Source organism: Streptomyces sp. NPDC046870 (genome assembly GCF_040704595.1).
GTDB classification, from domain to species: Bacteria; Actinomycetota; Actinomycetes; order Streptomycetales; family Streptomycetaceae; genus Streptomyces; species Streptomyces argyrophylli.
Genome location: NZ_JBEYXM010000001.1, coordinates 115,344 through 340,323 on the forward strand (window position 1 = coordinate 115,344; position 224,980 = coordinate 340,323).

Here is a 224,980-nt window from a genome sequence, read left to right on the forward strand (position 1 = left end):
TCGTTCCGGCGGTAAGTCGCCGGGATTCGCTCAGTTGAAGGGGCGTGGGGTGCGTGCACCTCACGCCCCTTCGGCTTCAGGGTGCCTTGAGCGCGGTGATGAAGGGGGTCCAGGCGGTGGGAGGGAGAAGGAGGACGGGGCCGCCGGGGACCTTTGAGTCACGTACGGGGACGACTCCGGGGATGTTGTCGGCTACCTCGACGCAGTTGCCGCCGTCGCCGTTGCTGTAGCTCGACTTTCGCCAGAGGGCGGCGCCGGGGAAGTCGCCGGCGACTTCGACGCATTCCCCGCCATCACCGTTGCTGTAGCTGCTCTTGAACCAGAGCGCGTCACTCAAGTCGATCCGGTCGGTCGCCATTTCGGAAATCCTCTGCCGCTGCCTCGATCATGGCCAGGGACGTGTCTGGTGACAGCGCGACGGCCCTGAGCCGATCGTATGCCTTGCGGTACTGCTTCACGAGGGCCGGATCATCGATGGTGTCCCCGCTGTAGGAAGCCTCGGTGTAGATCAGCGGCGGGGCTTCCGGGAACGTCATGATCATGATGGAGGCGGCCATCAGGGGATGCGCCCCGCATGTACGCGGAACGATTTGCGGAGTGATCCGGCGCCGTTCGGCCAAGGCCACGATGCGGTCGAGCTGTTCGGCCATTTCCAGCGGAGACAGGATCGGCTCCGCGATCAGTGACTCGTGCAGGATCGCCCAGTACTCCGGGACGGAGTGATCCGTCTCGAAGAGACGGGCACGGGAGAGCCGGGCCTCAACCTTCTCCTCGACCCAGTCGTCGGGGGCTGCCGGGTGAGCCGACCGGACCAGTGCCCGCGCGTACGAAGCGGTCTGGAGCAGCCCAGGAAAGGTGATGGGGCACCATTCCTCAATGGACTCGGCGTACTTCTCCGCCTCCAGAACCTTCTCGAAGTAGGCGGCATGCGGCCCCCTCCTCGCCCTGCGCACATCCTCGCAACGGCGCTCGAAGAAGCCGTCGGTGTCGAGGACTCGATCCGCATGCCGAGCCAGATCGATGGGCATCCTCCGCTCCCCGTGCTCGATGTCGCTGAGGTACGTCTTGCCGTAGAAGCTGCCCTCGAGGAACGCCTCCAACGACAGGCCGGCCGCCTCCCGCTTCCACCGCAACTCCTTGCCGTAGAAGGTCGGGACGCTCATCGAGCCGTCAATGTCCTTGCCCCGGGCCACCGCTCACTCTCCTCCGCTGCCCTGGTCGCGAACGCGAAACCTCTTCCACGGTAGCGAGCGCGGCGACACTCTGTGAGGTGTTCGTCACACACTGCACAGAAGGTGCCGCCTCTCATGTCCGACCGCTCCCCCACCGCCTACGACGTCACCCTCTGCGTCGAGGAACTCCGCGCCGCGCTCGCCCTGCACGGCATCACGCTGCCCTCGCTCCGGGCCGACCTGCCGAGCTTCGCGGGTACGTACGCGCCGCCCGCCGGACTCGTCACGCTCGGGAACTGCAACACGGCCACGGCGCGGGCGCTGGCCGCCGCGCTGAGGAAGGCGGCGGCGCAGTGACGACGTCGCTGGAACTGCACCTGCCGGCCACGGCGAAGGCGGCGCCGGAACTGCGCCACCACCTCCGTGGGTACGGCTTCGACGTCCGCCTGTGTGCGACGGAGCTGTTGACCAACGTCATCGACCACCTCGGCGAGGGGACACCGGTGACGGTCCGGGTCGGGGGTACGGCGGTGGGGCGTACGCGGATCGAGGTGACCGATCCCGACCCGCGGGCGTTGCCCGTCCTGCTGCCGGCCGGGGAGACGGCGGAGTCGGGGCGGGGGCTGGCCCTCGTGGACGCGCTGGCCGAGCGGTGGGGCGTGGACCAGGGACCGGACCGGAAGACGGTGTGGTGTGAACTGAGGAACTGAGGCGGGTCCCGCGGGGGCCCGCGGGGAGCGGGGCTCAGTGCTGGACCGGTAGTCCGGGGCAGTGGAGCCGCATCGCTTCCAGCACCGCTTCCGGCGGCACCGGCAAGGTGTTCGTGGCCACGGTGGCCGGACCGAGGCCGAGCCGTGCGTTCGCGGACGCGGTCCTGCGGACGAGCTCGGGCGCCCGCGCCAGGTAGGCGTCCGGATCGTGCAGCACCAGCTCGATGAACCGCTGCGAGGTGTTGCGTACCCGCTGCTCCCGCATCCGCGCGGCGGCTATCTCGTCCCAGCCGAGCCGGCCCAGCCTCACGTGGTCCACGCCCGCGTCGTCCAGCACCAGCTCCGGTCGGCCACGGAGCAGGAGCCGGATGAAGCTCACCGAGCAGAACCCGAAGAAGAGGACGGCCAGCGCCCCGGCCACGGTCATCTTCACGGTGCTGTGGGCGATCAGGAAGGCGATGCCCAGGGCGACGAAGACCAGCGAGCCGGCCAGCATGGCCCACACACGTCTCTTGGCGAGCGGGAAGACCGTCGGGGGCAGCGGAGCCGCTTTTTCGATCACAGGCCCAGACGATAGGCCGGAGCCCCGGCCGGCGGAACCCTCCGGGGTCCGTCGCCGCTGGGGCCGGCGCTGTTCGGCGCCGCTCGCTCGCCCCTTCCCGTCACCTCGGCAGCTCGGTCAGGTGGGGCTCCGGAACCCGGGACGCCACCACCCGCCCCACCGACACAGTCTCCCGGCGGCGGTCCACCGCGTACGCCACGCTCGCCACGCCCAGGCCCAGGACGGCCAGGGCCGCTCCCGCGAGCGCCGGGGACGTCGTGCCCAGGCCGGCCGCCAGGGCGAGGCCGCCGATCCAGGCTCCGCCCGCGTTGGCCAGGTTGAACGCCGCCTGGTTGGCCGAGGAGGCGAGGGAGGGGGCCGCCGACGCCTTCTCCATCACCATCAGCTGGAGCGGGGAGCCGGTGACGAAGGCCGCCATGCCCAGCAGGGCCACCGCCAGGGCCGCGCTCCACTGCGCCCGCATCAGCAGGGGGAAGAGCACCAGGACCACGCCCAGCGAGACCAGGCCGCCGAAGAGGGTGGCGCGCAGGGAGTGGTCGGCGAGCCGGCCGCCCAGCAGGTTGCCCGCCGTGGCGCCGACGCCGAAGAGGGCGAGGAGCAGGGTCACGCTGGTGTCGGCGTAGCCCGCCGCGTCCGTGAGCATCGGGGTGACGTAGCTGTAGGCCGCGAAGAGCGCGCCGAAGCCCGCCACCGTCGTACCGAGGGCCAGCCAGACCGGCACCGACTTCAGGGCCGCGAGTTCGCCGCGCAGGCCCGTCGACGAGGCCGCGTGGTTCCGGTCGTGCGGGATCAGCAGGGCCAGGGAGGCGATCGCGGCGATGCCGATCACGCTCACTCCGAGGAACGTCGCCCGCCAGCCCAGGTGCTGGCCCATCAGGGTGGCGACGGGGACGCCCGCGATGTTGGCGACGGTCAGGCCGAGGAACATCAGGGACACCGAGCGGGCCTTGCGCTCCGGCGGGACCATCGACGTGGCGACGACCGCGCCGACGCCGAAGAAGGCGCCGTGCGGCAGGCCGCTGAGGAAGCGGGCGGCCAGCAGGGAGCCGTTGCCGGGGGCGAACGCCGACAGGGCGTTGCCGGCCACGAACAGGGCCATGAGGGAGATCAGGACCGTGCGGCGGGACATCCGCGCGGTCAGCGCGGCCAGCAGCGGGGCGCCGATGACGACGCCCAGCGCGTACGCCGAGACCAGGTGGCCGGCGGCGGGGATCGAGATGTGCAGGTCGTCCGCGACGTCGGGCAGGAGTCCCATCATCACGAACTCGGTCGTACCGATGCCGAAGGCGCCCACGGCGAGGGCGAGCAGGGCCAGGGGCATGAGGGACCTTTCAGAGAGCGGAGTGCTGTACGTGTTCGAGTCTCGCAGTATGTTCCTGGACGGAACAAACTCTCTCAGGTCCAGTATTCCGGCAGGTTAAGCCCCTGTGTCGAGCTTCACACGGGCCGCTACGGGCAGGTGATCGCTGTTCGTGCGCGGCAGCGTCCAGCTCTTCTCCGGCTCCACGCCCTTCACCATGATCTGGTCGATCCGGGCCATCGGGAACGACGCCGGCCAGCTGAAGCCGAAGCCGCTGCCCGCCGCGCCCTGCGTGGAGCGCATCTGGGAGGTGACGCCGTTGAGCGCGCGGTCGTTCATGGTGCCGTTCAGGTCGCCGAGCAGCACGACCTGCTTCAGGGGCTCGTCGGAGATGGCCTCGCCGAGCGCGTCGGCGCTCTTGTCCCGCTGCCGGGCGGTGAACCCGGCCTCTATCTTCACCCGCACCGAGGGCAGGTGGGCGACGTAGACCGCGACCGGCCCCTTGGGCGTCGTCACGGTGGCGCGCATGGCCCGCTTCCAGCCGAGCTTGATGTCGACGGCGTGGACGCCGGTCATCGGGTACCTGCTCCACAGCCCGACCGTGCCGACGACCGCGTGGTACTTGTACGTCGACGCCAGCGCCTTCTCGTAGACGGGTACGGCGGAGGCGGGCAGTTCCTCCAGGGCCAGGACGTCCGCGCCGGACGCGGCCACGCCGGTGGCGGTCGCGGCCGGGTCGGGGTTGCCGGCGTTGACGTTGTGGGTGGCCACCGTCAGGTCGCCGCCGGCGCCGGACTTGTCGGTCAGCAGCCCGCCGAAGAGGTTCAGCCACACGATCGCCGGGAGCAGGATCACGATCAGCGCGGTCAGCGACCGGCGGATCAGGGCGAGGACCAGCAGCACCGGGACGGCCAGGCCCAGCCAGGGCAGGAACGTCTCGGTGAGCGAGCCGAGGTTGCCCACCGCGTTCGGCATGTGGGCGTGCAGCAGCATCACCAGGGCGAGCAGCAGGGCCAGTACGGCGAGGACGACGCCGCGCCGCCAGACGCCCGGATCGTTTCGCCACCCGGTGAGGAGGCGGTGCGCCAGGCGTCGGAGCCGGGATCCCGGTCGCTCGGGCTCCGAACCGTCGCCCACCGTCTCCGTCATGTACGCCTGCTGCGCCATACCGTCTGCCTCACTGCCTGCCGTGCACACCGTTCGCCCCCCTTGCTCTTCCGACCCTAGGGGATGATCGGCTCCGTTCCGCCGTCCCATGACGGCCGTACGGAAGACGAGGACGAACGAGCCGGGGCCGCGAGTTCCGGTGACCCCCGGGGTGCACGGGGTCTGTGACGAAACGCGCACATTAGTGCTACTGCACCGTGGACCTGACGGGCCGTAGGCCGTCCAGCACCGCGTCGACGATCTGCTCCGCCAGCCCCTCGGGCAGTTCGGCGTCGGGACGCATCACGGAGCGGACGAGCATGGGGCCGACGAACATGTCGTTGGCCAGGTCCAGATCGATGTCCGCGCGGATCTCGCCGCTCGCCTGCGCGCGGCGCAGCAGGTCCAGGGCGAGGTCGCGGCGGGGCGCTATGACGCTGGCGTGGTACGCCGCCCAGATCCGCGGGCTGCTCTTCATCTGCGCGTACACGTTGTGCAGGATCGCCGAGGAGCGGCTGACCAGGCCGCGTCGGCGCAGGGACTCCAGCAGGACGACGAGGTCGTCGCGCAGACAGGTGCCGGGGAGTTCGGGGTCGGGGGGTTCGGCGGCGCGTACGACGTCGACGAACAGTTCCTCCTTGCCGCTCCAGCGGCGGTAGATGGTGGCCTTGCCGACCCCGGCCGTGCGGGCGACCCGCTCGATGGACAGCTCGGCGAGGGGCACGCCCTCCTCCAGGAGCTTCATCACGCCTTCCAGGATGGCGCGTTCCACCGCTTCGCTGCGCGGCCGGCCCCGTGCGGGTCCGTCCGGTCGCGGTCGGCTCTCGGCAAGGCTCACGACGATCCGTCCTCTCACTGTGCTGCGGGGATTGTCCCGCAGCCGCCTCCTTCCCCCGTGGAACCGCGCGTGTGGCTCACTCCCCGGCGGCGACCAACTCCGACTCCCTGTCCTGCCGCCGGCCGGCGGGCGGCTTGCCCGGCAGGAACAGGAAGGTCACCACGGCGCCGATCAGCGCGACGCCCGTACCGCACAGGGCGGTGACGTGCATGGCGTGCAGGAACGCGTCGTGGGCGGGGGTGACCAGGGCCTCGCCCCGCGGGCCGAGCTTCTCGGCCACGCCGAGGGTGGCCTCGATGGACTCGCCGGCGGTCGCGCGCAGGCCGGGCGGCAGCAGGCCGAGCTTGTCCTCGATGCCGTTGCGGTACGAGGTGGCGAGCACGGAGCCGAGGACGGCGATGCCGAGGGCGCCGCCGACCTGGCGGAAGGTGTTGCTCAGCGCCGAGGCGGAGCCGGCCTTCTCGCGCGGCAGGGCCTGCATGATGACGACCGAGGTCGGGGTCATGATGTGCGCCATGCCGGTGCCCATGAGGAAGAACACGACCTCCAGCAGCCAGATCGGCGTGTCGGCCTCGAACGTGGCGAACGCGGCCAGCGTGGCCGCGATCAGCACCAGACCGCCGGTGGTGGTGGCCCTGTTGCCGAACCGGTCGACCAGCAGCCGGGCGCGGGGCGCGAAGATCAGCTGGGCGGCGGCGAGGGGCAGCATCAGCACACCGGACTCCAGCGGGGAGTAGCCGCGCACGCTCTGGGTGTAGAAGACGCCGAAGAAGGTGACGCCCATCAGCGCGAAGAAGACCAGCGCGATGGCGCTCATGGCGGCCGAGAAGACCTTGTCGCGGAAGTAGGTGACGTCCAGCGACGGGTGGTCGCTGCGCTTCTCGAACACGACGAAGGCGGCCAGGACGACGAGGCCGGCGACGATGGTGCCCAGCGCCTTGGCGTCGGTGAAGTCGGCCAGCTCGCCGCCCTTGATGATGCCGTAGACGAGCAGCACGAGGCCGACGACGGACAGGACCACGCCGATGGGGTCGAGGCGGCCGGGCCGCGGGTCGCGGGAGTCGGGCACCAGCCAGGTCATCAGGACCAGCGCGACGATCACGATGGGCACGTTGACGAGGAAGACCGAGCCCCACCAGAAGTGGTCGAGGAGGGCACCGCCGGTGATCGGGCCGATGGCGATGGCCAGGCCGACGCCGCCGGCCCAGATACCGATGGCCTTGGGCTGTTCCTCGCGCTCGAACACGTTCATGAGCACGGCGAGGGTGGCGGGCATGACGAAGGCGGCACCGAGGGCCATCACCGCGCGGTAGGCGATCAGCTGGCCGGGCGAGCCGGACTCGGCGGCGAGCGCGGAGCCGATGCCGAACACGAGGATGCCGCCGAGCAGCACCTTCTTGCGGCCGAGCCGGTCGCCGACGAGTCCGGCGGTGAACAGCAGGCCGGCGAAGACGAGGGTGTAGGCGTTGATCGCCCACTCGATCTCGCTCTGCGTGGCGCCGAGGCCGGTGGGCGCCGGGGTGGCGATGGTCTTGATGGCGACGTTCAGGATCGAGTTGTCGAGCACCACGATCAGCAGGCTGAGCATGAGCACGCCGAGGATCGCCCAGCGGCGCCGGTGCACCGCTTCCGGTATTCGGGAGGCAGGGACGGGACTTGTCATGCGTCCGAGCCTACGATCATTTCGATACGGAACCGTCTCGTATCTTATTTCTTTGCCAAGGCCTTACGCGGCTCGGCTCACAAGGGGGTACCTCTGGCCCCGAGTGGCACGAGGTGCCACCATGGAGTCGATCCGGGGACGCCGTCAGGGCGCCTCGAGATGACTGAAGGAGCCGTTGCCATGACGCAGCTTTCGGCTGCCCAGAACAAGCCTTCCGACGGCAGCAAGGCGCTGTACGGGGGGAAGGGCACCCGCCGCATCACCGTCCGCGACATCGCCCTCGCCAAGGAGCGGGGCGAGAAGTGGCCCATGCTCACCGCCTACGACGCGATGACCGCGTCCGTCTTCGACGAGGCCGGGATCCCGGTCATCCTGGTCGGCGACTCGGCGGGCAACTGCCACCTCGGGTACGACACCACCGTCCCCGTCACCCTCGACGAGATGACCATGCTGTCCGCGGCCGTCGTACGCGGCACCACCCGCTCCCTGATCGTCGGCGACCTGCCCTTCGGCTCCTACCAGGAGGGCCCGGTGCAGGCGCTGCGCTCGGCGACCCGGCTGGTGAAGGAGGCCGGGGTCGGCGCGGTCAAGCTGGAGGGCGGCGAGCGGTCGCACGAGCAGATCCGGCTGCTGGTGGAGTCCGGCATCCCGGTCATGGCCCACATCGGGCTGACCCCGCAGTCCGTCAACGCGATGGGCTACCGCGTGCAGGGGCGCGGCGAGGAGGCGGCACAGCAGCTGCTGCGCGACGCCAAGGCCGTACAGGACGCGGGCGCGTTCGCGGTGGTCCTGGAGCTGGTCCCGGCGGAGCTGGCGGCCGAGGTGACGCGGGTGCTGCACATCCCGACGGTCGGCATCGGCGCGGGAGCGGAGACGGACGCGCAGGTCTTGGTCTGGACGGACATGCTCGGGCTGACCTCCGGCCGGGTCCCGAAGTTCGTCAAGAAGTACGCGAACCTGCGTGAGGTCATGGGCGACGCGGTCAAGGCGTTCGCGGAGGACGTCGTCGGCGGGACGTTCCCGCTGGAGGAGCACTCCGTCCACTAGACCACTGCGGCACCACCGGGCAGCCCGCCGATCGTCCCCCGTCGGCGGGCTGCTGCCGTTTGCGCCTGAACCGGCGTCTGTCGGCCGTCCGTCGGTCGGCTGTCGGCGGGTGTCGGCCGGCTGTCGGTGGTTTGTCGGTGGGGCCTGGCACTGTCATCGGCATGACACGCATCGACGACAACCCCGTCGGCGGACGCTCCGCCGTGACCGTACGGGGACTGGTCAAGCACTACGGCGAGACCAAGGCACTGGACGGTGTCGACCTGGACGTGCGCGAGGGCACCGTGATGGGTGTGCTCGGGCCGAACGGCGCCGGCAAGACCACCCTCGTACGCATCCTGTCCACCCTCATCACCCCCGACGCCGGGCAGGCCACGGTGGCCGGCTACGACGTCGTACGGCAGCCCCGCCAGCTGCGCCGGGTCATCGGCCTCACCGGCCAGTACGCCTCGGTGGACGAGAAGCTCCCGGGCTGGGAGAACCTGTACCTGATCGGACGGCTGCTGGACCTGTCCCGCAAGGACGCCCGCGCCCGCGCCGACGAACTGCTGGAGCGGTTCTCGCTGACGGAGGCGGCCAGGCGTCCCGCGGGCACGTACTCCGGCGGCATGCGGCGGCGGCTGGACCTGGCCGCGTCCATGATCGGCCGGCCCGCCGTGCTGTACCTGGACGAGCCGACCACCGGCCTGGACCCGCGCACCCGCAACGAGGTGTGGGACGAGGTGAAGGCGATGGTCGGCGACGGCGTCACCGTGCTGCTCACCACCCAGTACATGGAGGAGGCCGAGCAGCTCGCCTCCGAACTGACCGTGGTGGACCGGGGCAAGGTCATCGCCAACGGCGGGATCGAGGAGCTGAAGGCCCGCGTCGGCGGACGCACCCTGCGGGTGCGGCCGGTGGACCCGCTGGAGCTGCGCCCGCTCGCCACGATGCTGGACGAGCTGGGCATCACCGGGCTCGCCACGACCACCGTGGACACCGAGACCGGGACCCTGCTGGTGCCGATCCTCAGCGACGAGCAGCTGACGGCCGTCGTCGGCGCGGTCACCGCGCGCGGCATCACGGTCTCCTCCATCACCACCGAACTGCCCAGCCTCGACGAGGTGTTCCTGTCGCTCACCGGCCACCGCGCCAGTGCCCCGCAGGACGCCATGCCCGCCGACGACCGTCAGGAGGTCGCCGTATGACCACCGCCACCCTGTCCCCGGCCGCCCCGAAGACCGACACGCCGATCCCGCTGCGCGCCCATCTGCGCCACACCGGCGCGCTGGTCCGCCGCAACCTGCTGTGGATCCGCCAGGACCCGGAGTCGATGTTCGACGCGATCCTGTTCCCGGTCGTCTTCACCCTGCTGTTCGTGTACGTCTTCGGCGGCTCCATCGGCAAGTCCCTGGGCGGCGGGCAGGACCAGTACGTCCAGTACGTCGTCCCCGGCCTCATGGCCATGATGGGCATGAACATGGCCCAGGGTGTGGGCACCGGTTTCAACCAGGACTTCAACTCCGGCGTCATGGACCGCTTCCGGTCCCTGCCGATCGGACGCGGCTCCGTGCTCTTCGCGAAGATCGCGGTGGAGCTGATGCGGATGCTGTTCGCGACCCTGGTGCTGCTGGTGGTGGCCCTCCTCGTGGGCTACGACATCAACAGCTGGAGCGGTCTGCTGGCCTCCGTGGGGCTGTCGGCGGTGTTCGGCTCGGCGCTGATGTGGGTGTTCCTGACCCTCGGCGTGGTGATGAAGAACGCGCAGTCGGTGCAGGCGATGGGCTTCCTGGTGCTGATGCCGCTGCAGTTCGGCTCGTCGATCTTCGCGCCGACCTCCTCGATGCCGGGCTGGCTCCAGGCGTTCACCGACTACAACCCGCTGTCGTCGCTGGCCGACACCGCGCGCGGCCTGATGGAGGGCGGCCCGGTCGCGCACGACCTGTGGGTGACGCTGATCTGGTCGGTCGGCCTGACCGCGGTCATGGCCCCGGTCGCCATCCACAAGTTCCGCACGAAGAGCTGACGCCTCCCGGCGCTCAGATCAGGGCGGTGGCCTCCACGAGGGAGAGGCCACCGCCCTCGGCGTACGCGGCCTCGTACGAGAGCGGATCCAGCGTCTCCCGGATCCGCGCCTCGGTCATGGCGTGGCACCGCCGCTCCACGTCGGAGGGGATGTGGCCGGCCGGCAGCAGCGCGTCGGCGGCGCCCAGGCAGCGGGCGGCGTCGGCGGCGCGGCTGCCGCCGTCGGCCCGGGCGAGGGCCATCGCCGCGGTGGTCAGGCAGATGGAGTTCAGATGCGGGTTGAGGGCCTCGGACAGCGGATCGGCGGCGAGCCGGACGGCCCTGCGGACCCGGGCGAGGGCTTCCTCCGTGCGCTCGTCCACGGCGTCCACCCAGGCCTCCTGGGAGGTGATCAGCGCGTCGAACACGACGAAGCGCGCGATGGTGACCTCCTCGCGCGTCAGCCGGAGCTGTTCGCGGGCCTCCGCGGTGCGGCCGGTCAGACTGAGCCAGCCGGCGAGGAAGAGCCGCGCGAAGGGCACGGCCTCGTTGTGGATGCCCCCCTGGCTCATGGTGACGTCGCGGAGCATCCGCTCGCCGCGTTCGTTCTCGCCGGCCTGCACGAGCACGCTGCCGAGCCGGGCGCGGAGCACGGCCACCTGGGCGCGGGCACCGAGGCGTTCGGCGTGTTCGATGGCGGCCTGGTAGTCGGCGGCGGCCTCGCGGTGGGCGCCCTTGCGCTCGTTGGCCTCACCGCGCGCGGACAGGGCCTCGGTGGTGCCCCAGGCGTCGCCGAGCCGGTGGTAGATCTCCAGGGACTCGTCGGCGTCGCGGGTGGCGTCGCCGGCCCACGAGCCCCGGTTGGCCAGGAGGTTGGCGCGCAGTTGCAGGGCGCCGGCCAGCTCCCACTCGTAGCCCGGGGTCTCCCGGCAGGTCCGCACGTTGGCGTCCACGATGGTGCGCACCTGTTCGGCGCCGCCGGTCAGCAGACCGGCGAAGAACCACAGCATGCCCGGGGGCCGGCAGGTCTGCGGCAGGCCGGGCTCGTAGACCTGGGCGACGACGCGGAGCTTCGCCTTCGCCTCCGGGGTCTGCCAGAGGTCGATCTCGGTGTCCATACAGGCCAGATGGGCGAGATGGACCCCGCGCCGGGCCTCGGCGAGGAGTTCGCCGGTGTACGGGGGCGGGGTGTCGGTGCAGCGTTGCCACACCGGTTCGGCGCGGCGGACCGGTTCGGTGAACGGGTCGGGGCCGAGCGTCATGACCTCCCGGCACCAGGTGCGGATCTCGATGCGCTGGTCGCGCATCTGCCAGAACCAGAACAGGGACAGGACCAGGCACAGGCCCTCCTGTTCGTCGCGCTGGGCGACGGCGTACCGGAACGCGGTGCGCAGGTTCTCGTACTCCAGCTGGAACCGGTCGATGGCGGCGCGCTGTCCGGAGCCGCGCAGCAACGGGTCGGTGGTGCGGGCGAGTTCCCGGTAGTAGGTCAGGTGGGCGCGCTGGGCCCGCGCGCGGTGGCCGGTCTCGGCGAGGCGTTCGGCGGCGTACTCGGCGACGGTCTCCAGCAGCCGGTAGCGCATGCCGCCACCGGCCGCCGGGGCGGCCACCACGAGGGACTTGTCGACCAGGGAGCCGACCGCGTCCAGGGCGGCCGGCCCGCACACCGCCTCCGCGGCGGCGAGGTCGCAGCCGCCGGCGAACACCGACAGCCGGGCGAGGACGTCTCGTTCGCCGGCGTCCAGCAGGTCCCAGGACCAGTCGACGACGGCTCTGAGGGTCTGCTGGCGGGGCAGCACGGTGCGGCTGCCGGAGGTGAGCAGCCGGAAGCGGTCGTCCAGCCGGTCCGCTATCTGGCAGGGGGTCAGCATGCGCAGCCGGGCCGCCGCCAGCTCGATCGCGAGGGGCAGTCCGTCCAGGCGGCGGCAGATCTCGGCGCACGCCTCCGGGTCGTCCTCGACCCGGAAGCCGGGGCGGGCCGCCGCGCCCCGGTCGGCGAGCAGCCGCAGCGCGACCGGCTCGGGCAGCGGCTCCACGGGCCGGACCAGCTCCCCCGGCACGCCGAGGGGTTCCCGGCTGGTGGCGAGGACGGTCAGCTCCGGGCAGCGGGCCAGCAGGTGCTCGGCGAGCCGGGCGGCGGCGTCCACGACGTGCTCGCAGTTGTCCAGGATGATCAGCATGCGGCGCCGGGCGCAGTGTTCCACGAGCCGTTCGACGGGGTCGCCGTGCCGGTCGGAGACCGCCCGCATGCCGTCCACGCCGGCGCCGTGCAGCACGGTCTCGCGGGCGCCGATCGCGGTGAGCACGGCCTGCGGTACGGCGTCCGGGGCGTCCACGGGGGCCAGCTCGGCGAGCCACACCCCGTCCGGGGCGGTGTGCCGTACCGCCTCGGCGGCCTCCTGCGAGAGCCGGGTCTTGCCGGCGCCGCCGGGCCCCAGCAGGGTGACCAGGCGGGCCGTCGCCAGGTCGGCGCCGATGGTCCGGAGGTCGGCTTCCCGGCCGACGAAGGAGGTGAGCCGGGCGGGCAGGTTGCCCGGGCGGGCCGCCGGAGGCAGCTCGGCCGGTTCCTCCCGCAGCAGTTCGGCGTGCAGGGCGCGCAGTTCGGGGCCGGGGTCGGAGCCGAGCCGGTCCGCGAGGAGGCGTCGTACGTCCTCGTAGGCGGCGAGTGCCTGGGCGGGGCGGCCGGTGTCGCGCAGGGCGCGCAGCCGCAGCGCCTGGAGGGGTTCGTCCAGCGGGTGGCTGTCGCACAGGGCGGTCAGCTCGGGCAGCGCCCGCTCGGCCTCGCCGAGGGCGAGGGCGGCGGTGTGCCGGGCGCGCAGGGCGTCGAGCCTGCGGGTCTCCCAGCGGGCCGCCTCGGCGGTGCGGTCGGGCAGGTCGGCGAGGGCGGGGCCGCGCCACAGGGCGAGGGCGTCGTCGAGGACGGCGGCGGCCTTGGCCGGGTCGCCGTCGGTGAGGGCGGCGAGGCCGTCGCCGGTCAGCCGGTCGAAGCGGGCGAGGTCGACGTCGTCGGGTGCGGCGGTGAGCCGGTAGCCGCCGTCGGCGGAGACGACGGCGGCGGCGCCGAGGGTCCGGCGGAGCCGGCCGACGAGCGCCTGGAGGGCGCCGGTGGCGTCGGCGGGCGGGTCGGCGCCCCACACCTCGTCCACCAGCACCCCGGCGGGCACGGTCCGCCCGGCCCTGAGCGCGAGCACGCTCAGCAGGGCGCGCAACCGCGCCCCGCCGACCGGAACGGCCGTACCGTCGGGACGGATCGCCTGAGTGGTGCCGAGCAGCCGATAGCGCACGGGGTCCATTGTCCCTGGGGACCACCGGGCGCCGCTCGCGGGTCTCAGATGCGGATGAACTGGGAGGAGTCGAGGACGAGGGTCTGGTCGGCGACGGGGATCTTGATCTGATCCCCGAAGACGCCGGACTCCTGGTGCTGGTACTCGCCGTCCTCCGGGCGTGTCAGCAGGGTCCAACGGCCGGCGAGCACGTCGACGATGAGGTAGGCGGGGATGCGGCGCAGAGCGTAGTGGCTCGGCTTGGTGTTGTAGTCGCGGTTCTTGCTCTCCGGTGAGACGACCTCGACCACGAAGGGCAGCAGCTCTTCGCTGATGTCGCTCTTGTCCGTCTCGACCAGCTCGCGCGGAATCGCCGTGGCATCGGGTTCGGGCTTGTAGCCCTCCCGGGGAGGGACGACCGAGAACTCGCTCGTCGCCACCCAGCCCGGCAGCCGTTCTTCGATCTGGTTCTCGATGCGCCGCTGAGTCGCCCTGTGCGCGTAGGTGACCGGTACCACAGTGAGCCCATTCCTCGTCAGGCGGAGGCGCGCGCTCTTCGGCACATGAATGGCGTCCTGGACAAGCTCGACCCAGCCCTCGGCGATCGTCATGGCCACCTCCTCAGTCGACTCGATGACAGCGTAACGACTAGCAGGAACCTCCGGCCGCTCGCAGGACGTTTCCCCGCGATCACCGGTACGGTCGACCCCGGCCCGCCCGACGCGACCCGAGGAGCTCTTTCCCATGACCACCGCCACCACCCGCCACGGCGATCGGCAGATCAGCCCGGTGTTCGTCGGCATCCTGGCCGTGACGGCGGTGACCGGCTGGGCCACCTGGAGCGGGTTCGCCGCGCAGCCGGGCGTCGCGGTGTTCCTGTTCGTGACGGCGGCCTGGATCGTCTCCCTGTGCCTGCACGAGTACGCGCACGCCCGCACCGCCCTGCACAGCGGGGACATCACGGTCGGCGCGAAGGGCTACCTCACGCTGAACCCGCTGAAGTACACGCACGCGCTGCTGAGCATCGTGCTCCCGGTGCTGTTCGTGATCATGGGCGGGATCGGTCTGCCCGGCGGCGCGGTGTTCATCGAGCGGGGCCGCATCCGGGGCCGCTGGCGGCACAGCCTGATCTCGGCGGCGGGCCCGCTGACGAACGTGCTGTTCGCGGCGGTGTGCACGGCCCCGTTCTGGCTGCACGCGCTGGACGGCGTGCCCGCCGACTTCCGGTTCGCGCTGGCCTTCCTGGCGCTGCTCCAGGTGACGGCGGCACTGCTGAACTTCCTGCCGGTGCCGGGCCTGGACGGCTACGGGGTGATCGAGCCGTGGCTGTCGTACGGCGTGAAGCGGCAGGTGGAGCCGTTCGCCCCGTTCGGGCTGCTGTTCGTGTTCGCGCTGCTGTGGCTGCCGTCGGTCAACAGCGCGTTCTTCGACGTGATCGACTCGATCATGCGGGCGCTGAACGTCGACGACTTCTCCCGCTACTGCGGCGAGGCGGACTACCGCTTCTGGCAGGACACCCCGGAGATCTGCTCGCTCAGTTCGTGACGGAGCGGCCCTGCCCGGCGGCCCGGCCGCGCTTGACGTAGTACCAGGTCATGTTGGAGGACAGGCCCGCCAGCAGCACCCACACGATCCCCAGCCAGCTGCCCTGGACGAAGGAGACGACCGCGGCGGCCACGGCGAGGAGGCAGACGATCAAGGTGTAGAGGGCGATGCGGGGCATGGGGCCGGCTCCGGATCCTGTCGGGGGACACTGCTGGTCACCAGTGTCCCCCATGGCCGGACGCGGCTCACACGTCGGTGACGCGGAGCCCGGCGTGTGCCTTGTACCGGCGGTTGACGGAGATCAGGTTCGCGACCAGCGACTCGACCTGGTGGGCGTTGCGCAGCCGGCCCGCGAAGACGCCGCGCATGCCGGGGATGCGTCCGGCCAGCGCCTGCACGATCTCCACGTCGGCGCGCTCCTCGCCGAGCACCATCACATCGGTGTCGATCTGCTCGATCCGCGGGTCCTGGAGCAGGACGGCCGACAGGTGGTGGAAGGCGGCGGCGACCCGGGAGTCCGGCAGCAGGGCGGCGGCCTGCTCGGCGGCGCTGCCCTCCTCCGGCTTGAGCGCGTAGGCGCCCTTCTTGTCGAAGCCGAGCGGGTTGACGCAGTCCACGACGAGCTTTCCGGCCAGCTCCTCGCGCAGCGACTTCAGGGTGTCGCCGTGGCCCTCCCACGGCACGGCGACGATCACGATGTCGCTGCGGCGCGCGGTCTCGGCGTTGTCGGCGCCCTCGACGCCGTGCCCGAGTTCCCCGGCGGCGGCCCGGGCCCGCTCGGCGGCGCGGGAGCCGATGATCACCTTCTGGCCGGCCCGGGCGAGCCGGTAGGCGAGGCCCTTGCCCTGCGGTCCGGTGCCGCCGAGCACGCCGACGACGTACCCGGAGACGTCGGGCAGGTCCCAGGGGTCCTTGGCGGGGGCCTTGGCAGGGGTCTGTGCGCTGTCGGTAGAGGTCATGGGCCGACTCTACGTCCGCCTCCGGGTCCGTACCGGCTCAGGTCAGCCGGTGTACGGGCACCCGCCGGAAGGTGATCGTCGCGTAGGCGTCGAAGTCGCCCGTCTCGTACAGGAGCCCGACGGTGTGCGGGTCGACGCGGACCAGGTCGGAGTAGGCGGCGGGCAGTCCGTCGACGGTGAACGCCGGGCGCCAGGTGACGCCGCCGTCGTCGGAGGCGCGGATCGTCATCAGGGCGCGGGCGGCGGGGTCGGCCGGGGCGGAGAAGAGGAGAAGGTCGGGGTCGCGGAGCTGGAGCACGGAGGCCTCGCAGACCGGCGCGGTCAGCCCGGCCTGCGGCCGGAAGGGCTTGACGAGGCTCTTCCCGCCGTCCTTGGAGTGGGCGTCGGCGCGGTTGCCGGGTGACGGGGAGTCGTTGCGGGTGTTGAGGTAGACGCGGCCGTCGGGGAGTTCGGCGGCGGTGGTCTCGTTGACGTTGACGTAGCCGTCGGTGTTCTCGTCCAGGTACCCCAGGTACCAGGTCTCGCCGCGGTCGTCGCTGAGCAGGCAGTGCCCGCTGTTGTACCTGGCCTCGGCACCGGTGTCGGTGCCGGTGGGCGGCAGGGTGTGGTTGGCCGGGACGAGGACGCGGCCGGAGGTCAGCTGGAGGGCGTGGCCGGGGGTGGTGGCGTACCAGCGCCAGCCGGGCTTCTTCACCTGCCGGGTGATCTCCCGGGGCTGGGACCAGGTCGCCCCGTCGTCGTCGCTGTGCTGCACCCACACGCGCCGCCCGTCGGCGTCCCCGACCTGGCCGCGCAGGATGGCGGCCTCGGTGGCGGAGGCGGCGGCGCGCATGTGCACGAGCAGGACGCGGCCGGTGTCCAGGACGACGGGCGCGGGGTTGCCCGCGAGGTCCGCGCCGTTGTCCGCGGCGACCTGGAGCGGGCCCCAGGTACGGCCGCCGTCCGTGGAGCGCTTGAGCACGATGTCGATGTGCCCGTGGTCGGCGGCGGAGTCGACGCGGCCCTCGCAGAAGGCGAGCAGGGTGCCGGAGCCGGTGGCGACGACGGCCGGTATGCGGAAGCTCGCGTAGCCCTCGTGGCCCGCGCGGAAGGGGACGGACACGTCGGTCATCGGGCGGCTCCTCGGCCTGTGGGCGGGCGGGACGGCCGTCACCATCCCCAGGTCGGGCGAATTCGCGGTGAACTGGGCGTGACGAGTGCCGTGTTGCGGCAGGATGCGGTCGCATGGACGCCGTACGGGTCGCGTTGCTGCGGGAAGTGCTGGCCGGGACCGAGTGGCTGGGGGCCACCCGGAGGTTCGCGGGGGTGCTGCGCGGGTCGGTGGTGGCGCACGGCGGCGGGCTGCTGCTGGTGGGGACGCCGGAGTACGAGCCGTGGCACCTGGCCGCGCACCTGGTGGACGAGGCCGCGTGGTCGGGCACGCCCGAGCTGGCGCCCACGCTGGTACGGCATCACGCGCGCCCCTCCGATCCGGCGCATCTGGCGGTGGGGCCGGGGCGGATCGCGGCGGCGCGGCGCGGGGAGACGCTGCTGGTGGTGGCCCCCGAGGAGCCGGCGTCGCTGCTGGAGCGGGTGCACGACGCCCGGCGGGCCGGGGTGACGGTGCTGGCGCTCGGGGCGGGCGGGGGCGAGCTGGCCGCCATGGCGCATGACACGCTGGCCGTGCCCGAGGGGGCGGAGCTGGACCTGGACAGCGTGCAGCACCTGGTCAGTGCGGCGGCGGGCGAGAACGGGGGCTCTCCGAGGGCGCGCCGGGGGTTCCGGGACCGCCTCTCACGGCTGACGGAGGCGTTGACGGCTCCGCCGCCCGCCCCGTGGTGACCCGCCCCGCTCGGGTCTTTCGTTCGGATCAGGGAGCGGGGTCTGGTGCCGTGCGTCGCACGGCGGAGCGGGTGGGTGGGCAAGGAGCCGAAAAACAGTTGCCCGGCCGTGCCGGGCCGTCGAGCATTCCCCGGTGAGCCGAGCCCTTCTCCCCGACCTCGCCCCCTGGAAAGCCTCCGCCGATTTCCGGCGCCTGTGGAAGTCCGGTCTGATCAGCAACTTCGGCAGCTTCCTGACGTTCGTCGCGCTGCCGGTCCAGCTCAAGGACCTGACGGAGTCCGCCGCGGCGGTCGGCGCGATCGGCGCCGTCGAGCTGCTGCCGCTCATCGTGTGCGGCCTGTACGGCGGCGCCCTCGCCGACGCCCTGGACAAGCGGAAGCTCATCGTGTGGACGGAGGCCGGCCAGGGCCTGCTCAGCGCCGCCCTGCTGCTGAACGCCCTGCTCCCCCGCCCCGCGGTCTGGCCGCTGTACGTCGTCGCCGCCCTCTCCTCCGCGCTGGTCTCCGTGCAGCGCCCGGCCCTGGACTCGCTGTGGCCCCGGATCGTCGCCCACGACGACATGCCGGCGGCGGCCTCGCTGAACTCGCTGCGCTGGACCGTCGGCGGAGTGGCGGGCCCGGCGGTCGCGGGCGTGGTCGTCGCCTACGCGGGCCTCGGCTGGGCCTACGCGGCCGACCTGCTGACCTTCGCCGTCTCGCTGGCGTACATCGCGCGGATCGCCCCCTCCCCCGCCGCCGAGGAGGCCGCGAAGCCCGACCTGAAGGCGATCGCGGAGGGCGCCCGGTACGCGTGGAGCCGCAAGGAGCTCCTCGGCACCTACGCCGTCGACCTCGCGGCGATGTTCCTGGCCATGCCGCTGGCCGTGCTGCCGTTCCTCGCGGACGACCTGCACGCGCGGTGGGCGCTCGGGCTGATGTACGCGACGATCCCGGCGGGCGCGCTGCTGGTGAGCCTGACCAGCGGCTGGACCTCGCGGGTGCACCGGCACGGGGTGCTGGTGGTGCTGTCGGCCGCCGGGTGGGGCCTGGCGGTGGCGGCGGCCGGGGTCTGCGGGAACGTCTGGCTGGTGCTGCTGTTCCTCGCCGTCGGCGGCGGCTTCGACATGGTCAGCGGGATCTTCCGGGCGGCCATGTGGAACCAGACGATCCCGGACGAGCTGCGCGGCAGGCTCGCCGGGATCGAACTGCTGTCGTACTCGGTCGGCCCGCAGCTCGGCCAGGTCCGGGCGGGCGGCACGGCCGCGTGGGCGGGCGTCCGGGCCTCGGTCTGGTCCGGTGGCCTGGCGTGCGCGGGCGCGGTGGGGCTGCTGGCGCTGTGCCTGCCGGGGCTGATGACGTACGACGCCCGGACGAACGAGCACGCGGTACGGATGCGCGAGCGGCGCGCGGCCGTGTCGGCGTGATCAGTCCTCGTCGGTGCCGCCCCCGGCGGGCGCGTCGTGCCAGCGCGGGTCGTTCTCCCACTGGAGGTTGCGCTCGGCGGCGGTCTCCATCGCGTGCCGGGCCTCCTCGGGGGAGGTGTACGGCCCGAAGCGGTCCTTGCCCGGACAGTCCGGGCCCTCCTCGACCTTCTTGTGTTCCAGGCAGTAGTACCACTCGCCCGGCTTGCCGGCGGTGCGCTTCTTGAACAAGGCCATGGACAGCTCCTCTCGCCACCGACATGTTCCCCCATGTCCGCTGGTTAGACTCGCTTGCATGTCTGGCCAGTCGCTGCTCGTACCAGGGGAGCTGTCCCCCACCCGTCCGGTTCCCGGAAACATCCGCCGCCCCGAGTACGTCGGCAAGCCCGCGCCGGCGCCGTACACCGGGCCGGAGGTGCAGACCCCCGAGACCATCGAGGCGATGCGGACCGCCGGCCGCATCGCCGCGCGGGCGATGGCGGAGGCCGCGAAGCTGATCGCGCCCGGGGTCACCACGGACCAGCTCGACAAGGTCGCCCACGAGTACATGTGCGACCACGGTGCCTACCCGTCCACGCTCGGTTACCGGGGTTTCCCCAAGTCGCTGTGCACCTCGGTCAACGAGGTCATCTGCCACGGCATCCCGGACTCGACGGTCCTCAGGGACGGCGACATCGTCAACCTGGACGTGACGGCGTACATCGGCGGGGTGCACGGCGACAACAACGCCACCTACCTGGTCGGTGACGTGGACGAGGAGTCGCGGCTGCTGGTGGAGCGCACCCGCGAGGCGCTGAACCGGGCGATCAAGGCCGTGAAGCCCGGCCGGCAGATCAACGTCATCGGCCGGGTCATCGAGTCGTACGCCAAGCGGTTCGGCTACGGCGTGGTGCGGGACTTCACCGGGCACGGCATCAGCACGGCGTTCCACTCCGGGCTGATCGTCCCGCACTACGACAGCCCGCACGCGACGACCGTGATGCAGCCGGGGATGACGTTCACGATCGAGCCGATGCTGACGCTGGGCACCCACGAGTACGACATGTGGGACGACGGCTGGACGGTCGTGACGAAGGACCGCAGGCGGACCGCGCAGTTCGAGCACACGCTGGTGGTGACGGAGACCGGCGCGGACGTCCTGACCCTTCCCTGAGCGCGGTACGACCGGGTCCCCCCGCCGCGCGCGGGAGGGGACCCGGGCAGGATCAGCGCAGGGAGTGGCCGCAGTGGGCGCCCGACCACGTCAGGTGGTTCTCCAGCGAGGTGAGGGTGCCGGCGTACGGGCTGCAGACGGCCTCCTGGTCGGTCTTCTCGTCGTGGTGGGCGGCACTGGCCGTCGTGGCGCCGGACGCGGCGAGGGCGGCGGCGAGGGCGGTCGCGGCCAGGACTGATCTGATGCGCATGGTGCTCCTCTCAGGGAGGCGGAGTGGTCACGCCCAGAGGTCCCCGTTCGCCCCGGTCGGCCTTCGCGCGCACCCGTGGATCCACCCGAACGGGATCCCGGACGATCCCCCGGACGCGCGTACACGTCAGCGCTCCAGGTGGACCCGTCCTCCGACCTCGGTCCACCCGTGCGGCTGAGGGGCGGTCAGCAGCTGGGAGCCCCTGCCCTGGGTGATGTTCAGCGCCCGGCCCAGCCGGTCGGTGAGGAGCAGCGCCGCCGCGCCGGTCGCCTCGTCCTCCTCGATGCCGTCGTCGCGCCCGGGGAAGGCGCGGGCCCGGACCCGCCCGGCCGCCTCGTCCTCCCACGCCCAGGCGTAGATCCACTCCCCCGGCGGCGGCACGTCGAGGGCGTCCACCTCGGCGGCGCTCGCGTACTGGCGCAGGGTGCGCGGGGGCACCCACTCCGCGCGGGCCTCGATCCAGGTGAACTCGCCGTCCAGGCGGGTCCCGACGACCCCGGCGGGGGTGACGAGTTCGGGTACGTCGAGCAGCCAGGCCGTACCCACGCAGGGGTGGCCGGCGAAGGGCAGGCGCAGGGTGGGCGTGTAGATGTCGATCACTCCGCGCTCGGGGTCGTCCACGAACACGGTCTCGCTGAAGCCGAGTTTGGCCGCCAGCGCCTGCCGGTCGCTCCGCTCGGGCAGCACCGAGCCGTCGCGGACGACGCCCAGTTCGTTGCCGTAGCCGCCGTTCGGCCCGCAGAAGACGCGGAGTACGTCGTAGTCAGTCACCGGGGCATTGAAACACCGCGGCGGCGGCGACCGCCTCCCGGGCGGTAGCCGGCGGCGGTACCCCTCGCCCCATGTCCCCACCCTGCCACCGCGTGAGAGCTGAATCACGGGAGGCGGGGGTAGTGGTGAGGATAGCCTCATGTAAGTTAGGGCAGCCTCACCACACCAGATCCGCTTGGAGCCTGCATGCGCGCCGTCCGACTGACCGTCACCGCCGCCGCCACCGCGGCGGCTCTGACCGCCCTCTCGGCCTGCACCGCGAAGAGCGATGCCAAGGACGGTGACGCCATCCAGGTCACGGCCGCGGACTCGAAGTGCGAGACCTCCAGCACGTCGGTGCCGGCCGGCCAGGTCACGCTGAAGATCGAGAACAAGGGCTCGAAGGCGACCGAGGTCGAGATCCTGTTCCCGGACGACCGGATCGTCTCCGAGAAGGAGAACATCGGTCCGGGCACCAAGTACACGCTCACCGCCGAGGTGAAGGCCGGATCCTACGAGATCGCCTGCCGGCCCGGCATGAAGGGCCACGGCGTACGGCAGAAGCTGACCGTGACCGGTGGCGCCGGCGCCGCCAAGCGGAACCCGAAGCTGGACCAGGCGGTCGCCGAGTACCGCCAGTACGCCCAGGACCAGGCCGACGAGACGCTGCCGAAGGCCGAGACCTTCGTGAAGGCGGTCGAGGACGGCGACCTGGAGGCCGCGAAGAAGGCCTACGGCCTGTCCCGGCTCGGCTGGGAGCGCACCGAGCCGGTCGCCGAGTCCTTCGGTGACATCGACCCGAAGGTCGACGTCCGCGAGGACGGCCTGGAGCCCGGCCAGAAGTGGACCGGCTGGCACCGGCTGGAGAAGGCCCTCTGGCAGGACAAGAAGATCGGCGCCGAGGAGAAGACCCTCGCCGGCCGGCTGCTGACGGACCTGAAGGACTGGCAGGGCCGGGTCGGCAAGGCGGAGATCACCCCGACCTCCATGGCCAACGGCGCCAAGGAGCTGCTGGACGAGGTCGCCACCGGCAAGGTCACCGGTGAGGAGGACCGCTACGCCCACACCGACCTGGTCGACTTCAAGGGCAACGTCGAGGGCGCCCAGAAGGCGTACGAGCTGCTGAAGCCGGTCGCCGCGAAGAACGACCCCGCGCTCACCAGTGAACTCGACAAGCAGTTCGCGGCGCTGGACACGCTGCTCGACAAGTACCGCACCGACAAGACGTCCTATGACTTCGTCTCCTACGACAAGGTCACCAAGGACCAGCGCAAGGAGCTGTCGGACGCGGTGAACGCGCTCGCCGAGCCGCTGTCCAAGCTCGCCGCCGCGGTCGTGAAGTAGACGAGGGGGCAGAGGCGATGACCGAGACCCAGGAGACCCAGGCCAGTCCGTCGCGCCGCGCGCTGATCGGCTGGGGCGGTGCCGGGCTCGCGCTCGGGGCCGCCGCGGCCGGCGGGGCCGTGGCCATGGCCCGGACGGGCGACGACATGGACCCGGCCGCCGCCGAGACCGGCGGTGCGGTGGAGTTCCACGGCGCCCACCAGGCCGGCATCGCCACGCCGGTGCAGGACCGGCTGCACTTCGCCGCGTTCGACGTGAAGACCGACGACCGCGAACAGTTCGTCCAGATGCTCAAGGACTGGACGGCCGCGGCCCGCCGGATGACCGCGGGGAAGACCGTCGGCGAGGGCGCCTACGGCGGACTCGCCGAGGCACCGCCGGACGACACCGGTGAGGCGCTCGGGCTGAAGCCGTCCCGGCTGACGCTCACCATCGGGTTCGGTCCCTCGCTCTTCGACAGGTTCGGGCTGGCGGACCGGCGGCCCGAGGCCCTGGTCGACCTGCCCAAGTTCCCCGGCGACAACCTGGACCGGTCCCGCACCGGCGGCGACCTGTGCGTGCAGGCATGCGCCGACGACCCGCAGGTCGCCGTGCACGCCATCCGCAATCTCGCCCGGATCGGCTTCGGCAAGGTCGCCATCCGCTGGTCCCAGCTCGGCTTCGGCAAGACCTCCTCGACCACCCCGGGCGCGCAGACCCCGCGCAACCTCATGGGTTTCAAGGACGGCACCCGCAACATCGCGGGCACCGAGACCGACCGGCTGAAGAAGTTCGTGTGGGTCGGCGAGGAGGACGGGCCGGACTGGATGACCGGCGGCTCGTACCTGGTCGCCCGGCGCATCCGCATGAACATCGAGACCTGGGACCGCGCCTCGCTCCAGGAGCAGGAGGACGTGTTCGGCCGGGACAAGCGCGAGGGCGCCCCGGTCGGCAAGGCCAAGGAGCACGACGAGCCGTTCCTGAAGGCGATGAAGCCCGACGCGCACGTGCGGCTCGCGCACCCCGACTCCAACAACGGGATCACCATCCTGCGCCGGGGCTACTCCTTCACCGACGGCACCGACGGCCTCGGCCGTCTGGACGCGGGCCTGTTCTTCCTCGCCTACCAGCGGGACGTGCGCAAGGGCTTCATCCCGCTCCAGCGCAACCTCGCCGCGCACGACGCGCTCAACGAGTACATCCAGCACGTGGGTTCGGCGGTCTTCGCGATCCCGCCCGGCGTCCGGGACTCCGGTGACTGGTGGGGCCGCACGCTGTTCTCGAAGGGGGCATAGCCCGTGTTCTCCAACTACCTGATCGGCCTGCGCGAGGGACTGGAGGCGTCGCTCGTCGTCTGCATCCTGATCGCCTACCTGGTCAAGACCGGCCGCAAGGACGCCCTGCGGCCGATCTGGATCGGCATCGGCATCGCGATCGCCATCGCCATGGCCTTCGGCTGCGCCCTGGAGTTCGGCTCGCAGGAGCTGACGTTCCAGGCGCAGGAGGCGCTCGGCGGCTCCCTGTCGGTCGTCGCCGTCGGCCTGGTGACCTGGATGGTGTTCTGGATGCGGCGCACCGCCCGGCACCTGAAGTCCGAGCTGCACGGCAAGCTGGACGCCGCGCTCGCCCTCGGCACGGGCGCGCTGGTCGCCACGGCGTTCCTCGCGGTCGGCCGGGAGGGCCTGGAGACCGCGCTGTTCGTGTGGGCGTCGGTGCACGCGGCGAGCGACGGCACCCCGCGCCCGCTGGTCGGCGTCGCCCTCGGCCTCGCCACGGCGGTGCTGCTGGGCTGGCTGTTCTACCGGGGCGCCCTGAAGATCAACCTGGCCAAGTTCTTCACCTGGACCGGCGGGATGCTGGTCGTGGTCGCCGCCGGCGTGCTGGCCTACGGCTTCCACGACCTCCAGGAGGCCGACTGGATCCCCGGCCTGACCGACCTGGCCTTCGACATCAGCGGCGCCATCCCGCCGGACAGCTGGTACGGCACCCTGCTGAAGGGCGTGTTCAACTTCCAGCCGGACCCGACGGTCCTTCAGGTCACGGTGTGGGCGCTGTACCTGGTCCCGGTGCTCGCGCTGTTCCTCTCCCCGGTAGGGTTCGCCTCCGGGAAGGGGAAGGTGAAGGAGCCCGATGACCAGGGAACGCAGCCGTCAGCGGCTTCGCAGGCGTGACCGGAACGCACTCATAGCGGCCTCGCTGACCGCTTTGTCGCTGACCGCGAGCGGATGCGTGGTGGTGCACGGGGAGCGGGTGGTGGTTCCCGCCGCCACCCGTGCCGAGGCCGCCAAGGCGGTCACCGCGTTCACGGACGCGTACAACAGGGCCGACAAGGCCTACGACAGCTCCCTGGACGCTCCCTACGTCACCGGCGCCCTCTCCGACATCGACTCCGCCCGGCTGCGGGCCGGGCACGTCAACAGCCCGTCGGGGAACGCGAACCACACCCCGCTGACGCTGACGGACGTGAAGATCACGATTCCGGAGAAGGCCGGCTGGCCCCGCTGGTTCGTCGCCGACGCCCGGGGCAACAAGGGCGGCACCTACCGCTGGGTGCTGGTCTTCACCCGGGGCGACCTCGGCGAGCGCTGGCAGGTGAGCTATCTGACGCTCATGGCCCCCGGCACCGTCCCCGCGTTCAGGACGGACGAGGACGGCTGGGCCGAGGCCGTACCGGCCGGGACCGGCGGGCTGGCCGTCCGCCCGGACGCGTTGGGCCAGGCGTACGCGGACTACCTGAAGAACGGCGGGAAGACCTTCGCGGACGGGCGCGACACCAGCGGGCTGCGCGCGGGCCGTGCGAAGGAGGCCAAGAAGCCGGGTCTGGTCCGGCAGTTCATCGACGAACCGCTCACCCACGGCGACTACGCGCCGCTCGCGCTGCGCACGGCGGACGGCGGGGCGCTGGTGTTCTTCACCACGCACCACTACGAGAAGCAGACCGCCTACACGGGCGCCACCGTGCCGGTCCCGAACAAGGACGTGCAGGCCCTGACCAAGGGCGACGTGAAGCAGTCACTGACGCTGGAGTCGATCGCCAACCAGGCCGTGCTCGACCCGGCCGGCGGCGGCCCGGTGCGGATGCTCGGGCGGGTGCAGGGGCTGACGTCCGCGCAGGGCGAGTAGGGCGGCCGGGAAGCGCGGGACCGGGGCTGCGCCGGCCGTCGGTGGTGCGGGTCAGTGGTGCAGGGGCCAGGCCGTGCCGTGGTGGCCGGGCTCGGCGCCCGGGTGCCGGGCGCAGGCGTCGGTCAGTGCCTCCAGCAGGCTCAGCGGGTCCGGCAGCGGATGCTCCGGGCCGCGCAGCCAGCGCACCCGCTGGTCGGCGTCGCCGGGCAGCCGGGCGGGCGGCACGAGGACGTAGGAGCCCCGGCAGTGCCAGCGCAGCCCCGGGTGCTCGTCCATCGTCTCGGGATGGCAGTCCAGCTCGCAGGGCCACCACTCGTCCTCGTCCTCGGGGGTGCCCCGGGTGAGGGTGAAGAACAGCATGCGGCCGTCGTCGCTCTCGGCGACCGGGCCGACCTCGACGCCGGAGCCGAGCAGCCGGTCCAGCGCCTCGCGGCCGGCCGCCAGGGGCACGTCCAGCACGTCGTGCACCATGCCGGTGGCGGTGATGAAGTTCGCCGCCGGCTGGTGCCGGGCCCAGCGCTCGATCTGGGCGCGGTCCGTGGTGGACTGCGTCTGCCAGGCGAACGACACCGGGTGCCGGGCGGGGGTGGGACAGCCCACGCGGTCGCAGGAGCAGCGGTATCCGTCGGCGGGGTGCGCGGCGGGGGCGAGGGGCAGGCCCGCCGCGGCGGCTGCGAGCAGCAGGGTCTCACGGCCGCTGTCGTCGGCGGCGGCCTCCTTCGGGCGGCGTCCGAGCAGCCATTGGGAGAGTTTGCCCTGCCGGCCGCTCCGGCCGTCGAACGTCGCGCTCATCTATCCCCTCGGTCCGGTGGTCGCCTCGCTGGTGTGCGGACAGCATGCCTCATCGTGCCATCTTCGCGTGCTCCGGGGGTCGCCGCGGGTGAGTGGCCGGAAGTCGGCGGTGGGTGGGCGGGCGGTTCGTCGGGGGCGGTTCAGCGCGGGGCGATCCCGTGCAGGGCGTACTCGACGAGGGTGTCCGTGTACGCGTACGAGACCGGTCCGCTGCGTTGCAGCCAGCGTTGCGCGAGCGGGGAGACGAACAGCTCCAGCGCGATCCGCGGGTCGACGCCGGCGCGTACGGCCCCCGCGTCCTGGGCCGAGCGCAACCGGGCGACGTACAGCTGGAGCTGCGGTTCCAGCAGCTTGGCGACGACCTCGCGGCCGAGCTGCTCGTTGACGACGCCCTCCGCGGCCAGTGCCCGCGCCGGCGCCTCGAAGCGCGGGTCGAACAGCTCGTCCACCGTGGCCCGCAGCACCGCCTTCAGGTCGGCGGCCAGGTCACCGGTGTCCGGGAGGGCGTCCACGTCCTGCCCCGACGCCCGGGCCGCCTGCCCGGCGAGGTCCAGGAACGCCTCCAGCAGGACGTCCGCCTTGGACGACCACCAGCGGTAGATGGTCTGCTTGCCGACCCCGGCCCGTGCGGCGATGGCCTCCACGGTGGTCCTCGGGTATCCGACCTCCCCGACCAGGGCGAGGGCGGCGGCGTAGATGGCCCGGCGGGACTTCTCGCTGCGGCGGGTGGCGTCGGGTGCGGGCTTGCTGACCATGGGGTCGAAAGTAACAAGCGGCGGGGCCGGCCACGACACCCGTCAGGGCGCGGGCTCGTACGGCGGCCAGGCGTCGCCCCAGTCCGCGTCCCGGGCCGCCTTGTACAGGTCGCCGTGGCGCTTGGTGACCGTCGTGCGGCGCAGCCGCTCCTCGGTCTCGCACAGGTCGAGCAGCACCTGGCCCTTGCGGATCTGCGGGCGCCGGACCACCCGGGCGGGGGCGGGCTCGGCGGGCAGCCGGGTCGCGGCGACGTAGGAGAACTTCTCGTCCTCGTACGCCAGTGAGCCGCCCTTGACCTGGCGGTGCAGGGAGGAGCGGCCGACGCGGGCGGAGAAGTGGCACCAGTCCGTGCCGGGCGCGATGGGGCAGGCGGCGCTGTGCGGGCAGGGGGCGGCGATGCGGAAGCCGGCCCGGATCAGCCGGTCGCGTGCCTCGATGACGCGCGCGTAGCCGGCCGGGGTGCCGGCCTCGACGATCACGACGGCCCGCGCGGCGCCGGCGGCCGCGTCGACGAGGGCGGCGCGGTCGGCCTCGGCGAGTTCGTTGAGGACGTACGACACCGTGACCAGGTCGGTGGTGTCCAGGGTGAGGTTCTTGCCGATCCGGGCGCGCTGCCAGCGGGCGTCCTTCAGGGCCGGGTTGGCTGCGGCGATCTCCCGGCCGAGGGCGAGGGCGGGTTCGGCCCAGTCCAGCACGGTGACGCCGCGCTCGCCCGGCCAGGTGGCGCTGACGGCCCAGGTGGCGGCGCCGGTGCCGCCGCCGACGTCGGCGTGGCTGCCGGGGGTCCAGCCCGGGACGGCCGCCGCGAACGCCTCCAGCGCGCGGTGCACGGCCTCGAAGGTGGCGGGCATGCGGTAGGCGGCGTACGCGGCCACGTCGGCGCGGTCGCGGAGGATCGGCGCGTGGGTGGGGGTCTCGCCGCGGTAGTTGGCGATCAGCCGGTCCACGGCGGCGGTGACCTCCGTGGGGGGCAGGCCGTCCAGCAGCTCGGCCAGGGCTGTGCGCAGGGGGTCGTTCACCTGGCGATTCTACGGCGCCCGGGCCATCCGGAGGACACTCCACGGCACCCGGCACCGGTGCCGGCCCCTCACCCGTCCCGTTCGGCCGGGAAGGAACCGCCACGGGTTCCGGCCCGGGTGGTTCTCAGACGACGGCTCTCGCCAAGTGTGTCGCCAGCCTCGCTCGGGGACCGCTGTCCGGGGGCCGGCGTCTCGGGTGGACCGTGTTGGCCAGGAGCACGAGGAACGTGTCCGTCGCCCGGTCCAGGATCAGCGACGTGCCCGTGAAGCCGGTGTGACCCGCCGCGCCCCGGCCCGCCAGCTCGCCCATGAACCACGGCTGGTCCAGCCGGAAACCCAGTCCGGGCGGGGTGAACAGCAGCTCCACGTAGTCCGGGCCGAGGATGCGCGCGGGACCGTAGGAGCCGCCCGCGAGCAGGGCGCGGCAGAAGACGGCCAGGTCGGGCGCGGTGGAGAAGAGGCCCGCGTGGCCGGCGACCCCGCCGAGCGCCCAGGCGTTCTCGTCGTGGACCACGCCCCGCAGCATCCCCCGGTCGGCCTTGGCCCACGGACGCCGCTGGTCCTCGGTGGCCGCGGCGCCGGGGCAGGGCCCGAACGCGGTGCTGGTCATGCCGAGCGGCCGGGTGATGCAGTCCCGCACGAGCACGTCGAGGGTGCGCCCGGTGACGCGTTCCAGGACGAACTGGAGCAGCAGCATGTTCAGGTCCGAGTACCCGTAGCGGCCCACCTCCCCGGACGGGGCCTCGGCGCGCAGCAGGTCGAGCCGGGTGGCGTCGTCCGGGCAGTCGTACAGGGGCAGTTCGGGGCGCAGGCCGGAGGTGTGGGTGAGCAGCTGCCGCACCGTGACGCGGTGCGCGGCGGCGGCGTGGAAGTCGGGCAGGTAGTCGCCGACTCGGGCGTCCATGCCGACGGTGCCGCGCTCGATCTGCTGGACGGCGGCGACGGACGTGAACAGCTTGGTCAGGGACGCCAGGTCGAAGGGGGTGTCGACGGTGGCCGGGACCCGGGCGGCCGGCGGCAGTTCCACGCCGGCACCGGTGCCGGGGTCGTGGGCGGCGTAGCGCACGGCCCAGCCGGCGGCCTCGGCCACGGCGATCACGGGTCCGCGGCCGGCCAGGACGACGGCGCCGGACGCCCAGGGGCGCTCGCCGGCGGTGAGGGCGTGCACCTCGTCGACCAGGTGCCCGAGTTCGACGGGGTCGAGCCCGGCCCGTTCCGCTGTGCCGGCGCGCAGTCTCGGTGCGCTCAGCTCTCGTCTCCCTCCGACCCGGCACGGGTGGTTCCCCGTGCCGCCGCCCAGGGACGGCACATTCCCACGAAGCAGGCCACCGCGACCAGTGCTCCGGCCAGTTGGACGACGGCCATCGGGACGGCGGTGTGCTCCCCGGCGACGCCGACGAGGGGGGAGGCGACCGCGCCGACGAGGAAGGAGGAGGTGCCGAGCAGCGCGGAGGCGGAGCCGGCGGCGTGCCGGGTGCGCAGCAGGGCGAGGGTCTGGGTGTTGGGCAGGGTGACGCCCATGGCGGACATCAGGACGAAGAGGGCGGCGGCGACGGGGACGAGGCCGGTGTCGCCGAAGACGCCGGTGGCCATCAGCAGCAGGGCGGTCGCGGCGAGCACGATCACCGCCAGGCCGCAGGCGAGCACCTTGTCCAGGCCGACCCGGCCGACCAGCACCTTCCCGTTGAACTGGCCCGCGGCCACGAGGCCCACGGAGTTGAGGCCGAACAGCAGGCTGAAGGTCTGCGGGGAGGCGCCGTAGATCTCCTGGACGACGAAGGGGGACGCGCTCACGTAGGCGAACAGCGCGGCGAAGGCGAAGCCGCCGGCGAGCATGTAGCCGGTGAAGGGCAGGTCCGCGAGGAGGCCGCGCATCGCCCGCAGGGCCTCGCCGGTTCCGCCGCTGTGCCGGCGGCCCGGCGGCAGGGTCTCCGGCAGCCGCGCCCAGACCAGCGCGGTCAGCGCGGCGCCGACCACCGTGAGCACGAGGAAGACGCCCCGCCAGTCCGTCACCCGGAGGATCTGCCCGCCGACGAGCGGGGCGACGATGGGGGCGGCCCCGGAGATCAGCATGAGGGTGGAGAAGAAGCGGGCCATGGCGACGCCGTCGTACAGGTCGCGGACGACGGCCCGGGCGATGACCACTCCGGCCGCGCCGGCGAGGCCCTGCACCAGCCGGAAGGCGATCAGCGTCTCGACGGTGGGCGCGAGGGCGCACAGGGCGGTGGCGGCCAGGTAGACGGCGAGTCCGGCGAGCAGCGGGCGGCGCCGGCCCCAGCGGTCGCTGAGGGGGCCGACGACCAGCTGGCCGAGCGCGAGTCCGGCCATGCAGGCGGTGAGGGTGAGCTGGACGGTGACGGCGGGGGCGTCCAGCGAGCGGGTGACCTCCGGCAGCGAGGGCAGGTACATGTCCATCGCGAGCGGGGTGGTCGCGGTCAGGCCGCCGAGCAGGAAGGTGACGAGCGGGCCGGTGCGGCCCGGTGCGCGGACCGGTGACGGTGCGGGGGCGGAGGCGGGCCGCTGGTCTCGTTCCGGTGTCGGTGCCGCCGCGTGGTCCGGCATGTGCCCCTCCCTGCTTCCCTGGCTGCTCTGGCTGCTCCGGTTTCTCGTGCCGCTCTGACATCGGTGTCGCCGGCACGACCGGCACCTATGCTCTCAGCTCGTACACACTGCCGAGGAACGGATGAGCGAGGGTGGGGATGGCGGGAGAGAACGTGCGCTGGGGAATCCTGGCGACGGGCGGGATCGCGTCGGCGTTCGCGGCGGACCTGGTCGATCTGCCGGACGCGGAGATCGTGGCGGTGGCGTCGCGCCGGCGGGAGTCGGCGGAGGCGTTCGCCGAGCGGTTCGGGGTGGAGAGGGCGTACGGCGACTGGGAGTCCCTGGCGGCGGACGCGGACGTCGACGTGGTGTACGTCGCCACTCCGCACGCGGCGCACCGGGCGGCGGCCGGGCTGTGCCTGGCGGCGGGCCGGAACGTGCTGTGCGAGAAGCCGTTCACGCTGAACCTGCGCGAGGCGGAGGAACTCGTCGCGCTGGCGCGGGAGCACGGCCGCTTCCTGATGGAGGCGATGTGGATGTACTGCAACCCGCTGGTCCGGCGGCTGAAGGCGCTGGTGGACGACGGGGCGATCGGCGAGGTGCGGACGGTGCACGCCGACTTCGGCCTGGCCGGTCCCTTCCCGGCGGCGCACCGGCTGCGGGACCCCGCGCTGGGCGGCGGGGCGCTGCTGGACCTGGGCGTGTACCCGGTGTCGTTCGCGCAGCTGCTGCTGGGCGAGCCGGACGGGGTCGCCGCGAGCGCCGTGCTGTCGCCCGAGGGCGTCGACCTCCAGACGGGCGCGGTGCTGTCCTGGGAGAGCGGCGCGCTGGCCTCGCTGCACTGCTCGATCGTCGGGGGTACGGCGGTCACGGCGTCGGTCACCGGTTCGCGCGGCCGGATCGACATCCCGTCCGGTTTCTTCCATCCCGACCGGTTCGTGCTGCACCGGGACGGCCGCGATCCGGAGGAGTTCGCCGCCGATCCGGCCGACGGGCCGCGCACCAGCATGCGGCACGAGGCGGCGGAGGTCATGCGGGCGGTGCGGGCGGGCGAGAAGGAGTCGCCGCTGGTGCCGCTGGAGGGCACGCTCGCGGTGATGCGGACGCTGGACGCGGTGCGGGAGCGGACCGGGGTGCGCTACCCCGGGGAGGAGCCGGCGGGTGACGAGGCGGTCGTCCTCGCCGGTTAGGGCCTCTCGTTTGGCGGACACCTGATTCCGCATGGCGGACTTCCCGCCTACGCTGCGGAACCATGACTGACAGGCAATCGAACATCGCGGTGGTGACCGGGGCCGGCTCCGGCATCGGGCGGGCCGTCGCCGTGGAACTGCTGCGGGCCGGCTGGTCGGTGGCGCTGGCCGGCCGGCGCGCGGAGCCGCTGGAAGGGACGGCGGCGCTGGTGCCGGGGGCGGCCTCGCTCGCCGTACCCACCGACGTGTCACGGCCCGAGGACGTCGAGGCGCTGTTCACGGCGACCGTGGACCGCTTCGGCCGGGTGGACCTGCTGTTCAACAACGCGGGGACCTTCGGGCCCGGCGGGGTCCCGGTCGAGGAACTGCCCTACGACGCCTGGCGGCACGTGGTGGACACGAACCTGAACGGCGCGTTCCTGTGTGCGCAGGCGGCCTACCGGCGGATGAAGGAGCAGGACCCCCAGGGCGGCCGGATCATCAACAACGGCTCCGTCTCGGCCCACGCGCCCCGCCCGCGGTCGGTTGCCTACACGGCGACCAAGCACGCGCTGACCGGCCTGACCAAGTCGCTGTCCCTGGACGGGCGGCCGTACCGCATCGCGGTCGGGCAGATCGACATCGGCAACGCGGCGACGGACATGACGGCCCGGATGGCGACGGGCGCACTCCAGGCGAACGGGGAGGTGGTCCCGGAGCCGGTGATGGACGTGGCCGATGCGGCCCGCACGGTACGGCACATGGCGGAGCTGCCCCTGGAGGCGAACGTGCAGTTCGCGACGGTACTGGCGACGGCGATGCCGTACATCGGGCGGGGCTGAGGCGCGCTCACCCCGCCCCGGCAAACGGAATTTGAACATCCGCCCTATTGCGGTCGATCAATGACATGTGCTCAACTTTTCTCCACCAGAGCTTCACAGTTGGAGCACAGAGGTTCCGCAGCCACTGCCAGGGGGGAGGCGGCGGCCGTTCCACCGGACGGGAGTTGGGGGTGGACCTCGCGGCGGGCCGCGGGGTACACACCGGCCGGTGGAACGACCGCCGCCACATACCGCCTACGACGGGTTCGCCGGCGGGGCGGGCGGTACGGCCGTTCGGCTCCGGTGCGGTGCGATGACCCGCCCCGGCACCCCGGTCAGCGTCGGCGTCGGCGCCCGCGCCCCGTCTCCGCCGCCTCGCCCGCCGTCGCTCCCGCCGTCCGTGCCCGGCGCCTGCGCAGGGTCCAGGCTCCCGCGCCTAGCAGCGCGAGCGCCCCGGCGGCGCCCTCCGCGATCCGCGCGCCCGAGCCGCCGCCGGACACCGGGCCGGGTGCGCCGGCCGCCGCCCGCACCGTCTTCCGCGCGGGCACCGGGGTCGCGCTCGCCCCGCCCGCGCTGAGCGGTTCGACCAGCAGGCCCACCGGCTGCGCCGAACGCCCGTGGGTGAAGCCCCAGTCGAGCAGCGCGGCGGTGTGCTCGTAGACGGCGTTGCCGCCCGCCTCGGGATGCATCACCGTGACCAGCAGGGTGCGCCCACCCCGGGTCGCCGCGCCGGTGAAGGTGTTCCCGGCATGGCTGGTGTAGCCGTTCTTGACTCCGATCAGGCCGTGGTACGTCTTCAGCCCCCATGCCCCGGTCAGCAGGCGGTCGGTGTTCTGGATCTGGAAGGTCTTCTTCCCGCCGGCCGGGAAGTCGGCGGTCCGCGTGCCGCAGTAGGCGCGGAAGTCGGGGTCCTTCAGGCCGTGGCGGGCGAAGAGCGTGAGGTCGTACGCCGAGGAGAGCTGCCCCTTGTGGTCGAAGCCGTCGGGGCTGACCACATGGGTGTCCAGGGCCTGGAGGTCCGCGGCCTTGGCCTGCATCTCGGCGACGGTCTTCGCGATGCCGCCGTTCATGTGGGACAGCACGTGCACGGCGTCGTTGCCCGAGCGCAGGAACACGCCCTGCCACAGCTGCTCGACGGTGTAGGTGAGGCCGGGCCTGATGCCGACGAGGCTGGAGCCGGCCGGGATGTCGGCAAGATCGGCGTCGGTGACCCGGTAGCGCTCGGTGCGGTCGAACCTCTTCAGCACGGTGTCCGCGAACAGCATCTTCAGCGTGGACGCCGGCGCGAGCCGCCGGTGCGCGTTGAAGGAGGCGAGCACCTCCCCGCTCTCGCAGTCGGCGACCAGCCAGGAGCGGGCGGTGAGCTTCTCGGGCAGCCCGGTGGCGCCGCGCACCTGGACGCCGGCGCGGACCAGCCGCTCGCCGCCGACGACGGTCGCCGCGGCGGCGGAGGTTGCCGTGGACAGGGGAAGGGCGGCGGCCGTCAGCCCGAGGACGGCACGTCGGCTGAGCCGGGAACATTCACGCACCCGGGGACCGTACACCGCGTCCAGCAGGGACTTCACGAACTGATGGCCGAGACCACACGGAATTTGCCGCGTTATGAAAGTCCGACGATCCGTGTGACGCCCTGGTGCCCGCGGCACCAGCCCCACCCGTCTCTCCCGTACGGCCTCCGGGGCCGCTCACCTGCCGAGCAGGCGGTCGATCTCGGCGGACTGCGCCGCGGTGAGGGGTCCCTTCGCGAGCGCCCCGGCGTTCTCCTCGGCCTGCGCGACGGTCCGGAAGCCGGGGATGGGGACCGTACGCGGGCTGCGGGCCCACAGCCAGGCGAGGGCGCCCTGGGCGAGGCTGCGGCCGCCGCTGGTGAGGACCGAGCGGACCGCGTCGATCCTGGCCAGCCACCCGGGATCGGCGCCGGAGCCGTCGTCCGCGTACCCCGGGAGCCAGGCGGGCGGCCGGCTGCGGATGTCCCCGGCCTCCAGCGGTTCGCCGCGCCGCCCGGCGAGCAGCCCCATGGCGAGCGGGCCGCGGTTGACGCTCGCCAGCTCCAGCCGCTCGCACAGGGCCACGACGTCCGGCGCGTCCTGGAGCACGTTGAGGGTGTGCTGCACGGCCGTGCAGTGCGGGCCCTCGGCGAAGACGGCGGCCCGCGCGGGGTCGTCGGTGCTCCAGCCGTAGGCGCGCACGAGTCCTGCGGCGACGAACTCCTCGCAGGCGTCGCGGAGTTCGGCGGCCCGCGCCGGGTCCGCGTCGGAGATGTGGAGCTGGTAGAGGTCGACGCGGTCGGTGCCGAGGCGGCGCAGGGAGGCGGTCAGGGCCCGGCGGGCGTACTCCGGGGTGGCGTCGGTGCCGGTGAGCGTGCGGGTGTCCGCGTCGAAGACGTTGCCCCACTTGGTGGCGAGGACGACGTCGTCCCGCCGCTTGCCGAGGGCCTTGGCGAGGATCTCCTCGCTGTGCCCGGTGCCGTAGGAGTCGGCGGTGTCGAAGAAGGTGACGCCGAGGTCCAGCGCCCGGCGGACGGCCCGTACGGACTCGTCGTCGTCCACCTTCCCCCAGCCGACGGGCTGCCCGTCGGCGGTGCGGTGCTCACCCCCGATGGCCCAGCACCCGAAACCGAGCGCGCTCACCTCGATGCCGCTGCGTCCCAGCGTCCGTGTCGTCATGGGCGGGACGCTAGGAGTTGGAGCGCACGCGAACACAAGCCCGGGGGCGTACGTGCTTTCTCACGCCTGCCCGGTGTCGTTGCGGTAGCGGGCGAGCAGGGTCCGGCCGCCGGCGGACTCGTCACACCCCGCCGGCGGTACCGCCACCCGAACGGCAGCCAGGACGGGCCGGGCGTCGGCCGCGGTGCGAGGGTGGGACACGGGAGGGGACGTGTCCGCCTGTCTGCTGGGGAGTCACCGTGACCTGTTACGACCGACGTGATCTGGGCCTGCTGCTGCTTCGGCTGAGCACCGGCGGAGTACTGGCGGCACACGGCGCGCAGAAGCTGTTCGGCTGGTTCGGCGGGCACGGGCTGGAGGGCACCGGCCAGTACATGGAGTCCATCGGTTTCGCGCCGGGCAAACTGAGCGCGACGGCGTCCGGCCTGGCGGAGGCGGGCGGCGGCACCCTGCTGGCCCTGGGCCTCGCGACCCCGGCGGCGGGCGCGGCGGCGGCCGGCGGGATGGCGGGGGCCGCGACCGTGCACATGCCCCACGGGTTCTTCGCGCAGGAGGGCGGCTACGAGTACGCGGCGACCCTCGGTCTGGCCGCGGCCGGCCTCGCCGTCGCCGGCCCGGGCCGGCTCTCCCTCGACCACGCCCTCGGTCACGTCTTCGACCGCGGCTGGATGGTCCCGGCCGCCCTCGGCGTGACCGCTGCGGCGACGGCCGTGATGGTGGGCGCCCGCAACCGCCGGGTACGGCGGCGGGCGGAGGGCGAACAGGAGACGTTGTTCGAGGAGTGAGCGGTCGGTCGTCCTTCGGGCTGTGGGAGCGTCTGTCCGTGTCCGCACGTTCGTTCCGGGCCCCTACGGGGCCTGATCGGCGGCCCGGGTGAGGCGGGCGGCCAGCGCGCGGAGACGGTCGTTGAGTTCCGGCGGGTCGAGGACCTGGAAGTCGACGCCCTTGAGCGCGATGTGCAGCGCGATCTCGTCCAGGGTGGCGGCGCCGGTGTGGAACAGGCACGAGTGGTCGTCGTACCGCTCCAGGCGGCCGGAGGCCGGGGAGGTGTGCTCGACGAGGGCTTCCCAGGGGCAGTGGAAGAGGACGGTCGCCCGGTAGCGGTAAGGGGCTGAGGACAGTTGGTCGGTGAGGTAGGCGGTCAGGTCCTCGGCGGGGCCGCGGCGGGGGGTGAACCGGGGACCGGACTGCGGGGCGGTGTCGATGCGGTCGAGACGGAAGGTGCGCCAGTCCTCGCGCGTCAGGTCGAAGGCCAGCAGATACCAGCGGCGGCCGGTGTGGACCAGACGGTAGGGCTCGACGCGGCGCGTCCTGCCCTGGTAGCCGAAGCGCACGCCCTCGTGTCCCCGGCACGCGGCGGCCAGCGTGGCCAGCAGGTTCGCGTCCACGGCCGGGCCGGACGCCGTCAGCGGCAGGATCGCCGACTGCATCGCCGCCACCCGGTGCTTCAGCCGCGAGGGCAGGACCTGTTCGAGCTTCGCCAGGGCCCGGAGCGAGGTCTCCTCGATGCCGGCCACCGAGCCGGACGCGGCGGCCCGCAGTCCGACGCTCACGGCGACGGCCTCGTCGTCGTCCAGCAGCAGCGGCGGCAGGGCCGCGCCGACGCCGAGCTGGTAGCCGCCGCCGGGGCCGGCCAGGGACTGCACCGGGTAGCCCAGCTCGCGCAGCCGGTCCGCGTCCCGGCGGACGGTGCGCGTCGTCACGCCCAGCTGCTCGGCCAGTTCCCGGCCGGACCAGTCGGGACGGGACTGCAGTAAGGAGAGCAGCCGCAGCAGTCGGGCCGAGGTCTCGAGCATCTGGCTGGAAACTCCTCATCGATCACGCCCGGTCGAGGACAGAACCTGTCCTCAGGGCTCCCTAGTGTCGTTCCTGCCGGCCCCCGAAGGCCGGCCGAACCACAGGCACGCAGAACCACATGCAAGCAGAACCACAAACACAGCAAGGGACAACACCATGATCCTCGTCACCGGAGCCACCGGGAACGTCGGCCGTCACGTACTGGAGATGCTGCTCGCACAGGGCCGCGAGGTGCGGGCCATGTCCCGCGAGCCGGAGCGGGCGACGTGGCCGGCCGGAGTACGGACCGTCGCGGCCGATCTGGCCGACCCGGCGTCGCTGGCCACCGCCCTGGCCGGGGTCGAGGCGGTGTTCCTGTTCGCCGTCCCCGGCAGCGGACCGGCCTTCGTCGCCGCCGCCGAGGCCGCCGGCGTACGCCGGGTCGTGCTGCTGTCCTCCGGCTCGGTGGACGACGAGGCCGAGGAGCAGGACGGGCCGATCGCCGCCTACCACGCCGAGATCGAGCAGGCGCTGCGGGGCTCCGGCCTGGAATGGACCTTCCTGCGGCCCGACGTGTTCGCCGCCAACACGCTGATGTGGGCCGGGCAGACCAAGAGCGGTGATGTCGTCCGCGGTGCCTACGCCGATGCCACCGCCGCGCCGATCCACGAGGCCGACATCGCCGCCGTGGCCGTGGCCGCGCTCACCGAGGACGGTCACGCCGGGGAGATCTACCGGCTGACCGGCCCTCAGTCGCTGAGCCACGCCGACCAGGCCGACATCATCGGCGATGTGCTCGGGCGCCCCGTCACCTACGAGGAGCTGCCCGTCGAGACGGTGCGACAGGCGATGAGTGCGCACGTGCCCGGGCCGATCCTCGACGGCATCCTCAAGGTCTGGGCCGACTCGGTCGGCCGGCCCGCCCTGGTCACGGCCGACGTCGAGAAGATCACCGGGCGGGCCGCCCGCAGCTACCGCGACTGGGTGTCCGACCACGCCGCCGCGTTCTGACGCGACCGGACCCCAAGGTGGCCCGCGTCAGACCTGCCGCTCCGGGACGTCCACCACCAGCCCGTCGATCGCCTCGGTGACCGGCAGCTGGCAGCTGAGCCGGCTGTTCTCCCGGCGCGGGCAGGCCGTCGTGTGCAGCAGCTCGTCCTCGATGTCGGACACGGCCGGCAGCGTGACCTCGCTGCTGCGGTCGACGTAGACGTGGCAGGTCGCGCACATGGCGCCGCCGCCGCACTCGCCGACGATGCCTTCGACGTGGTTGACGACCGCTCCCCGCATCACGGAGTTCCCTTCGGGGACGTCGAGGGTCGTCGCGGTTCCGTCCGGACTCCGGTAGGTGATCCTGGCCATGCGTCGTGTCCTTCCTGCGTTCGCGTACGTTGCACGGACCTGCGTCGGCGTACGTTCCACGGGTGCCTGCGGTGCTGTCGCCGCCTCACCATGCCGCGGTGTCCTGGGGAGCCACTGGGGGCTCGATCGAACGCGGCACGCCCCGCGCTCCAGGTGGTTTCGAGAGGCTCGCTGGAGCCTGGCCGGTACGTACGGCACTCATGGCCCACAGGAGGACCCATGCCGAAGACCGGCGAGCGGCTGACATGGACGGCCGCAGGACCAGGCGAACGCCTGGAGTACGCGAAGCTGGAGGTCCCGCTCGACCACAGCGATCCGGACGGCGAGCGGATCTCCCTCGCCGTCAGCCGGCTGCGTGCCAGGAATCCCGCGCGCCGGCGGGGCGTCCTGATCGGGGTGACCGGGGGGCCCGGCGGCGACGGCGGCCTCGGCACCGGCATGCCCTCCCGGCTGGCCGACACCCCCCTGGCGGAGGTGTACGACCTGATCGGCTTCGACCCGCGGGGCACCGGCGCCTCGACACCACTGCGCATCGAGGTCACCCCCACCACCGTGCCCTTCGACTCCCGGCCGCCGGACTCGGTGTTCGAGGCGATGGCCGCCGACATGCGGGAGCGCGAGCTGGGCTGCCGTCGGGCCGGCGGCGAGGCACGCCCGCACATCAACACCCGCAACACGGCCCGCGACCTGGACAGCATCCGGGTCGCCCTGGGCGAGGAGAAGCTGAACTTCCTCGGCTACGCGTACGGCAGTTACGTGGGCGCCGTCTACGGGACGATGTTCCCCGAGCACCTGGACCGCAGTGTGCTCGACTCCTGCGTGCATCCCGGCTGGACCTGGCGTCAGCAGTTCCTGGCCCAGGCGCGGGCGGTCCGCGAGAACGTGGACCGGTGGGCCGAGTGGACCGCGAGGCGCGACAACCACTTCGGCCTGGGGACGACGGCCACGCTGACCGTGGCCGCCGTGGAGGGGGTCGCCGCGGCGCTGGAGGGCCGGCTCGGGGCGGCCGTGCGTACGTCCTTCGACGGCATCGTGGGCGGCCTGGCCACCGACCGTTCGGCGTGGGAGCGGCTGGGTCTGCTGGTCGGGGCGCTGCGGGCCGCGACCGCCGAGGGCGCCGACGAGCGGACGGCCGCGCTGCTGGCCGAGCACGCCACGGGCGGCTGGGGAGCACGGGCCAGCGAGCAGTGGCGGCAGAGTGTGCTGGAGGCGGTGACGCTGGAGACGGAGTGGCCGACCGACCTGGAGACCTACTACGCGGACATGCGTACGTGCCGGGAGCGCTACCCGTACGGGCACGGGGTGCTGCGGGCGGCTCCGTGGGTCGGGGCGTTCCGCACCTTCCAGTCGCCCGAGCCGCCGACCGTGCTCGCCCGGGACGGCTATCCGGCGGGCCTGGTCGTCCAGGCCGACGGCGATCCGATGGACCACCGCGAGGGCGGTGAGGCCCTGGCGGAACTCCTCGGCCACCATCTGATCACGGTGGAGGACTCCGGCGACCACGAGGTCTACGTGCTCAGCGGGAGCAATCCGCGCCTGGAGGCGTACGTCGAGCGGTATCTGGTGGACGGGGTGCTGCCGCCGTCCCGGGTGAGTGTGCCCGGTGCGCGTCAGGCGCCGCCCGTTCCCGAGGACGCCTGATCCGAGGGGGAGGGGCCGCCGACCGGCCCCTCCCCCTCGGTGTCACGCGCCGCCCGTCAGCGGCGCTTGCCCGCAGGAACGACGTACCTGGCGTAGATCAGCTCGCGCATCACGTCGTCGCCGCCCTCCACGATCGCGACGTAGCGCAGGTCGCGCACCAGCTTCCCGATCGGATGGTCGTGGGTGTAGCCGAGCCCGCCGAACATCTCCGAGCCGGTCGTCGCCACCTGCCAGCCGGCCTGGCCGCAGAACAGCTTGGCGGCGAGGGCCGAGCGCAGGGTGCCGACCCGGTACAGCGCCGCGGCCGGGTTGTCCGCCGCCAGCAAGCGGTCGAACTCGGCCGCCGCCGCCCGGCACTGATGGCGCATCACGTCGATCGTCATCTCGATCTGGCCGAGCTTGGCGGCGAACACGGCGTTCTCCCGCAGCGGAGCGCCCTTGATCGACTTCTGGGCCGCGTACTCCATGGACAGGTCCCGGATCCGGCGGGCGACCCCGATCGCGGTGGCGGCGATGAGTATGCGGCTGGCGTTCAGGCCGATCTCCAGCAGGCGCAGGCCGTTGCCGCGCAGCCGGCCGGCGGCGGGCACCCGGCAGTCGCGCAGCCGGACCCGGTAGGTGCCCGAGCCCCGGACGCCGAGCATGTCCCAGCGCTTGACGATCTCCACCCCGGGAGTGGCACGGGGCACCGTGACGACGGCGTAGTCACCGCCGTCGTCGGCGGACCGGGCGAGCACGAGCAGGGTGTCGGCGGGTTCGGAGTTGGTGGAGAAGTACTTCTCCCCGTCGAGCACCAGATCGTCGCCGTCGCGGCGGTAGGTGGTGGAGGTGCGGTTGAGTTCGCTGCCCGCGTCCTCCTCGCTCCCGAGGATGCCGAGCCGGCCGCCGCTGCGGACGAGACGCTCCAGTACGGGTCGTGCCACCGCCTCGTCGCCGTGGAGCTGGAGCATCACCGTGCCCAGAACCGGCAGGAAGGAGCCGAACGCGAAGCCGGCGTCGCCGTAGGCCAGTTCGGACACGATGTCCACGCTGTCCCGAAGGGACACGCCGGCACCGCCGTAAGCGGCCGGGATCCACCAGTTGGCCAGCCCGGACTCGTGCATCCGGGCCGACTCGGCGGTGGGCTGTTCGGGCAGGCCGTCGAAGTACTCGGCCTTGGACAGCAGCTCCGTGCGGACGAACGCGCGGATCCGATCCAACATCTCCGTCGCACCGGCCGTGTCGGTCGTCATGGTGTCCCCCTCACCGGCCCTGGACGAACTCGCGGGCCTTGGCCATGGTGGCTCGGCTGTTCGAACCCAGCGCGTGCCGCACCGCCTGCCGGGCGTCCGCCAGCGTCGCGGGCGGGTCGGGCAGGGCCTTGATGCCGTCAGGATCGAGGAGGACCTGGTGGTGCGAGGTGATCTTCACGGTGCCTTCCGGGCCCTCCTCGAACCGCCACTCCCCGTTGTGCGCGTGGAGCACCGGCGGCAGCGTGGTCTGCTTGTAGGTGATCCGCCGCAGCGGCTCGCAGACCCGACCGGACGCCGTGGTGTGCAGCGAGCCGTCCGGGGAACGGGTGTCCATCTCCATGAACTGCAGCCCGGTCTCCTCCTCACGCAGTTCGATCCGTGCCACGTGCGGAAGGCGCTCCGGCCACCGGGACGCCTCGTAGACGAAGGCGTACGCCTCCTCGATCGAGCCGGTGAAGGTCTCGGTGTCGGCGAAGTCGAACAGCAGCTCCCGCTCCGTGTCACCTCGCTCGGCCGCCCGCTTGAGGTGCTCCAGTTCCGAGCGGCTGTTGGTGTCGACGGCCCGGGTGATGCGCTCATGGGCCACCGGGTCGCCGTCGACCGCCCGGTAGAAGTGGTCGAGCTCCACCGTGCAGCCGCCGTCGCCCCGCTCGGTGATCCGCCAGGTGCCGCCCATGGCCGCGACCGGCTCGCGCGGCTGGACCTGTTCGAACCGGATCCGGAACGCGACGGGGTCCAGCCGGCGCCGCGACTCCCAGGTGCGCAGCTCGCCGTTGGCGAGCGCCCAGATCCGGATCCGCTCGTCGGTCTCGTCGCCGCCGGTCCGCTCGGCCCGCACGGTGGGCGGGAAGTACAGCGGCCACAGGCCCACTTCGGCGACGATCCGGTAGACCGCCGTCGCCGGGGCCGCTACCTCGATGCGGTGGGTCACTTCGGTCGTGCCGTCGATGGTGCCGGTTACGGCGTCGCGTGCCATCACGCGCCCTCCAGTCCTGAGATGAACTTGACAAGTGCCTGCGGCGTCGGGTGGTCCAGTACGACGCCGACGGGGAGCCGCAGCCCGGTCGCGGTGGTGAGCCGGTTGCGCAGGTCGACGCTGAGCAGCGAGTCGAAGCCGAGTTCCTTGAAGGAGTCCTCGGGGCCGACGGCGGACGGTTCGAGGTAGCCCAGGACCTCGGCGGTGTGGGTACGGACGAGCCGCATGAGGTCGTCGCCCCCCGGGGCCTCCGCCGGGGCGGGCGCGGGGGCGGCGGCGGGCGCGGGGGCGGGCGCGGGGGTGGCAGCGGGCGCGGGGGCGGGCGCCGGTGCGGAGGGCGTGCGGGGTGTGTCCGTCCGGGGAAGGTCCTGGAGGTCCGGGAGGTCACCGAGCAGACGGGCCGCACGGCTCCCGGGCAGCAGCTCGTCCGCGGCGAGCCGCAGCGGCACCCGGACCGGCGCGGGCGAGGCCAGGTTCTCGAAGAGGAGCCGCATCCCGTCCCGGCTGTCCAGCGGGGCGATCCCGATCCGGGCCAGCGCGGCGGTGTCGGCCTCGGTCAGATGACCGGTCATCCCGGTGGGCAGCCGCCACAGGCCCCACGCCAGCGATGTCGCCTCCAGACCCCGCGCCCGGCGGTACTGCGCGAGGGCGTCCAGGTAGGTGTTGGCCGCAGCGTAGTTCGCCTGGCCCGGGTTGCCGAGCACCCCGGCCACCGAGGAGAACAGCACGAACGCCGACAGGTCCAGGTGCCGGGTGAGCCGGTGCAGATGCCAGGCTCCGGCGACCTTGGGCCGCAGCACCGCCCGGAGCTGGACCGGCGTGAGCCCGGTGACCAGCCCGTCGCGCAGCACCCCGGCGGTGTGGAAGACGCTGCCGGGCTCGTACTCGGCGACGACCTTCGCGACGGCGTCGGCGTCGGTGACGTCGCAGGCCACCACGGACACCTGGGCGCCGTACGCGGTCAGTTCCCCGGTCAGCTCCGCCGCGCCCTCGGCGGCCGGCCCGCTCCGGCTCACCAGCACCAGATGCCGGGCGCCGCGCTGGGTGACCAGGTGCCGGGCCAGCTCGGCGCCGAGACCGCCGGTCCCGCCGGTGATCAGCGTCGGGCGCAGCGGATCGTAGGAGCGCGGCATGGTCAGCACGAGCTTGCCCTGGTGGCGGGCCCGGCTGAGCATGCGCAGCGGCACGCGGCCGTCCCGGACGTCCCAGGTGCGCACCGGCAGGTGGACCAGGGCGCCCGTCTCGAACAGGGCGACGAGTTCGTCCAGGACCTCGCTGATCCGGTCCGGCTCGACGCCCAGGATGTTGTACGCCCGGTAGGTGATCCCGGGGTGCTCGGCCTCGGTCGCGGCCACGTCACGCAGATCGGTCTTGCCCATCTCGGCGAACCGGCCGCCCGGCGCCAGCAGGCCGAGGGAGAGGTCGAGTGCCTTGCCCGACAGCGAGTTCAGTACGACGTCCATGCCCCGGCCGCCGGTGACGGCCCGGAACTCGTCGGCGAAGTCGAGCGTGCGGGAGGAGGCGATGTGGTCGTCGGCAACGCCCCAGGCGCGCAGCGTCGCCTGCTTGTCGGGGCGGGCGGTGGCGAACACGTCGGCGCCCAGGTGCCGGGCGAGCTGGAGCGCCGCGAGCCCGACGCCGCCGGTCGCGGTGTGGATCAGCACCTTGTCGCCCGGCCGGGTGCCGGCCACGTCGACGAGGCACTGGTAGGCGGTGATGAACACGATGGGCACGCCGGCCGCCTGGCCGAAGCTCCAGCCGTCCGGAAGGGGCTTGACCATGCGTTCGTCGGCAACGGCCACCGGGCCCAGCGATCGCTCGAACATCCCGAACACCCCGTCGCCGGCCGCGAAGCGGGTCACCTCGGCGCCGACCTCGGTGATCACGCCCGCGCCTTCGCTGCCCATGGTCTTCTCGGTGGCGACGAGGCCGAGACCGACGGTGATGTCACGGAAGTTGAGCCCGGCCGCGCGTACCTCGATCCGTACCTGACGGGGGCCCAGCTCGGCCTCGGCCTCCGGGTGTTCGACGAGCGCGAGGTCGTCGAGGGTGCCCTTGGTGGTGACGTCGAGCCGCCAGGCCCGGCTTCCGGCCGGGGGCCGCAGCCCGCTCTCGCGGGCGGTCCGCAGCCGCGGCCGGTACAGCCGCCCCGCCCTCAGGGCCACCTCGGGCTCACCGCTGGCGAGCGCCTGCGGCAGGGCCCGCAGGGATGCCGGGTCCTCGTCGACGTCGATCAGCACGAAGGTGTCGGGGTGCTCGGCCTGCGCCGAGCGCACCAGTCCGGTGACCGCCGAGGCGGCCAGGTCACGGACGGGTTCGCGGTCGGAGACGGCGAGCGCGCCACGGGTGACCACAGCGAGCCGCGAGGCGGTGAACCGGGAGTCGGCGCGCCAGCTCTGCACCAGGTCGGCGGCGGCGAGGGTCAGCCGCTCGGCATGGGCCGGGGAGCCGTCCGCGCCCGGGGCGGAGCCGAGCGGGGCCACCACGATTCCCGGTGCCGGGAGCGTCACCGACTCCAGGTCGGGGAAGTCCGGCCGGTCCCACAGGTCGCCCGCGCCCACCGTCACCCACTCGTCGGGGCCGGGCGTGTCCGTGCCGCGCAGCCGCTCCCACGCCGGTTCGAGGCTGACGCCCCGGTCTTCGGCGGGCAACGGCCGCAGCGCCAGCGACCGCACCGAGCCGACGAGCCGGTCCTGGCCGTCGAAGAGGGTCACGGACAGATCGCCTCCGTCCGGTGACGCGTGCACGCGCAGGGTCCGGGTGTCGGTGGGCAGCAGGACGGTGTCACGCCAGGCGAACGGCACCAGCAGGCCCGCACCGGCCTGGAGCACGGCCGGGTGCAGGGCCGCGTCGAGCAGGGCCGGGTGCGCGGTGACGAAGTCGCCCGGGTCGGCGTCGGGCAGGGCCACCTCGGCGAGGATCTCCGTACCGCGCGTCCACAGTCCGCGCAGTCCGGTGAAGGCCGGGCCGTAGTGGTAGCCGCGCCGGGCGAGCCGCTCGTAGGCGTCGCTGAGGTCGACCGGGGAGGCGCCGTCGGTGGACCAGCGGGCGGGCGGGGCGGCCGGCGCGGGGTCGCGGCCGGCCAGCGCGCCCGTGGCGTGCTGCACCCAGCCGCCGTCGGGCCGGCGCGCATGCAGGGTCAGGGACCTGCGTCCGGCGGTGTCCTCGGGTTCGAGGACGATCCGCAGATCCGCCGCCCCCTGCTCGGGCAGCGGCAGCGGCACGCCGAGGGTGAGGTCGGCCACGACGGGGCGGCCGATGCGTTCGCCGACCTCGCCGAGCAGAGACAGGAACACGGTCGCCGGCACCAGCGCGGCCCCCCGGACCACATGGTCGGCCAGCCACGGGTACCGCTCGCGGTCGACGGACGCGGTGACGACGGTCTGGCCGGAGGGCAGCTCGGTCGGCGCCGTGGTGAACGCGCCGCCGTCGTCACCGGTTCCGGCGGACGGGGCGGTCACCCAGAAGCGGGTGCGGTCGAACTGGAAGGAGGGCAGGTCGATCTGACGGCCCTCCGGCTGCAGCGGGGCGAGGTCCACCGGTCCCGCGGAGTCGGGGAGGGTCACGGCCGACGCCAGGAACTGGCCGGCACCGCCGCTGTCCCGGCGCAGGGTGCCGAGCACGGTGCCGGTCGCCCCGGCCGCGTCCAGGACCTCCTGGACGCCGAAGGTCAGCACGGGGTGCGGGCTGACCTCGATGAAGGTCCGGTGCCGTCGCTCCACCAGCCCCCGCAGCACCGGCTCGAACCGCACGGTGTTGGTCAGGTTGTCGCACCAGTACTGCGCGTCCATCTCCGCGGTGTCGATGACGGTGCCGGTCAGCGTCGAATGGAGCTTGATGTCGGAGGAGCGCGGGGAGATCCCGGCCAGGTCGGTGAGCAGGCGGTCCTCGAGCCGCTCCATCGCCTCGGTGTGCGACGCGTAGTCGACCTCGATGCGCCGGGCGTCGATGCCCTGGCGTTCGCAGCGGGCCAGCAGATCGGTGAGGCCCGCGACGTCCCCGGCGACCACGGTCGAGGTCGCGGAGTTGACCGCCGCGACGCTCACCCCGTCCACGCTGTTGAGCAGCCGCTCGGTCTCCTCGGCTCCCAGCAGGACGGACGCCATCCCGCCGGGGGGCGCGAGCTGCGCCAGGGCCTGGCTGCGCAGGGCCACCACCCGGCAGGCGTCGGCGAGGCCGAGCGCACCGGCCACATGGGCCGCGGCGATCTCTCCCTGGGAGTGGCCGACGACCGCGGCGGGCCGGACACCGACCGACTTCCACAGCGCGGCCAGCGACACCATCATCGAGAACAGCGCGGGCTGGACGACGTCGACCCGTTCCAGCCCCTCGCCGCGCAGCGCGTCGGTCAGCCGCCAGCCGCACAGCGGGGCCAGCTCCTCCGCGCAGGCCTCCATGGCGGCGCGGAAGACCGCCGACTCCTCCATCAGGGCGAGACCCATGCCGCGCCACTGCGATCCCTGCCCGGGAAAGACGAAGACCGGCCCGGCCAGGTCGCGGTACGACTCGGTGCGCAGCACGGTCGGCGACTGGTAGCGCCCGGGCGTTCTCGGCAGCGGCGCGTCGCAGGCCAGCGACTCCAGTCCGGTCAGCAGGTCTTCGCGGCTGTCGGCGATCACGATGCCGCGCTGCCGGAACCCGCTGCGGGCGCGCAGGGTGTGCGCCACGTCCTCGGGCGCGTCCTGCGGTGTTCGGCCGACGTGGTCGGCGAGGGCCCCGGCCTGGGCGCGCAGCGAGTCGGCGTGCGGGGCGGAGAGGGTCCACACCAGCGGTGTCGTCGCGCCGGCGGCGGGTTCCCGCTCGGGCTCGGGCTCGGCCTCCTCGATCACCAGGTGGGCGTTGGAACCGCTGATCCCGAACGAGGAGACGCCGGCCCGCCGCGGTCCGTTCCCCCGCTCCCACGTGCGCGCCTGCGTCAGCAGCGCGAGGCCGCTGCGGTCCCAGTCGATGTGGTGGGTGGGCCGGGAGATGTTCAGCGTGGCGGGCAGGACACCGGCGCGCAACGCCTCCACCATCTTGATCACACCACCGACGCCCGCCGCGGCCTGGGCGTGCCCTATGTTCGACTTCAGCGAGCCCAGCCAGAGCGGCCGGTCGGCATCGCGGCCCTGGCCGTAGACGGCGGACAGTGCCCGCGCCTCGATGGGGTCGCCGAGTTCGGTGCCGGTGCCGTGTGCCTCGACCACGTCGACGTCGTGCGGGTCGAGTCCGGCCTGGCCGAGGGCCTGCCGGATGACGTCCTCCTGGGCCGCCCGGTTGGGCGCGGTGAGTCCGTTGCTCCCGCCGTCCGAGTTGGTGGCGGTGCCCCGGACCACGGCGAGCACCCGGTGGCCGCGCGCGCGGGCGTCCGAGAGGCGCTCCAGCAGCAGCAGTCCGGCGCCCTCCGCCCAGGCGGTGCCGTCCGCGTCGTCGGAGAAGGGACGGCAGCGCCCGTCGGCGGAGAGTCCGCCCTGCCGGGTGAAGTCGACGAACATGCCGGGCGTCGACATCACCGCGACCCCGCCGGCCAGCGCCAGGTCGCACTCGCCGGCGCGCAGCGCCCGCACGGCCAGGTGTACGGCGACCAGCGAGGACGAGCACGCCGTGTCCACGGTGAGGGCCGGGCCGCGCAGTCCGAAGTAGTAGGCGATGCGCCCCGAGGCGACGCTGGTCGAGCTGCCGGTGATGCGGTAGCCGCCGGCGCCCTGGTTGTCCTCGTGCAGGCGCGGCCCGTACTCCTGGGCCATCGCCCCGACGAACACGCCGGTGTTGCTGCCCGTCAGGGCGTCCCGGCTCAGGCCGGCCCGCTCGAAGGTCTCCCACGCCGTCTCCAGCAGCACCCGCTGCTGGGGGTCCATTCCCTCCGCCTCGCGGGGCGAGATGCCGAAGAACTTGGCGTCGAAGCGGTCGGCGTCGTCGAGGAAGCCGCCGCGGGTGGTGCTGGAGCGGCCGTCGGCGAGGTCCGCCGCACGCCAGCCGCGGTCGGTCGGGAAGGAGGACGTCGCGTCGCGGCCGTCCGCGACCAGCTGCCACAGGTCCGCGGGCGTACGCACACCGCCCGGGTAACGGCAGCCCATGGCCACGATGGCGACAGCTTCCTGGTCACCGTCCAGTGGTCCGGTCTGGGGAGTCATCGAAACTCGTGACCTTTCGTGTCGTCCGCCCGGAGCGCCTCGATGAGCGCCGCCGGAGTGGGGTGGTCGAACAGCAGGGTCGTCGGCAGGACACGGCCGATGGCCCTGCCGACGGCGGTACGCAGCGCCACGGCCATGCGGGAGTCCAGACCGAGGTCGGTGAAGGTGGCGTCGAGATCGAGGTCGGCGCCGGGTGCCCGGCCGAGGATCTCGGCGGTGAGGTCGAGGACCAGGTCCAGCGGGTCTCCGGACCACGGGGGCGCGGAGCCCTCGGTGGCGGGGCCGGTGGGCGTCGCCGTGTCCAGCCAGTACGGGCGCCGCTGGAAGGCGTACAGCGGCAGACCGGCCGGGCGGGCCCGCGGGCCGTAGACCGCGAGCCAGTCCACCGGCTTGCCCAGCACGAAGGCGGCACCCGCCGTCGCGGCGGCCGTGGCGGGCTCGTTCCCGGCTGCCGGCCCTGCCGTCTCGGCTCCCGGCCGGCCCGTGAGGATCGTCGCCCCGTCGGGGGAGGTTCCGTCGGCCAGCTCCCGGAGCCGGGTGACCAGTTCCTCGCGCGCGCGGACGATGACGGCGGCGCGTACGGACAGGGCCGAGCGGGTCGTCGCGGAGGCGAGGCCGAGGTCGCGGAGGTCCACCTCGTCGTGGCGCTCCACCTGGTCGGCCAGCCGGGCCGCCTGGGCCCGGAGCGCCGCGTCGGTGTGCCCGGAGAGCAGCACGGGCACCGGCTCGTCGGACTCCGGCGTACGGGACGCCGGTGCGGCGGCCTCCCGCCGGGGCGCCTCGCCGAGCACGGCGTGGGCGTTCGTGCCGCCGAGGCCGAAGGACGAGACGCCGCAGACCAGCGGTCCCTCGTCGGCCGGCCAGGTCCGCCGTCGGGTGCTGACGCGCAGCCGCAGCCCGTCGAGGTCGATGTCGGGGTTGGGCCGCCGGTGGTTGAGGGTCGGCGGGAGTTCGCGGTGGAAGATGCTCGCCGCGGTCTTGATCAGTCCGGCGATGCCGGCCGCGCCCTCCAGGTGCCCGATGTTGGTTTTCACCGAGCCGACCAGCAGCGGCCGGTCCGCGGGCCGGCCCCGGCCGAGGACACCACCGAGGGCTCGGGCCTCCACCGGATCGCCGGCCTTGGTGCCGGTGCCGTGCAGTTCCACGTACGCGACCCCGGCCGGATCCACACCGGCCCGGCGGTAGGCCTCGGCCAGCATGTTCTGCTGGGCGACCTGGGTGGGGGTGGTCAGACTGGCGCCGCCGCCGTCGTTGTTGACGGCGGTGGCCAGCACGGTGCAGTACACCCGGTCCCCGGCGGCGAGGGCTGCCTCCAGCGGCTTGAGCACCAGGATGCCGGCGCCCTCGCCTCGTACGATCCCGTCGGCACCGGCGTCGAAGGTGTGGCAGCGGCCGGTCGGCGACATCGCCCCGAGCTCCTCGATCAGCCAGTCGCCCGTCGGGGTCAGGTTGATCTGGACGCCCGCGACCACCGCGGTCGTGCACTCCCCGCGCCGCAGACTGCCCAGCGCCTGGTCGAGGGCGGTCAGCGAGGAGGACTGGCCGGTGTCGACGACCGTGCTGGGGCCGGTGAACCGGAAGAAGTAGGAGAGGCGGTTGGCGAGGAAGGTCCGTGCCGTGCCGGTCATGGTGTAGGCGTCCACCGCTGCGGACATACGGCTCAGCAGCGCGTAGTCGTCCGAGCAGCATCCGACGAAGACGCCCGTCGCCCCGCCGGCCGTGGGCGGGATACGCGCGTCCTCCAGAGCGTGCCAGCACAGTTCGAGCAGCAGGCGCTGCTGCGGGTCCATCAGGGCGGCCTCGTGCGGCGAGATCCCGAACAGCTCCGCGTCGAAGAGCTCGACGTCGCGCAGGTACCCGCCGGGACGGCGGCCGTCGCGCAGTCCCGTACCCGGGCCGATGGCGTCGCCGCCCCGGCGCAGCATCCGCCAGAAGCCGTCGAGATCGTCGGCGCCGGGGAAGCGGCAGGCCATGCCCACCACGGCCACGGGCTCCCCGGACGCAGCGGTCATGCGGATCACCTCGGTCATGTCGGTCCTGTGGGCTGTGTCGGTGGCCGGGTCAGTCATGCCGGTCTCCGGCGGCGACCAGGGTGAGCCGGCGCCGTACCTCGTCGACGGCCTCGCGGTCGTCGCGGTCTCCCGGCACCAGTGGCTGGACGAGGCTGCGCTTGGCGATCACCCGGGGCTGGCGGCGGGCCAGCCGGCTGAGGCCGTCGCCCGGACCGGCCTCCAGCAGCAGGCAGTCGTGCGCGGCGAGCAGGGCGGTGAGCGCCGGTGCGAAGTACACGGTGCGGGCCGCCTGCCAGGCCCAGAAGTCGGGGTCCAGCGCTTCCTTCTCGGCGAGCGGCCCTCGCGTGTAGGCGGAGTAGAAGGGGAAGTCCGGCCGTCGCCACGGCACCGCGCGGAACCCGGGCAGGGTCGCGCGTACGGCGTGGTCGACCGCGGGGCTGTGGAAGGCCTGCCGGGCCAGCACCTGGCGGCAGATGACACCTCGTCCGTCCAGCTCCCGGGCCGCCCGGTCCAGGGGTTCGCGCTCCCCGGCGAGCAGGAGCTGGCGGGTGGCGTTCACCGCGGCCAGGTGCACCTCGTCGCCGAGCAGGTCGGCGACGTCGTCGGTGGTGGCCGCGACGGCCAGCATCCCGCCGGGCGGGGTGTCGGCGAAGTGCACGACCCGCTCACGCATCAGGCGTATGCCGTCGTCGAAACCGAGAATCCCGGCCAGGGTCGCCGCGGCGAACTCCCCGACGCTGTGCCCGAGCAGCGCCGCCGGGCGCACGCCCCAGCCGAGCACCATCCGACCCAGGGCGTGGTTCACCGCGTAGAGCAACGGCTGGGCCACCGTCACGTCGTCGTACTCCGCCGACGGCACCTCGGCGAGCCATTCCCGCCGTAGCCGCGGACCGTCCTGTCCCAGGAGCCGGAACGCCTCGTCCATCCAGAAGGTGAACGTCGAGTCGTGCTCGTACAGACCCGCGGCCATGCGTGGGTACTGCGCACCCTGGCCGGGGAAGACGAGTGCGACCGGCAGATGCGGCTGTTGCGCTGTGAGCGACATCCGGTTGCCGTCCTTTCCGTCTAACCTCGCTGCCGCAATATGAGTCAGGGGATTCGACGTTCACCTGAGCCCCGATCGAGAACCGGGAAGAAGATCCGGCTCCGTCTGGATTTGAGCCGCCCCCGAGCGGCACCGGGCAGGCTCGACGGCTGAATGCCGTCGGGCGGAGGGGAAAAGTGGTGCCAGAAAAAGAGGTATTCGTTTCCGGGGTGGGACTTCATCTGCCGCCGGCCATGCCGGCCGAGGAAGCGGTCCGGCAGGGGCTGACCGACGAATGGACCGTGCGGCGCACCCGGATGCGGTCGGTGTGCGTCGGCACGGAGGCCGGACCGCAGATGGCGGTCAGGGCCGCGCGGGAGGCACTGCGCCACGCGGACGCCGCGCCCCATGACATCGACCTGGTCCTGCACGCCAGCAGCTACTTCCAGGGCTACGACCTGTGGGCGCCCGCCTCGTACGTGCAGCGCGAGGCCGTCGGCAACTCGTGCCTGTCGCTGGCCGTCGAGCAGCTGTCCAACGGCGGGATGGCCGCCTTGGAGCTCGCGGTGGCCTATCTGCGCGCGGACACCCGCCGCCACAGTGCCCTCGTGACGACCGGCGACCGGTTCTGCCTGCCGGGGATCGACCGGTGGACCACGGACCCGGGGACCGTGCTCGGGGACGGCGGCACCGCGATCGTGCTGTCCACGCAGGACGGTTTCGCGCTGCTCCGCAGTCTGGTGACGGTGTCCGACCCGACCCTGGAGAAGATGGGGCGGGGCGACGACCCCTTCGCCGCGACCCCGCTGGAGACCAGGACCCCGATCAGTGTGGAGGAGCCCCGCGCCCGCCTGGTGAAGGAGATGGGCATGTCGGAGCTGATCGACCGGCTGCACACCGGGCAGCGGGCGGCTTTCGAACAGGCCCTGCTGGAGGCGGATGTGAAGCAGGAGGACCTGGACTGGACGGTGCTGCCCCACCTCGGCCGCGCGAAGATGGACTTCCAGTTCTTCTCGGCGCTGGACCTCGATCCGGAGCGGACCACGTGGCCCTGGGGCTCGGGGGTCGGCCACCTCGGCGCGGGCGACATGTTCGCCGGGCTCGCCCATCTGACGCGGACCGGTGCCCTGCGCCCGGGCCAGACGGGCGCGCTGGTCAGCGCGGGCGGCGGCTTCGCCTGGACGGTGGCCGTCCTGGAGGTCCTGACCGCGGCGTGAGGGGCCCGGCACGCAAGCCCCAGAGGGGTACTCCCCTCTGGGGCTCGCGTGCCGGACGCCGCGTCCGCGGCGGCCTCGGTGCGCCGAGGTCAACCGCCTCGCTTCGTGCCGACGAGCCGACGGCGGTAGCCGACACCGACGGCTTCGTCGGCGACCTCCATCACGTACTGGCCGTACGGCGACTTGGCCATGTCCTCGCCCAGCCGGCGGCACGTCTCGGCGTCGATGAAGCCCATCTGCAGCGCGACCTCCTCCAGACAGGCGATACGCACCCCCATGCGCTCCTCCATGGCCTGCACATAGATACCGGCCTTGAGCAGCGCCTCGGGGGTGCCCGTGTCGAGCCAGGCGAAGCCCCGGCCGAGCTCGATCAGCTTGGCCTTGCCGCGTTCCAGGTACCACCGGTTGACGTCGGTGATCTCCAGTTCGCCACGCGGCGACGGGCTCAGGTTCTTGGCCACGTCCACGACGTCGTTGTCGTAGAAGTACAGGCCGGTGATCGCCCGGTCGGACTTCGGTTCGGCCGGCTTCTCCTCGAGCGAGACCAGCCGCCCCTCGGCGTCGGTCACCCCGACCCCGTACCGCTCGGGGTCCGGTACCGGATAGCCGAAGAGGACGCAGCCGTCCACGTCGCCGGCGTTGCGGCGCAGCAGCTCCCGGAATCCCGAGCCGTGGAAGATGTTGTCCCCCAGCACCAGGGCGACCGGGTCGGCGCCGATGAAGTCGGCCCCGATGGTGAGCGCCTGCGCCAGGCCGGCGGGCTTCTCCTGCGCGGCGTAGCTGAGCGAGAGGCCCAGCCGCGAGCCGTCGCCGAGCAGCCGCTGGAAGTACGGCATGTCGGTGGGCGTGGTGATGACGAGGATCTCCCGGATGTCGGCCAGCATGAGCACCGACAACGGGTAGTAGATCATCGGCTTGTCACTGACGGGGAGGAGCTGTTTCGACACGGCCAGAGTGATCGGATGCAGCCGGGTCCCCGTGCCTCCGGCGAGGACTATCCCCTTCATCGTGGTCCTCGGCCTCAGGAAGCCGGACGGTCCTGGTCGATGACGCGCTCCCGGGTCCGGATCTCACCGGTCCCGGTGCGCACCAGCTCGTCCACCACGGTGAAGGTCGGCTCGAAGTCCACCTTCCCGGTGGCGTCGGTCCGCGTGACCAGGCAGACGTAGTCCACCCGCCAGCCGTCCTCGGTCCTCTCGATCAGGTAGTGGTCGAACCAGTGCCGCGGCACGACCGACCTGTACCGCGGGAGCGCGGCCCGCATCGCCGTGACCATCGCCTCGCGGCCGGCGAGGCGCTCCCCGCGGTGCGCGTGGTCGATGACGCCGTCCTCGGTGAAGGTGTCGGCGAACTCCTCGATCTTCAGGGCGTCCATCAGGCGGCATTGTCGGGCGTAGAAACCGAGGATCTCCACGTACTCCTCGGCCGTCACCTTCTGCCGCTCGGCGGTCTGCGTAGCCACGATGTACTCCTCCTCAGGCATACGTTTCCTTCCTGAGGAAGCGTTGTCCGGACAGCTGGAAATCGACTGGATTCTCGGTGCACCACATATTCCCCGGCCGGGTCTTCCGGAGTTCTAGTGAGGCTCGTGTCTCTCGGCTGATCCTTGCCGACAAAATGACCGCGGGAATGGAGTTCGGGAATGACTCTTCAACAGGTCCGGTCGGAAATGCGAGAGGTCGCCCGGTCGGTCTACGCGTGGGTTCAGCCCGACGGCGGGTGGTGCCTGAACAACGCCGGTCTGATCCTCGACGGGCAGTGCGCGGTGCTGGTCGACACGGCCGCCACCGAACGTCGTACCCGCGTCCTGGCCGAAGCGGTGGGCACGCTGGCGCCCGCCGGGCCGGACTTCCTGGTCAACACGCACTTCCACGGCGACCACACCTTCGGCAACTCCTACTTCAAGCCGCGGGCGACGATCATCGCCCATGAGAACTGCGCCCGTGACCAGATCGCCGCGGGCCCGGGGCTGCGCGGGTTGTGGCCGGACGTGGAGTGGGGGGAGACGCCGGTTCTCGGAGCCGACGTGACCTACAGCGGCGACGAGGCCGCCGTCCACTCGGGCGGCCGGCGCATCGCCCTGCTGCACCCCGGAGCCGCCCACACCACCGGCGACACGGTGGTGTGGCTGCCCGACGACGGCGTCCTGTTCACCGGGGACGTCGTGTGGTCCGCGAGCACTCCGTTCTGCCTGATGGGCTCGGTCACCGGCTCGCTGGAGGCGATCGAACGGCTGCGCGCGCTGGGGCCGGAGACGGTGGTGCCCGGTCACGGGCCGGTCGGCGGCGCGGAGCTGCTGGACGAGACCGCGTCCTACCTGAACTGGCTGGTGGAGGTGGCGGACTCGGGGCTGCGGGCCGGCCGGTCGGCGCTGGAGACGGCCCGGGCCACCGATCTGGGCGCGTGGGCCGGGCTCCTCGACGCCGAGCGCATCGTCGGCAACCTGCACCGCTCCTACGCCGAGCTCGCCGGAGCGGTACCGGGTGCGCCGATAGACATGGCCAAGGCCTTCGGGGAGATGGTGCAGTTCCACGGGGGTCTCCCGGTGTGCCGTGCCTGAGTGACGGCCCGTCGGCACAGGGGGTGTGACGCGAGCGCGTCACACCCCCTGTCCGGTTCCGCTGCCGGCACTACAGGTCCGGCCACTCCGGCCAGCCGGCCGCCGCGGGCGACTCCGGGTCGGACCGGTGCCCCCAGCCGGTGGCGGCGGGCTGGTGCGAGCAGGGCCAGTCCGCCCAGCCGGCCACCACCGGCGCGTCCGGACGGATGTGGTGTGCCGGGCCGGCCACCGCGGCCGGATCCGCGGCGGACCGGTGCAGACATGTCAGCAGCGCGACGGTGAGGACGGCGATCTCGTGCTCGGTCGGCCGTCCGGAGCGGATCGTGAACAACGGCTCCGCGCTCATGGCTACATCGGGGGGTTGCCGTGCTTGCGAGCTGCCAGGGAGGCGCGCTTGCCCTCCAGCATCTCCAGCGCCCGGATGAGGGTCTCGCGGGTGTGCGCGGGGTCGATGATGTCGTCGACCAGCCCGTGCTCGGCCGCGTAGTAGGGGTGCATCAGCTCCTCGCGGTAGGAACGGATGCACTGCTCCCGCGTCTCCTCCGGATCGCCCGACGCCGCGATCTCCCGGCGGAAGATGACGTTCGCCGCGCCCTCGGCGCCCATCACCGCGATCTCGTTGGTGGGCCAGGCCAGGGACAGGTCGGCCCCGATGGACCGCGAGTCCATGACGATCCAGGCGCCGCCGTAGGCCTTGCGCAGGATCAGCTGGACGCGGGGGACGGTGGCGACGCAGTAGGCGTAGAGCAGCTTCGCCCCGTGCCGGATGATCCCCTGGTGCTCCTGCTCCCGGCCGGGCAGGAAGCCGGGCACGTCCACCAGGGTGACCAGCGGAATGCTGAAGGAGTCGCACATCTGGACGAAGCGCGCGCCCTTGTCGGACGCGTCGATGTCCAGGGTCCCCGCCGAGACCAGGGGCTGGTTGGCGATCACCCCGACCAGCCGGCCGCCCATCCGCGCCAACGCGCAGACGATGTTGCGGGCCCAGTTCGGCTGCACCTCGAAGTACTCGCCGTCGTCGACGATCTCGTCGATCACCCGGAGGATGTCGTACGCCTGGGTGGGGACCGACGGAACGAGGTCGAGCAGGGCGTCGGTCCTGCGGTCCACCGGGTCCGTGCAGGGGACGACCGGGGGCAGGGACCGGTTGTTGGCGGGGAGCAGCGACAGCAGGTACCGGACGTCGGCGATGCACGTGTACTCGTCGTCGTAGACGAACGACGAGACGCCGGAGACACCGGCGTGGACGTCCGCCCCGCCGAGGCCGTTCATGCTGATTTCTTCGCCGGTGACGGCCTGGACCACGTCCGGGCCGGTGATGAACATCTGGGCCATGTCCCGGACCATGAACACGAAGTCCGTCAGCGCGGGCGAGTAGGCGGCCCCGCCCGCGCACGGTCCGAGGATCACGCTGATCTGCGGGATGACTCCGGACGCCAGGGCGTTGCGGCGGAAGATCCCGCCGTAGCCGGCGAGTGCGGTGACGCCCTCCTGGATCCGGGCCCCCGCCCCGTCGCAGAGGCTGACCAGCGGGGCGCCGGCGGCGACGGCCATGTCCATCAGCTTGTGGATCTTCGCGGCGTGCGCCTCGCCCAGGGCGCCGCCGAACATACGGAAGTCGTGCGCGTAGGCGAAGACCTTCTGCCCGTGGACCCGCCCCCAGCCCACGACGACCCCGTCGGTGTAGGGGCGCTTGTTCGCCAGTCCGAAGGCGGTCGCCCGGTGCTTGCGGAAGGCCTCGATCTCGACGAACGTTCCCTCGTCGAAGAGCAGGTCGAGGCGTTCCCTGACGGTGAGTTTCCCCTTGGCGCGCTGGGCGGCGGTCGCGTCCGCGCCCGGCCCCTCGCGGATCACCGCCTTGAGCCGGGTGAGCTCCTCGGCACGGGTCCGCAGGTCGTCGCGTCGGACGGCCTCCTCGGGGTCGCCCTGGAGTATCGCGCTCCCGGGCGACTCGGTGACGGGTGTCAGCATGAAAAGCCCTTTCGTTGCGACATGGCGGTGGCGGACTGCGGCCGGGGCCGCGACGCCGCTGCGGCCGAGGCCGCAGCGGCCCCGGCTCAGCGGAGCTGGCGCACCACCATCGCCGAGTTGAAGCCTCCGTGCCCCCGGGCGACGATCAGCGCCGAGCGCACCGCCGTCTGCCGGGGCTCGCCGACCACCAGGTCCAGCTCGTACTCGGGCACGGCCTCCCGGACGCCGACGGCGGGCGGGATGGCGCTCCAGAACATCGACAGCAGCGCCGTGGCGACGTCGAGGGAGGCACCACCGGCGAACAAGCGTCCGGTCATGGTCTTGGGTACGGCGACCGGGACGCCCCGGGGTCCGAAGACCGCCTTGATCGCCTCTGCCTCCACCTGGTCCAGCTCGGGCTCCCCCACCGCGTCGGCGAAGACGACGTCGATGTCCGCGGCGTCCATGCCGGCGTCGCCCAGCGCCATCTCGACGGCTCGCTGCAGGCCGGGCGGGCGGCCCGGTGTGCGCGGGTCGAAGGTGGAGGCGTACCCGGCGATCTCGCCGTAGATGGTGGTGCCGGGCCGCTTCTTCGCGCTCTCCGGTGTCTCCAGCACCATGATCGCGCCGCCCTCGCCGGGTACATAGCCGGCCGCGCGCTCGTCGAAGGGCAGGTAGGCCCGCTGCGGGTCGGAGCTGCGGCTGATCCGGCCGGTGGCCTGGTGGGCGACCCAGGCCCACGGGCACAGCGTGCTGTCGATCCCGCCGGTGAGCATGAGGCCCGCGCCGTCCCGCAGCTGCCGCCGGGCGTGCCCGATCGCGTCGATCCCGCCGGCCTGCTCGCTGATCACCACGGCGCCGGGTCCGTGCATCTTGTGCCGGATGGATATCTGACCCGTGTTGACCGCGTAGAACCACGCGAACGACTGGTAGGCGCTGACGTAGTCCGGGCCCTGGTGATGCAGCTTGGCCAGCTCGCGCTGGCCGAACTCGTACCCGCCGCCGGAGGCCGCCGTGACCACGCCCATCTCGTCGGTGGGTACGTCGCCGCCCCGCACCCCGGCCTGGCGCAGCGCCCAGTCGGTGGCCACCAGCGACAACCGGGTGATGTGGTCGGACTGCGGCAGGATCCGGTCCTGCAGGTGCCGGTCGGGCGCGAAGTCGGGTATCTCGCCGCCGAGTTTGTGCCGGTACTTCGAGATGTCGAACTTGGTCACCCGGCGGATGCCGGACTGGCCGGCCATCAGCGCGCGCCAGTACGCGGTCGGGCCCAGCCCGTTGGGCGCCGCGATGCCGATTCCGGTCACCACTGCTCGCCTGGTCATCGCTTCGCTCCTCGTACGTTTCGCAGGATCATCGCGCTCTGGAACCCGCCGAAGCCGCTGCCGACGGTCAGCACGGTGTTGAGCCGCTTCTCACGTGCCACGTTGGGCACGTAGTCCAGGTCGCACTGCGGGTCGGGTTCGTTGAGGTTGGCCGTCGGCGGGATCAGTCCCTCGCGCATGGCGAGCAGGCAGCCGGCGATCTCCAGCGAGCCGATCGCGCCCAGCGAGTGACCGATCATCGATTTGAAGCCGCTGATCGGCGTGGTGTAGGCGTCCTCGCCGAGGCTTCGCTTGAAGGCGCCGGTCTCGTGCAGGTCGTTCTGCTTGGTGCCCGAGCCGTGCGCGTTGATGTAGTCGATGTACGGGGGCAGGATCCGTGCCTGGTCCATCGCCACCTCGATGGCGGAGGCCATGTCCTTGCCCTCGGCCTCCAGACCGGTCATGTGGTACGCGTTGCAACGCGAGGCGTACCCGGCGACCTCGCCGTAGATGTGCGCGCCGCGGGCCCGTGCGTGTTCGAGCTCCTCGATGACGAGGATCGCGCAGCCCTCGGCGAGCACCAGGCCGTCCCGGGTCTTGTCGAAGGGGCGGCAGGCGTGCTCCGGGTCGTCGTTGCGGGTGGAACTCGCGCGCAGCACGTCGAAGCAGACCACCGTGATCGGCGACAGCGGGGCCTCCGTGCCCCCGCTGATGACGACATCGGCGCTGCCTTCCTCGATCAGCCGGGCCGCGTAGCCCACCGAGTCGATGCCGGAGGTGCAGCCGGTCGAGACCAGGGTGACCGGTCCTTCCGCGCCCGTGTCCGTGGCGAGTTCGGCCGCCATCGAGCTGGGGTTCACGTAGTCGTACAGATGGGGGATGGTGTACGCCTGGTCGACCTCCCAGAGCCGGCCGCCGTCGCTGCCGATGGTGAACTCCCGCTCCAGACTGGTGGTGCAGCCGACCGCGGAGCCGAGGGCAACGCCGATCCGGGTCGGGTCCAGCACGTCGAACTGCAGACCCGCGTCCGTGACCGCTTCCCGGCCCGCGACCACCGCGAACTGCGCGGCGCGGTCCAGGCGGCGCACGTCCTGCGCGGTCAGACCCGACTTCGCCGGATTGAAGTCGACCTCCCCCGCGATGCGGGAGCGGTAGGGCGAGGGGTCGAAGTGGGAGATCGCCCGGGTCGCCGTCCTGCCCTCGGCAAGTAGGCTCCAGTATTCCTTGACACCTATGGCACCCGGCGAAATGACGCCGAGCCCAGTGATCACAGCGCGACGGGACACCGATGGCCTCCTGGATCAGTGTGGGTTGATTTGTCTGAGAATGCGCAGCCTGGCTCGTGACTGACTCGACAATCACCGCACCGGCGCGGCGGAGACCTCACGGGCTCGCTTCTCGGCCGCCTGGTGCGCCATGGCGAGGGACTTCTCGGCGAGCGGCACGAGATCGGCCATCGCGGGCACCCGCGGGGCCAGCGAGAGCTGGGCGGCGATGACCTCGACCCGCAGGCCGAGACCGGTGCCGAACACGGTCTCCAGGTACGGGCCGCAGTGGTTGGCCTTCTCCATGGGGGTGCCCGGTGTGTACCCGCCGCCGTAGCTGGCGACGACGGTCGCGGGGCGGCCGGCCAGCGGGCCGGGGGTGCCGTCGAAGGTGATCGTGCGGTCGTTGACGAGGACCTGGTCGAGCCACGCCTTGAGCGTGGAGGGGACGGACCAGTTGTACATCGGGGTGCTCACCAGCAGCGTGTCGGCGGCCAGCAGTTCCTCGACGAGTTCGTCGCGCAGCAGCATGGCGGCGCGCTGGCGTTCGTCGTGCGCGGCCGGCGGGGTGAAGCCGGCGGTGACCCCGGCCTCGGTGAGCGGCGGCACGGGTACGGCGCCCAGGTCCCGGTAGGTGACGGCGCCGTCCGGGTTCTCCTCCTGCCACGCCCGGCGGAAGGTCTTGGCCAGTTCCCTGGAGACCGAACCGTGGGACATGGCGGAGGAGTCGATGTGCAGCAAGTGCGGCATGGCTGTCTCCCGAAAGGTCTGCGGACCGTGGCATGGGCCCGTTCACGCCACGGTCGGTCAGCTCGCTCGTGTCGCGGCGGACCCCGCCTCAAGCGGCGCCCGCGCCCCGGCACGCGTCAGGGGCGGGATGCCCACGGCATTCCCACCCCTGTGCTCCGGTGTTCTCCGGTGTTCTCGGACGCTGCGCGCTCCTACGGGACGAGCGCGGTCAGCAGCACCGACTGGTCGCCCTCGATGCTCCGCACGCCCTGGTAGACCAGGCCCGCCTGCTCGAACAGCGCGGCGAACTGGTCGACGCTGCGCCGTTTCCCGCCGCCCATGAGCACCATCAGCAGGTCCACGGCGGTGCAGATCTCCTCGAACGGGCTGTCGCCGCCCAGCAGCATGTCGACGACCACCACACGGGCGCCGGAGGCGGCGGCCCGCGCGGTGTTCCGCAGGATCTTGACGACGGTGTCGTCGTCCCACATGTACATCATGTGCTTGTACAGATAGGTGTCCGCGCCACCGGGCACGGACTCGCGGCAGTCCCCGGCGAGCAGTTCCACGCGTTCGGCCAGGGCGCCGCCCGCCCGCAGCTGTCCGTCGACGCTGGGCAGCACCTGCTCCAGCTCGAGCAGCACACCGCGGATGCCGGGGTGGGCCTCCAGCAGCCCCAGCAGCAGCTGCCCCTGGCCGCCGCCCACGTCCATGACCGTCTCGCCGGGGCTCGGGGCCAGCGCGGCCACCAGGGCGGGGGCGTTGTTGAGCAGGATGGTGTTGGCGGTCATCGCCCGGTTGAAGATCGCGCCGGCCTCGGGGTCGTCGTTGACGAAGTAGCTCTGCGCCTGGGTGCCGAAGACCTTGGGGAAGGCCGCCTCGCCGGTGCGCACGGCCTCCGCGGTGTGGTGCAGCACGGAGACCGGGACGTGCAGCCATCCGAAGCGGATGACGTCGGGGGCACCCCAGGGCGAGTCCTGACGGATCATCCGCGACAGCTCGGTGTGGCGGAACCGGCCGTCCTCGACGGCCTCGAAGAACCCCTGGCAGGACAGTGCGCGCAGCAGCCGCCCGAGCGCGTCCGGGTCCGCACCGACGGTCTTCGCCAGCTCCTCGGCGCCGAGCGGCTCGTCGTCCAGCGCGTCGGCCACCTTCAGGTCGATGGCCGCCTGGACGAACTGCAGGGCCGCGAAGCCCATGCCGATCTGGTAGAGCTTCACCCGGGCTTCCAGGGAAGGAAGTGCGGCAGTGGTCATGGCTTTCTCTGCTCCAATCGTGCCGGTCGTGAGCTCGGGTCAGCCGTGCTGTGCCATGAGCCGGGCGTAGTAGCGGCCGGGGTCGGGCACGTCGTGGCGGATGATCCGGGACCTGGCGCGCAGTCCCTCCTCGGTGCGCACCAGTTCGTCGGTGACGACACAGCTCGGTTCGAAGGTCACGGCACCGTCCTCGTCGGTGACGCTGACCAGACAGGCGGCGGTGACCCGTATCGAGCCGTCCGGCTGCGGCTCGGCGCGGCGGTTCTCGAACCAGTGCCGGATGGTGCTGGCCCCGTAGCGGGGGATGTTGCCGCGCATGCCCTCCAGCAGCGCCCCGCGGCTCTGCAGCTGCCACCCGCCCTGGTAGCCGAAGACGCAGTCCTCCGTGAAGGTCTGCGCGAAGGCATCGAAATCGCGCTCCTCCAGCAGCGGCATCTGGTGGGCGTAGAAGGCGGCGATCTCGGACGACAGGTCCGCGTTCCGCTCAGTATGCTGCTCCGAGTGCTGCAGCGTCTGCGACACGGTGCACCCCTTTCGACGGTCCGGTGGTTCGCGGGAACGGCACCGTGCACCCTCGCGATCCAGAGTGGCTGGAGTGTGGGTGAAACGCCGGCGGCGAGAGCTCCAGCCGGGCGCGACCTCCCTTCGAGAGCGATCTCCCACCCTCGGCACAGCACAGGCACCGATCCCTCGCACAAGGAGCTGACGACATGCCCGACGGGACGCCGACGAAGAGCCATGAGGTACGGCTCGTCTCCTATCCGGACGGCGAGCTCTCCCTCGACCACTTCGAGGTCGCCGTGACCGAGCTGGCCGAGCCGGAGCCGGGTCAGGTGGTGGTCCGCAACGAGTGGATGTCGCTCGGCACGGTCTACCGCGACCAGATGCAGTCCGCGCTGGACATCCCGATCCCCGTCTTCCAGCTCGGCCAGGCCATGTGGGGCCGCACGGTCGGCACCGTGGTGAAGTCCGCGACCCCCGATCTCGCCGTGGGCGACCTGGTCGAGCATTTCAGCGGCTGGCGCGACTACGCCCTGGGGTACGCGGGGCAGTTCTTCAAGCGGGACCCCGGTCAGCTGCCCGGGAGCGAGTACTTCCTCTCCAACGGGCCCACGGCCTGGCGCGGGCTGGCGGAGATCGCCCAGGTGCGCGAGGGTGACGTGGTGTTCGTCTCCGGCGCCACCTCCGGCGTCGGCTGCCTCGCCGCCCACATAGCCAAGGCGCTCGGCGCGGCGAAGGTCATCGGCAGCACCGGATCCCGGAAGAAGATCGACTTCCTGCTCCAGGAGGCCGGCTACGACGCCGCGTTCGACTACCACGACGGCCCGGTCGTCGACCGGCTGCGCGAGCTGGCTCCCGACGGGATCACGGTCTTCTTCGACAACGTCGGCGGCGAGCAGTTCGAGGCGGCGGTCCAGGCGGCCGCCCCCGGCGCCAGGTTCGCGCTCTGCGGCTCGCTGGCCGCGCAGCACGGCGAGGACGCCCGCCCCCGTCTCGACCTGCAGAGCCTCATCCCGCGCGAGCTGTCCTTCCAGGGCTTCGCCACCCTGCACACGCCGCAGCAGATCGAGGACTGGAACGCACAGTTCGGCACGTGGCTCGCCGAGGGCCGGATCACCTTCCCGCACACGGTGGTGGAGGGCGGAGTCGCCGCGCTGCCGCAGGCCATGATCGACCTGCTGAACGGCCGGCTCTCCGGCACCGCGCTGGTGAGGTTGACCTGAGCATGAGTACCGCCGGAGGCCCGGTCCTGAGCACACGGGCGCTCAACCGCGCACTGATCCACCGCCAGTTGCTCGCCCAGCGGTCCGCGCTGTCGCCCGCTCAGGCCATCGCCCACCTGGTCGGCCTGCAGGCCCAGGCCCCCAACCCGCCCTACATCGGCCTGTGGACACGGCTCACGGACTTCGCGGTCGAGGACCTGGCCGTCCTGGTCCGCGAGCGGAAAGTGGTGCGCATCGCCCTGATGCGCTCCACCATCCACCTCGTCACCGACGACGACTGCCTCGCCCTGCGTCCGCTCCTGGCCGAGATGCTGGCCCGCACGGTCAAGGGGCAGTTCGGCCGGCAGGTCGCGGGCCTGGCCACCGAGGAGATCGCCAAGCTGGGCACCGAGCTGGCCGAGGAGCGCACGCTCACCTTCGCCGAGCTGGGCGCGCTCATGGCGGAGCGCTGGACGGGCTACGACGCCAACGCGCTGGCCCAGACCGTGCGCAACCTGGTACCGCTGGTCCAGGTCCCGCCGCGCGGGCTCTGGGGCCACAGCGGGCAGGCCGCCCACACCACCGCCGAGCGCTGGCTGGGCCGCCGGCTCGACCCGAACGCCTCCATCGACACCTACGTACGGCGCTACCTGGCCGCGTTCGGTCCGGCGAGCGTCAAGGACATGCAGAAGTGGTCCGGTCTGACCCGGCTGCGGGAGGCGTTCACCCGGCTCGGGCCGGCACTGCGCACCTACCGGGACGAGACCGGGACCGTGCTGTACGACCTCGCCGGGACGCAGCTCCCGGACGCGGCCGAGGAACTGCCCGCCCGGTACCTGCCCGAGTTCGACAACATCCTGCTCTCACACGCCGACCGGGAACGGATCATGGCGCCCGAGTACCGCACCCGGGTCTTCACCAACAACGGCATCATCCGCTCCACCTTCCTGATCGACGGCTTCGTTCGGGGTCTTTGGCGGATCGACCGCGTCAAGGAGGCCGCCACCCTGGTCGTCCAGCCCTTCGCTCCCCTGGCGCGCCGGGACGTCGTCGAACTGACCGAGGAGGGGGAGCGGCTGCTGAGCTTCGCCGCGTCCCCCGCCGAGCGCCACGACATCCGGTTCGAGCCGGTCGGCTGACACCCCCGCGCGCCCACCACCTGAGGAGGTCATTGCCATGACTGTCGCCGCCCTCTCCGCCCGCGAACTGTCGGCGGCGGCCGACGAGCTCGCCGACCTCGCGGCCGAGCGCGCCGCGGCCGCCGACACCGCCGGGCGTCTGTCCCCGGACGTCGTCACCGCCCTGCGCGCGAGCGGATTCGCCCGGCACTTCGTCTCCGCGCGCTGGGGCGGCACCGAGGGGACGGTCGCCGACCTCGTGCAGGGCGTCCTGCGGGTGTCGGCGTCCTGCGCCGCCACCGGCTGGTGCGTCGCGCTGCTGGCCGCGTCCTCCCGCTACGCCGCGCATCTGCCCGAGCAGGGGCACGAGAAGCTGTGGGGCTCCGGTGCCGACGCCCTCATCGCCACCGGCCTGGTGCCGATGGGCACGGCCGCGCGGGCCGAGAACGGCTACCGGCTCTCCGGCCGCTGGCAGTACATCAGCGGTGTGGACTTCGCGGACTGGGTGCTGCTGTGCGCACAGGTGCCCGGGGAGGACGCCCAGCCGCGCTTCTTCGCTCTGCCCAGGGGGACCTTCGGCGTGGTGGAGACCTGGGACTGCGTCGGTATGCGGGCCACCGGCAGCCACACCGTGGTGGTCGACGACGTCTTCGTGCCGGCGCATCTGTCCTTCGCCCGCGGCGAGATGGAGAGCGGCGCCAACAGCTGGTCCCGGCTGCCCGGTCACAACATCCCCTTCCAGGCGATCGGGGCCACGACCTTCGCCGCCCCCGCCGTGGGCGCCGCGCAGGGCGCGCTGGCGGCGGCCGTCCGCGTACTGAAGGGCAAGCGGATGACCGACGCGGTCCAGATCGACCTGGTCCGGGCCGCGGCGCGGATCGACTCGGCGCGCCACCTGGTCGAGCAGAACGCCGACGTGATCGACAGCCGCGCTTTCACGCCAAACTTTTTGGCACGCAATCAGCGGAATGCCTCATTCGCCGGTGAACAGGCGGCCGAGGCCGTGACGGCGCTGGTGCGGGTGGCCGGCACCGCCGGCCTGAGCGACTCGGGTGACCTGCAACGCTTCTGGCGCGACGTCACCACGGCCGCGAGTCACGTGGCACTGCGCTACGACATCACGCGGGCCGCGGCGAACTACAGTGCGGCACTTGTCGAACAAGCCATCTGACGAAAGCCGCGTACACGGCCGGATCCCGATGCTTGAATGACCGCGTGATCAGAGTCTTGCTGGCTGAGGATCTCCATATGCTGCGCAGGGCACTTGTCTCCCTGCTGAGCCTTGAAGAGGACATTGAGGTTGTCGCGGAGCTGTCGAACGGCTCGGACGTCGTGGCGCGCGCGCAGGCGTGCCGCCCCGACGTGGCGGTGCTGGACATCGATCTGCCGGGCACGGACGGGATCACCGTGGCGTCCACGCTGTACACCACGCTCCCCGAGTGCCGGACGCTGATCCTCACCGGCCTGGGGCAGCCCGGCCACCTGCGCCGGGCGGTGGCGGCCCACGCCCACGGCTTCCTGCCCAAGGACGCCGAGCCGGAGCGCCTGACCGCCGCGATCCGGACCATCGCCAGGGGCGAGCGCGCGTTCGACGCGACGCTCGCCCTCGCCGCGCTGGAGACCGAGCCCGGCACGCTCACCTTCCGCGAGGTCGAGGTCCTGCGGCTGGCGGCCCAGGGCGAGGAGGCCGCCCAGATAGCCAGGAAGCTCCACCTGGCCACCGGCACGGTACGCAACTACCTGACCACCGCGGTCACCAAACTGGGTGCCCGCAACCGCGTGGACGCCATCAGGATCGCCCGCGAATCAGGCTGGCTGTGACCCGCCTCGGGGAGCACCCCGGCCAGGACATCGGGACCGTACGGTCGCCGGTGTCGCCCCGACGCCGCCCAGCGGGATCTCCAGGCGGAGTTCGAACCAGCCGTTGTCGGCAAGGCCGACCGTGAGGTGACCGCCGAGGCGTTTGACGCGGAAGGTCAGGTTGTCGATGCCGCTGCCGCCCCCGCGCGACGAGCGCTGAGCCGGCACGGTGCGGACCACGCCGTCGTTGGCCAGCCGGAACCAGACCGCGTCGTTCCGGCACCCGGTCTCGATCTCGCACCGCCTGACCTCGCTGTGGCGCAGAATGTTGGTCAGCCCCTCACGGAACACGGTGGCCAGTACGGTGTCCACCTCGGTCGGCAGCGTCTCGTACGCCACGTTGACCTCCGCCTGCACGCCGAGCACCGTGAGCATGGCCTGGGCGTCGCACACCTCGGTGCGCAGGGACATCTTCCGGTAGCCGTGGGCGACGGCGCGGACGTCGGCGAGCGCCTGCCGGGAGATGTCGAGGACCTCGGAGATCTCCTGCCGGGCCTGGTCGGCGGCCGTGGGTGTCAACCGGTAGGCGAGTTCACACTTGAGGGTGATCGTCGACAGGCTGTAGCCGAGCAGGTCGTGCAGATCCCGGGCGAACCGCAACCGCTCCTGGGTGACCGCGAACTGGGCCAGCTCGGCACGGGACCGGTGCACCTCGGAGACCAGGTCGGTGAGCCGGGACAGCGCGAAGACGACGAGACCGGTCAGGATGGTGGACACAGTGGTGTAGGAGACGTCCCGCCAGCCGAGCCCGATGCAGAACTGCAACACGTCCGTGCTCAGGATGACGACACCGAACGCCACCCAGCCCCGTCGCGGATCGCGCAGCACCAGCAGCGCCGATCCCGCCAGCAGTCCGGGTAACGGCAGCCAGGCCTGCCCGAACTGTACGAAGGGCACATAGCTCAGCAGCACCTGAAGGAGCAGCAGGACCCACGCGTGGCTGCCCAGCCGCGCCCCCAGCCGAGGGGCCAGCCTGGGCAGCAGCCGCGGGAAGGAGATGCAGAACTGCAGCGTCAGCACCACCGCGAGCAGCCCCAGCGCCTCGGCCAGCAGGCCCGGTGGATGGTTGGCGGCCAGCAGATAGGTGACCGCCACGAAGCCGAAGGCCAGAAGGATGACCGTGGTGATCGCCGCGGCGATCCTGGGTGCGAGTTGCTCGGCCGTTTCCTCTGTCTCGCCGGCCGACAGGACATTGGGTTCCATGAATTCCATGCCGTCTCGACCGCTCCCCCGACGCGAGTCCCAGCTGGTGAAGGCGCACGATACCAGCCTTGCGACAGCCCCTCAATTACCTCAACTTCCGCGTTTTGTGCACGAGATCACCATGTCTCCGACACTCACCTCCACCTTCCAGTCCAGGCCGACGGCCCGCTGGAAGGCGTCCGCGTCGGCGACGGGCAGGATATGGCTCCGCAGTCCCAAGGCCCGCGCCACCAGCGTCAATGTCTGCTGGAGCGCTCCCACATCCTTGAGGATGTTGCTGTAGGCCGTACCGCTGAACTTGTACGCGGCGCGCGGGAAGCGGGCGGAGATGGCGACCAGCACGGATTCCGCCCCGGCCGGCTCCGGCCCCTCCCACCGCGCCGCGCCCGCCAGGCCGGCCGCGGCGCCGGGGTCGCCGGTCATCCGCTCCAGGCAGTGGTCGAGCGGGTCGTAGTGGTACGCGCCCGTGGGCAGGCAGGATGCCTCCTCGTCGGCCAGGACGTACACCTCCAGCGCGTAACTGTCGTCGACACTGGGGTACGGGCGCTCGCTCGTCGGGTAGTCGGCCGGATCGAAGCCGGCCGGCGGCAGCAGGGCGCGGATCCGGGCCGCCCGGTACAGCAGCGCGCCGAGCCGGTCGAGTGTCAGCTCGCCGTCCCCGACGACCGGCCCGGTGCCGGGCTCCAGCACCGCGGTGAGGGTCGGGTCGGTGGCCGCCAGCCGGTCGAGGTCGGGCCGGGCGAGCGCGACCCGGTGCGCGGGGCGGGCCGGGTACGCCGGGGCCGGCGGCTTGACCACCGGCGGCGGGGGCATCCGGCCGACCTGGGCGAAGGCGGCTCCGCGCGGCCGGCCGGGGCGCTCGCGCCGGCTGCCGGAGTGCACCAGCAGCTCGTCCGGGGACCAGCCCGTCAGCGCCGGATCGCGGTCCTCCGCGAAGGAGGGCTCGGCCGGCTCGTCCGCGACCACCAGGACCCCGGCGGCGACCAGATACGCCCGGACCGCCTCCACCACAGGGGCGTGGGGCACGTCGGAGTCGTCCGCCGTGCCGTCGATACGGCCCAGCATCCCCATGACGCCGGGGTGGTGCAGGTCCACCTTGTGGTCGACGAGCGAGGACTCTATGTACAGGCCGCCTGGGCCGTAACGGATCACGGCGAAACGCGAGAGTCTGCATATCCGGCCCAGCAGCGGCTTCAGCCTGGTGAGCCGGGCCCGCGCCGAGATCGGGACCACCGAGAGCAGCGGCACCGCGCCGATGGCCAGGGTGCGCACGATCAGATGCTGGAGCGGCCGGAGTTCGTCCAGCAGCTCCTCGGCACGGCCGGGCGCGCCGCACGGCGGGACCAGGAGGTTGCGGATGGCCACCGGCCCGAGCAGCATCCGGCGCAGGGCCTCGCGCAGACGGGCGCTGGGCTCCTCGATCCGGAGATCCTCCCAGGGCGTCTCCAGCAGGATGGCGTCCTGGGGATCGGTGCCCAGATCGACAACGATGTCCTGTCGCAGGGACCAGAGATTGACCAATTGGGGGGCGAGACTGTCAAGGTGCACGGTTGATCCAAGGTGGGGGGATGATCAGAGGGGCGATCGCAGGGGGCACGGGAACGGTCACAGGAACAGCGGGACCGGGTTGAGGTGCTCGTAGGGGGTCGGTTCGGTCAGGTCGCCCATGCGCACCGGAACGTCGTAGAGACGGCCGGGGGCGAACCGGGCCCAGTGGGGGCGGAGCCCGGGGACGATGACGCGGACCACCGGCAGCCCGACGTCGGGACGGGTCTGGTCGAGCACGAGCAGGTCCAGTCCGGCCCGGCGGACGATCTGCTCCGCCAGGGCGACGTCCTCCCGCAGATCGGCACGGGCCCGGTACGGATGGGTGTCCGGGGCCGTCGCGGGACGGTCCGGATCGGGCAGCAGGTAGGGGAGTTCGGCGGCCCGGGCGGTGCGCATCCAGCGCAGCACCTCGGCATCGTCGGTCCCGTAACCGCCGCCGTCGCCACCCGCCTCCACGACGTACGGGAGCATCTGGTTCAGTTCCGTGAGGGCGCGGTGCAGCGCGATCCGGGGATCGAAGTGGGCGCCGAAGCCGAGGGTGATGTCCTCCTCGGCCTTGTCCGTACGGCGCGACAGCGCGACGACCGTGGGGACGCCGAGGTCGGCGGTGAGGTCGAGGGCCCACACCTCACGGTGGAGGGAGGTGTGCACCGTACGCAGTTCGGCGATCCAGGGATCCTCGAAGGAGCCGAGGTCCACCCCGGGCCGGCGCAGCCGGTTGTACCACCACAGCGCCACGGCGTCCCGCTCGACCAGTTCCAGGAACCCCTGGAGCACCGCGTCCTCGAGACTGGCGCCCGCGGCCACGCCGTTGGAGGTGGCGAGGCAGTACGGACGGCCCGCGAGGTGGGAGGCGCCGAAGTAGAGGAGTGCCGTGGGCAGCAGCCGGCGCCGCCCGGTGAGCGACCACACCGCGGTCCACTCGATCTCCCGGTCCTCGTCGAAGGGTTCGGGGACCTGCTGGAACGAGCCGTGCCCGGAGTTCCAGCGCCCGCGGTCGGTGAACTGCTCGGCGGCGAAGAGCTGGACGGTGTCGGGGTGGACGGCCTGCCCGCCGAGCGAACGGCAACTGGCGCGCAGCATCGGCTCGTCGCCCTGGAGGTGGCCGCTGTGCCGCTCCAGCGCCTCGGCCAGCGCGCTCACCCGCGCCCGCAGCGCAGTGCTGCCCTTGCCCGCGCTGGTGGCACGCAGTCCGGTGCGCCGGCAGCGCGGGTCCTGGTGGGCCAGGGCCAGGTTGTGCCCGGCGTGGAACACGTTGAGGAAGGCCGGGCCGCGCGGGTCGCGGCGGATCTCCCGGATCAGACCGGTGAGCGGGTCCACGTGGTGGCCGTAGCGCCGGAGCATCTCCTCCGGACACAGCGCCCGGTGCCCGCCGCCGTCGCTGTCCGCCTTGGGCCGGGACGTCAGTACCACGGGTGCCTCGACCTGGGCGGCCACCAGACCAGGGTCACCGCAGTCGGGGCACTGCGGACGCCTCCGTACGGGGTGATGACTGCCCGTCAGCAGCAGTCCGTTCAGGGTCCACAGTGCCTCCTGGCCGGGGTGACGGTGCCCGGCCAGCCACTTGACCGCCTCCAGCACCGCCAGATGGAGCCCGGCGAGCAGGCTCGCCGGCACCGCGCAGGGGCGGCGGGGCAGCGGGCCGGAACGGCCCAGCCCCTGCTGGAGGCGGTACTCGACCGGGCGGCTGCGCCACAGCCGTTCGGCCAGGCAGGACCAGCACGGGCCGTCCGGCACGCCGAGGAACGGGCCGATCCAGGTCTCGGTGCCGTGGAGCTGGATCGGCAGCCAGCAGCGTCCGGTCTCCCGGTACTCCTGGTCGAGTTCGCGCAGCCGGGGATCGAGGTAGTCGTCGCAGGCCACCAGGACCAGCTCGGCGTCGGCCGCCGGCCCGGTGCGCAGACCGGCCGCAGCGACGGCCGCGCGCAGTGCCTCCGGGCCGACACCCCCCACCGCCAGGGTGTGCACGGTGGCCGCGGAGCGGACGGCGGCGCCGCCACCGAGACCGGCGGCGTCCCAGTACGCGCGCTCCGCGGCGTTGTCGGCCTGCCGCGCGGGCAGTTCGGCCAGCAGGTCGGCTTCGGAGAGACGGTCGAGCAGCCGCAGCGTTCGCTCGACCGGCAGCCGGCCGGCCGCCTCCTCGAGGATGGCGTCGCGCGACCTGACTCCGTCCAGGAGTCCCGCGAGGTGGCAGATCTCCTCACCGTGCAAGGTGGTGACGCGTCGCCCGGACACCAGGTAGACGGCTTCCCCGGGGACGATCTGGACCGTCAGGTGCTCCTTGAAGCCCAGGCGGAGCTGCTCCGAAGCCGACCGGATCACCGTCAGGCCCCGGCGCGGTCCGTGGTGGCGGGCTCCGCCGCCTCCGCCCAGCACACGAAGGAATCGGTCGGCGCGGTCCACGGACCGGCCGGGTTGTACTCCTCGATGAACAGGTCGTCGGACACCTGCTGTGCGGCCATGACTTTTCCCTTCCCTCGTCAGTGAACCGCATCGGGCGACGCGGTCGGTGACCGTGCGGGGGCGCCGTCGTCCTGCCGGTTGGTGCATCCGTGGCGTCGGCGGCTGACCAGGAGTCTCGCCGAGAGGGCGAAGGCCGGGGTAGTGCCGCGTTCACCGGACGGGGTGACGAATTCATGATCGCTGGATGACGGGTTCAGCAGGCTTCACCCTCCGTGCGCCGACGGCCGTGCGGGCCACGGCCCACGGGGATGTGCTGCCCCGCGGGCCGTGGCCCGGCTCTTGCTGCGGTTCGCGACCGTTCAGGAGGTCTCCGCCGCGGCCTTCCACTCCGCGGCGGCCTGCTTCTCGCCGTGCGCCGCGTTCTTGCGGGGCAGCAGGAACGTCAGCACGAGGGTGAGGACCATGCCGCCGATGAACCAGCGCAACGAGTGGGCGAAGGTGTCGGCGAACGTCAGCGCGTTGGTGTGCTTGCCCGCGTCGGCGTAGACCGCCGCGGCCTTCTGGTTGCTGCTCAGCTCGGACGGGACCTTGGCGCAGCTCGGCGCCCGGACCGTCCAGTCCTTCTCCTTGGCCTGGTCGCTCGTGCACTGCACGAAGTAGTCCACGATCCGGTCCGCGCTCTGCCCCGTGACCGACACGGCGGACAGGTCCTTGCGCAGCTGCGACGCCGTGTCCCGGGCGTTGTCGGACGCGTTGCCGCCCAGGGCGCCGAAGAAGATGACGCTGACCAGGGCCGTGCCGATGGCGAACCCGAGCTGCTGGTTGGTGTTGACCAGGCCGGAGGCCGAGCCCGCGTCCTGCATCGGGGCCTCGCTGGTGGCCATGTCCGGGATCGGGGACATCACCATGCCGAAGCCGAGCCCGAAGAAGGCCAGCGGGAGCGCCATCTGCCAGGTGGTGACGCCGCTGCCGTAGTGCTCGACCACCCAGATGTAGGAGCCGAGGCCCAGCAGCACCAGCACCGCGCCGAGCTGCAGCAGCTTGCGCCCCATCTTGGCGGCGAGCACGGCGTACGACAGCGCCGAGGTGATGAAGGTGGTGATGCAGAACGGCAGGCTGGTCAGACCGGCATGGATCGGGGTCCAGCCCAGGCCGACCTGCATGTACAGGCTCCAGGACAAGAAGAACACGCCCACGCCGATGTTGAACGCCAGCTGCACGCCGAGCGCGGAGGAGAAGCTGCGCAGCCGGAACAGGTTGAGCGCGACCAGCGACGAGCCGTCCTCGCGGGTACGGGCCTGCTGCTGCCGCAGGAAGACGAACAACGCCACCGGCGTCAGCGCCAGCAGGACGAAACCCCAGGCCGGCCAGCCCAGCTCGCGGCCCTGGATGAGCGGGAAGACGAGCAGGAACAGGGTGACCGCGGCGAGGATCGCGCCGATGATGTCCAGCCGGAGCGCCACCGGTGCCCTGGACTCGCTGATGCTGGTCTGTCCCACGATCAGACCGAACAGGCCGACGGGGACGTTGATCAGGAACACCAGCCGCCATTCCAGGTCGAACAGGTTCCACTCGACGAGCAGGCCGCCGAGGCTCAGCCCGGTGAGCGCGGCGAGGCCGGCGACCGTGCCGAACATGCCGAACGCCTTGGCGCGCTCCTCGGGCGGGAAGCTGACGTGGATGATCGCCAGGACCTGCGGCACCATGACCGCGGCGAAGCCGCCCTGGGCCAGCCGGGACACGATCAGCATGCCCGGGTCGACGGACAGGGCGGCGGCGAGCGAGGCGAGGGTGAAGCCCGCCACGCCGATCTGGAAGATCCGCTTGCGGCCGTAGATGTCGCCGAGCCGACCGCCGAGGATCAGCAGGAGGGCGAAGGCGAGCTGGTAGCCGGCGGTGACCCACTGGATCTCCGCGTAGCCGGCGTCGAGATCGGTGCGGATGGAGGGGATGGCCACGTTCAGGATCGTGCTGTCGAGCATGTCCATGAACGCGGCCACGAGGATCACCGTCAGCGCGATCCAGCGCTTGGGATTGAGCCCTCCCTCCTGCTCTCCCGACGAAGTTGCTTCCAGAGCGGTCACGAGCTTCTCCTTCTATGGGGGGTGTGTGTACGGCGGGGGTCGGCGGTGTCAGAGCAGCACGTAGGGATGTGTGTCGCTCGGCGAATAGGGATGTGAGGCCACCTCCACCACCTGGGTGGGGCTGAGCGCCATGTAGCTGTGCACAAGGCGCGGGTGAACGGTGACCAGGTCCCCGGCCACCAGCACGATGTCGACGCGCTGGCCGGTGTCGAGGTCGTAGTACGCGGCCCTCAGTTCACCGGAGATCACGAACATCACCTCGGTCTTGTCGAGGTGGTAGTGGTTGCCGCGGCAGGGTCCGCCCGGAAGGCAGTCCCAGTAGGCGGCGAACCGGTAGGTGTCGCCGTTGGCGAACCTCACGAGATCTCCGGCTGGAGAGGAGAGCCTGCCCGGGCCGTCGCCCGGTATGACGTCACGGAATTTCGCGACGCGCTCGCAGCGGAGTTTGTCGGTGACAGCGGAGTTCATAAGGCCCCTCTCGGATCTCCCAGCTCGGAACAGGGTGCTGTGCAGCGCTGGAAGCGGCCTCGTCCGCCGCTAGAACCCCGGCCACCAGACGGGCCACAGCCAGGGCCCGCTCCTGGTGCCGCTCGCGAAGACCGCGCCCCGCAAACGGACCGTGCCGGACGGCGTGCGAGAACGCGCCTACGGCCCCGAGGTACTGGTCGTCGGGGTGCAGGACCAGTTCCTCGGTGCCGTCCGGCCGCTCCAGGCGGATCACCGGGCGGTGGTCGGCGGGCGGCGCGTAGGCGCGCTCGACCCGGATCCGGCCCGCGCTCCCCCACAGCTCGTACCCCGACCGGTAGGCGTGCTCCATGCCGAACACCACCTGCGCGGTCACCCCGTCCGGTGTGGCCAGCAGGACCGCGCCGCCGGTGTCCACGCCGTGCTCGGGGTGCCGGCGCAGCCGCGCCCCGCAGACGGTGAGCGCGGGGCCGAGGAAGGAGCGGGCGGCGAGCAGCGGATTGACGGCGATGTCCAGCAGGGCGCCGCCGCCCAGGTCCGCGTCGTAGCGGATGTCCCCCGGGGGCGGCGCGGGAATGGCGAACTCCCCTGTGAAACTTCGTAAGGCACCGATGGCGCCGTCCGCGAGCAGGCCCCGGATCCGCCGGTGCAGGCGATGGTGGGGAAACATGAAGTTCTCGGCGAGCACCAGGCCGCGCGCGGCGGCCAGCTCGAACAGCCGCTGGGTGGAGTCGACGTCGCCGGTCAACGGCTTCTCGCCGAGAACGTGCTTGCCCGCCAGCAGCGCTCGTTCGATCCACTGGGCGTGCAGGGCCACCGGCAGCGGCACATAGACGGCCTCCACGTCCGGGTCGGCGAGCAGGCGTTCGTAGCCCGTCACGGCCGCACAGCCGTACTGGTCGGCCACCTCGCGGGCTCGGGCGCCGTGCCGGCTGGCCACGGCCACCACCCGGCTGCCGGGGTCCGCCGCGAGAGCGGGCAGCACCCGGCGGCGGGCGATGTCCGCACACCCCAGCACACCGACACGGACCTGCTCCGAGCCCGGCAAGGGGGACTCCTTCATCACGGGCGCTCGCTCATCCCCAGTACGTCGCGCAGGAAGCGCCCGGTGTGGCCGTGCGGCTGCCCGGCCACCTGCTCGGGGGTGCCCGCGGCGACCAGCGCGCCGCCGCCGTCTCCGCCTTCCGGACCGATGTCCACCACCCAGTCCGCCGTCTTGATCAGGTCGAGGTTGTGCGAGACCGCGAGCACGGTGTGGCCCTTGTCCACCAGGCTGTGCAGCACCGACAGCAGCCGGTCGATGTCGCTGGAGTGCAGGCCGGTGGTCGGCTCGTCCAGCAGGTAGAGGGTGTGCGCGCCCGCCCTGCGCTGCAGTTCGTTGGCGAGCTTGACGCGCTGGGCCTCACCGCCGGAGAGTGTGGTCGCGGACTGACCGAGGCGCAGGTAGCCCAGGCCGACCTCGTCGAGCACGCGCAGCGGGGCCTCGATCACGGATTCCCCCGCGAAGAACTCCAGCGCCTCCTCGATGGGCATCTCCAGCACCTCGGCGATGTTCTTGCCGCGGTAACGGATCTCCAGCGTCTCCGCGTTGTAGCGGGTGCCGTTGCAGGTCTCGCAGTGCAGGAAGACATCGGGCAGCAGCTGCATCTCGATCTTGATGGAGCCGTCGCCGGCGCAGGTCTCGCAGCGCCCGCCCGCCGAGTTGAAGGAGAACCGGCCCGGCTTGTAGCGGCGCTTCTTCGCCTCCGGGGTCTGGCAGAACACCTTGCGGATGCTGTCGAAGACGCCGGTGTACGTCGCCGGGGTCGACCGGCCCGAACGCCCGATCGGCGCCTGGTCCACCTTGATCACACGGTCGATGAGGCCCAGGCCCTCGATCCTGGTGTGGGCGCCCGGCGCCGGTGCGTCGCCGCCCAGCGCGCCCTCCACCGCCGGGTAGAGGATGTCGTCCACCAGCGTGGACTTGCCGGCCCCTGACACCCCGGTGACCGCGATGAAGGTGCCGAGCGGGAAGGAGACGTCGAACCCGGCGAGGTTGTTCTCCTTCGCGCCGTACACGGTGATCCGGCGATCGGGCGCCGGCGGCCTTCGGCTCTCGGGCACCGCGATGCCGCGTGTCCCGCTCGTGTAGCCGCCCGTCGGCGAGTCCACATCGCCGAGCAACTGCTCGACCGGGCCGCTGAACAGCAGTTCGCCGCCGTGCTCGCCGGCGGCGGGACCGAGTTCCACCACCCAGTCCGCGGCCTTGATCATCTGGTGGTCGTGCTCGACGATCAGCACCGTGTTGCCCTGGTCGCGCAGGTCCCGCAGGGTGGCCACCAGCTTCTCGATGTCCCTGGGGTGCAGACCGGTGGTCGGCTCGTCCAGGACGTACAGCAGGCCGAACATGTCGGTGCCGAGCAGGCCGGCCAGCCGGATGCGCTGCGACTCGCCACCGGACAGGGTGCGTGCCGGACGGTCCAGGGTGAGGTACTCCAGCCCCATCCGCGTCAGGTGGCCCAGCCGCTGGACGATCTCCTCCAGGGCCTGGCCGACGGCGGCACGCTCCCGCCCGGACACATCCAGCTCCTGGAAGAAGCGCAGCGACACGGAGACCGGCAGCGCCGTCACCTCCGCGATGCCGCGCCCGGCCACCCGGACCGCGAGCTGCGCCGGGTTGAGCCGGCCTCCGCCGCACTCGCCGCAGGGGGCCGGCCGCATGTAGTTCTCCAGCTGGCCGAAGTTCTCACCGCCGGACTTCCGGTACCGCTCGTAGAGCCAGGGCACCACCCCGGTGAACACCACGTCCTTGACCGGGTCATTGGGCTTGTCGAACTTCCTGGCCCGGACCTTGATGTCGGTGCCGTGCAGCAGCTTGCGCCGCAGCTCCTCGGAGAGTTCCTCCCAGGGCGTGTTCTCGTCCTCGCCCTCCATCTGCGCCACCGCCCGGGCCTTCATCCGCTCCGGTTCGGTGAAGGTGGGCCGCCAGGGCGTGATCGCGCCCTCCACCAGGGAGCGGCTCGGATCGGCGACCAGGGTCGTGGGGTCCACCTCGAGACGGGTGCCGACGCCCTGGCAGGCGGTGCACTGGCCGAAGGGGAGGTTGAAGGAGAAGGCCCCGTTGGTCATCTCGGGCAGCGCGGTGTCGTGGCCCTGCGGACAGGCGTCCTCGCTCAGCTCGGTCCCGCACACGGTGCAGTGCGGGTGTCCGATCCGCGCGAACACCACCCGCAGCAGGTCGTACACCTCGGTGACCGTGCCCACCGTGGAGCGCGGGCTGCGGGACGCCGAGGAGCGCTGGTCGACCGCGACCGCCGAGCACAGGCCGCCGATGTGGTCCACGTCCGGCTTGTCCATCTGGTGCATGAACTGCCGGGCGAAGGTCGACATGCTCTGCAGCTGGCGTCGCTGGCCCTCGGCATAGATGGTCGCGAAGGCCAGGGAGGACTTGCCCGATCCGGAGACGCCGGTGAACACCGTGAGGTTGCGGTGCGGCAGGTCCACGTCGACGCCGCGCAGATTGTGCTCGCGGGCGCCGCGTACCTGAAGTGTCTCCGGCAGCAGGTCTGCTCGGCTGTTCGTGTTGCTCAACGGGCTTCCTTCCCTACCGTCCCGGCCTGGCGCCGGCGAGGTTCTCGATGAGGGGCACCACGGCCGCCGGGGACGGCATGGCGGCCACCTCCGCGCGCAGCGCCCGGGCCTTGACCCGGTACGAGTCGTCCTCGAGCAGGGCCCGGCAGTTCTCCACGACGGCGTCCGGATCGATCGGCTGTTCCACCAGCTGGCGGGCGGAGCCGTACGCGGTGACGCGGCGGGCACTGTCGTACTGCTCGGCGACGATCGGCTGCGGGACCAAGAGCTGCGGCAGCCCCGCCAGGATCGCCGCCATGGTGGAGCCGCCGCCGCAGTGATGAACCACCAGGTCGCAGGAGGGCAGCACCGAGGCCAGCGGCAGGAACCCGGCGGCCAGTACCGCGTCGGGCAGCGGGCCCAGCTCGGGTACGACGTCGTCGGCGACCGCGACGAGCAGCTCCACTCCGAGTGCGGGCAGCGCGTTGACCAGGTCTCTCAGCACGCGGGCGCCGCCGGCCGCCGGGGCCACCGTGCCCAGCGTGAGCAGCAGCCGGGGGCGCGTGCGCTCGTCGAAGACCCAGGACGGCACGGTGGCCGGGGGGTCGTACTGGACGTAGCGCATCGGGACGCCGTGGGCACCGCCGCTGGGCAGCAGCGAGGCCGGGCAGGGCTCCAGCGCCAGGTCCGGCTCGGGCAGGGCGCCCAGGCCCAGCTCGGCCAGCTCCGGCGTCAGCTCGTCGGCCCCCGACTTGTCCATCTCGCGGAAGTATCCGAGGCCGACTCCGTGCTCGATCCAGGGGATGCCCTTCACCTGCGCGACGACGCCGGCCGCGTAGGTGTGCGGCTCGGCGAGGATGACGTCGGGCTTCCACTTCTCGGCGACATCGAGGAGGCCGGGCAGGGTGCGCGCCGCGAGCCTGCCGAAGCCGCGGCCGGCCTGCTCCAGCATCTGGGGCTCTTCACGCGCGAAGGCGATGGGGTTTCCCTCCCGGTCGTGGGCCATGACCTCGCGCATGTGCATCGGCCCGTACGTCGGCATGAAGGACAGCCCGGAGCCGTTGGCCATGGGGGCAAGGGTCTCCGGTGCGGCGACCAGCACCTCGTGACCTGCCGCGCGCAGTGCCCAGGCCAGCGGTACGACGGGACAGTAGAGCCCGTAGCTCGGGCCGGTGCTCACAAGAATCCTCATGGTGAGCACCCAACCAGCCTCCACTTGAGCCTGCCTTGAGCCGCCGCCACCAGCGCCGCTCTAGCCGCCTCTCGTAGCTTCGCAGGCCATGGAGATCGAGGAGATGGCCGTGCGGGGCGCCTACCGCATCCGGCCGCGAATCCACAGCGACGAGCGGGGTGCGTTCTTCGAGTCCTTCCGGGACGGGGAGTTCACCCGGGTCACCGGCCATGTGTTCCGGCCGGTGCAGACCAACTTCTCCGTCAACCACCGCGCCGTGCTGCGCGGGATGCACGGGGTGAGTCTGCCGCCGGGCCAGGCCAAGTACGTCACCTGTGTCCGCGGCGCCGTGCTGGACGTCGTGCTGGACGTGCGTGTCGGTTCGCCGACCTTCGGCTCGCACGACGTCAACCTGCTGGAGCCCGGCAAGGGTACAGCCGTGTTCCTGCCCGACGGAATGGCGCACGGCTTCATCTCACTGACCGACGACTCCTGCGTGAGCTACGTGTTCGACACCCCGTACGTCCCGGGCACGCCCTTCGAGATCAACCCGTTCGACCCGGATCTGGGACTGCCCTGGCCCTTGACGGAGGAACCGGTGGTCGCGGAGAAGGACCTCCGGGCACCGGGCCTGTCCCGGGCCACCGAACTCGGCATCCTGCCCCGCTACGAGGACTGCCTGGCGCACAGCGCGCGGCAGCGCACTGCTTTGCCTTCTGAATTCGTCTCGGAACTCGCCGGAGAAAAGGAGTAGTCATGTCGGTGAACGCCGCGGAACCCACGAGCGAGCGATCGACCTTTCCCTACAAGCGCAAGTGCCCCTTCTCCATGCCCGAGGAGTACGGGCCCATGATGGAGAAGGGGTCGGTGACCAAAGTCAGCCTCATCACCGGCCTGGAGGTCTGGGCGGTCACCGACTACCACCTGATCCGCCAGTTGCTGACCGACCCGCGGATCAGTTCCTCGCGCAAGCACGAGAACTTTCCCTTCTACTTCGAGGCCCCGCCGGAGTTCCGCACCGAGACCTCCTTCATCGGGTACGACGCTCCCGAGCACACCACCACCCGCCGCAAGGCCGCCGTCACCTTCACCAACCGCCGGGTGCAGCAGCTGCGCGAGAAGATCGCCGAGAACGTGGACCTCCGCCTCGACGCCCTGGAGGCCGCGGGCTCGCCGGCCGACCTGCACGAGCTGGTCTCGCTCCCGGTACCGATGTCGATGATCTGCGAGCTGCTCGGAGTGCCGTACGAGGACCACGAGTTCTTCGCCGCGCACGGCACCAACCTGCTCGGCGGCCACAGCACCCCCGAACAGCGCCAGGCCGCGATGGTGGAGGTCGGCAGGTACCTGGAGAAGCTGGTCGGCCTCAAGGAGCGCGAGCCCGGCGACGACCTGCTCAGCCGGGCGATCGTCGCCTACCGGGAGTCCGCCGAGGAGTACACGACGCGCGACCTGGTCAACCTGTGCCGGCTGCTGATGAACGGCGGGCACGAGACCACCGCCAACATGATCTCCCTGTGCACCATGGCCCTGCTGCGCAATCCGGACCAGCTGGAGCAGCTCAAGGCCGACCCGGCGCTGATCGGCCCGGCCGTCGAGGAACTCGTGCGCTACATCACCATCGGCGACCTGGCCATCCCCCGGGTCGCGCTGGACGACATCGAGCTCGACGGCGTGACCATCAAGAAGGGCGACGGCATCCTGTGCCTGTCCCTGCCCGCCAACCGCGACGCCACGGTCTTCGAGCGGCCGGACGAACTGATCCTGTCCCGCGGCAACCGACGCCACCTCGGCTTCGGGCACGGCGCGCACTACTGCATCGGCGCGGACCTGGCCCGGGTGGAGCTGGAGATCGCCCTCACCAAGATTTTCGCGCGTTTCCCGAACCTCCAGCTGGCGGTGCCCTTCGAGGACATCCGCACCAAGGAGGGCTCCGTCGTCTACGGTGTGTGGTCGCTGCCGGTCAAGTGGTGACCACGGCTTGAGGGAGGGGGTGCCCCGCACTCCCTCCCTCTTTTGTGCGCTGTTCGGTTGTCGAGTGCGCGCGGCGGCCGGAGCCGGCGCGCGCGCTCAGTAGTTGCCCAGGCCGCCGCAGACGTTGATCGCCTGCGCCGTGATGGACGCCGCGGTGTCGGTCACCAGGTAGGAGACCAGGCCGGCGACCTCCTCCGGGGTCGAGTAACGGCCCAGCGGTATCTTCGCGTTGAACTTCTCCAGGACGTCCTGTTCGGAGACGCCCCAGAAGTCCGCGTACCCGGACCGGACCCGCTCGGCCATCGGTGTCTCGACGTATCCGGGACACACCGCGTTGACGGTGATGCCCGTCTTCGCCAGTTCGAGACCGACGGCCTTGGTGAAGCCGACCACCCCGTGCTTGGACGCCGAGTAGGGCGACGCGTAGACGACCCCCTGCTTGCCTCCGGTGGAGGCGATGCTGACGATCCGCCCGTAGCCGTTCTCGCCCATCCGGCCGGACGCCAGCACCTCTCTGGTCACGCGGAAGACACCGTTGAGGTTGGTGTCGATCACGTCGAGCCAGAGCGGCTCCTCGAGCTGCGCGATCTCCCCGCCGCCGCCCCGGCCGGCGTTGTTGACCAGAATGTCGATCCGGCCGAAGCGCTCCACGGCCGCCGCGACGGCGGCACGCACATCGTCGGCGGAGGTCACGTCGCACGGCCCGCCGGCCACCTCCAGCCCCTCCGAAACGAGCTTCTCCACCGTCTCGGCCAGCTTGTCGGCGTCCCGGGCGCACCCGTACACCGCGATCCCCTGCTCCGCGAGGGTCCGGGTCACCGCGAGTCCGATGCCACTGCTGGCCCCGGTGACGAAAGCCACCCGCCTGTCACTCATCCGGGTTGTCCCGTCCCTTCCCGTCCGGGCCCCTCACGCGGCGACCTTGGCGTTCACGAAGTCCGTCATCGCTTGCGGCGTGCTCAGGTGCTCGATGTCGTCGGTGATGTCGACCCCGTACTCCCGCTTGATCAGGGCCGCGGTCTCCAGCAGGGCCAGCGAGTCGTAGCCGAGTTCGCTGAACGTGGTCTCGCCGATTTCGCCGGCGAGCTGCTCGGACTCGTCCTCGCCCGCGCTGATCCGCAGAATGTCCTTGAGCCGGTCGATCGTCAGTTCCGCCATGTCCATCTCCCGTGTCGGAGGGTTGTCCGTGCTCAGGGAATCTCTTCCGGACGACTCGGATCGCGCTCGTGGACGCCTGGAAAACCGACTTCCCGAGCAATGCTCCAGTAGCGCTGCCGCGGAATTCGAGCGGCCCCGTCCAGCGTGAGCGCACCAACGAATCCCAGCCAGCGAGGGTGTGTCGGGTGTGATAAGTCTGAAGCCACGGGAGGATATCGATCTTCCCAGCCGACTTGCCGATTCCGCCAAGCGGACGGTGGGCGTTCAGATGCGCATGGACGAGTTCGACGCGTGGCTGGCCGAACGGGCGGCTGCGCATGATTTCACGGTCGACCGCATTCCTTTTGCCGGGCTGCGCGGCTGGCACTTCGAGAACGACATCGGAAACCTGGTGCACGACAGCGGCCGCTTCTTCTCCGTGGAGGGCCTCTGCCTGAGCACCCCCGGATCCGCCCACCAGTTCCAGCCGATCATCAACCAACCGGAGGTCGGCATACTCGGGATTCTCGTCAAGGAGTTCGACGGGATCCTGCACTTTCTGATGCAGGCCAAGATGGAGCCGGGCAACCCGGTGCCGCTGATGCTCTCGCCGACCGTCCAGGCGACCCGGAGCAACTACACCCAGGTCCACCGGGGTGCCCGGGTCAAGTACCTGGAGTACTTCACGGGGCAGCGCCCGGCGCGGGTGATGGCCGACGTGCTGCAGTCCGAGCACGGCGACTGGTTCTACCGCAAACGGAACCGGAACATGCTCGTCGAAGCGGACGCCGACGACGTCGTACCGCTGACCGACGACTTCTGCTGGCTGACCCTCGGGCAGATCAACGCCTTGCTGGCCAGGGACAACGTGATCAACATGGACTCGCGCACGGTGCTGGCGTGCCTGCCCCTGGTGGGACCCGGCGCCGGGGCCGACGACCGGTTCGGCCGGTCGCTGACCGCCTCGCGCGACCCCGGCGCCGGCGCGGTGTCGACCATGACCGAGCTGCTGAGCTGGTTCACCGGGCAGCGCACCGAACACCGGCTCGACGCCGGCCGGCTGCCGCTGGGCGCACTGCCGGGCTGGCACCGCGACGACAAGGAGATCAGCCGGGACGACGGCCGTCGCTTCCGGGTGGTCGCCGTCGACGTGCGGGCCGACAACCGGGAGGTCGCCAGCTGGTCCCAGCCCCTCATCGAGCCCGTCGGCACAGGCCTGTCGGCGTTCCTGGTCCGGGAGTTCGACGGGGTGCTCCATGTGCTCGTGCGCGCCAGGACCGAGGGCGGCTTCCTGGACGGCGTCGAACTGGGCCCGACGGTCCAGTGCATGTCCGCCTCCGAACTGGAGGAGGAGACCTCGCCGTTCCTCGGCCTGATCCCCGCCCCGGGCTCCCCGCGGATCCGTTACGAGGCGGTCCACGCCGAGGAGGGCGGCCGCTTCCTGAACGCGGTCAGCCGGTACGTCATCGCGGAGGTGGACGGACCGGAACCCGGCGCGCTGCCACCCGACCACGCCTGGGTGACCGTGGGCCAGCTCACCGCTCTGCTCCGGCACAGCCAATACGTCGATGTGCAGGCACGCACTCTCGTGGCCTGCCTGAACTCCCTCGGCTAGGCAGGGCACGGGGGAAAGGAGCGGAAGATGGCACTGCGGCGCCCTCGTCCCGTCGTCGCGGTCATGTGGACGGTGGACGGCAGCCTCGTGCGCTGCGCCGCCGGCCTGGCCGAGGAACACGGAGGCGATCTCGTCGTCGTCCTGGTCGTACGACGGCCCTGGACGCTGCTGCTCGACTGCTCCTTGGCCGCCGCGTTCGACTCCACGGATCTCGAACTGGAGTCCCTGCTCAAGATCGGGGCGTGCCTGGAGGGCACGGCTGTGCGCTGGACCCTGCACACGGCCTACAGCGACACCGGCAGATCCGTCGCCGGCCTGATCCGCAGGAGCCGGCCCGGCTGGCTCGTGCTGGGCCGCCGCCGCTGGCGGCACACCGCCAGGATGGTGGGCTCTCCCGCACTCCCCGAGGGCACCAAGGTACTGATCGTCTGATCCGCTCTCATCCCGGGTATGAAAATCCCATACCCGGGTCCTGTGAACCTCATGCGTAATGGTGATCGCGGCAGTTCCGAGCCACAAAGAGCTTGTGCATTCTTCAAAGGGAACCGCAGAGGCTGAAAAGAAGCGTCACACAAAGGGGGATAAGTTGCTGGAAATAAACGTGCTCGGGCCCATGGAGGCCACGGGGGCGGGCCGGTGCATCGCGCCGACGGCGGCGAAACCACGCCAGGTCCTCGCCCTGCTGGCGCTGCGGGCCGGTGAGGTCGTGTCGGTGTCCACCCTGGTCGAGGAGATCTGGGGTGAGAAACCGCCGCGGAGCGCACTGACGACCTTGCAGACCTACATCCTGCAACTGCGCAGACTGATCGGCCACGTCGTGCTGTCGGGCTCGGCGAAGGACGTCCTGCTGACCCGCTACAACGGCTACCTGTTCAGCCCCGAGGATGTGATGGTGGACGCCCAGCTCTACGACGGGCTCGTCGACGAGGCCAACCAGGCATCGGAGAACAGCGACCACGTGGAGGCGTACCGGCTGGCCCGGCAGGCGCTCGACCTGTGGTCCGGGGACGCCCTGGTCGACGTACTGCGGGGGGTCCATCTCAGCATCGAGGCCACGCGTCTGGAGCAGAGCCGGCTGGGCCTGCTCGAGACCCGTATCGACGCCGAACTGCACCTGGGCAGGCACCACATGCTGCTCGGCGAGCTGGCGGTGCTGGTCGCCCGCAATCCGCTGCACGAGAACTTCTGCGCCAAGCTGATGACGGCCCTCTACCGCTCGGGGCAGCGCTGGCGCGCACTGGAGGTCTACCAGCGCGTGCGGACCGAGCTCGCCGACGAACTCGGGCTGGAGCCGTCGGCGCGGCTGCAGCAGTTGCAGCACGCGATCCTGTCCGCGGATCCCGCGCTCGACTTCGTCGCCCCGACCGTCCTGTTCACACAGCCGACATGACCGGGTGCGGGAACGGCGACCAGGCCGTTCCCGCACGCGGCTGCTCATTCGGCGTCGGCGGCCCGCACGCTCAGACGTGCCTCGAACAACTCCGGGCTCGACACGGCGAGCGCTCGCAGCGCCGCGCTGTGCGGCTGGAACTCCGGCTGTGCGACCGCCGCCCGCAGGCTGGCGTTGTCCGTCCAGCGTGCGATGTTCACGTACGACGTCGGCTCGTCGGGCCTGCGGTGCAGCGTGTGCTCGATGAAGCCCGGCTGTGCCGCGAAGAAGGCCGAGGTCCCGGCGAAGACCGCCTCGAACTCCTCGGTCGATCCCGTCACCTGGAACTTGTTCACGAGCGTCACGGGGGCCGCGGGGGCCGCGGGGGCCGCGCTCGTCTCCGCACCGACCCGGGCGACGACCTGCTCGTAGCGGGCCAGCGTCTCCCCGGGGCTCGGGCCGTCGAGCGCCGCGTGGATGAGGGGCGCGATCTCGCCGTGCCGGTGCAGACCGCTGTGCGTGAGGGCCACGGTCGTCCTCCCGGGGCCCAGTGCCTCGAAGTCGACCTCGATGAAGCTCGCCTTCTCGTCGTCGAAGATCGGCTGCCAGTGGGGGCCGACACGCCAGGTCAGCACGATCCGCTTGGGGGGGTTCCACTCCACCACCGTGCCCCAGGCGATCTCGGTTCCGTCGGCTCCGACCTCGTAGTAGCGCCCGCCCTCGAAGGGTTCGATGGTGAGCGACACCCGGTTCTCGACGAAGACGTGCTTCTCGGGAAACCACTCGATCGGACGCTCGGCGAAGATGGCGAAGGCCCGGTCCGCGGGCACGTCCACCGTCACCGTCTTGCGCACATCGGGGACCTTCTGCGCCTCGGTCATGGATGCTCCTTGGGCGTTGGGATCATGTCCCCACACTGGTCGACACGTCTTGAACCTGGGCTGAACACGGATGGAACGCGACGGCCGGCACGGGCGGACCGGGGACCGTCCTCGTGTCGATCGGGGGTATAGGGGTTCTCGAGGGGCCGGGGCGACCGTGGGCCGCATGCGTATCCTGGTCACCGGCGCGGCCGGCTTCATCGGATCCCACTATGTGCGGGCGATGCTGAACGGTGAGTACGCCGGACACGAACGTAGCGAGATCACGGTCCTCGACAGCCTGACCTACGCCGGCAACCGGGCGAACCTCCCCGCCGAGCACCCGCGCCTGGACTTCGTCCACGGCGACATCTGCGACCGGGAGCTGCTGCTCGACCTCGTCCCCGGGCACGACGCCGTCGTCCACTTCGCCGCGGAATCACACGTCGACCGCTCCCTGGTGCGCGCGGCCGACTTCGTGCGCACCAACTGCGTCGGCACGCACAACGTCATGGAGGCGAGCCTCGCCGCCGGTGTGTCCCGCGTGGTGCACGTGTCCACCGACGAGGTGTACGGCTCCATCACGGAAGGCCGATGGACGGAGGAGTGGCCGCTCGCACCCAACTCGCCCTACGCGGCGTCGAAGGCGGCAAGCGACCTGATCGCCCTCTCCTACGCCCGCACCCACGGCCTCGACGTGTCCCTCACCCGCTGCTCCAACAACTACGGCACGCACCAGCACGTCGAGAAACTCATCCCCCTGTTCACCACCAACCTGCTCGACGGCGTCCCCGTTCCGCTCTACGGCGACGGTTCCAACGTCCGCGAGTGGCTGCACGTCTCCGACCACTGCCGTGCCGTCCAGCTGGTGCTGACGGGCGGCCGTCCCGGCGAGGTCTACAACATCGGCGGCGGCACCGAGCGCACCAACCGGGAGATCACCGACCTGCTCCTCCGCCTGTGCGAGGCCGACCCGTCCCTCGTCGACCGCGCGCCCGACCGCAAGGGCCACGACCTGCGCTACGCCCTGGACGACTCCAAGATCCGCACCGAGCTCGGCTACGCCCCCGAGGTCCCCTTCGAGGAGGGCCTGGCGGCGACGGTCGCCTGGTACGCGGACAACCCGTCCTGGTGGCAGCCGCTGAAGAACTCCCTCGTGAGATAGCTGGACGGGATCTCGCCAAGGCCGGTGCAAAGGCCGGAGTCCCCCCTCACCGAGTACGGGCGGAGGACGCCCGATGGCCCTGGCGTTTCCGGCCGGCAGAGTGGACACCCCTCCGGCCTGGGCCGGAGGGGTGCGGCAGGACGAGCCGGGCTGTACGCCGGGTTCTGTTCCCCGGTGTCCTCGCGGACGCCGGGGCGACGGCCATCCATCTAGGGCCGGCGTTGCCGCCGGCCTCGTGCGGTCTACCCGCGGACTCGGGCGGGCAGCCCTCGATCGTCCGCGCAGGGACGCCCCTCTCGCGAGAGGCGGCCCCTCTTGACCTTGCTCCGGGTGGGGTTTACCTAGCTGCCCAGGTCACCCTGGGCACTGGTGGTCTCTTACACCACCGTTTCACCCTTACCAGGGGCCGGAGCCCCGGGCGGTCTGCTTTCTGTGGCACTGTCCCGCGGGTCACCCCGGGTGGCCGTTAGCCACCACCCTGCCCTGTGGAGCCCGGACGTTCCTCGGGAAGCCCCTAAGGGGACTCCACGCGGCCGTCCGCCCGGCTCGTCTGCCGTGCCGACCATGGTACCGGGCGCGTGCCGCGTCGGGGACCCACGGCCGTCGCGAGGACCGAGCCGGCCAGGATGAGGGCGAAGGCGGCCAGCACCGGAAGGGTCAGCGGTTCGTCCAGGAACAGGGCGCCCGCCGCCACCGCCACCGCCGGGTTGACGTAGGTGATCACCGTGGCCCGGGTGGGACCGGCCTCCTTGATCAGTTCCAGGAACGCCACGAACGCCACGGCGGTGCAGATCACGCCCAGGCCGGCCAGCGCGGCCAGGACGGTGGCGGAGGGCAGGGCGGCCGGGCGGGTGAGGGCCGCCGCGGGGGCGTAGACCAGGGCGGCCAGGGTGAGGCAGGCGGCCGTCAGATGGAGCGACGGGACCTCCTTGAGGCGGCGGGCGGCGATCAGGGGGGCCGTGGCGTAGCCCAGGACCGTCACCAGGACCTCCGCCAGGGAGCGGGCGTCACCGCCGGTGAGGTGCGGGAGGGCGAGGACCGTCACCCCCGCCAGCCCCAGGGCCAGGCCCGCGATCCGGCGGACGCCGAGGTGTTCCGTGTCGCCCAGGAACCGGGCCAGGACCACGCCGACGATCGGCACGCCCGCGATCAGCAGGCCCGCCGTCGAGCTGGACAGGTGCCGTTCGGCGTCGGTCAGGGTGAACCAGGGGACCATGATCTCCAGGACCGCGAAGGCCAGCAGGGGCCGCCAGTGACGTCGTACCGCGTCGCCGAAGCCGCCCTGGCGGAGGGCGAACGGGAGCAGCAGGGCCGCGCCGAGCGCACAGCGCGTGAACACCACCACCGGCGGGGACACCGCGTCCACCGCCACCTTGATCATCAGATAGGGGATGCCCCAGACCACTCCCATCAGGGAGAACAGGAACCAGCCGCGTGCAGTCATGCGGCCGAGTGTCGGCCGCCCGGTCGAGGGCTGTCTTGAACGCTGTTGCGGTAGGCCGCCGGGGTCACCCCGAGCACCCGGCGGAACCAGCGGGTGAGGTGGGCCTGGTCGGCGAAGCCGACCAGGGCGGCCACGTCGGCGGGGCGCAGGCCGGCCTCCAGCAGGACCCGCGCCTTGGTGACCCGGTGCTGGGCGAGCCAGGCGTAGGGGGGTATGCCCATCGTCGTGCGGAAGGCGCGCAGGAGCTGGTAGCGGGACAGGCCGAGGTCGGTGGCGAGCAGGGCCAGGGAGGGCGGGTCGGTGAGTTCGTCGGCGAGGCGGTCGCGGACCGTGCGGGCGATGGCGTCGGCGCCGGGGACGCGGTCGGCGAGCGGGCGGGCCGTGGAGTGGCGCCGGGCGAGGGCCGTGAGCACCCAGGGCAGCACGGACTCGGCCTCCAGCGGGTCGGGGCAGGTGCTGAGCCGTGTGTGGGCGGTGCGCAGGGCCCGGGCCAGCGCCGGGTCGTCGATGAGGGGTTCACGGAAGTGCGGCGGACCGCCGAGGGTGCCGTCGGCCAGCAGGGACGGCTCGGCATACAGGGCGCGGTAGGCGTAGCCGTCGGTGGGGTTGCCGGGGCCGCCGGTGTGCATCTCGCCGGGTTCGAGGACGACGATGGTGCCGGGGCCGGTGCGGATGTGGCCGCCCCGGTAGTCGATGATCTCGGAGCCGCCGACGCAGACGCCGATCGTGTACTCGTCGTGGGCGTGCGGGGCGTAGACGTGCCGCCGGAAGCTCGCGGTGAGCAGGTCGAGCGGGGGTCCGCAGCGGCCCAGCCGGGCCCGTGTCCAGCGCGCCTGTTCCCCCATCGGACCGTCCTCCCACGACTTCCGCCACGGCGCCCGTCCCGCGCCGTGGCCCCTCACCGGCTACAGCGCCGGAAGCCGCCGTTCCATGCCGCGCCCGTCCAGGTTGCTCACGCCACGGCGAAGAGGATCTTCGACGTGCCCGGGTCGGCGCGGGTGAGCCGGACGCGCAGGCGTTCGCCGAGCGGCAGGTCCGTGCCCTCGACGCGTCCGATGACCGCCGGGGACAGCACCTGGACGGTGCCCACGGTCGGCCGGCGCTCGTCCACGTCCACGACACAGCCGTCGAAGACGTCCCCGACCCGGTCCTTGAGCAGGGCCGCCTCCACGATGTCGACGCACTCCCGCTCCACCGTGCCCGCGCGCCGGGAGCCGTCGGCCATCCGCCGGGGCAGCGCGTCGAGTGCGGCGAGCACCCAGTCGGGCGGGTCCTGGCCGGCGACGGCGGCGAGGCAGATCTCGGAGGCGTACCGGTCGGCGAGGCGGCGCAGCGGGGCGGTGCAGTGCGCGTAGGCGGCGGCGACGGCCGCGTGCGTGGTGAGCGCGGGCAGCTCGCCGTCCCGGAAGACGGTGTAGCCGGCCCCGCGCAGCAGGGTGGTGCACTCCTGGAGGAAGGCGGCGTGGTGCGGGTCGTGCGGGTCGAGGGTGCGCAGCAGGGCCGCGTACGACACGTGGTGCGGCCAGTCGATGCGCAGGGCGGTGGCGGTACGGCGCAGCCGGGCCACGGCGCCGTCGGGGGCGGTGGGCAGGGTGCGCAGGATGCCGGTGCCGTGGGCGAGCATCAGATCGGCGGCGGCCATGCCGGTGAGCAGGGAGAGCTGGGCGTTCCAGCGGTCGGCGGGCAGCGGGGCGCGGTAGCGCAGCGCGTAGGTGTGGTCCCGCTGGACGATCTCCTGCTCGGGCACGTGCAGGGAGATCCCGCCGCGCTCGGCCTCCAGCCGTTCCCGCGCCTCGCCGATCTCCTTGAGCAGCGCGACGGGTTCCTCGGCGGTCCCGGCGTCGATGTCCCGCTGCACGTGGGCGTAGTCGAGCTTGGCCCGGCTGCGGACCAGGGCCCGGCGCACGTCGACGGCGAGGGTGCGGCCCTGGGCGTCCAGGTCGATCGTCCACAGCACGGCCGGCCGGGTCTGCCCGGGCAGCAGGCTGGCCGCGCCCTCGCTGAGCACGGCGGGGTGCAGCGGGACCCTCTCGTCCGGGAAGTACAGGGTGGTCACCCGCCGGTGCGCCTCCGCGTCCAGGGCTCCGCCGGGTGCGACGAAGGCGGCGACGTCGGCGATGGCGTACCGGACGCGGTAGCCGGTGCCGTGCCGGGACAGGTGGGTGGCCTGGTCGAGGTCGGTGGAGGTGGGCGGGTCCAGGGTGAAGAAGGGGATGTCGGTGGCGTCGTGCACCGGCAGGGCCGGGTCCCTGGCCGCCTGCTCGGCCACCGCCAGGACCTGTGGCGGGAAGGTCTCCGGGATGGCGAGTTCGGAGCGGAGCGCGGCGAGCGCGGCCCGGAGGGGGGCTTCGGGGGCGCCGGTGACGCGGATCTTGCGGCGGGGCATGGAGCGAGCGTAGGCGGAGGTGGCACGGGAGTCACGCCGTACCCTGGCGCGGAGGTCTACGTGAGGAGTACGTGTTGCTGGTCCTGCTGCCGCCCTCGGAAGGCAAGGCGAACGGGGGCGAGGGCGCCCCGCTTCGGCTGGAGTCGCTGTCCCTGCCGGGGCTGACCGCCGCGCGGGAGGCCGTGCTCGGGGAGCTGGTGGAGTTGTGCTCCGGTGACGAGGAGAAGGCCCGCGAGGTGCTGGGGCTGAGCGAGGGGCTGCGCGGCGAGGTCGCGAAGAACGCCGGGCTGCGCACGGCCGGCGCCCGCCCGGCCGGGGAGGTCTACACCGGTGTCCTGTACGACGCCCTCGGCCTGGCCACGCTGGACGCGGCGGCGCGGAGCCGTGCGGCGGACTGGCTGCTGGTCTTCTCCGGGCTGTGGGGTGCCGTGCGGGTGACGGACCGGATTCCCTCCTACCGCTGCTCGATGGGCGTGAAGCTGCCGGGACTGGGCGCGCTGGGCGGGCACTGGCGGGCGCCGATGGCGGAGGTGCTGCCGGAGGCGGCGGCCGACGGACTGGTCCTCGACCTGCGGTCCTCGGCGTACGCGGCGGCCTGGCGGCCGAAGGGCGAGGTGGCCGGGCGCACGGCGACGGTACGGGTGCTGCACGCGCCGACCCGGAAGGTCGTCAGCCACTTCAACAAGGCGACGAAGGGCCGGATCGTCCGGAGCCTGCTGACCGCGGGGGCCGCGCCGAAGGACCCCGCGGAGCTGGTGGAGGTGCTGCGCGAGCTGGGGTACGCCGTGGAGGCGGAGGCGCCCGGGAAGGCGGGCAAGGCGTGGGCGCTGGACGTACTGGTGGACGAGGTCCACTGAGGCGCCACCCCGGGTGTTGCAGCATGCGCAACGCTCGTTGCGGACATTGCGGTAGCTGGGCACGATGAGCGCATGACCTCGCCGCTGCCCTCGTTCCCGGCTGCCTCCGTGCTGGACCTCGCCCCCGTCGTGCCCGTGGTGGTGCTCGCCGACGCCGCCGACGCCGTACCGCTCGCGCGGGCGCTGGTCGCGGGCGGGCTGCCCGCCATCGAGGTGACGCTGCGGACCCCCGCCGCGCCGGCCGCGATCCGGGCCATCGCCGCCGAGGTCCCCGAGGCCGTGGTCGGGGCGGGCACGGTGATCACACCGGAGCAGGTCACGGCGTGTACGGCGGACGGGGCGCGGTTCCTGGTCAGTCCCGGGTGGACGGAGGCGCTGCTGGAGGCGATGCGCGGGTCCGGGGTGCCGTTCCTGCCCGGGGTGTCGACCGCCTCGGAGGTCGTCGCACTGCTGGAGCGCGGGGTGCGGGAGATGAAGTTCTTCCCGGCGCAGGCGGCGGGCGGTACGGCGTACCTGAGGTCGCTGGCCGGGCCGTTGCCGCAGGCCCGGTTCTGCCCCACGGGCGGGATCGGGCCGCAGACCGCGCCCGAGTACCTCGCCCTTCCCAACGTCGGCTGCGTGGGCGGGAGCTGGATGGTCCCGGAGGAGGCGGTGGCCGCCCGGGACTGGGGACGGATCGAGGAACTGGCGCGCGGGGCGGCCGGGTTGAGGTCCCCGGGCGGCTCGGGGGCGTAGCCGCCCGGGGGCTCAGGGGCGCAGGTGGGAGGTGTCGTTGAACAGCCGTACGCTCGCGTTGCCGTCCGCGTAGTACGCCACCGCCGACAGGGAGGCCGCCGAGAGCTCCATCCGGAACAGCGACTTGGGCGGGGCGCCGAGCGCCAGGCGGACGAAGGTCTTGATCGGGGTGACGTGCGTGACCAGCAGGACCGTACGGCCCGCGTGGGCCGCGACCAGCTTGTCGCGGGTCGCGGCGATCCGGGTGGCCGTCTCGGCGAAGCTCTCGCCGCCGCCGGTGGGGTGGGCCTCCGGGTCGGCGAGCCAGGCGTCGAGGTCGTCCGGGTGGCGCTCGCGGACCTCGCCGAAGGTCAGGCCCTCCCAGGCGCCGAAGTCCGTCTCGCGCAGACCGTCGTCGACCGTCACGTCCAGGTGCAGGCGGGCGGCGACGATCTCGGCGGTCTCGCGGGTGCGGGCGAGGGGGGAGGCGACGATGGCCTGGATCGTGCCGCGCCGCGCCAGGGCCTCGGCGACGCGGTGCGCCTGCTCCCGGCCCGCCGCGGAGAGGGAGGGGTCGGTGCCGCCGCTGCCGGAGAAGCGTTTCTGGGGGGTCAGGGGGGTTTCCCCGTGCCGCAGGAGGACGAAGGTGGCGGGCGCGCCCAGGTCGGGTGCGGCGCTCCAGCCGGGGGCGCTGGTGACGCGCCGCTCGTCCACGGTTTCCCCGACGGAGCCGGAGGGACGCCCTTCGCCGGCGGGCTCGCGGTGCTGCTCGCCGGGACCCTGCCCTTCGCCGGGGGCCGTGGGGTGCCGCTCGCCGGGAGGTGCCGCGTCCTCCGGGACGGGCGCCGCACCGGCGGCCCGGCTCTCCGCCAGGGCCGCGCGGGCCTTCGCCGCGCCCGCCGCGGCGTCTCCGGGCGGGCCCGACGGCGGGGTGTCCAGGGCCGCGCGGGACTGCGAGGGTGACCACTGCCGGCCCTTCGCCCCCGCGTCCATCGCCTCGTTCGCCAAGCGGTCCGCGTGTTTGTTCCGCTCGCGGGGGATCCACTCGTAGGTGACCTGGTCCGGCGGGTAGACGGACCTCGCCTCCGCCGCCAGCGGCTTCATGCCGGGGTGCTTGATCTTCCAGCGGCCCGACATCTGCTCGATGACGAGCTTGGAGTCCATGCGGACGTGGACCCGGGCCGACGGGTCGAGGGCGTGGGCGGCGCGGAGGCCGGCCAGCAGGCCGCGGTACTCGGCGACGTTGTTCGTGGCGACGCCGATGTACTCCGCGGCCTCGGTCAGGGCCTCACCCGTGGCCCCGTCGAGCACGACCGCCCCGTAGCCGGCGGGCCCGGGGTTGCCCCGCGACCCGCCGTCGGCCTCGACGATGAACTCCCGCACCCCGAAAGCCCCCCTACAGACCCGACTCGGCCGTGCGCACCAGGATGCGGCGGCAGTTCTCGCAGCGCACCACCGTGTCCGGCGCCGCCGAACGGATCTCGTTCAGCTCGGTGATGGCCAGCTCCTGCCGGCACCCCTGGCAGGTGCGGGCGTACAGCTTGGCCGCGCCGATGCCGCCCTGCTGCTCGCGCAGCTTGTCGTAGAGCTTGAGCAGGTCCGCGGGCACGGAGGCCGCCACGACCTCGCGCTCCTTGGTCACCGAGGCGGCCTCGCCGTCGATCTCCTCGAACGCCGCGTCCCGGCGGCCGGTCGCGTCGTCGATCTTCGACTGCACGGAGGCGACCCGTCCGGTCAGCTCGTTCACCCGCTCCTGCGCGGCCTCGCGGCGCTCCATGACCTCCAGGACCACGTCCTCCAGGTCGCCCTGCCGCTTGGCGAGGGAGACGATCTCGTGCTGGAGGTTGGACAGGTCCTTCGGCGAGGTGACCGCGCCGGAGTCCAGGCGCTGCTGGTCGCGGGTGGCGCGCTGGCGCACCTGGTCGACGTCCTGCTCGGCCTTGGTCTGCTCGCGGGCGCAGTCGCTCTCCTCGGTCTGCGCGGCGACGAGCAGGTCGCGCAGCTGCGTGAGGTCCTTCGTCAGCGACTCGATCTCGGCGTGCTCGGGCAGGGACCTCCGCTTGTGCGCGAGCTGCTGCAGGCGGACGTCGAGGGCCTGGACGTCGAGGAGTCGGATCTGGTCGGCGGGCGCGGCGTTCAGTTGGGGGCTCCCGTGGTATCGGAAGGGGCGCTCGAAGCGCTCGTTGGAAGGGTGGTGGTGGGCGACGGGTGGGCGGTGGACGCCGCGTGGGCGGTCCAGGGGTCGGTGACCGTCTTGGAGACGTGGACGCGCAGGTCCCAGCCGTGACGGTCGGAGATCTCGTCGAGCTGGCTCGCGGCCAGCTCGCACCAGGGCCACTCGGTGGCCCAGTGCGCCGCGTCGAGCAGCGCGAGGGGGCTGTGGGCCACCGCCTCGGAGGCCGGGTGGTGGCGCAGGTCGGCGGTGAGGAAGGCGTCGACACCGGCCGCGCGGACCTGGTCGAAGAGGCTGTCGCCGGAGCCGCCGCTGACGGCGACGGTGCGGACGACGGCTCCGGGGTCGCCGGCCACCCTGATGCCCTGCGCGGTGGCGGGCAGCCGCTCGGCGGCGCGCGCGGCCAGCTCGCGGACGGTGAGGGGGTGGTCGAGTTCGCAGACACGGCCCAGGCCCCGGCGGCCCTCGGGGTCGGTGGGGTCCGGCACGAGGGGACCCACGACGCGGAGGTCGAGGGCCCCGGCGAGGGCGTCGGAGACGCCCGGGTCGGCGGTGTCGGCGTTGGTGTGGGCGACGTGCAGCGCGACGTCGTTCTTGATCAGTGTGTGCACGACCCGGCCCTTGAAGTGCGTGGCCGCGACCGTGGTCGTGCCGCGCAGATAGAGCGGGTGGTGGGTGACCAGCAGGTCGGCGCCGAGCTTCACCGCCTCGTCGACGATCTCCTGGACGGGATCGACGGCGAACAGGACCCGGGTGACCTCCTGGCCGGGGTCGCCCACGACCGTGCCGACCGCGTCCCAGGACTCGGCCCGCTCGGCGGGCCACAGGTTCTCCAGCGCGGCGATGACTTCAGACAGACGGGGCACGGCCCAAGGCTACCTGGCTGCCCGGCGCGGCTGTACCGCATGCGTCCGGTCTGACCCCGCTCAGCACAGACGCCCCGGTTTCCTCAGGTGAATCGCTTCTGCACCACCCGTACGTGTGAAGCCGGGGAGGGCCGGTCCCCCGCCTGTGCGTGCGAAAACTAGCTTCGTCGCCGGAGGTGACCGAACGATGACGGTCTGTGCGATCGACCCCCCCTCCACGGACGGGACCGACGGCGTGCCGGCGGCGGGGTGCGCGATCACGGCGGACGGCGCGTACGCCGCGCGGCTCGCCCGGGACGGTGACTCTTGGTTCCCGGAGCGCTGGACCCTGGACGGCCCGGAGCCGTACGCGGTGCCCCTGCCCGGGAACCAGCCGGAGGAGCCCGGCACCGAGGTGCAGCCGATGGGTGACGGGCGGGTGCTGATCCACCGCCTGGTGGCCGGGCGGCACGCCTTCTCGCTGCTGTACCCGACCGGGCCCGGCACCGGTGAGCTGCCGCTGGGCGCCGTGGAGTGCGCCGAACCCGGCGCCCGGCTCACCCTGCTGCCGCCGGCGCCGGGGGGCGTGCGGGCGTACGCCCTCGTGGTCGGGGCGCGCTCCAGCGCGGTGTGGCTGGTGGCGGGCGGGGCGTTCGGCCCCGAGCGGTGCGCCGAGGTGCCGGGGCGCTGCTCGGGCGGGGTCTGGCTGGACGGTTCCGGGCGGATGCTGGCGCTGGACCGGGAACTGGACGGACGCACCAAGACGGTCGTGGTGGACCTGGAGCGCGCCGGTGAGGTCTCGCCGCTGCTCCAGATCGCGGAGGGCAGCGACGACCGGCTGCTGCTCGCCGATCCCGACAGCGGTCTGCTGCTGATCTCCTCGGACGCGCCCTCCCCGGGACGGGCACGCCTGGGCTGGGGTGTCCTCGGCAGCACCCTGCCGGTGCGGTTCCCGGAGTGCCTGCGGGTGCCGGAGTGCCTGGTGACGCCGTTCGCGATCCAGCCCGGGCAGGTGCTGATGCCGGAGAACTGCGCGGTGGGCCTGCGCATCGACGGGTCCTTCGGCACCTGGGTGGGGCTGTGGCGCCCGGCCGACCGCGAGGTCCGGCACATCCCGGCGCCCGAGGGCTGGCTGGCGGGCAGCGGGCTGTGCACGCGCGACGGTGTGCTGCGGCTGCCGTACGCCACGGAGGCGACTCCGTGCGGGCTGTCGGACGTGACGGCACCGGGCTGGGGCGCGACCACGGCGGGAGCGGACGACCTGAGGCCGGCCGGGGCGGGCGCCCCGGCCGCTGCCGGGCCCGGGAACGTCGCCCCGGAGGGGCCGCGGGAGGCCCGGGTGCCGGACCGCGACGGCGGCGCCGGGACCCCGCAACGGGCGGGTCCGGCGGGTGCGGAACCGGGTCCCGCGGTGCCGGCGGCGGCCCGGCCCGTGCCGTTGCGGGAGGCACCCTTGGGGCGTCTTGTAACGAACTAGTGCCGGTTGGCGTGTGCGCCTGGATTCGGTCCGTGGTGTGCCGGTTACACTCGCCCGGCTGTACGAAAGATCAGGTTGACGGGGTGAATACGTCCGATGAGCGACACCAGCACCACTGAGCAGCTGTCTGCCGGCTCTTCCGAGAACACCGGCCACGGCCGGCACCGGGGCCCGGTCGCGGCCCAGGAGAGCGAGTCGGCTCCGCACGGCCGGCACCGCAAGCCGGCCCAGGAGCGGGCGGAGGCGGCTGCCTGACGGTAGTGAAGAAGAGGGGGCGTCCGCTCGGCGGGCGCCCCCTTCGCCTGTCCCCGTCCGGGCCGCGGCGCCTGCGCCGCCGCGAAGGACCGTACGGGAAGGTCTCCTGCTCGCCGCCGAACCGGGGCCGCACCGGGGGCCGTTCGGTCACGGCGCCCACCGGACGACGGTGTCGGCGAGGACGGGCGCGTCGTCCCGTTCGACGGCGCTCACGGCGGCCCGCACGGAGCCTTCCGAGGCCCACAGCCGGATCCGCAGGGTCTCCCCCGGGTACACGACCCCGGCGAACCGCGTGGCGTACGACCGCACCCGGCTCACGTCCCCGCCGAGCAGGGTGTCGACGACCGCCTTGAGCGTGACGCCGTAGGTGCACAGGCCGTGCAGGACGGGCCGTTGGAAGCCGGCGCGCCTGGCGAACCCGGGGTCGGCGTGCAGGGGGTTCCAGTCGCCGGACAGGCGGTAGAGCAGGGCCTGGTCCTCGCGCAGGCGCCGCTCGACGACCCGGTCCGGCTCCCCGGCGGGCGGTTCGTGCCGGGCGGACGGCCCCCGGTCGCCGCCCCAGCCGCCCTCTCCCCGTACGAAGATCTGCGCGTCGCTGGTCCACAACGGGCCCTTGGCGTCCGCGACGTGCGTGCGCATGACGAGCACGGCGGCCGTGCCCTTGTCGTACACGGCGGCGATGCGGCCGGTGGCGGTGGCGGTGCCCTCCACGGGGATGGGCCGGTGCAGGGTGAGCGCCTGGCCGCCGTGCAGGACGCGGGCGAGGTCGACGTCGACGCCGGGCATGGACAGGCCGCTGATCACGTCCGGTGAACCGGCACCCGCGACGGTGGCGAAGCCGGGCAGGACGTGCAGCCGGGACTCCAGGGTGTAGCGCAGTTCGCCGGGGTCGGTGGCGGGGACGCCCGCGCCGATGCCGAGGTGGTAGAGCAGGACGTCCTTGCGCGTCCAGGAGATCTCTGCCGACCGGGGCTCGGCGGCGAGTGCCTTGGCGGCGTCGATGGGCATGGGGCTCCTGACGGGTCTCAAGACCTCGGTGCGGACCTGGAACGCGTTCCAGTCTGGCGTCTCCTGTATAGCCGAGCCCCCCGCGGCCGGGAAGGTGCCTGACAGCCTGTCAGTTCCCACGGGCGGCCGTGACATTTGTCCTGCCCGATTCGGTACACGCGTGTCTGCCGTGGCCGGGCCCGGTTCCGTACCGTTCGATCCGTACGCCGTGCCGCCCTCCCGCCCCCGTGCGGGACGGGCCGCGGGAACGACTGGGACGGGGGACTCGGAGATGACGTGGTGGCGGAGCCTGCGCCGGCAGATGGCGGGCCGGCAGCGGGAACGGCTGGCGTGGCGGGCGGACGTGCGGCGCTTCCGGGCCGAGCGGCGGGCCGCCCGGTGCGCGGGCGCGGACCCCTCCGCCGCCGAGCACCCGGGCCCGCCGCCCACCGGCTTCGCCCTGCTGCCGTGGCTGCTGCTGGGCATGGGCTCCCTCTCCAACGTGCTCAAGGGCGAGACCCCTAACCCCTGGGTCGGCGGCCTGGGCCTGCTCGCCTTCAACTCCCTCTACGTCTACGTCACCTTCCGCGCCTTCGACCGGGCCAGGCGCGAGTCGGCGTCCACCCGGGTGGCGCTGGGCCTGCTCGGCCTGGTCACGACGGGCCTCGCCCTCGGGTACGGCGGCAACTGGCTGATGTTCTTCCCGCTGCTGGGCCTCGCCACCGGCGCCACCGTGCGCGGACCGTGGCTCGGCCGCGTCGGCCTGCTGCTCACGCTCTACGCGGGAGCCGCCACCTGGCTGCGGGACGGCTGGGACGACGCGTCGGGCATCGCCTACGCCACCTTCCTGTCCAGCATGGTCACCGCCGCGATCCTCAGCCTGTCCGAGGCCGTGCGGGAGCTGCGGGCCGCCCGGGAGGAACTGGCCCGGCGCGCGGTGGCGGAGGAGCGGCTGCGCTTCTCCCGCGATCTGCACGACCTGCTCGGGCACACGCTGTCGGTGGTCGTGGTGAAGTCGGAGGCGGCCCGCCGGCTCGCGCCACGCGACCTCGACGCGGCGCTGGCACAGGTCTCGGACATCGAGTCGGTGGGCCGGCAGGCGCTCACCGAGATCCGGGAGGCGGTGACCGGCTACCGCGAGGGCAGCCTGGCCACCGAACTCACCCGGGCCCGGTCGGCGCTCTCCGCGGCGAGCGTGGAGCCGGTGGTCCGCCAGACCGGGGCGCCGCTGACCCCGCAGACCGAGGCGCTGCTCGGCTGGGTGGTGCGCGAGGCGGTCACCAACGTGGTCCGGCACAGCCGTGCCGACCGCTGCGAGATCACCGTCGAGGGAACCGCCGAGCGGGTCAGGCTGACGGTCACGGACAACGGCACGGGCCCCGGGACCCCGGCCGCCGGTGACGGTGCGGGTGCGGGCACCGGCGGCACGGGGCTGAAGGGGCTGACCGAACGCCTCGCGGCGGCGGGCGGCTCCCTCACGGCCGGCCCGGCGCCACGCGGCGGCTTCACGGTCACCGCCGACCTTCCGGTGAGCGGTGACCTCGCGGCGAGCGGTGACCTCGCGGCGAGCGGTGTCGAGGTGGCCGCGGCGGCTCCCGCTACGGCGCCCAGGGCGCCGCGACCGCCCAGGTGACGTCGGCCGTCCGCGACGTACTGCTGTCGAAGGCGTCGGCTCCGCCGTTGCTCGCCATGTAGAGGTCGTGGTCGTAGTGGCGCAGATAGCGCGTCGGGTAGTTGTACGAGGCGAACGAGGTGCCGGTGCCGCTCTTCCCGTGACCCGCCCGATGACCAGTCGCCCGTGGCCAGTCGTTCCTGACCGGCTGTCCGTGACAAGTACTCAGCCGTCCGTCCGGTCAGAGACCGGCGAACAGACCGTCGAGCGGGGCGGGTACCCGATCGGGGTCGAGGGCCTCGGTCAGGACACGGCCGTAGTGGATCTTCCGGCCCTTCTTCGTGCCGAGGAAGCGCCGCAACTGCTGCTGTGCGGTGCGACCCTGCTGCGCCGGCTGGCGCAGGAAGGTCCGCAGCGCGCGCACGTCGCCCTGCGCCCGGACCAGTTCCGTCACCCGGGTCACGCCCAGTGCGCGGATCAGCTCGTCCTCCAGATCCGCCGCGCAGACGAAGAACCCGTGCTGCGCCGCACCGGCCCGCTCCCAGCCACGGGCGTAGTACGGGCGCTCCCGCTCGTCGCACAGCCCGGCGAGGCGCAGACCCAGCCCGGCCGGCCCGAGGAGGCCGGCGAACCGCCCGACGTTCATCGCCCCGCCCATCGACAGCACGCAGATCCCCTCGGCCGCCAGGTCCCGGCCACGGCCCGCGGCCAGCGCGCCGACCGCCGCCGCGTCACTCGGCCCTTCGAGCAGGACGGCCGCCCGGACGGACAGCCGCGCGGCCAGCTCCCGCGCGGGGCCCCCGGGCCCGCCGGCCGCCCACGCGGTGACCGCCTCCCGGAACGCCCCCATGTCAGCCATGAGCCGAGTCTCCGCCGTTTCCCACGCCCACGGTAGGGAATTTCGGCGAACGCGCACCGCTGCCTGCGGCCACCGGCCTCCCGGCACACCCCGCGGGCGGACTGGGCACAGCGGTACGGCGGCCGGGACGTGGAGCCCCCTCCCCCGGCACCCGGCTCACCCGGCACCCGCCAACCGCCCGGCTTCACCGAGGAAGCGTCGAGTTGGCTCGGCCGGGCGCGGCCCGGTACGGAATGACGCGGGGTCACCCGCAGCGCGCCCCGGCGTAATCTGGGGCGGTGGACGACGAGATGCCCCGGGGTCACCGGCCCGGCACACGCATCCGGGTGCTGCTGGCCGAGGACCAGGGCATGATGCGTGGCGCTCTCGCCCTGCTGCTCGGCATGGAGCAGGACATCGAGGTCGTGGCCCAGCTGGGCTCGGGTGACGGCATCGTGGACGCCGTGCTCGCGCACCGGCCGGACGTCGCCCTGCTGGACATCGAGCTGCCGGGCATGAGCGGACTGGACGCGGCGGCCGAACTGCGGGCCCAGGCTCCCGGCTGCCGGGTGCTGATCCTCACCACCTTCGGACGGCCGGGCTATCTGCGCCGGGCCCTGGAGGCCGGAGCGGCCGGCTTCCTCGTCAAGGACGGGCCCGTGGAGGAGCTGGCCGCGGCGATCCGGCGTGTGCTCACCGGGGAGACCGTGGTCGATCCGGCGCTGGCCGCCGCCGCGCTCAGCGCCGGGCCGAGTCCGCTGACGCCCCGTGAGCGGGAGGTGCTGACGGCGTCGGTGGACGGGGCGACCGTCGCCGACATCGCCGGCAGGCTGCACCTGTCCGAGTCGACCGTCCGCAACTACCTCTCCTCCGCGATCGGCAAGACCGGTACCCGCAACCGGGCCGAGGCGGTACGGGAGGCCCGGCAGCAGGGCTGGCTCTGAGGGGGCCTTTCGCGCACCGGGTCACCCGGTCACGTGCGCGTCCTCGTAGACCGTCCCCTCCGGGGCCAGGCACACGAACCAGTTCCCTCCCGGGTAACCCGCCACCGGCCGGATCAGCGCGGTGCCGTCCTGGGCGGCCGCCGAGCCCCCCGGCCGGGCCACGGTGGACCTGCCGTCCTTCCAGCGGCAGGTGACCTCCCGGGCGGACTTCGCCACATGGCCGACCACCAGGCGTTCGGGCGTCGTGGGGCCGACCCCCTCCAGGCTGACGGCGGCGGCCATGAGGTCGGTGCCCGTGAGGCGGTCGGTCCGCTGGTGCGTGTCGAACATGACGACCAGGGAACGGCCGTCACCGTAGGACCGCATCGAGAAGTACGAGGACTTCCCCACCAGATCGGCGGCCTTGTCCACCGCCGGCCGCAGTCCCGTCCGCTTCATCGCGGCGAACTGCCGGTCCGCCTCCCGCACGTCTCGCGGCGCGCCCCACACCTCGACCCAGACCCGCCACTGCCTGCCGTGCTCGGTCCCCCGCGCCAGCTCCGTCCGCTGCGGCTCGTACACGTGTCTCTCCTCGGCGGACGCCGGGCCGGGCGCCGTCGGCGTCCCCCGGCCGGCGCGCTCCCCGGGCAGCCCGGCGAAGGCCAGCGTGGCCCCCGTCGAGCCCGCCAGCACCAGGGCGGTGGCCGCCGCCACGGCCCAGCGCCGCGCTCTGCGTCGCCGGCCGCCGCGGATGACGGCCTGGACCGGGGCTATGCCGATCTCGACCCCGTCCGCCGCGTCGGCGAGCAGGAGGGCGATGTCCGTCTGCGTCATGTCGTGGTTCTCCCGGTCCGCGCTCATCACTTCCGCCCTCCGTGCGTCACCATGTCGGCCAGACCCGGTATGGCGCGGAGTTTCGCGATCCCCTTGGCCGCGTTGCTCTTCACCGTGCCGACCGAGCAGCCCATCGCCTCCGCCGTCTGCGTCTCCGTCAGGTCCTCCCAGTAGCGCAGCACGACCGCCTCGCGCTGGCGGGCGGGCAGCTGCGCGAGCGCCTTGAGCAGGGCGCTGCGGTCGTCGGCCTGGGCGATCCGGTCGCCGGTGTCGGCCACCTCGCGCACCAGCCCGGAGTCGTCCTTCGGCGCCAGGAACTCCCTGAGCCTGCGGCGGTGTCTGCGCGCGTGCGCGTTGATCATGACGCGGCGTACGTACGCCTCCGGGTCGTCCGCGCCCCCGACCCGGCGCCAGGCCACATAGACCTGTTCGAGCGTCGACTGGACCAGGTCCTCGGCGGCGTGCTGCTCCCCCGTGAGGAGAAATGCCGTACGCATCAACCGCGGCCAGCGGCCGACCACGAAGCTCTGGAACTCCTCGTTCCGAGTCTGCTTCCCGTCCCCCATGGGCACCTCCTAGATGTCTAAAGGAGTCCCTGGGCCGCCCGGACCGTTGCCCCGGCCGGCGGGAAGATTCCGTGACACCGCGTCAGTAACCCATGGAAGGGTCAAGAATTCGTTAGAGGCCCGAAGCAACGGAATAGTTGCCTGTGCATACGAGGTTTACCCGGCACTTATGACACGCGGAAGGCCTCACCCCATGCCAGAGACGACGACCGACCAGCCCACCCGGCAAGCGGGCGGCGCCGTGGTCCCCGTGCTCGCCTTCGCGGGCATCGTGGTCGCGGTGATGCAGACGCTGCTCGTGCCGGTCATCAAGGACCTGCCGCAGCTGCTGGACACCGCCCCCAGCAACGCCACCTGGGTCCTCACCTCGACCCTCCTGTCGGGCGCCGTCGCCACCCCGATCATGGGCCGGCTCGGCGACCTCTACGGCAAGCGCCGCATGCTGGTCCTCAGCCTCGCCGTGATGGTGGTCGGCGCCCTCGTCAGCGCCTTCACCGACCAGCTGCTCACCATGATCGTCGGCCGTACCCTCCAGGGCTTCGCCATGGGCGCGATACCGCTCGGCATCGGCCTGATGCGCGACATGCTGCCGCGCGAGAAGCTGGGCTCGGCCATGGCCCTGATGAGCTCCTCGATCGGCGTCGGCGGCGGTCTCGCGCTGCCCGCCGCGGCCCTGGTCGCGCAGCACACCGACTGGCACGCCCTGTTCTACGGCGCCGCCGGCCTCGGCGCGCTCGCCATCCTCCTCACCCTCCTCGTCGTCCCCGAGTCCCCGATGCGCGCCCGGGGCTCCTTCGACGCGCCCGGCGCGCTCGGCCTGTCCGCCGGCCTGGTGCTGCTCCTGCTGCCCATCACCAAGGGCAGCGACTGGGGCTGGTCCTCGGGCACGACGCTCGGCCTGTTCGCCGCGGCCGTCGTCGTCCTGCTGCTGTGGGGCCTGTACGAGCTGCGCGTCCAGGCGCCCCTGGTCGACCTGCGCACCACCGCCCGCCGCGAGGTGCTGCTCACCAACCTGGCCTCGATCATGGTCGGCGTCAGCTTCTACGTCGTCTCGCTCGTCCTGCCCCAGCTGCTCCAGCTGCCCACCGCCACCGGCTACGGCCTCGGCCAGTCCATGGTCGTCGCGGGCCTGTGCGTGGCCCCGCTGGGCCTGACGATGATGTTCACCGCCCCGGTGTACGCCCGGCTGTCCGCCCGCTACGGCCCGAAGGTCACCCTGATCACCGGCCTCGTCGTCATCGCGATCGGCTACGGCGGCGGCCTCGGCCTGATGGACGCGGCCTGGCAGACGATCATCACGTCCGTCGTTCTCGGCGCGGGCATCGGCCTCGCCTACTCCTCGCTGCCCGCGCTCATCGTCGGCGCGGTCCCGGCCTCCGAGACCGGCGCGGCCAACGGCCTGAACACCCTGATGCGGTCCATCGGCACCTCGGTGTCGAGCGCCGTCATCGGCATGGTGCTGGCCAACACCGCGAACAACGTGAACGGCGTCGCCATCCCCACCATGCACGGCTTCCGGGTCTCCTTCCTCATCGCCACCGCCGCCGTCGCGGCGGGGCTCGTCCTGGCGGTCTTCCTCCCCAAGGCGGCCCGCCCGGCGCTCCACACCCAGCTGCGGGCGAGCAGCGAGGAGGAGGCCGGCCTGGAGCGCGCCGAGGAGGTGCTGCGCGGGTTCCGGGGGCGGATCGTGGACGCCGGGGGCGCGCCCGTCGCCCGCGCCAAGGTCACCCTGATCGACCGCCGGGGGCGGCAGGCCGGTGCGACCCTCTCCGCCGCGGACGGCAGCTACGTGCTGGCGGTGCCGGGCGAGGGGGCGTACGTGCTCGCGGCACGGGCCCTTGGCCACGGGCCGCTGGCTTCCTCGGTGACGCACTCCGGGGCGGAGCGGGCCGTGGACCTGGATCTCGCCCTGCCCGGGGAATCGGTGAGCGCCTGAGAGCCCGGGAGGGCACGCCGTCTTCGCGGGGAGCGCTCCGGCCGTGCTGGTCGCGCGGTTCCCCGCGCCGCCTCCCCACGCACCCCCTGTCATCCAGCCGACCGGGGGTGCGGCAGCATGGGCGCACGGACCGACGTACGACCGAAAGGCGCTCCATGCCCGCCGCTCCCCAGCCCGAGATCCTCGCCGCGTTCGAGGCGGCCAAGGGGTTCATGCCCCTCGACGAGGGGCTCGCCCTCCACGACGCCGCCGTCACCGCCGGCCGGCTCGGGCTGCCGCTGCTGGAGGTCGGCACGTACTGCGGGCGCTCCACCGTCCTGCTCGCCGACGCCGCACGCGCGGCCGGGGTCACGGCGCTCACCGTCGACCACCACCGGGGCAGCGAGGAGCAGCAGCCCGGCTGGGACTACCACGACCCGGAGACGGTCGATCCCGAGGTCGGCCTGATGGACACGCTGCCCACCTTCCGGCGCACGCTGTTCAGGGCGGGGCTGGAGGAGCACGTGATCGCCCTCGTCGGCCGCTCCCCGCGGATCGCGGCGCTCTGGAACTCCCCGCTCGGGTTCGTGTTCGTCGACGGCGGCCACACGGACGAGCACGCCACGGCGGACTACGAAGGCTGGGCGCCGCACGTGGCCGAGGGCGGGCTGCTGGTCATCCACGACGTCTTCCCCCACCCGGAGGACGAGTTCACCGGCCAGGCGCCGTACCGGGTCTACCTGCGGGCCCTTGGTTCCGGGGCGTTCACGGAGGTCTCGGCGACCGGCTCGCTGCGTGTCCTGCGGCGAACGGGAGCGGGGATCTGAGGCCCCGGTTAGAGTCGCAGACGTGTCGTACGTTGGCCCGGACTTCGATCCCCCGCAGCCCCGCCGGCCCCGGCGGCGCCCGCTGACCGTGGCGCTCGCCGCCCTGGTGCCCGGGGCGCTCCTCGGCTGGATGGTGTACGAAGCGGTAGGCGGTGGCGGTGCGGACCATGCGGCCTCCCCCGCGCCCGCGCCGCGCAGCTCGGCGGTGTCCTCCGTCCCGGCGCCGGACCCGAGCGGCGCGGGTGACGACGGCAAGGCGACCGCCTCGCCCTCCGCGCGTCCGGGCGGTTCCGGGCCGCTCAAGGGGAAGGTCGTCGTCATCGACCCGGGGCACAACCAGGGCAACTTCCGGCACACGGCGGAGATCGGCCGCCAGGTGGACATCGGCACGAACCGCAAGGAGTGCGACACCACCGGCACGTCCACCAACGACGGGTACACGGAGGCGCGGTTCACGCTCGACGTGGCGCACCGGCTGCGGGACCTGCTGGAGCGGCAGGGCGCCACGGTGAAGCTCACGCGCGACGGAGACGCTCCGGCGTGGGGTCCGTGCGTGGACGAGCGGGCCCGCATCGGCAACACCGCGCGCGCGGACGCGGCGGTCTCCCTCCACGCCGACGGCTCGGCCGCCGGCAACCGCGGCTTCCACGTCATCCTGCCGGGTCCCGTGCACGCGGGCGGGGCCGACACCCGTGCCATCGTCGGCCCGTCCCACGATCTCGGGGTGCGCGTCGCGGGCAACTTCCTCCGCGAGACGGGGGAGCAGCCCTCCAACTACCTGGGCGGCGGTACCGGTCTCGTCACGCGGACGGACCTGGGTGGTCTCAATCTGTCAACGGTTCCGAAGGTGTTCATCGAGTGCGGCAACATGCGCGATAGCAAGGACGCGGCACTGCTGACCAGCGGCGCCTGGCGACAGCGGGCGGCGCAGGGAATCTCTGAGGGAATCGTGAGTTTCCTGCGCGGTTCGTGACCGGCGGGCGGAACCGGCCGGACAGCCGGATCTTGCGGACGATAGTGTCTACCGACGACGAGACGACCTACGAAGGACCTGAAGTGAATATCCGCTCCCTCACTAGAGGCGACGGCGTGGTGATCGGAGCAGCGGTGGTGCTGTTCATCGCGTCGTTCCTCGACTTCTACAGCATCTCCGGGTTCGGCGACACGTACAGCCGGAGCGCGTGGGACAACCTGGGCATGGGCCTGGGCATCTACATGGGCGCGGTGATCGGTGCCGTTCTCATCGTCGTCAACCGCTGCCTGCCGCAGCCGCGCAAGGTGGCCGGGCTCGACCTGGCCGCGGTCGGCACCGCCTTCGCGATCCTGGCGGCCTGGACGCTGCTGTGGACGCTGATCGACCTCGACAACGTGGACGCCGGCGCGGGTCTCGTCCTCGGGTTCATCGCCGCTCTCGTCCTGTCCGCCGCCGCCGTCGCCACCCCGCTGGTCCCCGCCCTCCAGGCCGCCCTGCTCCCGGCCCCCAAGCCGGTCGCCCCGCAGCCCTACGGCGCCCAGCCGCCCGGTGGTTACGGCTACCCGGGCGCCCAGCCCCAGCAGCCCTACGGTGCGCAGCCGCAGCCGGGCCAGCCGTTCGGACAGCAGCAGCCGGTCGCGCAGGCCGCCCCGGCGCCGCAGCCGGCCGCCGCGGAGTTCTCGCCGTTCTGGTTCGCCGTGCCGGTGCCCCGCCCGCTGTTCTCGGAGGACGGTTCGCCCAGCCAAATCGCCGAACTGGCTCCGGGCACCTGGTACCTGGCCGTCGAGCAGCGCGGTGCCGCGCTGGTCGCGCAGACCCAGGACGGCCGCCGTGGCGTGCTCCAGGACACCTCGGGCATCCAGCGCGGCTGATCCGCACCGCCGCACCGCACCGGCCCCTCGCCCTTCCGGGCGGGGGGCCGTTGCCGTACGGTCGCCTCCCCACCGCTGGTTGACGCTCCGTCAGACGGTGGGCGCGCGCGGCTCGGTCCGAGCCGGACTCCTAGCCCTTGCTCAGCTGGGAGGCCGAGGGCACCTGGTCCTTGACCGGGGCACCGGCGCTCTTGCCCGCGTCCTTGACGTCACCGATGACGTCGTTGAACGAACTCGCCGCGTTCTCGTCGCCCTTGCGGAGCTTGGACGGCAGGTTCTTCAGGGCCGCGATGCCGCTGCTGAGCGGCTGGAGCGCCTTGGAGAGGGTCGGGTCGGCCTTGGCGTTCTTCTCGGCCGCCTTGAGCCGGTTGTAGGCGAAGGCACCGGCGAGAGCCGCCTTGACCAGCGCGGTCTTGCGGCCCTTGGCGCCCTTCTTGAACTTGCCGGCCTTCCAGGGCTTGACGATCCACTGGTAGGTCGCGCCGGCGGCCAGACCCGCGTCCACCACGAAGCGCGTCTTGGCGAACTTGCGCTTCTCCGCCGACGTGGTCGGGCTGGGAGTGTCCCCGGCGGGGACGGCCTGTGCCGCCGCGGTGTCCTTCGTACTGTTCTTCTCGCTGCCTCCACAGGCGGTGGCACCCGCCACCAGGGCGCAGCACAAGGTGAGCGCCACCACGAGGCGCCGTATCGGTACGGGCACAAAGTCCTCCGGACGTGTCCTCCCCGAGCGGTCTGCTTCCTCCGGCAGCCTCGTCCGGGGCGGCGGGATGCGCCACCCGGGGGACGCCGTCCGGGTGGTGTCCGGGACGGGTCCGGGTCCGCTCCGGGCTTGCCGGGGGGTTTCACGGCACATCGTCCGGCAATCCGGAGAGTATGTCCCCTCGATATCGCAACGGCGCGAACCAGGCCGGGACGGTCATCGCGGTCGTCGCCGACATCATGGCGCTGATCCTCGGCCTGTGGATCCTGATGTACCTGTTGGACGCGAACCGGGCCAACAGCCTGGTGCAGTTCGTCCATGACGCGGCCTCCTGGCTGGCCGGCTGGTCCCACGACCTCTTCACCTTCGACGAGGCCTGGGCCCGGGTGGTCGCCGGGTACGGACTCGCCGCGGTGGTCTACCTGTTCGTGGGCCATGCCATAGCCAACCGGATGCACCGGCACTGACGCCGGCCGACGGCCGGGCCGGACCCTCGCGGGATCAGCCGCAGCAGTCCGGGTCCAGTCCGGCCGGCAGGTGTTCCCCGCCGAACACCGCGCACGTGGCGTCGTGGCCGCCCAGCGCGGCCACGGCCAGCAGCAGGGAACCGGCCGTCCAGGTGGTCAGCTCGCGGGGCCAGATCGTGCCGTCGTCGAAGACGTAGCCCGTCCAGTACAGGCCGCTGTCCGCGTCCCGCAGGTGCTGGATGGACTGGAGGATCTCCAGGGCCCGGTCGGACTCGCCCATCGCCCACAGCGCCAGGGCGAGTTCACTGGACTCGCCGCCGGTCACCCAGGGGTTGGGTACCACACAGCGCACCCCGAGGCCGGGGACGACGAACCGGTCCCACTCCGCCTCGATGCGGGCCTTGGCCTCCGCTCCGGTGAGCGCGCCGCCGAGGACCGGGTAGTACCAGTCCATCGAGTAGCGGTCCTTGTCCAGGAAGCGCTCGGGGTGGCGGCGGATCGCGTGGCGCAGGGAGCCGGCGGCCAACTCCCAGTCCGGCTGGGGTTCCTCGCGCTCCTCGGCGATGGCGAGCGCGCACCGCAGGGCGTGGTGGACGGAGGAGCTGCCCGTCAGCAGCGCGTCCGCCGTCGGCGTGCCGTCGTCCTCCCGGCGCCAGCCGATCTGGCCGCCGGGCTGCTGGAGCCGCAGCACCCATTCGACGGCCGCGTAGACGGTCGGCCACATGCGGTCCAGGAACGTGTCGTCACCCGTGGACAGGTAGTGGTGCCAGACGCCGACGGCTATGTAGGCGACGAAGTTGGACTCGCGGGCGCGGTCGGTGACCTCGTCGTGGGCGCCGTCGGCGTAGGCGGCGTACCAGGAGCCGTCCTCGTTCTGGTGCCGGGCGAGCCAGCCGTACGCCCGCTCGGCGGCGTCGTGTTCACCGGCCGCGTCCAGGGCCATCGCGGCCTCGGTGTGGTCCCACGGGTCGAGGTGATGCCCGCGGAACCACGGGATCGCGCCGTCCTCCCGCTGCACGGCCAGGATGCCGGCGACGGTCGCGGCGGCCTGCTCGGCGGTGAGGACCCCGGGCAGGACGAGGTGTTCTGTCCGGGGGGTGGTCACTCGGCGGCCACCCCGTCGGTCTCGGCGAGCCGCGGCAGGTGCGGCTTGGTCGCGTAGACCACGAAGCTCTTGCCGATCAGCGGGTTGAGCGCCTGCTCGGCCAGCCGGGTGGCGAGCGGCTTCTTCATGATGTCCCAGACCAGCAGCTTGTGGTACGCCCGCACCGGCAGCGCCTTGTCGTTGTCGACGCCGAACGCGCACTTCAGCCACCAGTACGGCGAGTGCAGCGCGTGCGCGTGGTGGCTGCCGTACGGCCTCAGTCCGGCCTCGCGGACCTTCCCGAGCAGTTCGTCGGCCTTGTAGATGCGGATGTGGCCGCCCTCGACCTCGTGGTAGGCGTCGGACAGCGCCCAGCAGACCTTCTCGGGGCCGTAACGCGGCACGGTGATGGCGATGCGCCCGCCCGGCTTGAGCACGCGGACCATCTCCGCGAGCACGCCCTTGTCGTCGGGGATGTGCTCCATCACCTCGGAGATGATGACGACGTCGAAGGACTCGTCCGGGAAGGGCAGGGCGAGGGCGTCGCCCTCCATGGCCGTGGCGGTGGCGCCCTCCGGTGCCTCGCCGGCCTCCTTCATCGCCGCGAACCACTTGGCGACCTCGCGGATCTCCTCGCCGTTCTGGTCCAGGGCCACGACCTGGGCGCCGCGCCGGTAGCACTCGAAGGCGTGCCGGCCGGCCCCGCAGCCGAGGTCCAGGACACGGTCGCCGGGGGCGAGCGGGAACCGGGAGAAGTCGACGGTCAGCACGTGGCCCTGCTTTCGGAGGAGACGCCTGCAACACTTGCCGGGGCCGCGGGGCGGCCGGGGGTCGGGGCCGCGGAGCGGCTCGGGGCGTGGCCCGCGGAGCGGGCGATGGCCTCGCGGTAGTGGGCCACGGTGCCCTCGGCGGCGCGGGCCCAGGTGAAGCGGTCGAGCACCCGCGCGCGGCCCGCGCGGCCGAGGCGCGCGCGCAGCTCCGGGTCCCCGAGCAGCCGGTTCAGTCCGGCGGCCAGCGCCCCCGCGTCGCCGGGCGGTACGGCCAGGCAGGTCTCGCCGTCCGGTCCCGCGACCTCGGGGATCGCGCCGCCGGTGGTGGCGACCAGCGGGGTGCCGGTGGCCATGGCCTCGGCGGCGGGCAGCGAGAAGCCCTCGTACAGGGACGGTACGCAGGCCACCTCGGCGGAACGGATCAGGTCGACCAGCTCGGCGTCGGAGATGCCCTTGACGAAGTCGACGGCGCCTTCGAGGCCGTACCGCTCGATCGCCTGCGCGACGGGGCCCTCCTGCGGGCGCTTGCCGACGACGACGAGGTGGGCGGCGGGGTGCTCGGTGCGGACCTTGGCGAGCGCCTCCACGAGGAACACCAGCCCCTTCAGCGGCACGTCGGCGCTGGAGGTGGTGACGATCCGGCCCGGCACCTCGGCGACGGCCGGATCCGGCGCGAACAGGTCGGTGTCGGCGCCGATGTGGACGACGTGGACGCGCTCGTCCCGGACGCCGAGGTGGTCCACGATCTCCTGGCGGGAGCTGCCGGAGACGGTGAGGATCGAGGGCAGCCGGCGGGCGACGCGCTTCTGCATGCGGGTGAAGGCGTACCAGCGGCGCACGGAGTAGCGGCGCTGCCAGGTGTCGGCGGCGTCCAGCTCCAGCTGCCGGTCCACGGTGATGGGGTGGTGGACCGTGGTGACCAGGGGGGCGCCGATGTCGCCCAGCAGGCCGTAGCCCAGGGTCTGGTTGTCGTGGACGACGTCGAACTCGCCGCGCCGGGCGCGCAGGTGGCGGCGGGCGCGCAGCGAGAACGTCAGCGGCTCGGGGAAGCCGCCGGTCCACATGGTCCCGACCTCCAGGGCGTCGATCCAGTCCCGGTACTCCTCCCGCTTCGGGGTGCGGAAGGGGTCGGGCTGGCGGTAGAGGTCGAGGCTGGGCAGCTCGGTGAGGGTGAGGCCGGGCAGGCCCTCGTCGAGGACGGGGTACGGCTGGGAGCCGATGACCTCCACACGGTGGCCGAGGCGGGCCAGCTCCCGCGAGAGGTGCCGTACGTAGACGCCCTGGCCCCCGCAGAACGGGTTCCCTTTGTACGTGAGGAGCGCGATGTCGAGCGGTCGTCCGCCGTCGGCAGCGGGTTCCTGATCGGCTCCCGCTTCCCGGGCCCCAGCGGTCACTCCGTGCCCCCTTCTGCCTGCACTGTCCCGCGAGACTACGACGGGACGCTAATCTAGAACAAGTTTCAGACTTGATCGTTCAGAGGCTCTGAATCTACCGGCAGGTAGGGGTGCTGTGAGCAGTGGATCAGGTGATTCGCGCCACGGCGAGCAGCCCTGCCGTGCCGTCCGATCACGAGCCCGGCAGACGGCCTCACCGACCGTCACGGAACGGGGACCCATGCCCGCGGAAGCCAGCGCCTCGCGTCCGGCCTCGCCCCTCACCGAGCGGCAGGAGGCCCGCCGTCGCAGGATCCTGCACGCGAGCGCGCAACTGGCCGGCCGGGGCGGGTTCGACGCCGTGCAGATGCGTGAGGTCGCGGAGTCGTCGCAGGTGGCTCTCGGCACGCTGTACCGCTACTTCCCGTCCAAGGTGCACCTGCTGGTCGCGACCATGCAGGACCAGCTGGAGCATCTGCACGGGACCCTGCGCAAGAAGCCGCCGGCGGGCGACACGGCCGCCGAGCGGGTCGCGGAGACCCTGATGCGGGCCTTCCGCGCCCTCCAGCGCGAGCCGCACCTGGCCGACGCGATGGTCCGCGCCCTCACCTTCGCCGACCGCAGCGTCTCGCCCGAGGTCGAGCAGGTCTCCCGCCGGACGACGGCGATCATCCTGGACGCGACGGGCCTGGCGGACCCCACCCCCGAGCAGCTCTCCGCGGTGCGGGTCATCGAGCACACCTGGCACTCGGTCCTCATCACCTGGCTGTCGGGCCGCGCCTCCCTCGCCCAGGTGAAGACCGACATCGAGACGGCGTGCCGGCTGATCGACCTGACGGAGCCGGCGCGGCGCGCATGACGCGGGGCGCGCGGGGACCGGGCATGCGAAGACCTACGAGACGGGTTCCCTTCGCCGGTATGGTCCGGATCAGGTGATAGGGGTCGCCGTCCGGCCTGACTGCTGCCTTCCGGCCTCTCAGCCCTACCGTCGCCGTCGGCCCGGGCGGATGCCTGCGCATCCCGCCTGAGTCGGCTACTCCGGTCGGACTCCCTCACTCGCCTCGTAGGCTGCTTTCAGCATAGAACGGATACCGCACTTCGGACCCCCTCATTTCCGACCAATTCCACGCAAATACGACACCTGCGGGTCATCCGGCCACGGTCAGCCCGCTCCAGCTCCGGCCGGCCGGCGTCTGCGCCGCCCACTGGCCGAGCAGGCGGCGCGCCTCCTCCTCGGGCGCCGCGAAGGACACCCGCCGGGCGCCCGCGTGCGTCTTCCGCTCCTGCTCGTGCGTGCCCTCGCTGCAACAGGCGCACAAGGTCCCGAAGCCGCTCGCGGGCTCGGCGCCGTAGCCGTGCCGGTCGAACAGCTCGATCAGGGCGTCGAGGTCGGCCACCTCGCCGGCGTTCACCGTCGCGGTCAGCGTCGTCAGCCCGGAGACCTGGAAGAGCAGGAGATCCTCGAAGACCGGGTATGCACGCCCCTCGACGACCCGGCGTCCCTTCGGCTCCCCGTCATGGACGACGATGCACACCGCGCTTCCACGCGGGCAAGCCGAAGACAGACGCCACCCGGAACTTCGTCAACTTCGGCCGGGACAACGCACGGTCGAGCAGGCGGACGGCGTCTGGGGCTGCCCGGAAAACATGGAGAGGTATGCCGAAGGCAGAGATGACGCAGGACGAGCGGAAGCCCGTGTGGCGGGACGTCCTGGAGCGCTGCGGACTGCAGGTGGTGGAGGAGGCGCCCCAGGGCGGGCCTCCCGTGCGGTCCGCCCTCTACGCCGTCACCGGCGTCGAGGTCGAACCGGTCGCCACCATCCCCGCCTCGTCGCCGGGCGCCACCGCCGCACTGGGCGAGACGTGGCACCCCCACGCGTCCAGCGTGTCCCTCTACGACGACAAGGGCGAGTTCCTGATCCTGCCTCCCGTGCCGGGAGGCAGTGAGACCGGCTGGGTACGGGTCAGGGACACCGTCGGCACGCATCTGCCCTCACGCATCGCCGGGGTGACGGGTTCCCCCGAGTTCGTGACCGTTTCGACCGACGGCCGCCACCTGTGCGCCGCCTCGGTGGAGGAGTACGACTACTGGGCGGTGCTGCACGACTTCTCCTGAGCGGTCCCGGCACAGGTACCGCCCGTCCTGGCACAGGTTCAGTCCAGCCCCGCCGCCTCCCGTTCCGCGCGGGTCAGGGGCGGGCCCGGCAGGGGGGCCTTGCGGGGGCCGAAGGTGAGGGTCCAGAGCATGTCCGGGGCGAACAGGCGGGCCGCCGGGGTGCGCAGGCTCATGACGTCCAGCAGGCCGCGCAGGGCGTGCGGGTTGGCGGAGCCGGCGGCCACGGCCTTGTCGACGTAGGCGGTGAGGAGGCGTTCGACGCGGGTCGGCGGCTGGGGCGCGGCCCCGGGGTAGTAGGCGTCCTGGCCGACCGCGAGGTTCCACGCGTTGCCGACCGGCCGGGCCACCGCGCGCTGGATGCGGCGGGCGGTGCCGGGGGCGGTGGGGCCGTACCGGTCGAGGGTCCGGCCGAGGGCGATGGCGCTCTGCGCGGCGACGGACAGGCCGTGGCCGTAGACCGGGTTGTAGCCGGCGACGGCGTCCCCGAGGACGGCGAAGCCCTCCGGCCAGGCGCCGGCCTTCTCGTAGAAGCGCCGGCGGTTGGCCGTGCTGCGGGTGGTCACCGGGTCGGTCAGCGGCTTCGCCCCCGCGAGGAGCCGGCCGATGACCGGGTCCTTCAGGTGGGTGAGCGCGAAGTCCTCGAACGCGTCCGGGTCGGCGGAGGGCTCGCCGCCCCGGGTGCCGGAGAGCGTCACCAGCCAGCGGTCGCCCTCGATCGGTACGACGACCCCGCCCCGGCCGGGCGCCTCGCGCGGGTCGGCCTGCACGTTCACCACCGGGTAGCGCAGCGCCGCCGTGGCGTCGGGGGCCGCGTAGACACGGCTGGCGTAGACGACGCCCGCGTCGACCACCCGTTCCTCGACCGGCGCGTGACCGAGGGTCCGCAGCCAGGTGTCCGCCTGGGAGCCGCGCCCGCCGGCGTCGATCACCAGGTCGGCGTGGAGCGTGCCGCCCCCGGGCAGGCTGACCCCGGTCACCCGGCGGCGGTCGCCGGTCAGGCCCGCCACCCGGGTGCCGTCGCGCAGGGTGATCCGGCGCCGGGCGAGGACGTCGGCGCGCACCACCGCGTCCAGCAGGTCCCGGCTGCACACGATCATGTGGTGCCGGGAGTCGGTGAACCGCCGGAACCACTGCCCGGAGGGCGCCTTGCTGACCAGGTCCCGCATCACCCCGATGAGCCCGGCGCCCCGGGCGGTCAGCTCCCCGGTGACGCCCGGCAGCAGTTCCTCCAGCGCGGCCACCCCGCCGGACCACAGCAGATGGGCGTGCCGCGCCTGGGGCAGGCCCTTGCGCGGCTCGGGCCCCTCGGGCAGCCGGTCGGCCTCCACGATCGTCACCTCGTGGAAGCGGCTGGCGAGCACGGACGCCGCGAGCATGCCGGCCGTGCTGCCGCCGATGACGAGCGCGGTACGGCGTCGGGTGGGTGTGTCAGGCATGTGAGGTGAGACCTTCCGTGGCGACCGCCTGCCGGCGGAACCGTTCGATGGCCGCCGCGTGGTTCCGCAACGCGTGCGCGACCGACTCCAGTTCGCTGTCGGGGACGAAGGGCGCACCGGTCCGCCCGGCGGACGGCGGCCGGTCCGCGCCGTCGGGGGCGTGCAGCGCGTCCGCCGCGACCAGGATGTCCACCGCCGCCGCGATGGCCCGCGCCACGGGCTGCGGGTAGCCCGCCGCCGTCGCCGCCGTCCGCGTCCGTTCGCGCCGCGCCGGGGACAGGTGCGGGGCGAGCTTGAGCAGCCCGTCGTTGATGGCGGCCCGGCGCAGCTCCAGGCGGAGGGCGGCACCGCTGACCCGGCCGGTCGCGGGCGCCGCCGGCGCGGTCACGGCCAGCATGGTCTGCCACAGCGGCTTCAGCCGCCGGTGGCTGCGCACCAGCCTGCGGTGCTCCGCCGCCCAGGGGCCGGCCTGCCCGGCGATGAAGCCGACGGCCACCAGGACCGCCTCGGCGATGGCGAACGGCGGGGCGGCGTACGTCGACAGCCAGTCCCAGTCCCGGCCGCCCCAGCGGGCGCCGATCGCCGCGAGCTTGGCGACGTCGAAGAGGAGCCCGAGGGCGTAGGCCACCTGGAGGAAGATCACCGCCCGGCGCAGCCAGGTGTCCTCGACCTCCCGGTACCAGGCCCACAGCATGCCCGCCGCGACCAGCGCGGACACCAGGTGGGCGACGAGGTAGAGCAGCACGAACTCGCGCATCCAGGGCGTGCCGGCGTAGTACGTGTCGAGGTCGCGCGTGCGCTCCGTCCGGTGGTCGCCGAGCAGGAACGTCGTCCACAGGCCGACGATGATGACGGTGTACGCCACCCGGACCAGGCGGGTGCGCCGGCGGCGCACGGCGGACGGCGGCTCCCGCCAGGTGATGATGAGCCACAGGCAGGCGCCGCAGTACGCGGTCAGCAGCGAGTAGACCCAGAGCCCGGCGAAGTTGGGGATGCCGGTCAGCACGTTGATGCGGTGCAGGTTGGCCGGTGGCAGCGAGGCGAAGCAGACCGCGCCGATGCCGAGCAGCAGGGCGGTGGCCCGCAGGATCGGGTCCCGCCAGGCCCGCCGCAGCAGCGGCAGCTTGATCACGAAGGCGACGGCGAGCAGGGCGGCCGGGACGGCGTAGGCGGCGAAGGAACCGGCGATGTCCCAGCGCATCAGGGGCCGCCGATGTTGCCCAGCGAGGACGACAGCCGGTCGACGAGGGTGTCCTGGGTCAGGCCGGCCGCGCCCGGCCCCACGACCTTGGAGAACTTCGCGGCGAGGCGCAGCCCGCACTCCTCGGCCTCCCACTCGGCCTCGGCAGCCGCCGCGGCGGGCGAGCGGGTGGCCATGGCGACCACCCGGTCCCAGGGGACGTCGTCCTCGGCGCGGGCGAGCAGCCGGCGGGCGGCGGCGGGCAGGCCGGACGGGTAGTGCACGTCCAGCGTGCCGTAGTGGATGTGCCCGATCTCGTGCCCGGCGATGACGAACTTGTGCGGGTCCGGGGCCCGGTCCTCGACCACGACGATGTAGTCCTCGTCCCGGGCCAGGGTGATCCCGGAGACGTCCAGGCCCGGCGGGAAGGCGGCGAATTTCAGCCGGACCGGGCGGTCGAGCTGCGGGCTGAGCGTGGCGCACAGCGCGTGCAGGAACGCCTCCGGGCCGGTCGGCGGGGTGAGGTCGCGGACGGTGTCGCGCACGAGCCGGTCGAGGAAGCGCCTCGGGGACCTGGAGTGCCTCGGGGGCCGCGCGGACGCCGGCCGCGGGGACGGCGCCGGCTTCGCGGCCTCGGCGCTCGGTTCACGCACGCCCGGCGTCCTCCGCCCGCTCGGAGGCGATGATCATCTCGGCCAGGTCGGCGAGGGTGGCGAGCTGCCGGGCGTTCATCTGCGGGGCCCGGGCGGCCAGCCGCACCAGCCCGCTCTCGCGCAGCCGCAGCAGCGGGTCCGCCTCCGCCTCCAGGCTCTGCAGCACCGGTTGCAGCGCCTCGTGCAGGGCCTCCGGCTCGTCCGCCGTGAAGAAGCCGGCGGGCAGGCCGAAGAACCGGCGCAGCCGGTCGGCGTGTTCCAGGCTCGGCATCCCGCTCTTGCGCCATTCGCTGAGCCACTGCCGGCTGGTCCCGGCGATCCTGGCCAGCTCGTCCAGCGAGTACCGCTTGCCGTCCGGACGGCGCCGGGTCTCCCGGATGAAGTCCAGCCGCTGGCGGACGCGTTCGGCCAGGCAGGTCTCGGGGGCGCGGCCACCGGAGAGCAGATCGACGACGACGCCGACGGGGATGCCCGTGCGGTGGGAGAGGCCGGACACGTCCAGGACCTCCGGCAGTCGGCCGGGCCGGCCGGTCAACTCGCCGAGCCGGTCCAGGACATCGGCCAGCGAGGCGTACGCGTCACTCACCGAGGTCCCCCCTGGGCGTGTCGTCCGTTCGGTGGCTGGGCTGACGGCGAGGCTACCCGTTCGCCCGTTCGGCGACCAGATGTGACAACGCTCCCTGCCTAATTAGGCAGCTATCGTTGACAGTTAGGGGCGCCGTGGGTGAGGATCACCGCACGGAGAGCAAGATTCCGACCCGCCCCGGGTGCCGCCTATGGGGGAGCGGCACCCGGGGCGCCTCCGCGCCCGCCTTCCCCGGGGGACACCGGCCCACCGTGGCGCGTCCCGCTCTCCGCCGCGGGTCCGGCCGCCTGCGGGCCGACCCGGAATGGGAAGGCGATGCGGTGCGCCGACACCCGGCCGCACGAGGCGGCGGACGGACGGCGCCGACCCCGGCGCGTCACGGTCCCGGCCGACACGGCACCGGGCCCGGCTCCCCACGCCTGCCCGCACCCGGCAGAGGGCCGCCGCCGGCCTCTGGTCGCACACCCGGTCCCGACCGGCCGACTGACCCGCGCCCAGGCCCCGGCGCACGCGCAGGAGCCGGCCACCGGGCGCGCGCCCCTCGTCCGCCGGGCCGGCCTCCCGGCGCCACCGCCCTCGCGGCGGGGGGGGAACGACGGCGGTACGGCACGCCCGCGGCCCGGGCGTGCGACCAGAGGGCGACGGCGACACGGCATCCTCGCGACCCAGCGACGGCGACACAGCACCCTCGCGGCCGGGCAACGACGGCGCCCCGGCGTCCCGTTGGCCGCGTCTCCCCGGACCTGTGCCGGCAGTGACCCCGGTCACCCGTTCCGTGTGGGTACGGCCACCCCTCGGCCCATGTGAGGCGGCCGGTAAAGTGGCGCGGGTCGTCATCACACCCGTACGGGGGGAAGCCGGTGCAATTCCGGCGCTGACCCTCCCCCGGCTCTCGGCTGCGCCCGCGCCGGGGGCATCCGTGTGCCGCCAGCGAGGCGGTGAGCCGGACCGCCCCGGACGGGACGTTGACCGGCTCGCGTGCGCCGGCGACCCGCCGCGCACGGCACCGTCGAGGTCTACGGAGCCGAGCCGCCCGGGGTGTCACCCGTGCGCCGCCCGGCTCCCCGCAGGAGAGGCAGTCGCCGACCATGAACGTCCGCCGCAGTGCCGCGGCTCTCGCCGCCGTAGGCGTGCTGGCCGCCGCCGCGCCCGCCACGGCCGCCGAACCGTCCCCGTCGCCGAAGGTGACGGTCCCGGCCGGGCTGTACGGCAAGGGAGACCCGACGTACGACGGCGTGTGGCGGCAGTCGCTGACGCTGCTCGCCCAGCGGACCCTCGGTTACCGGCCGGCCGCCGCGGCCGTGGACTGGCTCACCGGCCAGCAGTGCGCCAACGGCTCCTTCGCCGCCTTCCGCGCCGCCCCCGCCAAGCCGTGCGACGACAAGGTCAGGGCCGACACCAACAGCACGGCCGCCGCCGTCCAGGCCCTCGCCACGGCCGACGGGCACGGCATCGCCGTCGGCAAGGCCGTGGACTGGCTGAAGTCCGTGCAGAACGAGGACGGCGGCTGGGGCTACTACCCCGGCGGCCCCAGCGACACCAACTCCACCTCCGTCGTCATCGGCGCGCTGACCGCGGCCGGCACCGACCCGGCGGACGTGCACAAGTCCGGCAAGTCCCCCTACGACGCCCTGCCCACCTGGTCCATCCCCTGCGACCAGGACGGCGGCGGCGCCCTCGCCTACCAGGCGGACAAGAAGGGCAGGCTGCTCGCCAACGCGGACGCGACGGCCGCCGGCCTGCTGGGCGCCCTCGGCAAGGGCTTCGTGGCGCGGACCGGCAAGGCCCCGGCTCACGACACCTGCGCCGAGGCCAGGACCCGCACCCAGGTCGCCGACAACGCCGGCGCCTACCTGGCCGCGGCCGTCGCCAGGACCGGCCACCTCAAGTCCGCCCTGCCCGGCGCCGAGGACCAGCCCGACTTCGGCAACACCGCCGACGCCGTCGTCGCGCTCGCCGCGGACGGCCGGACCGGGCCGGCGAAGAAGGCCTACGCCTGGCTGGAGAAGAACGCCGGGCCGTGGGCGACGCAGAACGGCCCGGCCGCGTACGCCCAGCTGATCCTCGCCGCCCACGCGCTCGGGCAGCAGCCGGGCGACTTCGGCGGCACCAGCCTGGTCCGCTCCCTCAACGCCCTCGGCCCCGCCCCGCGCATGGACACCGCCTCCGAGCACGGGGAGAAGTCCGACGACGGCTCCGGGACGGGCGTCTGGTGGATCGTCGGCGTCGGCCTCGTCGCCGGCATCGGTATCGGCTTCCTCCTCAGCGGCCGGAAGAAGCAGCAGCCGTGACCGCCGTCCGCCGTGCCGTGCCGGTGCTCGTCGCCGCGCTGCTGCTCCTCGCCTGCGCCGGACCGGCCGGTGCCACCGGCTACCGCTACTGGTCCTTCTGGGAGCGCACCGGCGGCCACTGGACGTACGCGACCCAGGGCCCGGCCTTCGTCCGCCCCGACGACGGCGCGGTCCAGGGCTTCCGGTTCGCGGTGAGCGCGGACTCGGCGGACGCCAGCCGGCCGCGCGGTACGGCGGACTTCGGCACGATCTGCGCCGGCACACCGGCCGGGCCGGACGCCAAGCGGGTGGCCCTGGTCCTCGACTTCGGCACGCGGCCGGACGCGCCGTCCGGCGAGACCCCGCCGGCACGCCGCACGGCCTGCGCGCGCGTGCCGTCCGACGCGACCACCGCGGACGCGCTGGCCGCCGTGGCCAAACCCCTGCGGTACGACACCAACGCCCTGCTGTGCGCCATCGCCGGGTATCCGGAGCAGGGGTGCGGGGAACAGGTCGCCGCCGGGGCGAAGCGGAGCGGGGGCGAAGCCGGCGGCGGAGGCGACGGCGGGCCCTCGCTGGGTCTGCCGATCGGCGCGGGCGTGGTCGCCCTCCTCGCGGGGGCCGCGGTGTGGCAGGCACGTCGGCGGCGCGATGCGTCCGGGTGAACCCGAGCGGCCGTGCGGGTCCGGGCGCGTGGTGTCCGAACGCGCCCGCACGGCGGTGGCCGCGCGGCGGACGGCGCCCGGCGCCTCTTCGGGGCGCCCGCCGCGGGCCGCCCTGCATCCCGGGGCCTGGTGGCTGTGGGCGGTGTCCCTCGGTGTCGCCGCCACCCGTACCACCAACCCCCTGCTCCTCTCCCTGCTCATATCCGCCTCCGCCTACGTCGTGGCGGCCCACCATTCCCCCGCCCCCTGGGCCCGCTCCTACCCCGCCTTCGTCAGACTCGCCCTCGCCGTCCTCCTCGTCCGCGTCCTGTTCGCGGTGGCGCTCGGCTCCCCCGTTCCCGGCACCCACACCCTCCTGACGCTCCCCGAGGTCCCGCTCCCGCACTGGGCGCAGGGCATCCGGCTGGGCGGCCGGGTCACCGCCGAGGCGGTCGTCTTCGCCGCCTACGACGGCCTGAAGCTCGCCACCCTCCTCGTCTGCGTCGGCGCCGCGAACGCCCTCGCCAGCCCCACCCGCCTCCTCAAGTCCCTGCCCGGCGCGCTGTACGAGACGGGCGTGGCCGTGGTCGTCGCCCTCACCTTCGCGCCCCATCTCATCGCCGACGTGCGGCGGCTGCGCGCCGCCCGCCGCCTGCGCGGCCGTCCGGACCGGGGCGTACGAGGCCTGCTCCAGGTCGGACTGCCGGTCCTGGAGAGCGCGTTGGAGCGCTCGGTCGCGCTCGCCGCCGCGATGGAGGCCCGCGGCTACGGCCGTACCGCCGAGGTTCCCGCCCGGGTCCGCCGTACGACGGCCGCGCTCACCCTCGGCGGCCTGCTCGGCGTGTGCGCGGGAACGTACGGGCTGCTGAAGGCGGCAGGGGGTACGTACGGGCTCCCCGTGCTGCTCGCCGGAGTCGCCGCCGCGCTCACCGGGCTGCGGCTGGGCGGCCGGCGCTCGCTGCGCACCCGGTACCGCCCGGACCCGTGGGGCGCGCGCGCCTGGCTGGTCACGGGCTCCGGCGCCGCGGTGGCCGGGCTGCTCACGCTCGCCTCCGTCCGCGATCCCCGGGCGCTGCACCCCGGGGTCGTGCCCCTCGTCGCGCCCACGCTTCCGCTCTGGCCCGCCGTGGCCGTCCTGCTCGCCCTGCTGCCCGCCTTCGTCGTCCCGAGGGAGCCGTCGTGATCCGCTTCGAGGATGTCAGCGTGACGTACGAGGGTGCGGCCCGGCCCACCGTCGCCGGCGTCGACTTCGAGGTCCCCGAGGGCGAACTGGTGCTGCTCGCCGGTCCGTCCGGGGTCGGCAAGTCGACCGTGCTGGGCGCGGTGAGCGGGCTGGTCCCGCACTTCACCGGGGGCACCCTGCGCGGCCGTGTGACGGTGGCCGGCCGGGACACCCGTACCCACCAGCCGCGCCAACTCGCCGACGCGGTCGGCACGGTGGGCCAGGACCCGCTCGCGCACTTCGTGACGGACACCGTGGAGGACGAACTCGCCTACGGCATGGAGTCGTTGGGGCTGGCCCCGGCGGTGATGCGGCGCCGGGTGGAGGAGACCCTCGACCTGCTAGGCCTCGCCGGGCTGCGCGACCGCCCGATCGCCACCCTGTCCGGCGGACAGCGGCAGCGGGTCGCGATCGGCTCGGTCCTCACCCCGCACCCCCGGGTGCTGGTCCTGGACGAGCCGACCTCGGCGCTGGACCCGGCCGCCGCCGAGGAGGTGCTGGCCGTGCTGCAACGGCTGGTGCACGACCTGGGGACGACGGTCCTGATGGCCGAGCACCGCCTGGAACGGGTCATCCAGTACGCGGACCGGGTCGTGCTGCTCCCGGCACCCGGCGCCGCCCCGGTCACCGGTCCCCCGGCCGAGGTGATGGCCGTGTCCCCGGTCTACCCCCCGGTGGTGGCCCTGGGCCGCCTGGCCGGCTGGTCCCCGCTCCCCCTGACGGTCCGGGACGCCCGCCGCCAGGCCCCGCCCCTGCGCACCCGCCTGTCCGGCGCGACGGCACCGGCGCACACCCCTGCCGCCGCGACCCCGGCCGGTGCCGCCGCCGCCCCGCCTTCGGGGGATCCCGCCGCCGCGGCCACGACCCGCCCCACCGCCCCGGTCCCCCATGCCCCCGCCGACATGGCCACGGCCCGTCGCACCGCTGCCGTGCCCGTGGACGATCCAGCCGACGCGGCTGCGGGCCGAGGCGCCGGGGCCGCGGGCGCCCGCGCCGCCCGAGCCGGGGAAACCGCCCCCGCCACCGGCGCCTTGGGCGTCGGCGCCGCGGACAGCCGTCCCGCCGGGACGGCCCGGACGGGCGCGGCGGCGGTGCCGCGTCCGCGTGGGCAGGCGGCACCGGCCCCCGGGCGGCCCCCGCGCCGGGTGCCCGGCGCCCCCGGCCGCCGCTCCTTCTTCCGGCGCCGGCCCGCCCCCGGTCAGGAACCTCCGCGCACGCACCTCGCGCAGACCCGTGCCCTCAGTGTCCGCCGGGACCGCGTCCAGGCCCTCCGGGACGTCGACCTGACCATCGCCCCCGGCGAGACCATCGCGCTCATGGGCCGCAACGGCGCCGGCAAGTCCACCCTCCTCAGCTCGCTCGTCGGCCTGGTGGCGCCCAGCTCCGGAACCGTCGAGGTCGACGGCGCCGTACCCCACCGCACCCCGTCCCGGGACCTCGTGCGCCGGGTCGGTCTCGTCCCCCAGGAACCCCGCGACCTGCTGTACGCGGACACCGTCGCCGCCGAGTGCGCGGCGGCCGACCGGGACGCGGCCGCCGCGCCCGGAACCTGCCGCGCCCTGGTGTCCGAGCTGCTGCCGGACGTGGCGGACGGCACACACCCACGCGATCTTTCGGAGGGCCAGCGCCTGGCCCTCGCGCTGGCCGTGGTTCTGACCGCCCGCCCTCCCCTGCTCCTCCTCGACGAGCCGACGCGCGGCCTGGACTACGCGGCCAAGGCCCGCCTCGTCGCCGTACTGCGCGCTCTGGCGGCCGAGGGGCACGCGATCGTGCTGGCCACGCACGACGTGGAGCTGGCTGCCGAGCTGGCCCACCGGGTGGTGCTGCTCGCCGAGGGAGAGGTGATCGCCGACGGACCGACGGCCGAGATCGTGGTGTCCTCCCCGTCCTTCGCACCACAGGTGACCAAGATCCTCGCCCCCCAGCAGTGGCTGACGGTGGCCCAGGTGCGGGAGGCGCTGACGTGAGCCGCGGCACCCGCACCGCCGCCCGGACGCGCGCCGTCCGCCTCGGTCCCCGCTCGCTCGCCGCGCTCGCGCTGACCAGCGCGGTCGGTGTGGTCGCCTTCGGCTGGCCGTTCCTCGCCCCGCCCGCCTCCCAGCTCAGCGCGCACGCCCAGGACGCGCCCTGGCTCTTCTCCGGTCTGCTGGTGCTGCTGGTCGCGGTGGTGGCGGCGACGGTCTCGGAGTCGGACCTCGGGCCGAAGGCCGTGGCCATGCTGGGCGTGCTGGCCGCGACGGGCGCGGCGCTGCGGCCGATCGGCGCGGGCACGGCGGGACTGGAGCCCATGTTCTTCCTGATGGTGCTCAGCGGACGGGTGCTCGGCCCGGGCTTCGGCTTCGCGCTGGGCTCGGTGACGATGTTCGCGTCCGCGCTGCTCACGGGCGGGGTCGGGCCGTGGCTGCCGTTCCAGATGCTGGCGATGGGCTGGTTCACCCTGGGCGCGGGCCTGCTGCCCGGGCCGGTCCGGCTGCGCGGCCGCGGTGAGCTGCTGCTGCTCGCCGGCTACGGCTTTCTCGCCGCCTTCGCCTACGGCACGTGCATGAACCTGGCCGGCTGGCCCTTCCTGGGCGCGGCGGCCTCGAACATCTCCTTCCACGGCGACGCCCCGGTCGCCGAGAACCTGGCCCACTTCGTCGCCTACTGCCTGGCCACCTCGCTCGGCTGGGACCTGGGCCGGGCGCTGTGCACGGTGGTGCTGACCGTCGCCCTCGGTCCGGCGGTGCTGCGGGCGCTGCGCCGGGCCACGCGGCGGGCCGCTTTCGAGAGCGCGGTCACATTCGACGGTCCCGCCGGGTGAGGGAGTGTTTCCGCTGCGTGAGCGGACCCGTGAGGAGCCCCACATGACGCACGTCACCTACGACCCGGGATCGTAGTCCTGTTTGCCCGATACACCCATTCCTGTACCCCCGCTGACCTGCACTGTGCGACCCAGATCACAGAGGCGACGTATGCCGCCGATCCGGCCACAACTAGTAAAAGGGGTCATTGCGGACGGGTTCCGGGCCTGCTTCTCTGGACGACGTCGCCAGGCGCCACGAGCCCCTCCGGGCCGCGGCGCCGCCGCATGAGGCCACACCACGTGGTCCCTCCCATGCGGGTGATCCCCCGTCCCCGACGCAAGAGGTTCTCCGTGTCCGTTTCCTTCATCCGTCGCATCGCTTCCCCGAAGAAGGCCCTCACCACCGCCGCGCTGGCTGCCGCCACCGCCGGCATGGCTCTGACCGCGGCGCCCGCCCAGGCCGCCACCACGTCGGCCTCCTCCGCACAGGCGATCGCGCACCAGATGATCCCGGACTCCGCGCAGTTCAACGCGTTCAGCAAGATCGTCGAGCACGAGAGCGGCTGGAACCCCGCCGCCACCAACAGCTCGTCGGGCGCCTACGGCCTCGTCCAGGCCCTGCCGGCCTCGAAGATGTCCACCGCCGGCGCCGACTGGAAGACCAACCCGGCCACCCAGATCAAGTGGGGCCTGGACTACATGAACTCCCGCTACGGCAGCCCGGCCAAGGCCTGGAGCTTCTGGCAGGCCAACGGCTGGTACTGAGCCGCCAGGCACCGTGCCACCGGCCGTCCGGCCACCGCTCACCGAGCCGCTCCCCCGCTGAACCAGCGCGCGATGCCGGCCGGCGCGGCCCGGTCCGACCCGAAGCGGTCGACCGGTCCGACCTCCAGCACCCGCACCCTCGCCCCCCGCTGGGCGAGGGTGCGCGCGCATGTCCGGGCGTTGCCGATCGGCACGTCGGTGTCGCGGTCGCCCGCGTACAGCCGTACCGGCACCTCGGGCTTCCCGTCGCAGGCGTGGCCGTTGGCGTGCAGCCGGTTCTGGGCATGTCCACCGAGGCGCTCACCGCGGACCGGGTGGGCCCCCGGCGCCACCCCGGCGACACCGACGAGCGCCAGGGCGCCCAGGGTGACCGCCGGGCCCGTGCGCATGGGCCGACCGGGCTGCTTTTCCGCCGTTTCGCGCGTGTCCTGAGTCATGTCCCGAACGCTACGGACGCACGCTGCGCCCGGACATCCGAGAGCCCCCCGTCCTCGGGTGGACTTCTTTCGCGCGCCGGGTGGACTTCTTTCCACCTCCCGTCCCCTCGGAGGAACGATGACGACGCCGACGCCGCCGGTACGGGACCCGGAGACGCGCGGACTGCGGCTCGTGGCCGTACTGCTGGCACTCACCGTGGTCAGCGGCCTGATCGACGCCGTCAGCTTCCTGGGCCTGGGCCGGGTCTTCACGGCCAACGTGACCGGCAGCGTGGTCATCCTCGGCTTCGCCGCGGCCGGGGTCCCGGGCTTCTCCGTGCGGCACGCGGTCATGTCCCTGATCTGCTTCCTGCTGGGCGCGGCGACCGGCGGCCGGGTGACGGGCCGGTACGGCCGCGGCTCCCGCCGCCGCTCGGCCCGGCTGGCCCTGGCGGTGGAGGCGGTGCTGGTCGGTGTGGCGGCGGCGGTGGCCCTCGTCCGGCCGGACACCGCCGGAACCCGGGTCGCCCTCATCGGCCTGACGGCCTTCGCGATGGGCCTGCGCACGGCGGCGGTCCGCAGGTTCCGCGTGCCCGACCTGATCACCACCACCGTCGTGACGATGACCCTGACCGGCCTGGCCTCCGAGTCCCGCCTCGGTGACGACACGAGCCACCGCACCCTGCGCCGCGCGGCCTCCGTGGCCGCGATGGCCGCCGGTGCCTGCCTGGGCGCGTGGCTGGTCCTCCACCACGGTCTGGGCATCCCCCTGCTGCTGGCGGCGCTGGCGTCGGGTGTGCTGGCGGTGGCGGCCTCGGGCCGGGAGTGACGACCGCGGACGGCGATCCCGCGGCCCGCCTCGCCCGCACGCCGGGGAGCCGCCGGTCGGGGACGGTCCGCAGGCCCCGACGGTCACCTGCCGGCGACGTCCACCCGCCCGGGCTCCCCGGCTCCGGCGTAGGCTCCGGTCCCCGCCCCGGCCCCCGTGGTCCCCGCCCGCCCCCTCGGCCGCGGGCCCTGGAAGGCGTACGACAGGGCGAAGCCCGCTGCCACCACCACCGCGCCCCCGGCCGCGTCCAGGACCCAGTGGTTGCCGGTGGCGACGATGGCCGAGACGGTGAAGAGCGGGTGGAGGAGGCCCAGCGCCTTCATCCACCACCTCGGGGCGATCACCGCGATCACCACCCCGCACCACAGGGACCAGCCGAAGTGCAGCGACGGCATCGCCGCGTACTGGTTGGTGAGCGCGGTCAGGGTGCCGTAGTCCGGCTTGGAGAAGTCCTGGACGCCGTGGACGGTGTCGATGATGCCGAGCGTGGGCATCAGGCGCGGCGGCGCCAGCGGGAAGAGCCAGAAGCCGATCAGGGCGAGCAGCGTCGCGAAGCCGAGGGACGCGCGGGCCCAGCGGTAGTCGACCGGGCGGCGCCAGTACAGGACGCCGAGGACGGTCAGCGGGACGACGAAGTGGAAGGACTCGTAGTAGAAGTCGAAGAAGTCCCGCAGCCAGCCGACCCTCACCACGGCGTGGTTGACGGCGTGCTCGATGTCGATGTGCAGGAAGCGCTCGGCGTCGAGCACCAGGTGGCCGTGCCGCTCGGCCGTGGCACGCCCCCCGGAGTTGCTGCCGCCGGTCGCCGCCAGCCGCACCTGCTGGTAGGCCGCGTAGGTGACGCGGAGCAGGAGCAGCTCCAGCAGGAGGTTGGGGCGGGTGAGCACCCGGCGCAGGAAGGGCAGCAGCGGGACGCGGCGGAAGCGGGCCGGGGCCTGCGGGGCGTACGTGGCCGGTATCGGGGACCGGTAGTACGGCGAGGTGCGGGACAGGAAGGGCACGGCCGTGGCGGCGGCCAGGGCCGCGAGCAGGACCAGGTTGTCCCGCAGCGGGTACACCACCGGCATGTGCGGCAGCATCATCTGCGCCGGGAGCGTGGTGACGAGGACGACCGCGACCGGCCAGACGTAGCGGTCGGAGGCCCGCTTGCCGACCCGGCCGACCACCGCGAGCAGCACCCACAGCAGCTGGTGCTGCCAGGTGGTCGGGGACACGGCGACGGCGGCGCAGCCGGTGACGGCGACGGCGAGGAGGAGCTGGCCGTCGTGGGCGTAGCGGACCGCGCGGCGCAGGGCGAGGGCGGCGACGCCGACGCCGAGGAGGAGGAAGAGCGCTATCTCCGGGGGCCCCGTCAGGCCGAACCGGAGCAGGGCGCCGTGCAGGGACTGGTTGGCGAGGGCGTCGGCCTTGCCGCCGAGGCCGACGCCGACCATGTGGTGCACCCAGTAGGTGCGGGAGTCGTGCGGCAGCGCGGCCCAGGCGAGCGCGGTGCAGGCGGCGAAGGTGCCGGCCGTGGTGAGGGCGGCGCGGCGGCGGCCGGTGAACCACAGCAGCGGGGTGAAGAGCAGGACGGTCGGCTGGAGGGCGGCGGCCAGGCCCGTGCACAGGCCGCTCGCGCGTTCCCCTCGTACGGCGAAGCAGCCGAGCAGGACGAGCAGGACCGGGATGATGCTGGTCTGCCCGAGCCACAGGGTGTTGCGGACCGGCAGCGACAGCATGAGCAGGCTGATGGCGACCGGCGCGGCCAGCAGCGAGGTGCGCCGGCTGACCGGCTGGGGCAGCGCGCGGGCGGCGACCAGGCCGAGGGCGACGACGAGCAGCAGGGTGCCGAAGGTCCAGCCCCAGCCGAGGGCGGCCTCGGCCGAGCGCGTGAGCGGTTTGAGGACCAGGCCGCTGAAGGGGGTGCCGGTGAAGCGCGTCGAGTCGTAGATCGAGCCCTTCACGTGCAGGACGCCTTCGGGGCCGACCCAGGTCTCCAGGTCGGTGAGCCGTTCGCCGCTGGGGGTGGTCAGGACGGCGGTCGTCTGCCGTGCGGCGAGGATCGCGGCCACCGCCCACAGCGCGAGCCGGGTCGCGCGCAGCCGCGCTCCGGCCGCCGTTCTCCCGAAGACGTCCGCCGGTCGCCCGCTGTGCTCCACGTTCGCCACGCTTCGTCGGCCTCCCGCCCCGTCGTCCCGGCAGCCGGTGGGCGCCGGGTGCCCCTCTGCGCTCCTTCTGAGCCTCGCAGACCCCCTGGAAAGGGACGCGGGCAACCCCCGATTCACCTGACGTCGGTCTCCTTTTGTCCGAAACACCACGGTCCGGGAGCGGGTGGTTGCACGCCGGGGGCGCGACAAGGATCACAGTGGGCTGCCGGCATGACCGCACGCGGGAGGGAAGACGTACCTGCGTATGCGCCCTTTAGCTGCACTGTGCATCGATGCGCGTGCAGGACGTAAGGGGCGGAACTGTGCCTATGGTCGATTTTCGGCCCGCCGTACGTCACCGTCGCCGTCCGGGCCGGTCCCTGTCCCCGTCGAAAGGTAGGCGAGCCCCGTTTTGGCGACCGCTACCACCGCCTCAGCCGTCACCCCGCCCCTCGAGTCGCGGCGGGCCGCCCGGACCCGCACCGGCCGCGACGTCACCGTCACCGATCCCGCGCTCGTCAGGCGCGCCGTGAAGGCGGCGGCGCTCGGCAACGCGATGGAGTGGTTCGACTTCGGTGTCTACAGCTACATCGCCGTGACCCTCGGCAAGGTCTTCTTCCCGTCCGGCAACCCGACCGCGCAGCTCCTGTCGACGTTCGGCGCCTTCGCGGCGGCCTTCCTCGTCCGTCCGCTCGGCGGCATGGTCTTCGGCCCGCTGGGCGACCGCGTGGGCCGGCAGAAGGTCCTCGCGGTCACGATGATCATGATGGCGGCGGGTACGTTCGCGATCGGCCTGATCCCCTCGTACGCGACGATCGGCGTCGGGGCGCCGCTCCTGCTGCTCGCCGCCCGTCTGGTGCAGGGCTTCTCCACCGGCGGTGAGTACGCGGGCGCGACGACGTTCATCGCCGAGTACGCGCCGGACAAGAAGCGCGGCTTCCTCGGCAGCTGGCTGGAGTTCGGCACGCTCGCCGGCTACATCGGCGGCGCGGGTCTGGTCACCCTGATGACGGCGCTGCTGTCCTCGGACGACCTCACCTCGTGGGGCTGGCGCATCCCGTTCCTGATCGCGGGCCCGATGGGCATCATCGGCCTGTACCTGCGGATGCGACTGGAGGAGACCCCGGCGTTCGCGGCGGAGATCGAGAAGGCGGAGGCGGCCCGGCCGAAGGTGCCGCTGCGCGAGATGATCACCGGCCAGTGGAAGTCCCTGCTGCTGTGCATGGGCCTGGTCCTGGTCTTCAACGTCACCGACTACATGCTGCTGTCGTACATGCCGAGCTACCTCACCAGCGAGCTGAAGTACGACGAGACGCACGGGCTGCTGGTCGTGCTCGGGGTGATGGCCCTGATGATGATCGTCCAGCCGTTCGCGGGCGCGCTGACCGACCGGGTCGGCCGCCGGCCGGTGATCGCGGCGGGCTGTGCGGGCTTCCTGTTCCTGTCGGTCCCGGCTCTGCTGCTGATCCGCGAAGGCAGCCTGCTGGCCGTGGGGCTGGGCATGGGCGCGCTGGGTCTGCTCCTGGTGTGCTTCACGGCGGCCATGCCGGCCGCGCTGCCCGCCCTGTTCCCGACGCGCGTGCGGTACGGGTCCCTGTCGATCGGGTTCAACGTGTCCGTGTCACTGTTCGGCGGTACGACTCCGCTGGTCGTGACCGCGCTCATCGGGGCGACCGGGAACATGATGATGCCCGCGTACTACATGATGGCCGCGGCCGTCGTGGGCGGTGTCGCCGTGTGGCGGATGGCGGAGTCGGCGGGGCGTCCGCTGCCGGGTTCCGCGCCGTCCGTGGAAGGCCGCTGAGGGGCGTCCCCGCCGCCGTGCCCCGCGCGCAGTCGTACCCATCCGCGCCCTCGGCTGAGATCATCGAGGCAGGACACTCGGGAAAGGCAGCTGGGGCTATGAGCGGGTCGCAGGTCTGGGACGACGTCGACGACTACTTCATCAACACGCTCTCACCGGACGACGAGGTGCTACGCGCGGCCCTGCGCGACAGTGATGCCGCCGGGCTGCCCGCCATCGCCGTCACGGCGGCGCAGGGCAAGTTCCTCCAGCTGCTCGCCGCCCTCCAGGGGGCCCGGCACATCCTGGAGATCGGCACGCTCGCCGGGTACAGCACGATCTGGCTGGCCCGGGCGCTGCCCGAGGACGGCAGGCTGATCTCGCTGGAGTACAGCGCGAAGCACGCGGAGGTGGCCGTCCGGAACATCGCCCGGGCAGGCCTGGACCGGATCGCGGAGGTGCGGGTGGGCCCGGCCCTGGAGTCGCTGCCCAAGCTCGCCGACGAGAACCCGGCCCCCTTCGACCTGGTCTTCATCGACGCGGACAAGGTCAACAACCCGCACTACGTGGAGTGGGCGCTGCGGCTCACCCGCGCGGGCAGCCTGATCGTCCTGGACAACGTGGTGCGCGGCGGCCGGGTGGCCGACGCGGGCAGCACCGAGCCGGACGTGGTCGGCACCCGTGCCGCGCTGGAACTGATCGCCGGCCACCCGCGGTTGACCGGTACGGCGATCCAGACGGTCGGCAGCAAGGGGTACGACGGGTTCGCCCTGGCCCGGGTGCTCGGCTGAGGCCACCCGGCCCGGGGGCCCATCGGCTCAGAGTTCGTGGTAGAAGCCGACGTTGACGCTGCGCGGCGCGGTGCGGTCCTGGATGACGATCTCGCCGGACCCGCCGTGCGGCAGCGGGACGGTCGTGCCGTAGCCGAGGGGCTGCGCGTACTCCCCGACGAGGAGCCGGACCTCGGAGGCCGGGTCGGGCTGGGAACCGCGCAGCCAGGTCAGCTGCCAGGCACCGTCCGGGCCGCACAGGAACTCCAGGTGGACGCGGGAGACGAACAGCCAGTCGTCGGGGGTGACCAGCCGGCACGCCGCCCCGTCACGGCCGATCCGCAGCACGGCGCCGGGCTCGCTGGGCGCCTCGGCCATCGTCATGCCGGCGGTGGCGCCCACGTCCGCCCCGGAGACGGTGGCCATGGTGAGTTCGAGCACGAGGTTCCCCCTGATACGTCCTGTGCGCCGGCTGGGTCGCGGCGGGCGGGTGCCGTACCGCCGCCGCATGATAAAACGCCCGGCGGGGCCGCGTCCGGCACAATGGGTTCATGACCGAGCGAAAGCCACCGGGGGTCCCGTTCGAGTCCTGGGTGGACAAGCAGATCCGCGACGCGCAGGGGCGCGGGGAGTTCGACCGGTTGCCGGGGGCGGGGGCGCCGCTGCCCACGGAGGTCGACTCCACCTACGACGAACTGTGGTGGGTGAAGCGGAAGCTGGTCAGGGAGGGGCTGGCGGTGCTGCCGCCCGCGCTGGCGCTGCGCAAGGAGGCGGAGGACGCGCTGGAGGCGGCGTACGCGGCGCCCTCGGAGCGGATCGCCCGGAAGATCATCGAGGACGTCAACGTCCGGATCAAGGACATGATGTTCAAGCCGCCGCCCGGTCCGCCGCTGGGCAGGAAGCCGTACGACGTCGAGGCGGTCGTACGCGAATGGCGGCAGCGCAGGGCTGCCGCCAGGGGTGACGGGGGCGTGGCGGGCTCAGCCGTGTAGCAGCCGCCCGGCCAGTTCCCGGTAGTCGCGCAGGGCGAGCCTCAGTTGCTCGGTGCCGGTCTCGACGGCCGGGCCGCGTCCCTCGGTGCCCTCCCAGGACGTCCGCAGGGTGCGGCGGCGGCGCGTGACGGCCTCGGTGAACCGCGCGGCGATCTCCTCCAGCGTCCGGTCGGCCTCCTCGACGGCCTGCCGGGGCTCGTCGACGAACCCGGCGACCACTTCGCGCAGCCGCCGCTCCCACTGCTCCGTCTCCTCGTGCGGCAGCAGCGGGGTTCCGGTACCGGTGGCACTGCCGCCGGGTGCGGCCGTGCCGCCCGGCGCCGCCGGCCAGCTGTCCGCCGCGGGCGCCTCGGTCATCCGGGCCTCGCGCCCGCTGACCTCACCGGCTGACGGTGCCCCGAGCCCGTTGTCCGGCATCACGCCTTCCTCCTCCCCGGCCCGCTCCGGGCCACCGGCCTGCCTGTCGCCTCCGCCGTACGTCTGCGCCGCCTGCCCCCGCGAACCGGGTGCCTGCGGGCCCGGTTCCTCCGTGCCGGGCCGCAGCCCCTCGGAGCCGTGGCGGGGGTCGTACTCACGGGAACCGGGTCCGGTGGCCGCTGCCGACGTGGCGGACGCGGGGCTCCCGGCCGGGCCGGGGGCGGGCTCGGCGTCCTCGGCCCATCCCGACTCGGACCTTCCCGGCTCCGTTCCGCCCGCCGGGCCCGGCGGCGGCTGCGGCGTGTCCTGCGGGGTCCGGTCGTCCCCGGTCAGCCCTTCCCGGCCGGGGCCCTGCGCGACCCCGCCGCCTCCGCTCCGGCCTGCTCCCGGTTCGCCGGGCAGGCGTTCCTCCGGGAGGGGCCCTCTCGGGGTCCGGCGGCCGGGGACCGCGTCGCCCGGTGCCCATGCGTCCCTCTGTTCCGACTCCTGCTCCGGCGTCCACTCGTCCCCGCGTGAGAGACGTTGCGGGCGGTGCCGGTCGCCGCCGGAGCCGCTCGTCCTGTCCGTCATGGCGTTCAGCTCTCCTTCGGTCGGCTCCGGTGCAGGGCCCACGGCGTGTGGGAGCGGGCGTGGGAGTGGGTCGCGGCGGGAGACGTCGAGCGGTCCGTGCCGGCGGGGGCGCGGTGCCGCCCGGGCTCGGCGCTGGTCAGGTCCTCGAAAAGGGCTCGCGCGCCGAGCAGCGCCGAGCGCAGCTCCTCGGTTCCCGCGCCGGTACCGTCCGCCGCGGTGCCGGCGGCCGCGCGGTGCACCTGCCGGTAGCCGTCCACGTGCTCGGCGTGGTGCACGGACAGGGCGGCGAGCTGCTCCTCGTACCGTCCGCCGTCGGGGTAACCGCGCGCGGCGGCGAGTTCTCCGATGAGGAGGTCGGCCTCGGCCACCGCCTGCCGGGGCGAGTCGACGAAGTGTTCCTGCACGGCCGTCCAGCGGTCCGCGTACCGCTGCCGCTCGGCGCCGTCCAGCGGGCGTTCCCGAAGGTCACCGTGGCGCTCGAGGCGTTCGGTCAGCTCTCGTTCGGCGGCCTCGGTGTCCCCGCCGTGCAGGGCCACGGTCCGCTCGTACTCGAGCCCGAACCGCCGCTTCAGGTTCGGGCCGCCGTGCCGGGTGCGGCCCCGCACGGCCAGCGCGACGGCGCCGAGGACCACGACCGCCGCGATCACGATCAACAGAATGATCAGGCCTGTGGACATGGTTGCCTTCCGCTCGGACCGGCCCCGCTGGCCGGTTCTCCCTTCGGGTGACCCGGAAGTTCGCCCACAAACGGTTCCCCGTACCGCGTCCGGCCCGCCTTATCCGGTTGCGGCGGGGGCGGGGCGGCTCCCGACAATGGCCGGCATGACGTGGACGATCGCTCCGGAACCGTACGGCTCCCCGGCCGCCGCCGCGCTGTGGCGGGCGTACTACACGGAGGTCAGCGACCGCTGGTACCTGCTGCACGAAGGACGCCGTACCGACCCGGAGGAGCTGGAGCGGGAGGTCGCCGCGCACACCGGTGCCGAACTCCAGCCTCCGCGCGGGCAGTTGCTCGTCGGGCGGTACGACGGCACGCCGGCCGGCTCGGCGGGCGTCCGGCTGCTGGACCCGGACACGGCCGAGCTGACCCGGGTGTTCGTGCTGCCGGGGCTGCGCGGCCGGGGCGGGGCACCGCTGCTCGTGGCCGCCGCCGAGGAGGCCGCCCGTGCCCTCGGCGCCCGGCGGGTCGTCCTCGACACGCGCGGCGACCTGGTCGAGGCCCGCGCCCTGTACGCCCGCCTCGGCTACACGGAGACCGCCCCGCACAACACCGACCGCTACGCCGAACACTGGTTCCGCAAGGAGCTGCCGCCCGCGCCTGCCGTCAGCTGATCCTCGTCACCGTGCCGTTGTGCGGGCGTTCGCGTTCAGCGCCGCAGAGTTCTCCGGTCAGCTCGCGGACCAGCTGGGCGAGGTCGGTCGAGCGGCCGGGCTGCCACCAGTCGCCGAGCAGTCCGGCCAGGGACTCCTCGCGGGCCGTGGCGAGCCGCTCGGCGACCTCGCGGCCGGCGTCGGTCAGGGCCAGGTCCAGGCCCCCGCGCTCGGCGAGCCGCCGTTCCTCGACCTGGCGGGCGGCGGCCATGACGGCCTGGAGCGGGACCGGGCTGCGCTCGGCGAGCACCGCCGGTTCGACGGAGCCGTAGCGGCGCATGCGCAGCAGCAGCCAGCTGGCGGCGGGCAGCAGGTCGTACCCGGCCCGTTCGGTGATCTCCCGGTAGATCTCGCGGCGGCCCTCCCGGGTGCCGAGCACGGACAGGGCGCGGCACACCTCGTCGTAGGAGGAGCGCTGGACCGGGTTGGGCGGGATGGTCTCGGAGACGTCGGGCGCGGTGACCGAGCCGCGCAGCCGGTCCTCCTTCAGCAGCCAGGCGAGCAGGAAGCCGAGGAGGGCGACGGGCGCGGCGTAGAGGAAGACCTCGGTGATGGCGGACGCGTACGCGTGCAGGGCGGCGGGGCGCAGCGCGGGCGGCAGGGCGGCGATGCCCCGGGGGTCGGCCTTCAGCGCGTCGGGGGTGGCGCCGGGCGGCAGGTGTACGCCCCGGAAGGCGGCGGTGAGCTTGTCGCCGAGGCGGCTGGCGAAGACCGTGCCGAAGATGGCCACGCCGAAGGAGGCGCCGATGGAGCGGAAGAAGGTGGCGCCGGAGGTGGCGACGCCGAGGTCCTCGTAGGAGACGGCGTTCTGCACGATGAGCACCAGGACCTGCATGACGAGGCCGAGGCCGACGCCGAAGACGAGGAAGCAGACGCTCATCACGGCGGTCGGGCTGTGCTCGTCGAGCCGGTGCAGGAGCAGCAGGCCGAGGGTGGTGACGGCGGTGCCGGCGATCGGGAACACCTTCCAGCGGCCGGTGCGGCTGACGATCTGCCCGGAGAGGGTGGACGACAGCAGCAGGCCGAAGACCATCGGCAGCATGTGGACGCCGGACAGGGTCGGGGAGATGCCGTGGACGACCTGGAGGAAGGTCGGCAGGTAGGTCAGCGCGCCGAACATGGCGAAACCGACGATGAAGCTGATGACGGCGGCCAGGGTGAAGGTGCGGACGCGGAACAGCTTCAGCGGCAGGACCGGTTCGGCGGCCCTGCGCTCGACGGCGACGAACGCCACGGCGAGGACGACGCCCAGCACCGCGAGCCCGATGATCTGCGCCGAGCCCCAGGGCCAGGTGCTGCCGCCGAGGGAGGCGACCAGCACCAGGCAGGTGGCGACGGCGGCGATCAGGAAGGTCCCCAGGTAGTCGATGACGTGGTGGGCGGTGCGGCGCGGGATGCGCAGGGCGACGGCGATCACCGCGAGCGCCATCACGCCGATGGGCAGGTTGACGTAGAACACCCAGCGCCAGCTGAGGTGTTGGGTGAACAGCCCGCCGAGCAGCGGCCCGAGCACACTGGTCGTGCCGAAGACGGCGCCGAACAGACCCTGGTAGCGCCCGCGTTCGCGGGGCGGCACGAGGTCGCCGACGATCGCCATGGACAGCACCAGCAGCCCGCCGCCGCCCAGGCCCTGCAACGCCCGGAAGGCGATGAGCTGGGGCATGTCCCGCGCCAGGCCGCACAGCGCCGACCCGACCAGGAAGATCACGATGGCCGTCTGGAACAGTCGCTTGCGGCCGTACTGGTCGCCGAGCTTGCCCCACAGCGGGGTGGCGGCGGTCGACGCCAGCAGATAGGCGGTGACGACCCAGGAGAGGTGCTCCAGGCCGCCGAGGTCGCTCACGATCGTCGGCAGCGCGGTCGACACGATGGTCTGGTCGAGTGCGGCGAGCAGCAGCCCGAGCAGCAGCGCGCCCATCGGCACCAGCACGCTGCCCGGGACGCGTTCGCCGCCGCTCACGCCCTTCGCCGTGCCGTGCGTCTCCAGGGCCATGGGACCTCCCGGGGGTCGGTGCGTCTCCTCCATGGTGATCGGTGTGACCACTTATGGCCCGCCGAGTGCTGCGGTTCCGGCGAAAATCCGCATAATCTCTGGAGTTTCCGAGGGGAGGGGGCACACGCGTGACGGCAGAGCGGGGCACCACGTGCCCGGAGTGCGGGACGCCGAGGGGGCCGGACAACACGCCGTCGTGCGACTGCACGGCACGCGCGTCCGAGGCCCTGCGCCGGACCCGCACGGCGGAGGCGGCAGCGGCGGAGGACTTCGACCCGCTGCGGATACGGCCGTACGTGGAGGTGCGGCCGGCCCAGGACGAGCCCCCGCCCGCACCACCCGCCGAGACCGCACCGCCGCCTCCGCGGGCGCCCGCGCCGCTCGGACCGGCGGCGGAGCCGGACGCGGCCGGGACCGGGCCCGGCCGGCCCCGGCGCCGCCCGCGCCGCACGGTGCTGCTGGCCGCCGGGGGTGCGGGGGCGGCCGTCGTCGCGGTCGCCGGTTTCGCGCTGTTCTCGTACCAGGCACCGGCCCGCGGCCGGGTGGCCCAGGAGGTCAGGGCGAGCATCCCGGAGACGACGCCACGGGCGCCGTCCTCGGCGGTGGTCCCGGCACCCCCTGTGACACCCCGTCCACCGCAGCCCACCCCCTCGGCGACGGCCGACCCGAGTCCGCCGCGAGGCTCCGCGTCGCCCTCCCCGTCCGCGACGCCCTCCGCGAGCGCGTCCGGCGCCGCCGCCTCGCCGACCCCGTCCACGACCCCCTCGGGCACCCCGCGCACCACGCCGGCCGCGGCACCGGTCCTGCGCCGCAGTGACACCGGCCCGGAGGTCACCGAGCTCCAGCAGCGCCTGCGCCAGCTGAACCTGTACTGGGACCAGATCAACGGCACCTTCACCCGCCCGGTCGAGGACGCGGTGCGCAACTACCAGCTGGCCCGGGGCATCACGGACGACACCCTGGGCACGTACGGCCCGGCGACCCGCGAAAGCCTGGAGTCGGAGACGACGCAGCCGTAGCGCCGCCTGCGGGGTCCGCGGTCGGGGACGGCCAGGCCACAGGATCTCCAGGGGGTGCGGGGCGCCGCGGACCGTCCCGTGGAGGACGGCCCGGCCACAGCGCCCCGAACGCATGCGGCCACCCCGGGAGCCGCCGCAGCCCCCCGAACGGATACGGGCTGCCCCGGGAGCCGGGGCGGACGCAGCCGTAACCTCCCGAAGGACCTCGGGCCACATGAAGTCAGAGGCGCTCCGCCCGGCGGCCTTAGCGCGCCGAAGGCGCATAACGGATAGGGGACGGCCTGGGAATCAGCCGTACCCCCGGACGCACAAGGGCCGCCTGAAGGCCGTAGCCCCCGACCCGATGCTGCGGGACGGCTGGGGAGCCGGGGCGGACGCGGTCGTGACACGCCCGGAGTAGTCCGGGGCGGGCCCGGCGTGCGGCTCCGGCGTGCGGGGCCGCACGTCCGCGGCCGGCGAAGGGCCGTCAGCCGATGTGCAGCCGGATCCCCCCGCCGGCCACCGCCTCGACCCGCACCTGGGTGAGGTCCCGCACCGCGACGTCCGGCTCGTGGAACACCGCGCGCGGCCCGACCCCGACGACCCGCATCCCCGCGGAGCGCCCCGCCGCGATCCCCGCCCCGGAGTCCTCGAAGACGATGCAGTCGGCCGGGTCGACGCCCAGTTCGGCGGCGCCCTTCAGGAAGCCCTCGGGGTCCGGCTTGCTCGCGCCGACCGACTCGGCGGTGACGCGGACGGCCGGCAGGGGCAGCCCGGCGGCGTTCATGCGGGCGGTGGACAGGGCGACGTCGGCGGAGGTCACCAGGGCGTGCGGCAGCCCCTCCAGCGAGGAGAGGAAGGCACGCGCGCCGGGGATCTCGATCACGCCGTCGGTGTCGGCGGTCTCCTCGGCGAGCATGCGGGCGTTGTCGGCGAGGTTCTGCTCGACCGGCCGGCCGGGGAGGAGGACGGCCATGGAGGCGTGGCCCTGCCTGCCGTGCACGACCTTCATCACCTCGTCGCCGTCCAGCCCGTGCCGCTCGGCCCAGCGCCGCCAGATGCGCTCGACCACGGCGTCCGAGTTGACGAGGGTGCCGTCCATGTCGAGCAGGAGGGCGCGGGCGGTGAGGACGGCGGGCGTGGCGGTGGCCGGCATCGGCAGCTCCAGAGGAAAGGACCCCGGGTCGGGCGGGACGTCGGGTGGGACGTCGGACGGGACAAGGCGGCCCCGCCCGCCGGTCAGGGAAAACGGGCGGGAGCCACTTTGTTTCTCTACGGTACAAAACCTGCCCGCGTTCCCGCCACCGCCCCCGCGAGCATTCACCCGTTGTTCAGCCCGGCCCCACCGCACCGCCCGGCCGCACGGTCCGGCCGCCGTCCCGGTCAGCCGCTGACGGCCTCCCACAGGCTCCACACGCCGAGCGCCAGCATCAGCAGCGCCGCGATCTGCGTGATCAGCCGCAGCGGCACCCGCTTCATCAGGGCCTTTCCGCCGACGATGCCGAGCCCGGCGACGGCCCACAGGCCCAGCACCGCGCCGAGACCGACGGAGATCGGGTCGTCGTAGCGGGCGGCCAGGTTGGCGGTCATGATCTGGGTGAGATCACCGAACTCGGCGACCAGGATGAGCATGAAGCCGGTCCCCGCCACCTTCCAGAACGACTGGTCGGCGGGCTTCTTGATCTCTTCCTCCTCCTCGCCCTTGTTCAGCAGGAGCATCGCGGCTCCGCCGAGGAAGAGGACGCCGGTGACGGCGTGCACGATCCGCTGCGGCAGCAGGGTCAGCACGCTGCCGGCCGCGACGGCGAGCACGACGTGCAGCAGGAAGGCGGCGGCGACGCCCGCGAAGACGTACGAGGCGCGGTAACGGGTGCCGAGGACGAGACCGGCGAGGGCGGTCTTGTCCGGCAGTTCGGCGAGGAAGATGACGCCGAAGACGAGCGCCGTCACGGTGATGCTGATCAAGGTTCCTCAATCGGTCGGGCTGCCCCGCCGAGAGTGTGGTGCGTCACGCGATGACACCTCGGCACGGCAGCGCACTCGGCGCCCGCGCCGGAGGGCACGGGCGTGCACTGCTTGCCGAAGGTCTCGCTGGCGGGCCCGCCGTGACGCGGTCCGCCTCCGGGCGCCGGCTCAGGCTCGCTGAGCAGTATGTCGACGGTCCGGCGAAGAGCTACTCCCCTTCTGCGCTTCCCATCGTAAGGGATGTGAAAGTTCCGCCGTCAACCTTGTCGTGACATGCGCACGTCACTAGCTTCTTACCGAGCGCTCACCCTCCGGCAACACCGCCCCGCGAGCATTCCCTCGCTCGCGCACCAACACCGCCACCCCACAAGGGAGTTCACGCATGCCCAGGTTCTACGGCGTCGACGGACGAGCATACTCGCGGCCCTCACCGGTCTGATCGCCTCCGTCGCCCTGTTCAACTCCCCGAACGCCTCCGCGGCCCTCCCCACCCCGGTCAGCGGCGCCACGGCCCGCAGCTACCTCTCCCAGCTCACCGTGGCCACCGAGAACCGCACCGGCTACAGCCGCGACCTCTTCCCGCACTGGATCACCATCAGCGGCGCCTGCAACACCCGCGAGACGGTCCTCAAGCGGGACGGCACGAACGTCGTGACCGACTCCTCCTGCGCCGCGACCAGCGGCAGCTGGTACTCCCCGTACGACGGCGCCACCTGGACCGCCGCCGCCGACCTCGACATCGACCACCTCGTGCCGCTGGCGGAGGCGTGGGACTCCGGCGCGAGCAAGTGGACGACCGCGCAGCGGCAGGCGTTCGCGAACGACCTGACCCGGCCGCAGCTGATCGCCGTCACCGACAACGTCAACCAGGCCAAGGGCGACCAGGACCCGGCCACCTGGGTGCCGTCCCGGTCGGCGTACCTGTGCACGTACGTGCGGGCGTGGGTGCAGGTGAAGTACTACTACGACCTGTCGGTGGACTCCGCCGAGAAGAGCGCGCTGACGAACTACCTGTCCGGCTGCTGAGCCCCGCCGCCGCCCGCGCCCCTCGGGGCGATCAGGAAACCGGGCGGCGGCGCACCAGGAAGGCCGCTGCCGCGCCCGCGCCGAACAGGGCCGCGACCGAGACGCCCGTGGCCAGCCAGGTCGCGCCCAGCCACTGGGCGCCGTAGTAGCCGAGGGCCACGCTGTAGGCGGCCCAGGACAGGCCCGCCAGTGCGGACCAGGGCAGGAAGTCGCGGACGCGGCGGTGGGCGGCACCGGCGCAGAAGGAGACGACCGAGCGGCCGGCCGGGGCGAAGCGGGCGAGGACGACCAGCGCGCCGCCGCCCCGGGTCAGGGCGTCACCGAGGCGCTGCTGCGCGGTGGTCAGCCGCCGGGAGCGGGCTATCGCACGGTCCAGGCGCTCCCCGCCGCGCCAGGCCAGCCGGTACGCCACCAGGTCGCCGAGGACGGAGGCGGTCGCGGCGGACAGGATCAGGGCCAGGATGTCCGGCACCTCGTGCGGGACCTGGCCGGCCGCGCCCGAACCGGCCGCCGCCGCCGTGCCGGCCGTGATGACGAGCACGCCGCTGGGCAGGACGGGCAGGAACACGTCGAGCAGGACGGACACGGCCACCACGGCATAGATCCACGGCCCGGCCGCCAGCGACCCCACGCTCTCGAACACCACGACTCCCGTCACTCCCCCGTTGACAGCCATACAGCGTACGCCGGGGGTGTGACAGAAGGTGCGGTGGGGGCATGGGGGGCGATCACAGGGCGTTCACCGTCACCCGCCGGACGGCACACCGGTCGCACCGTCAGGCGGCTCGCCGACCGGACCGTCAGGCGGCCACCGGGGACTGCTCCGGCGCCCGCTCGCCGTCCTGCGCCGCGCGGCGGACGAGGAGCCGGTCCAGGCCGAAGGCGCCCGAGCCGGTGAAGACGAGCAGGAAGAACGCCCAGCAGAACAGGACCGACAGCTCGCCGCCGTTCTGTATGGGCCACAGGGCGGCCTGCTGATGGACGTCGAAGTAGGCGTACGCCATCGAGCCGGAGGCGATCAGCGCGGCGGCGCGGGTGCCGAGGCCGAGCAGCACCAGGCCGCCGGCGACCAGCTGGATCACGGCCGCGTACCAGCCGGGCCAGGTTCCGGCCGCGATGGTGCCGCCGTCGCTGCCGGCGGCGCCGCCGAGGACACCGAACAGGGATGCGGCCCCGTGCGCCGCGAAGAGCAGGCCGAGGACGATGCGGAAGAGCCCGATCACATAGGGCCGAGCGGAATCGAGACGTGCGGACATGGGGGTCTCCTCTTCGGTGACGGTCGGGCCGGCCGGGAACGGAAGAAGGCCGGTCGTGGGGGCGGCGGTACCGAACGGGAGACCCAGGTTAGGGGCACCTAATCAGTGCTTGCAAGTTCAACATTCGGCCACGGTGACGATGCCTCCGCCCACGGCCCGGCGCCGGGCCGGACGCCCGCCGCGGTCTCCGGGTGCACGTCTTCCGCGCACTTCCCGGTAGTCAACATCCGTACACCTGCGCCTCTTTGACGACTCGTCACGCCGTGCGGCCGCCCGCGCCACGGCCGGCCCACCTGTCTCATAACCGTCCACGGCGTGCGGCCGGCGGTCCCGCGCGGCGACGCCTCGGCCGTGTGCCGCGGTCGGCTTCCGGGGCCGCGCCGCCATGAGAGTGGTCACACCGAGGCGGCTCGGTCGCGGGGCATGCCGACGGGCGGGTCCACCCCTGCCCCGGACCCGCCGGCCGACCGCCGCCGGCCCCGCCGGGGGGCTACCCCCCTCGCCGCACCGACTGCCCGCGTACCTCCAGCTCCCCGAGCAGCTCCGCCGTGGCCTGGGCGACCGCTCGCACCGCCTTGTCGAAGGCCTCGCGGTTGTGCGCGGCGGGGGCCCGGAAACCCGAGATCTTCCGTACGTACTGCAACGCGGCCGCGTGGATGTCCTCGTCCGTGGCCTCACCGGACAGCACGGGCGGACGCAGCGTCTTGATGCTCCGGCACATGCGCCCAGTCTCGCGCACCCCGCCGTGCCCTGCGATGATCTCGCGAAGGCGGCCACCGGCACCCGGGGCCGACCGTCGGAAGGACAATTCCATGACGTTCATGACGCGACCGCTCACCGTGGCCGTCCTCGGTCCCGGCGGCACCGGCGGACTGCTCGCCGCCCTGCTGTCCCGCTCCGGGCACCGCGTGATCTGCCTGGCCGGCGAGGCCACGGCCGACACCCTGCGCCGTACCGGCGTCACGGTCCGCAGCCCGCAGTTCGGCGACTTCACGGCCGCCGTCGACGCGGACACCGAGCTGCGCGAGCCGGTGGACGCCTGCCTGATCACCGTGAAGCACACCGCGCTCGGCGCCGCCCTGACCCGGGTTCCGCCCGCCGTCCTCGGCGACGCCCTGGCCGTACCGCTGCTGAACGGCGTCGAACACCCCGGGACCCTGCGCGCCCGCTACCGTCCCGACCGGGTCGCCCCGGCCGTGATCCGCGTGGAGTCCACCCGGACCGCCCCGGGCGTGATCGAGCACGGCAGCCCGTTCACGGAGATCGACCTGGCCGGGGACGCCGTACCCCGCGCCCGCCTGGAGGCGCTGGCCGCCCACCTCACCGCCTGCGGTGCGACCGCCCGCGTGGCCGGGGACGAGACGGCGGCCCTGTGGGCCAAGATGGCGTTCCTCGCCCCGTTCGCCCTGCTCACCACCCGGTACGGCGTGCCGCTCGGCACGGTCCGCACCCGTCACCGGGAGGAGCTGGCGGCGCTGGTCGCGGAGACCGCCGCGGTCAGCCGTGCCTGCGGCGCCCCGGCCGACCCGGACAAGGCCCTCGCCCGGTACGACGCCTTCCCGCCCGCCGCCAAGTCGTCCATGCAGCGCGACGCCGAGGCGGGCCGCCCGCTGGAGCTGGACGCCATCGGCGGGGCGTTGCTGCGCGCGGCCGAGCGGCACGGGGTACCGGTGCCGGTGACGGCCCGCCTGGTCCGGGAGCTGCGGGACTCCCCCCACTGACCCGGCGGTCCCAGGGCCGTCGCCCCGGCGCCACCCGTTCGGCTGAACCTCCCCCCGGACCTCGCGGACAGCCTCGCACCCGTAAATCGAACAGGCGTAGCATTGCCGCGTGGCTACGACCTATGAATTCCCCAGTGACCTCCTCGCCGGTCAGGAGGAGCTGCATCAGGTCCGGGCCGAGCTGTCGGCCCTGCTCAAGCGGCTGCCCTGGTCGGTCGAGCCGATGGACGGCTTCAGTGACGACACCGGCTGGCGCAAGGTGGAGCGGCCCGCGTCCCCCGGCTGGACGGAGGACGAGCAGGCCGAGGTGGAGAAACTGCGGCGGCGCGAGCACGAACTCGCGGTCTTCGTCAGCACGCACCGCTTCTGGGCCGAGGTCGCGGCGGCGGACCGCATGGACGCCCGCTCCCGGCTGAAGCACGCCCACGAGACGGCGGCGGAGGAGTAGGGCAAGGAAACGGCCCCTCGGAGACTGCTCCGAGGGGCCGGACCGGTGGGCGCGGACGGTTTCGAACCGCCGACATCCTGCTTGTAAGGCAGGCGCTCTACCCCTGAGCTACGCACCCGGGACAGGTCGACAGCCTACATCGCCCGAGCGGCTGCCCTGCAAACCGGACACCGGGCCGGGACAAGGGCGTCAACCCCCGCCCCCGCTCCGGGAGGCCGCCTGATCCGAACGACAGGCCCTGGCCCCGGCGGCGAACCCGGGGTGCGCTGGTCCATGGAGGGCGACCGGCTCGTGCTGCGGGTGCACTGCTCCGGGGTCATCGCCGACTGCTCGGCCCGGCACCGGATCGAGGTGCCGCGCGGGGTCGGCGTCAGGGTCGTGAACGAGGACGGCGCCGTCCGCGCCTCCGGGTTCCGGGACGCGCTCGGCATCCACGTCGCCGACGGCGCCGTGCGCGTCACCGACACCAGCGGCCCGCTGGACCCGCGCGCCGACGGCGGATCGGTGCGCGCGGTGGTCTCCTCGCGCCGGGTGAGGGCCGCCACCGGCGACGGCTCCGTGGACGTCGAGCCGACCGGTCCGCCGGACCTGGCCGACGTCCGCGGCGACGACGGGTCGGTGACGGGGGGCCTGCCCAAGGGCGCGTACCGGGTGCCGGCGGGGGCCGGCGACGGGTCGGTCACCGTGTCGGCGCCCCGGGACGACAGCAGCCCGCACCGCGTGTCGGCACACACCCAGGACGGAAAGGTCACCGTGCGCACGGCGAACTGACCGGCCCGTGTGTTCGTCTTCAACGGGTGGGAGAATGACACCACCCAGGGCGAATCACAGCACGGGAGAGGGATGTGACGGCGACACCGGGCACGCCAGCCAGCCAGCCGTACCCGCCGTCGTCCACCGCACGGGCCCGGCGCGGCCCCTCCCCGCTGCGGGACGCCCTCACGCTGCTCGGCCTGCCGGTGCTGGCCGCGCTCGCGCTGCCCGCCGCGTTCGCCGGCGGCGGCACCCGGCGCTGGTTCGGCGGGCGGGCGGAGAGCCACCGGGCCGACGCGCAGGCCGCGAAGGACGCGGCGGCGACGGCGTTCTACGAACTCGACACCGCGCAGCGGGACCTGCGGATCTCGGTGGAGACCATCTCGGCGGTGGACGACTCCCCCGCCGCCCGGCGGGCCGTGTCCGACTTCGAGGCGCTCGGGCTGCGGATCGACGAGGTCAGCCGGCGCTACATCGAGGCCGTGGACGCACACGACCTGGACCGGGACGATCTGGAGGCCGGCACGGCGGCACGGGCGCGGGCCGAACTGACCGCGGCCAAGGACGAACTGGACCGGGTCCGGCAGGAGCTGGACCGGTTCGGCGGCTCGCTGGAGCCGCTGCTGGGCAAGGCGGAGACGCAGCTGGCCCGGCTGGCGCCCGCCGTGGAGCGGGCCCGGCAGTCGCTGCTGGCGGCGAGCAACGCCCTGGACGCCGTACGGGAGCGAAAGCTGCGGGCCGACGAGCTGGCCGCGCGGCTGGCGGCCCTGTCGCCGGAGCTGACCGCGCTGAACCAGGGCGCCGGGCGGCACGGGGTGCAGGCGACGCTGGAGCGGGCCGAACGGGTGCAGCGGGAGGCCGGGGCGATCCGGGCGGAGGCGGAGCGGCTGCCGGAGCGGGCGGCCGAGATCGACCACCGGCTGGTCAGCCTGCGGACCAGGGCCGAGGCGCTGACCACGCGGGCCGGACAGGTGGAGCCGGTACTGAGCGAGCTGCGCCGCCGCTTCACCGCCGCCTGCTGGCAGGACCTCCAGCACGTGCCGGACCAGGCCGCGGAGAACGTACGGCAGGCGGAGCTGAGGCTCCGCGAGGCGCAGGCGGCGCGGGACGCCCAGCGCTGGGCGGACGCGACCGCACTGCTGGCGACCGTGCGGGCCCTGCTGAACGCCACCGACGAGGCGGTCTCGGCCGCCGGTGACCGGCTGGGCAGGCTGAACGCGGTGCAGAAGGACCCGCAGGCGGAGATCGAGCGGACCCGGTTCGCGATCCGGGACGCCCAGCGGCTGGCGATGACGGGGCGTTCGACCCCCGATCCGCGGCACGCCCGGCCGCTGGACGACGCGGTGGCCCGGCTGGAGCGGGCGGTCGGCACGCTGGAGGGGCGGCACCCGGACTACTGGCGCTTCCTCACCGAGACCGAAGGGGTGCGGCAGACGGTGGCGCGGGTGGTGGCGCAGATCCGCGAGGAGCGCGGCGCCGGGCACTGACGTGCGTGTTGCCGGGTGCTGTGCGGCAGCGGATATTAAGAGGACGGATGGCCTCCGCTAGCGCCCGAGGGAGGCGGACATGGCCACACACGCGGTGCACACGAGGAAGGCCGAGGAGCGACGGCCCCGGCTGGACGACCATCTGCCCGTCGACCACCGGCTCAACCAGGTCTACCGGATCGGTGCCGGCCTCATCGGCGGATTCCTGGTCGCCTTCGGCATTCTCGGCCTGCTCAACCAGATCGGCTTCTTCGACACCGGCGGCAACACGGTGGCCGGGCTCAACTCCAACGGCGCGCTGAGTGTGCTGTCGATCTGCATCGGCGCCGTGCTGCTGGTCGGCATGGTGATCGGCGGGAACCTCGCGTCGACCCTGAACATGGTCCTCGGCGTGCTGTTCCTGCTGAACGGCTTCCTGTTCCTCGGCCTGCTGGACACCGGCAGCAACTTCCTGGCCTTCAAGATCCAGAACGTCTTCTTCAGCTTCATCGTGGGCCTGCTGCTGATGACGTTCGGCATGTACGGCCGCGTCGGTCACAACCTGCCGCACGACAACCCCTACTGGCGGGCCCGCCACCCCGACGCCCCTCCGCAGCGAGAGCGGGCGCGGCCCGAGCAGCCGACGCCGCCGGAGCGGCGTCCGCAGGACGAGCGGCCGGAGTGGCGGGAGCAGCGGGGCCCGCGGCAGCCAGGACCGGGTCAGGTCCTGTAGGCGTAGAACGCCGCGTTCGGGTACGAGGCGACGAGGCTGGCCACCGACCGGTTGTACGTGTTGGTCGAGTGGTAGCTCACGTACGGCACGCCCCGGTTGTCCCGGTACGTGACGATCATCGAGTGGTCCTTGGACCCGTCCCGGTTGAAGTCCATCTGCAGCACGTCGCCGATGTCCATCTGGTAGACGTTGGCGAGGCTGGTGGCGCGCTTCGAGGACAGGGCGAACCAGGAGAACTCGTTGACGCCGACGAACGAGTCCGACTGGATGTCGGCGGTGCCGAACCACTTCTTCCAGTCGTACGTGTAGCCGGGCACGTGCTTCCAGCCGCCGGCCTTCAGGACCTGGCTGACGAAGTTGGTGCAGTCGCCGCCGGCGCCCTGCCCGTTGAAGTCCGGGTAGGCCGGGTTGTACTTGTTCCAGTACTTCTGCGCGTACGCGACCATGGCCTTGTAGTCGTAGCCGGTCGCGGAGAAGTTCTTCTGGTTGACCGGTGCGGGCCAGGTCGTGGCGGCGCGGGCCGCGGAGGGCGGGCCGTCGTCCGCGGTGGCGGTCTTCACCGAGGTGACGGCGGGCTTGGCGACCTGGTTCACCGCGAGGTAGCCGTCGTCGGTGTCCCGGATGCCGGTGAGCCGCCAGGTGCCCTTGCCGTCGGCCTGGAAGGTCAGCTCGTGGTGGGCCTGGAAGCCGGTCGACTTCGGTCCCTTGACGGTGGCCTTGTCGTAGGTCAGCGACGTGGTCTCGGTGACGGCGACCTTGGCGTGCCGGCCCTTCACCTGGGTCGCGTCGAGCGTCACCTTGGTGCTGCCCGCGCGGTACGTCTCGCCCAGCCGGGCCAGCCGGCCGCGCCGGTCGCGCAGCTCGTCCAGCGCGGACTTCTCCTGGCGGGTCTGCCCGCCGGACAGGCGCACGGAACCGGAGAAGCCGGACGTGTGCCGGGTCTCCGCCTTCCCGGCGCCCTCCACGAGGGCCTGCGTGCGGTCGGTGAAGACCGCGTCGGCCAGCCGCTGGAAGGTCGCCTTGGTCGCCGCGTCCACCGTCGGGTCGTCGGTCACCGCCGCACCGGCGCTCCAGTTGGGCACCAGCGCCACGCCGGCGACCACCGAGGCGGCCGCGGCGGTGACTATGGCCGTGCGGCGCCGCCCACGGCTCAGTCTTCTAGATTTCAATGATGTTCCCCTCTACGCCGGTACACCTACCGGGCGAGGGGCATCTTCGCACGGCGTGCGCGTCGGTTGTGAAGGGGGTTGCACAAGTGGAATCCCCGGCGCGCGCCGGTCACTTGACGACCGCCGACCAGTCCGGCGACTGGGCCGGGTCGAGGCTGCGCAGGGCGGCGAGGGTCTGCGGCTTCTGCGCGTCGAGCCAGTCGGCCAGCTCCTTGAAGGACACGCACTTGACGCCCTTCTTGGTGCAGACGTTCTTGACCACCTGGTCGATGGACTTCATGTAGATGCCACCGTTCCAGTCCTCGAAGTGGTTGCCGATGAACAGCGGGGCCCGGCTGCCGTAGTACACCCGGTTGAAGCCGGCCATGTAGGAGTCGACGGTCTGCTGTTCCCACTGGGGGAACTTGGCCGGATCGCCCTGGGTCTCACCCTCGGACTGGTTGTACAGGAAGTTGAAGTCCATGGACAGGCCCTGGTACTTGCCGCTCTCGTACGGCAGCATCTGCAGCGGGAAGTCCCAGATGCCCTTCTTCTTCGACGGCCATATCTGGAAGTCGCCCGGCGAACTGGCGTCGTAGCGCCAGCCGTAGCTCTTCATGGCCTTCAGCAGGTTCGGCTGCCCCTCCAGGCAGGGCGCCCGGCCGCCGGTGACCTCCTTCCTGAAGTCGAAGGGCAGCGGCGCGAGGTCCTTGAAGCCGGTGTTGGTCTTCCAGTGCTCCACGAAGGAGTAGAACTGGTCGATCTCGCTCTTCCACTCCTGGACGCTCCAGTCGCCGCCGCCCTTGGCCCCGCAGAAGTGGCCGTTGAAGTGGGTGCCGATCTCGTTGCCGTCCTCGTACGCCTTGCCGAGCTGCTCCACCGTGGTGCGGATGTGGTCGTCGGTGGCGTAGTCGATGGCGGCGTCGCCCGGGGAGTGCATGGGGCCGTGGTACAGCGCCTTCTTGCTCTTGGGCAGCAGGTAGATGCCGGTGAGGAAGAAGGTCATGTGGGCGTCGTACTCCTTGGCCAGCTCCCGGTAGTGCGAGAACAGGTGGTCGCTGCCCTCCAGCGCGCCGTCCCAGGAGAAGACCACGAACTGCGGTGGTTTCTCACCGGGCTTGAGCGGCACCGGCTTCAGCTGCCCCTTCTGCGGCCCGGTGTAGGAGGTCGAGCCGTCCCCGAGCACCTTGGTCCTGCCGTCCCACTGCGGGGTCGGGCTGGCCTTGGGCGCGCTCTTCTGTCTCTTGCCGGCCGCGGCGGCCGGGGTGCTGTTGCCGTCCGTGCCGGACAGCGCCAGGAACCCGGCGACCAGCGAGGCGACGACGAGGAGGGCGGCCAGAGTCAGGACCTGCGGCCGGGTGGCGCGGGGCACACTGCGGCTGCGGGGGGCTCGACGGCGGCCTGACGACGACATCTTGCGGGGCATGCGCGGCTCATTCTGCGGAAGGGGAGGGTGTACGGGCCCCGGCTCAGCCGAGACCCGTCGCTGCCGACCAGAGGGCATACGGGACGCTGTGCGCGGACGTGCCGGCCAGGCCCTTGAGCGGCAGTGGCTCCAGGGACTTGGCCAGGTCGATCCGGTAGACGACGATCGCGGTGGACACGGAGTCGGCCGTGCCGACGTACCAGGCGGCGGTGTCCTTCTCGGTGGTGCCGGCCTTCCCCGACACTCCGGACCGGCCGGCCGCCGCCTCGGGATGGGCGGTGCGGAACGAGTCGCCGAGCGCCTCCGTGACCTGCCGGGCCACCTCGGCGCCGACCGCGCGCTTCGGGCGCGGGGTGGCCAGGGCGACCGGGGAGCCGTTGCGGGTGATCCGGCGCACCGAGTACGGCTCGGTGTGGTTGCCGCCGGCGGCGAAGGTGGCGTAGCCGCTGGCCATCCGGATCGCGCTGGGCGTGGAGTTGCCCATCGACAGAGCCGGGACCTGAGGGCCGATGCTGGAGGACAGCAGCCCGGACGCCACGGCGGTCTGGCGCACCCTGTCGAGGCCGGTGTCCATGCCGAGCTGCATGAACGGCGTGTTCACGGACCGGGCCATGGCCTCGCGCAGGCTGATGTCCCCGTACGACCGGCCGCCGTCGTTGTGCGCGGCGACCTTCTTGCCGCTGCGGTCCCAGTACGGTCCCTCGGGGGTGGTGACGGGGACGCCGTCGTCGCCGTCGTAGACGCTGTCCGGGGTGACGGGGGTGGCGGGTCCGCCGCGCGTCTTGTGCACGCCGTGTTCGAGCCCGGCGGCGTAGACGAACGGCGTGAACGCGGTGCCGGCCGGGACGGTGGTCGCGTTGGACTCGTTGTAGCCCTGGGTGCGGTGGTCGGGACCGCCGTAGACGGCGAGGATCCGGCCGTCCGCCGCCACCGAGGCGGCACCGTAGTGGCCGTTCCTCGCCACCGCCGGATCGTCCCGCCTGGCCTGCTTGCGGGTTTTGGTGACGGCGTCGGTGAGCGCCTTCTCCCGCTTGCGGTCGAAGGTCGTGTAGATCTGGTAGCCGCCGAGGTCGAACTGCTTGTCCGTCAGGTGGCCGGCCTTCTTGGCGTACTGCGAGGCCAGCTCCACCAGGTAGTCGCTCTGCGCACCGGTGTTGTAGAGCGGGTTGCTCTTCAGCGGCTCGGGGAACTTGGTGTACTTCGCCCGTTCCCGTGGCGACAGCTTGCCGATCTTGACCATGCGGTCGAGGATCCAGGACCAGCGCTCGACGGCCCGCGCGTGGTTGGCCTTGCCGAGCGTGGGGTCGAACAGGCCGGCGCCCTTGAGCAGCCCGGCGAGCATGGCCGCCTCGGAGGCGTCGAGCTCGCCGACGTCCTTGCCGTAGTACGCCTGGGCGGCGCGCTGGATGCCGTAGCTGCCGCGGCCGAACCAGCTGGTGTTGAGATAGCCCTCCAGGATCTGGTCCTTGCTCATCCTGTTGTCGAGCTTGAGCGCGATCATCGCTTCGGTGAACTTGCGGCTGATCGTCTGGTTCTGCGTGAGGTAGACGTTCTTGACGTACTGCTGGGTGATGGTCGATCCGCCCTCGGTGTCCCCCTGCCCCAGGGTGCGGAACACGGCGCGGGTGATGCCCCTGGCGGATATGCCCGGGTCCGAGTAGAAGCTCTCGTTCTCCGCCGCGAGCACCGCCCAGCGGACGTCCGGGGGGATGTCCTTCAGCGGCATCGCCTGCCGCTGCACCCAGCCCGTACGCGCCATGGGCGTGCCGTCGGACCAGAAGTAGACGTTGTCCTGCTGGGTGGCGTACGAGTTGAGGTTCTCCGGTATGTCCGTCATCGCGTACGCGGTGACGAGGAACGCGCTGAGCAGACCGAACGAGGTCAGGGTGGCGCCGATCCACTGGCGCCAGGAGGGTATCCAGCGGCGCCAGCCGGTACGCCCGGGGCGCGGGTACACCGGCTTCAGGCGGCGCGCGTAGGGGGCTGCCCGGCGCGCGTACGGGGCCAGCGGGGCGAGCAGCCGGACGACGGCGCCCAGGGCCGCGCTCGCGGGCGTGGCGCGCTCCCGTCCGGCCGAGCGCGCGTCACGCCGGCGTTCGGCCCGGCCGCCGCCCGGAGCGGGCGGCTCCGGTGGCGGCGGCACGCGCAACTGCATGGTCTGGTCCGCCCTGAGGGCGTCGACTCTCAGGTGCAGCGTCTCATCGGCGCCCAACGGCTCCTCGCCACGGCCACCCCCCATGGGGCCGTCCTCCCCCTGCGACGCATCGGTCACGCCTGCGTCTCCCTCCGCACTCGGTCTTGCTCGCGCGGGTGAGCTGAGCATCCTCGCAACGGCGTTCACAAATTATCAGTAACGTTTTCGAATGCCCTGCACATGTGCCGGATAGAAGGCAACACTCATGAAACATTGAGCCACCCCCGGCCGGGCCCCGACGGCTAACCTGGGGTCATGCCTCGTTACGAGTACCGCTGCCGGACCTGCGGCGACACGTTCGAACTCAGCCGGCCCATGGCGCAGTCCGCCGCCCCCGCCTCGTGCCCCGCGGGGCACGAGGACACGGTGAAGCTCCTGTCGACGGTGGCGGTGGGCGTGTCGAACAACACGTCCGCGCCCGCGCCCGCGCCTTCGCCGAGGGCCGGTGGGGGCGGTTGTTGCGGGGGCGGGTGCTGCGGGTAGCCGCCGACGGGGATGCCGCTCGGTCCCGTCGTGCGGGTGCGGCGCCGTCGTGGCTTGTCGCGCAGTTCCCCGCGCCCCTCTACGCCGGCTGCCGCGCCGCCCTCAGGAACTCCCGCAGGATCCGCTCTCCCGCCAGGACCCCCCGTTCCGGGAGGGCGCTGATCTCCGGGGCCGTCCAGTCGCTGTCGGCGAGTTCGCCGTGGCCGGGGCGCCAGCCCCGGTCGGCGGCCAGCAGCAGGTCGGCGTCGAGCAGGGAGTCCCCCGCCGCCAGCGTCAGCTCCGCGCCGGTGCGCCGGGCCACCTCACGGACGGCCGCGCTCTTGGTGAGCGGCTTCGGCACGGCGTAGATCTTGCGGCCCTGCAGGGACACCGTCCAGCCCCGGTTCTCCGCCCACACCGCGAGCTCCTTCACCCAGTCCCCGGGCAGCAGGTCGCGCTCCACCACGAGGTAGGCGAACAGGTCCTCGGCGATCCGGTGCTTGCGCACCCACACCGGGTCGGCGGCGCGCAGCAGATGCTCGCTGACCTCCGCGAGCGGCGCGCACTCCGCGGCGAGCCGCGCCTGGACGCCCGCGTGCCAGTCCGCGTCGGTGACCCCGTCGACCAGCAGGTGGCCCCCGTTGGCGCAGATCGCGTAGGCGGGCGGCGGCCCCGGCAGGTTGATCCGCTGGTACTGCTTGCGCGTCCGGGTCGTCGTCGGCACGAACACCGCCGTGTCACCGAGGTCGGTGAGCAGCCGGGCCGCGGTCTCGGTCATGTAGGACAGCGGCTTGGCCTCGTGCACCTCCACGCACAGCAGCCGGGGCGCCCGCGGGTCCGGCATGGTCAGCGCCAGGGCCGCCGAGGAGTAGATCAGCGTACGGTCGAGGTCGCTCGCCACCAGCACCGGCATCAGACGTTCACCGCCTTGCCGTCGGCGCCCGTGGCGCCCCGCGTGTACCGGGGGTGGATCAGCCCGACGCAGGTGTACGGCAGGTCGTCCACCTCCTCCACCGGCACCCCGCGCTGCTCGGCGAGCAGCCGCACATGGGCCAGGTCGTCTCCCGCCCCCGCCCGCGCGAGGATCTTCCAGGGCACCCGGCGCAGCAGCACCCGGGTGGTCTCGCCGACGCCGGGCTTGACGAGGTTGACGTCGTGGATGCCGTACTCCTCGCTGATCCGCTCGACCGCCCGCCAGCCCGCCCAGGTCGGGGTCCGGTCCGTGACCGGCAGCTCCTTCACCGCGCTGTCCACGTCGTCGGCCACCTCGGGGAAGCGGGCGGCGACGGCGTCGAGGAAGGCCACGGAGACGTCCGCGTCCGCCAGTTCGCGGTAGAACTTGGCGCCGTGGAAGTCGTGCGGGCCGACCAGGTCGGCGCGCAGCACCGTGCGGGAGATCAGCCCGGAGACGGTGGAGTTGAGGCACGCGGAGGGGATGAGGAAGTCCTCGCGGGTGCCGTAGGTGCGTACGCAGGAGCCGGGGTCGGCGAGGACGGCGATCTCCGGGTCGAAGCCGCTGACGCCCTCCTTGCGCTCGAACTCCTCGACGGCGTCGGCGAGTTCGCGGGTGATCGCGCCCTTGCCGGTCCAGCCGTCGACGAACACGACGTCCCGGGGGTCGTGGTGGGCGGCGAGCCAGCGCAGCGCGTTGGCGTCGATGCCCCGGCCGCGCACGATCGACACGGCGTAGTGCGGCAGGTCGAGACCGTGCCGGAAGCGGGCCCAGCGGCGCATCAGGATGCCGACGGGGGTGCCGGCGCGGGCCAGGGAGACGAGCACCGGGCGGGGCGAGCGCTCGGTGAGGACGGCCTCGGTCACGACGCCGACGGCCTGCGCGATGCGGGCGGCGGAGGCGTCCAGGGCCGCGTGGAACAGCTCCTGGTACTGCGCGCTGGGCTGGTACTCCACCGGCAGTGACTCCGCGTAGTGCGCGCCGCCGCGCTGGACGGCCTCCTCGCGCTCCTCCGTCGGCGCCTCCAGGGGCACGTCGGACAGGTCCTGGAGCAGCCAGCCGACCTCCTCCGGCGCGTACGAGGAGAACGCGGGGCCGCGGAGGGGCTCGGGCAGCATGGCCGGCCTTTCTGGAACGTGCGGGACGTAGGAGGGGACGACCGCGAGCAGGACGTGCGGGACGTGTGCGCAGAGCGCGGCCAGCAGGCCGTCCGGCGCGTGCAGGGCGGGGGTGTCGGCGGCGGAGTCGACCACGGCGACGACGGCGTCGAAGCCGGCACCGGCCACGTTGTAGGCGTACCGCTCGCCGGGTCCGTCGGCCGGGTCGTCGTGGGCCGGGAAGACCAGGCGGCTGCGGATGGCGTAGCCGGGGTCGTCGACCGCGAGCACGGGCGACCGGGTGGTGGTGGAGAACCGCACCTCGGCGTCCACCGTCTGCTCCAGCTCGCGGGCGAGCCGCAGCGGGGCGTACATCAGCTCCTCGAAGCCGAGTACCAGGACGCGCCGGGCGCCGGCGGGCAGGGCTGCGCGTATTCGCCCGGCCATGGCGGGCAGCGCCGCTTCGAGCCGGGCCCGGTGGGCGGGGGTGAAGCCGTGCCGTCCGCCGTCGGGGAGCCCGGGGGGCCAGTGCAGGTCGACCTCGGCGACGGGCCCGGGCCGTGGCGCCCCTCCGGGGGCGCCGGCAGCCCTCTCGCTCCCCCGCCCGGCGGCCTCGCGTTCCGCGACCAGCCGCTGCCCCTTCTCCAGCACGCCTTCGGGCAGCTGTACGGTCCCGGACGCGGCGGCGATCACGTCGACCCGGGCGCCGATCTCCTGCGCGAACCGCTGGAGGCGAGCCGTGTCCTCGGCCGACCGCATGTCGACCAGGGCGACCACCACGTACCGCCCGCGCGGATACCGTGCGTGCAGATCCCGGACGGTGTTCAGCACGGTGTTCCCGGTGGAGAACTCGTCGTCCACCAGCACCAGGGGGCCTTCCCCGGCCAGCAGGGCGGGGTCTTCCGGCAGCAGGAGGTGCGACGTGGCGTGCGAGTGCGACTCCTCGAAGCCGCCCGCGGGGGCGACCCCGGGCACCGGCCGCCGCGTGGAGTGCAGGTACGGCACCGCGCCGAGCCCGTCGGCGACCGCGTGCCCCAGCCCCGTCGCGGTCTCCGCGTAGCCGAGGACGACCGCGGCGCCCGCCTCCTCGCCGAGCAGCGCGGCGACCCGCCGGCCCAGGCGGCAGCCGTACGCGTACACCACGGCCGGCGACTGGGGGACGTGCTTGCCGAGGACGTTCGAGACCAGCAGGTGGGCCCGCTTGGGGTTGCGCCGCAGCGCGAGCCCGAGCAGGGCCGGCAGGCCGTCGTCGCCCACGAGTCCGACCCCGAGCCGCTCGGCGACCCAGCTGCCGGACCAGACCCCGTCGTTCACTGCGTTGTTCATTCGTTCCTTGGAGAGGCGGAGGTGGAGGAGGAGAAAGGGTTCAGCCGGGTATGCCGGCGGCGAGCAGTTCCACGAAGCCGACGTCCTCGTTGGCGACGCCGAACACCTCGGCGCGCAACAGGGTCCGCTCGGCCCAGGCGCGGTGCGGTTTCACTTCGTTCATCTTGTTCGTGTAGGCGGACCGCAGTACACCCCCGCCGCCGCGTTCCGGCCGCAGGATGTCCTGGGCGTCGCTGAACTCCTCGTGGCTGACCACGGACAGCGCGTGCACGGGCAGCACGTGGGACGGGTGGATGCAGGTCTTGCCGAGCAGGCCGTTGGCCTGGTCGAGGGAGATCTCCCGGAGCAGTCCGTCCATGGCGTGTTCGATCAGCTTCTCGCGCAGCGAGACAGCCTGCACCTCCAGGAAGGGGCTCTGCCTCAGCTGTGGCTTGAACATGCGCTCGGGGACGCGGAAGTACTCCCAGACCGGGCCGGTGACGGTGAAACCGGTGCCGTCGGCGCGGCCCAGCATGTTCACGACGTCGGCGATCACGGAGGCGACGATCTGGACGTCGTAGGCGGTCATGTCGGGGGCCCGGCGCAGACCGTAGGAGGAGCAGAAGTCGGTCACGCCGAGGCGGAGGGCCAGCACCCGGTCCCGGTACTTGCCGACCGCGCGGGAGATGCCCTCGAGGGTCTCCACCCGGGACTCGCGGTAGAGCAGCTCGGGGGACTCCAGGACGGGCATGGCGAAGAGCCGCCGGCCGCTGCTGTTCTCCGCCGCGGTCAGCGCCTCCAGGAAGGGGACGCCGCGTTCCTCGGTGAACTTGGGCAGTACGAACCCGGACAGCAGGCGCACGGCGGGGCCGAGACGGCGGACCAGGTCCGGTATCTGCTCGGGGGTGCGCACCCGGATGAACAGCAGCGGCGGCTCCACGGCGGGCCGGGCGGCGAGGTCGGCGAACTGCCGGACGAGGTTCTCCTCCCCCGGTTCGACGTCCGCGTCGTCGATCGAGTCCTCCAGGCACAGCACCATCGAGACCACGCCGTTGCCGGCCTGTCTGACGATGTCGTCGGCGAGCCGGGGCCGCGTGGCGGGGCTGTACAGCGTGGCGCCCAGGGCCGCGGAGAGCAGCCGGGCCGGGGAGTCGGCGGTGAACGCGCACGGCTCCTGGTGGAAGAGGCGCTGCCGCACCTCGGGGGCGATGTGCCCGAAATGACGCATAGGACTCCCTCAGGGCGCGAGCCGAGCCTCTGGGTTCGGTAAAGGGTGGCCGGTAATAGTACGTAGGGATCCGTGTCCGGGGTTCCCTGCGGGCATGAATTCCCGGTAACTCGGCCATGTCGGCGGCACCGCCCCCCGCATTGTCGTGACCAGGACCGAGAGGGCAGGATGACCGCATGACGCACGCCATGCTGAAAGGGTCGAACGTCCCGCTGGAGGCCACCACGGTCCGCGCCGTGCTGCGCTGGACGCCCGGGCAGGAGGTCCCGGACGTGGACGTGTCGGCGCTGCTGCTGGGCCCGGACGGCCGTGTGCGCTCCGACGAGGACTTCGTCTTCTACAACCAGCCCCGGCACCCCTCCGGGAAGGTGTGGCGGCTCGGCAAGAAGCGGATCGCCGAGGGGCTGACGGACACGATCCAGGCCGAGCTGTCCGCGGTGGAGCCGGGGATCGGCCGGATCGTGCTGGTCGCCTCGGCGGACGGGGTCGCCTTCGACCAGGTGCCGGCGCTGTGCATCCTGCTGTACGACGCGGCCGTCGCCGACGGGGAGCCGCTGGCCCGGTTCGAGATCAAGCCGGAGACGGGCGCGGAGACGGCGTTGATCTGCGGTGAGCTGTACCGGCGCGGGGAGGGCTGGAAGTTCCGGGCGCTGGGTGAGGGCTATTCGAACGGCCTGAAGGGGCTCGCCACGGACTTCGGGATCTCGGTGGACGAGTCCGAGACGGAGGAGGAGCCGGTCCCGTCCCAGCCGTTGCCCCCGGAACAGCCGACGGCCGCGGTTCCGGCGCAGCCGCCCGCGTACGGCTACCCCCAGCCGATGTCGGCGCCGGTGGCCGTGGCCGGGGACCCGTACTTCCGGCTGCCGCCGCAGGGGCCGCAGTTCCTCGGGCGGTAGTCAGCCCCCGAGACGGGCGCCGGTCACCTGTCCACCTTCGTCTTGAAGCCCCTGCCCCACTGCAGGCCCCAGCCGTAGAGGCGGTCCAGTTCGCCCTGGAAGCCGTAGACGAACTTCACCTCGCGGCGGACGATCAGTTCGCCCTTGACGTTCTCGATCATGACCACGGCGCAGGAGCGGGCCTGGGGGTGGCGTTCGTCCAGGCCTATCTCGATGCGGGGGCCGTTGCTGGGGTAGAGGGTGACGATGGCGTGCGTACGGTCGAAGGCGGGGGTCTGGTCGTAGATGTAGACGAAGACGAGCAGCCGCTTGAGGGCGTCCCGGTGGTCGAGGTTGACGTACATCGTCTCGCCGGACGCCGAGCCGAACCGGTCGTCGCCGCTGAGTTTGATGTACGGCGGCGCGTTGACGTCGCCGAGATAGCCGCCGAGGGGCTGTACGACCCCCTTCGTGCCGTCGGCCAGTTCGTACAGGCAGCCGAGGTCCAGGTCGACGTTGACCATGCTCTGGCCGTGGCCCAGGACCTCCGGCGGTTTCAGTGCCTTGAACGGGTGCCGGAACAGGCTGGTGCGCTGGGCTCCGTCGAAGTCGGAGGTCCGCATCCGCCAGGAGAGGTTGACGCGCAGGTGGCCGGTGGCCGCTTCCTGCTTGGTGAGGGACACCGTCTGGTGCCGCCTGGTCAGTTCTATGGCGTTGGTCGACGCGTTGCCCGAGTCGAAGTCGGCGGCGCGCCCGCCCAGCAGTCCGTCGAAGAAACCCATTCCCGCCCCCAGCTACCTGTTGTCACGCCGACGGGGCGGCCGGCCCTGCCGGCCGCCCCGTTCAGAGCGTTCCTCACCGTCCGGGCCGTCACACCCCGGAGGAGACCTCGGCCTTCTCGTCGCTGCCCTCGCCCGCCGCGGCCAGGGCTCGGTTGCGGCGGACGGAGGAGAGGAAGGACGCCGCGATCAGGACGACGCCGACGAGACCGGTGACGACCTCGTTGATCTCGTGCTGGATGGTGACCATGAGGATCACGGCCAGGGCGCCGATGGCGTAGTGGGCGCCGTGTTCCAGGTAGACGTAGTCGTCGAGGGTGCCCTGGCGGACCAGGTAGACGGTCAGCGACCGGACGTACATGGCGCCGATGCCGAGGCCGAGGGCCATCAGGACGATGTCGTTGGTGATGGCGAAGGCGCCGATCACGCCGTCGAAGGAGAAGGACGCGTCCAGGACCTCGAGGTAGAGGAACATGAAGAACGCGGCCTGGCCGGCCAGGACGATCGCCGGCTTCTGCCTGCCGGTGCGGGCGGCCTCTTCCTCCTCCTCGTGCTCGCGTTCCTCGTCCGCCTCCAGCTTGTCCTCGAAGTAGCCGGAGAGGCCGCCGACGACCATGTAGGTGATCAGGCCGGCGATACCGGCGATCAGGACCGTCTGGGCCTTGTCCACGTGGGCGCCGCCGTGCTGGTGGGCGTGGGTGGCGAAGGTGAACGACGTGATCAGCAGGACGATCAGGGCGATGCAGACCGACAGCATGTCGACCTTGCCGAGCTTGGCCAGGGGGCGCTCGATCCAGCGCAGCCACTGGATGTCCCGGTCCTCGAAGATGAAGTCGAGGAAGATCATCAGCAGGAACATGCCACCGAACGCGGCGATCGCCGGGTGGGCGTCGGTGACCAGCTGCTGGTAGCGGTCCTTGTTGTTGAGGGCCAGGTCGACGGCCTCGATCGGGCCCATCTTGGCGCTGATCGCGACGATGACGACGGGGAAGACCAGCCGCATGCCGAAGACGGCGATGAGGACGCCGACCGTGAGGAAGATCTTCTGCCAGAAGGCGTTCATCTTCTTCAGGATCCCGGCGTTGACCACCGCGTTGTCGAAGGACAGCGAGATCTCCAGGACGGCCAGGATCGCCACGATGCCGAAGGCGGTCCACCCCCCGTAGAACGCCGCCGCGACCAGACCGAGCGCGGTGACCGCGAACGACCAGCCGAAGGTTTTCAGAAGCACTGGCTACCCCATCGTGTGTGGGGGGCACCTCCCAGACGGAGTCCGGGGGAGGGTCTCCCCTGAGTCGTACCGAGTTTTACGAAACGTTGACTCCGAAGTCTAGAGCGATGCCTCGTAGGCCGGACGCGTACCCCTGACCCACCGCCCGGAACTTCCACTCGCCGTGGTACCGGTACAGCTCACCGAAGATCATGGCGGTTTCGGTGGAAGCGTCCTCACTGAGGTCGTAGCGGGCCAGCTCCTGGCCGTCGGCCTGGTTGACGACACGGATGAAGGCGTTGGAGACCTGGCCGAAGGTCTGCCCGCGCTCGTCCGCCATGTGGATGGAGACGGGGAAGATGATCTTCTCGCACTGCGGCGGCACCTTGGCGAGGTCCACCAGGATCGACTCGTCGTCGCCCTCGCCCTCACCGGTGAGGTTGTCGCCGGTGTGCTCCACCGAGCCGTCGGGGCTGGTGAGCTGGTTGTAGAAGACGAACCACTCGTCGCCCAGCACCCGGTTGCCGGCCCCGCACAGCAGCGCGCTGGCGTCCAGGTCGAAGGAGGCTCCGGTGGTCGACCGCGCGTCCCAGCCCAGTCCGATCATGACGTTGGTGAGGTTCGGCGCGGCTTTGGAGAGGGAGACGTTGCCTCCCTTGGCGAGCGTGACACCCATGATGCTGGTCCTCCCCTGGTGGTGCTTCCCTGGTTGTCCTGCGCGTCCGGCGCCGCCCCCGAACGGAGCGGCGCCGGTCTCACGGGCTGGCGGGTCTCACACGCCCCTCGTGTCAGACGTTGACGCCGAAGTCCTGCGCGATGCCCCGCAGGCCCGACGCGTAGCCCTGGCCGATGGCGCGGAACTTCCACTCCGCGCCGTGCCGGTACAGCTCGCCGAAGACCATGGCCGTCTCGGTCGAGGCGTCCTCGCTCAGGTCGTAGCGAGCGATCTCCTGCCCGCCGGCCTGGTTCACGACGCGGATGAAGGCGTTGCGGACCTGGCCGAAGGACTGCTGGCGGTTCTCGGCGTCGTAGATCGACACCGGGAACACGATCTTTTCGATGTCGGCCGGAACACCGGCCAGGTTGACCTTGATCTGCTCGTCGTCGCCCTCGCCCTCACCGGTGAGGTTGTCACCGGTGTGCTCGACGGAGCCGTCGGGGCTCTTGAGGTTGTTGAAGAAGACGAAGTGCTGGTCGCTCGCCACCTTGCCGGAGTTGTTCAGCAGCAGCGCACTGGCGTCGAGGTCGAAGTCCGTGCCGGTCGTCGTGCGCACGTCCCACCCCAGGCCGACGATGACGGCGGTCAGGCCCGGGGCCTCCTTCGTCAGCGATACGTTGCCGCCCTTGCTGAGGCTGACTCCCACGGGTCCTCCATGTGGTGTCCAGGGGCGGGGAGCCCCGTCGTGCTTCGGATATGGGATCAACGTGCCGATCCTAGTGACGGGTTCCCGCACCCCGCAGACCCTGGACCCGAAGAATCACAGGTGTCGCCCGCGGTCCGCTCACAGGGTGTCGAGCGCCTGCACGTAGTCGTTCAGATCACGGGCGTCCGGCAGGCCGTTGACCACGGTCCACCGCACGACGCCCTCCTTGTCGATCACGAAGGTGCCCCGGACGGCGCAGCCCTTGTCCTCGTCGAAGACGCCGTACGCGCGCGAGACGTTGCCGTGCGGCCAGAAATCGCTCAGCAGGGGGTATTCCAGGCCCTCCTGCTCGGCGAAGACGCGCAGGGTGTGGATGGAGTCGTTGGAGACGGCGAGCAGCTGGGTGTCGCGGTCCTCGAACTTCGGCAGGTTGTCGCGCAGCTCGCACAGCTCGCCGGTGCACACGCCGGTGAAGGCGAAGGGGTAGAAGAGCAGGACCACGTTCTTCTCGCCGCGGAAGTCCGAGAGCTTCACGGTCCGGCCGTGGTTGTCCTTCAGCTCGAAGTCGGGCGCCTTGTCGCCGACCTGGATCGCCATCGTCGTGCTTCCCTTCGGTGGGCTGTCGGGGTGGGAGCGCGGACGCTCGGTTCCACCCTACGCAGCGGTCACCGGGGACTCCCGGACGGGCTGGGGCGATGTCCAGCCCGTCGGGCGTCCGAGGACGGTCACCTCTTGGACTTGGCCGCCTTCGGCGTCGCCAGCCGGCTGCCGCTCCAGTCCTTGCCGACGCTGACGCTCTTCGAAGCGGTCAGGCCGGCCGTCGTGGCGGCGTCCTGGATGTCGCTCGGCTCCACGTACCCCGCACGGCCGGTCTTCGGCGTGAGGAGCAGGATCGCGCCGCCCTCTTCGATGTACGTGGTGGCATCCACCAGCGCATCCGTCAGGTCGCCGTCGTCGTCACGGAACCACAGCACAACGGCGTCGGCCACGTCGTCGTAGTCCTCGTCCATGAGGTCGCCTGCGATGGTTTCCTCGATGGCCTCGCGGAGCTCCTGATCGACGTCGTCGTCGTAGCCGATCTCCTGGACCACCTGCCCGGGCTGGAACCCCAGCCTGGCGGCAGGGTTCGTCCGCTCCTCCGCGTGGTCCGCGGTCGCGCTCACGGGTTGCCTCCTGATCATGTCTTGGTAAGTATCTCAGCCACGCGCGTGCGCGAAGCATTGGCCGTAGTCCACACGGGCGGGGCGGATCGCGCAAGTACCCGGCCGTCGGGACCGCCGAAACGGTGACGATCCCTGCCGTGTCGCCGCAACTCCCAGCACCGTATCTCGATTCCGCCCGACCCACATCACGCCGATGCGCCCGGTTTGTCACGTTCGGAATCATCCAGGGTTACGTCGCTCGAACAACTTTGCCATGCCCGTCACACCCCGGGCGTATCGTTGCGTTTTGACCGGCGCAGACGACGGTGCGGATGACGTACGCCTTCCCGAGGTACACGATGGGGAACGGTGTAGGCAGGTGCAACGAACTGGCCCTCTGACAGGTAAGGAACAGCGTGGCTTCCGGATCCGATCGCAATCCGATCATCATTGGCGGCCTTCCGAGTCAGGTTCCTGACTTCGATCCCGAAGAGACCCAGGAGTGGCTCGACTCCCTGGACGCCGCCGTCGACGAGCGCGGCCGGGAGCGGGCCCGCTATCTCATGCTGCGTCTGATCGAGCGCGCCCGCGAGAGGCGCGTGGCCGTGCCCGAGATGCGCAGCACGGACTACGTCAACACGATCCCCACCAAGAGCGAGCCGTTCTTCCCGGGCAACGAGGAGATCGAGCGCAGGATCCTGAACGCCACCCGCTGGAACGCGGCCGTCATGGTCTCGCGCGCCCAGCGCCCGGGCATCGGCGTCGGCGGCCACATCGCCACCTTCGCCTCCTCCGCGTCGCTGTACGACGTCGGCTTCAACCACTTCTTCCGCGGCAAGGACGAGGGCGACGGCGGCGACCAGGTCTTCTTCCAGGGCCACGCCTCCCCCGGCATCTACGCGCGCGCGTACCTGCTCGACCGGCTCAGCGAGAAGCAGCTGGACGGCTTCCGGCAGGAGAAGTCGAAGTACCCGGACGGCCTGTCCAGCTACCCGCACCCGCGCTCGATGCCGGACTTCTGGGAGTTCCCGACGGTCTCCATGGGCCTCGGCCCGCTCGGCGCGATCTACCAGGCGCGGATGAACCGCTACATGCAGGCGCGCGGCATCGCCGACACCTCCCGCTCGCACGTGTGGGCGTTCCTCGGCGACGGCGAGATGGACGAGCCGGAGTCGCTCGGCCAGCTGTCCATCGCGGCCCGGGAGGGCCTGGACAACCTGACCTTCGTGGTCAACTGCAACCTCCAGCGCCTCGACGGCCCGGTCCGCGGCAACGGCAAGATCATCCAGGAGCTGGAGTCGGTCTTCCGGGGCGCCGGCTGGAACGTGATCAAGCTGATCTGGGACCGCACCTGGGACCCGCTGCTCGCGCAGGACCGGGACGGCGTGCTGGTCAACAAGATGAACATCACGCCGGACGGCCAGTTCCAGACGTACGCCACCGAGTCCGGCGCGTACATCCGCGAGCACTTCTTCGGCGACGACCTGCGTCTGCGCGCCATGGTCGAGAACATGACCGACGAGCAGATCCTGCACCTCGGCCGCGGCGGCCACGACCACCGCAAGATCTACGCGGCGTTCAAGGCGGCCAAGGAGCACAAGGGCCAGCCGACGGTCATCCTGGCCAAGACGATCAAGGGCTGGACGCTGGGTCCGAACTTCGAGGGCCGCAACGCCACGCACCAGATGAAGAAGCTGACGGTCGACGACCTCAAGCGCTTCCGGGACCGTCTGCACCTGCCGATCTCCGACAAGGAGCTGGAGTCCGGCCCGCCGCCGTACTACCACCCGGGCCGCAACTCGGAGGAGATCCAGTACATGCACGACCGCCGCAAGGGCCTCGGCGGTTACGTCCCGACCCGTGTCGTCCGCTCCCAGCCGCTCCCGCTGCCGGACGACAAGGCGTACGCGACCGTGAAGAAGGGCACGGGCCAGCAGTCCATCGCGACGACCATGGCCTTTGTGCGCCTCCTGAAGGACCTCATGCGGGACAAGGAGATCGGCAAGCGCTTCGTGCTGATCGCACCGGACGAGTACCGCACGTTCGGCATGGACTCCTTCTTCCCGAGCGCGAAGATCTACAACCCGCTGGGCCAGCAGTACGAGTCGGTCGACCGCGAGCTGCTGCTGGCCTACAAGGAGTCGCCGACCGGCCAGATGCTCCACGACGGCATCTCCGAGGCGGGCTGTACGGCGTCCCTGATCGCGGCGGGCTCGGCGTACGCCACGCACGGCGAGCCGCTGATCCCGGTGTACGTCTTCTACTCGATGTTCGGTTTCCAGCGCACGGGTGACCAGTTCTGGCAGATGGCCGACCAGCTGGCGCGCGGATTCGTCCTGGGCGCCACCGCCGGTCGTACGACCCTGACCGGTGAGGGTCTCCAGCACGCGGACGGCCACTCCCAGCTGCTGGCCTCCACCAACCCGGCGTGCGTGGCGTACGACCCGGCGTACGCGTACGAGATCGCGCACATCGTGCAGGACGGACTGCGCCGGATGTACGGCGGCTCGGCCGAGCACCCGCACGGCGAGGACGTCTTCTACTACCTCACCGTCTACAACGAGCCCATCCAGCACCCGGCCGAGCCGGCGGGCGTGGACGTCGAGGGCATCGTCAAGGGCGTCCACCGGCTCCAGCAGGGCACGAACGGCTCCGTCCCCGCGCAGATCATGGCGTCGGGCGTGGCGGTCCCGTGGGCCCTGGAGGCCCAGCGGATCCTCGGCGAGGAGTGGAACGTCAGGGCCGACGTGTGGTCCGCGACCTCCTGGAACGAGCTGCGCCGCGAGGCGGTGGAGTGCGAGGAGCACAACCTGCTGCACCCGGAGGAGGAGCAGCGGGTGCCGTATGTGACGCGGAAGCTCAGTGGCGCCGAGGGACCGTTCGTGGCCGTGTCCGACTGGATGCGATCGGTTCCGGACCAGATCGCGCGCTGGGTGCCCGGGACGTACCAGTCCCTGGGCGCCGACGGCTTCGGCTTCGCCGACACCCGGGGCGCGGCGCGCCGCTTCTTCCACATCGACGCCCAGTCGATCGTGGTGGCGGTGCTGACCGAGCTGGCGCGCGAGGGCAAGGTCGACCGCTCCGTGCTCAAGCAGGCCATCGACCGCTACCGGCTGCTGGACGTCTCGGCGGCGGATCCGGGGGCGGCGGGCGGCGACGCGTAGTCGGTGCCCTCGGCCTTGGCCGGCAAGGGTCGTGGGGATCTGCGGGTCCGTGGAGGGCTGGTCGCGCAGTTCCCCGCGCCCCTTCGAGGCGCGCTGCCGTTACGGTTTCTTTACTATGCGGGGCATGGATCAGCTGTCGGCGCAGGCTCGGTGGGAGGGGCGTACGCAGCGGCCCCTGCTGGGGCTCGCGGTGGCGTTCGCCGTGGCGTACGCGGTGCCGATCGTGGACGCCTCCGCCGGGCACTTCCTGACCACCCTGTGCACCGGTGTCGAGTGGGTGGTGTGGGCGGCGTTCGCCCTCGACTACCTGGTCCGGCTGGCCCTTGCCCCGCACCGGCGGGACTTCGTACGGCAGCACTGGCCCGACCTGTGCGCGGTGGTCCTGCCGGTCCTGCAACCGCTACGGCTGCTGCGGCTGGTGTCCACGCTGCTGCTGGTCGGCCGGCGGGCCCGGATGGCTCCGCAGATCCGGCTGACCACCTATGTCGTCGGGGCCGTGATCGGCCTGCTGATGTTCGGGTCGCTGGCGGTGCTGTCCGTGGAGCGGGAGGCACCGGACGGGAACATCCGGACACTGGGTGACGCCGTGTGGTGGTCGTTCACCACCATGACGACGGTCGGGTACGGGGACCACGCGCCGACGACCGGGCTCGGACGGATGATCGCCGTCGGGCTGATGCTGTCGGGGATCGCGCTGCTCGGTGTCGTCACCGCGAACATCGCCGCGTGGTTCATCTCGCGGTTCGAGAAGGACGACGTGGAGGAGCGGCGGCAGACCGAGGCCATCGCCGCCCTGGCCGAAGAGGTACGGCTGTTGCGGGCGGAGGTGGCCCGGTTGGCCGAACGCGAGCACCCCGAACGGGGGGCGGAGAACCGCGCGGGCGGCCACGGCGTGCCCGCGGCCGCCAACGCGCCCGGTCCCCGCGGCGGGACGCCGCCGGCTGACGAGAGGCCCTAGAGGAGCCCGTGGCCCCACGTCGCCGCGCCCGCCAGGGCGACGATGGCGAGCAACGTGTCGATGGCGCCCAGGATCAGGGCGACCAGTGCGGGGACGTTGCCGTCGTTGGACCACTTGCGGCCCATCGACTGCCAGCCGCAGAACATCGCCACCGGGCCGAGGACGATGCCCAGCGCGAAAAATCCGGCCACGGCACAGATCGTGCCGATGATCCCGAGCGTCGCACGGTCCGGCCCGGTCCGCTGCCACGTGCGGCCGCGTGACCGGGGGTACCCGCTCGTTCCTCGCCCGAAGCCCGCCATCATCAACTCCTCGCGGTGACTGGACAGTTCGGCTTCGGTGTGCGGGTACCCCGGTTCCGCGCCGGCAGACGTGCGCGCGCTGCCCCCCTCCAGCAGCGCGCGCCGCGGCCCGGCCTCCTTACCTGTCCTGCGGAGGACTTGACCCACTGTGACCTGCGGCGCGTGCCGGGAGCGAGGAATCTTTAGCCGAGTCACCCTGATAGGGGAACTCCGCCGGGGAAGGGCGGGGAAGCCGGGCTCAGATGTGACCCACGCCGACGCCCGCGTCCGCGTTCGCGCCCCGCTTGGTGAGCAGCGCGACGAGGACGGCGACCAGCGCCACGCCGGCCGCGACGAGGGAGGCGAGGCTCATGCCCGAGATGAAGGTGTCGTGGGCGACGGCGGTGATCTTCGCGACGACCGGTTCCGGCATCCCCTTCGTCACCGGGGCCACCCCGACCTGGACCGCCTCGGATGCCTTGTCCAGCTGGTCCGGGGTCAGCTTCGGCAGCCCCGCGTCCGCCCAGTTGCCCGGCAGATCACGGTCGACCTTGGAGGCCATCACCGCGCCCAGCACCGCCGTCCCGAGGCTGCTGCCGATCTGCATGGCCGCCTGCTGGAGGCCGCCCGCGACACCGGACAGCTCCAGGGGCGCGTTGCCGACGATGACCTCGGTGGCGCCGACCATGACCGGCGCGAGGCCCAGGCCGAGCAGCGCGAACCAGACGGACATCAGACCGCTGCCGGTGTCGGGCTCCAGCGTCGACATGCCGTACAGCGCCGCCGCCGTCACGGCCATGCCGAAGGCCAGCGGGACGCGCGGGCCGAGCTTGGTGATCGCGGTGCCGGCGAGCGGCGAGCCGACGATCATCATGCCGGTGAGCGGCAGCAGGTGCAGGCCGGCCGTGACCGGGGTCATCCCGTGGACGTTCTGCAGGTAGAACGTCACGAAGAACAGGCCGCCCAGGAAGGCGATGGCCATCAGGACCATCAGGACGACACCCGCCGACAGGGCCACCGAGCGGAACAGGCCCAGCGGGATCAGGGGTTCGGCGACCTTCGTCTCCCAGAAGGCGAAGAGGGCGAAGAGCACCACGGACAAGGCCATGAACATCCATGTCTTGCCGTCGCCCCAGCCCCAAGTCGGGGCCTTGATGAGCGCCCAGACCAGGCAGAACATCGCGCCGGACAGCAGGGCGATGCCGAGGAGGTCGAAGGAGCGCGGGGCGTTCTCGGCCCGGTGGTCGAGCAGGATCAGGGTGCCGAGGAGCAGCGCGAGGGCGCCGACCGGCACGTTGATGAAGAAGACCGACTGCCAGTTGACGTGCTCGACGAGGACACCGCCGAGGATCGGGCCGCCCGCCGTGGACGCGCCGATCACCATGCCCCACACACCGATGGCCATGTTCAGCTTCTCGGCCGGGAAGGTGGCCCGCAGCACGCCGAGCGCGGCCGGCATCAGCAGGGCGCCGAACAGGCCCTGGAAGACACGGAAGGTGACGACGGCGGCGATGCTGCCGGACAGTCCGATGGCGCCGGACGCGGCGGCGAAGCCGGTCACACCGATGAGGAAGGTCTGCCGGTGACCGAAGCGGTCACCGAGCTTGCCCGCGGTGATCAGCGTGACCGCGAGGGCGAGGAAGTAGGCGTTGGACACCCACTGCACGTCGGCGAAGGACGCGTTGAGGTCGTCGCGGATGGCCGGGTTGGCGATGGCCACGATGGTGCCGTCGAGGGCCACCATCATGACCCCTACGGCGACGGTGATGAGGGTGAGCCACGGGTGGCCGCGCAGGCCAGGGGCCGACGGGGGCCCCGACGGGGCTGCCGGCGCCCCGTCCCCCGGCCCCGTCGCGTCGACAGTGGTCTGACTAGTCATACTTCTCAGGCTAGTGACAGTCGCTGACAGTTGACAAACCAAATCACTCGTCGGTTACTGACACGACATCGGCGCATAGGCTGGGACGGCCGGAAACGCACGGGAGAGAGGCCATGGAGACGCTGCGCGAGCGCAAGAAGCGGCGTACGAGGGAATCGCTGCTGCGGGCCGCTCTCGAACTGTTCACCACGCAGGGTTACGAGCACACGACCGTCGACGAGATAGCCGAGGCCGTCGACGTCTCGCAGCGCACCTTCTTCCGCTACTTCGCGGGCAAGGAGGAGGTGGCCTTCGCCGTGCAGAACATCACGGAGGCGGCCTTCGTCGCGGCCGTCCGCGCGCGCCCGCCGCACGAGGCGCCGATGAAGGCCCTGCGGCAGGCGTTCCTGGAGGGCTGGGACGCGATACGCGAGACCGTCGAGTCGCTCGTCCCGGTCGAGCTGTACCTGCGCATGTACCGGACGATCGAGTCGACGCCCGCGCTGCTCGCCGCCCATCTGCGCCGGTCGGCGGCGACCGAGGAGACGATCGCCCGCCTGCTGGCCGAGCGGGAGGGTGTCGACGTGGACACCGATCCGCGCCCCCGGCTCGCGGTGGCCGTCTTCGCCGGGGTGATAAGGGTCACCGAACGGCAGTGCTCCCTGCGCGAGGACTTCGGCCCGGAGGCGCTCCGGACGCTCAGCGCGGCGTACCTCGATCAGGTGGGTTCCGCCCTCACGGGTAACTGGCGCGCCGCCTGAGACCGTTGGCAGATCGCCGGACACCGTGTCCGGCGGATCGCCGTCCCGGTGTTCGGTCACCGCCGAAACGTGATCCCTGTCACTCGGTTACCCCGAGACCCTGCCGTTCTCCTAGTGTGTCCTCCCAGTGACTTCCTTCGACACCTCCCCGCAATGGAACGTCTGGCGCGCACTGCTGGCGCTGGCCGTCGTGTTCGTGATGCTCGCGACCACCGGCTGGACCGCCCTGCGCAGTCACCGGGAGTCGACAGCCCTTCAGGCCTCGCTCACCAAGTGGGAGCACGGCCGCCTCCACGGCCGCGGCCTGCCGGACCCGGAAGCCGACCCGTCGCGGCTGGCCCGCTTCTTCGCCTCGCTCACCCCGCACGACCGCGGGCGCCTCGCCCACCGCTATCCGCTGGCGGTCGGCAACATGAACGGCGCGCCGGTCTCCCTGCGCTACCGGGCCAACCGCATCGCGCTGGCGCAGGCCCGCGAGGTCGAGCGCCAGCGCGTGCACGACAGCCGGCTCAGCACGGCGGGCCAGCAGGACGCGGCCCGCCGGATGGACCGCTACGCGTCCCTGCTGAGCCCCGGCCGGCACATCCTGGCCTTCGACCCCGAGGGCTCGGGCCGGGTCGCCGAGGTCTTCGGCGACCTCGCCACGGCGCGGCGGATCTCGGTCGTCGTCCCCGGCGTCGACACCGACGTGCTCACCTTCCAGCGGACGAACCGCAAGTACAGCGCCCCGGTCGGCATGGCCACGGCCCTGTACGCGGCGGAGCGCGAGGCGAGCCCGGGGACCCGTACGGCCGTGATCGCCTGGGCCGACTACACCTCCCCCGACGGGCTGGGGGTGGACGCGGCCACCGGACTGCGCGCCGAGGAGGGGGCCGTACGGCTGAACGCAATGCTGCGCGCGCTGCCCGGCCGGGCCCCGGTGTCGATGTTCTGTCACAGCTACGGCTCGGTGGTCTGCGGGGTCGCCGCACACGGCATGCCCCGCCGGGTCGCCGACATAGCGGTGGCCGCGAGCCCCGGCATGCGCGTCGCCAAGGCCTCCCACCTGGGCACGACGGCCCGGGTGTGGGCCATGCGGGACGCCAGTGACTGGGTGCAGGATGTCCCGTACCTGGAGCTGGGCGGTCTCGGCCACGGCGCCGATCCGGTCTCCTCGGCGTTCGGGGCGCGGGTGCTGTCGGCCCGGGACGCCCAGGGGCACAGCGGCTACTTCCAGCCCGGCACGGACAGCCTGCGCAACCTCGCCGACATCGGTGTGGGCGCGTACGACGCGGTGACGTGCGCACGGGAGAACGATGCGTGCCGGTCCGGTCTGTCCGGCACGGTGACGGCCGGACGCGCGTAGAAACAGCAGGAAGTGCGGTCTGCGCGGGTGGCGACGGAGGAGCACGTGCCGCATACGATGAGCCGCATGGGTGACGTACTGGCGGGTTTTCATGCCGTCTGGGAGTTCGAGTCCGACTCCGTGCTCATCCGTTACGAACGGGGGATTCGAACACCGAAGCTGTTCCAGGCGCTCGGCGAGCGCCGGATCCCGCTGTCCGCGGTCGAGGGCGTGACGCTCGCCCCGGGCAGGCGCGGCACGGTCGTCCTGCGCCTGACGCCTCGTCCGGGTGCCGATCCGCTGATGGAGGCCGCCGACGGCCAGCTGAAGGAGGGGTCCGACCCCTACCGGCTGGTGCTGCCGGCCGAGCGGGAGACCCTCGCCGAGTACTACGCCGACGAACTGAAGGGGCTGCTGACCGAGTCGGGGCCCGCCGAGCGGCACCTGGTGGCTGCGCCCGAGGCGCCGCTGCAGTTCAAGGCGTACGACGGGAAGGCGTCCTTCGACGGGACGTCCGTGCAGTTCCGCTGGTCCTGGACCGGGGCGTCGTCGGCGAAGTGGAAGGCCGGCGACCAGAGCTTTCCGGTGACCGGGCTGAGCGGGGTGGAGTGGCGGTCCCCGGAGATCTTCGAGGGGCACCTGCGGCTGGTGCCCCGCGAACCGGGCTCCGCCCGCCCGTCACAGCCCGACCAGGATCCGGCGTCGGTGGTGTTCGGGCTCGGGTACGGGCCGGTGCACGAGTCCCTGCCGTTCGCCGCGGCCGTGCTGGCGGCCGTGCGGTCGCGCGGACCGGTACCCGCCGTACCGGCCCCGGCACGGCGTGACCCCGCCGACATCGCCGAGCGGATCCGGCACCTCGGGGAGCTGCACCAGGCGGGGCTGGTCACCGACGAGGAGTTCTCCTCCAAGAAGGCCGAGCTGCTGGCCGAACTGTAGCTACCGCTCGCGCCCGTAGAAACTGATCTTCCTGTCCAGGACGCCCAGCGTGTCGTGGAGTTCCGCGATCCTGGCCAGGACGTCCCTGCGGGTCGACTCCAGCAGTTGACGGCGTTCCGCGAAGGTGTGGTCGCCCTCCCTGACGAGCTCCGCGTAGCGCACCATGTCCGCCACCGGCATCCCGGTCAGCCGGAGCTTGGTCACGAAGTCCAGCCAGTCCAGGTCGCGGTTGCTGTAGCGGCGCTGGCCGGTGTGCGAGCGGTCCACGTGCGGCATCAGCCCGATCCGCTCGTACCAGCGCAGCGTGTGCGCGGTGAGGCCGGCGAACGCGACGACCTCGCTGATCGTGTAGCGGTCCTGGCCGTCGGGGCGGGGGTGCCGCCGGGGCGGGGCGGAGCAGATGTCGGCGGGGGTGGCGTGCTCGGTGGCCGCTGGCGTGGTCTGCATCACCGTCATGTCCCCACGCTATGGCCTTGGAGTGCACTCCAAGCAAGCGGGTCCGCCGGGAAATCCACGGGACGGCACCCGCGGCGGCTGATTAGCGTGCGTCCCATGAGACTTGCACGCCGGGCCCGGCCCGGGGACGCCGCCGAAGTGTTGCGACTGCGCCAGGTGATGATCGACTCCCTGTCGGGCGCGCAGGGTTCCGGGTCCGCCGACTGGCACGCGGAGTCGCTGCCGGTGCTGCGGGAACGCCTCGCCGACCAGGACGGGGACTTCGCGGCGTTCGTCGTGGAGCATCCCGGCCGGCCCGGGGCGCTGGCCGCGCTGGTGGCGGGGACGGTGGAGTACCGCATCGGCAGGGCCGGGAACCCGCGGGGGCGGGTCGGGCACGTCTTCAGTGTGGCGACCGACCCGGACGCCCGGCGGCGGGGGTACGCGCGCGCGTGCATGGAGGAGCTGCTGGAGTGGTTCCGGGCGCGGGGTGCCGGGCACGTGCTGCTGAACGCCTCGCCGGAGGCGGAGCCGCTGTACTCCTCCCTCGGCTTCACACGGGACCCCGACCCGTCGATGCGGCTGCCGCTGTGAGCCGCATAGGCTCGGAGGCATGTCGTTGCAGAGCCTGGCGCTGATCGAGAACTGGCCCGTCCCCACCGCCGCGGCGGGTGTCGTACGAGCCGACGGGACCGTCCTCGGGACGCACGGTCCCGTCGGGCACCGCTTCCCGCTGGCCTCCGTCACCAAGCCGCTGGCGGCCTACGCGGCGCTCGTCGCGTACGAGGAGGGCGCCATCGAGCTGGACGAGCCGGCCGGGCCGCCCGGGTCGACGGTCCGTCACCTCCTCGCCCACACCTCCGGGCTCGCCTTCGACGAGCACCGGGTGACGGCCCCGCCCGGGGAGCGGCGGCTGTACTCCAACGCCGGGTTCGAGCAGCTCGGGGACCACATCGCCAAGGCGACGGACATCCCGTTCGCCGAGTATCTGCGGCAGGCGGTGCTGGAGCCGCTGGGGATGACGTCGACGTCGCTGGAGGGGTCACCGGCGAAGGACGGGGTGTCGACGGCCGGGGACCTGCTGCGGTTCGCGGCGGAGGTGCAGGCGCCGCGGCTGCTGGACGCGCGGACGGTGGCGGCGGCGATGACCGTGCAGTACCCGGGGACGAAGGGGGTGCTGCCGGGGTACGGCCACCAGAACCCGAACGACTGGGGGCTGGGCTTCGAGATCCGCGACGGGAAGTCCCCGCACTGGACGGGGAGTTCCTCCTCACCTCGCACTTTCGGGCATTTCGGGCAGTCCGGTACGTTCCTGTGGATCGACCCGGATGCCGGGCTGGCCGCGGTCGCCCTGACGGACCGGGCGTTCGGCCCCTGGGCCGTCGAGGCGTGGCCGCCCTTCACGGACGCGGTGCTCGCCGAGGTGCGCGGCTAGGGCCTCTCGTTCGGATCATGCCGGGCTCGCGGGGTCTGGCCTGATCCGAACGGAAGACCCTAAGACCCTGCGGCCGTCATCTCCCACAGCAGCAGCTCCGCCGGTGTCGCCGCCACCGCCTCCAGACCCTCCGCCCCTGTGATCCTCGCCGCATCGCCGGGGCCCAGCTCCTCCCCCGCCAGCCGGACCTCGCCCCGCACCACGTGCGCGTACACGTACGCCGCGTCCGGGACGGCGGTCCGCTCGCCGGGGTGCAGGCGGCGCACGTGGAGCATCGCGCCCGCCGTCGGCACCGCGTACGGCGTGGAGTCGGCGATGCCGGGGACGAGGGCGTAGGAGGGGTCGCCGCCGGGCTCGCGCGGTGTCAGCCACATCTGCACGAAGGTCAGGGGCGCGTCCCCGTCGTTGCGCTCGACGTGCCGGACGCCCGCCGCCGCGCTGAGGTGCTGGAGGTCCCCGGGCCCGACCCGCGTCTCGCGGCCCGTGGAGTCACGGTGGGTCAGCTCCCCCTCGACCACCCACGTGACGATCTCGGTGTGGCTGTGCGGGTGTTCGTCGAAGCCGGCGCCGGGCGCGAGCCGCTCCTCGTTGCAGGCGATCACCGCGCCGAACCGGAGGTTGTCCGGGTCGTAGTGCGGGCCGAAGGAGAAGGCGTGCCAGGTGTCGATCCCGCCCTCGGGATCCCCTCCGCGATAGCGCTCGCCGGCGCGCCGTACGTCCATCACGGCACCACGGTAGCCGGGCCGGGCCCACGAAACCGGACCGAGGGCACGGGCCCACCCACGCCGGCTGTTCCCACGCGTCGGCCGCGAGGAGCCGGAGGGGCGAGACCCGCCGAGGTGCCTCCGGAAGCGGCCGAGACGTCAAGCACAACCCCGGCGGCGCACGGGCCCGGCCCGATAAGGCAGTCTTGTCCCCGTGCCCGAACCCGAATCCCACAACGGCGATCCCGCAGCCCGCGTCGTCCATCCGCACTCCGCGACCCTGAAGCGACTGGAGAAGTCCTCCGGGAGCCTGGCCGCGCAGGCCATCGCGCGCATGGACGAGACCCTGCCGTGGTACCGGGCGATGCCCCCGGAGAACCGTTCCTGGATCGGCCTCGTCGCCCAGGCGGGCATCGCGGCGTTCACCGAGTGGTTCCGGCACCCGGACGCGCCCCAGGCGATCTCCACGGACGTCTTCGGGACCGCGCCGCGCGAGCTGACCCGGGCCATCACGCTGCGGCAGACCGTGGAAATGGTGCGGACCACGATCGAGGTGATGGAGTCCGCCATCGACGAGGTGGCGGCGCCGGGCGACGAGAGCGTGCTGCGTGAGGCGCTGCTCGTGTACGCCCGGGAGATCGCCTTCGCCACCGCCCAGGTGTACGCCCAGGCCGCCGAGGCACGCGGTGCCTGGGACGCCCGGCTGGAGTCGCTGGTCGTGAACGCGGTGCTGAGCGGGGAGGCGGACGAGGGCGCCGTCAGCCGGGCCGCCGCCCTGGGCTGGAACTCGCCCGAGCACGTGTGCGTCGTGCTCGGGACCGCGCCGGACGGGGACAGCGAGCTGACGGTGGAGGCGATCCGGCGGGCCGCCCGGCACGCCAAGCTCCAGGTGCTCACCGGGGTGCTCGGCGACCGGCTGGTCGTCGTCGCCGGCGGCAGCGCCAACCCGCTCGCCGTGGCCAGGTCGCTGATCGGGCCGTTCGCCGCCGGGCCGGTCGTCGCGGGGCCCGTCGTGCCCGACCTGCTGGCCGCGACCCGGTCCGCGCAGGCCGCCGCCGCCGGGCTGAAGGCGTGTTCCGCCTGGCAGGACGCGCCGCGTCCGGTGCTGGCGGACGATCTGCTGCCGGAGCGGGCCATCGCGGGTGATCCGAGCGCCCGTGAGCAACTGGTGGAGGAGATCTACAGACCGCTGGAGGAGGCGGGCTCGGCACTCCTGGAAACACTGAGTGTGTACCTGGAGCAGGCGAGCAGCCTGGAAGGCGCGGCGAGGATGCTCTTCGTTCACCCGAACACCGTGCGCTACCGGCTCCGACGTGTGACTGACGTCACCGGATGGTCGCCTTCGGATGTACGATCCGCGTTCACACTACGGATCGCGCTCATCCTGGGGCGTCTGGCCGACGCCGAAACCCAGACATAGGGTTTTGTCGGAGGCCCACAAAAGCCCTTCGTGTTCTTCGTCCCTGTCCTCACGGGCGGCCGTGCCCGTCCCCAAGAGAGAGTGTGAGAGTGCTCGTACTCGTCGCTCCCGGCCAGGGCGCTCAGACGCCCGGCTTCCTGACCCCCTGGCTCGAACTGCCCGGTGCCGCCGACCGCGTCGCCGCCTGGTCGGACGCCATCGAACTGGACCTCGTGCACTACGGCACCCAGGCCGACGCCGACGCGATCCGGGACACCGCGGTGGCCCAGCCGCTGCTCGTGGCCGCCGGCCTGCTGTCCGCCGCGGCACTCGGTGACACCGCCCCCGGCGCGGTCGCCGGGCACAGTGTCGGTGAGATCACCGCCGCCGCCTTCGCCGGTGTCCTGGACGACACCGCCGCCCTCGGCCTCGTCCGCAAGCGGGGTCTGGCGATGGCCGACGCCGCCGCGGTCACCGAGACCGGCATGGCGGCGCTGCTCGGCGGCGACCCGGAGACCTCCGTCGCGCACCTGGAGAAGCTGGGCCTGACCCCGGCGAACATCAACGGCGCGGGCCAGATCGTCGCCGCCGGCACGCTGGAGCAGCTGGCCGCGCTGGCCGAGGACAAGCCCGAGGGCGTGCGCAAGGTCGTCCCGCTGAAGGTGGCCGGCGCCTTCCACACCCGTCACATGGCGCCCGCGGTCGAGACGCTCGCCAAGGCCGCCGCGGCGCTGTCCCCGGCCGACCCGAAGCTTCCCTACGTCTCCAACAAGGACGGCAAGGCCGTCGCGTCCGGTGCCGAGGTGCTGGAGCGGCTGGTCGGCCAGGTCGCCAACCCCGTGCGCTGGGACCTGTGCATGGAGACGTTCAAGGAGCTGGGCGTCACCGCGCTCGTCGAGGTGTGCCCGGGCGGCACCCTGACCGGCCTGGCCAAGCGGGCCCTGCCCGGTGTCGCGACGCTGGCCCTGAAGACCCCCGACGACCTCGACGCGGCCCGCGCTCTGCTCGCAGAGCACACCGGTGCCTAAGGAGCCGTACATGGCGAAGATCAAGCCCAGCAAGGGCGCCCCGTATGCGCGCATCCTCGGCGTCGGCGGCTACCGGCCGACCCGGGTCGTGCCCAACGAGGTGATCCTGGAGCGGATCGACTCGTCCGACGAGTGGATCCGCTCCCGCTCCGGCATCGAGACCCGGCACTGGGCGGGCCCGGAGGAGACCGTGGCCGCGATGGCGATCGAGGCCTCCGGGAAGGCCATCGCGGACGCCGGCATCGACGCCGAGCAGATCGGCGCGGTGGTCGTCTCGACCGTGTCGCACTTCAGCCAGACCCCGGCCGTCGCCACCGAGATCGCCGACAGGCTGGGCACGGACAAGGCCGCCGCCTTCGACATCTCGGCCGGCTGCGCGGGCTTCGGCTACGGCCTGACCCTCGCCAAGGGCATGGTGGTGGAAGGTTCCGCCGAACACGTGCTCGTGATCGGCGTGGAGCGGCTGAGCGACCTGACCGACCTGGAGGACCGGGCGACCGCGTTCCTGTTCGGTGACGGCGCCGGCGCGGTCGTGGTCGGCCCCTCGAACGAGCCGGCGATCGGCCCGACCGTGTGGGGCTCCGAGGGCGACAAGTCCGAGACCATCAAGCAGACCGTCTCCTGGGACCGGTTCGCCGTCGGTGACGTCTCCCAGCTGCCCCTGGACAGCCAGGGCAACATCAAGTTCCCTGCGATCACGCAGGAGGGCCAGGCGGTGTTCCGCTGGGCCGTGTTCGAGATGGCGAAGGTCGCCCAGCAGGCGCTGGACGCGGCCGGAATCACCGCGGACGACCTGGACGTCTTCATCCCGCACCAGGCCAATGTGCGGATCATCGACTCGATGGTGAAGACACTGAAGCTGCCGGAGCACGTCACGGTCGCCCGTGACATCCGCACCACCGGCAACACCTCGGCCGCCTCGATCCCGCTCGCGATGGAGCGGCTCCTGGCGACCGGGGAGGCGAAGAGCGGCGACACCGCGCTCGTCATCGGATTCGGGGCGGGTCTCGTCTACGCCGCCACGGTCGTTACCCTCCCCTAGGCACTCCGTGCCGGATCATGCGATCCGGCAGGGGGACAACTGCCACAAACCGTCTGGATTATCGAAGAAGGAGCGCCTGACATGGCCGCCACTCAGGAAGAGATCGTCGCGGGTCTCGCCGAGATCGTGAACGAGATCGCCGGGATCCCCACCGAGGACGTCCAGCTGGACAAGTCCTTCACCGACGACCTGGACGTCGACTCGCTGTCCATGGTCGAGGTCGTCGTCGCCGCCGAGGAGCGCTTCGACGTGAAGATCCCGGACGAGGACGTCAAGAACCTCAAGACCGTCGGCGACGCGACCGACTACATCCTCAAGCACCAGGCCTGAGCCACCGCGTAGGCCGCAGGCTGCAAGCCCCGCCACCCGGCGGTGGCGCCGTAATCCCCGCAGACGCGGGGGTAGTCCTCCCGTATCCGTTGGAGAAAGAATTCCCGTGAGCCCGACCAATCGCACCGTGGTCGTCACCGGTATCGGCGCAACCACACCGCTGGGTGGCGACGCAGCCTCGACCTGGGAGGCCCTCGTCGCCGGCACGTCCGGCGTCAGCCTGCTGGAGAAGGAGTGGGCGGCTCAGCTGCCGGTCCGCATCGCCGCGCAGATCGCCGTCGAGCCGGGCGAGATCATCCCCCGCCCGCAGGCCCGCAAGCTGGACCGGTCCGCGCAGTTCGCGCTGATCGCCGCTCAGGAGGCCTGGAAGGACGCCGGCTTCACCGCCAGGGCCGGTGAGGACTCGTCCGTCAACCCCGACCGTCTCGGCGCGGTCATCGCCTCCGGCATCGGCGGCGTGACGACCCTGCTGGACCAGTACGACATCCTCAAGGAGAAGGGCGTACGCCGCGTCTCCCCGCACACCGTGCCGATGCTGATGCCCAACTCCCCGGCGGCCAACGTCGGGATCGAGCTGGGTGCCCGCGCCGGTGTGCACACCCCGGTCTCGGCCTGCGCCTCGGGCGCGGAGGCCATCGGGTACGCGATCGAGATGATCCGCACCGGGCGTGCGGACGTGGTCGTGGCCGGTGGTACCGAGGCCGCCATCCACCCGCTGCCCATCGCCGCGTTCGGCAACATGATGGCGATGTCCAAGAACAACGACGACCCGCAGGGCGCCTCGCGTCCCTACGACGCCGGCCGGGACGGCTTCGTGCTCGGTGAGGGCGCCGGTGTGATCGTCCTGGAGTCCGAGGAGCACGCGAAGGCCCGCGGCGCCCGGATCTACGCCGAGGCGGTCGGACAGGGCATCTCCGCCGACGCGCACCACATCACGCAGCCGGAGCCGTCCGGCAACGGGATCGCGCACGCGCTGCAGAACCTGCTGGACAACACGGATCTGAAGCCGGCCGAGATCGTGCACGTGAACGCGCACGCCACCTCGACGCCGCAGGGTGACGTGGCCGAGATCAAGGCGCTGCGGAAGGTGTTCGGCGACGACGTCGACCACATGGCGATCTCCGCGACCAAGTCGATGACCGGTCACCTGCTGGGCGGTGCCGGTGGTGTGGAGACCGTCGCGTCGATCCTGGCGCTGGTGAACCGCACGGCTCCGCCGACCATCAACGTGGACAACCTCGACCCCGAGGTCAACGCGGACGTGGTCGTCGGTGAGGCGCGGGCCCTGCCCGAGGGCCGTATCGCCGCGCTGAACGACTCGTTCGGCTTCGGCGGGCACAACGTGGTCCTGGCGTTCCGGACGATCTGAGAAACGCGCGGAAGGGCCCTCACCGGCAGGTGAGGGCCCTTCCGTCATGTCCGCCGCGTGCCCCGGCCGGGTCCGTCACGTGCGCGACGTCACACCACTTGGTGCAGCCAGCGGACCGGGGCGCCCTCGCCGGCGTAGCGGAACGGCTCCAGTTCGTCGTCCCAGGGCTTGCCCAGGAGCTTGGCGATCTCCGCCTCCAGGTCGGTCTCCCCCTGCTGGGACCGCGTCAGCGCGGCGCGCAGGCGGTCCTCGGGGATCAGGATGTCGCCGTGGATTCCGGTGACGGCGTGGAAGATGCCGAGGTCGGGGGTGCAGCTGTAGCGCTCGCCCTCGGCGGTCGCGCAGGGCTCCGCGGTGACCTCGAAGCGCAGCAGGTGCCAGCCGCGCAGCGCCGAGGCGAGTTTGGAGGCGGTGCCGGCCTGGCCCTGCCAGGAGAACTCCGAGCGCCAGGTGCCGGGCGCCGCCGGCTGCCGGATCCAGTCGAGGTTGACGCGCGTGCCGAGCACCCCGGCGACGGCCCACTCGACGTGCGGGCACAGCGCGCGCGGCGCGGAGTGCACGTACAGAACTCCACGTGTCGTCACCGGAACCTCCGGGCAGAGCGGGACATCTTGCGGACTGGCTGGGCGGCAGTGGCGCGACGGCCGCGTTGATGGCGAGGCTACCCTGCGGCGGGGCAAGGAGTGTGACGTACGGTCGGTCCCGGTGCCAGGAAACCGCCGCCATTCACCCAGGGGGACGCTTGTGCGGGGGTGTGCCGTTCCCGGGGCGCCGGGCCGGGAACCCTCGGACGTTGTCAGGGCAGGGGGAAGCCCACCGTCGAACGAGGGGAACAGCAGGGATGCGGAAGCGAAGCCACCGTGTACGGGCCGTTCTCGCCGTCGTGGCGGCCGTGCTGCTGGGCGCCGCCGGGTGTGACGACGGGTCGGGGAGCGCGCCGGCGCCGGCGGGCACCAGGGCGGGCGCGGTCCGGCTCCCGGTGTGGGACCGCAGCCCGGACTCGATCGCCGCGGTGGGCGACTCCATCACGCGCGGCTTCGACGCATGCACGGTGCTGTCGGACTGCCCGGAGGTGTCGTGGGCGACGGGCAGCGACGCCACGGTGGACAGCCTGGCGGTGCGGCTGCTGGGCGTGACGGGGGCGGCGGAGCGCAGCTGGAACTACGCGGTGACGGGTGCCCGGATGGCGGACCTGCCCGGGCAGATGGAGCAGGCGGTCTCCCGCGCCCCGCAGTTGGTGACGGTGATGGTGGGGGCGAACGACGCCTGCCGGGCCTCGGCGTCGGCGATGACCCCGGTGGCCGGCTTCCGCGCGGACTTCGAGGAGGCGCTGCGCACGCTGCGTTCGGCGCTGCCCAGGACGCAGGTGTACGTGGCGAGTGTGCCGAACCTGAAGCGGCTGTGGTCGCAAGGCCGGACGAACCCGCTGGGCAAGCAGGTGTGGAAGCTGGGCATCTGCCCGTCGATGCTGGGCGACGCGGACGACCTGACCAGCGCGGCGACGCTGCGCCGGGACTCCGTGCAGCGGCGGGTGGTGGAGTACAACCGGGTGCTGAAGGAGGTCTGCGCGAAGGACCGGCGCTGCCGCTTCGACGACGACGCGGTCTACGACTACCGCTTCGGCACGGACCAGCTCAGCCACTGGGACTGGTTCCACCCCAGCAAGGACGGTCAGGCGCGGCTGGCGGAGATCGCGTACCGGAGGATCACGGCGGGGAATCCGTGACCGGCCCCGTTCGGTGAGCGGGCCGAACAGGCGGTGCGGCTTCAGCGGTGGCCGCGCTTCTTCTGCTCGGTCCAGATGATCAGTACGCTCACGGCCAGTGCGGCGAACAGGATGCCCAGGAACCAGGCGGGTGGGCCGACGAAGATCGACACGACGAAGCCCAGGAATGTGGCCAGCAGGCCCGCACTCGCCCACAGCTCGCGATCACTCATGCGTCCCCCGCGCGTGATGAGTCCTCGTCCGCCCCGACAGCGAGCGGGGTGAAGGGAAACACCACCAGACACACGACAGCCCGTCAAGTGCCGGTGGGACACACGCGGTGGACCGTCGCCCGCGCCGGATCCGGCTTCCGGCGGCACTACTAGGGTTTCCCACATGAACGAACTTTTCGGCACACTCCCCGACGGCACGGCGGTGCACCGGTGGACGCTGGAGCGCGGCGGGGTGCGGGTGCGGGTGCTGTCGTACGGCGGGATCGTGCAGTCCGTGGAGGTCCCGGACGGCGCCGGGCGGACGGCGGGCGTGGCGCTGGGCTTCCCGGACCTCGACGGCTACCTGGCGCATCCGGAGCCGTACCTGGGTGCCGTGATCGGCCGGTACGCGAACCGCATCGCGGGCGGCCGGTTCGAACTGGACGGCCGGACGTACCCGCTGGCGCGCAACAACGGCCCGAACTCGCTGCACGGCGGTGAGCGCGGGTTCGACAAGCGGGTGTGGGAGGTGACGCCGGTCCCGCACGGCGTCCGCCTCGGCCGGGTCAGCCCGCACGGCGAGGAGGGCTTCCCGGGCCGGCTGGAGGTGGCGGTGACGTACACGCTCGACCCGTCGGGCGCGCTGCGGATCGCCTACGAGGCGGTCACGGACGCGCCGACGGTGGTCAACCTGACCAGTCACACGTACTGGAACCTGAGCGGTTCCGGGGACGCGGGCGGGCACGAGCTGCGGCTGGCCGCGTCCCGGTACACGCCGGTGGACGCGGACCTGATCCCGGCCGGCGCGCCGTCGGACGTGACCGGCTCCCGCTTCGACTTCCGTACGGCCCGCAAGACCGGCTCCGGCTACGACCACAACTTCGTCCTGGACAAGGGGGTGACCGGCGCGCCGGAAGAGGTGGCCGAGCTGTACGACCCGGCGTCCGGGCGGACCCTGACGGTGGCCACGACCGAGCCGGGCCTCCAGCTGTACACCGCCGACTCGTTGTCCGGGCCGCTCGGCCCGGGCGCCGGGATCGCCCTGGAGACGCAGCACTTCCCGGACTCCCCCAACCGGCCGGACTTCCCGAGCACGGTGCTGCGGCCCGGCGAGGTGTTCCGCTCCGAGACGGTGTACGGATTCGGCGTCCGCGGCCGGTAGCCCGCCGCGCCGGGGCCGTGAAGCCCCGGTCCGGGGGTCAGGTTCCCGGACCGGGGCTGCGCGGGGGACACGCGTCCCCCGGCGGGGGACTTGTCCAGGATCAGACGTTAATCGTCGTGATGACGCGGCGGTCCTCGATCGAGCGTCCGGCGGAGATCTCGTACGAACCCTTCACACTTGCCCACGTCTCCCCCGCCGGCGGCACCCCGCGGCCGGTCGCCGTGTGCACGTGGCGCCGGATCCGTCCGCCGTCCGGCTGCCGCGCGGGGTGCGGCTGACGGGGACGGGCCGGGCGCCGCTGCCGCGGGTCACCGCCTTCGCCACGGCCGGGGCGGCGCTCGTCGCGCAGGCGCCGGCCGTCTTCCGGGACCGGCACCCGGAGGTGACGGCCGAGCGCGAGGAGGACCTCACCCCGTCTGCTGGACGAGCCGCTGCACGCCGCCCTGCCCGCCGGGCACCCGCCGGCCGCCGGGTCGGTGCGGCCGGACGTCGCGTGGCGTCCGCGGGAGACCGGCGGCGGGAGGCCCGCACCATGGCGCGGGTCCCTTCCGTCACGCGATACTGCGGCCGTCCACCGCACCACGCGCCCCACAGCGACGGAAGGACCCGAACTCCCTTGATGCGTCTACGTATCGGCCTGCTCGGGCTGGCCCTGCTGGCCGGCCTGTCCGGGCCCGCCGGCACGGCCCGCGCCGCCACCGCCCCGCCCTCCCCCACCGTCGAGGAACAACGGCTGGACGAGGCCGTGCCGCAGGAGATCCTGCGGCGCTCCGGATTCGCCGACGCGGCACCGGGGTTCCGCCGTGCCCTGCACCGGGCGCACTCCTACGCGCAGGCCCGCCGCACCGTCGTACGCGAGGGGTCCGCGCTGTGGCGGCGGGCCGTGGAGCGGGCGCAGGGGCGCGGGCCGGCCGGGGGTGACCTGAGCCGGGACGACGACCGGCCGCTGTACTGGGCCCGGCTGGGGATGACCCGGGAAGTGCGCGCCTGGCAGCCGGGCTTCGGGCTCTCCGCCGGGCAACGCGACGCGCTCCTCGGGTGGCTGGAGCGGACCTCGCGCGGGCAGACCGACATCCGCTACCCGGGCAAGGGGCACCTGCGGCGCGTCCTGCTCACCGGGTTCGACCCCTTCACGCTCGACCGGGACATCCGCATCTCCAACCCCTCGGGGGCGACGGCGCTCGCGCTGGACGGCACGGTCGTCGAGACGGCGCGGGGACCGGCGCGCGTGGAGACGGCCGTGTTCCCGGTGCGCTGGCGGGACTTCACCGAGGGCACGGTGGAGCGGACGCTGCGGCCGTACCTGCCGCGGGTGGACCTGTTCACGACCGTGAGCCAGGGCCGGGTCGGCCGGTTCGACGTCGAGCGCACCAACGGCGCGTGGCGGGGCGGCTTCGCGGACAACGACGACGTGGGCGTGACCGGGACCGTCCCGGTCGCGGACCCGGCGTCGCAGCCGCAGTGGACGAGCACCACCCTGCCGTACGCCGCCGTCGTGGCCGCGCGGACGGGCCGCTTCCCCGTGTACGACCACACCGAGGTGACCGAGATACCGGCCGGCGGCACCGCGCCCGTCGTACGGCCGGACGGGCCGACCCCCGGCTCCACCGCCCGTGCCGGGGCGGGCGGCGACTACCTCTCCAACGAGATCGCCTACCGGGCCACCCTGCTGCGGGACCGGCTCGGGCTGCGCGGCACGCTGCCGGGCGGGCATGTGCACACGCCCGTGCTGCAGTTCGGGGCCGGGAACACCACCGAGGTGACCGACCCGGAGTTCGTGCGCAACCGGCTGGACATCATCGCGCAGGTCCGGTCGATCGTCGCCGTGTCCGTCGGTGCGGCGGAACGGAGCCCGGGCTGACGCGGGGACCGGCCGGGACGGGACCTACGGCGAGCGTGTCGGTCAGGGGGTGACGTCCTGCGTCCGGGGGGCCTCGGCGCCGTCCCCGCCGCTCTCCTCGCCCAGCAGGTCGCGGGCGAGGAGCGTGGCGCCCGCGACCGCGCCCGGCATCAGGAACACCGCGACGAACGGAACCAGGAAGGCCAGGCCCAGAGGCGTGCCGAAGCCCCAGACGAGGGTCTTGCGGGAGCGCAGCAGGGTGAGCCGGGCGCGCAGGTCGACGCCCCGGCGCTGCATCGCCACGGCGGCCAGTTCCTCGGTGAGGAAGAAGCCGGTGACGAAGAAGCCGATCACGGGGACGACGGTCTGCCCGACGAACGGCAGGAAACCGAGGGCGAAGAGCAGGATGCCCCACAGGCCGGCCCGCACCAGCACGCGCAGACTGTCCCGGGCGGAGATCCACAGCTCGCGCCAGAGCGGCAGCTCCGACCGCGGGGCGGTGCCGTCGGGCGAGACGTCGGCGTCGACCCTCTCCGAGAGGTTCTCGTAGAAGGGCTGGCCGACCAGCAGGGTGACGGCGGTGAACGTCAGCACGGCCAGCAGCAGACCGAGGGCGAAGAGGACGGCCGTCAGGAAGCCGCGGAACAGGCCCTGCCAGGGGCTGGACCAGTCGTCCGCGAACGGGGTCGCCCACGTGACCGCGTCCGCGCCCCACACGGCGAGCGCGACCAGCGCGGCGGCGTACAGCACCAGTGTGATCAGTCCGGGCAGCAGCCCGAAGCCGTAGCTCCGCCCGTGCCGGGCCACCCATCGCTGGCCTTTCAGCAGGTACCCGAAACCCACCCCGAGATCGCGCATGGCGAGGACTCTACTGGCTGGGTGTGACAGCGCGGATGGCCGGTGGCGGCCGGCGACCGGCCGGGCCGGGTCTCAGGCGTCGAGCATGCGGCGGAGCAGGTCGCGCAGGGAGCGGCGCTGGTCGTCGGTGAGCGCGGCGAGCGGCTCGCGGGCGAAGTGCAGGCCCTCGCGCAGGTCCCGGGCCACCCGGCGGCCCTCGTCGGTGGCGGCGGCGACCTTGACCCGGCGGTCGGCCGGGTCGGGGCGGCGCTCCACCAGGCCGCGGGACTCGAGCCGGTCCACGATCCCGGTGACGTTCGACGGCTCGCACTTGAGCTTCTGGGCCAGCTTGCGCATGGGCAGCGGCTCCAGCGAGAGCAGGCTGAGCAGCCTGGCCTGTGGACCGGTCAGCGTGTGCTCGCCCGCCGCCTCCTCGTAGTCCGCGTAGAAGCGGGCCACGACGTCACCGATCAGCTCGACCACTTCCATGGTCAGGGGGTCGGGGCGGTGGGTCTTCGATGGGTGGGACATACCCTCCAGGATACCCGGTTACTTGACATCATGAAATATTCAGGGGCATGGTTGTTTCAGGTACTGAAGTAATTGCCGTGACACGAAAGGCTCCGTCATGATCAACCGCGAGTGGCACCTGCTCAGCCGACCCGTCGGCTGGCCGAAGCCCGAGGACTTCGCCCTCGTCGAGGCGCCGGTCCCGATCCCGGGCGAGGGTCAGGTGCTGGTGCGGAACAGGTACCTCTCCGTCGACCCCTATATGCGTGGAAGGATGAGCGCGGCCAAGTCCTACGCCGCCCCCTTCGAGCTGGGCAAGGTCATGCAGGGCGGCGCGGTCGGCGAGGTGGTCGAGTCGCACGCCGAGGGCCTGTCCGCCGGCGACCACGTCCTGCACTTCGCCGGCTGGCGCGAGTACGCGGCCGTGGACGCGAGGAACGCCGTGAAGGTCGACCCGGAGGCCGCTCCCCTGTCGACGTACCTCGGCGTCCTCGGCATGACCGGCCTGACCGCCTACGCCGGCCTGCTGCGCACCGCCTCCTTCAAGGAGGGCGACAGCGTGTTCGTGTCGGGCGCCGCGGGGGCCGTGGGCAGCCAGGTGGGCCAGATCGCCAGGCTCAAGGGCGCCTCGCGGGTCATCGGCTCGGCCGGGTCCGACGAGAAGGTCAAGCTGCTCCTGGACGAGTACGGCTTCGACGCCGCCTTCAACTACAAGAACGGCCCGGTCGCCGAGCAGCTGCGCGAGGCGGCGCCCGACGGCATCGACGTCTACTTCGACAACGTCGGCGGGGACCACCTGGAGGCCGCGATCGGCTCGCTGAACCAGGGCGGCCGGATCGCCGTCTGCGGCATGATCTCGGTCTACAACAACACCGAGCCCGCGCCCGGCCCGAGGAACCTGGCCCGGCTGATCCAGACGCGCGGCCGGATCGAGGGCTTCCTGGTCGGCGACCACTACGACCTCCAGCCGCAGTTCGTCCGGGAGGTCGGCCCCTGGGTCGCCTCGGGCGCGCTGAAGTACCGGGAGACCGTGGTCGAGGGCATCGAGAACAACCTGGAGGCGTTCCTCGGGGTCCTGCGCGGCGACAACATCGGCAAGATGGTCGTCAAGCTCTAGGGTCTTCCGTTCGATCCGGACCGGACACCACAGGCCCGGCATGGTCCGGACTCGATCCCCTGGCCTTCCCGTGGTTTCCGGCATGCGGTAGCTTCTTTCCGGAATCCGTCGCGATCGTGGGCGCGAGTCGCGGCGGCCGAGGAGGAAGACAACCGCATGCCCATCACGCAGTCCGACGTCCTGTACACCGCCGTCGCCACCGCCGAGAACGGCCGCGACGGACGGGTCGCCACGGACGACGGCCGACTGGACGTCGTCGTCAACCCGCCGAAGGAGATGGGCGGCAGCGGATCCGGGACCAACCCGGAGCAGCTGTTCGCCGCCGGTTACAGCGCGTGCTTCCAGGGGGCGCTGGGGGTGGTCGCCCGGCAGGAGGGCGCCGACGTGTCCGGCTCCACCGTCACCGCCAGGGTCGGCATCGGCAGGAACGACGAGGGCTTCGGGATCATCGTGGAGATCTCGGCGGACATCCCGAACGCCGACGAGGCCACCGCGCGGGAGCTGCTGGAGAAGGCCCACCAGGTCTGCCCCTACTCGAAGGCGACGCGCGGGAACATCAGCGTGACGCTGGTCTGACCTCCGTCGTTCCTCACATCGGCAGCCGCATCCTTGGACGTGGGGTGCGGCTGCCGTCCGGCACGGGGGTTCCTCAGCCGGCCAGCGCCGCCTCGTGGACCTTTGCCGCAAACCTGTCGTTCTCGGGTGCCGCTCCGCCCGGGAACGCGAACCTGCGCCTCGTGTAGCCGTAGGCGATGCCCGCGTGCGGGTCCGCGAAGGCCTGGACGCCGCCCGTGCCGCTGTGGCCCAGCGTGCCCGCGCCCAGGAACGGGTACCAGGTGTCGGCGACCGCCTGGAAGCCGAGGCCGAAGGACGTGTGGGCGCGGGCCACCAGGTCGTACCCCGTGGAGTGGATCTGGGCGAACTCCGCCAGTGTGTCGCCCTTCAGCAGCGGGGTCCTGCCGTCCACCTCGCTGATCATCGCCGCGTACATGCCCGCGAGACCGCGTGCCGAGCCGATGCCGCCCACCGAGGCGGGTCCCCGGGCGCGGATCAGCCGCTCGTTCGGCAGGCTCTCCAGGTCGGTGGGCTGCGCGCCGTGCCGGTTGAAGGCGATCGACGCGAGGGTGTGCGGACCGGCCGGCACGGCTTCGAGCTGCGCCTGCTGCGCGGGCGTCGGCAGCATCGGCCGGACGGTGCGGAAGCGCGGCTCGTGCGCTTCGGGCAGACCCAGGTGGAGGTCGAGGCCGTGGGGGGCGCGGACCCGCTCCTCGTACACCTCCTGGAGCGTACGGCCCGTCGCCCGGCGGACGACCTCGCCGGTCAACGCGCCGATGACCAGCGCGTGGTAGCCGAACGCCGTGCCCGGCCGCCAGAACGGCCGCTGGTCGGCGAGGCGTTCGGCGATCATCCGGTCGTCGGCCAGCTCATCGGCGCTGAACCCGGTGTCGGTGCCGACCAGCCCCGCACGGTGCGCCAGCAGGTCCCGCAGCATCAGCGCGCCCTTGCCCTCGGCGGCGAACTCCGGCCAGTAGTAGGTGACTTTGCGGTCCAGCTCCAGGGTGCCGTCCTGCACGAGGAGCGCCGCCACGAGATGGGCCGCGCCCATCGTGGCCGAGTGGAGGGCGTACAGCGAGTCACCCGTCACCCCCGCGCCCGCCCACAGGTCCACGACCCGCCGTCCGTGGAGGTACGCGCACAACTGCCCCTCGTAGTCCGCCCGTTCCCCGGCGACGAAGGCGGCGAACTCCTCGCGCACCGGCTCGAAGCCCTCGGCTACCGTGCCCTGGACGGTGATCTCCTGCGTCATCCGCTCTCCTCGGCCGATCCGCTGCCCGCTGCTCCCCCTCGGCACAACGCCCTCCTCCGGCGTCGGGCGTTCCCGAGACCGGTACGGCGAGACGTGCCCGTTCGACTCAACCCCGCCGAGGGCCGGGGGGTGTCATGGATGCCCCGGATGGCCGATGGCGCGGGGTGGCGGGCACGCGCCGGGGCGTGCTTCACGTACACACGGATGGAGCCGGACCCCGGGCGGGGGGGGACTCACCTGCCCGCGGACGTCCTCAGCTGCACCACCACAGGAAGCGGTCGCAGGTCTTCGTGGGCGACGGCTGGGGCGGGGGCGCGGAGGTGGCCGGGGCCGTGGTCGGGGCGGCGGAGGACTGGCTGGGGGCCGGGGCGGCCGGGGTCACCGGGGTCGCACCGGAACTCGTCGTGGGCGACTGCTGCACGGTGCCGCTGGGCGTGGCGGAGGGGGAAGCGGAGTCCTCGTCCTCCGGCGACTGCGACGCGGAGGCGGAGGCCGAGGCGTCCGGGGAGGCCGACTCGCCGGCCCGGGGGATGGCGCCGGACGTGGCGCCTGTCGGACCGGCGGTGCGGCCCGGCGCGACCGAGGCGGCGCCGCCGTCCGCCGAGGTGTCCCCGGCCGGGGCCGGGGCGTCGCTGGAGAAGGGTGAGAAGGGCGCGTCCGTGCCCAGTTCGGCGAGGCTCAGCCCGCCCGCCGCGAGGACGAAGCCGGCGGCGACCAGGACGGTACGGCGGCGTCTTCGGCGGTGTGCGGCGGCCTTGCGGTCGCGGCGGCTGCCCTCGGCCCCGCCCCGGGCCCGCCGCCCGGCCGGGGCGCCCCCGTCGTCACCGGCGTCGTCGCCCTCCGCCTCGTCCGCTTCGCCGGTCCCCGTCTCCGACGGTTCCGGTTCTTCCGCCCGCTCCGGCTCCCCGGGGGCGTGCGGACCGCCTGGCGCCTCCTCGTTCCGCTGCTCGTACGGCTCGAACGGCTGCTCGCACGTCGCCGGCGCCGGCGCGAGCCCGTGCCCGTCCCCCTGCTCGTGCGCGGGCGCGTCCGGCGTCGCCGTCAGGGGCGCGAGCCGGTCGGCCGGAGTACCGCACCCCGGGCAGGCCAGGGCGCCATTGAGGTGCCGTCGGCACGGGAGGCAGTAGTTCATGACGCGGGAAGACTAGAGTCCGCGCGGTTCCGGTTCCAGGCGTCGTTGTGAAGGTTTGGTGCGGGGTCGAAAGAGTTCTCGAAAGCCGTGCCGAAACCGTTACCTGTTCGACCCATTGACACCCCCGCCGGACCGTCCTTACTGTCACGCCAACATTTCGAACGTGTGACGAAATCTCGAACAGCTGAGGGGCAACTGCCGTGCGCATCACCGGAATCAGCACGCACGTGGTCGGCACGCCGTGGCGCAACCTGACCTACGTCCAGGTGCACACCGACGAGGGCATCACGGGAGTCGGCGAGACCCGGATGCTCGGTCACACCGACGCGCTGATCGGCTATCTGCGGGAGGCCGAGGCCAACCACATTCTCGGATCGGACCCCTTCGCCGTCGAGGACCTCGTGCGCCGGATGAAGTACGGCGACTACGGCCGGGCCGGGGAGATCGTCATGTCCGGCATCGCGGTGGTCGAGATGGCCTGCTGGGACATCAAGGGCAAGGCCCTGGGCGTGCCGGTGTGGCAGCTGCTCGGCGGGAAGGTGACCGACAAGGTCAAGGCGTACGCCAACGGCTGGTACACGACCGAGCGGACCCCGGAGGCGTACCACAAGGCCGCGCGGGGGGTCATGGAGCGCGGCTACAGGGCGCTGAAGATCGACCCCTTCGGCACCGGGCACTTCGAGCTGGACCACCAGGAGACGGTGTACGCGGTCTCGCTCATCGAGGCCGTGCGGGACGCCATCGGCCCGGAGGCGGAGCTGATGCTGGAGATGCACGGCCGCTTCTCCCCCGCCACCGCCGTCCGGCTGGCCAAGGAGATGGCGCCCTTCAAGCCGGCCTGGCTGGAGGAGCCGGTGCCGCCGGAGAACCTGAAGGCGCTGGAGAAGGTGGCGGCCAAGGTGGACGTACCGGTGGCCACCGGTGAGCGCATCCACGACCGGATCGAGTTCCGCGAGCTGTTCGACAGCCAGGCGGTCGACATCATCCAGCCCGACGTCGGCCACATCGGCGGCATCTGGGAGACCCGGAAGCTGGCCGCGACCGCCGAGACCCACTACATGCTCGTCGCCCCGCACAACGTGGGCGGGTCGGTGCTCACCGCCGCCTCCCTCCAGGTCGGGTTCACCTCCCCGAACTTCAAGATCCTCGAGCACTTCAACGACTTCGCGGACGCGGAGATCAAGAAGGTGGTCAAGGGCGCCCCGCAGGTGAACCCGGAGGACGGCTGCTTCCACCTCTCCGACGCGCCGGGGCTCGGCGTCGAGCTGGACGTCGACGCGGCGGCGGAGTTCCCGCAGCAGCAGGCCCGGTTCGACCTGTGGGCCGAGGGCTGGGAGCAGCGCAAGCCGAAGGGCACGAAGTGAGCTCCCAGGTCCTGGTCGAGGCGCCGGGGGTGCACCGGGTCGAGGCCCACACGCCCCGGCAGCCCGGTCCCGGCGAGGCGCTGGTCGCGGTGCACGCGGCCGGCATCTGCGGCAGCGACCGCGAGGTGTACCAGGGCAACCGGCCCGAAGGGTACGTGCGCTATCCGCTCACGCCCGGACACGAGTGGTCGGGGACGGTCACGGCGGTGGGCGCCGGGGTGCCCGGCTCGCTCGTCGGCCGCAAGGTCGTCGGCGAGGGCTTCCGCAACTGCCAGGTGTGCGAACGCTGTCACGCGGGCGAGACCACGCTGTGCTCGGCCGGGTACGAGGAGACCGGCTTCACCCAGCCGGGCGCCATGGCCGCCACGCTGACCCTGCCCGCCCGGCTGCTGCACGTCCTGCCGGACGACGCCGACCTCACCGCCGCCGCACTGCTGGAGCCGGCCGCCTGTGTCGCGGCGGCCGCGCTGAAGGCGAACGCCCGGCCGGGCGAGCGGGTCGCGGTGGTCGGCACGGGCACGCTGGGCATGTTCGCCGTGCAGTTCCTGAAGGCGGTCTCGCCGGCGGAGCTGCTGGTGGTGGGCACGCGGAACGACCGGGAGGCGCTGTCCCGCCGGTTCGGGGCGAGCGGTTTCCGGCTGCGCGACCAGGAGCTGCCCGGCGACTTCGACGTGGTGATCGAGACCGCCGGGTCGGCGTCCGCCGCGCGCACCGCCGCCGCGCTGCTGCGGCGCGGCGGCCGGCTGGTCCTCACCGGGATCCCGGCGCCGGGCGCGGACGGGCTCGACCCGACCGACCTCGTCGTACGGCAGCTGGAGGTGCACACCGTCTTCGGCGCACCGCCGGACGCCTGGGCCCACACCGTGCGGGTCTTCGGGGCCGGGCTGCTGGACCCGCTGCCGCTGGTCACCCACGAGCTGCCGCTGACCGAGTTCCCGCAGGCCATCGAGCTGGTCGGGGCCGGCGATCCCAAGGTGGGCAAGGTGCTGCTCCGCCCCTGACCGTACGCCGGCCGGGGCGTGACCTGACGACGCCCCGGCCGGCGTACGCCCGGCGCTCTTCCGTACCCAGAGCCGCGAACCTTGTCCGAAATACCGAACACTCAGGACCCTAAGGACAGCTTGTGACCGACACGTCCGCCCCGGCAGCCCGCAGGCCCGGCGAGCAGGTGCTCGCCGCACTCGGCCTCGGCGCGCCCGCCCTCGACCCCGCCGACGCCTCCGCCCGCACCTTCCCGGGCGGCGGTCGCTGGCGCACCGAGATCCCCTCGTGCGAGGGACCCGAAGCGCTGGCGGTCGTCCTGAAGGAGGCCTCGCGCCTCGATGTGCCGATCCACCGGATCAGCCAGGGCAGCGGCGTGTGGATGCTCACCGACGCCGAGATCACCGAGATGGTCGACGCCACGAACGAGCGCGACATCGAGCTGTGCCTGTTCACCGGACCGCGCGGCACCTGGGACATCGGCGGCTCGGTGCGGTCCGACTCACGGGGGGCCGGACTGCGCGCCCGGGGCCACGACGCCGTCGCCGGCTGCGTCGAGGACGCCGTCCGGGCCACCGAACTGGGCGTCAAGTGCCTGCTGGTCGCCGACGAGGGCGTGCTGTGGACCCTGCACCGCGCCCGCCAGGCCGGCATCATCCCGGCCGACACCACGCTGAAGGTCTCGGCGCTCATCGGCCCGGTCAACCCGGCCTCGTACGCCGTCTACGAGCGGCTCGGCGCCGACTCCGTCAACGTGCCCAGCGACCTGACGCTGGACCACCTGACCGAGATCCGCCGGGTCTCCGGCGCCCCCATGGACATGTACATCGAGGCCCCCGACGACCTCGGCGGCTACGTGCGGATGTACGAGGTCGCCGAGCTGATCCGGCGCGGCGCACCCCTGTACCTGAAGTTCGGTCTGTCCAAGGCCCCCGGCATCTACCCGTGGGGCACCCACCTGCGGGACGTGACCCTGGACACCGCCCGGGAGCGGGTGCGGCGCGGCCGGCTCGCCCTGGACCTGCTCGCCCGGCACGGCGCGGACGGCGACATGGCGCCGCTCGGCTCCCGACTGCCCGGGACGCTCCACCGCTTCCCCGTGGAAGCACCCGCACCTCTCACCTCCGCTCCTCTCAACGACGAGAACGACAAGGACTGATCCCAGATGCGCAACCGCAGAGCCGCACTCGCCGCCATAGCCGGAGCCGCCTCGCTCGCCCTCACCCTCACCGCCTGCGGCCAGAGCGGCGAGGGCGGCAGCAAGGAGAAGACGGGCGACGTCAAGGGCGCCACCATCGGCATCGCCATGCCGACCAAGTCCTCCGAGCGCTGGATCTCCGACGGCAAGAACGTCGTCAAGGACCTTCAGGCCAAGGGCTACAAGACCAAGCTCGTCTACGGCGAGGACGACCCGGAGACCCAGGTCTCGCAGATCGAGAACCTGATCACGCAGGGCGTCAAGGGCCTGATCATCGCGGCGATCGACAACAAGTCCCTGGGCCACGTCCTCCAGGAGGCCGCGGACGCGCACATCCCGGTCATCTCCTACGACCGGCTGATCCTCGGCACCAAGAACGTCGACTACTACGCCTCGTTCGACAACGAGAAGGTCGGCAAGCTCCAGGGCCAGTACATCGTCGACAAGCTCGGCCTGAACAAGGGCAAGAAGGGCCCCTTCAACATCGAGCTGTTCGCGGGCTCCAACGACGACAACAACACCAAGTACTTCTTCGGCGGCGCCATGAGCGTCCTCCAGCCGTACATCGACAAGAAGCAGCTGGTGGTCAAGTCCGGGCAGACGAAGCTGACCCAGGTCGTCACCCTGCGCTGGGACGGCACCACCGCGCAGAAGCGCATGGAGGACGTCCTCACCTCGGCCTACAAGAGCGGCCGGGTCGACGCGGTCCTCTCGCCGTACGACGGCATCTCCATCGGCATCCTGTCCGCCCTCAAGTCGGACGGCTACGGCTCGGGCAGCAAGCCGCTGCCCGTCATCACCGGCCAGGACGCCGAGCTGGCCTCGGTGAAGTCGATCATCGCCGGTCAGCAGACGCAGACCGTCTACAAGGACCTCCGCAAGCTCGCCGAGGTCGCCGCCACGATGATGGACGACTCCCTGAAGGGCAAGAAGCCCGAGGTCAACGACACCAAGACGTACGACAACGGGACGAAGGTCGTGCCCGCCTACCTGCTCCAGCCGGTGAGCGTCGACAAGAGCAACTACAAGCAGGTGCTGGTCGACGGCGGTTACTACACCGAGGGCGACCTCAAGTAACCCGCCCATCTCCTACGGATTGGAAGGCACGACCATGGCGGGACCCGTCCTGGAAATGCGCTCGATCGTCAAGACCTTTCCCGGTGTCAAGGCGCTGTCGGACGTCACCCTGACCGTCCGGCAGGGCGAGGTCCACGCCATCTGCGGGGAGAACGGCGCCGGCAAGTCCACCCTGATGAAGGTGCTCTCCGGCGTCCACCCGTACGGCAGTTACGAGGGGGACGTCCTCTTCGAGTCGCAGACCTGCCAGTTCAAGGACATCCGGGCGAGCGAGCAGCACGGCATCGTCATCATCCACCAGGAACTGGCGCTGGTGCCGCATCTGTCCATCGCGGAGAACCTCTTCCTCGGCAACGAGCACGCCACGCGCGGACTCATCAACTGGCGCGAGACCCTGCGCCACGCCACCGCGCTGCTGCGCCGGGTCGGTCTGGACGAGCACCCGGAGACCCGGGTCGCCGACATCGGCGTGGGCAAGCAGCAGCTCGTCGAGATCGCCAAGGCGCTGTCCAAGCAGGTGAAGCTGCTGATCCTGGACGAGCCGACGGCGGCCCTGAACGACGAGGACAGCGACAAACTCCTCGACCTGATCCTGGAACTGAAGAACCAGGGCATCACCTCGATCATCATCTCCCACAAGCTCAACGAGATCCGCAAGGTCGCCGACTCGGTGACGATCATCCGGGACGGGCGGTCCATCGAGACCCTCGATGTGAAGGCGCCGGAGACGACCGAGGAGCGGATCATCGCCGGCATGGTCGGCCGCGACCTCGACCACCGCTTCCCCGAGCGCACCCCGCACCAGCCGGAGGAGGGCGCGGCGCCGGCGCTGGAGATCCGCGGCTGGACCGTGTTCCACCCGATCGACCAGCAGCGCAAGGTCGTGGACGACGTGTCCCTGAGCGTGCGCCGCGGCGAGATCGTCGGCATCGCGGGCCTGATGGGCGCGGGCCGCACCGAACTCGCGATGAGCGTCTTCGGGCGGACCTACGGCCGGTACGCGGCCGGCACGGTCCTGAAGGACGGCACGGAGATCCGCACCAAGACCGTGGCGGAGGCGATCGGGCACGGCATCGCGTACGTCACCGAGGACCGCAAGCACTACGGCCTGAACCTCATCGACACCATCAACCGGAACATCTCGCTGACCGCGCTGGACAAGGTCGCCCAGCGGGGTGTGGTGGACGAGCACGAGGAGCGGCAGGTCGCCGAGGGCTTCCGGAAGTCCATGAACATCAAGGCGCCCACGGTCTTCGAGCCGGTGGGCAAGCTGTCCGGCGGCAACCAGCAGAAGGTCGTCCTCAGCAAGTGGATCTTCGCGGGTCCCGACGTGCTGATCCTCGACGAGCCGACCCGCGGCATCGACGTGGGCGCCAAGTACGAGATCTACACGGTCATCGACCAGCTCGCCGCCCAGGGCAAGGCGGTGGTCTTCATCTCCTCCGAGCTGCCCGAACTGCTCGGCATGTGCGACCGCATCTACACGATGGCCGCCGGGCGGCTGACCGGTGAGGTGCCACGGGCCGAGGCCACGCAGGAAGTGCTGATGCGCCATATGACGAAGGACAAAGAGGTAACGCGATGAGCACGGATGTGACCGCCAAGAGCCCGGCCCCCGCGCCGCCGGGCAGGAGCGGACCGGCCGCCGACGGGGGACTGCTCGGCCTGGTACTGGCCGGTCTGCGCCGCAACATGCGCCAGTACGGCATGCTGATCGCGCTCGGCCTGATCGTGGTCCTCTTCGCGATCTGGACCGACGGGGACCTGCTGCTGCCGCGCAACGTCTCCAACCTGGTGCTGCAGAACAGCTACATCCTGATCCTCGCGATCGGCATGATGCTGGTGATCATCGCCGGGCACATCGACCTGTCGGTCGGCTCGCTCACCGCGTTCGTCGGCGCCTTCGCGGCCGTACTGACCGTGCAGCACGGGATCCCCTGGCCCGTCGCCCTGGTGCTGTGCCTGGTGATCGGCGCGGTCGCCGGCTCGGTCCAGGGCTATCTGATCGCCTATCTCGGCATACCGTCGTTCATCGTCACCCTCGCCGGGATGCTCCTCTTCCGCGGCCTCACCGAGATCCTGCTCAAGGGCCAGACCCTCGGCCCCTTCCCGGACGGCCTGCAGAAGCTCGGCAACGGCTTCCTGCCCGAGGCCGGCCCGGACACCAACTACCACAACCTCACCCTGCTGCTCGGGCTCGTCCTGATCGCGGCCGTGGTCTGGCAGGAGTTCCGGGACCGCCGCCGCCAGCAGGAGTTCTCCCTGGACGTGCTGCCGACCCGGCTGTTCCTGCTCAAGCTGACCGCCCTGGTCGCCGCGATCCTCGTGCTCACCCTGCTGCTCGCCAGCTACAAGGGCGCCCCGATCGTGCTGATCATCCTCGGTGCGCTGGTCGTCGGCTACGGCTACGTCATGCGCAACGCGGTCTTCGGCCGGCACATCTACGCGATCGGCGGCAACCTGCCGGCGGCCAAGCTGTCCGGCGTGAAGGACAAGAAGGTCACCTTCTACGTCTTCCTGAACATGGGCGTGCTCGCGGCCCTGGCGGGTCTGGTGGTCGCCGCCCGGCTGAACGCGGCCTCGCCGAAGGCGGGCGTCAACTTCGAACTGGAGGCCATCGCCTCCTCGTTCATCGGTGGCGCGTCCATGAGCGGCGGTGTCGGCACCGTCCTCGGCGCCATCATCGGCGGTCTCGTCCTCGGCGTGCTGAACAACGGCATGAACCTCCTCAGCGTCGGCACCGACTGGCAGCAGGTCATCAAGGGCCTCGCCCTGCTGGTGGCGGTCGGGTTCGACGTGTGGAACAAGCGCAAGTCCGGTTCGTAAGCGCCCAGAAAACGGAGCCGCACCTATGGAACTGAACAGACGCACGGTCATCGCGGGAGCAGCCGCGGCGGGCATCGCCGCCACCACCCTCGGCGGCACCGCCGAAGCCGCCTCGGGAAGGAAGCCGGTGAAGGAGCTCTTCGGCACCCTCGCCGACGGCACGAAGGTGTACCGCTGGTCGCTGGCCAACGGCGGCACCCGGCTGAGGGTGCTGTCCTACGGCGGCATCGTCCAGAGCCTGGAGCTGCCCGACCGGCACGGCCGGTACGCCAACGTCGTGGCCGGCTTCGACAACGTCGCCGACTACGTGGCGAAGAGCCCGTACTTCGGCGCGCTGATCGGCCGGTACGGCAACCGCATCGGCAAGGGCCGGTTCACGCTGGACGGCACGGCGTACCAGCTCTCCGTGAACGACGGCGCCAACAGCCTGCACGGCGGCGCCCAGGGCTTCGACAAGCACGTGTGGGACGTCGAGCCGTTCGTCAAGGGCGCCGACGTCGGGCTGCACCTGCACTACACCAGCGTCGACGGCGAGATGGGCTACCCGGGCACGCTGCGGACGACGGTGACGTACACCCTCACCCGGCACGGCGACTGGCGCATCGACTACGCGGCCACCACCGACAAGGCCACCGTCGTCAACCTCACCAGCCACGTCTACTGGAACCTGGCCGGTGAGGGCAGCGGCACGATCGAGGACCACGAACTCACGATCGCCGCCTCCCGCTACACCCCGACCGACTCCGGCCTGATCCCCACCGGCGAGCTGGCCCGGGTCGCGGGCACCCCGTTCGACTTCCGGCACGCCAAGCCCGTCGGCCGGGACATCCGGGCGGGCCACGAGCAGCAGGTGCAGGCCAAGGGCTACGACCACAACTGGGTGCTGGACAAGGGGATCACGGCGAAGCCCGAGCACGTCGCCACCCTGCGCGACCCCCGCTCCGGCCGTACCCTGAAGATCGCCACCGACCAGCCGGGCCTGCAGTTCTACTCCGGCAACTTCCTCGACGGGACGCTCACCGGCACCGGCGGCCGCACCTACCGGCAGGGCGACGCCCTGTGCCTGGAGACGCAGCACTTCCCGGACTCGCCGAACCACGCGAACTTCCCGTCGACGGTGCTGCGGCCGGGGCAGACCTACCGGACGTCCACCCTGCACACCTTCGGGGCGTGAACCGGCTCACACCGGCGGTGAGTTGAACACCACTGCCGTCCCCTCCGTATCGAAGGGCGGCCCGTGCTCCCCCGCACGGGCCACCCGTCGACGGAGGTTCCCTTGGCCGGCAGCGTCACCTCGTTGTTCCGCGGCACCGCCGCGCACAGCCCCTCCATGGCGGCGCTGACGCGGGAGGGCGGCGACGGGACCGGTCCGGTGGACTTCTGCATTCCGTGCAATCCGTACTTCCCGACGCCCGCCATGTTCGAGGAGATGGCGAGCCGGCTGCGCGAGATCGTCACGTACTACCCGAGCAGCGCCGAGACCGTCACCGCGGAGCTGTGCGACCTGCTCCGGCTCCCGCCGCAGTGCGTGGCGATGGGCAACGGCTCCACGGAGCTGATCACCTGGATCGACCACCTGCTGGTGCGTGAGTCCCTTGCCGTCCCCGTGCCCACCTTCGGCCGCTGGACCGACCAGCCGATGGAGACCGGCAAGCGGGTCGACATGTTCCCCCTCCAGGAGGCGAACGACTTCGCCCTGGACCTCGGCCAGTACGGCGAGTTCATCCGCGCCCGCGGCACCCGGGTGGCCGTGATCTGCAACCCCAACAACCCCGACGGCGGTTTCCTGCGCCGCCAGCAGATCGTGCAGTTCATGGACGCCATGGCGGACCTCGACCTGGTGATCGTGGACGAGTCCTTCCTGGAGTTCGCCGACGCGGAGGCCGAGCCGAGCGTCGTCCAGGAGGCCATGCTCAGCCCCAACGTGATCGTGCTGCGCAGCCTCGGCAAGAACTTCGGCCTGCACGGCATCCGCTTCGGCTACCTCGTCGCCAACCCGGCGCTCGCGGGCAAGGTCCGCTCCATGCTGCCGAAGTGGAACCTCAACTCCTTCGCCGAGCACGTGGTGTTCATGCTGAAGGAGCACGGCGCCGAGTACGCGCGGAGCCTGACGCAGGTCCGCCGCGACCGTCTGGAGATGGCCAGCCACCTCTCCGCGCTCCCCGGCCTCACCGTCTACCCCTCCCAGGGCAACTTCCTCTTCGTGCGCCTGCCGCTCGGCGCCGAGGGCACGGTGGTGCGGGACCGGATGCTCACCGAGCACCGGATCCTGGTCCGCGAGTGCGGCAACAAGATCGGATCCTCCAGCCGCTTCCTGCGGCTCGTGGTGCGCCCCCAGGTCGACGTGCGTCGCCTGGTGTCCGGCCTGGAACAGGTGCTCTACGGGTCCAGGAGGGGAGCCGCCGTACCCGAGCCGGGCACCGGGACCAGCTACAGCTCGGGTACGGCGGCGGTCGACCGGCTGGTCAGCGAGACCAACGGGGCCGGGATGCGGCTGACCGCGTCCGGCCCCGCACCGGCCGCCGGCACCGGCATGCCGCTCCCCGCCGCCGTGGCCCCGCCCGGCAACGGGATGCCGATGCCGGCGGCAGCCCCGCCGCCGGCTCCGGCGGCTGCGGCGGCGGCCGTGATGCCCGCGCCGGTTGCCGTACCGCTGGTCCCCGCGCCGGTACCGGCTTCCGTACCGGCGCCGGTGGCCCCCGCGCCCGTACCGGCCCCCGCACCCGCACCCGAGCCGCTCGCGCCCGCCGCGGCCGTCGCCCCCACCCCGCCCGGCGTTCCGGCCCGGGGCGGGCTCACCGCCGCCCAGGTCCGCGGGATGACGGCTCCGGCCCCGGCCGCCGGCCTGACCCCGGCCCCCGCGACGGGCTGGCCCAACGCGCAGAGCTGGCCGAACGCGGCGGGGACGGGCCAGGCAGCCGTGTGACGTCGCCGCCCGGATCGCAAGGTGATTGATAGATTCGCACGATGCCGGTCACTGTCACGTACGAGAACCTGAACACCTCGGACATGCCGAGGCGAGGCATGGAGCCCGCGACGGCGCCCGTGCACGTACTGCTCGTGGATCTCGAAGCGGACCTCGTCATCCGGGACGGCGAGCGGACGGTGTGCGCGGTGGAGGACTTCCCGGTCGCCGAACTGGCACGCGCCCTGGTCGCCTGGCTGGAGCGCGGCCGAGGGCGGCAGGCGCGGGACGGCTTCCGTTTCGAGTCGATGTCCTTCGAGGAGCTGGGCACGGTACGGATCGAGGAGACGACGGCCGGCTGGCGGGTCGGCTCGGTCTTCGAACCCGACCACTGGACCGCCCCGGTGACCTGGGAGGTCCTGGTGGCCGAGCTGACACGGTTCACGGACACGGTCCGCGAGGGCGTCACGCGCCTCGGCGCCGGCCCCTCCCTGATCCCCCCGCTTCCGCAGGGGGACGCCGACGCCGACGGTCACCGCCCGCTTCGGGGCCGGCGTTCACGGGAGCCGGCGCCGGCGCCGCTCAGGAGGTCGGGCACTCCTTCCAGGCCAGGTGGTACACCGTGCTGATGTCCCCATCCGTCGAGTCCATCGTCATGAAGCTGACCTTGTCGGGGGCCGTGGTGCCGGCGTTCACGCGCAGTTCGGTGTTGATGTTGAAGTTGCGCAGCACACCACAGGGCGCCCAGACCAGTTGCGCCCAGTCGGTGGAGTCGGTGGCCTGCCAGTCGTCGTTGTAGGGGCCGTTGAACGGGTGGGTCCTGGGCACGGTGTTCGACGAGCCCTGGAAGTAGTACGACGCCTTCTGCGTGCCCGTGGCGCCCCGCTGGAGCGAGGCGAAGCCCCGGTAGTCTGCGCTGGCTATCGCGTACGTGAAGCCCTGCGGGACGTGGACGACCAGGTTGAGCTGGCAGTTCCTGCGGAAGGCCGTGGGGTCCGAGGTGCCGCCGGCCTGGGCCAGGTAGGCACTGTAGGTCACCGTGAAGGCCGTGTTGTCCGGCGAGACCGCCACGGCGGCCGTACCGGCGGGGCAGCCCGAGCCGTTGACCGTCGCCACGTCGATGACGATCTTGTCCGGGGGCGGGTCGTCGAAGACGGAGGAGGGGCTCTGGGCGGGCAGTGCGGTGGTGAGGAGAGCGGCCACGGCGCCGCTCAGCAGGACTCCACCAGCCATGGTTTCTCCCGGTTGTCGAGTGGGGGGTTCGCCTCCCGCCGCATCCGCTCCGGGCCGTTCAGCCGTCTAAGCCGTTCAAATTTGAAGGAACTGTGCGTTCGTTGTGAACGGAGCGTGGGGGCGTGGGTAGCGTAGGGAGCCCCGCCCGGTGCCGGGAGAGTGAACTCCGGCCATTCACACCGGGGTTTTCACGTCCTCCGGCCGTGCGCGCGGCGCCCGGTGGTCCGGGCGCTCGCGGCGGTCGTGCCGTTCACTCGCCCCGGACGCCCGGGGGGAGAACCGTCCTGAGGGACGTGGCCGGGTGGCCGATCTCCAGGGAGCCGAGGATGCCGTCGAGGAGGGCGGCGCCGGGGACGGCGGTGGGCGGCGTGGAGCGCGTGCCGGCTTCGGCGGTGGCGGCGGAGGCCAGGAGGGCGGCCGTCAGGACGGTGACACAGGCGAGTTTCTTGATCATGCCCGCCCCAACGACGGACACGGGCGGGGGAAACTCGCCGGTGGGCCGGCCGGGGGACCGGCGTTGCGCCTAACGGGTTGCCTCGCGGGGCCTTGTGCGGCAGCTCCCGCGCGACGGCGATTTCTTCTGCCTTCACGGGGCCGTTACCCTGCCGTACGGCCAGCTCCAGTACCGCCCGTACCGCGTAATCCGCCCGTGCCGAGATCCTCATGGGTCCGTCGTGGGGGTGTGTCCGTGGGGAGAATGGCCGGACCGCGCCCCCGTAAGACCGCCCGGGAGGACCCACCTTGGCGCTCAGCAGACGTACCTTCAGTGCCCTGGCCGGCTCCGCCGCGCTCGGTCTCGCCCTGGGCGGCAGCGGCGGCCCCGGAGCGCCGTCCGCGTACGCGGGCAGCAGTGCGCCGACCGGTCCGGCGCCGTTGCCGCCGCGCGCCGACGGCGAGCGGCACACCATCGGGTACGACCGGTACTCGCTGCTCGTGGACGGGCGGCGGCTGGCGGTGTGGTCCGGCGAGATGCATCCGTTCCGGCTGCCCAGCCCTTCCCTGTGGCGGGACGTGCTCCAGAAGATGCGGGCGCACGGCTACAACGCCGTGAGCGTCTACGTGGCCTGGAACTACCACTCCCCCGCGCCCGGCGAGTACGACTTCAGCGGCGTCCGGGACCTGGACCTGTTCCTGCGGACGGCCGCCGAGACCGGGCTGTACGTCATCCTGCGCCCCGGCCCTTACATCAATGCCGAGGTGGACGGCGGGGGCTTCCCCGGCTGGCTGACGGCGACCAGGGGCACGGCCCGGACCGACGACCCGGTCTACCTGGCGCACGTGGACGAGTGGCTGACCCGGGTGAACCGGATCGCCCGCCGGCACCTGTTCACGCAGGGCAACGGCACGGTCCTGCTGTACCAGATCGAGAACGAGTACGACGCCCATGTGGACGAGGCCACCGGGCGGAACTACATGTCCCACCTGTACCGGAAGGTGCGGGGCGACGGGATCGACGTCCCGCTGTTCCACAACGACAAGGGGCGCAACGGGTACTGGGTGCCGGGGTCGTTCGACACCGGCGGGGAGAGGGGCGGCTGGCTGTACGGGTTCGACGGGTATCCGTCGCCGTCGCAGACCCCGCCGGACTGGGGCCACTACGGTCCCGGGGGGGCGAAGGGCGGGGCCACCGCCTCCCCCGCCACGCCCGGGTTCGTGCCCGAGTTCGGGGGCGGCTGGTTCGATCCGTGGGGCGGGGCGTGGTTCGACGGCAAGGGGTACGCCGAGGCGCGGCGCACCCGGGACGCCGCGTACGAGCGGCGCTTCTACCTGACCAACCTCGCCAACGGGCTCACCCTGCACAACGTGTACATGACGTTCGGGGGGACGTCGTGGGGCTGGCTGCCCGCGCCGGTCGTCTACACGTCGTACGACTACGGCGCCGCCATCGACGAGGGCCGCAACGTCACGGACAAGATCGCGCCGATGCACCAGCTCGGCCATCTGCTCCAGCGCGTACCCGACTTCGCGAAGCTGGACCGGGCGGCGGACGTGCGGGCCGACGGGCTGAAGGTCTACCACCTGACCAACCCGGACACCGGCACCCACGTGTACGTCGCCCGCAACGACGGCGCCGACCCTGTCACCAGCGAACTGCCCACCGACGCCGGCACGCTGCGGATCACCGTGCCCGGCAAGGACGCCAAGCTGCTCACCACCGGCCTGCCGCTGGGCAGGCGGACCCTGAAGTACGCCACCGTCGCGCCCATGACGGTCCTGACGGCGGGCCGGCAGGACATCGCCGTGTTCGCCGGGCGGCGCGAGGAGATGGCCGAGCTGGTGCTGGAGTGCCCGGAAGAGCCCTCCGCGCAGCGGCTGGACCCGGAGGCCGGCTGGGCCTACGACCAGAACGAACTCCATGTGAGCGCCCCCCTCGGCCAGGACGGGCTGACCCGGGTGCTGGTGCGCGGGGGCGGGACGGACACCCCGCTGCTGCTGCTCTTCGCCGACGACGCCACCGCCGTGCGCCTGTTCCCGTACGACACCCCGTCCGGGACCCTCCTCGTCTACGGCCCGGCGCTGCTGCGGCACGCGGAGCTGCGCGGTTCGGAGGTCCACCTGACCGGTGACGTCGTCGAGCGGACCGGCATGGAGGTGTGGGGCCCGCGCGGGATCGACACCCTGGTCTGGAACGGGCGGAAGCTGGCCACCCGGGCCACGCTCTCCGGCAGCCTGCTGACCACCGGGATGCTGCCGGACGTGCCCGAGGTGCGGCTGCCGGAGCTGGGCGGCTGGCGGATGCGCAGGGAGAACCCGGAGGCGGGCCCGAGCTTCGACGACTCGTCCTGGAAGGTGGCGGACAAGACGTCGTCGTACAGCACCACGGCGGTCCCGGACGGCCGGCCGGTCCTCTTCGCGGACGACTACGGCTTCCACTACGGGGACGTCTGGTACCGGGGCGAACTGACCGGCACCACCGGGGTCGAGGAGGTCTCGCTCGCCTACAGCACCGGCACGCAGGGCCTGCTGATGGCCTGGCTGGACGGCGAGCCGCTCGGCACGCACCGGATGCCGGTACCGGACAAGAACGCGACCATCCGCAAGGGCAGCTGGGCGGAGACGGCGGTCTTCCCGGTGCGGGAGCGGCTGCGCTCCCCCGGCCGGCACGTTCTGTCGGTCCTCGTCCGGCGCATGCAGCACGACCAGGACGGAAAGGCGCTCGACACCCACAAGGCGGCGCGGGGCCTGACGGCCGTCACCTTCAAGGGGGCCTCGCCCGAGGTGCGGTGGCGCATCCAGGGCGCGGGCCCCGCCGACCCCGTGCGCGGGCCGATGAACAACGGTGGTCTGTACGGCGAGCGGGAGGGCTGGCACCTGCCCGGCTTCCGGGACCGGGACTGGGAGCGGGTGACCCTGCCGCGCGCGGCGCGGTACCAGGGCGTGACGTGGTACCGGACGACGTTCCGGCTGTCGGTGCCGGCCGACGTCGACGCGTCGGTCGGCCTGACCCTGGACGACGACCCGTACCGCGCCTACCGCGCGCAGATCTTCCTCAACGGCTGGAACCTGGGCCAGTACATCAACAACGTCGGCCCGCAGCACACCTTCGTGCTGCCGAACGGCATCCTGCGCACCCGGGGCGCCAACACCCTGGCGCTGGCGGTCCTCTCGGAGTTCACCACGCTGTCGGGCCCCGGATCGGTGCGGCTGACGCTGCTCGGCAGGGCGTCGGGCGGCGTGCCGGTCACGCCGGTCTGATCACGTTCCAGGACGGCGGTCAGATGGTTCCTCGTTGAACGACAGCCGCCGGATCGCATGACGCGGACACACCCAGGCGCGTACGCTCGGACCAGCCGAAACCGGCGGTGGGAAGGGAGACAGATGAGTTTCGGGGGCGCGCGGGAGCAGGCGGCACGCCTGGCCTCACGACTGCGCCGCTCCCGCTCCGGCCCGGCCCGCACCCGGCGCTCCGGCTCCGGCGCGGCGATGCGCGCCCTGGCCGGCGACCTCGCCGCCGCCGTCCGCGCCCGGCCCGAACCGCCCGAAGGCACACACGAGTTGTGCCGGGCGCTGTGCGAGGCGATGAGCGCGCTGCGGGGCGGACGCCCGGTGGAGCTGCGCTTCGAACGCTTCCCGGACGAGATCGAAGTCACCGGTCTGTGGGTCGAGTTCGCCGACTTCGACCTGGTCATCGTGGAGGAGCGGGCCGAGGCCGTGCAGCAACTGGTCATCCTCGGGCACGAGCTGTGGCACCTGCACGCCGGGCACCGCCACCACCACCTGGCCGGGGCCGCCGCAGCCCGGGCCCTCACCGACACGCCCGGCTGGCGGGAGGCCGCCCTCACCGTGGCCGCCCGCGACGGCTCCCGGGAGACCGACGAGGCCGAGGCCGACGACTTCGGGCACCGCCTGGCCACCCTGTTCCGGGGCCGCCTCGAAGGGAGGCGCACCAGCCCGCCGGACCCGGTGCAGCGGTCCCTCGGATACCGAGGACGTGGAGGAACGGCACGGTGACCCGGCTGGCGCTGAACCCCTCGGATTTCCTCGGCGAGTTCTACATCTCCTTCTGGATCCCCACCGCCGTGCTCACCGCCGCCCTGGTGATCAAGCTGCCCACCATCATCCGGCTATGGCGGGACCCGCTGCTGCGCGCGGTCGGCGGACTGCTCCTGCTCGCCTGCGCGGTGTTCGTGTTCTGCACCCCGTCCACCATCGCCTGGGTCAACCGGCTGACCGGCGTGCCCAACATCTCGGCGCCCTGGTGCTACTCGCTGATCACCGCGTTCTGCGGCTCCTGTCTGCTGCTCATCATCACCTGGCGCAACGGCCTGTCCGACCGTTCGGCCGCCACCCGCCGCGCCATGCGCTGGGTGATCTCGGTGTACTCGGGGGTGATCGTCGCCCTGTGGGTGCTGTTCCTGCTCGCCGACGCCCCCGAGGAGCGGCTGCGGGACCTGGACACCCACTACGCCACCACCCCGTTCATGCGCGAGGAGATCCTGCTCTACCTCGTCGCGCACGCCGTGGCCTGCCTGATCACCTCCCGGCTCATCTGGAACTGGGTGCGCACCGTGGGCCTGGACGCCTGGCTGCGCTGGGGCCTGAAGCTGCTGGGCGCCGGCTATGTGCTGAACCTGATCTTCGACGCGGTGAAGCTGATCGCCGTCGTCGCCCGCTGGTCCGGCCGGGACCTGGACTGGCTGAGCACCAACCTGGCCCCGCCCGTGGCCGCGCTCTCCGCCATCCTCATCGCCGTCGGCTTCATCCTGCCGCACGCCGGCCAGTACCTGCACGACCGCTGGCGGGTCCGGCTCGCCCACCGCGAACTGCGGCCCCTGTACCAGCTGATGCGCACCGCGAACGGCGAAGGGGTGCCGTTCGTGCTGCGCGCCACGCCCGAACTGCGGCTCACCCGGCGCGAGACGTTCATCCGGGACGTGCTGCTGCCGCTGGCCCGGCACATCGACACCGGGCTCGGCCGGCGCGCCCACGACGCCGCGCTCGGCCTCGGCCATCCGCCGGAGCGGGCCCGCGCGCTGGCGGCCGCGGTGAGCATCCTCGACGCCGTCGAGACCAAGGCCCGGACGCCGGAGCCGCCCGAGCCGGCCGCCGGGCCGGACACCACGCACCTGCTCCAGGAGATCGGGGCCGTCTCCCGAGCCCTCCGCCGTCCCGACGACATCGCGGCGGTGCGCGCGCGTGCGGCCGCCACAGCAGAGAGCGTCACCGTTCATGAATGAGGACAGACCCACCGCCGTCGTCCTCGGCGGCTCCCTCGCCGGCCTGCTCACGGCCCGCGCCCTGGCGGCCGTCGGCGCCCGGGTGACGGTGGTCGAGCGGGACGCGCTGCCCGACGGCCCCGCGCCCCGCAAGGGACTGCCGCAGGCCCGGCACGTGCACCAGCTGTGGTCGGGCGGGGCGCGGGCGCTGGAGGAACTGCTGCCCGGGGCGATCGGGCGGCTGCGCGCGGCCGGGGTGAGCCGGGTGCCGATGACCACGGACATGGTGGCGCTGTCCCCGTACGGCTGGTACCGGCGCTGGGCCGAGTCCGCGTTCATGCTGCCGGCGAGCCGGGATCTGCTGGACTGGGTGGTACGGGAGCTGGTGCTGGCCGACGGGCGGATCTCGCTGGTGGAGCGGGCCGAGGCGGCCGGGCTCAGCGGTACGGGCGACGCGGTGACGGGGGTGCGCATCCGCGCCCACGACAGCGCCGAGCGGACGCTGACGGCCGATCTGGTCGTGGACGCGACCGGGCGCGGCTCGCGGGCGGCGGGCTGGCTGACCGGGCTGGGGCTGCCCGCGGTCGAGCGGCGGGAGGTGGACTCCGGGCTGGTGTACGCCAGCCGGCTGTACCGCGCGCCGGAGGCGGCGCGGGCCGGCTTCCCGGTCGTCAGCATCGAGCCCGATCCGCGGGGTTCCGGGACCGGGCGCGGGGGCGTGCTGATGCCGGTGGAGGACGGCAAGTGGATCGTCACGCTGTTCGGGGGCCGCGGGGACGAACCGCCCGCCTGCGCAGCCGGGTTCGAGCGCTACGCCCGCGACGGGCTGCGGCATCCGCTGATCGGGGAGCTGCTGGGCGGGGGCGCGGAGCCGCTCGGCGAGGTCGCGGTCACCCGGACGACGGCGAACCGGCGCCACTTCTTCGAGCGGATGCCGGTGTGGCCGGAGAACTTCCTGGTCGTCGGCGACGCGGTGTGCGCGCTGAACCCCGTGTACGGGCACGGCATGGCGGTGGCCGCGCGGTCGGCGCTGGCCGTGCGGGACGTGGTACGGCGCCGGGGGCTGGGGAGCCGGGGACTGGCCCGGCAGGCGCAGAGGGCGGTCGGGCGGACCGTCCGGGCGGCATGGGATCTCGCGGTCGGGGCGGACGTGTTCTATCCGGGCGCGACCGAGGAGGGGCCGACGCTGCGGGACCGGGTGCTGGCCGCGTACGTCGGCCGTCTGCTGCGGACCGCCACGGGGAACGGGCGCGTGGCCCGGCGGGTGACCGACGTGACGGCGCTGGAGCGTGGGGCGGAGGTGCTGCTGGCGCCGAGCGTGGTGGTGGCGGCGGTGGCGGGGCCCCTGAGACCGACGCTCGCCGCTCCGCCGTTGACTTCGCAGGAGCGTCGGTCCGCGGGGTTGTAGGACGCGGGGGGACGGGGGCTCGTGCCGTCCGCCGGCCGCGGGTCCGTGGTGGCCGGTCGCGCGGTTCCCCGCGCCCCTGGGGGACCGACGGGAACCGCCCGGTCACCCCTGAACCGGGCTCAGCCCTCGAACGGCGGTTGGGGCAGGCCCTGTCCGGCGTCGGGCACCACGAGCAGGGAGCCCGACAGGGGGTCCGAGGGCGGCAGGCCCGTGCGGGCCGTGGTGATGTAGAGGTCGGTCAGGGCGGCGCCGCCGAACGCGCAGGCCGTGGTGCGGGGGGTCGGCAGGGTGATCACGCGGTCCAGCTCGCCGGCGGGCGTGTAGCGGCGCACCGCTCCCCCGTCCCACAGCGCCACCCACACACAGCCCTCCGCGTCGACGGTCAGCCCGTCCGGGAAGCCCGCGCCCTCCTCGATCTCCACCAGCGTGCGGCGCTCACGGATGCCGTCCGCGTCGTGGTCGAAGACGTCGACGCGCCGGGTGGGGCTGTCGACGTAGTACATCAGGCGGCCGTCGGGGCTCCAGCCCGTGCCGTTGCTGACCGTGACGTCCGGCAGGACCGTGCGCACGGACCCGTCCCCCGTCAGCCGGGACAGCGTGCCTCCGCCGGGCGCCTCGTCGTACCGCATCGTGCCCGCCCACAGCGACCCGTCGGGCGCCACCGCGGCGTCGTTCGCGCGGCGCCCGGCGACCGGCTCGTGGTGCAGCCAGCGGAACGTGTCGTCGGGGTCCAGCAGGCCCACGCCGTCCCGCAGGTTGAGCACCAGGCCGCCGCCCGCCCGGGGCTTGGCCGCGCCGATGTGCTGCGGTGCCGTACGGATCGTGCGCCGGCCGGAGGAGGGGTCGTAGGTGTGCAGGCGCGCGCCCAGGATGTCCAGCCAGAGCAGCCGGCCCGTCGCCGGGTCCCAGGTGGGTCCCTCGCCGAGTGCGGCCTCCGCCCGCACCGCGACCTCGTACGCCGTCATGCCGTGCTCCGGTGGCCCAGCCGCTCGGACAGTTCCGCCGCGCCCTTCGCGGCCAGTTGCTCCAGCTCGGCCCGGCGCTCGTCGCTCCAGCGGATCATCGGCACGGAGATCGACAGCGCGGCCACGACCTGTCCGGTGCGGTCGCGGACCGGCGCGGCCACGCAGGAGACGTCCGGGTTGGACTCGCGGTTCTCCACGGCGATCCCGCGCTGCCGGATGTCCGCGAGGACCTCGCGCAGGACGGCCGGGTCGGTGATGCTGTTCGGGGTCATCCCGGCCAGTTCGGTGCCGTCGGGCAGCCGCGCGGTCAGCTCCGGCTCGGGCAGCGAGGCCAGCAGCATCTTGCCGACGGAGGTGCAGTGGGCGGGCAGCCGGCGGCCGGCGGCGGAGACCATGCGGACCGCGTGCGTGGAGTCGACCTTGGCGATGTAGATGACGTCGGTGCCCTCCAGGATGGCGACGTGCACCGTCTCGTCGCAGGTCTCGGCGACGGAGCGGGCCACCTGCTGGCCCTCGGCGGCGAGGTCGAGCTGCTCGGCGTAGCGGCTGCCGAGCTGGTACGGGCGTACGCCGAGCCGGTACCGTCCGGGCTGCCCGGGCACCTGCACGATGTACGACCGGGCGGCGAGCGTGGTGACCAGCTCGTGCACGGTGGTGCGGGGCAGCTGGAGCCTGCGCACGATGTCGGGGGCGGAGAGCGTCCCGTCCCCGTCGAGGAACAGCTCAAGAATGTCGAGAGCCCGGGTCACGGCAGGCACGAGGCGTCCCACGTCCGGCCCCCTCCCTTGGTCTGGCGTCTGCGTTCGAGATTTCAACAGACGATCGGCATGACGAACACAGGCTAGTCATGGTGGGTGGCGCGGGCAATGGGTCGGGAACGACCCCTGTGGTCACGGGCACCATGGACACCATGGATCTCGACTTCCAGCTGGTCCTCCTGCGCCGCATGGCCGACCACAACCCGGACCTCGTGGAGGACGCCCGGCGGCGGCTGGGTGCCTCGATCGCGGACATGCGGGAGGCCAACAAACGGTGGCAGGCCATGGTCCGCTCACGGCGGTCCCGGGGCGCGGCGGCCCGTTACCGCTCCGTCCTCGGCGAACCGGAGTCCGTGGTGCCCCGCCGGCTGGGCGACGTCGACTGCGAGGCCCGGCGGTGGGCCCTGCCGCTCTGGCCCGCCCTGCGCTTCGAGGTGCTCGTCGGGCCGGACGGCGGGGTCTGGAACGAGTGGCTGGTGCGGGCGCCGGACGCGCCGGCGCCGGAGCTGCGCACGCTGGAGGACCTGACCCCCTGGTCCTGCACGGTGGACGAGGCCGCCCGCGCCTTCGCCCCCGCCCGTCCGCTGGAGGGCACCGCCCCCACCCGGTGGGGGCTGGCCCTGACCGCCCCCGACCGCGACGGCGTACGGCGGCAGGTGGTCGCCGAGTTCACCTGGGGGCTGCTCCAGCGGACGGCCGTGCTCCCCTGAGCGCCGAGCGTGCGGGGTCAGGCGGTCGTCGGGGCAGGCGTGGCCGCCCCCTCGGCCGCCGCGAGGATCGCCCGCGCCACGCGCGGCAGCGAGTCCGGGTGCAGCCACAGGAACAAGTTCGGCTCCACCAGCTCCAGTTCCATCAGACGGGGCTCGCCGTCCTCGCCGTCCACCAGGTCCACGCGCGCGTACAGCAGCCCGTGCGCACCGGGCACGGCCGCCAACGCCTTCTCGGCTACGGCGAGTTCGGCCTCCGTGGGCTGCCAGCGCTCCAGATCGGGGTGGGCGACCTTGTCGGCGTCGTACGGGGTGCCGGGTGAGAGCACGGCACCCTTGCGGCTGGCGTGCAGCAGCCGCCCGCCGAAGAACTGCAGTGCCCGCTCACCGCGCACGTCGATGCCCGGCATGTACGGCTGCACCATCGCGGTGAAGCCCTCCGCGTGCATCCGCGCCAGGTGCCGTACCGCCGTGTCGTGCTCGGCGGGCGTGTAGCGGGCCGCGAACCGGGCGCCCGCGCCCGAGGTCGGCTTGATCACGAACTCGTGCCCGGCCGGCAGACCGGCCGGCTCGCCGGGGGCCAGGTAGCGGGTGGGGACGGTGGGCACGCCGGCCGCCGCCAGCTCCCCGAGGTACCGCTTGTCGGCGTTCCAGCGCACCACCGGGGCCGGGTTGGCCAGCCGGGTCAGCGCGCCGGCCCGGTCCACCCAGGCGGCGAACTCGGCGGCCCGCCAGCTGTAGTCCCAGGTGGAACGGATGACGACCAGGTCGTACCCGCCCCAGTCCACCGCCGGGTCGTCCCAGTGCCGGGCCTCCGCCTCGGCACCGGCGTCCGCGAGCGCCCGCACCAGCGCCGGCAGGTCCGTGTCCTTGCTCGGCCCGGCTCCGGGGTCGTAGGTGGCGAGGGCGATGCGGGGCACGGCGGACTCCTGTCGTACGCGGGTTCGACGGTCGGTGCGGCTGTGAGGCTAACAAGCGCCGCGGGAACCGGGACAGCCCTGTTGACCTTCCCCTTCGGTCAAGCCCCAGCATCGGTGGCGGACGACGAGAGGCGCGAGGTGCGCATGGAACTGCTGACCATCGGGACGTTCGCGAGGGCGAGCCGGCTGTCGCCGAAGGCGCTGCGCCTGTACGACGAGCTGGACCTGCTGCCGCCCGCCCGGGTCGACCCGGACACCGGTTACCGCTACTACGCCCTCGCCCAGCTGGAACGGGCCCGGCTCGTGGCCTGGCTGCGCCGCCTGGGCATGCCCCTGGCGAAGATCCGGGCGGTGTGCGCGCTGGACGCGGCGGACGCGGCCCGGGAGATCCGGGCGTACTGGGCGCGGGTGGAGGCGGAGACGGCCGTACGGCGGGACCTCGCCGCGTTCCTCGTCGAAGAGCTGACCGGCGAGTCGAGAGGGAGACACACCATGCTGGAACTGCGTTACGCGGCCCGTTCGGACCGCGGGCACGTCCGCCCGGCCAACCAGGACACGGTGTACGCGGGCCGCAGGCTGCTGGCCGTCGCCGACGGCTGCGGTCCGGCGGGGGCACCCGCGAGCCATGCCGCCGTGGCGGCCCTGAGGTTCCTGGACGAGGCGGAGGAACCGGCCGCCGGCGATGTGCTGAACCTGCTGGAGGAGGCGGTGCACGGGGCGAACGAGGCCGTGAAGGACCTCGCACGGGCCGGGGACGGGGACGGCGAGGAGAGCGGGACCACGCTGACCGCGCTGCTGTGGACGGGGTCGAAGCTGGCGCTCGTACACATCGGCGACTCACGGGCGTATCTGCTGCGGGACGGCGGGCTGTTCCGCATCACCCACGACCACAGCGTGGTCCAGTCGCTGATCGACGAGGGACGGCTGACGGAGGAGGAGGCCGAGAGCCATCCGCAGCGGGCCCTGCTGCTGAAGGCGCTGGGCGCCTCTGGCGCGCCGGCGGTGCCGGACCTGCGGGTGCGGGAGGCCCGGGACGGGGACCGGTACCTGGTGTGTTCGGACGGGCTGACCCGGGTCGTCCCCGACGCGCTGATCAGGGAGCTGCTGGCCGCCGGGTCCGACCCGGAGGCCGTCGCGGGGTCCCTGATCGCGGCGGCCAACGCGGCGGGCGGCCCCGACAACGTCAGCTGTGTCGTGGCCGATGTGGTGGCCGCGCGCCCGTCCGTCCCCGTCGGCTAGGACCGGCCGTATGGCACAGAACGGTACCGACGCGTACACCGGTGCGGACGGGCTGCCGCCGCTCGTGCGGCACGCCCTGGCCGCCGCCCGCGCGCACGGCTTCCCCTTCTCCTGCCGGCCCGAACAGGGCCGCCTGCTGCACGTGCTGGCGGGCGGCGCCCGGCTGCGGATCGGGGAGACCGGCACCGGTCTCGGCGTGGGCCTGGCCTGGCTCGCGTCGGGGGCCGCGCCCGGGGTGGGGCTGGTCAGCGTGGAGCGGGACCCGGAGCGGGCACGGCGCGCCGCCGAGGTCTTCGCCGGCCGCCGCGAGGTCGCCGTGCTGACCGGCGACTGGCGGCGGATCGAGGAGCACGGCCCCTTCGACCTGCTCGTCCTCGACGGGGGCGGGCAGGGCAAGGCGCCCGGGGACGCGCCCGCCGACGTGGAGGGGCTGCTGGCGCCCGGCGGCACGGTCGTCGTGGACGACTTCACGCCCGCGAGCGGATGGCCGCCGTCGCACGAGGGCCGGGTCGACCGGGCCCGGCTGCACTGGCTGGAGCATCCGGCGCTGCGGGCGGTCGAGTTGCGGCTCGCGGCCGACCTGAGCGCGGTCGTCGGGACGCGGGTCCTGGTGTAGGAAGGGTGCTGTCGTCCCCGGCAGTCGGCACCGCCCGACAGTAAGGAGTGCGCCGCGTGTCCTCCCTGTTTCCCGCTCTGACGGACGGTCCAGGTGAGCGCAGCGAGATGGGGGTCCCCCCGGACGAGGTCCGGGGGAGGGTCGCCCTGCGGTTCGGGCCACGGACGCTGACGTACGGCGCGCTGGCGGGCGCCGCGGGTGCCCTCGCCGCGCGGATCGAGGGCTCCGGCCGGGTCGCCGTGTGGGCTACCGCGGAGCTGGAGACCGCCGTCGCGGTGACCGGCGCGCTGCTCGCCGGGGTGGCGGCGGTGCCGCTCAACCCCAAGTCCGGCGAGAAGGAGCTGGCGCACATCCTGTCCGACAGCGCGCCGTCGCTGGTGCTCGCCGCGCCCGGCACGCAACTGCCGCCCGTGTTCGGCGGCTTGCCGCGGATCGACGTCGACGCCTCCGCCGCCGGTGCCGTCCCGGAGGAGCACGCCCGGGACGGCGACCCGGCGCTGATCGTCTACACCTCCGGCACCACCGGCCCGCCCAAGGGCGCGGTCCTCCCCCGCCGGGCCCTGGCCACCACCCTGGACGCGCTCGCCGACGCCTGGCGCTGGACCGGCGACGACGTGCTGGTGCACGGGCTGCCGCTGTTCCATGTGCACGGGCTGGTGCTGGGCGTGCTGGGGCCGCTGCGGCGCGGCGGCTCGGTGCGGCACCTGGGTCGGTTCTCCCCCGAGGGGGTGGCCCGGGAGCTCACCGCGGGCGCGACCATGGTGTTCGGGGTGCCGACGATGTACCACCGGATCGCGGAGGCGCTGCCCGGCGACCCGGAGCTGGCCAGGGCGCTCGCCGGGGCCCGGCTGCTGGTGTCGGGCTCGGCCGCGCTGCCGGTCCACGACCACGAGCGGATCGCGGCGGCGACCGGGCGCCGGGTGATCGAGCGGTACGGCATGACGGAGACGCTCATGAACACCGCCGTGCGGGCCGACGGGGAGGCCCGGCCCGGAACGGTCGGGGTGCCGCTGCCGGGCGTGGAGCTGCGGCTGGTGGAGGAGGACGGTACGGAGATCACCGCGTACGACGGGGAGAGCGTCGGGGAGATCCAGGTGCGCGGCCCGAACCTGTTCACCGAGTACCTGAACCGGCCCGACGCCACCGCCGCCGCGTTCACCGCCGACGGCTGGTTCCGCACCGGGGACATGGCCGTGCGCGAGAGCGACGGCTACGTCCGCATCGTCGGCCGCAAGGCCACCGACCTGATCAAGAGCGGCGGGTACAAGATCGGGGCCGGTGAGATCGAGAACGCGCTGCTGGAGCACCCGGGGGTGCGGGAGGCGGCGGTCACCGGGGAGCCGGACGCCGACCTGGGCGAGCGGATCGTGGCCTGGATCGTCCCGGCGGACGCGGCGAGTCCGCCGGGAGCCGGGGAGCTGGCGGACCACGTGGCCCGGCGGCTTGCCCCGCACAAGCGCCCCCGGGTCGTCCGCTACCTCCAGGCGCTGCCCCGCAACGACATGGGGAAGATCATGAAGCGGGCCCTGGCCGATGTCTGAGCGGCTCACGGCACGGGAGATACTGGCGCTGGTCGCGGACGCGGACAGTTTCCGTGAACTTCCAGCGCCGCCCCGGGAGTCACCGCAGGACGGTCCCCTCGGCTGGGAGGGTTACGACGCCTCCCGCGCCCGTGCCGCCGCCCGCACCGGCGAAGGGGAGTCGGTGGTCTGCGGCACCGCGCGCGTCGCGGGCACCCGGGCCGTCCTGATCGCCTTCGAGTTCGGTTTCCTGGGCGGCTCGCTGGGCGAGCGCACCGGGGACCGGCTGGAGGCGGCGTACACCCGTGCCCGCGCTCACCGGCTGCCCGTCGTGCCGTTGATCGCGACCGGGGGCAGCCGGATGCAGGAGGGCATGCTCGCGCTCACCCAGCTCCAGCGGGTGGCCCGGCAGTCCGCGCTCACCCGTGCGGCCGGTCTGCCGCAGATCGCGGTCCTGCGGGACCCGACGACCGGCGGCGGCTGGGCCACGCTCGGCGCGGGCGCGGACATCGTCCTCGCCCTCCCCGGCGCCCAGGTCGGCTTCGCCGGCTCCCGGGTCCGCCCGCCGGACGCCGACCCGGCCGCGTACACGGCGGAGTCCCAGCTCGCGGCGGGCTCGGCGGACGCGATCGTGGCGCCGGACGAGCTGAAGGGGGTGCTGGGGAGGTGGCTGCGGCTGCTGGCCGGGCGTGGGGCGGGGGTCACGCCGGCCGACCCCGCTGCGCCCGAGCCCGCGCCCGTGCCGGACGCGCTCGCGCCGGGTGGGCCGGCCGGGACCGGGTGGGAGGCCGTCGAGCGGGCCCGGGCCGCGGGACGGCCGCGGGCGCGGGCCTACCTGGACGCCTACTTCGACGACCGGCTGCCGGTCACCGGTGACCGGTGCGGGGGTACCGATCCCGGCGGCATGCTGTGCGGGTTCGGCGAGCGGGACGGCCGTACCGTGGCCTACGCGGCGCAGACCGGCACGGCGACCCGCCCCGCCGGGTACCGCACCGCCGCCCGGCTGATCCGGCTGGCGGACCGGCTCGGCGTCCCCGTGCTGACGCTGGTGGACACCCCGGGCGCCGCGAACGACGCGGAGGCCGAGCGGCAGGGCGTCGGCGCGGCCGTCGCCGAGGTGTTCGGCGCGGTGGCCGCCGCCCGGGTGCCGATCACCACTCTCGTCATCGGCGAGGGCGGCTCCGGCGGCGCCCTCGCGCTGGCCGCGCCCGGCAACACCTGGGCGACTCCGGACAGTTACTTCTCGGTGATCGCGCCGGAACTGGCGGCCGCCATCCTGAAGCGCCCGCCGGAGCAGGTCCGCTCGACCGCGGACCAGCTCCGGGTCCGTCCCCAGGACCTGGTGGAGCTGGGCGTGGTCCGGGGCATCGTCGGCACGTCCGCGCCCGGGAGCGTCACCGGACCGCCACGGCCCGAATGATCTCCTGCGTCACCGCTCCCCCCTTGTCGTCCCGGGCCGAGGCCCGCAGCGAGACGGAGGACGCGCCGCGCGGCACGGTCAGCGTGCCGCGCCAGGAGGTCTCCCGGCCGCTGCTCAGCGGCACCGTCCGCCAGGTCGTGCCGTCGTCGTACGACACCTCCAGCCGGCCGCCGCCGAGCCTGCCGGTGCCCTGGGCGTGCGCCACGTACGCGGCGCCGATCCCGACCGGTACCCGCTGCCCGCCGCGCACGGCACCGGCGAGGTCGGTGCCGAGGTCGTAGGCGAGGTTGATCAGCGGCAGGTACGTCCAGTGGTCCTCGGGGGTGGCCGCCGAGCGGAAGGTCCACTCGGTGTGGCCCCGGGTGGCGAGCGGCCACCGGCCGGCGTCGAGGGCGGTGTCGGTGACGACCTGGTAGGTGTGCTCGTCGGCGGGCGCGTCCCAGACGTAGGCGGCGGAGCCGGTGTTCTGCTCGACCAGGCCGCCGTCGAGCCGGACGGAGGTGGTCTGGCGCATTCCGCTGTCCTCGCTCCACACGTCGCCGAAGCCGGTGTGGTCGGGCCCGGAGTCGCCCCAGCCGGGCACGTTCAGCTGGATCCGGTTCCCGGCGCGCTGCTGGCCCCAGCCGAGTCCGGTGCCCAGCCAGGGGTGCCACACCGGCCGGAACCAGTGCAGCGCCGGCCGGGTGCCGCCGTCGTGGCGGACGAGCCCGCCGCGCTCCTCCAGCGCGCCGTCGCCGGCGGTGACGGACTCGTGCCACAGCTGGCCGGGGCCGGTGGAGACGTAGTCGGTGCGCTCGGCGGGCAGGGCGACGCGCTCCCGGAAGCCGAGGCCGATCGGGAAGGTGCCGGTGATCGAGTAGCGGAACTCGTCGCCGCTCTGCGGCCGTGGAGCGTGGAACGTGACGTGGACGGCGGCCAGTCGCCGGGCGCCGGGCGCGTACGTGAGGTCCCGGTCGGGGATGGCTCCGCGATGGCCCTCGGAGAGGTCGTACACGTACGGCGAGTCGGTGGTGCCGGTCATGTCCGCCCGGCCCGCCGCCCTGAGGCGCGCCGCGTCCGCCTGGTTCACGGTGGCGATCACCAGGGGCCGGTCGGCGTTGTCGTCGGTGCCCCACCAGGCCATCAGCCGGCCGGGCGCGTCGTCGGTGACGAACAGGGCCCGGGCGCCCGCGTCCTGCGCGGCCCGCGCGAGCGCGGCCGGGTCGGCGCCGGGGGCGAGGCGGGCGAGGACGGCCTTGCCGGACACCCCGGCGACGGGCCCGTCGCCGACGTCCACCAGCGGGAGCCGGGTGCGGCCCGCGGTGAGCGTGCCGCCCGGCTGGACGGTGGCCTCGCCGACTCCCTTGACCTCCAGCCGCGGCTTGGCCAGCCGCCACACGGTCCGGTACTCGAAGGTGCCCCGCGTGACCTTCGGGGTGGGCGCGGCGAAGACGCTGTCGTAGGTGAGGGGCACCTGGACCGCGCCGAACAGGTCGGCGCCGTTCGCCTTCCGGTCGTACTCCATGACGAGCTGGCGGGTCTCGGTGCGCCGGTCCACGTCCGCGCGGACCTCCCGCAGGGTGCGGCCGTCCAGGGTGATGTCGCGGTCCCGGTCGAGGGTGATCTCGGGGGCGGCGAGGAAGCCGAGGCCGAGGGAGTCGGCGCCGTGGCTGCCGGGCACGTCGAGGAAGGTGGCGAGGGAGTAGGTGCCGGGCTCCAGACGCAGCCGGAGCGTGCCGGAGTCGCCGACGCGGGCGGGTTCGGCGTCCGCGCCCTCGGCGAGCCGCTGCACGGTGAGGTCGGCGGCGGCGGGCGCCCCCGACCGGTCCTTGACGTGGACGGTGAGCGTGTACCGCTCCTCCTCCTTGACCAGCCCGAACACGGTGTGCGCGACCGTGTCGCCGGCCGGGCCGGTGGCCACGATCTGCCCGCTGGTGTCGCCGACCGGTGCCTTGGAGGCGTCGCCGGTGACGGTGGTGGAGGCCGTGCCGTGGGCGGGCACGGTGAGACGGTCGTCGGCGAGGCGGGCGACACCGTCCGGGGCGCCCCGCACCGACAGCCGCAACTCGGCCGGCGTACCGGTGGAGTTGGTGTAGGTGACGGTCCGGGTGACCGGCTCGTCCGTCTCGTACGGCCAGCGGTGGAAGCCGAGGTCGGCGCTGCCGGTGGCGGTCACCGTCGCGCGCACCGCGTCCGGCACGCTGACCCGGCCCGCGCCCAGGGTGTAGGCGGGGGCGTCGAGCTGTGCGGAGCTGGACATCAGCGCGTCCTTCAGCCGCGTGCCGGTCCAGTCCGGATGGCGCTCGGCGAGCAGTGCCGCGACCCCCGCGACCTGGGGGGTGGCCATCGACGTACCGCTCATGGAGGTGTAGGGGCCGGTGCCGCCGGTGAGCCCGGAGCGGGCGGCGAGGATGTCCACGCCGGGGGCGGCGAGGTCGGGTTTGAGGGCGTTGTCGCCGTACCGGGGTCCGGCGGAGCTGAACCAGGCGGCCTGGTCGGCGGAGTCGACGGCGCCGACGGTGAGGGCGGCGTCGGCGGCGCCCGGTGAGCCGATGGAGGACGGGGCGCCGGTGTTGCCGGCGGCGACGACGAACAGCGCGCCGGTCTCCTGCGAGAGGGTGTCCACCGCCCGCGCCATGGGGTCGGTGCCGTCGCTCGCCTCCGTGGAGCCCAGGCTCATGGAGACGATCCGGGCGTGCACGTCCCGTGCCGCCCACTCCATCCCGGCGATGATCTGGGACTCGCTGCCCGACCCCTGGTCACCGAGGACCTTGCCGACGGCGAGGATCGCGCCCGGCGCCACCCCCTTCTCCTTGCCGTCGGAGGCGGCGCCGCTGCCGCCGACGGTGGAGGTGACGTGGGTGCCGTGGCCGTTGCGGTCGGCGACGTCCTGGCCGTCGACGAAGCTCTTGGCGGCGCTCACCCGGTCCACGAGGTCGGGATGGCCGAGGTCGGCGCCGGTGTCCAGGACGGCGACGGTGACGCCCTTGCCGGTCAGCCCCGCGTCCCAGGCCGCCGCCGTGCCGATCTGGGCGTTGCTCTCGGCGAGTTCGGCCCGCACCCGCCCGTCGAGCCACACCTTGTCGATACCGGGCGTCCGGGTGAACGACCGCCAGAAGGCGCGCCCCCTGCCGGCCTCCACGGCGACGCCGCGCAGGCTGGGCAGCGCGCGGGTCCGCTCGGCGCCGGCCGGGGTCGCGGCCCGCACGTTCCTGCCGTAGGTGACGATCAGCGGCAGGGCGTCGGTCCCGGCGTCGGTGAGCCCCTGCCGGATCAGCCCGCTGACGTCGAACAGCCGCCGGTCCAGGGTGCCGGCCCGCAGATACGGCAGTGCCTCGTCCGGGACGACGGTGAGGCGGCCGTCGCCGCGCTGTGTCCGCACGGCTCCGGTGGCGCCCACGGGCCGGCGCACGGTGACGGTCTGTCTGCCGTGTCCGAGGTCGGTGACGGTCACCTTGTCGCCGGTGACGAGGGTGACGGTGGTGGTGCCGCTCACCCCGGGGCCCTGGGGAGGCGGCGCCGCGACCGCCGGGCCGGCCGGGAGCAGGGCGCTCACCAGCCCTGCGGCGAGCAGGGCGGCCCCGCGTCTGACTGGTCCTGTGCTCATCCACGCCTCTTCTCGTGTGTGCCGAGTGCGTCGCGTGCTGGGACGAGTGTGATGTGCCGCTTGTCGTACGGGAGTTGGCCGGTGCTGACGGAAAGGCGCCCTGGCGGGTTCTCGCCAGCCTCGGAACATGCCCCGCCCCGCGGCGCCGCGTGTGTGACTCCCGCTGCACCGTCCGTAACATGGGGTCGTCACTGGTCGGGTACGACGGGGGAGCGAGCGTCACCGTGGACGAATTGGTGGAGTTCAGGACCGAGGACGGCGCGCTCGTCGTGGTGGAGGGCGCCGCGGGCACCCGGTCGGGAGCCCGCCTCGTCTCGCGCGGCGACGGACCGGCGCAGGCCGCGCGCACCTTCGAGGGAGCGCTCGACGGCGTACGGGCGGCCGCCGCGTCCGCGCTGCGGGTCTTCCGGGACGGCAGCCTGTGCCCGGACGCTGTGGAGATCGAGTTCGGTGTGCGGCTGTCCGCCGAGGCCGGGGCCGTCATCGCGAAGGGGGCGGCGGAGGGCCATCTCGTCGTCAAGCTCAGCTGGTCCCCCGGGCAGGTGCCGGACCAGGCCGCCGCGGTACAGAACCCGCCCGCGCGGTCCGCGTCCGCGCGGCACGCGTCACCGCCGGCCCTGCCCGGCCAGGCCACGCCCGACCGGACCGTGCCCGGCCCGGAGTCCGCCGACCGGTGACGCGCGTTGCTGCCTGGCAGGCCCGGATCGCCTGCGGCGACGCGGTCGGGGCGGGGTTCCTGGTCACCGGCCGCCGGCTGCTCACCTGCGCCCACGTCGTCAGGCGGAGCGAGGCGGCGACGGTGACCGTCACCTTCCCGCACGCCAGGGAGCTGGGTGTGCTGTCCGCCTCGGTCGTCGCCCACGGCGGCTGGGCGGGCGAGGTCACCGACCCGGGAGATGTCGCCGTGCTCGAACTGGACCGTGACGTCCCGCTCGCCCCGGCCGGTTTCGCCCCGCCCGACGCCGCGTACACCGAGCCGTACCCGCGGCTGGTCGCGTACGGCTTCCCCGAGGGCTACGACGAGGGGACGCTCGCCGAGTGCCAGGCCGTCTCCGGCCAGTTGATCGCCGGGGAGTGGCTGGAGCTGGTGGCGTGGCAGGGGCACGGGCAGCCGCTCGTGGACGGGTTCAGCGGGGCGGCGGCGACGCTCCCGGACGGCAGGGTGGCGGGGATGATCACCGCGGCCGTGGGGTCGTCGCCGGACGTGCGCAAGGGCCGGATGCTGCCACCGGACGTGCTCGCCCGGTACTGGCCGGAGCTGGGCGAACTGGTGCCCTCGCCCGGTTCCGACGACGCCCGCCGGCGGCTGTACGCCCTGCTGCGCCGGGCCGTGGCCGCCGCCGGCCGGGTGGGCGACCCGAACCGGCTGTACGTGGACGCGGTGGGCGCCTTCGGGCCGCCGCTCCCCCCGGGCGGCTTCCCCTCGCTGTGGGCCGCCGCCGCCTACGTGCAGTGGGAGGTCCCCGATCCGCTGGCGGTGGGCAGGTTCGCCGACCGGCTGCTGGAACTGCTGGACGCGGAGACGGCGTTACAGGCCCCGGCGGCCCCGGACGGCCCGGCCCCGGCCGGCACGCCGGCGGCCCCCGCCTGGTCCCCGGTCGTCGTGGAGATCGATCACAGCGGCGCCGGTCCGGACCAGGTGACCGTGGAGGTGTCCGCGTACCGCGACGGGCGGCGCCGGCCGGTGGGCGCCCGCAGGCTGCCGCGCACCGGGGTGCGGGCCTACGTCCAGAGCCGCATCGACGAGGCCGTCGCCCACCTCGCCCCCGACGCGGACGAGCTGGTGACGTTCGTCCTGCCGCGCGAGTGGCTCAACGAGGCGGTGGCGCACTGGGAGTGCGGCGCGGACGACAGCACGCCGCTCGGCTGCGCGTACCCCCTCGTGGTGACCGACCGGGCGCGCCACCACAGCGGCCGGCTGCGCCACCAGCTGCGCAAGAAGTGGCAGAAGCTGGACTCCGGCGGCGGGGTCGAGGTGCACCGGGTCGAGTGCGGGACCCGGGAGCGGCCGCCGAGCCTGCGCAAACGGCTCTGGGACGGCGACGCCGGGGTGGCGGGTTACGCGGCCCCGCCCGCGGCGGCCCGGCAGCACTTCGAGGTCGGTCTCACCGTGCCCGTCCCGGTCCTGCTGTGGCCGCGCACCGGTTCCCCCTGCCCCGCGCACGAGGACACGCCCTGCCCCCGCACCGGGTCCGCCGCTCCCGCCGGTTCCGGCGCCGCCCTGGAGGATCCGCCGCGCGCGGACGCCGCCCCCGCGGATCCGCCCTGCCCCGGCACCGCCTTCCTCGACCGGCTCGCCGCCTCGGTCGCCGGTGTGCCGCCCGCCGAACTGCCGCGCCACGTTCTGTCGTTGCGGCTGACCGCGGACGCCGCCGACGAGCCGGAGCTGCACTGGGCGAGAGACCTCCAGCTGCTCTGGGACGACCCGCGCTGCTTCCCCGGGACCACCGCGAGCCTGCACTCGCCCGTCGCCTGACCCACCGCCCGACCGACCGCCCCCCACGGAGAAGAAGAGCCCATGCCCCTGTGGCCCGTCTACACCGGTACGAACGCGCCGCACGACGGCATCGCCGAGCTGCCCCCGCCGCCGCCCTGGCGGGACTTCGACGGCGGGCCGGCGCTCCCGGCGCCGGACGCGTCCGCCGACGCCTCCGCCGTCTCCCCCGACCGCACGCACCGCGCCGAGACGTACCAGGCCACCTCGGAGACGGTCCAGCTGGTCAACGCGGCCCTGTACCTGCGCCGCCCGCTGCTGGTCACCGGCCCGCCCGGCACCGGCAAGTCCTCGCTCGTGTACGCGGTCGCCCGTGAGCTGCGGCTCGGCCCGGTGCTGCGCTGGAACATCACCAGCCGCAGCACGCTCCACGACGGCCTCTACCAGTACGACCCGCTCTCGCGGCTGTACGCGGCCCGGCAGGAGGCCGCCCGGCAGGACGGGGCCGGGGGCGCGGACGACCGGTCGGGCATCGAGCACCATCTGCGCCTGGGCCCGCTCGGCACCGCCCTCCTGCCGTACGCCCGGCCGCGCGCGCTGCTCATCGACGAGATCGACAAGAGCGACCTCGACCTGCCCAACGACCTGCTGAACGTGCTGGAGGAGGGCCAGTACGAGATCCCCGAACTGGTGCGGGCCGCGCGGCACGCGCCGGACGGCGTCGCCGAGGTGCTGGCCGACGGCACCGACGAGCGGGTCCCGGTGGCCCGCGGACGGGTCCGCTGCCGGGCCTTCCCCTTCGTCGTCCTCACCAGCAACGGCGAGCGTGAGTTCCCGCCCGCCTTCCTGCGCCGCTGCGTCACCCTGCACCTGCGGCAGCCCGACGACCGGCAGCTCGCCGAGATCGTCCGCGCCCACCTGGGCGAACCCGACACCCAGGCGCGCATCCTGATCGACCGGTTCCTGTCCCGCGCGGGCACCGGCGACCTGGCCACGGACCAGCTCCTCAACGCGATCTACCTGGCCCGCTCCGCCGACCTGGACGCCGATTCCCTCGACCGGCTGGCCGAACAGCTGATGCCGTACCTGGGGCAGACCGCGCCGTCCGACGTCTTCTGACGGCTCCCGACGACTCCTGATGGCTTCCGCATCCTCCCGGGCCGCCGAACGTCCCGGTTCCACGGACCCCTTCGTCCGCCTGGCCGACATCCTGGCCGAGGCGTCCCACGGGGTGCGCCCCACCCCGCTGGAGCTGGCCGAACTGCTCTGGCTGGCCCGGCACATGACACGCGAGGCCGGCGACGACGCCTGCGCCGGCCCCGCCGCACCGGCCCCCGCCGGGCCCGGGGTCCCGGAGCGGGAAGCCCCGGCCCCGCCCCCTGCGCCGGGGGAGCCGGTGCGGGAACCGGAGGCCGCCGCCGACCCGCCCTCCCGCGTCCCCCTGCACCTGCCCGCCCGCCGTCCCGCCCCGGCGGCGGAGCGGTCCCACACCCCGCTCCTGGCCCCGGCGCCCCCGATGCTGCGCCACCCGCTCGCGCTGCAACGCGCGCTGCGCCCCCTGGGACGCCGGGTGGAGGCGCCCGTGGGCCTGGAACCGGACGAGCCGGCGACCGCCGACCGCATCGCCCGCCTCGGCGCCGACCCCGCCTGGTGGCTGCCGGTGCTGCGCCCCGCACGGGAACGCTGGCTGCGCCTGAACCTGGTTCACGACACCGGCCCCACCATGCCGGTCTGGCGGCCCCTGGTCCGCGAACTGCACACGGTGCTCGCCCAGTCCGGCGCCTTCCGCACGGTCGCCCTGCACCGCGCCACCGCCGACGGCACCGTGCACGGCCCGCACGCCCCCGCCGACGGCCGTACCGTCACCCTCCTGATCAGCGACTGCATGGGCCCGCAGTGGCGGGAGGGCCCCGCCGGCACCCGCTGGTTCGCCACCCTGCACCGCTGGGCGCGCCGGATGCCCCTGGCCGTCGTCCAACCGCTCCCGGAACACCTGTGGCGGGACACCGCCCTGCCCACCGTCCCGGGCACCCTGTCGGCCCCGCAC

At 72.8% G+C, this 224,980-nt stretch carries 211 protein-coding genes, 1 tRNA gene, 1 other RNA gene and 3 pseudogenes (2 of these 216 only partly in view); 103 read left to right on the plus strand and 113 right to left on the minus strand.

From position 1 onward, the window contains the following. On the plus strand, positions 1-15 hold the 3' end of the coding sequence (locus AB0946_RS00485; RefSeq protein WP_366758432.1) for a S53 family peptidase. 1,926 nt of this gene lie to the left of the window's left edge; 15 of the gene's 1,941 nt are visible here — the last part of the coding sequence; the start codon falls outside the window, past its left edge; it ends in the stop codon at positions 13-15. A gap of 61 nt (positions 16-76) precedes the next feature. On the opposite strand, the gene AB0946_RS00490 is transcribed toward AB0946_RS00485, so the two are convergent. Both AB0946_RS00490 and AB0946_RS00495 read right to left on the minus strand, forming a co-directional pair. Next, positions 77-358 carry a DUF397 domain-containing protein gene (locus tag AB0946_RS00490; RefSeq protein ID WP_366758433.1) on the minus strand — a complete coding sequence of 94 codons (282 nt, stop codon included), beginning with the start codon at positions 356-358 and terminating at the stop codon, positions 77-79. Continuing rightward, positions 330-1,193: a helix-turn-helix transcriptional regulator gene (locus tag AB0946_RS00495; RefSeq protein WP_366758435.1), complete on the minus strand. Its 864-nt coding sequence runs from the start codon at positions 1,191-1,193 to the stop codon at positions 330-332. The genes AB0946_RS00490 and AB0946_RS00495 overlap by 29 nt, the downstream gene beginning before the upstream one ends. Positions 1,194-1,307: 114 nt before the next feature. Between AB0946_RS00495 and AB0946_RS00500 the strand changes: the two genes are divergently transcribed. Together AB0946_RS00500 and AB0946_RS00505 are read left to right on the plus strand one after the other, a co-directional pair. After that, complete coding sequence (locus tag AB0946_RS00500) at positions 1,308-1,529, plus strand: hypothetical protein (RefSeq protein WP_366758436.1); 222 nt, start codon at positions 1,308-1,310, stop codon at positions 1,527-1,529. Next, a complete protein-coding gene (locus AB0946_RS00505; protein WP_366758437.1) occupies positions 1,526-1,882 on the plus strand; it encodes an ATP-binding protein in 357 nt (118 codons plus the stop codon). The genes AB0946_RS00500 and AB0946_RS00505 overlap by 4 nt, the downstream gene beginning before the upstream one ends. Positions 1,883-1,916: 34 nt before the next feature. On the opposite strand, the gene AB0946_RS00510 is transcribed toward AB0946_RS00505, so the two are convergent. From AB0946_RS00510 to AB0946_RS00530, 5 genes are all read right to left on the minus strand, one after another. Next, positions 1,917-2,444, minus strand: a complete 528-nt coding sequence (locus AB0946_RS00510) for an STM3941 family protein (RefSeq protein ID WP_366758438.1) — start codon at positions 2,442-2,444, stop codon at positions 1,917-1,919. Positions 2,445-2,544: 100 nt separating this feature from the next. After that, positions 2,545-3,765 (minus strand): MFS transporter, encoded by a 1,221-nt coding sequence (locus AB0946_RS00515; protein WP_366758439.1) that lies wholly within the window; start codon positions 3,763-3,765, stop codon positions 2,545-2,547. Between the two features lie 96 nt (positions 3,766-3,861). Next, the gene (locus AB0946_RS00520) at positions 3,862-4,911 is read right to left on the minus strand and encodes an endonuclease/exonuclease/phosphatase family protein (protein WP_366758440.1); all 1,050 of its coding nucleotides are present in this window, start codon (positions 4,909-4,911) and stop codon (positions 3,862-3,864) included. A gap of 187 nt (positions 4,912-5,098) precedes the next feature. Then, entirely contained in the window at positions 5,099-5,728 is a 630-nt protein-coding gene (locus AB0946_RS00525) for a TetR/AcrR family transcriptional regulator (RefSeq protein ID WP_366758441.1), read from the minus strand. Between the two features lie 76 nt (positions 5,729-5,804). Continuing rightward, the gene (locus tag AB0946_RS00530; RefSeq protein ID WP_366758442.1) at positions 5,805-7,391 is read right to left on the minus strand and encodes an MFS transporter; all 1,587 of its coding nucleotides are present in this window, start codon (positions 7,389-7,391) and stop codon (positions 5,805-5,807) included. Positions 7,392-7,571: 180 nt separating this feature from the next. Here AB0946_RS00530 and panB point away from each other — a divergent pair, with 180 nt between their 5' ends. The 3 genes from panB to AB0946_RS00545 all read left to right on the plus strand — a co-directional run bounded on the left by panB (position 7,572) and on the right by AB0946_RS00545 (position 10,443). Next, positions 7,572-8,438, plus strand: a complete 867-nt coding sequence (panB, locus tag AB0946_RS00535; RefSeq protein ID WP_366758443.1) for a 3-methyl-2-oxobutanoate hydroxymethyltransferase — start codon at positions 7,572-7,574, stop codon at positions 8,436-8,438. A gap of 161 nt (positions 8,439-8,599) precedes the next feature. Beyond that, positions 8,600-9,625, plus strand: coding sequence for an ATP-binding cassette domain-containing protein (locus tag AB0946_RS00540; RefSeq protein ID WP_366758444.1), 1,026 nt, complete (start codon positions 8,600-8,602; stop codon positions 9,623-9,625). After that, positions 9,622-10,443: an ABC transporter permease gene (locus AB0946_RS00545; protein ID WP_366758445.1), complete on the plus strand. Its 822-nt coding sequence runs from the start codon at positions 9,622-9,624 to the stop codon at positions 10,441-10,443. The genes AB0946_RS00540 and AB0946_RS00545 overlap by 4 nt, the downstream gene beginning before the upstream one ends. Positions 10,444-10,456: 13 nt before the next feature. On the opposite strand, the gene AB0946_RS00550 is transcribed toward AB0946_RS00545, so the two are convergent. Further along, positions 10,457-13,714, minus strand: coding sequence for a BTAD domain-containing putative transcriptional regulator (locus AB0946_RS00550; protein WP_366758446.1), 3,258 nt, complete (start codon positions 13,712-13,714; stop codon positions 10,457-10,459). Between the two features lie 35 nt (positions 13,715-13,749). Next, positions 13,750-14,295, minus strand: a complete 546-nt coding sequence (locus tag AB0946_RS00555; RefSeq protein ID WP_366758447.1) for a Uma2 family endonuclease — start codon at positions 14,293-14,295, stop codon at positions 13,750-13,752. A 133-nt stretch (positions 14,296-14,428) separates the two neighbouring features. Here AB0946_RS00555 and AB0946_RS00560 point away from each other — a divergent pair, with 133 nt between their 5' ends. Beyond that, positions 14,429-15,229 (plus strand): site-2 protease family protein, encoded by an 801-nt coding sequence (locus tag AB0946_RS00560; protein WP_366758448.1) that lies wholly within the window; start codon positions 14,429-14,431, stop codon positions 15,227-15,229. On the opposite strand, the gene AB0946_RS00565 is transcribed toward AB0946_RS00560, so the two are convergent. The 3 genes from AB0946_RS00565 to AB0946_RS00575 form a co-directional block, all read right to left on the minus strand. Continuing rightward, positions 15,219-15,407: a hypothetical protein gene (locus AB0946_RS00565; RefSeq protein ID WP_171156869.1), complete on the minus strand. Its 189-nt coding sequence runs from the start codon at positions 15,405-15,407 to the stop codon at positions 15,219-15,221. The two genes, AB0946_RS00560 and AB0946_RS00565, sit on opposite strands and share 11 nt — an antisense overlap. Before the next feature lie 67 nt (positions 15,408-15,474). Next, complete coding sequence (gene npdG / locus AB0946_RS00570) at positions 15,475-16,188, minus strand: NADPH-dependent F420 reductase (RefSeq protein WP_366758450.1); 714 nt, start codon at positions 16,186-16,188, stop codon at positions 15,475-15,477. Between the two features lie 37 nt (positions 16,189-16,225). Further along, positions 16,226-17,299, minus strand: a complete 1,074-nt coding sequence (locus tag AB0946_RS00575) for a sialidase family protein (protein WP_366758451.1) — start codon at positions 17,297-17,299, stop codon at positions 16,226-16,228. Positions 17,300-17,412: 113 nt separating this feature from the next. Between AB0946_RS00575 and AB0946_RS00580 the strand changes: the two genes are divergently transcribed. Together AB0946_RS00580 and AB0946_RS00585 are read left to right on the plus strand one after the other, a co-directional pair. Beyond that, complete coding sequence (locus AB0946_RS00580) at positions 17,413-18,009, plus strand: hypothetical protein (protein ID WP_366758453.1); 597 nt, start codon at positions 17,413-17,415, stop codon at positions 18,007-18,009. A gap of 133 nt (positions 18,010-18,142) precedes the next feature. Beyond that, positions 18,143-19,411 (plus strand): MFS transporter, encoded by a 1,269-nt coding sequence (locus tag AB0946_RS00585; protein WP_366758454.1) that lies wholly within the window; start codon positions 18,143-18,145, stop codon positions 19,409-19,411. Here AB0946_RS00585 and AB0946_RS00590 read toward each other — a convergent pair whose 3' ends face one another. Continuing rightward, positions 19,412-19,645: a hypothetical protein gene (locus AB0946_RS00590; protein ID WP_366758455.1), complete on the minus strand. Its 234-nt coding sequence runs from the start codon at positions 19,643-19,645 to the stop codon at positions 19,412-19,414. It abuts the gene before it with no gap. 58 nt (positions 19,646-19,703) lie between these two features. Here AB0946_RS00590 and map point away from each other — a divergent pair, with 58 nt between their 5' ends. Further along, positions 19,704-20,561, plus strand: coding sequence for a type I methionyl aminopeptidase (gene map, locus AB0946_RS00595; RefSeq protein ID WP_366758456.1), 858 nt, complete (start codon positions 19,704-19,706; stop codon positions 20,559-20,561). A 52-nt stretch (positions 20,562-20,613) separates the two neighbouring features. On the opposite strand, the gene AB0946_RS00600 is transcribed toward map, so the two are convergent. Both AB0946_RS00600 and AB0946_RS00605 read right to left on the minus strand, forming a co-directional pair. After that, positions 20,614-20,811, minus strand: a complete 198-nt coding sequence (locus AB0946_RS00600; protein ID WP_366758457.1) for a hypothetical protein — start codon at positions 20,809-20,811, stop codon at positions 20,614-20,616. Between the two features lie 126 nt (positions 20,812-20,937). Next, positions 20,938-21,582 (minus strand): PhzF family phenazine biosynthesis protein, encoded by a 645-nt coding sequence (locus AB0946_RS00605; protein ID WP_366758458.1) that lies wholly within the window; start codon positions 21,580-21,582, stop codon positions 20,938-20,940. Positions 21,583-21,768: 186 nt separating this feature from the next. On the opposite strand from AB0946_RS00605, the gene efeO reads away from it, so the two are divergent. The 4 genes from efeO to AB0946_RS00625 are packed head-to-tail and all read left to right on the plus strand — an operon-like array spanning position 21,769 to position 26,007. After that, the gene (gene efeO / locus AB0946_RS00610) at positions 21,769-22,905 is read left to right on the plus strand and encodes an iron uptake system protein EfeO (RefSeq protein WP_366758459.1); all 1,137 of its coding nucleotides are present in this window, start codon (positions 21,769-21,771) and stop codon (positions 22,903-22,905) included. Between the two features lie 17 nt (positions 22,906-22,922). Further along, positions 22,923-24,179 (plus strand): iron uptake transporter deferrochelatase/peroxidase subunit, encoded by a 1,257-nt coding sequence (gene efeB / locus AB0946_RS00615; RefSeq protein ID WP_366758460.1) that lies wholly within the window; start codon positions 22,923-22,925, stop codon positions 24,177-24,179. Positions 24,180-24,182: 3 nt separating this feature from the next. Continuing rightward, a complete protein-coding gene (gene efeU, locus AB0946_RS00620) occupies positions 24,183-25,055 on the plus strand; it encodes an iron uptake transporter permease EfeU (RefSeq protein WP_366758461.1) in 873 nt (290 codons plus the stop codon). Next, on the plus strand, positions 25,015-26,007 hold the full coding sequence (locus tag AB0946_RS00625; protein ID WP_366758462.1) for a hypothetical protein: 993 nt from the start codon (positions 25,015-25,017) through the stop codon (positions 26,005-26,007). Before efeU ends, AB0946_RS00625 begins: the two co-directional genes overlap by 41 nt. Positions 26,008-26,058: 51 nt before the next feature. Here AB0946_RS00625 and AB0946_RS00630 read toward each other — a convergent pair whose 3' ends face one another. The 5 genes from AB0946_RS00630 to AB0946_RS00650 all read right to left on the minus strand — a co-directional run bounded on the left by AB0946_RS00630 (position 26,059) and on the right by AB0946_RS00650 (position 31,136). Further along, positions 26,059-26,799: a bifunctional DNA primase/polymerase gene (locus AB0946_RS00630; protein ID WP_366758463.1), complete on the minus strand. Its 741-nt coding sequence runs from the start codon at positions 26,797-26,799 to the stop codon at positions 26,059-26,061. A 140-nt stretch (positions 26,800-26,939) separates the two neighbouring features. Beyond that, entirely contained in the window at positions 26,940-27,554 is a 615-nt protein-coding gene (locus AB0946_RS00635) for a TetR/AcrR family transcriptional regulator (protein ID WP_366758464.1), read from the minus strand. 42 nt (positions 27,555-27,596) lie between these two features. Then, positions 27,597-28,574 carry a small ribosomal subunit Rsm22 family protein gene (locus AB0946_RS00640; RefSeq protein WP_366758465.1) on the minus strand — a complete coding sequence of 326 codons (978 nt, stop codon included), beginning with the start codon at positions 28,572-28,574 and terminating at the stop codon, positions 27,597-27,599. A 124-nt stretch (positions 28,575-28,698) separates the two neighbouring features. Continuing rightward, positions 28,699-29,883, minus strand: a complete 1,185-nt coding sequence (locus AB0946_RS00645) for a serine hydrolase domain-containing protein (protein WP_366758466.1) — start codon at positions 29,881-29,883, stop codon at positions 28,699-28,701. Beyond that, a complete protein-coding gene (locus tag AB0946_RS00650) occupies positions 29,820-31,136 on the minus strand; it encodes a multidrug effflux MFS transporter (protein WP_366758467.1) in 1,317 nt (438 codons plus the stop codon). Before AB0946_RS00650 ends, AB0946_RS00645 begins: the two co-directional genes overlap by 64 nt. A 137-nt stretch (positions 31,137-31,273) precedes the next feature. Between AB0946_RS00650 and AB0946_RS00655 the strand changes: the two genes are divergently transcribed. Both AB0946_RS00655 and AB0946_RS00660 read left to right on the plus strand, forming a co-directional pair. Next, entirely contained in the window at positions 31,274-32,305 is a 1,032-nt protein-coding gene (locus AB0946_RS00655) for a Gfo/Idh/MocA family oxidoreductase (RefSeq protein WP_366758468.1), read from the plus strand. 62 nt (positions 32,306-32,367) lie between these two features. Then, positions 32,368-33,126, plus strand: coding sequence for an SDR family oxidoreductase (locus AB0946_RS00660; RefSeq protein ID WP_366758469.1), 759 nt, complete (start codon positions 32,368-32,370; stop codon positions 33,124-33,126). Positions 33,127-33,440: 314 nt separating this feature from the next. Here the strand turns inward: AB0946_RS00660 and AB0946_RS00665 are convergent, their stop codons facing one another. The 3 genes from AB0946_RS00665 to AB0946_RS00675 all read right to left on the minus strand — a co-directional run bounded on the left by AB0946_RS00665 (position 33,441) and on the right by AB0946_RS00675 (position 35,972). Further along, complete coding sequence (locus AB0946_RS00665) at positions 33,441-34,634, minus strand: serine hydrolase (protein WP_366758470.1); 1,194 nt, start codon at positions 34,632-34,634, stop codon at positions 33,441-33,443. Positions 34,635-34,790: 156 nt separating this feature from the next. Next, positions 34,791-35,771 carry an aldo/keto reductase gene (locus AB0946_RS00670; RefSeq protein ID WP_366758471.1) on the minus strand — a complete coding sequence of 327 codons (981 nt, stop codon included), beginning with the start codon at positions 35,769-35,771 and terminating at the stop codon, positions 34,791-34,793. Positions 35,772-35,831: 60 nt separating this feature from the next. Next, positions 35,832-35,972, minus strand: a complete 141-nt coding sequence (locus AB0946_RS00675; protein WP_366758473.1) for a hypothetical protein — start codon at positions 35,970-35,972, stop codon at positions 35,832-35,834. Positions 35,973-36,010: 38 nt separating this feature from the next. Here AB0946_RS00675 and AB0946_RS00680 point away from each other — a divergent pair, with 38 nt between their 5' ends. Beyond that, complete coding sequence (locus AB0946_RS00680; RefSeq protein ID WP_366758474.1) at positions 36,011-36,556, plus strand: DoxX family membrane protein; 546 nt, start codon at positions 36,011-36,013, stop codon at positions 36,554-36,556. 63 nt (positions 36,557-36,619) lie between these two features. On the opposite strand, the gene AB0946_RS00685 is transcribed toward AB0946_RS00680, so the two are convergent. Next, positions 36,620-37,567, minus strand: coding sequence for a WYL domain-containing protein (locus AB0946_RS00685; protein ID WP_366758475.1), 948 nt, complete (start codon positions 37,565-37,567; stop codon positions 36,620-36,622). A 157-nt stretch (positions 37,568-37,724) separates the two neighbouring features. On the opposite strand from AB0946_RS00685, the gene AB0946_RS00690 reads away from it, so the two are divergent. Continuing rightward, entirely contained in the window at positions 37,725-38,558 is an 834-nt protein-coding gene (locus AB0946_RS00690) for an NAD(P)H-binding protein (RefSeq protein ID WP_366758476.1), read from the plus strand. Between the two features lie 27 nt (positions 38,559-38,585). Here AB0946_RS00690 and AB0946_RS00695 read toward each other — a convergent pair whose 3' ends face one another. Then, on the minus strand, positions 38,586-38,909 hold the full coding sequence (locus tag AB0946_RS00695; RefSeq protein ID WP_366758477.1) for a 2Fe-2S iron-sulfur cluster-binding protein: 324 nt from the start codon (positions 38,907-38,909) through the stop codon (positions 38,586-38,588). A gap of 219 nt (positions 38,910-39,128) precedes the next feature. Between AB0946_RS00695 and AB0946_RS00700 the strand changes: the two genes are divergently transcribed. Beyond that, a complete protein-coding gene (locus AB0946_RS00700) occupies positions 39,129-40,550 on the plus strand; it encodes an alpha/beta fold hydrolase (RefSeq protein WP_366758478.1) in 1,422 nt (473 codons plus the stop codon). 56 nt (positions 40,551-40,606) lie between these two features. Here AB0946_RS00700 and AB0946_RS00705 read toward each other — a convergent pair whose 3' ends face one another. The 5 genes from AB0946_RS00705 to AB0946_RS00725 are packed head-to-tail and all read right to left on the minus strand — an operon-like array spanning position 40,607 to position 51,928. Continuing rightward, the gene (locus AB0946_RS00705; protein WP_366758479.1) at positions 40,607-41,782 is read right to left on the minus strand and encodes an acyl-CoA dehydrogenase family protein; all 1,176 of its coding nucleotides are present in this window, start codon (positions 41,780-41,782) and stop codon (positions 40,607-40,609) included. Between the two features lie 10 nt (positions 41,783-41,792). Beyond that, entirely contained in the window at positions 41,793-42,758 is a 966-nt protein-coding gene (locus AB0946_RS00710) for an aromatase/cyclase (RefSeq protein WP_366758481.1), read from the minus strand. Next, positions 42,758-48,871, minus strand: coding sequence for a type I polyketide synthase (locus AB0946_RS00715; protein ID WP_366758482.1), 6,114 nt, complete (start codon positions 48,869-48,871; stop codon positions 42,758-42,760). Before AB0946_RS00715 ends, AB0946_RS00710 begins: the two co-directional genes overlap by 1 nt. Beyond that, a complete protein-coding gene (locus AB0946_RS00720; protein ID WP_366758483.1) occupies positions 48,868-50,883 on the minus strand; it encodes a beta-ketoacyl synthase N-terminal-like domain-containing protein in 2,016 nt (671 codons plus the stop codon). The genes AB0946_RS00715 and AB0946_RS00720 overlap by 4 nt, the downstream gene beginning before the upstream one ends. A 49-nt stretch (positions 50,884-50,932) precedes the next feature. Continuing rightward, positions 50,933-51,928, minus strand: a complete 996-nt coding sequence (locus AB0946_RS00725) for an acyltransferase domain-containing protein (protein WP_366758484.1) — start codon at positions 51,926-51,928, stop codon at positions 50,933-50,935. Positions 51,929-52,137: 209 nt separating this feature from the next. Between AB0946_RS00725 and AB0946_RS00730 the strand changes: the two genes are divergently transcribed. After that, positions 52,138-53,124: a ketoacyl-ACP synthase III family protein gene (locus tag AB0946_RS00730; RefSeq protein WP_366758485.1), complete on the plus strand. Its 987-nt coding sequence runs from the start codon at positions 52,138-52,140 to the stop codon at positions 53,122-53,124. An 89-nt stretch (positions 53,125-53,213) separates the two neighbouring features. Here AB0946_RS00730 and rfbA read toward each other — a convergent pair whose 3' ends face one another. After that, entirely contained in the window at positions 53,214-54,131 is a 918-nt protein-coding gene (gene rfbA / locus AB0946_RS00735) for a glucose-1-phosphate thymidylyltransferase RfbA (RefSeq protein ID WP_366758486.1), read from the minus strand. A 14-nt stretch (positions 54,132-54,145) separates the two neighbouring features. Then, the gene (locus AB0946_RS00740) at positions 54,146-54,586 is read right to left on the minus strand and encodes a nuclear transport factor 2 family protein (protein WP_366758487.1); all 441 of its coding nucleotides are present in this window, start codon (positions 54,584-54,586) and stop codon (positions 54,146-54,148) included. Between the two features lie 180 nt (positions 54,587-54,766). Here AB0946_RS00740 and AB0946_RS00745 point away from each other — a divergent pair, with 180 nt between their 5' ends. Continuing rightward, positions 54,767-55,684, plus strand: a complete 918-nt coding sequence (locus AB0946_RS00745; RefSeq protein ID WP_366758488.1) for an MBL fold metallo-hydrolase — start codon at positions 54,767-54,769, stop codon at positions 55,682-55,684. Positions 55,685-55,754: 70 nt separating this feature from the next. On the opposite strand, the gene AB0946_RS00750 is transcribed toward AB0946_RS00745, so the two are convergent. The 7 genes from AB0946_RS00750 to AB0946_RS00780 all read right to left on the minus strand — a co-directional run bounded on the left by AB0946_RS00750 (position 55,755) and on the right by AB0946_RS00780 (position 62,710). Next, positions 55,755-56,030: a hypothetical protein gene (locus AB0946_RS00750; protein WP_366758489.1), complete on the minus strand. Its 276-nt coding sequence runs from the start codon at positions 56,028-56,030 to the stop codon at positions 55,755-55,757. A gap of 2 nt (positions 56,031-56,032) precedes the next feature. Then, the gene (locus AB0946_RS00755) at positions 56,033-57,655 is read right to left on the minus strand and encodes an acyl-CoA carboxylase subunit beta (protein WP_366758490.1); all 1,623 of its coding nucleotides are present in this window, start codon (positions 57,653-57,655) and stop codon (positions 56,033-56,035) included. Positions 57,656-57,741: 86 nt separating this feature from the next. Then, a complete protein-coding gene (locus AB0946_RS00760; RefSeq protein ID WP_366758491.1) occupies positions 57,742-58,959 on the minus strand; it encodes a ketosynthase chain-length factor in 1,218 nt (405 codons plus the stop codon). Next, positions 58,956-60,224, minus strand: a complete 1,269-nt coding sequence (locus tag AB0946_RS00765; protein WP_366758492.1) for a beta-ketoacyl-[acyl-carrier-protein] synthase family protein — start codon at positions 60,222-60,224, stop codon at positions 58,956-58,958. Before AB0946_RS00765 ends, AB0946_RS00760 begins: the two co-directional genes overlap by 4 nt. Positions 60,225-60,296: 72 nt before the next feature. Continuing rightward, positions 60,297-60,953, minus strand: a complete 657-nt coding sequence (locus AB0946_RS00770) for an NAD(P)H-dependent oxidoreductase (protein WP_366758493.1) — start codon at positions 60,951-60,953, stop codon at positions 60,297-60,299. Positions 60,954-61,144: 191 nt separating this feature from the next. Next, positions 61,145-62,188: a methyltransferase gene (locus AB0946_RS00775; RefSeq protein WP_361693413.1), complete on the minus strand. Its 1,044-nt coding sequence runs from the start codon at positions 62,186-62,188 to the stop codon at positions 61,145-61,147. 39 nt (positions 62,189-62,227) lie between these two features. Continuing rightward, entirely contained in the window at positions 62,228-62,710 is a 483-nt protein-coding gene (locus AB0946_RS00780) for a nuclear transport factor 2 family protein (protein WP_366758494.1), read from the minus strand. A gap of 188 nt (positions 62,711-62,898) precedes the next feature. Between AB0946_RS00780 and AB0946_RS00785 the strand changes: the two genes are divergently transcribed. The 4 genes from AB0946_RS00785 to AB0946_RS00800 are packed head-to-tail and all read left to right on the plus strand — an operon-like array spanning position 62,899 to position 66,830. Then, positions 62,899-63,912: an NADP-dependent oxidoreductase gene (locus AB0946_RS00785; protein ID WP_366758495.1), complete on the plus strand. Its 1,014-nt coding sequence runs from the start codon at positions 62,899-62,901 to the stop codon at positions 63,910-63,912. Between the two features lie 2 nt (positions 63,913-63,914). Then, a complete protein-coding gene (locus tag AB0946_RS00790; RefSeq protein WP_366758496.1) occupies positions 63,915-65,030 on the plus strand; it encodes a winged helix DNA-binding domain-containing protein in 1,116 nt (371 codons plus the stop codon). Positions 65,031-65,067: 37 nt separating this feature from the next. After that, positions 65,068-66,180, plus strand: coding sequence for an acyl-CoA dehydrogenase family protein (locus AB0946_RS00795; protein ID WP_366758497.1), 1,113 nt, complete (start codon positions 65,068-65,070; stop codon positions 66,178-66,180). A gap of 44 nt (positions 66,181-66,224) precedes the next feature. After that, the gene (locus tag AB0946_RS00800) at positions 66,225-66,830 is read left to right on the plus strand and encodes a response regulator transcription factor (RefSeq protein ID WP_366758498.1); all 606 of its coding nucleotides are present in this window, start codon (positions 66,225-66,227) and stop codon (positions 66,828-66,830) included. Here the strand turns inward: AB0946_RS00800 and AB0946_RS00805 are convergent. The 9 genes from AB0946_RS00805 to AB0946_RS00845 all read right to left on the minus strand — a co-directional run bounded on the left by AB0946_RS00805 (position 66,816) and on the right by AB0946_RS00845 (position 79,313). Beyond that, complete coding sequence (locus tag AB0946_RS00805; protein WP_366758499.1) at positions 66,816-68,072, minus strand: histidine kinase; 1,257 nt, start codon at positions 68,070-68,072, stop codon at positions 66,816-66,818. The genes AB0946_RS00800 and AB0946_RS00805 overlap by 15 nt on opposite strands. Positions 68,073-68,162: 90 nt before the next feature. Further along, a complete protein-coding gene (locus tag AB0946_RS00810) occupies positions 68,163-69,620 on the minus strand; it encodes a SagB family peptide dehydrogenase (RefSeq protein WP_366758500.1) in 1,458 nt (485 codons plus the stop codon). 57 nt (positions 69,621-69,677) lie between these two features. Beyond that, positions 69,678-71,942: a TOMM precursor leader peptide-binding protein gene (locus tag AB0946_RS00815; RefSeq protein ID WP_366758501.1), complete on the minus strand. Its 2,265-nt coding sequence runs from the start codon at positions 71,940-71,942 to the stop codon at positions 69,678-69,680. A 2-nt stretch (positions 71,943-71,944) separates the two neighbouring features. Next, positions 71,945-72,082, minus strand: a complete 138-nt coding sequence (locus AB0946_RS00820) for a hypothetical protein (RefSeq protein ID WP_366758502.1) — start codon at positions 72,080-72,082, stop codon at positions 71,945-71,947. Positions 72,083-72,382: 300 nt separating this feature from the next. Continuing rightward, entirely contained in the window at positions 72,383-74,107 is a 1,725-nt protein-coding gene (locus AB0946_RS00825) for an MFS transporter (protein ID WP_366758503.1), read from the minus strand. 48 nt (positions 74,108-74,155) lie between these two features. Next, positions 74,156-74,467 carry a cupin domain-containing protein gene (locus AB0946_RS00830; RefSeq protein WP_366758505.1) on the minus strand — a complete coding sequence of 104 codons (312 nt, stop codon included), beginning with the start codon at positions 74,465-74,467 and terminating at the stop codon, positions 74,156-74,158. 52 nt (positions 74,468-74,519) lie between these two features. Further along, the gene (locus AB0946_RS00835) at positions 74,520-75,620 is read right to left on the minus strand and encodes a Gfo/Idh/MocA family oxidoreductase (RefSeq protein ID WP_366758506.1); all 1,101 of its coding nucleotides are present in this window, start codon (positions 75,618-75,620) and stop codon (positions 74,520-74,522) included. Between the two features lie 14 nt (positions 75,621-75,634). Further along, positions 75,635-78,142 carry an excinuclease ABC subunit UvrA gene (gene uvrA / locus AB0946_RS00840; RefSeq protein WP_366758507.1) on the minus strand — a complete coding sequence of 836 codons (2,508 nt, stop codon included), beginning with the start codon at positions 78,140-78,142 and terminating at the stop codon, positions 75,635-75,637. Positions 78,143-78,155: 13 nt separating this feature from the next. Continuing rightward, the gene (locus AB0946_RS00845) at positions 78,156-79,313 is read right to left on the minus strand and encodes a nucleotide disphospho-sugar-binding domain-containing protein (protein ID WP_366758508.1); all 1,158 of its coding nucleotides are present in this window, start codon (positions 79,311-79,313) and stop codon (positions 78,156-78,158) included. Between the two features lie 88 nt (positions 79,314-79,401). Here AB0946_RS00845 and rfbC point away from each other — a divergent pair, with 88 nt between their 5' ends. Continuing rightward, positions 79,402-80,046: a dTDP-4-dehydrorhamnose 3,5-epimerase gene (gene rfbC, locus AB0946_RS00850; RefSeq protein WP_366758509.1), complete on the plus strand. Its 645-nt coding sequence runs from the start codon at positions 79,402-79,404 to the stop codon at positions 80,044-80,046. Between the two features lie 2 nt (positions 80,047-80,048). After that, the gene (locus tag AB0946_RS00855) at positions 80,049-81,266 is read left to right on the plus strand and encodes a cytochrome P450 (RefSeq protein WP_366758510.1); all 1,218 of its coding nucleotides are present in this window, start codon (positions 80,049-80,051) and stop codon (positions 81,264-81,266) included. 96 nt (positions 81,267-81,362) lie between these two features. Here the strand turns inward: AB0946_RS00855 and AB0946_RS00860 are convergent, their stop codons facing one another. Then, complete coding sequence (locus AB0946_RS00860; RefSeq protein WP_366758511.1) at positions 81,363-82,142, minus strand: SDR family NAD(P)-dependent oxidoreductase; 780 nt, start codon at positions 82,140-82,142, stop codon at positions 81,363-81,365. Positions 82,143-82,175: 33 nt separating this feature from the next. After that, positions 82,176-82,424 (minus strand): acyl carrier protein, encoded by a 249-nt coding sequence (locus tag AB0946_RS00865; protein ID WP_366758512.1) that lies wholly within the window; start codon positions 82,422-82,424, stop codon positions 82,176-82,178. A 268-nt stretch (positions 82,425-82,692) separates the two neighbouring features. Between AB0946_RS00865 and AB0946_RS00870 the strand changes: the two genes are divergently transcribed. From AB0946_RS00870 to AB0946_RS00880, 3 genes are all read left to right on the plus strand, one after another. Then, positions 82,693-84,018 (plus strand): NDP-hexose 2,3-dehydratase family protein, encoded by a 1,326-nt coding sequence (locus AB0946_RS00870; RefSeq protein WP_366758513.1) that lies wholly within the window; start codon positions 82,693-82,695, stop codon positions 84,016-84,018. A gap of 27 nt (positions 84,019-84,045) precedes the next feature. After that, positions 84,046-84,450, plus strand: a complete 405-nt coding sequence (locus tag AB0946_RS00875; protein ID WP_361693373.1) for a hypothetical protein — start codon at positions 84,046-84,048, stop codon at positions 84,448-84,450. Between the two features lie 154 nt (positions 84,451-84,604). Further along, positions 84,605-85,408, plus strand: a complete 804-nt coding sequence (locus tag AB0946_RS00880) for an AfsR/SARP family transcriptional regulator (protein ID WP_366758514.1) — start codon at positions 84,605-84,607, stop codon at positions 85,406-85,408. Between the two features lie 44 nt (positions 85,409-85,452). Here AB0946_RS00880 and AB0946_RS00885 read toward each other — a convergent pair whose 3' ends face one another. After that, positions 85,453-86,268, minus strand: coding sequence for an antibiotic biosynthesis monooxygenase (locus AB0946_RS00885; RefSeq protein ID WP_366758515.1), 816 nt, complete (start codon positions 86,266-86,268; stop codon positions 85,453-85,455). Between the two features lie 166 nt (positions 86,269-86,434). On the opposite strand from AB0946_RS00885, the gene rfbB reads away from it, so the two are divergent. Beyond that, positions 86,435-87,412 (plus strand): dTDP-glucose 4,6-dehydratase, encoded by a 978-nt coding sequence (gene rfbB / locus AB0946_RS00890; protein ID WP_366758516.1) that lies wholly within the window; start codon positions 86,435-86,437, stop codon positions 87,410-87,412. Between the two features lie 137 nt (positions 87,413-87,549). Here rfbB and rnpB read toward each other — a convergent pair. The 4 genes and pseudogenes from rnpB to AB0946_RS00910 all read right to left on the minus strand — a co-directional run bounded on the left by rnpB (position 87,550) and on the right by AB0946_RS00910 (position 91,242). Next, positions 87,550-87,961: RNase P RNA component class A (rnpB, locus tag AB0946_RS00895), an RNA gene on the minus strand. A gap of 67 nt (positions 87,962-88,028) precedes the next feature. Beyond that, positions 88,029-88,856, minus strand: a pseudogene (locus AB0946_RS00900) (DMT family transporter); the annotation flags it as partial. Continuing rightward, on the minus strand, positions 88,853-89,701 hold the full coding sequence (locus AB0946_RS00905) for an AraC family transcriptional regulator (RefSeq protein ID WP_366758517.1): 849 nt from the start codon (positions 89,699-89,701) through the stop codon (positions 88,853-88,855). The pseudogene AB0946_RS00900 and the gene AB0946_RS00905, both read right to left, overlap by 4 nt. 107 nt (positions 89,702-89,808) lie before the next feature. Continuing rightward, positions 89,809-91,242: an RNB domain-containing ribonuclease gene (locus AB0946_RS00910; protein ID WP_366758518.1), complete on the minus strand. Its 1,434-nt coding sequence runs from the start codon at positions 91,240-91,242 to the stop codon at positions 89,809-89,811. Between the two features lie 74 nt (positions 91,243-91,316). On the opposite strand from AB0946_RS00910, the gene yaaA reads away from it, so the two are divergent. Beyond that, positions 91,317-92,099, plus strand: coding sequence for a peroxide stress protein YaaA (gene yaaA, locus AB0946_RS00915; protein WP_366759110.1), 783 nt, complete (start codon positions 91,317-91,319; stop codon positions 92,097-92,099). 72 nt (positions 92,100-92,171) lie between these two features. Then, on the plus strand, positions 92,172-92,834 hold the full coding sequence (gene eda, locus AB0946_RS00920) for a bifunctional 4-hydroxy-2-oxoglutarate aldolase/2-dehydro-3-deoxy-phosphogluconate aldolase (protein ID WP_366758519.1): 663 nt from the start codon (positions 92,172-92,174) through the stop codon (positions 92,832-92,834). Between the two features lie 12 nt (positions 92,835-92,846). Here eda and AB0946_RS00925 read toward each other — a convergent pair whose 3' ends face one another. The 3 genes from AB0946_RS00925 to AB0946_RS00935 are packed head-to-tail and all read right to left on the minus strand — an operon-like array spanning position 92,847 to position 95,852. Continuing rightward, a complete protein-coding gene (locus AB0946_RS00925) occupies positions 92,847-94,196 on the minus strand; it encodes a bifunctional RNase H/acid phosphatase (protein ID WP_366758520.1) in 1,350 nt (449 codons plus the stop codon). A gap of 13 nt (positions 94,197-94,209) precedes the next feature. Beyond that, positions 94,210-94,953: a C4-type zinc ribbon domain-containing protein gene (locus tag AB0946_RS00930; RefSeq protein ID WP_366759111.1), complete on the minus strand. Its 744-nt coding sequence runs from the start codon at positions 94,951-94,953 to the stop codon at positions 94,210-94,212. Further along, positions 94,950-95,852 carry a Nif3-like dinuclear metal center hexameric protein gene (locus AB0946_RS00935; RefSeq protein WP_366758521.1) on the minus strand — a complete coding sequence of 301 codons (903 nt, stop codon included), beginning with the start codon at positions 95,850-95,852 and terminating at the stop codon, positions 94,950-94,952. Before AB0946_RS00935 ends, AB0946_RS00930 begins: the two co-directional genes overlap by 4 nt. Positions 95,853-96,039: 187 nt before the next feature. Here AB0946_RS00935 and AB0946_RS00940 point away from each other — a divergent pair, with 187 nt between their 5' ends. Both AB0946_RS00940 and AB0946_RS00945 read left to right on the plus strand, forming a co-directional pair. Next, entirely contained in the window at positions 96,040-97,308 is a 1,269-nt protein-coding gene (locus AB0946_RS00940; protein ID WP_366758522.1) for a hypothetical protein, read from the plus strand. A 96-nt stretch (positions 97,309-97,404) separates the two neighbouring features. Further along, on the plus strand, positions 97,405-97,563 hold the full coding sequence (locus AB0946_RS00945) for a hypothetical protein (RefSeq protein ID WP_366758523.1): 159 nt from the start codon (positions 97,405-97,407) through the stop codon (positions 97,561-97,563). A 147-nt stretch (positions 97,564-97,710) separates the two neighbouring features. Here the strand turns inward: AB0946_RS00945 and AB0946_RS00950 are convergent, their stop codons facing one another. Further along, positions 97,711-98,571, minus strand: a complete 861-nt coding sequence (locus AB0946_RS00950; RefSeq protein ID WP_366758524.1) for a MaoC/PaaZ C-terminal domain-containing protein — start codon at positions 98,569-98,571, stop codon at positions 97,711-97,713. Between the two features lie 271 nt (positions 98,572-98,842). Here AB0946_RS00950 and AB0946_RS00955 point away from each other — a divergent pair, with 271 nt between their 5' ends. Next, a complete protein-coding gene (locus AB0946_RS00955) occupies positions 98,843-100,183 on the plus strand; it encodes a sensor histidine kinase (RefSeq protein WP_366758525.1) in 1,341 nt (446 codons plus the stop codon). On the opposite strand, the gene AB0946_RS00960 is transcribed toward AB0946_RS00955, so the two are convergent. Further along, on the minus strand, positions 100,149-100,391 hold the full coding sequence (locus AB0946_RS00960; protein ID WP_366759112.1) for an AbfB domain-containing protein: 243 nt from the start codon (positions 100,389-100,391) through the stop codon (positions 100,149-100,151). The two genes, AB0946_RS00955 and AB0946_RS00960, sit on opposite strands and share 35 nt — an antisense overlap. 12 nt (positions 100,392-100,403) lie before the next feature. Beyond that, positions 100,404-101,021, minus strand: coding sequence for a TOPRIM nucleotidyl transferase/hydrolase domain-containing protein (locus tag AB0946_RS00965; RefSeq protein ID WP_366758526.1), 618 nt, complete (start codon positions 101,019-101,021; stop codon positions 100,404-100,406). 290 nt (positions 101,022-101,311) lie between these two features. On the opposite strand from AB0946_RS00965, the gene AB0946_RS00970 reads away from it, so the two are divergent. Further along, positions 101,312-101,944, plus strand: coding sequence for a response regulator transcription factor (locus tag AB0946_RS00970; RefSeq protein ID WP_366759113.1), 633 nt, complete (start codon positions 101,312-101,314; stop codon positions 101,942-101,944). A 21-nt stretch (positions 101,945-101,965) separates the two neighbouring features. Here the strand turns inward: AB0946_RS00970 and AB0946_RS00975 are convergent, their stop codons facing one another. Further along, entirely contained in the window at positions 101,966-102,787 is an 822-nt protein-coding gene (locus AB0946_RS00975; protein WP_366758527.1) for a hypothetical protein, read from the minus strand. Beyond that, positions 102,784-103,323, minus strand: coding sequence for a SigE family RNA polymerase sigma factor (locus tag AB0946_RS00980; RefSeq protein ID WP_189883247.1), 540 nt, complete (start codon positions 103,321-103,323; stop codon positions 102,784-102,786). The genes AB0946_RS00975 and AB0946_RS00980 overlap by 4 nt, the downstream gene beginning before the upstream one ends. Before the next feature lie 193 nt (positions 103,324-103,516). Here AB0946_RS00980 and AB0946_RS00985 point away from each other — a divergent pair, with 193 nt between their 5' ends. From AB0946_RS00985 to AB0946_RS01000, 4 genes are all read left to right on the plus strand, one after another. After that, the gene (locus AB0946_RS00985; RefSeq protein WP_366758528.1) at positions 103,517-105,259 is read left to right on the plus strand and encodes an MFS transporter; all 1,743 of its coding nucleotides are present in this window, start codon (positions 103,517-103,519) and stop codon (positions 105,257-105,259) included. A gap of 155 nt (positions 105,260-105,414) precedes the next feature. Continuing rightward, positions 105,415-106,065, plus strand: a complete 651-nt coding sequence (locus tag AB0946_RS00990) for a class I SAM-dependent methyltransferase (RefSeq protein ID WP_366758529.1) — start codon at positions 105,415-105,417, stop codon at positions 106,063-106,065. 22 nt (positions 106,066-106,087) lie between these two features. Next, positions 106,088-107,038, plus strand: a complete 951-nt coding sequence (locus tag AB0946_RS00995; RefSeq protein WP_366758530.1) for an N-acetylmuramoyl-L-alanine amidase — start codon at positions 106,088-106,090, stop codon at positions 107,036-107,038. An 83-nt stretch (positions 107,039-107,121) separates the two neighbouring features. Then, positions 107,122-107,910: a DUF5336 domain-containing protein gene (locus AB0946_RS01000; protein ID WP_366758531.1), complete on the plus strand. Its 789-nt coding sequence runs from the start codon at positions 107,122-107,124 to the stop codon at positions 107,908-107,910. A 130-nt stretch (positions 107,911-108,040) separates the two neighbouring features. On the opposite strand, the gene AB0946_RS01005 is transcribed toward AB0946_RS01000, so the two are convergent. Further along, entirely contained in the window at positions 108,041-108,610 is a 570-nt protein-coding gene (locus tag AB0946_RS01005) for a hypothetical protein (protein WP_366758532.1), read from the minus strand. A 173-nt stretch (positions 108,611-108,783) separates the two neighbouring features. Here AB0946_RS01005 and AB0946_RS01010 point away from each other — a divergent pair, with 173 nt between their 5' ends. After that, positions 108,784-109,077, plus strand: coding sequence for a hypothetical protein (locus AB0946_RS01010; RefSeq protein ID WP_014672411.1), 294 nt, complete (start codon positions 108,784-108,786; stop codon positions 109,075-109,077). Between the two features lie 34 nt (positions 109,078-109,111). On the opposite strand, the gene AB0946_RS01015 is transcribed toward AB0946_RS01010, so the two are convergent. From AB0946_RS01015 to AB0946_RS01025, 3 genes are read right to left on the minus strand one after another with little or no spacing between them, the layout of a single operon-like run. Beyond that, entirely contained in the window at positions 109,112-110,182 is a 1,071-nt protein-coding gene (locus AB0946_RS01015) for a prenyltransferase/squalene oxidase repeat-containing protein (RefSeq protein ID WP_366758533.1), read from the minus strand. Continuing rightward, positions 110,179-110,931 (minus strand): class I SAM-dependent methyltransferase, encoded by a 753-nt coding sequence (locus AB0946_RS01020; protein ID WP_366758534.1) that lies wholly within the window; start codon positions 110,929-110,931, stop codon positions 110,179-110,181. Before AB0946_RS01020 ends, AB0946_RS01015 begins: the two co-directional genes overlap by 4 nt. Next, positions 110,925-112,325, minus strand: coding sequence for a glycosyltransferase family 4 protein (locus AB0946_RS01025; protein WP_366758535.1), 1,401 nt, complete (start codon positions 112,323-112,325; stop codon positions 110,925-110,927). The genes AB0946_RS01020 and AB0946_RS01025 overlap by 7 nt, the downstream gene beginning before the upstream one ends. A 220-nt stretch (positions 112,326-112,545) precedes the next feature. Between AB0946_RS01025 and AB0946_RS01030 the strand changes: the two genes are divergently transcribed. After that, the gene (locus tag AB0946_RS01030) at positions 112,546-113,163 is read left to right on the plus strand and encodes a TetR family transcriptional regulator (protein ID WP_366758536.1); all 618 of its coding nucleotides are present in this window, start codon (positions 112,546-112,548) and stop codon (positions 113,161-113,163) included. Positions 113,164-113,452: 289 nt separating this feature from the next. On the opposite strand, the gene AB0946_RS01035 is transcribed toward AB0946_RS01030, so the two are convergent. Further along, positions 113,453-113,839 (minus strand): hypothetical protein, encoded by a 387-nt coding sequence (locus AB0946_RS01035; RefSeq protein ID WP_366758537.1) that lies wholly within the window; start codon positions 113,837-113,839, stop codon positions 113,453-113,455. A gap of 122 nt (positions 113,840-113,961) precedes the next feature. Between AB0946_RS01035 and AB0946_RS01040 the strand changes: the two genes are divergently transcribed. After that, a complete protein-coding gene (locus AB0946_RS01040; RefSeq protein ID WP_366758538.1) occupies positions 113,962-114,420 on the plus strand; it encodes a hypothetical protein in 459 nt (152 codons plus the stop codon). 38 nt (positions 114,421-114,458) lie between these two features. Here the strand turns inward: AB0946_RS01040 and AB0946_RS01045 are convergent, their stop codons facing one another. Genes AB0946_RS01045 through AB0946_RS01060 form a run of 4 tightly spaced genes read right to left on the minus strand, consistent with a single transcriptional unit; the run spans position 114,459 to position 118,275 of the window. Beyond that, positions 114,459-115,856: an FAD-dependent monooxygenase gene (locus AB0946_RS01045; RefSeq protein WP_366758539.1), complete on the minus strand. Its 1,398-nt coding sequence runs from the start codon at positions 115,854-115,856 to the stop codon at positions 114,459-114,461. Then, the gene (locus tag AB0946_RS01050; protein WP_366758540.1) at positions 115,849-117,057 is read right to left on the minus strand and encodes an MAB_1171c family putative transporter; all 1,209 of its coding nucleotides are present in this window, start codon (positions 117,055-117,057) and stop codon (positions 115,849-115,851) included. Before AB0946_RS01050 ends, AB0946_RS01045 begins: the two co-directional genes overlap by 8 nt. After that, a complete protein-coding gene (locus tag AB0946_RS01055; RefSeq protein ID WP_366758541.1) occupies positions 117,057-117,689 on the minus strand; it encodes a hypothetical protein in 633 nt (210 codons plus the stop codon). Before AB0946_RS01055 ends, AB0946_RS01050 begins: the two co-directional genes overlap by 1 nt. Continuing rightward, on the minus strand, positions 117,682-118,275 hold the full coding sequence (locus AB0946_RS01060; RefSeq protein WP_366758542.1) for a helix-turn-helix transcriptional regulator: 594 nt from the start codon (positions 118,273-118,275) through the stop codon (positions 117,682-117,684). The genes AB0946_RS01055 and AB0946_RS01060 overlap by 8 nt, the downstream gene beginning before the upstream one ends. 1,088 nt (positions 118,276-119,363) lie before the next feature. On the opposite strand from AB0946_RS01060, the gene AB0946_RS01065 reads away from it, so the two are divergent. From AB0946_RS01065 to AB0946_RS01090, 6 genes are all read left to right on the plus strand, one after another. After that, complete coding sequence (locus tag AB0946_RS01065; RefSeq protein ID WP_366758543.1) at positions 119,364-120,566, plus strand: prenyltransferase/squalene oxidase repeat-containing protein; 1,203 nt, start codon at positions 119,364-119,366, stop codon at positions 120,564-120,566. Continuing rightward, complete coding sequence (locus tag AB0946_RS01070; protein ID WP_366758544.1) at positions 120,563-121,210, plus strand: SCO2322 family protein; 648 nt, start codon at positions 120,563-120,565, stop codon at positions 121,208-121,210. The genes AB0946_RS01065 and AB0946_RS01070 overlap by 4 nt, the downstream gene beginning before the upstream one ends. Further along, positions 121,197-122,372, plus strand: a complete 1,176-nt coding sequence (locus tag AB0946_RS01075; protein ID WP_366758545.1) for a CbiQ family ECF transporter T component — start codon at positions 121,197-121,199, stop codon at positions 122,370-122,372. Before AB0946_RS01070 ends, AB0946_RS01075 begins: the two co-directional genes overlap by 14 nt. After that, positions 122,369-124,378, plus strand: coding sequence for an ATP-binding cassette domain-containing protein (locus AB0946_RS01080; RefSeq protein WP_366758546.1), 2,010 nt, complete (start codon positions 122,369-122,371; stop codon positions 124,376-124,378). The genes AB0946_RS01075 and AB0946_RS01080 overlap by 4 nt, the downstream gene beginning before the upstream one ends. Next, positions 124,375-125,211 (plus strand): ECF transporter S component, encoded by an 837-nt coding sequence (locus AB0946_RS01085; RefSeq protein ID WP_366758547.1) that lies wholly within the window; start codon positions 124,375-124,377, stop codon positions 125,209-125,211. The genes AB0946_RS01080 and AB0946_RS01085 overlap by 4 nt, the downstream gene beginning before the upstream one ends. A gap of 333 nt (positions 125,212-125,544) precedes the next feature. Continuing rightward, positions 125,545-125,958 carry a transglycosylase SLT domain-containing protein gene (locus AB0946_RS01090; RefSeq protein WP_366758548.1) on the plus strand — a complete coding sequence of 138 codons (414 nt, stop codon included), beginning with the start codon at positions 125,545-125,547 and terminating at the stop codon, positions 125,956-125,958. A 38-nt stretch (positions 125,959-125,996) separates the two neighbouring features. On the opposite strand, the gene AB0946_RS01095 is transcribed toward AB0946_RS01090, so the two are convergent. Then, positions 125,997-126,395 carry a hypothetical protein gene (locus AB0946_RS01095; protein ID WP_366758549.1) on the minus strand — a complete coding sequence of 133 codons (399 nt, stop codon included), beginning with the start codon at positions 126,393-126,395 and terminating at the stop codon, positions 125,997-125,999. Positions 126,396-126,513: 118 nt separating this feature from the next. On the opposite strand from AB0946_RS01095, the gene AB0946_RS01100 reads away from it, so the two are divergent. Continuing rightward, on the plus strand, positions 126,514-127,203 hold the full coding sequence (locus tag AB0946_RS01100; RefSeq protein ID WP_366758550.1) for a YoaK family protein: 690 nt from the start codon (positions 126,514-126,516) through the stop codon (positions 127,201-127,203). Positions 127,204-127,286: 83 nt separating this feature from the next. Here AB0946_RS01100 and AB0946_RS01105 read toward each other — a convergent pair whose 3' ends face one another. Next, positions 127,287-129,350, minus strand: a complete 2,064-nt coding sequence (locus tag AB0946_RS01105) for a bifunctional glycosyltransferase 87/phosphatase PAP2 family protein (protein WP_366758551.1) — start codon at positions 129,348-129,350, stop codon at positions 127,287-127,289. A gap of 391 nt (positions 129,351-129,741) precedes the next feature. Here AB0946_RS01105 and proP point away from each other — a divergent pair, with 391 nt between their 5' ends. Next, positions 129,742-131,133 (plus strand): glycine betaine/L-proline transporter ProP, encoded by a 1,392-nt coding sequence (proP, locus tag AB0946_RS01110; RefSeq protein ID WP_366758552.1) that lies wholly within the window; start codon positions 129,742-129,744, stop codon positions 131,131-131,133. Positions 131,134-131,231: 98 nt separating this feature from the next. Then, a complete protein-coding gene (locus AB0946_RS01115) occupies positions 131,232-131,903 on the plus strand; it encodes an O-methyltransferase (RefSeq protein WP_366758553.1) in 672 nt (223 codons plus the stop codon). 27 nt (positions 131,904-131,930) lie between these two features. Here the strand turns inward: AB0946_RS01115 and AB0946_RS01120 are convergent, their stop codons facing one another. Continuing rightward, a complete protein-coding gene (locus AB0946_RS01120; protein WP_366758554.1) occupies positions 131,931-132,323 on the minus strand; it encodes a hypothetical protein in 393 nt (130 codons plus the stop codon). Between the two features lie 110 nt (positions 132,324-132,433). Here AB0946_RS01120 and AB0946_RS01125 point away from each other — a divergent pair, with 110 nt between their 5' ends. Continuing rightward, positions 132,434-132,874, plus strand: a complete 441-nt coding sequence (locus tag AB0946_RS01125; protein WP_366758555.1) for a DUF1992 domain-containing protein — start codon at positions 132,434-132,436, stop codon at positions 132,872-132,874. Here AB0946_RS01125 and AB0946_RS01130 read toward each other — a convergent pair. Further along, complete coding sequence (locus AB0946_RS01130) at positions 132,863-133,861, minus strand: hypothetical protein (RefSeq protein WP_366758556.1); 999 nt, start codon at positions 133,859-133,861, stop codon at positions 132,863-132,865. The two genes, AB0946_RS01125 and AB0946_RS01130, sit on opposite strands and share 12 nt — an antisense overlap. Positions 133,862-133,866: 5 nt before the next feature. Further along, complete coding sequence (locus AB0946_RS01135) at positions 133,867-134,538, minus strand: hypothetical protein (protein WP_366758557.1); 672 nt, start codon at positions 134,536-134,538, stop codon at positions 133,867-133,869. Positions 134,539-134,674: 136 nt separating this feature from the next. Between AB0946_RS01135 and AB0946_RS01140 the strand changes: the two genes are divergently transcribed. Then, positions 134,675-135,193, plus strand: coding sequence for a GNAT family N-acetyltransferase (locus tag AB0946_RS01140; RefSeq protein WP_366758558.1), 519 nt, complete (start codon positions 134,675-134,677; stop codon positions 135,191-135,193). Here AB0946_RS01140 and AB0946_RS01145 read toward each other — a convergent pair. Next, positions 135,186-137,225, minus strand: coding sequence for an MDR family MFS transporter (locus AB0946_RS01145; protein WP_366758559.1), 2,040 nt, complete (start codon positions 137,223-137,225; stop codon positions 135,186-135,188). The two genes, AB0946_RS01140 and AB0946_RS01145, sit on opposite strands and share 8 nt — an antisense overlap. A 128-nt stretch (positions 137,226-137,353) precedes the next feature. Here AB0946_RS01145 and AB0946_RS01150 point away from each other — a divergent pair, with 128 nt between their 5' ends. After that, positions 137,354-138,244 (plus strand): peptidoglycan-binding domain-containing protein, encoded by an 891-nt coding sequence (locus AB0946_RS01150; RefSeq protein ID WP_366758560.1) that lies wholly within the window; start codon positions 137,354-137,356, stop codon positions 138,242-138,244. A 466-nt stretch (positions 138,245-138,710) separates the two neighbouring features. Here AB0946_RS01150 and AB0946_RS01155 read toward each other — a convergent pair whose 3' ends face one another. Then, on the minus strand, positions 138,711-139,379 hold the full coding sequence (locus AB0946_RS01155) for an HAD family hydrolase (RefSeq protein ID WP_366758562.1): 669 nt from the start codon (positions 139,377-139,379) through the stop codon (positions 138,711-138,713). Positions 139,380-139,606: 227 nt separating this feature from the next. Next, positions 139,607-140,188: a TMEM165/GDT1 family protein gene (locus tag AB0946_RS01160; protein ID WP_366758563.1), complete on the minus strand. Its 582-nt coding sequence runs from the start codon at positions 140,186-140,188 to the stop codon at positions 139,607-139,609. Between the two features lie 273 nt (positions 140,189-140,461). Between AB0946_RS01160 and AB0946_RS01165 the strand changes: the two genes are divergently transcribed. Next, positions 140,462-141,214 (plus strand): HNH endonuclease family protein, encoded by a 753-nt coding sequence (locus AB0946_RS01165; protein WP_366758564.1) that lies wholly within the window; start codon positions 140,462-140,464, stop codon positions 141,212-141,214. 31 nt (positions 141,215-141,245) lie between these two features. Here the strand turns inward: AB0946_RS01165 and AB0946_RS01170 are convergent, their stop codons facing one another. The 3 genes from AB0946_RS01170 to AB0946_RS01180 form a co-directional block, all read right to left on the minus strand. After that, entirely contained in the window at positions 141,246-141,857 is a 612-nt protein-coding gene (locus tag AB0946_RS01170; protein ID WP_366759114.1) for a VTT domain-containing protein, read from the minus strand. A 157-nt stretch (positions 141,858-142,014) separates the two neighbouring features. Next, entirely contained in the window at positions 142,015-142,470 is a 456-nt protein-coding gene (locus AB0946_RS01175) for a DoxX family protein (protein ID WP_366758565.1), read from the minus strand. Positions 142,471-142,960: 490 nt separating this feature from the next. After that, entirely contained in the window at positions 142,961-143,191 is a 231-nt protein-coding gene (locus AB0946_RS01180) for a DUF2277 domain-containing protein (protein WP_366758566.1), read from the minus strand. 100 nt (positions 143,192-143,291) lie between these two features. On the opposite strand from AB0946_RS01180, the gene AB0946_RS01185 reads away from it, so the two are divergent. Then, entirely contained in the window at positions 143,292-144,191 is a 900-nt protein-coding gene (locus tag AB0946_RS01185) for a 2-dehydropantoate 2-reductase (protein ID WP_366759115.1), read from the plus strand. Positions 144,192-144,300: 109 nt separating this feature from the next. Continuing rightward, a complete protein-coding gene (locus AB0946_RS01190) occupies positions 144,301-144,639 on the plus strand; it encodes a hypothetical protein (protein ID WP_366758567.1) in 339 nt (112 codons plus the stop codon). Positions 144,640-144,685: 46 nt separating this feature from the next. Here the strand turns inward: AB0946_RS01190 and AB0946_RS01195 are convergent. Beyond that, a tRNA-Val gene (locus tag AB0946_RS01195) sits at positions 144,686-144,757 on the minus strand. 128 nt (positions 144,758-144,885) lie between these two features. Between AB0946_RS01195 and AB0946_RS01200 the strand changes: the two are divergent. The 3 genes and pseudogenes from AB0946_RS01200 to AB0946_RS01210 form a co-directional block, all read left to right on the plus strand. Beyond that, positions 144,886-145,410 (plus strand): annotated as a pseudogene (locus AB0946_RS01200) (hypothetical protein); the annotation flags it as partial. Between the two features lie 74 nt (positions 145,411-145,484). Next, on the plus strand, positions 145,485-146,879 hold the full coding sequence (locus tag AB0946_RS01205; protein ID WP_366758568.1) for a hypothetical protein: 1,395 nt from the start codon (positions 145,485-145,487) through the stop codon (positions 146,877-146,879). Positions 146,880-146,958: 79 nt separating this feature from the next. Beyond that, positions 146,959-147,591 (plus strand): DUF4383 domain-containing protein, encoded by a 633-nt coding sequence (locus AB0946_RS01210; protein WP_366758569.1) that lies wholly within the window; start codon positions 146,959-146,961, stop codon positions 147,589-147,591. On the opposite strand, the gene AB0946_RS01215 is transcribed toward AB0946_RS01210, so the two are convergent. The 3 genes from AB0946_RS01215 to AB0946_RS01225 form a co-directional block, all read right to left on the minus strand. Next, on the minus strand, positions 147,579-148,682 hold the full coding sequence (locus AB0946_RS01215; protein ID WP_366759116.1) for an amidase domain-containing protein: 1,104 nt from the start codon (positions 148,680-148,682) through the stop codon (positions 147,579-147,581). The genes AB0946_RS01210 and AB0946_RS01215 overlap by 13 nt on opposite strands. Positions 148,683-148,869: 187 nt before the next feature. Next, a complete protein-coding gene (locus AB0946_RS01220; protein WP_366758570.1) occupies positions 148,870-150,165 on the minus strand; it encodes a hypothetical protein in 1,296 nt (431 codons plus the stop codon). A gap of 43 nt (positions 150,166-150,208) precedes the next feature. Then, the gene (locus AB0946_RS01225) at positions 150,209-152,404 is read right to left on the minus strand and encodes a transglycosylase domain-containing protein (protein WP_366759117.1); all 2,196 of its coding nucleotides are present in this window, start codon (positions 152,402-152,404) and stop codon (positions 150,209-150,211) included. Between the two features lie 210 nt (positions 152,405-152,614). Between AB0946_RS01225 and AB0946_RS01230 the strand changes: the two genes are divergently transcribed. Then, the gene (locus AB0946_RS01230; RefSeq protein ID WP_366758571.1) at positions 152,615-152,842 is read left to right on the plus strand and encodes a zinc ribbon domain-containing protein; all 228 of its coding nucleotides are present in this window, start codon (positions 152,615-152,617) and stop codon (positions 152,840-152,842) included. 79 nt (positions 152,843-152,921) lie between these two features. Here the strand turns inward: AB0946_RS01230 and AB0946_RS01235 are convergent, their stop codons facing one another. From AB0946_RS01235 to AB0946_RS01245, 3 genes are read right to left on the minus strand one after another with little or no spacing between them, the layout of a single operon-like run. Further along, complete coding sequence (locus AB0946_RS01235) at positions 152,922-153,734, minus strand: HAD family hydrolase (protein WP_366758572.1); 813 nt, start codon at positions 153,732-153,734, stop codon at positions 152,922-152,924. After that, entirely contained in the window at positions 153,734-156,196 is a 2,463-nt protein-coding gene (locus AB0946_RS01240; RefSeq protein ID WP_366758573.1) for a phosphoribosyltransferase, read from the minus strand. The genes AB0946_RS01235 and AB0946_RS01240 overlap by 1 nt, the downstream gene beginning before the upstream one ends. A gap of 40 nt (positions 156,197-156,236) precedes the next feature. Then, positions 156,237-157,403 carry an HpcH/HpaI aldolase/citrate lyase family protein gene (locus AB0946_RS01245; RefSeq protein WP_366758574.1) on the minus strand — a complete coding sequence of 389 codons (1,167 nt, stop codon included), beginning with the start codon at positions 157,401-157,403 and terminating at the stop codon, positions 156,237-156,239. Positions 157,404-157,579: 176 nt separating this feature from the next. Between AB0946_RS01245 and AB0946_RS01250 the strand changes: the two genes are divergently transcribed. Next, positions 157,580-158,299, plus strand: a complete 720-nt coding sequence (locus AB0946_RS01250) for a TerD family protein (RefSeq protein ID WP_366758575.1) — start codon at positions 157,580-157,582, stop codon at positions 158,297-158,299. A gap of 23 nt (positions 158,300-158,322) precedes the next feature. Here the strand turns inward: AB0946_RS01250 and AB0946_RS01255 are convergent, their stop codons facing one another. From AB0946_RS01255 to AB0946_RS01280, 6 genes are all read right to left on the minus strand, one after another. Further along, positions 158,323-159,060: a Tellurium resistance gene (locus tag AB0946_RS01255; protein ID WP_366758576.1), complete on the minus strand. Its 738-nt coding sequence runs from the start codon at positions 159,058-159,060 to the stop codon at positions 158,323-158,325. A gap of 88 nt (positions 159,061-159,148) precedes the next feature. Next, positions 159,149-160,288: a DUF475 domain-containing protein gene (locus AB0946_RS01260; RefSeq protein ID WP_366758577.1), complete on the minus strand. Its 1,140-nt coding sequence runs from the start codon at positions 160,286-160,288 to the stop codon at positions 159,149-159,151. A 76-nt stretch (positions 160,289-160,364) separates the two neighbouring features. Next, entirely contained in the window at positions 160,365-160,943 is a 579-nt protein-coding gene (locus tag AB0946_RS01265; protein ID WP_366758578.1) for a TerD family protein, read from the minus strand. 112 nt (positions 160,944-161,055) lie between these two features. Then, positions 161,056-161,631, minus strand: a complete 576-nt coding sequence (locus AB0946_RS01270; protein WP_132783663.1) for a calcium homeostasis/redox stress adaptation protein — start codon at positions 161,629-161,631, stop codon at positions 161,056-161,058. Between the two features lie 138 nt (positions 161,632-161,769). Then, on the minus strand, positions 161,770-162,228 hold the full coding sequence (locus AB0946_RS01275; protein WP_366758579.1) for a peroxiredoxin: 459 nt from the start codon (positions 162,226-162,228) through the stop codon (positions 161,770-161,772). Positions 162,229-162,356: 128 nt separating this feature from the next. Then, a complete protein-coding gene (locus tag AB0946_RS01280) occupies positions 162,357-162,794 on the minus strand; it encodes a DUF3052 domain-containing protein (protein WP_030649446.1) in 438 nt (145 codons plus the stop codon). A 395-nt stretch (positions 162,795-163,189) separates the two neighbouring features. On the opposite strand from AB0946_RS01280, the gene aceE reads away from it, so the two are divergent. Both aceE and AB0946_RS01290 read left to right on the plus strand, forming a co-directional pair. Then, complete coding sequence (gene aceE / locus AB0946_RS01285; protein WP_366758580.1) at positions 163,190-165,937, plus strand: pyruvate dehydrogenase (acetyl-transferring), homodimeric type; 2,748 nt, start codon at positions 163,190-163,192, stop codon at positions 165,935-165,937. Between the two features lie 124 nt (positions 165,938-166,061). Then, positions 166,062-166,895 (plus strand): potassium channel family protein, encoded by an 834-nt coding sequence (locus AB0946_RS01290; RefSeq protein WP_366758581.1) that lies wholly within the window; start codon positions 166,062-166,064, stop codon positions 166,893-166,895. Here AB0946_RS01290 and AB0946_RS01295 read toward each other — a convergent pair. Continuing rightward, positions 166,892-167,197 (minus strand): hypothetical protein, encoded by a 306-nt coding sequence (locus AB0946_RS01295; RefSeq protein WP_014672470.1) that lies wholly within the window; start codon positions 167,195-167,197, stop codon positions 166,892-166,894. The two genes, AB0946_RS01290 and AB0946_RS01295, sit on opposite strands and share 4 nt — an antisense overlap. A 238-nt stretch (positions 167,198-167,435) precedes the next feature. Next, complete coding sequence (locus AB0946_RS01300; protein ID WP_366758582.1) at positions 167,436-169,055, minus strand: MFS transporter; 1,620 nt, start codon at positions 169,053-169,055, stop codon at positions 167,436-167,438. 113 nt (positions 169,056-169,168) lie between these two features. Here AB0946_RS01300 and AB0946_RS01305 point away from each other — a divergent pair, with 113 nt between their 5' ends. From AB0946_RS01305 to AB0946_RS01315, 3 genes are all read left to right on the plus strand, one after another. Continuing rightward, positions 169,169-169,795 (plus strand): TetR family transcriptional regulator, encoded by a 627-nt coding sequence (locus AB0946_RS01305; RefSeq protein ID WP_366758583.1) that lies wholly within the window; start codon positions 169,169-169,171, stop codon positions 169,793-169,795. 127 nt (positions 169,796-169,922) lie between these two features. Then, positions 169,923-171,140 carry an alpha/beta hydrolase gene (locus AB0946_RS01310; protein ID WP_366758584.1) on the plus strand — a complete coding sequence of 406 codons (1,218 nt, stop codon included), beginning with the start codon at positions 169,923-169,925 and terminating at the stop codon, positions 171,138-171,140. Positions 171,141-171,206: 66 nt separating this feature from the next. After that, positions 171,207-172,055, plus strand: a complete 849-nt coding sequence (locus tag AB0946_RS01315; protein ID WP_366758585.1) for a DUF4429 domain-containing protein — start codon at positions 171,207-171,209, stop codon at positions 172,053-172,055. On the opposite strand, the gene AB0946_RS01320 is transcribed toward AB0946_RS01315, so the two are convergent. After that, positions 172,056-172,511, minus strand: coding sequence for a MerR family transcriptional regulator (locus AB0946_RS01320; RefSeq protein WP_366758586.1), 456 nt, complete (start codon positions 172,509-172,511; stop codon positions 172,056-172,058). It abuts the gene before it with no gap. 96 nt (positions 172,512-172,607) lie between these two features. On the opposite strand from AB0946_RS01320, the gene AB0946_RS01325 reads away from it, so the two are divergent. Continuing rightward, complete coding sequence (locus AB0946_RS01325; RefSeq protein WP_366758587.1) at positions 172,608-173,084, plus strand: GNAT family N-acetyltransferase; 477 nt, start codon at positions 172,608-172,610, stop codon at positions 173,082-173,084. Between the two features lie 19 nt (positions 173,085-173,103). After that, positions 173,104-173,925: a serine hydrolase domain-containing protein gene (locus AB0946_RS01330; RefSeq protein ID WP_366758588.1), complete on the plus strand. Its 822-nt coding sequence runs from the start codon at positions 173,104-173,106 to the stop codon at positions 173,923-173,925. Positions 173,926-173,984: 59 nt separating this feature from the next. Here the strand turns inward: AB0946_RS01330 and AB0946_RS01335 are convergent, their stop codons facing one another. After that, positions 173,985-174,647 carry a pirin family protein gene (locus tag AB0946_RS01335; protein ID WP_366759118.1) on the minus strand — a complete coding sequence of 221 codons (663 nt, stop codon included), beginning with the start codon at positions 174,645-174,647 and terminating at the stop codon, positions 173,985-173,987. A 196-nt stretch (positions 174,648-174,843) separates the two neighbouring features. Here AB0946_RS01335 and fasR point away from each other — a divergent pair, with 196 nt between their 5' ends. From fasR to fabF, 5 genes are all read left to right on the plus strand, one after another. Continuing rightward, on the plus strand, positions 174,844-176,049 hold the full coding sequence (fasR, locus tag AB0946_RS01340; protein ID WP_366758589.1) for a fatty acid biosynthesis transcriptional regulator FasR: 1,206 nt from the start codon (positions 174,844-174,846) through the stop codon (positions 176,047-176,049). A gap of 89 nt (positions 176,050-176,138) precedes the next feature. Next, a complete protein-coding gene (locus AB0946_RS01345) occupies positions 176,139-177,056 on the plus strand; it encodes an ACP S-malonyltransferase (protein WP_366759119.1) in 918 nt (305 codons plus the stop codon). A 10-nt stretch (positions 177,057-177,066) separates the two neighbouring features. Further along, positions 177,067-178,098, plus strand: coding sequence for a ketoacyl-ACP synthase III (locus AB0946_RS01350; protein ID WP_366758590.1), 1,032 nt, complete (start codon positions 177,067-177,069; stop codon positions 178,096-178,098). An 81-nt stretch (positions 178,099-178,179) separates the two neighbouring features. Next, positions 178,180-178,428, plus strand: a complete 249-nt coding sequence (locus AB0946_RS01355; protein WP_018545314.1) for an acyl carrier protein — start codon at positions 178,180-178,182, stop codon at positions 178,426-178,428. A gap of 106 nt (positions 178,429-178,534) precedes the next feature. Further along, complete coding sequence (gene fabF, locus AB0946_RS01360) at positions 178,535-179,797, plus strand: beta-ketoacyl-ACP synthase II (protein ID WP_366758591.1); 1,263 nt, start codon at positions 178,535-178,537, stop codon at positions 179,795-179,797. A gap of 89 nt (positions 179,798-179,886) precedes the next feature. Here the strand turns inward: fabF and AB0946_RS01365 are convergent, their stop codons facing one another. Beyond that, on the minus strand, positions 179,887-180,381 hold the full coding sequence (locus tag AB0946_RS01365; RefSeq protein WP_366749415.1) for a DUF3145 domain-containing protein: 495 nt from the start codon (positions 180,379-180,381) through the stop codon (positions 179,887-179,889). Between the two features lie 257 nt (positions 180,382-180,638). Here AB0946_RS01365 and AB0946_RS01370 point away from each other — a divergent pair, with 257 nt between their 5' ends. Then, positions 180,639-181,523, plus strand: coding sequence for an SGNH/GDSL hydrolase family protein (locus AB0946_RS01370; RefSeq protein WP_366758592.1), 885 nt, complete (start codon positions 180,639-180,641; stop codon positions 181,521-181,523). A gap of 41 nt (positions 181,524-181,564) precedes the next feature. Here the strand turns inward: AB0946_RS01370 and AB0946_RS01375 are convergent, their stop codons facing one another. After that, the gene (locus AB0946_RS01375) at positions 181,565-181,735 is read right to left on the minus strand and encodes a hypothetical protein (protein WP_366758593.1); all 171 of its coding nucleotides are present in this window, start codon (positions 181,733-181,735) and stop codon (positions 181,565-181,567) included. Between the two features lie 163 nt (positions 181,736-181,898). Between AB0946_RS01375 and AB0946_RS01380 the strand changes: the two genes are divergently transcribed. Beyond that, entirely contained in the window at positions 181,899-182,876 is a 978-nt protein-coding gene (locus tag AB0946_RS01380; RefSeq protein WP_366758594.1) for an aldose epimerase family protein, read from the plus strand. 619 nt (positions 182,877-183,495) lie between these two features. Then, positions 183,496-184,737 carry a pyroglutamyl peptidase gene (locus tag AB0946_RS01385; RefSeq protein WP_366758595.1) on the plus strand — a complete coding sequence of 414 codons (1,242 nt, stop codon included), beginning with the start codon at positions 183,496-183,498 and terminating at the stop codon, positions 184,735-184,737. 42 nt (positions 184,738-184,779) lie between these two features. Here the strand turns inward: AB0946_RS01385 and AB0946_RS01390 are convergent, their stop codons facing one another. Both AB0946_RS01390 and AB0946_RS01395 read right to left on the minus strand, forming a co-directional pair. Beyond that, positions 184,780-185,574 (minus strand): EI24 domain-containing protein, encoded by a 795-nt coding sequence (locus AB0946_RS01390; RefSeq protein ID WP_366758596.1) that lies wholly within the window; start codon positions 185,572-185,574, stop codon positions 184,780-184,782. Positions 185,575-185,646: 72 nt separating this feature from the next. Further along, entirely contained in the window at positions 185,647-186,084 is a 438-nt protein-coding gene (locus tag AB0946_RS01395; protein WP_366758597.1) for a MarR family transcriptional regulator, read from the minus strand. A 97-nt stretch (positions 186,085-186,181) separates the two neighbouring features. Here AB0946_RS01395 and AB0946_RS01400 point away from each other — a divergent pair, with 97 nt between their 5' ends. Both AB0946_RS01400 and AB0946_RS01405 read left to right on the plus strand, forming a co-directional pair. After that, on the plus strand, positions 186,182-187,180 hold the full coding sequence (locus tag AB0946_RS01400) for an NADP-dependent oxidoreductase (protein ID WP_366758598.1): 999 nt from the start codon (positions 186,182-186,184) through the stop codon (positions 187,178-187,180). A gap of 156 nt (positions 187,181-187,336) precedes the next feature. After that, entirely contained in the window at positions 187,337-187,756 is a 420-nt protein-coding gene (locus tag AB0946_RS01405) for an organic hydroperoxide resistance protein (protein WP_366758599.1), read from the plus strand. A gap of 73 nt (positions 187,757-187,829) precedes the next feature. Here the strand turns inward: AB0946_RS01405 and AB0946_RS01410 are convergent, their stop codons facing one another. Both AB0946_RS01410 and AB0946_RS01415 read right to left on the minus strand, forming a co-directional pair. Then, positions 187,830-188,987 carry a serine hydrolase domain-containing protein gene (locus tag AB0946_RS01410; RefSeq protein ID WP_366758600.1) on the minus strand — a complete coding sequence of 386 codons (1,158 nt, stop codon included), beginning with the start codon at positions 188,985-188,987 and terminating at the stop codon, positions 187,830-187,832. A 253-nt stretch (positions 188,988-189,240) separates the two neighbouring features. Next, positions 189,241-190,119 carry a hypothetical protein gene (locus tag AB0946_RS01415; protein ID WP_366758601.1) on the minus strand — a complete coding sequence of 293 codons (879 nt, stop codon included), beginning with the start codon at positions 190,117-190,119 and terminating at the stop codon, positions 189,241-189,243. A 200-nt stretch (positions 190,120-190,319) separates the two neighbouring features. On the opposite strand from AB0946_RS01415, the gene AB0946_RS01420 reads away from it, so the two are divergent. The 9 genes from AB0946_RS01420 (at position 190,320) to AB0946_RS01460 (ending at position 201,099) form a co-directional block, all read left to right on the plus strand. After that, the gene (locus AB0946_RS01420) at positions 190,320-191,483 is read left to right on the plus strand and encodes a mandelate racemase/muconate lactonizing enzyme family protein (RefSeq protein WP_366758602.1); all 1,164 of its coding nucleotides are present in this window, start codon (positions 190,320-190,322) and stop codon (positions 191,481-191,483) included. Beyond that, the gene (locus AB0946_RS01425; protein ID WP_366758603.1) at positions 191,480-192,484 is read left to right on the plus strand and encodes an alcohol dehydrogenase catalytic domain-containing protein; all 1,005 of its coding nucleotides are present in this window, start codon (positions 191,480-191,482) and stop codon (positions 192,482-192,484) included. The genes AB0946_RS01420 and AB0946_RS01425 overlap by 4 nt, the downstream gene beginning before the upstream one ends. Positions 192,485-192,606: 122 nt before the next feature. Next, complete coding sequence (locus tag AB0946_RS01430; RefSeq protein WP_366758604.1) at positions 192,607-193,623, plus strand: hypothetical protein; 1,017 nt, start codon at positions 192,607-192,609, stop codon at positions 193,621-193,623. 6 nt (positions 193,624-193,629) lie between these two features. After that, entirely contained in the window at positions 193,630-194,739 is a 1,110-nt protein-coding gene (chvE, locus tag AB0946_RS01435) for a multiple monosaccharide ABC transporter substrate-binding protein (protein ID WP_366758605.1), read from the plus strand. Positions 194,740-194,773: 34 nt separating this feature from the next. After that, positions 194,774-196,324, plus strand: coding sequence for a multiple monosaccharide ABC transporter ATP-binding protein (gene mmsA / locus AB0946_RS01440; protein WP_366758606.1), 1,551 nt, complete (start codon positions 194,774-194,776; stop codon positions 196,322-196,324). Beyond that, on the plus strand, positions 196,321-197,565 hold the full coding sequence (gene mmsB, locus AB0946_RS01445; protein ID WP_366758607.1) for a multiple monosaccharide ABC transporter permease: 1,245 nt from the start codon (positions 196,321-196,323) through the stop codon (positions 197,563-197,565). The genes mmsA and mmsB overlap by 4 nt, the downstream gene beginning before the upstream one ends. Before the next feature lie 25 nt (positions 197,566-197,590). Further along, on the plus strand, positions 197,591-198,739 hold the full coding sequence (locus tag AB0946_RS01450) for an aldose epimerase family protein (protein ID WP_366758608.1): 1,149 nt from the start codon (positions 197,591-197,593) through the stop codon (positions 198,737-198,739). 102 nt (positions 198,740-198,841) lie between these two features. Continuing rightward, positions 198,842-200,491, plus strand: coding sequence for a histidinol-phosphate transaminase (locus AB0946_RS01455; RefSeq protein ID WP_366758609.1), 1,650 nt, complete (start codon positions 198,842-198,844; stop codon positions 200,489-200,491). Positions 200,492-200,532: 41 nt separating this feature from the next. After that, a complete protein-coding gene (locus AB0946_RS01460; protein ID WP_366758610.1) occupies positions 200,533-201,099 on the plus strand; it encodes a hypothetical protein in 567 nt (188 codons plus the stop codon). On the opposite strand, the gene AB0946_RS01465 is transcribed toward AB0946_RS01460, so the two are convergent. The 3 genes and pseudogenes from AB0946_RS01465 to AB0946_RS01475 all read right to left on the minus strand — a co-directional run. After that, positions 201,053-201,703 carry a DUF4360 domain-containing protein gene (locus tag AB0946_RS01465; protein ID WP_366758611.1) on the minus strand — a complete coding sequence of 217 codons (651 nt, stop codon included), beginning with the start codon at positions 201,701-201,703 and terminating at the stop codon, positions 201,053-201,055. The two genes, AB0946_RS01460 and AB0946_RS01465, sit on opposite strands and share 47 nt — an antisense overlap. Positions 201,704-201,953: 250 nt before the next feature. Then, positions 201,954-202,157: a hypothetical protein gene (locus AB0946_RS01470; protein ID WP_366758612.1), complete on the minus strand. Its 204-nt coding sequence runs from the start codon at positions 202,155-202,157 to the stop codon at positions 201,954-201,956. 91 nt (positions 202,158-202,248) lie between these two features. Further along, a pseudogene (locus AB0946_RS01475) lies at positions 202,249-202,368 on the minus strand (transcriptional regulator); the annotation flags it as partial. A gap of 76 nt (positions 202,369-202,444) precedes the next feature. Here AB0946_RS01475 and AB0946_RS01480 point away from each other — a divergent pair. The 4 genes from AB0946_RS01480 to AB0946_RS01495 all read left to right on the plus strand — a co-directional run bounded on the left by AB0946_RS01480 (position 202,445) and on the right by AB0946_RS01495 (position 208,768). Further along, positions 202,445-205,399, plus strand: coding sequence for a beta-galactosidase (locus tag AB0946_RS01480; protein WP_366758613.1), 2,955 nt, complete (start codon positions 202,445-202,447; stop codon positions 205,397-205,399). 123 nt (positions 205,400-205,522) lie between these two features. Continuing rightward, positions 205,523-206,155: a toxin-antitoxin system, toxin component family protein gene (locus tag AB0946_RS01485; RefSeq protein WP_366758614.1), complete on the plus strand. Its 633-nt coding sequence runs from the start codon at positions 205,523-205,525 to the stop codon at positions 206,153-206,155. Further along, positions 206,152-207,381, plus strand: coding sequence for an MAB_1171c family putative transporter (locus tag AB0946_RS01490; RefSeq protein ID WP_366758615.1), 1,230 nt, complete (start codon positions 206,152-206,154; stop codon positions 207,379-207,381). The genes AB0946_RS01485 and AB0946_RS01490 overlap by 4 nt, the downstream gene beginning before the upstream one ends. Next, a complete protein-coding gene (locus AB0946_RS01495) occupies positions 207,374-208,768 on the plus strand; it encodes an FAD-dependent oxidoreductase (protein ID WP_366758616.1) in 1,395 nt (464 codons plus the stop codon). Before AB0946_RS01490 ends, AB0946_RS01495 begins: the two co-directional genes overlap by 8 nt. A gap of 119 nt (positions 208,769-208,887) precedes the next feature. Here the strand turns inward: AB0946_RS01495 and AB0946_RS01500 are convergent, their stop codons facing one another. Then, positions 208,888-209,733, minus strand: a complete 846-nt coding sequence (locus AB0946_RS01500; protein ID WP_366758617.1) for an SMP-30/gluconolactonase/LRE family protein — start codon at positions 209,731-209,733, stop codon at positions 208,888-208,890. Further along, positions 209,730-210,503, minus strand: a complete 774-nt coding sequence (locus tag AB0946_RS01505) for an IclR family transcriptional regulator (RefSeq protein ID WP_366758618.1) — start codon at positions 210,501-210,503, stop codon at positions 209,730-209,732. The genes AB0946_RS01500 and AB0946_RS01505 overlap by 4 nt, the downstream gene beginning before the upstream one ends. 140 nt (positions 210,504-210,643) lie before the next feature. On the opposite strand from AB0946_RS01505, the gene AB0946_RS01510 reads away from it, so the two are divergent. After that, positions 210,644-211,201, plus strand: a complete 558-nt coding sequence (locus AB0946_RS01510; RefSeq protein ID WP_366758619.1) for a hypothetical protein — start codon at positions 210,644-210,646, stop codon at positions 211,199-211,201. Positions 211,202-211,218: 17 nt separating this feature from the next. On the opposite strand, the gene AB0946_RS01515 is transcribed toward AB0946_RS01510, so the two are convergent. Then, complete coding sequence (locus AB0946_RS01515) at positions 211,219-212,118, minus strand: hypothetical protein (RefSeq protein ID WP_366758620.1); 900 nt, start codon at positions 212,116-212,118, stop codon at positions 211,219-211,221. A 144-nt stretch (positions 212,119-212,262) separates the two neighbouring features. On the opposite strand from AB0946_RS01515, the gene AB0946_RS01520 reads away from it, so the two are divergent. From AB0946_RS01520 to AB0946_RS01535, 4 genes are read left to right on the plus strand one after another with little or no spacing between them, the layout of a single operon-like run. Further along, positions 212,263-213,357, plus strand: a complete 1,095-nt coding sequence (locus AB0946_RS01520) for a MerR family transcriptional regulator (RefSeq protein WP_366758621.1) — start codon at positions 212,263-212,265, stop codon at positions 213,355-213,357. A gap of 10 nt (positions 213,358-213,367) precedes the next feature. Then, complete coding sequence (locus AB0946_RS01525; RefSeq protein WP_366758622.1) at positions 213,368-213,973, plus strand: class I SAM-dependent methyltransferase; 606 nt, start codon at positions 213,368-213,370, stop codon at positions 213,971-213,973. A 56-nt stretch (positions 213,974-214,029) separates the two neighbouring features. Next, on the plus strand, positions 214,030-215,514 hold the full coding sequence (locus AB0946_RS01530; RefSeq protein ID WP_366758623.1) for an acyl-CoA synthetase: 1,485 nt from the start codon (positions 214,030-214,032) through the stop codon (positions 215,512-215,514). Then, positions 215,507-216,913, plus strand: a complete 1,407-nt coding sequence (locus AB0946_RS01535) for a carboxyl transferase domain-containing protein (RefSeq protein ID WP_366758624.1) — start codon at positions 215,507-215,509, stop codon at positions 216,911-216,913. The genes AB0946_RS01530 and AB0946_RS01535 overlap by 8 nt, the downstream gene beginning before the upstream one ends. Here AB0946_RS01535 and AB0946_RS01540 read toward each other — a convergent pair. Beyond that, positions 216,888-220,499, minus strand: coding sequence for a S8 family serine peptidase (locus AB0946_RS01540; protein WP_366758625.1), 3,612 nt, complete (start codon positions 220,497-220,499; stop codon positions 216,888-216,890). The genes AB0946_RS01535 and AB0946_RS01540 overlap by 26 nt on opposite strands. A 179-nt stretch (positions 220,500-220,678) precedes the next feature. Here AB0946_RS01540 and AB0946_RS01545 point away from each other — a divergent pair, with 179 nt between their 5' ends. The 4 genes in view from AB0946_RS01545 to AB0946_RS01560 are tightly spaced (at most 42 nt apart) and all read left to right on the plus strand, a layout consistent with a single transcriptional unit that may run on beyond the window. Continuing rightward, complete coding sequence (locus tag AB0946_RS01545) at positions 220,679-221,176, plus strand: CU044_2847 family protein (RefSeq protein ID WP_366758626.1); 498 nt, start codon at positions 220,679-220,681, stop codon at positions 221,174-221,176. Further along, positions 221,173-222,975, plus strand: a complete 1,803-nt coding sequence (locus AB0946_RS01550; protein WP_366758627.1) for a trypsin-like peptidase domain-containing protein — start codon at positions 221,173-221,175, stop codon at positions 222,973-222,975. Before AB0946_RS01545 ends, AB0946_RS01550 begins: the two co-directional genes overlap by 4 nt. A 42-nt stretch (positions 222,976-223,017) precedes the next feature. Beyond that, positions 223,018-224,052 carry a MoxR family ATPase gene (locus tag AB0946_RS01555; protein ID WP_366758628.1) on the plus strand — a complete coding sequence of 345 codons (1,035 nt, stop codon included), beginning with the start codon at positions 223,018-223,020 and terminating at the stop codon, positions 224,050-224,052. 19 nt (positions 224,053-224,071) lie between these two features. Next, a protein-coding gene (locus tag AB0946_RS01560; protein WP_366758629.1) for an SAV_2336 N-terminal domain-related protein crosses the window boundary here: on the plus strand, positions 224,072-224,980 show its 5' end (the start). The gene runs 3,000 nt beyond the window's last position; the window shows 909 of its 3,909 coding nt (coding positions 1-909); it begins with the start codon at positions 224,072-224,074; its stop codon lies beyond the right edge, outside the window.

Coding starts and splice junctions, on each gene's coding strand:
- AB0946_RS00490 (WP_366758433.1), bottom strand. CDS start 358: ATGGCGACCGACCGGATCGACTTGAGTGACGCGCTCTGGTTCAAGAGC.
- AB0946_RS00500 (WP_366758436.1), top strand. CDS start 1,308: ATGTCCGACCGCTCCCCCACCGCCTACGACGTCACCCTCTGCGTCGAG.
- AB0946_RS00515 (WP_366758439.1), bottom strand. CDS start 3,765: ATGCCCCTGGCCCTGCTCGCCCTCGCCGTGGGCGCCTTCGGCATCGGT.
- AB0946_RS00520 (WP_366758440.1), bottom strand. CDS start 4,911: ATGGCGCAGCAGGCGTACATGACGGAGACGGTGGGCGACGGTTCGGAG.
- AB0946_RS00530 (WP_366758442.1), bottom strand. CDS start 7,391: ATGACAAGTCCCGTCCCTGCCTCCCGAATACCGGAAGCGGTGCACCGG.
- panB (WP_366758443.1), top strand. CDS start 7,572: ATGACGCAGCTTTCGGCTGCCCAGAACAAGCCTTCCGACGGCAGCAAG.
- AB0946_RS00540 (WP_366758444.1), top strand. CDS start 8,600: ATGACACGCATCGACGACAACCCCGTCGGCGGACGCTCCGCCGTGACC.
- AB0946_RS00545 (WP_366758445.1), top strand. CDS start 9,622: ATGACCACCGCCACCCTGTCCCCGGCCGCCCCGAAGACCGACACGCCG.
- AB0946_RS00550 (WP_366758446.1), bottom strand. CDS start 13,714: ATGGACCCCGTGCGCTATCGGCTGCTCGGCACCACTCAGGCGATCCGT.
- AB0946_RS00555 (WP_366758447.1), bottom strand. CDS start 14,295: ATGACGATCGCCGAGGGCTGGGTCGAGCTTGTCCAGGACGCCATTCAT.
- AB0946_RS00560 (WP_366758448.1), top strand. CDS start 14,429: ATGACCACCGCCACCACCCGCCACGGCGATCGGCAGATCAGCCCGGTG.
- AB0946_RS00565 (WP_171156869.1), bottom strand. CDS start 15,407: ATGCCCCGCATCGCCCTCTACACCTTGATCGTCTGCCTCCTCGCCGTG.
- npdG (WP_366758450.1), bottom strand. CDS start 16,188: ATGACCTCTACCGACAGCGCACAGACCCCTGCCAAGGCCCCCGCCAAG.
- AB0946_RS00575 (WP_366758451.1), bottom strand. CDS start 17,299: ATGACCGACGTGTCCGTCCCCTTCCGCGCGGGCCACGAGGGCTACGCG.
- AB0946_RS00580 (WP_366758453.1), top strand. CDS start 17,413: ATGGACGCCGTACGGGTCGCGTTGCTGCGGGAAGTGCTGGCCGGGACC.
- AB0946_RS00590 (WP_366758455.1), bottom strand. CDS start 19,645: ATGGCCTTGTTCAAGAAGCGCACCGCCGGCAAGCCGGGCGAGTGGTAC.
- map (WP_366758456.1), top strand. CDS start 19,704: ATGTCTGGCCAGTCGCTGCTCGTACCAGGGGAGCTGTCCCCCACCCGT.
- AB0946_RS00600 (WP_366758457.1), bottom strand. CDS start 20,811: ATGCGCATCAGATCAGTCCTGGCCGCGACCGCCCTCGCCGCCGCCCTC.
- efeO (WP_366758459.1), top strand. CDS start 21,769: ATGCGCGCCGTCCGACTGACCGTCACCGCCGCCGCCACCGCGGCGGCT.
- efeB (WP_366758460.1), top strand. CDS start 22,923: ATGACCGAGACCCAGGAGACCCAGGCCAGTCCGTCGCGCCGCGCGCTG.
- AB0946_RS00625 (WP_366758462.1), top strand. CDS start 25,015: ATGACCAGGGAACGCAGCCGTCAGCGGCTTCGCAGGCGTGACCGGAAC.
- AB0946_RS00630 (WP_366758463.1), bottom strand. CDS start 26,799: ATGAGCGCGACGTTCGACGGCCGGAGCGGCCGGCAGGGCAAACTCTCC.
- AB0946_RS00635 (WP_366758464.1), bottom strand. CDS start 27,554: ATGGTCAGCAAGCCCGCACCCGACGCCACCCGCCGCAGCGAGAAGTCC.
- AB0946_RS00650 (WP_366758467.1), bottom strand. CDS start 31,136: ATGCCGGACCACGCGGCGGCACCGACACCGGAACGAGACCAGCGGCCC.
- AB0946_RS00655 (WP_366758468.1), top strand. CDS start 31,274: ATGGCGGGAGAGAACGTGCGCTGGGGAATCCTGGCGACGGGCGGGATC.
- AB0946_RS00660 (WP_366758469.1), top strand. CDS start 32,368: ATGACTGACAGGCAATCGAACATCGCGGTGGTGACCGGGGCCGGCTCC.
- AB0946_RS00670 (WP_366758471.1), bottom strand. CDS start 35,771: ATGACGACACGGACGCTGGGACGCAGCGGCATCGAGGTGAGCGCGCTC.
- AB0946_RS00685 (WP_366758475.1), bottom strand. CDS start 37,567: ATGCTCGAGACCTCGGCCCGACTGCTGCGGCTGCTCTCCTTACTGCAG.
- AB0946_RS00690 (WP_366758476.1), top strand. CDS start 37,725: ATGATCCTCGTCACCGGAGCCACCGGGAACGTCGGCCGTCACGTACTG.
- AB0946_RS00695 (WP_366758477.1), bottom strand. CDS start 38,909: ATGGCCAGGATCACCTACCGGAGTCCGGACGGAACCGCGACGACCCTC.
- AB0946_RS00700 (WP_366758478.1), top strand. CDS start 39,129: ATGCCGAAGACCGGCGAGCGGCTGACATGGACGGCCGCAGGACCAGGC.
- AB0946_RS00705 (WP_366758479.1), bottom strand. CDS start 41,782: ATGACGACCGACACGGCCGGTGCGACGGAGATGTTGGATCGGATCCGC.
- AB0946_RS00710 (WP_366758481.1), bottom strand. CDS start 42,758: ATGGCACGCGACGCCGTAACCGGCACCATCGACGGCACGACCGAAGTG.
- AB0946_RS00715 (WP_366758482.1), bottom strand. CDS start 48,871: ATGACTCCCCAGACCGGACCACTGGACGGTGACCAGGAAGCTGTCGCC.
- AB0946_RS00720 (WP_366758483.1), bottom strand. CDS start 50,883: ATGACCGCTGCGTCCGGGGAGCCCGTGGCCGTGGTGGGCATGGCCTGC.
- AB0946_RS00725 (WP_366758484.1), bottom strand. CDS start 51,928: ATGTCGCTCACAGCGCAACAGCCGCATCTGCCGGTCGCACTCGTCTTC.
- rfbA (WP_366758486.1), bottom strand. CDS start 54,131: ATGAAGGGGATAGTCCTCGCCGGAGGCACGGGGACCCGGCTGCATCCG.
- AB0946_RS00745 (WP_366758488.1), top strand. CDS start 54,767: ATGACTCTTCAACAGGTCCGGTCGGAAATGCGAGAGGTCGCCCGGTCG.
- AB0946_RS00750 (WP_366758489.1), bottom strand. CDS start 56,030: ATGAGCGCGGAGCCGTTGTTCACGATCCGCTCCGGACGGCCGACCGAG.
- AB0946_RS00755 (WP_366758490.1), bottom strand. CDS start 57,655: ATGCTGACACCCGTCACCGAGTCGCCCGGGAGCGCGATACTCCAGGGC.
- AB0946_RS00760 (WP_366758491.1), bottom strand. CDS start 58,959: ATGACCAGGCGAGCAGTGGTGACCGGAATCGGCATCGCGGCGCCCAAC.
- AB0946_RS00770 (WP_366758493.1), bottom strand. CDS start 60,953: ATGCCGCACTTGCTGCACATCGACTCCTCCGCCATGTCCCACGGTTCG.
- AB0946_RS00775 (WP_361693413.1), bottom strand. CDS start 62,188: ATGACCACTGCCGCACTTCCTTCCCTGGAAGCCCGGGTGAAGCTCTAC.
- AB0946_RS00785 (WP_366758495.1), top strand. CDS start 62,899: ATGCCCGACGGGACGCCGACGAAGAGCCATGAGGTACGGCTCGTCTCC.
- AB0946_RS00790 (WP_366758496.1), top strand. CDS start 63,915: ATGAGTACCGCCGGAGGCCCGGTCCTGAGCACACGGGCGCTCAACCGC.
- AB0946_RS00795 (WP_366758497.1), top strand. CDS start 65,068: ATGACTGTCGCCGCCCTCTCCGCCCGCGAACTGTCGGCGGCGGCCGAC.
- AB0946_RS00805 (WP_366758499.1), bottom strand. CDS start 68,072: ATGGAACCCAATGTCCTGTCGGCCGGCGAGACAGAGGAAACGGCCGAG.
- AB0946_RS00820 (WP_366758502.1), bottom strand. CDS start 72,082: ATGGCCGCACAGCAGGTGTCCGACGACCTGTTCATCGAGGAGTACAAC.
- AB0946_RS00845 (WP_366758508.1), bottom strand. CDS start 79,313: ATGAGGATTCTTGTGAGCACCGGCCCGAGCTACGGGCTCTACTGTCCC.
- rfbC (WP_366758509.1), top strand. CDS start 79,402: ATGGAGATCGAGGAGATGGCCGTGCGGGGCGCCTACCGCATCCGGCCG.
- AB0946_RS00855 (WP_366758510.1), top strand. CDS start 80,049: ATGTCGGTGAACGCCGCGGAACCCACGAGCGAGCGATCGACCTTTCCC.
- AB0946_RS00860 (WP_366758511.1), bottom strand. CDS start 82,142: ATGAGTGACAGGCGGGTGGCTTTCGTCACCGGGGCCAGCAGTGGCATC.
- AB0946_RS00865 (WP_366758512.1), bottom strand. CDS start 82,424: ATGGCGGAACTGACGATCGACCGGCTCAAGGACATTCTGCGGATCAGC.
- AB0946_RS00870 (WP_366758513.1), top strand. CDS start 82,693: ATGCGCATGGACGAGTTCGACGCGTGGCTGGCCGAACGGGCGGCTGCG.
- AB0946_RS00875 (WP_361693373.1), top strand. CDS start 84,046: ATGGCACTGCGGCGCCCTCGTCCCGTCGTCGCGGTCATGTGGACGGTG.
- AB0946_RS00885 (WP_366758515.1), bottom strand. CDS start 86,268: ATGACCGAGGCGCAGAAGGTCCCCGATGTGCGCAAGACGGTGACGGTG.
- rfbB (WP_366758516.1), top strand. CDS start 86,435: ATGCGTATCCTGGTCACCGGCGCGGCCGGCTTCATCGGATCCCACTAT.
- AB0946_RS00905 (WP_366758517.1), bottom strand. CDS start 89,701: ATGGGGGAACAGGCGCGCTGGACACGGGCCCGGCTGGGCCGCTGCGGA.
- AB0946_RS00910 (WP_366758518.1), bottom strand. CDS start 91,242: ATGCCCCGCCGCAAGATCCGCGTCACCGGCGCCCCCGAAGCCCCCCTC.
- eda (WP_366758519.1), top strand. CDS start 92,172: ATGACCTCGCCGCTGCCCTCGTTCCCGGCTGCCTCCGTGCTGGACCTC.
- AB0946_RS00940 (WP_366758522.1), top strand. CDS start 96,040: ATGACGGTCTGTGCGATCGACCCCCCCTCCACGGACGGGACCGACGGC.
- AB0946_RS00945 (WP_366758523.1), top strand. CDS start 97,405: ATGAGCGACACCAGCACCACTGAGCAGCTGTCTGCCGGCTCTTCCGAG.
- AB0946_RS00950 (WP_366758524.1), bottom strand. CDS start 98,571: ATGCCCATCGACGCCGCCAAGGCACTCGCCGCCGAGCCCCGGTCGGCA.
- AB0946_RS00955 (WP_366758525.1), top strand. CDS start 98,843: ATGACGTGGTGGCGGAGCCTGCGCCGGCAGATGGCGGGCCGGCAGCGG.
- AB0946_RS00965 (WP_366758526.1), bottom strand. CDS start 101,021: ATGGCTGACATGGGGGCGTTCCGGGAGGCGGTCACCGCGTGGGCGGCC.
- AB0946_RS00970 (WP_366759113.1), top strand. CDS start 101,312: ATGCCCCGGGGTCACCGGCCCGGCACACGCATCCGGGTGCTGCTGGCC.
- AB0946_RS00980 (WP_189883247.1), bottom strand. CDS start 103,323: ATGGGGGACGGGAAGCAGACTCGGAACGAGGAGTTCCAGAGCTTCGTG.
- AB0946_RS00985 (WP_366758528.1), top strand. CDS start 103,517: ATGCCAGAGACGACGACCGACCAGCCCACCCGGCAAGCGGGCGGCGCC.
- AB0946_RS00990 (WP_366758529.1), top strand. CDS start 105,415: ATGCCCGCCGCTCCCCAGCCCGAGATCCTCGCCGCGTTCGAGGCGGCC.
- AB0946_RS01010 (WP_014672411.1), top strand. CDS start 108,784: ATGTCCCCTCGATATCGCAACGGCGCGAACCAGGCCGGGACGGTCATC.
- AB0946_RS01030 (WP_366758536.1), top strand. CDS start 112,546: ATGCCCGCGGAAGCCAGCGCCTCGCGTCCGGCCTCGCCCCTCACCGAG.
- AB0946_RS01040 (WP_366758538.1), top strand. CDS start 113,962: ATGCCGAAGGCAGAGATGACGCAGGACGAGCGGAAGCCCGTGTGGCGG.
- AB0946_RS01045 (WP_366758539.1), bottom strand. CDS start 115,856: ATGCCTGACACACCCACCCGACGCCGTACCGCGCTCGTCATCGGCGGC.
- AB0946_RS01050 (WP_366758540.1), bottom strand. CDS start 117,057: ATGCGCTGGGACATCGCCGGTTCCTTCGCCGCCTACGCCGTCCCGGCC.
- AB0946_RS01065 (WP_366758543.1), top strand. CDS start 119,364: ATGAACGTCCGCCGCAGTGCCGCGGCTCTCGCCGCCGTAGGCGTGCTG.
- AB0946_RS01075 (WP_366758545.1), top strand. CDS start 121,197: ATGCGTCCGGGTGAACCCGAGCGGCCGTGCGGGTCCGGGCGCGTGGTG.
- AB0946_RS01095 (WP_366758549.1), bottom strand. CDS start 126,395: ATGACTCAGGACACGCGCGAAACGGCGGAAAAGCAGCCCGGTCGGCCC.
- AB0946_RS01100 (WP_366758550.1), top strand. CDS start 126,514: ATGACGACGCCGACGCCGCCGGTACGGGACCCGGAGACGCGCGGACTG.
- AB0946_RS01115 (WP_366758553.1), top strand. CDS start 131,232: ATGAGCGGGTCGCAGGTCTGGGACGACGTCGACGACTACTTCATCAAC.
- AB0946_RS01125 (WP_366758555.1), top strand. CDS start 132,434: ATGACCGAGCGAAAGCCACCGGGGGTCCCGTTCGAGTCCTGGGTGGAC.
- AB0946_RS01130 (WP_366758556.1), bottom strand. CDS start 133,861: ATGACGGACAGGACGAGCGGCTCCGGCGGCGACCGGCACCGCCCGCAA.
- AB0946_RS01135 (WP_366758557.1), bottom strand. CDS start 134,538: ATGTCCACAGGCCTGATCATTCTGTTGATCGTGATCGCGGCGGTCGTG.
- AB0946_RS01140 (WP_366758558.1), top strand. CDS start 134,675: ATGGCCGGCATGACGTGGACGATCGCTCCGGAACCGTACGGCTCCCCG.
- AB0946_RS01145 (WP_366758559.1), bottom strand. CDS start 137,225: ATGGCCCTGGAGACGCACGGCACGGCGAAGGGCGTGAGCGGCGGCGAA.
- AB0946_RS01155 (WP_366758562.1), bottom strand. CDS start 139,379: ATGCCGGCCACCGCCACGCCCGCCGTCCTCACCGCCCGCGCCCTCCTG.
- AB0946_RS01165 (WP_366758564.1), top strand. CDS start 140,462: ATGCGCACGTCACTAGCTTCTTACCGAGCGCTCACCCTCCGGCAACAC.
- AB0946_RS01175 (WP_366758565.1), bottom strand. CDS start 142,470: ATGTCCGCACGTCTCGATTCCGCTCGGCCCTATGTGATCGGGCTCTTC.
- AB0946_RS01180 (WP_366758566.1), bottom strand. CDS start 143,191: ATGTGCCGGAGCATCAAGACGCTGCGTCCGCCCGTGCTGTCCGGTGAG.
- AB0946_RS01185 (WP_366759115.1), top strand. CDS start 143,292: ATGACGCGACCGCTCACCGTGGCCGTCCTCGGTCCCGGCGGCACCGGC.
- AB0946_RS01210 (WP_366758569.1), top strand. CDS start 146,959: ATGGCCACACACGCGGTGCACACGAGGAAGGCCGAGGAGCGACGGCCC.
- AB0946_RS01220 (WP_366758570.1), bottom strand. CDS start 150,165: ATGCCCCGCAAGATGTCGTCGTCAGGCCGCCGTCGAGCCCCCCGCAGC.
- AB0946_RS01225 (WP_366759117.1), bottom strand. CDS start 152,404: ATGGGGGGTGGCCGTGGCGAGGAGCCGTTGGGCGCCGATGAGACGCTG.
- AB0946_RS01230 (WP_366758571.1), top strand. CDS start 152,615: ATGCCTCGTTACGAGTACCGCTGCCGGACCTGCGGCGACACGTTCGAA.
- AB0946_RS01235 (WP_366758572.1), bottom strand. CDS start 153,734: ATGCCGGTGCTGGTGGCGAGCGACCTCGACCGTACGCTGATCTACTCC.
- AB0946_RS01240 (WP_366758573.1), bottom strand. CDS start 156,196: ATGAACAACGCAGTGAACGACGGGGTCTGGTCCGGCAGCTGGGTCGCC.
- AB0946_RS01245 (WP_366758574.1), bottom strand. CDS start 157,403: ATGCGTCATTTCGGGCACATCGCCCCCGAGGTGCGGCAGCGCCTCTTC.
- AB0946_RS01250 (WP_366758575.1), top strand. CDS start 157,580: ATGACGCACGCCATGCTGAAAGGGTCGAACGTCCCGCTGGAGGCCACC.
- AB0946_RS01255 (WP_366758576.1), bottom strand. CDS start 159,060: ATGGGTTTCTTCGACGGACTGCTGGGCGGGCGCGCCGCCGACTTCGAC.
- AB0946_RS01265 (WP_366758578.1), bottom strand. CDS start 160,943: ATGGGTGTCACGCTCGCCAAGGGAGGCAACGTCTCCCTCTCCAAAGCC.
- AB0946_RS01275 (WP_366758579.1), bottom strand. CDS start 162,228: ATGGCGATCCAGGTCGGCGACAAGGCGCCCGACTTCGAGCTGAAGGAC.
- AB0946_RS01290 (WP_366758581.1), top strand. CDS start 166,062: ATGGATCAGCTGTCGGCGCAGGCTCGGTGGGAGGGGCGTACGCAGCGG.
- AB0946_RS01295 (WP_014672470.1), bottom strand. CDS start 167,197: ATGGCGGGCTTCGGGCGAGGAACGAGCGGGTACCCCCGGTCACGCGGC.
- AB0946_RS01300 (WP_366758582.1), bottom strand. CDS start 169,055: ATGACTAGTCAGACCACTGTCGACGCGACGGGGCCGGGGGACGGGGCG.
- AB0946_RS01305 (WP_366758583.1), top strand. CDS start 169,169: ATGGAGACGCTGCGCGAGCGCAAGAAGCGGCGTACGAGGGAATCGCTG.
- AB0946_RS01315 (WP_366758585.1), top strand. CDS start 171,207: ATGGGTGACGTACTGGCGGGTTTTCATGCCGTCTGGGAGTTCGAGTCC.
- AB0946_RS01320 (WP_366758586.1), bottom strand. CDS start 172,511: ATGACGGTGATGCAGACCACGCCAGCGGCCACCGAGCACGCCACCCCC.
- AB0946_RS01325 (WP_366758587.1), top strand. CDS start 172,608: ATGAGACTTGCACGCCGGGCCCGGCCCGGGGACGCCGCCGAAGTGTTG.
- AB0946_RS01330 (WP_366758588.1), top strand. CDS start 173,104: ATGTCGTTGCAGAGCCTGGCGCTGATCGAGAACTGGCCCGTCCCCACC.
- AB0946_RS01335 (WP_366759118.1), bottom strand. CDS start 174,647: ATGGACGTACGGCGCGCCGGCGAGCGCTATCGCGGAGGGGATCCCGAG.
- AB0946_RS01350 (WP_366758590.1), top strand. CDS start 177,067: ATGGCGAAGATCAAGCCCAGCAAGGGCGCCCCGTATGCGCGCATCCTC.
- AB0946_RS01355 (WP_018545314.1), top strand. CDS start 178,180: ATGGCCGCCACTCAGGAAGAGATCGTCGCGGGTCTCGCCGAGATCGTG.
- AB0946_RS01370 (WP_366758592.1), top strand. CDS start 180,639: ATGCGGAAGCGAAGCCACCGTGTACGGGCCGTTCTCGCCGTCGTGGCG.
- AB0946_RS01375 (WP_366758593.1), bottom strand. CDS start 181,735: ATGAGTGATCGCGAGCTGTGGGCGAGTGCGGGCCTGCTGGCCACATTC.
- AB0946_RS01380 (WP_366758594.1), top strand. CDS start 181,899: ATGAACGAACTTTTCGGCACACTCCCCGACGGCACGGCGGTGCACCGG.
- AB0946_RS01385 (WP_366758595.1), top strand. CDS start 183,496: ATGCGTCTACGTATCGGCCTGCTCGGGCTGGCCCTGCTGGCCGGCCTG.
- AB0946_RS01390 (WP_366758596.1), bottom strand. CDS start 185,574: ATGCGCGATCTCGGGGTGGGTTTCGGGTACCTGCTGAAAGGCCAGCGA.
- AB0946_RS01395 (WP_366758597.1), bottom strand. CDS start 186,084: ATGTCCCACCCATCGAAGACCCACCGCCCCGACCCCCTGACCATGGAA.
- AB0946_RS01400 (WP_366758598.1), top strand. CDS start 186,182: ATGATCAACCGCGAGTGGCACCTGCTCAGCCGACCCGTCGGCTGGCCG.
- AB0946_RS01405 (WP_366758599.1), top strand. CDS start 187,337: ATGCCCATCACGCAGTCCGACGTCCTGTACACCGCCGTCGCCACCGCC.
- AB0946_RS01410 (WP_366758600.1), bottom strand. CDS start 188,987: ATGACGCAGGAGATCACCGTCCAGGGCACGGTAGCCGAGGGCTTCGAG.
- AB0946_RS01415 (WP_366758601.1), bottom strand. CDS start 190,119: ATGAACTACTGCCTCCCGTGCCGACGGCACCTCAATGGCGCCCTGGCC.
- chvE (WP_366758605.1), top strand. CDS start 193,630: ATGCGCAACCGCAGAGCCGCACTCGCCGCCATAGCCGGAGCCGCCTCG.
- mmsA (WP_366758606.1), top strand. CDS start 194,774: ATGGCGGGACCCGTCCTGGAAATGCGCTCGATCGTCAAGACCTTTCCC.
- mmsB (WP_366758607.1), top strand. CDS start 196,321: ATGAGCACGGATGTGACCGCCAAGAGCCCGGCCCCCGCGCCGCCGGGC.
- AB0946_RS01450 (WP_366758608.1), top strand. CDS start 197,591: ATGGAACTGAACAGACGCACGGTCATCGCGGGAGCAGCCGCGGCGGGC.
- AB0946_RS01460 (WP_366758610.1), top strand. CDS start 200,533: ATGCCGGTCACTGTCACGTACGAGAACCTGAACACCTCGGACATGCCG.
- AB0946_RS01465 (WP_366758611.1), bottom strand. CDS start 201,703: ATGGCTGGTGGAGTCCTGCTGAGCGGCGCCGTGGCCGCTCTCCTCACC.
- AB0946_RS01470 (WP_366758612.1), bottom strand. CDS start 202,157: ATGATCAAGAAACTCGCCTGTGTCACCGTCCTGACGGCCGCCCTCCTG.
- AB0946_RS01485 (WP_366758614.1), top strand. CDS start 205,523: ATGAGTTTCGGGGGCGCGCGGGAGCAGGCGGCACGCCTGGCCTCACGA.
- AB0946_RS01495 (WP_366758616.1), top strand. CDS start 207,374: ATGAATGAGGACAGACCCACCGCCGTCGTCCTCGGCGGCTCCCTCGCC.
- AB0946_RS01500 (WP_366758617.1), bottom strand. CDS start 209,733: ATGACGGCGTACGAGGTCGCGGTGCGGGCGGAGGCCGCACTCGGCGAG.
- AB0946_RS01510 (WP_366758619.1), top strand. CDS start 210,644: ATGGATCTCGACTTCCAGCTGGTCCTCCTGCGCCGCATGGCCGACCAC.
- AB0946_RS01520 (WP_366758621.1), top strand. CDS start 212,263: ATGGAACTGCTGACCATCGGGACGTTCGCGAGGGCGAGCCGGCTGTCG.
- AB0946_RS01525 (WP_366758622.1), top strand. CDS start 213,368: ATGGCACAGAACGGTACCGACGCGTACACCGGTGCGGACGGGCTGCCG.
- AB0946_RS01535 (WP_366758624.1), top strand. CDS start 215,507: ATGTCTGAGCGGCTCACGGCACGGGAGATACTGGCGCTGGTCGCGGAC.
- AB0946_RS01540 (WP_366758625.1), bottom strand. CDS start 220,499: ATGAGCACAGGACCAGTCAGACGCGGGGCCGCCCTGCTCGCCGCAGGG.
- AB0946_RS01545 (WP_366758626.1), top strand. CDS start 220,679: ATGGGGTCGTCACTGGTCGGGTACGACGGGGGAGCGAGCGTCACCGTG.
- AB0946_RS01555 (WP_366758628.1), top strand. CDS start 223,018: ATGCCCCTGTGGCCCGTCTACACCGGTACGAACGCGCCGCACGACGGC.